This window comes from Vibrio hepatarius (genome assembly GCF_001274785.1).
In the GTDB taxonomy this organism is placed as follows: Bacteria; Pseudomonadota; Gammaproteobacteria; order Enterobacterales; family Vibrionaceae; genus Vibrio; species Vibrio hepatarius.
In genome coordinates, this window is sequence record NZ_LHPI01000003.1 from 115344 (window position 1) to 313626 (window position 198283).

Sequence of the window (198283 nt, forward strand, 5' to 3'; positions counted from 1 at the left end):
TTCGCCGATTCGCGCGTAACCGATCACTCTGCAATTGAAGCGATCGAAACTCTCGCCGAGCGCTACGCCGCTCAAGGTAAAACTCTGCATTTACGCCACTTGAGCCAAGACTGTCGCGCACTGCTACACAAAGCGGGCAGCTTAGTTGAAATCAACGTCAAAGAAGACCCAAGCTACAAAGTTGCAACTGACGTACTGGCTGGTTAATCTTTGATTGAAGAAAAGGGCTTCCAAATGGAAGCCCTTTTTTTGTTATTGGCTTAATGCGACGATTTCGTCTGGCTTTAGTGCAACACGAATCGTCGAACCGTTTGCATAGTGTTGTGCTCCCCGCAAATGTGGGTCATCCACCATTAGCATCTCGCCACCTACATCGATACCGTAGCGCACCAAATGACCTAAAAATTCTCGGTGCATCACTTTACCTTCTAGCTGTATCGTCCCCTCCTCTGCTGCGCCGTGACAAATGCCCAGACTTTGCGGACGGAAGATAAGCGACAAGTCTTGTTGCTCTTTTGCTGCATACGGGAAATGGATGCCATTATCAGAAACAAAGTGACTGCCATACGGTGTTTTTTCAACGTGGCCGTTCAGTACGTTCGCCGTACCTAAGAAATCCGCGACAAACTTGTTCGATGGGTTGTCATACAATTCCATCGGCGCACCGACTTGTTGGATAACCCCTTGATCCAATACCGCAATACGATCAGAGATGGTATTCGCTTCCTCTTGGTCGTGGGTAACGAAAATCGTCGTAAGTCCAAGTTGTCGTTGCAGTTCGAGTAAATCTCGACGCATCTGCTCTCGTAAGTTCGCATCCAAATTAGACAGCGGTTCATCGAGAAGCAGTACTCGCGGTTCAACCACCACGGTACGCGCAATCGCGACACGCTGTTGCTGACCACCTGATAACTGCGACGGCCTACGATCCGCCAGATGATGCAACCCCACCAGATTGAGTGCGTCATCAACTCGGCGTTTAATCTCTGGTTTTGCTACTTTGCGCTCTTCTAAACCGTAGGCGACGTTTTGTCTTACAGTCATATGTGGCCACAACGCGTAGCTCTGGAACACCATACCGACATTGCGCTTCCAAGGCGGCTGTGAAATAACGTCTTCTTTGCCAAGCAGAATCCTACCCTGTGGTGTGGGGCCAAAACCTGCAATGGCGCGAAGCAAAGTCGATTTGCCCGACCCCGAAGGTCCTAGAAAGGCAAAGAACTCACCGGGTTTGATATCGAGGTTCACGCCCTTTAACACTTCGGTGTCGCCAAAAGACAGAGTTAAATTCTCAATTGAGATGCCTACTTGCTCTGTATTTACTAAACTCATTTTCAAATCCTTCTGTTACTGACTTTTCAGGCCGTGCGCCTGACGCGTACGTTCAACAATTGTGTGAGAAACATAAGTCGCAAGCCCGACAATAAGAACCGCGATAACGCCCAATGCGGCACCAGGACCTCGCCCTGCTGCACTCTGCATAAACAGGTACAAGCCGTACGCCAATGGCGCGTCTGATTCTTGTGATACCAGCATGATGGTCGCCGACAGCTCAACCGCTGCGGTGGCAAACGCGGTAACAAAACCTGCGAGAATCCCGGCTGCCATTAATGGCACGACGATTTTTCGAATCGTGGTCGCACGCGTTGCACCTAAATTCTCTGATGCTTCTTCAAGTGATGGGCTCACTTGCTGCAGCGCCGCGACGCACGAGCGCAGTGCGTAAGGAAGACGCCTTACCGCAAGTGCAATCACGATGATGCCCCACCACGTTGCCATGGAAGATCCAACGAACGGTAAATCAACGTCGTAGAATGTACGTAGATAGCCGATACCCAATACCACGCCAGGCACCGCCAACGCCGCCATAGCGCCAAAGTCCAGCCATTTGCGACCAACCATTTTGGTTCGCCACACGAGGTAAGCAATCGCAGTACCCAGCACTACATCAATAATGCCTGCCAGACCCGCATACAATAACGTATTGGTAATAAAATCAGATGCTTGAGTAATCGCCGTCGAGTAGTGTTCTAGGGTGTAAGCATCCGGCAGTGGACTGAAAGACCAGATAGTACCAAACGACAACAGTAGCAACGCGAAGTGCGGCGCTAGAACCAGCAGTAAGATCAGAGCGATAACCGCGTAGCAACCCACCATTTCAGCTGGTCGCAGTTCACGTTTGGAAAGACCACCACCACCTTTTTGTGTCGTCGAGTAATCTTTACCTCGCAAAGCAAGGAATGATACCCACAACGCGAACACAGAGAATGCGACTAAGATGACCGAAATAACGTAGCCCATCGGGTCAGAAATACCGACAGACGAAATACGTAGGTAGGCTTGTGGTGCAAGCATGTTGTTAACGTTGAGCAGTAATGGTGTACCCAAGTCATCAAACACTTTAACGAACACCAACGAAGCGCCCGCAACATAACCCGGCATTGCTAACGGCAGTACAATCTTGCGGAACAGTTTGATGCCCGATGAACCCAATGACTGCGCAGACTCTTCCATCGAACGGTCGATGTTTTGCAGCGCTGCAGATAAGTTGATCAGGATAAACGGGAAATAGTGGACACTCTGAACGAAGATGACCCCGTTCAACCCTTCCATAATCGGAATAGTGAAGCCGAAATACTCATCGAGCAGCAGGTTCATGGTGCCGTTCTCACCAAACAATAACTGCATCGCAACCGCGCCGATAAACGGTGGCATGATCAACGGCACGATACCCAGCGTTTGGATAAGCACCGTCCCTTTAAACTGAAAACGGCTGGTGAAATACGCCAGTGGCATAGCGATAATCGACGCAACGATCACTGACATAAAAGCGACGTAAAACGAGTTGAAGAATGATTCTTGGAACAGACTCGAACTAAAGAAGTCCTGAAAGTTAACTAACGATAGACTGCCTTCGCTGTCCTGAAAGGCAACGAAAATCACCTTAATCACAGGGACGAACAGGAATATCAGAATGAACAAACCGATAATCACAGCGCTGAGGTAAAGTCCCCAGTCTTCTCTGATTTTCTTTAACCAGCCGCTATTTTCCTTGCCCGCGGTTTTACTCGATTGAGGTAGAGAAACGCTACTCATTGGAGTTCTCCATTATTCATGGTTAAAAAGCCCCCTAGAGCGCCGCAAATCGCGGCACTCTACGTTAAGAAGGGGGAAGAAGGAGGATTACAAAATATCGAGCGCTTTTTCTGCTAACTCAGTCGCCTGCTCATAATTTGCCACGACTTTGTTGTCCCAATCTTGTTCGACTTCAGCTTGGCGAGCGCCAACACTGTCGGTCTTTTTCTTACGTTTTTTGGTGAAGATCGCCGCAAACTCAGGATCGCTAGCTTGTTCGGCCGTGATTGGCATTTGATTGATTAACGCCTTCGCTTGACTGACTAATTCCAATGCTTCTGAGTTATTGGCTTGTTTCGCTTTTTGCTCAGCTTCGGCGATAGCATTGGTGGCTTCTCGTAACTCATCCAAACGGTAGGTGATCATCACATCAAACAAACTGTTCACAACGTTGTAGCGCGACTTAGACAGTTCAAGGTCAAAGTCCACAGTACCGAGTTTTTGACCCGTGAATGGATTCGGGAAGCCTTCAGGCGTACTTGCATACACCGCAGGGTTTACAGGAAGACGTTGAATCTTTTTATCGAGCAGCAACTCTTGCCCTTGCTCAGAGAGTAAGAAGTCGATAAACGCGCTCGCGGCTTCGTCATTTGGCGCATTTTTGATTTTGCCGACGTTAGCCGGAACCAGAGCCGTCACGGTTGGGTAATGGAAGTCCACCGGGAAACCTGTTGCTTTGGAAGATAGACCGAAGAAGTCGATCACAATACCCAAACCAAATGAACCACTGTTTACGCCATCTGGCACACCAAAGCTACGCTCTGTAACGGTTTTAAAGTTACCTGAGATCGATTTCAGCGTCGCCCAACCTTCTTGCCAACCTTTACCTTGCAGAATTGCTTCAACGGTTAGGTGCGTGGTACCTGAGCGCGACGGTGCCGACATACCAATATGTTTGTGGTAAATCGGGTTTTCTAGATCTTCCCACTCTTTTGGTATCGGCAGCTTCTTCGCTTTCATGTAACGCTCATTCCACATGATGCCATAGCCTGACAGTGCAAATCCCTTGTAGTAGCCGTCAGGATCATTGATTGGGAAAGAGCCGACTTTGTCAGGAATGCCCGCCACTGACGAGGTATATTGTGCGAGGAGTTGGTTATCTTTTAGGACTTCAAACGCATCTGGTGCTGATGCCCAAAAGATATCAGATTTGTTGTTCGAAGCCGTTTCTTGTAGGTATTTAATCCCTGCGGTGGTCTTCTTCGACAGGATTTCTACTTTGACTTCAGGGTACTTTTTCTCAAATGCCGTTTTGTAGACATCTGTAACGTCGGTTGGGAATGACGTTACTACAACCAGATTTTTATCAGACATTGCAAACGCAGAGCTAGTGCCTAGCGCGAAACTCACGGCCAGCGTCAGAGAGAGTAGTTTATTTCCTTGTTTCATGTTGCACTCCGTATTGTTGTAGAGGTAAAGAGCTCAGACTCTTCCTCTAGATAAATCAAACGGCGTGCCAATGTTATAAAAATGTTAACTTGTTATATTTCAAAAACTTAAGAAAACCACTTCTCTCAAACTAGGTCAAATACAGACTAAACACGTCTCACGGTATGTCAAAAACGACCTACTCTTCAGGATCATCTTCGCTGGCATACTCTTCGCGCTTCAAGCCGTATTTTTTCATTCTTAAATAGAGGTTTTTACGTGGGATATCCAAGTGCTCAGCGGTATCGCCAATATGGCCTGAAAACCTCGCCAACGCATGATGCAGTACTTGTAGCTCAAACTGCGCCAACTGGTGGGCTAAGCTTGTACACTCTGGTTTGTTACTGACATTGATGAGGTCTGAGATCCCAAGCGTAATACGGTCAGCTTCATTCATTAACTCGCGCACGTTCCCCGGCCAATCGTGGGCAATTAACTGCTGAAAATGTAATGGTGATAACGGCGGGGCTTTCTTTCCTAAGCGCGATTCTGACTCGTGAATAAAATGACTCAACAGCAGCGGGATGTCGTCTTTTCGCTCTCTTAGCGGCGGAATATCCAAACTAGCCACGCTCAAGCGGTAATATAAGTCCTGACGAAAACCACCTTTTTGCGACAAAGCCAAAAGGTCTTCTTTCGACGCAGACAGTACTTTCAGATCCACATGAACCAGCTGATTACTGCCAACACGTTCCAACTCCCCTTCCTGAATCACACGCAGCAGACGGATTTGCGCCGATAATGGCATGCTCTCTATTTCATCGAGAAATAAGGTTCCGCCAGACGCGTATTCAATCTTACCGATGCGCTTTTTACTCGCGCCTGTAAAGCTGCCTTGTTCGTGGCCAAACAGTTCCGATTCGATTAAGTTTTCAGGCATCGCGCCACAGTTAATTGCAACAAACGGCTTATCTTTACGCTCTGACTGCGCATGCAACGTTCGGGCAATCTTCTCTTTACCCGTACCAGTTTCACCATTGATCACGATATTAACGTCGGCATTCGCGAGAGTAATCAGGCGCTGCTTGAGCTTCACCATCGCTTCCGACTGTCCAAGCAGCACTTCATCAAGTGATATCTGTCGACGTGAGCTCTGCTTTAAGCGGCGATTCTCTAATGTCAGTTGACGGTGCTGAATGGCTTTAGTCACCAGGCCGATTAAGTGCTCCGGCCGCAATGGCTTCTCTACAAAATCGAACGCGCCGAGCTTAATACATTGTAATGCGGTTTCGATATCTGCATGACCAGAGATCAATATGACTGGGATTTCCTCGTCGATTTGGCGGATATGTTCAAGAAACGTCACCCCATCCATATTGGGCATGCGAATATCCGAGACAATCGTCGCGTCACAACCATAACTGATGCAAGGCAACGCTTTGTCTGCTGAGGGGAAAGCGTTGACGCGAAAACCATTCAGTTCAAGGATTTCACTTAAGCTTTCTCTGAGTTCTTTGTCGTCTTCGACGAGAATGATGGATGCTTGAGACATATCGTCACCTCCGTTCCTTGGTTAACTTGCGACGTGACATGAATGCTTCCGCCAAAGTCCTGAATAATATTGTGTGTGATGGACATACCCAGTCCTAGCCCTTTCCCCACGTCCTTAGTGGTAAAAAAGGGTTCGAAAATCTGTTTGAGTTGTGAGCTTTCGATGCCGCAACCGTTATCTATCACTTTGATTTCAACTTCATCACCGTTTTGCTGAGCATTAATGCAAATCTTCGGCTCCTCTTGCCCGTCAACTCGCTCCAGCGCTTCAATACTGTTGCTGAGCAAATTGACCATCACTTGCTCCAAACGAACTTCGTTTGCTAGCACCTGCAAAGCCGCATCAACATCGAGTTCAACCCATGAAGACGGGATGTTTTCCGTAAACAGCTCCAACGCATTTTCAATCACAGGGCGTAACTTAACGGCTTGATTGTAGTCATCAGCTTTACGTGCAAACGATTTTAAATGCTGACACAGTTTGGTCGCTCGGTCAGTAATCTTATTGATTTTACTTAGTTTATCCTCCGCTTTGGCCACATCGTTGCCAGCGAGATACTGCTCAGCTAAGTAAGTGTTAGAGCGAATCGCCGCCAAGGGCTGACTAAACTCATGCACGATACCCGTGGTTAGCTGACCAAGCACTGCCAGTTTACCCGCTTGGATCAACTCATCTTGGGTATCTTTGAGGGTTTGCTCGGCTTGTTTGCGCTGCTGAATTTCGACCACCAGCTTCTGGTTAGTCGCTTCCAACGTTTCGGTGTAACGACGCAATTCTTGCGACTGGTAGTTAAACAAGTTGGTCGCATCCGCCAAAGACGCAACCTCATCTTTGCCAGAAACGTGAATCATATTTTGCGGTTGACCTTCCGCTAGGTGGCGCATGCTTCGAAGTACATAAGCGAGTCGATGCAAGATGTGATACTTCAAGTACCACGCCATCGACACTAATAGCGTGAGTATCCCCAGCAGAGCCAAAGTCAGTTGAGTTCGACTGTTGTCTAGCGTTTTGGTGAGCTCAGCGGTGGTCTCACGGTTAGCCGTTTCGGCATCGACGATGGCTTGGTCGATGATCAGCTTGATTCGTTGAATCAGCTGGCGGTTATCTTCCAGCAAAGTTTGGTTTTGCTCATCAAGCACTAACACCCGTAGACTTCGGTCTAATGCATTGTCAGAGCCGCTCACGTGCTCCTCTAAACTCTGCGCCATTTGCCGCAATGTAATGGTGCTCGGGTTGCTTCTTAGCACCGAGATTTGCATCTCGATCGCGTGCATGTTCTCGTCGATCATACTTTGCGCAGCCAGTACATCGTTGCGCGAGCTGAACAAAGGCACTCGCTGAAGCAAGTCCAGCACCAAGTTCACGTCCGCTTCAAACTTGAGTAGTTGAGCCTGAATATTGGCTTCGGCGGCTAACTGGTCTAACTCCCTGTCACTGAGTGACTGGCTGCCCTTAAAACCAAACACCAGTTGTGCGAGGTTGTATTGGCTCTCTGCGGTAAGCGGCGCTACCTCATCGACAAAATCGATTTGCAGCCAATGCAATTGTTGGCGCAGTTGATCCTGACGCTCCCGCAGTTTGAGTTTTTCCTGACTGTTGGCAAACAAGTTAGCGACATTCACTTCGAGAGCCTCAACCAACGCTTGCAACTCGTTACGACGATTATCGGTTAAGCCAGATTGAGCCAGCTCGCTAAGGATCGGTAGGCTTTTCTTGAGGTTAACTTGCGCTCGAGTCAGCGCCAACACCGAATCCGCTGACGCCAGTTTCGACGCATCGGTGGTGATCATGCCGCCAATATGGGCAATTTTTGCTGCAGAGGTAAGAACGGGTAGATGCTCGTGCACCGTCACTTCAACGCTGTCCGCCACCTGATAGAAGGTGAAAAAGTTAATCAGCACCACCCCACCTGCGATACCACCTGACAACGCGAACAGTAAGAAAATCTTGGTCGCGATACTGTGTCGTTTTTTCATCACTGACCATCCTTATTGACGTCTAAACTCAAACGTTCAACGCGTTCAATCGCATCGTTGAGGCTTTGAGTCAGCTCTTCTTGCCACTGTGTGGTTAATCGCTGATAGAAGTTGCTATAACGATTATTCGGACTCAGTTCTTGGTTTAACTTCGGGTCTCGTGCGACGGATTCATCAATCGGGATTTGAGTCACTTGGCGAAAGATCTGCTGTAACTCAGCACGCTGTTCAAGGTTCAGTTCACGTCTGTCTATCTCGTGCCACGCGTGCCAAAAGGTTTGTAAGGAAGTTAAACGCTCGGTGACAAACGCATCGAATAAGCGATTGACCAGATGATAGCGTTCAGCAGAAAGTTGTTGGTCAAAGCGATTTACAGAATGTTCATTTTGGCTGGCTGCTTGCTTTAGCGACAGGCGACTCAGCGAAGGAGAAGAGAGCAGCCGTTGTCCGCTGTCTCCGAGTAGAAAATCAATAAACTGTTGTGCCGCCGCCGTTTGTTGAGTGTTAGCGCTTAACGCAATTTGAGCAGGCACCAGTGGCGTGTTAGGCAGTGCAGCATAACCGACGTTCTCGCCTTCGTCCTTAGCGTTTTTATAGAAGAAGTCCACTACAGGCGCAACAGCAAAACGCTGCTTAATAATGCCCTGACGCACGCCAAAACTGCGCGCGGTAATGGTCGCTAAATTACCACTCAGTTGAGCGATTAGCGCCCACCCCTCTTGCCAGCCGTATTGCTGTAATATCAACTCAATCACGATATGGTTAGTACCCGATCGCGAAGGCGCACTGAGCGCGACTTTGCCTTCAAACTGCGGAGAGAGCAGTGTTTCCCAGCTATCGGGTTGAGGCAAATTGTTACTGGCGAGCGCTTCTTGATGCCAGAAAAAACCAAACTCCGACCACGCAAACGTCACTGGTGCTTGGATATAACCCGCCTGCTGCATCAACGCCATTGCATCGGATGAAGAAACCCACACCAGGTCTGGTTCAGGCTGGCGTTTCTGCATTAAGTGCGCGATCAGTGCTGGAGTTTTCTTATTGATAAAGCGTACGTCTGAGCTAGGATACTCACGCTTAAACTGCTGAGAGACTTGAAAATAAAAGCGTTCAGGGAAAGAGGTGATAACAACCGTTTCAGCCAATGAAGAAAGAGATGCAAGCAGCAACCCCAAGTAAATCCATAACCTAATTAACATTGTCAATCTCCTATCCCTTACTGACAACATTAACCAAACCGCAACAAAAATAAAACATATACCAATCACAGTGAGTAAATGATCAGATATAGCGTCGGAAAAACACTTGAGAACAAGGCAAAATTTTTTGATAAGTAGTTATTCTACAATCAAAAATTTTAACGCAGTTATCGAGTGCTTTAACAAGCTAGGATGAGCAGTTATTTACTACGATTGGTATTACTTATCTCGCCATACGCAACATTGTGAATCGGCGAGATAAAAAAGGCTCCTGTCGGAGCCTTTCGTTAAATCATTTTATTGAGCTTTTCGCCGAGTAATTCTAAGCGCCAGCCCTGCATCAGATCCGGCAACCTTGAAGGATCACGGTCTTTTTTCCATACCCAACTGATGAGCTGATTCAGTTGCTTCTTCGAAGCTAAAAACTCCGTCGCCAAACCCGATGACTGCGATGCGTGTTTCACTTCATCTTTGAGTTTCTTAAACAGCTGCTTATAACTCGGCATATCCATCAAACGCTCTATTTTCGCCGGATACTCTTCAGCCGGAATGTTTTTAGCCGCTTTAACAATAGAGATAATTCGCGCTGAGTGACGACCAACCGAACGTGGGTCGATGCCTTCTTGCTCCATACGTTGGCGATTTTTAATCCCTAAACGCGCAACCGTTAACAGGTCGTTTTCTTTAAAAACAAAGTTCAGAGCCAGGTCTCGGCGAATTGCTTCTTTGTAGCGCCAAGTTGCCAAAGGCTTGAGTATCGCTAGCTCACTCGGTTTAAGCTGCCAAGCGCCCTTAATATCAAGGTATGCTTGGTCTGGGTCGACATTTTTCACACGTTTCGCCGCCAACAAATCACTCTCTTGTTGCGCCGCTTCCCACCAACCCGCTTCTGTCACTTGTTGTTCCAACTTTTCAAAAAGTGGGTATAGGTAATAAACGTCAGCCGCCGCGTATTCAAGTTGCTTAGTGGACAGTGGTCTTGCCAACCAATCGGTGCGAGATTCACTCTTGTCCAGTTCAACGCTCAGGTAAGACTCCACCAGCGAAGCAAAGCCAGTTGATAGACCATGCCCTAAAAACGCCGCCATCACTTGTGTGTCAACCATAGGGTAAGGCAAACAACCAAAGCTGTTCTGAAACACTTCCAAATCTTCACCGCACGCGTGCAACACTTTAAGGACAGAGGTGTCTTTCAACAGCTGTTCGAAAGCACTCATATCTTCGATGGTTGTCGGGTCAATCAAGGATAATGTCTGGCCGTCATAAAGCTGAATCAAACCGAGCTGAGGATAGAACGTTCGCGTACGAACAAACTCAGTATCCAGCATAACGATGTCGGTATCTCTTGCCTGCAAACAGACCGTTTCTAATTGTTCCGATTGGGTGATGATTTGATAATTCACTAAGTTCTCGCTGTGAAGTTAAATGCGCCGGAAAACAAAATGCCGACAAGTGATTGTCGGCATTCTATCATTTCTGTTTTAACTCTGCTCGGCTAGTTAGCTTTGCTGAGCTTTTGCTAGGTTTGCTTCGTTCTCTTCGCGTAGTTCGCGGCGCAGAATCTTACCTACGTTGGTTTTTGGTAAGTCTTCTCTGAACTCAACAAGTTTAGGCACTTTGTAACCCGTCAGATGCTGACGACAGTGCGCGATCACTTCGTCTTTGGTTAGGCTTGGGTCACGTTTGACTACGTAGACCTTCACGACTTCGCCAGACACCGGATGTTCCTGACCAATCGCCGCCACCTCAAGCACTTTGCCGTGCAACGCGACCACATCTTCAATCTCATTTGGATAGACGTTGAAGCCAGACACAAGGATCATGTCTTTCTTACGGTCAACGATATGGATAAGTCCTTCGTCGTCAAACTTAACGATATCACCCGTTGATAGCCAGCCGTCGGCGTCGATTACTTCTTTGGTAGCTTCCGGACGCTGCCAGTAGCCTTGCATCACTTGTGGGCCACGAACCTGAAGCTCGCCCACTTCGGTAATCGGTAGCTCTTTGCCTTCATCATCAACAATACGCACTTCCGTCGATGGTACAGGCAGGCCGATTGCGCCCGTGTATTGGGTTAAGTCGTATGGGTTACCCGTTACCAGCGGTGAACACTCAGTCAGGCCGTAGCCTTCTAGCAGGTGAATGCCGGTGGTTTTCTGCCATTGGTCAGCAACCGCACGCTGAACCGCCATACCGCCACCAACAGAAAGTTTCAGGTTGCTGAAATCAAGCTCGTGGAAATCTTCGTTGTTCACCAGAGCGTTAAATAGCGTGTTTACACCAGTAATTGCCGTGAATGGGTATTTCTGTAGCTCTTTGATAAAGCCAGGAATGTCACGCGGATTGGTGATCAACAGGTTGCGGCCACCCATCTCAACGAACAACAAGCAGTTCACTGTCAAAGCAAACACGTGGTAAAGCGGTAGAGCCGTAACCACCAGCTCTCGTCCTTCAGACAGTACCGGCCCGTAAGCCCCTTTGGCTTGCATCACGTTGGCGATCATATTGCGGTGAGTCAGGATAGCGCCTTTCGCTACACCAGTCGTACCGCCGGTGTACTGCAAGAAAGCAATGTCTTCACCCGACATGAATGGCTTCACGTATTGCAGGCGACGACCTTTACGCAGTGCTTTACGCATTGAAATCGCACCCGGCAGATCGTATTTAGGTACCATGCCTTTCACGTACTTGACGACGAAATCGACAATCGTACCTTTCGCGCGTGGCAGCATTTGACCAAGGCTGGTCAGAACCACGTGCTTAACTGGCGTGTTATCAACGATTTGCTCTAACGTATTGGCGAAGTTCGATACGATGACAATCGCTTTAGCGCCAGCGTCATTCAACTGATGTTCTAGCTCACGAGGCGTGTAGAGTGGGTTCACGTTTACTGCGATCAAACCTGCACGAAGCACACCAAACAACGCGACTGGATATTGCAGTAGGTTTGGCATCATTAGCGCAACGCGGTCGCCTTTCTTTAGCTTGAGTTCGTTTTGCAGATACGCGGCAAATGCGCGGCTGCGTTCTTCAAGCTTACGGAATGTCATTACCGAGCCCATATTCATAAATGCAGGCTGGTCAGCGTATTTTTGGACTGATTGTTCGAACATCTCAACCAGTGATGGATACTGATCTGGGTTGATGTGCTCAGGCACATCGCTTGGATAACGTGATAACCAAGGTTTATCCACGGTAATACTCCTCGAAAATAAGCGGGCAGTTGTCGACGAAACGCCGTGTTTTTTATTGCCGACTATTACACCACAGGCAAAGTGTTGGAGCACGAAACAGCCAAACACTTGTTTAAATTTTGTTAACTAAGCCAAAGATTAGGTCAATTACTCTAATTGGAGATTGTAGGTGGCAATGATGTCCGCCTGCGACCAATTCAATTTGAATTGCTTCAGACGCATCTTGTCGAAAACTCTGCAAATGAGAAAAACCTTGCTCGCCCAATATGACCACCTGAGGACAGGTGATGTGTTGGCGAATGGAGTGCGCATGTTGCCACGACATTCGATATAAAGATTGGCTTTGCAGCTTAATATCGTGTCGCCAGTACCATTGAGAGTCGCGCTCGACTACCCCTCGAGTCACTATCGGAGCAATCTGTTCTGGCAATAGGTGGTTGACCTTCGCCCTTCTCTCTATGGCATCTTGTAATGATGCAAATGCTCTTGCTGGTTTTCTACGGATCCTTTGTCGGCTGAGCACACCTTCCCTCAATCGAGAAACGGTTTCGCTTTCTTCTTCGGCCAAAGGTCCATAACCTTCTATCTGAACTAACCCACTGACTTGTTCAGGAAAGGCGGCACTATAACAACTTGCGACCAAAGCACCAAGCGAATGCCCTACTAACACTATTCTGTTTGGCGAGAAGTTAACCAATAGCTGGTAAATATCGTCAATATAGTCGTGAAATGGGTAGAAATTGCCGTGACTTTTATGGCTTGAAAGGCCATGACCAGGTAAATCGATTGCGCAGAGGTGGAGCGACGGCGCAGCTTGGTGTAACCCTTCCAAAATGGGAAAGAAACTCGCAGCGTTATCTAACCAACCATGCAAAAAAACGACCGATATATCGGCCGTTTTGCTGTTGCCATATTCCACTGCCTCAAGAAAACCATCATGGAGTGGATAGCGTGTGTTCTCGAACATTACCTGACTTCCTGTATCACCTTAGCTCGCCTTGTTCCAAAGCGAAGATCCTGACAATAAAGTGTGCGGCAAGGGTAAAAGTGGCTGTCAAAATCATTGGTGACTACAGTTTCTTCTATGCGCCACAAATGGAAGCCTTTCACCTTCATTACTGGGAAATCATAGCTGTAGTCGCCGACCTGATTTTCTTCCCGACCAGCCGATTGCCCTAGCAGGGTAATCAATCGCCCTTCCGACAACGTAACTGGGTCGGCAAATCCGCTGATATAACCGACAAAGCGCCCTTTAGGCTCCATATCAATGTCTGGTCTGCCGGTTGAATTGATCGGCAAGTTCACCACTTCAACGCGGGTTTGATTTTCAAGATTGGTCACTTTTGCAATCACGCCACCCAGTCTAACTTCGCCATTGCTGGCTGTATTCGATTGCCACTGGCTGTAGTCGGTAATGAGGTTGGTGTTACCGGTTTTTAGCGATTCAGGAAGTGAGCTACACGCACTTAATAAAAGCACGCCGGCAAGAACCATGGCCTTGGAGAAAAATCGGCGAGAAAACAGAATGTTAGTCATAACGGCCACCAAGTCTAAGAAGTGAAGCTAGATATAAATATCGACACCTAGCATGGAGGAGAGTTCATCACGTTTCGCTTGATTCATCACGTTCATGTACTCTTCCATCGCTTTACGACCTTTCCCTTCAGGGAGATCATATTGGATCTGCGCTTTGTGAACTTCTGATTCGCTTACTTGGCGGATAGTATGCGCCACAGCATTCGCCACTTTCGACGGCTGTCCTACGGGATCTTTCTGCTGTGACTTCTTAACCTCGTTCTTTTTGTTGGCCTTATTGGCGCGGTTTGGGCCATTGACCGAAGGAGGTAATCCGTTAATTGAAACCATACTATCCGCTTATGTTATCTATTCGCGACCTGGTAACTTCTTCCAAGCAACCGTGTCACGCAGGTAAGTCGGACTCGCCTCTTCTGCATCAACCGTGTTGCCTTTCAGCCAGTCCAGTTTCGCTAGTTGAACAATATCTTCCGCGTCTGGGAAAAGAACCTCACTACCAGTGCGCTCAAACTTAAGTTCTGATAGCTCTGGATACGCGTCCCAACCCGTCCCTGCAGTACGCCAAACGTGCTCATCCACTTGACTGTTTTCAGCGAGAAGCGCAGGCGGAATCACACACTCTGGGTCAACTTGCAGCCAGCTACCGTCTTCTTGACGAGCAAATCTGCCCCAATATACTTCACTCATACGCGCATCAATAGCACACGCGACATGTTGCGCTTGGTGTTTACGGAAACAACCCTGCGCCATCGTCTCAAGAGTAGACACGCCAATCATCGGCAGCTCTGCACCAAACGCCAAACCTTGCGCAATACCGATACCGATGCGAACTCCGGTAAAGCTGCCCGGACCGCGACCAAATGCCAACGCATCCAAGTCGTTCAAGGTCAGTCCCGCTTCTTTTAGTACTTCGTCTACCATAGGTAAGATCTTTTTGGTGTGATCTCTTGGTGCAACTTCACTACGGACATACACTTGGTCATCGACTAAAAGCGCTACAGAACAGTTCTCTGTAGCCGTATCTAGGGCAAGAATCTTTGCGCTCATTGAAATCTCTAAATTTTATTGGTTGTTTCTAATCTGAAATATGGTCAAGAAAGTTGCTCACGACAGCCAAATCACGCGTACGCGGGATTGGAGGTAAACTAGCGAGAAACACGCCGCCGTACTCTCGCGTCACTAAGCGGTTGTCACAGATGATCAACGCGCCTTTGTCTTTCTTGTCTCGTATTAACCGCCCGACTCCCTGCTTAAGTGTTATCACTGCGTCGGGTATTTGAACCTGAGAAAACGGATCGCCACCTTTTAACTGGCAATCTTCGATACGCGCTTTCAACAATGGGTCATCGGGTGCGGTAAACGGTAATTTGTCGATGATAACACAGCTCAGCGCGTCACCTCTAACATCTATCCCTTCCCAAAACGCGCCTGTCGCGACCAGCAACGCGTTGCCAAGCTCCATAAACTCAGCCAGCGTTTTTTGTTTACTGGTTTCTCCCTGCAGCAATACCGGGACAGAAAGAGTTTCTCTAAAGCGTTCGCCTAAATCTCGCATCATGCTGTGTGAAGTACACAAGAAGAAGCAGCGCCCTTGGTTTTTCTCTATCAGCGGAGCAAGCATGCGTACCAACTTGTCAGCCAGCCCAGGGCTGTTCGGTTCGGGCAGGTAACGCGGCACACATAGCCTTGCCTGGCTTTGATAATCAAACGGGCTCGGCAAAGAAAACTGCTTGGACGGTTTTAAACCTAAACGGGAAGTGAAGTGACCAAAATCATCGTTCACGGCTAATGTCGCGGAAGTAAAAATCCACGCACCCTGTTTAAGCTCGATTTGTTCGTGGAACTTATCGGCAACCGACAGCGGGGTAATATGCAGGCTGAAATGCCTTGGTGTGGTATCGTACCAATATGAATAGCCAGTAATGGACACATCACACACGCGCTGCAATCGCGCTTGAATCGTATTTGCCCGTTCAAATGCGGTATCAAGCAACTGACTGCGTCCCAACGCAAGCTTTAACACTTCTAAGGCAAAATCGAGCGCTTCTTGTAGTCGCTCTAACTCACGCGCAATAGACGGGGATTTGATCGCTTCGCGCCAGTTACCGCGAAAACCGGGTTCGCCTAATGTGATGCGTAAATCCATCGCAGCTTGCTGGAGTTTCTCACCCACTTTCTGCAATTGGCGCATGTCTTTGGCTTCGGTGCGATAGCCGATTTCGATATCTTTGGATAGCTCTTGAATTTGACGGCTGGAAAGCGACTGACCGAAATACTGGCTGGCAATGTCCGGCAGCTGGTGCGCTTCGTCAAAGATAAACACGTCCGCTTCAGGGATCAACTCACCAAAGCCGGTTTCTTTGATGGCTAAGTCGGCGAGAAACAGATGGTGGTTAACCACCACCACATCAGAATCCATCGCTTTCTTCCGCGCTTTGAGTACAAAGCAGTCCTGATAACTCGGACATTCTTTACCTAGACAATTATCGTTGGTCGATGTGATCGTTGGGATGACTAAGCTATCTTCGGCGATGGCATCACAGTCTCCCAAGTCACCAGTTTTGGTCTCACTCGCCCACGAACGTACTTTGACCAGCTGGCTGAGCAAGGTTGGATCTGCGCTGTTGGTGTGACTTTCGATCATCTGACGGCTAAGTCTATCGAGACATAGGTAGTTAGCGCGTCCTTTCAACAACGCCACTTGACCGTAAAACCCCAGCGCACTGACCATTAACGGCAAATCGCGGTGAAATAACTGCTCCTGCAGGTTTTTAGAACCGGTACTTATAATGGTTTTCTTACCGCTGAGCAGCGCTGGCACTAAATACGCAAAAGTTTTACCCGTTCCGGTTCCGGCTTCGACCACCAACTGCGAATCTTGCTTGATCGCATCGGTCACCGCTTCGGCCATATCAAGTTGAGCCTGACGAGGCTGAAATCCGGGAATCGCTTTACCAAGAGCGCCATCAGAGGAGAAAGTTTTGGAGATCATCAAAAGTTATCGGTCGAGCTATTTGGGTTTGAGATTATGGCAGTTTTCGCTGCACGGCGCGAACATCGATCACCATCATGACTCGAAAAACCTGCTCACTTATAAGCAGACAAACGATTAACTCACAATATTTGTTGAAACACTTGGGTAATTAGTTTAATTGTTATTGCCATGCAGCGGGTTACTTCACCGTTCGAAGCCCTGTCAAAGATTGAAAATACAACAAAAATTATTTCATGGAAGTACCAATTTAATGGAAAAGAAAACACTACTCACACACTGTGCTGATGCCCCGGGTCTGATCTCGAAAATCACCAATATTTGTTACAAGCACCAGCTCAATATCGTTCACAACAATGAGTTCGTTGATAACACCAGTGGCCATTTCTTTATGCGCACTGAGCTGGAAGGCTATTTCAACGACGAGACGCTGCTGGCCGATCTTAGTAGCGCGTTACCAGACAGAGCCAAATACAAACTAATCAGTTCACGCCGCAAACGCATCGTGGTGCTTGTGACTAAAGAAGCGCACTGTTTGGGTGATATTCTGATGAAGAATTACGACGGCAGTTTAGACGTCGAAATCGCGGCTGTTGTCGGCAACTACGACTCACTACAGAACCTGACTGAACGCTTTGACATTCCTTACCACTGCGTTTCTCACGAAGGCTTAAACCGCGAAGAACACGAACAGAAACTGCTCGAAGTCATCGACCAATACAACGCAGACTTCTTAGTGCTCGCGAAATACATGCGCGTGCTAACGCCGTCGTTTGTCGAAAAGTACCACCATAAGATCATCAATATTCACCACAGTTTCTTACCTGCTTTTATCGGCGCAAAACCGTATCAACAAGCGTACGAACGTGGGGTTAAAATCATTGGTGCAACCGCGCACTTCGTAACCAATGACTTAGATGAGGGGCCAATCATCAAACAAGATGTTATCCCTGTCGACCACACATTTAGCGCACAAGACATGGCGCAAGCGGGTCGTGATGTAGAGAAGAACGTACTAAGCAAGGCCTTAAATAAAGTGCTGAATGACCACGTTTTTGTTTACGGTAATAAGACCGTGATTTTGTAGTCTCGCTTCAAGACAGCAAAAAGGCCTCCGCACTGGAGGCCTTTTTATTCGTCACTTTTAGGGCGTGTGGCCTAAAGCTTCACTGCCAGCTCAACACCTTGTCGAATCGCGCGCACAGCATCGAGTTCTCCAGCGTAGTCTGCACCGCCGATGACATGCAGCATGCCTTCAAGTTGCGACCACTTATCTTCAAACGGACGCACCGACTCTTGTCCGGCGCAGATGATCACTTTATCCGCTTCCAATAATTGCTCTTTGCCATCAACGGAAATATGCAGACCTTGGTCATCGATTTTCTCGTAGCTCACGCCACCAAGCAGATGCACTCCACGTTTTTCTAGCGTGCGTTTGTGAATCCAACCGGTGGTTTTACCTGGACCTTTACCTACGCGCCCTTTCTTACGTTGCAGCACCCAAACTTCTTTATCACTCAACGAATCAGGATACGGGTACAAACCGCCCGGATGAGAAATCTCTTTATCGATGCCCCACTCATGCAGCCAATCATCAAGGTTATGACCCGTTGGCTCTGTCAGCATAGTCGCAACGTCAACGCCGATACCACCAGCGCCCACAATCGCAATCTTGTTACCAACGTACGTTTTGTCGCGGATCAGCGTTTGGTAATCGACGACTTTTTCTGGATTGTCGATGCTATCGATTTTCACTTTACGCGGCTCAACCCCAGTCGCCATGACCACTTCATCGTATTCGGTGAGTAAATCGAAGTTCGCTTCAGTTTCAAGGTGCAGTTTCACACCTGTTTCATCAATCAGGTTGGCAAAGTAGCGGATCGTTTCACGGAACTCTTCTTTGCCCGGGATCTGCATCGCCAAACGGAACTGACCACCAATTCGGTCGTTGCGCTCAAATAGGTCAACATGATGACCGCGCTTCGCTAATGTCGTCGCACACGCCATACCGGCGGGGCCAGCACCAACCACTGCGATATTCTTTGGTCTATCACTTGGGGTGACTTTCAACTCATCTTCACGACAGGCGAGTGGGTTGACCAGACAGCTAGCGCGTTTGCCTTTAAACACATTATCCAGACATGCTTGGTTACAACCAATACAAGTGTTGATCAGGTGCGATTGCTGGTTTTCTGCTTTGATAACAAATTCAGGATCGGCTAAGAATGGACGCGCCATCGACACCATATCCGCATGACCGCTGCTGAGAATTTTCTCAGCTTCATCCGGCGTATTGATTCGGTTACAGGTAACAATCGGCACATTGACGTGCGGACGAACTTTCTCTGTCACCCAAGTGAATGCCCCGCGCGGAACTTGCGTCGCAATCGTCGGAATGCGCGCTTCGTGCCAGCCTATACCAGTGTTGATGATGGTTACGCCTGCTTTTTCTAGCTCTTTTGCCAACAGCACCACTTCATCAAAGGTACTGCCCTCTTCGACTAAATCGAGCATCGAAAGACGGAAGATGATAATGAACTCTTCGCCAACCGCTTTACGAATAGACTTGACGATTTCCAATGGAAAGCGAATGCGATTCTCATAGTTGCCGCCCCATTCGTCGTAACGCATGTTGGTGCGCTTACAGATGAACTGGTTGATCAGATAGCCTTCTGAACCCATCACTTCGACACCGTCGTAACCTGCGGTTTTCGCTAGTGACGCACTGTTCGCAAACGCATCAATCGTATTTTTAATTTGACGAGAACTCATTTCACTCGGCGCAAAACGAGCAATCGGCGCTTTAATGGCTGACGCACTTTGGGAAAATGGATGCATCGCATAGCGTCCAGCGTGCAATAGCTGTAACGCAATCTTGCCACCGTGCTGATGTACTGCGTCTGTTACCACTTTGTGAGCGTTTGCATGCTTAGGTTTGCTAAACTCGGCGCTAAACGGGGTCAAACGACCACGTAAATTCGGCGAGAAACCACCGGTTACGATTAGGCCAACACCGCCTTTGGCACGCTCAGCATAAAACGCAGCAAGCTTACCTAGGCCTTCTTTGTGCTCTTCAAGGCCAGTGTGCATCGAGCCCATCAAGACTCGGTTGCGGATTTGTGTGAATCCGAGATCCAACGGCTTTAACAAGTTTGGGTACATGGCAGACATCACTTATATTTTTCTTATTGAGGTCTGACCACGATAAGCATGTCTGTAATAAAAATCAAACAAGCGTTTACATTTTTGTAACACCGATCAATCTACAGTTGTTTGCTTATACTAGTTTCAGTAGGATGTAACTTTGCTGGTTTTAGAAGGTCTTACAGCGATTGAGCCTTGAACTGCGGTGATCGCAGCGGAGATGAAATGAAAAAAATATTTAAGTTTATAGGGTTGGTATTTAAAGGGATTTGGAAGCTGATCTCGTTTATCCGACTCGCCCTGACCAATCTGATTTTCTTGGCAAGTATTGCTGTTATTTACTTTATCTATATCGGCGCAGAAACACCTGAACCGACAGTGCCTAAAGAGTCAGCCCTGATCCTTAATCTGTCTGGTCCTATCGTCGAACAGCCAAAATACGTCAACCCGATGGACTCCCTGACAGGTTCAATCTTTGGACAAGATTTACCGAGAGAAAACGTACTGTTCGATATTGTTGATACAATTCGCTATGCCAAAGATGATCCTAAAGTCAGCGGCTTAGTACTCGCACTACAAGACATGCCAGAAACCAATCTAACCAAACTGCGTTACATTGCGAAAGCGCTCAACGAGTTTAGAGCCGCTGGCAAGCCAATTTACGCTGCGGGCGATTTCTACAATCAAAGCCAATACTACCTAGCCAGCTACGCAGACAAAATTTACATGTCTCCAGACGGTGCGGTGTTGCTCAAAGGCTACAGTACCTATTCGCTGTACTATAAAACACTATTGGAAAAACTTAACGTCAATACACACGTATTCCGCGTTGGCACCTACAAATCAGCAATCGAACCGTTTATTCGCGATGACATGTCTGATGCAGCACGCGAGTCTGCCTCTCGTTGGTTAGGCCAATTATGGGGCGCGTACGTTGATGACATTGCAGCCAATCGCCAAATCAGCGCAGAATCGCTCAATCCGGATATGGATCAGTTCCTTGCATTATTGAAAGAGAACAACGGCGACCTTGCGTCACTCTCTAAAAATATTGGTTTAGTTGATCAACTCGCCACACGCCAACAAGTACGCAAAGATCTCATCGACGTATTTGGTAGCGACGGTGACGACAGCTACAACCATATTGGTTACTACAAGTACCAAGCGACGATGTCATCCAACTTCAACGTGACCAAAGACGACATTGCTGTCGTTGTTGCTAGTGGTGCGATTATGGATGGCTCTCAGCCACGTGGTACCGTAGGTGGTGACACGGTCGCGTCACTGCTGCGCCAAGCCCGCACCGACAACAAAGTCAAAGCGGTGGTATTACGCGTCGATAGCCCAGGCGGCAGCGCGTTTGCCTCAGAAGTGATTCGCAATGAAATTGAAGCACTGAAAGAAGCAGGCAAGCCAGTAGTTGCGTCAATGTCGAGTTTGGCAGCGTCTGGCGGCTACTGGATCTCAATGAGTGCTGATCGCATTGTCGCTCAGCCAACGACGTTGACGGGTTCAATCGGTATCTTCAGCGTGATCACGACATTTGAGAAAGGCCTCAACGAACTTGGCGTTTACACCGATGGTGTAGGTACGTCGCCGTTCTCAGATGTGGGTTTAACCACTGGCCTATCAGAAGGCGCGTCACAAGCGTTCCAAATGGGTATCGAGCACGGCTACCAGCGCTTTACAAGTCTTGTGAGCACCAATCGCGATATCCCAATCAAAGAGTTGGATAAGATTGCTCAAGGGCGCGTATGGACAGGTCAAGATGCGTTGAACTATGGCTTAGTCGATAGCATCGGTGATTTCGACGATGCGGTGAAAGTGGCGGCTGAACTGGCTGAACTAAAAGACTACAACCTTTACTGGGTTGAAGAACCGCTATCGCCAGCACAGCAGTTTATTCAAGACTTTATGAATCAAGTCAAAGTGTCATTAGGTTTGGATGTATCGGCGCTTGTGCCATCAGCACTTCAGCCGGTTGTCAATCAAATGAGCGCCGATGCGGATTTGCTACAGAGCTTCAACGATCCAAAAGGCCAATACGCGTTCTGTTTGAATTGTTTGGTCGAGTAAAGAGCTTGCATATCCGCTAAACCGGACGCTTGTAGCACATTTCACTAGATAGTCACCAATTAGGGGCATTCCGATACCGGATGCCCCTTTTTATTGGTGACGTTTGATATATAATCCACCACTCTGTTCCCCTACAAAAACTGGTTTCTAAGCAATGGCAAGAAAACACATTTATATCGCTTACACCGGTGGCACCATTGGCATGCAGAAATCGCATGACCATGGTTACGTCCCAGTCGCTGGCTTTATGGAAAAGCAATTGGCAAACATGCCGGAATTCCACCGCCCAGAAATGCCAGAATTCACCATCCACGAATACGATCCACTGATCGATTCTTCAGATATGACTCCAAAAGATTGGCAGCAAATTGCTGATGACATCCGTGATAACTACGATAAGTACGACGGTTTTGTCATTCTTCATGGTACGGATACCATGGCGTACACAGCTTCTGCGCTCTCGTTTATGCTGGAAAATCTCGGCAAGCCGGTCATCGTGACAGGCTCACAAATTCCGCTCGCGGAGCTTCGTTCTGACGGCCAAGCCAACCTGTTGAATGCGTTACACATCGCGGCTAACTACCCAATCAACGAAGTTACCTTGTTCTTCAACAACAAGTTGATGCGCGGCAACCGTAGCACTAAGTCGCACGCTGACGGCTTTAACGCTTTCACCTCGCCAAACCTGCCACCTCTTTTGGAAGCGGGTATCAACATCCAAATCAGTAGTGATGTACGAGTCGACCAAAAGCCAGAAGGTGAGTTCAAGGTTCACGATATTACGCCGCAGCCGATTGGCGTGATCACCATGTACCCTGGCATTTCACATGAAGTTATCCGCAATACGTTGCTTCAACCAGTTAACGCGATGATCTTGCTGACGTTTGGTGTTGGTAACGCTCCACAGAACCCAGAGCTGTTAGCTCACCTAAGAGATGCATCAGAACGCGGAGTGATCGTGGTGAACTTAACGCAGTGCCTAGCGGGTAAGGTCAATATGGGCGGCTACGCGACAGGTTGTGCTTTGGCAGAGGCAGGCGTGATTAGCGGCTACGACATGACTCCAGAAGCGGCGCTAGCAAAACTGCACTACCTACTTAGCCAAGACCTTTCTTACGAGCAAGTAAAAGTGAAAATGCAGCAAGTTCTGCGCGGTGAGATGAGTATTTAACTCCCCCATTAAAAGACAAAAGCCAGCGCTAATCCGCTGGCTTTTTTGTTGTCTGGAATGTGTTAGGACTTTTGGTAACGAGCCAAGAAAAGCTTGGTGGTTTCTTCCACTAAACGTTGCTTCTCGTCAATCGTCAACGGTTCACGCAAACGCATCAATTGCGGCCAAAGCGCACTGCCCTTGATTAAACTGTGTAACTGCTCTTTGGCAATATCTGCATCCAACTCAATGAGCTTACCATCGTCTCGTGCGGCAACAATCCATCGGTATACAGCGGTTTCTTTTTCCGACAGCTTCTTCAACTCATCCTGCAACATATCCGGATTGCTAAACAAGTAGTCAAACGCCACTCGCGCCAAATCTTGATACTGCGGAGAAGACAAAAATTCGAGTTCTTCTGTCAGCAGTACGGCCAGTTGGCTCTCCAAAGGCTGACCACGGTTGTAACTCACTTCACTTTGCATGATTGCTCGTTGCCAAAGCTCCGACAACAAGTGGAGTACAAGCGCTTCTTTGTTCTCAAAGTGATTGTAGATGGTACGTTTTGACACGTTCGCCAACTTCGCCAACCTATCCATGCTAGTCGCTTTTACCCCTTCTTCGCGAAACGCTTCAATTGCGGCCTCAACAATCGCTTCTCGTTTTAGCTCACTTCGGCTCTGCTTTTTTTCCATCATTCAGTTCGTTGCTCAAATTCGATATGGCAATTTTACACTGCATAGTTTACTTTTCAAATCTACCAAGTAAACTACACGGTGTAGTTTACTTTCAAGGTAATCAAGAAATGAAGTTAACCGTTTATGTCATCTTTGGAATATTGGTGGTTGTTATGCTAACCAGCGTTATCTCGAACAAAAGTAAGTTCTACAACAGCGAGATTCAGTACTCATCGTCACTGGGCGACACACTGAAGATCCTTCATGCATTTATAACTACACCACGCTTAGATCCTACGCCCATCAAGCCGCTGCCAGTTAACCCGATAAATCAGCAAACTCTTTGCCAACCCACCAACGACTGCCTATACCGACTTGGTCACTCTAGCGTCCTGCTAAGCATCGACAGCAAATGGATTCTTACCGATCCGGTATTGAGCGAACGCGCTTCCCCAGTGCTATGGGCCGGGCCAAAGCGTTTTCATCCAAGCCCAATCGCAGCCAACGAATTGCCTTATCTCGACGTAGTACTGATAAGCCACGACCACTATGACCATCTCGATAAAGCCACCATACAAGCGATTGCTCACAAAGTAGGGTTATTTGTCACCCCACTTAAGGTTGGTGAGCGGTTACAAAATTGGGGAATCGCAGCAGATAAGATCATCCAGCTTGATTGGTGGCAATCTACCTCCGTTAATGGCATTGAACTGGTTGCCACACCATCACAGCACTTTTCAGGACGAGGTTTACTTGATAGAGACCAAACCCTTTGGTCGAGCTGGGTCATACTGGGAGCGAAACACCGTGTTTTCTTTAGTGGCGACAGCGGTTATTTCTCTGGATTTAAATCGATCGGCGAGCGGTACGGTCCATTTGATTTCACTCTGATGGAAGCTGGGGCATATAACTCGCTTTGGCGTGATATTCATATGATGCCGGAAGAGAGCGTCCAAGCGCACATCGACCTGCGCGGGAAATATATGATACCGATCCACAACGGTACGTTTGATCTTTCAATGCACCCTTGGTATGAGCCACTCGAACGCATCAGCGAAATTTCGTCTCTGAGAAACATTCAACTCATCACCCCCTCTTTTGGTCAGCTTGTTGAGCTGGATTCGCCGCCCATAAATCATCTCTGGTGGAAAGCCGATTCCATTTCCAACACGCAACCAACCCGTTTTGAACAAGTTATCGAAGATATCGTTAAGGAGCAAAATAATGGATAGATGTTTAGTCACTGGCGCAAATGGCCACCTCGGCAACAATCTGGTCAGAGCGTTGAGCAAACAAGGTCACAATGTTCGAGCCGGCATACGCAACCTAGATAAATCCAGCTCGCTGGCGGGTGTGGACTGTGAAATTGTATATTGTGATTTACTCGATAAAGCATCACTTCAAGCTGCGCTGCAAGACATCGACACTCTTTACCAAGTCGCTGCGGTGTTTAAACATTGGGCAGAGGATGAGGAGAAAGAGATCGTTGAACCAAATCTACTCGGCACTCGAAATATATTGCAAGCAGCGTACGAAGCTGGAGTAAAGCGAGTGGTGTATGTCAGTTCAATCGCGACCTTAGAGCAAACTCGACGTAACGAAGATGGTGAGATATTGGTGGAAGGCTATAACGTTTCTGACCAACTCAATCCATATTGCCACGCGAAAACTCTTGCTGAGCAAGAGGCGTGGAAAGTTGCGGATGAACTGGACCTCGATATGGTGACAGTGCTTCCTTCCACCATCCTTGGCGGCGAATTCAAACCCAGCACTGAATCTCTCGATGCTTTCTCTGCGATTGTGAACGGCAAAATGCCATTCTTGTATGAGTTGAATCTTAGCCCTATCGACGTCAACGATGTCGTCAAAGGCATGATCAGTGCGGCGAAGCTCGGCTTGCGAGGAAAGCGCTACGTCCTTGCCAACACCACAACCATCTCTAGCGAAGAAATCATAGAAATTGCACGCGAGATTAATCCTGCGCTTGTTGCACCGAAGATACTATCTGAGCCGGAGATATACGCGTTGGTTGCTCAAGCAGAAGCGGAAGCGTTGAGCACCAATACTCGCCCTAAACTCATTCGCAGTAATGTCGCCCGTTCACTCAAGCACAAGTTCATCTTCGACCAAAAAGACTCTCTTGAGCACTTAAACCACGCGCCAATCAGCGCAAAAACCGTGGTGCGGGAAACGATGCAATCCTTGTATCAAGGCCAATAAGGTAAGCAGCGACTGAGAAGAATAGAAACAAAAAAGGCGACTCCATTGAGTCGCCTTTTGATATGTAATGTAGCGATTAGCCGATGTGCGTTGCGCCGCCCATGTACTTCTGTAGCACAGCTGGGATAGCGATGCGCCCGTCAGATTCTTGGTTGTTCTCAAGAATAGCAACCATAGTACGACCAACTGCTAAACCAGAACCGTTTAGCGTGTGCACTAGTTCAGGTTTCTTCTCGCCTTTACGACGGAAACGAGCTTGCATACGACGCGCTTGGAAGTCCCACATGTTTGAACAAGATGAGATTTCACGGTAAGTCTTCTGTGCAGGAACCCAAACTTCTAAGTCGTAAGTTTTACGAGCGCCGAAGCCCATATCACCTGTACATAGAACCACTTTACGGTAAGGAAGCTCTAGCAATTGCAGAACTTTCTCCGCGTGACCTGTTAGCTCTTCAAGCGCATCCATTGAGTCTTCTGGTTTTGTAATTTGTACCAATTCAACTTTGTCGAACTGGTGCATACGGATAAGACCACGAGTATCACGACCGTAAGAACCTGCTTCTGAGCGGAAACACGGTGTGTGAGCTGTCATCTTAAGCGGTAGATCCGCTTCGTCAGAGATCGTATCACGTACCATGTTGGTTACTGGTACTTCTGCCGTTGGGATAAGTGACAGTCTACGCGGCTCTTCGTCGTTCACTTTCTCTTCAAGCGGTTCTGTATGGAAAAGGTCTTTACCAAATTTAGGTAGCTGACCAGTACCAAATAGGCTGTCAGAATTCACTAGGTACGGTACGTACATTTCTGTGTAGCCGTGCTCTTCGGTGTGAAGATCGAGCATGAACTGAGCGATTGCACGGTGTAGGCGCGCGAATTGACCTTTCATTACGATAAAGCGTGCACCAGTAATTTTAGTCGCGCTCGCGAAATCAAGACCGTCGCCCATTTCACCTAGGTCAACGTGATCTTTGAGTTCGAAATCGTAAGTTTTTGGCTCGCCCCAACGAGAGATCTCTACGTTGTCTTCTTCATCTTTACCGTCTGGCACATCGTCAGCTGGCAGGTTTGGAACAGATAGAGTGATTTCTTCAAGTTGCGCCATTACCGCGTCAAGTTCAACTTTTTTCGCGTCTAGATCGCTACCGAGTGTACCGATTTGCTTCTTAATCTCTTCTGCGCCTTCTTTGTCACCAGCCGCCATTTTTTGGCCGATTTGCTTCGAGATGGAGTTACGCGTGGATTGTAAATTTTCAACTTCTACTTGAATGGACTTACGTTGCTCTTCAAGTTTACGAATAGTCTCTACGTCTAGCTTAAAGCCACGACGTGCCAGTTTAGCAGCTGTTTCATCCAGCTCTGTTCGAAGTAATTTAGAATCCAGCATTGTTAATCCTATGCTTTTGTAGTTGTGAAATCGCGTACCTGCATCGTGCTTGTACGCTAAAAAAATTTACTGAATAAATGTATCCAAAAAAGACCTTTATTCATAGCGCTTTTGTGGGCTTTTTGCGTCCAAACTAGCCAAGTAATCTAACTTTTCGCCAATTTTTGTTTCTAAACCGCGATTTGTCGGAAAATAGTAGCGTGTATCGCCCATTTCTGGTGGTAAATATTTCTCACCAGCCGCGTAAGCCCCCGGTTCATCGTGTGCATAGCGGTACTCGGCACCATAGCCGAGATCTTTCATTAAGTTGGTCGGTGCATTGCGTAAGTGTGGCGGAACTTCGTACTCAGGTTGGTTGTGCGCATCGCTGAGCGCTTGTTTCCAAGCGGTATACACAGCGTTACTTTTTGGTGCGCACGCTAAGTAGACAATCGCTTGAGCAATCGCACGCTCGCCTTCAGCAGGTCCAACGCGGGTAAAACAGTCCCAAGCGGAAAGTGCCACCTGCATTGCACGAGGGTCGGCGTTGCCAACGTCTTCCGATGCAATAGCTAATAAGCGTCGGGCAATATAAAGCGGATCGCAACCCGCTGAGATCATTCTCGCTGCCCAATACAATGCAGCATCAGGATTGGAACCACGAATCGATTTATGGACTGCGGAGATCAAGTCGTACCAAATATCGCCTTTGTTGTCGAAGCGCGAGACTTTCTCTCCGGCGACTTCGGCCAAAAGCTGCAAGGTAATCTGCTTATCGCCCTCGGCATTTTCTTCCGCCATATCGTAGAGCAACTCAAGATAGTTGAGCGACATGCGCGCGTCACCGTTAACTAACTCAGCCAATCGATCCAGCACATTATCAACAAATTCCGCTTTGGTTTTGCCAAGGCCACGTTCAGGATCCGCAATCGCTTGGTCGAGCGTGTGCCTGATATCTGCGGTAGCAAGCGAGGTGAGCTTATAAACACGTGCTCTGGATAACAGTGCGTTATTGAGCTCGAAAGAAGGGTTTTCTGTCGTCGCACCGATAAAGGTAACGGTGCCGTCTTCAATATGTGGCAAAAACGCATCTTGCTGCGACTTGTTAAAGCGATGCACCTCATCCACAAACAAGATGGTGCGACGACCGGCCATTTTATTTTCACGCGCTTTCTCAATCGCCGCGCGAATCTCTTTCACACCCGAGGTGACCGCTGAGACTCGTTCAACTTCCGCATTCGCATAATTCGCCGCCACTTCTGCGAGAGTGGTTTTACCGGTACCCGGAGGTCCCCACAGAATCATCGAATGAACATGCCCCGCTTCCAGAGCCCTTCTTAACGGCTTTCCCGGACCGAGAATATGCTGCTGCCCGATATACTGTTCCAAAGTTTGAGGACGCATTTTAGCAGCAAGGGGACGAAAATCTTCGTCCCCTGAAAAGTCTAACGAGTAGTTACTCACGGTTAATTCCTTTGGTCGTCAACCTCAACACCTTGCGGAATGGTGAAGGTAAAGCGATCGGCTTTGGGTTTGCTTAGGTCTAAATTGTTGAACAAAAACGCGCTTTTTTGCCCATCTTGTTCAATCACACTAAAGCCTTTTACCGCCCCTTTTTTATCAATTTCCAACTTAAACTGACCTTGATTACTGTCTTCTGCAGTTGGAACTAATGTAAACACGTCACCTTGTTGAGAGACTTTATAGTTGTCCCAGTCACTCGCTCGATTACGCGTCAGCAAAACAAACGGCGTTTGCTCTGTCGCTTGCTCTTGCCAATAAATACTGACCTGTTCGATAAACGGGCTGTAGTACCATAAGGTCTTGCCGTCAGAAACCAATACATTTTCATCCGGCATTGTGGTCGTCCAACGGAATAGGCTTGGACGTGAGATTTCAACGTTCCCTTCCCCTTCCATCACAACGTCGCCATCTGGGCTAGTCACTTGCTGAGTAAACTCGGCACTGAAGCCTTCCGTCTGTTGTAAACGCTGATTGAGCTCATCTTTCGGCGCAGCAAATACTGAACAACTCATAAAAAGCAATGCGGCTAGTTTCTTCATTTAATCTTTCCTTTTTAGACGCAGGTAAAGCGTTTATAGCTTTGATAACGACTAAGTTTGACCGAGCAAAGTTAACTTTGTTCTATTTCCCACAACATTGTTTGTATTTTTTGCCGCTGCCACATAGGCATGGATCATTGCGACCAATGTCCTTAAACGGGTTCACACTCTGCGATTTTGCACCAATCATGGCTTCGTCTGCTGCTTGCGCGACTTCGGCGATCATTAGGTCGAGTTGGTCAATCAAATCAGCCAACGCAGGCGGTGTCTCGATACCCGCCGCTTTCATCTGCTCGTGGGTCTGATTTTCGTCGATGGCGAGCATCATCGTCGTCAGCATCGCTTGTAACATGCGCAACGTACCGTCGCCAACCTGAACTTCTTGCCATTGCTGTTCAACTGTAGGCCATAGAGTCATAAAGCCTTCTGCTACATCAGCAAGTTGTTCGAGCTTATGCTCTGGCTCAAGAAGCTCCATTAGAGAATATTCGTTTCTCTTCAGCAGTTGATATTGATGAGTGATGTGCTCTTCAATCGGCTTGCCCACTTCTGCGGCTTGTTCAGAAAAAACATTCGCCAACCAGCTTTCTGGCGCGAGAGGTTTCGTCGCCATATTTGCGGCTAACGTAAGACCTTCGAGAAAATACGCCGACTCTTCACTACAAGATGCAGGTAGTGCCAATAATTGATACTTCATGTTTTGCTTCTGATACTTCTTCTAAAACTAGGCGTATTATAACCTTATGCACGCACCGAGGTCACTGTGCGTCGAGAAAACTCCTCAAATAAGCCCTCTCTTTTCGAATATCACTATCGAATTGGGTATCGAAAGTGACATTTGCTTCGTGACACTCTAAAATCACGCCTCCTTAAACAGAGGTATGTTTGTATGCGAGTAGTGCTGGGCCCGATGGAGGGCGTGTTAGACCATTTGATGCGTGAGATCCTGACAGATATCAATGACTATGACTTGTGTGTCACTGAGTTTGTCCGCGTCGTCGATCAACTTCTCCCTGATCACGTATTTCATCGTCTTTGTCCTGAACTGCACCAAGGTTCGCAGACCAAATCTGGCGTACCTGTGCATATCCAGTTACTCGGTCAAGATCCAAACTGGATGGCAGAAAACGCAATTCGAGCAGCCGACTTAGGCGCACGTGGCATTGATCTTAACTTTGGTTGCCCAGCAAAACTGGTCAACAAAAGCAAAGGCGGCGCAGCACTTCTGCAGCACCCAGAACTTATCCATAACGTCGTGAAAGCGTGTCGCCAAGCAGTTCCTGATACCATTCCGGTCACGGCGAAGATTCGCCTTGGTTGGGACAATCCTGAAGACTGCTTTGAAATTGTCGATGCGGTTGAGCAAGCTGGCGCCAACGAGTTAACTGTGCATGCTCGAACCAAAACAGGTGGCTACAAAGCCAGTGAAATTAAGTGGGACTACATTAACCAGATCCGTCAACGATTTTCTATCCCGTTGATTGCCAACGGCGAAATCTGGAACTATCAAGACGGACAGGCTTGCATTGAAACCACTGGTGTGGATTCGCTGATGGTATGCCGCGGCGCGTTTAACGTGCCTAACCTAGGTAATGTGGTCAAGCACAACCACAGTAAAATGCCTTGGGACGAAGTGGTGAAACTGCTACTGGTTTATTCTCAGTACGAAATGAAAGGTGACAAGGGGCTCTACTACCCTAACCGCGTCAAACAGTGGTTCTCTTACTTACGACAAGAATACTCTGAAGCGGCAGACTTGTTCCGCGAGATCCGCACCTACAACAAGGCAGAACCAATTGTTGCGCATATTACTGAGTACCAAAAGCGACTGATCGCCGCCTAGCACTCCAACTTATCTTTGCCTGTCGTTTTAGCGATATAGAGCTTTTCGTCTGCGGCTTTGAATAACTTATCAAAGTCGCGACTCTCTTCGTAACTGGTCACAACCACACCGCCAGATACCGTAAAGCCTGAATCAAGAATGCGTTTAGACTCCTGACCAATAATGGTACGTACACGCTCTAAGGTTGCGATCAACTGATCTTGGTCACGACCACGCAAATAGATCACGAACTCTTCACCACCAAATCGGGCAACAGCATCGCTGTCACGGGTACTATTCGCGATCTGGTCTGCAACATAGCAAATCACATTATCACCCATGTCATGGCCGTAGTTGTCGTTAATCAATTTGAAGTTATCGATGTCCAATACCGCAAGCGCGACATATTCGCTTCTCGTTGCGCTACTGATGTATTCCTCTAAACCACGGCGGTTCAGCAATCCCGTCATTGGGTCTTTAGCCGCGAGCTCTTTGAAATGGCGTCGCTCTACTCGCGTGTTGATAAAGAAAAGCGTCAGCACGGACAACACGTAAAGGATCAGAATCACGGCTAAGTTGTAACGCTCTTCGTAAAAGAAAAACCTTGTTTCCTTCACCAAGTCTAACTCGTAATACAACGAATGATTGCTGTGAACACCTTCAATTTCTATCGGTTTAATGTGGACCGAGTTTTCGGGAATCTCTCCTACCGACGTATCAACCATTCGGATCGAACCAGTGACTAAATTACTGTAGTTACCTAGTAGAGTTTCAGCAGAGATGTCGAGTGAAAGTACACCTTGATGTTCGCCTTGTACATAAACCGGCATCATCATGTTGAACACTCGCTTACTGGTGCCTATCAGCGGCTTTGGTCCGAGTAAAGTAATCACATCACCGTTTTGCAATGTCTCACGCCAGGCTGAGCGTGCTTTGATCGTCGCGAGTAACTCTGAATTGACGCCTTTGGCATAAGTCACAGGCGCCGACATCAAGTACCCTTCTTTATCGATGTAATGCACCCCGAAAAGGTAGTCATCAATGTCATGCAAAAACGACAGCACAGGAGCAATAGACACTTGCTCTGACGCTCGTTGGTAAAGATAACTCTGCTCATCACACAGCTCCTTTTCTCCAACGATTAGATACTTAACGTCAATCGGAACGTTTTCAGCGTGGTTATCTTCACGGAGCAACGACTTGTCGATTGGCCACATTTGGCACACGTTGTCATTGATGATTTTGCTGTGTTCAGAAAGTAGGTCGGAGTCTGGATACGAGTAATTACTAAAACTGTAATCCAAGACCGTAATGATCTTTGTTGCACGGATAAGCGATGTTTCAATCCAGCGATACGCATCATCGATCTCTCGATTCACGGTATCGATATGGTTTCTTAAGATCAACGCAACAATCACCAATGACAATATCGCTGGCGCTGAAACTACGAACCCTAGACTGAAGTGTCTCGTAAACTGCATTAAATCGCTTTACCCTGTGAGGAAGAAAATACAAAAGCCCATATCCTGACAGGAAATGGGCTATTATTCTAAACTATGCCACGAAATTTGAGAATTTTCTGACGCGATTATGTAACTAAATTATTAATTTAGTAGCAAACTGTCGTCGGCTAATTCTTCACCTCTCACCTTCGAGAACATTTCTAGCAAGTCAGCAACCTGCATATTCGCACGTTGTTCGCCTGCTACATCCAGCACAATCTCGCCTTGGTGAAGCATCACGGTTCTGTCTCCGCAAGCTAGCGCGTCTTTCATCGAGTGCGTCACCATCATCACGGTTAAGTTAAACTCCTTAACAATTTTTTTGGTTAGATCGATGATAAATGCCGCCATTCTTGGATCAAGTGCCGCAGTGTGTTCATCAAGTAACAACAGTTTACTGTCTGATAGCGTCGCCATCACAAGACTGACGGCTTGTCGCTGCCCACCAGATAATAGGCCAATACTGTCACCCAATCGGTCTTCCAAGCCCAAACCTAGAATGCTTATTCGCTCCTGAAACAGTTTTCTACGCTGAGCAGAGAGCGACAAATTCCAGCCGCGTCTTTTACCACGCATGTAGGCAAGCGCCATGTTTTCTTCAATCGTCAAATCACCACACGTTCCCGCAAGCGGATCTTGGAACACGCGCGCACACTGTTTCGCTCGTTGGTCAACACTTTGGCGAGTAACGTCAAGTTCATTGATGATCACTTTACCACCGATCATCGGCGTTTCGCCCGTCACCGCACCTAACAAGGTGGACTTACCCGCGCCATTGGACCCAATGACGGTCAGGAACTCGTGCTCTGGCACTTCTAGCGAGACACCTCTAAGCGCTTTGTTTTCCAAAATCGTACCTGGGTTAAAGGTTACTTGGATATCTTCCAGACGAATCATGCAACATCTCCTGACTTCTTACTTGGTTTTACTCCATTGGCACCTGATTCAGGCGCGAGAGCCTTTTTTGCTTTTAAGTTTCCTTTAAGCTTCGGAGCAATCAGAGCAAACGCTACCAACACCGCCGTAACCAAATTCAAATCAGAAGCTTGTAGACCGAACATACCTGAACTTAACGCAAACGCGACCGCTAGTCGGTACAACACCGAACCGAGTACAACCGCCAGCACGGCGACCCAAATCTTGCGCCCCGGAATTAACGTTTGACCAAGAATAACCGCCGCTAGACCCACGACAATCGTACCCACGCCGGAAGTCACATCGGCAAAACTGTTGGTTTGTGCAAACAATGCACCAGCAAAGCCAACAAAGCCGTTTGAAAGTGCTAAACCAAAGTAAGTGTAAAACGCGGTACTTGCGCCTTGTGCTTTTACCATGCGAGCGTTAACACCCGTCGCACGCAAGCCTAAACCAAAGTCACTGTTAAGCAGACGCACCACAAACCAAGCGGAAAATAAGACCAGTAAACCCACCACCAGCGGACGCAACAGCATAGGATCACCCATCGACTCAAACGGAGTCAGGATGGTTTCTTCGCCGAGTAGCGCAACGTTTGGACGCCCCATGATACGAATATTGATCGAAAACGCAGCAATCATCGTCAAAATAGAAGCTAACAGGTGTAAAATGCCGCAACGTACAGCAAGAAATGCAGTGACCCAACCCGTCATACCACCGGCAATAATCGCCATACCCGTCGCAAGCCAAGGGTTGATACCGGAAACAATCGCCGTTGCCGCTACCGCCGCTCCCATCGGGAAACTGCCATCAACACTCAAATCGGGGAAATCAAGAACACGGAAAGTAAGGTAAACACCAAGAGCAACTAAGCCATAAAGTAGCCCAATCTCCAGCGCACCAAAAAATGCAAAAGCAGACATACAAACTCCCTTTTCTGCTAGAGGAAAGGAGAACACCTCTCTGTGTTCTCCTTATTAGAGGCTTACTTCACGCTGGTGGCGCGGTCTAGCACAGAGGCAGGGATGGTTATGCCAAGCATCTTAGCTGCACTAGTATTCACGACGAGGTCAGAACCTTTCGCAACTTTTACGTCTAACGAACCAGGTGCCGCGCCTTCAAGAATCGCTGCTACGTAGTCTGCGGTTTGAACGCCAACTTGGTAGTAGTCAAAACCCAAGCTTGCAATCGCACCTTTTTCAACATAAGACGTTGCACCGCCCAAAACCGGAGTTTTTGCTTGGTTTGCCGCTACAATCATGCCCTCAATCGCACTGGCTACCGTGTTATCAGTTGCCGCGTAAATCACGTCTGATTTCTCAGCAATCGCTTGAGTTGCCGACTGTACATCTGCACTTTTCAGCGCTGTTGCTTCAACCACTTTAAGGCCTTGAGCTTCAGCGCTTTGTTTTAGTAAATCAACCAAAGCGACAGCATTCGCTTCACCTGGGTTAAACACAACACCAATAGATTTTGCATTTGGCAGGATTTCTTTAATTAGCTCGACGTGCTGAGCAACTGGAGAAAGGTCTGATAGACCCGTCACGTTCTTACCTGGTTGCTCCATACTTGAAACCAGTTTAGCGCCCACAGGGTCTGTAACGGCGGTAAATACCACTGGGATAGTACGAGTTGCTGAAACCAGTGCTTGTGCGGTTGGCGTGGCAATACCAACTAACACGTCCGGCTGTTCACCGACAAACTGACGCGCAATTTGGACCGCGATAGCAGGGTTACCTTGTGCGGTTTTGTAGTCAAAATCGAGGTTTTTACCTTGCTCATATCCTTTTGATTTAAGGCCATCAATCAACCCTTGGCGGGTTGCGTCGAGCGCTGGGTGTTCAACAATCTGTGAAACGGCAACTTTGGCAGTTTTTGCCATGATACTTGTCGAAGCCAGTAGGGTTGCGCCGGCTAGAACTGCGGTCGCAATGACTTTTCCTGCTTTCATCTTAACTCCTTGATTTCAGCAATATGATGTTGTGTGCAAATATCGTTATATAGTTTTTTATATGAATTGCGCACTTTATGTACGCATAAATCATTATTACCAATAACTTGCTAGAAAGGGAAGCAGGATTTAACAAGATATAAACAAAATCAGAGATGGGTAGAGTTAGGCTTTCACCGCTCGGATCAATATGTTGCGCGGAGTAATTTGCTTGGAGCAGAACTCGTTAACCTCGACCTTGTACCCTTGCTCTTCAAGATAGATGGCTTTATCGAAGACCAGCCACAGCTCTAATGCTCGTCGAAAGATCTGTTGCACTAAACTAAGGCGCTCCATTTGCCAGTAGCGTGTCTCACCAAGCTTTAGATAATGTTCCGCGTCAAACGTAGGTAGAGTGACTCCCTTCTGCTGCGCTGCCCAGTGGCAAAAAGCATCAAAGCCGCAAGCCAATAATGATTTCTTGATACTCGGAACAGGTTCATAGTGCTGGAAACCGCATTCCGACCGCAGCAGTAAATCAAAGCCGAGTCGATAGCACATTTCTAAGTATCGATGACGCTTAACCCTCTCACCACCCGTCACGGTTTCTTGCAATGGGATGCGCAGTTCATTTTTAGACAGTGTCAGAGCCGACGCTTTGGCAACAGTTGAAAGAGGTTGATAACGGTCGTGCTGAATAAGGTGATAGCAGCACGGTGAAATCGTCATCGCAGGCAGCCCTTTTCGACAACCGTGCCGAATCAACGACACATGCAGGTCGCCGCATGCGTGCAACGCGACTGCATGCTGATTTGGGTTCATCACAGAAGTCGCGTCGTTTGATAGTGCATCGCCCCGCACAAAGTGCATCGGTAGACCTTGTTGGTCTGCTTCTTTTTGCCCTGTTTGGCACAGGGCCGCTTGAAACTCAAAGCTAGTGACAGACTGCTGGCTTTGGCTGGCTAATATCCTGCCAAGAAAACCTTTCCCCGAGCACCATTCAAGCCATTCACTACCTGCGTGATGCTTGAGTGCAGCTTCGCTCATCGACGTAATTTGCTCGAGCTTTCGACCGGGGATACCGGCATCGACACCTCTCGGAAGCGTTATGCCCTCAAGGGGAATTGACCGAAGTGTCGTCAGTTGAGAGAGGATATGCGTTTCTGGTAACAAGCGCGCAAGCTCATTTCCCAACTCGTCATTGTGCTCTTTATAGAATTCAATTTGCTGATTAGACAGCGAGCTTAACCATTCGCATAGCTGGGGAGAGCGCTCAACCCAAGGTAAGTCTTGGTCTAAGCTTTGAAAAAATGGCTCAAAGCGCCAAAACGATTGGTAGCGATTTAAAACAGTATCGAGTTGTTGAAATTGTTGCTGCATGCATCCCCCTGCTGACCGACTATTTTAGCCAACGCGCGTGAAGAAGAAAACGCGCTAATGATTTCAGCATGCAGAAAATGCATCTATCTAGCGAAAAGGCAGCTCGATATCTTTGAACATTTCTTCGATTTCCGCATTCGACTTTAGCGATACGGCTTGTTCGACAACAGGTCTGGTTAAATGAGGCGCAAAACGCTCCATAAAGTCGTACATATAAGAGCGCAAGAATGTGCCACGTCGGAAACCGATACTGGTAGTGGTACGGCCGAAGATATGACTGGCGTCGAGCACAACCAAATCAGAGTCGAGTTCTTTATCAATCGCCATACTGGCAATCACACCCACTCCTAATCCCATACGTACGTACGTTTTAATCACATCGGCATCGGTTGCAGTAAACACCACGCGCGGCGTTAGGCCATGTTTATGGAATGCGTTGTCGAGTTCAGTTCCAGCTGAGAAACCAAAAATGTAGGTCACTAGCGGATAAGACGCTAAGTCCTGAACGCTCAACTTCTCTTTGGTCGCTAAAGGGTGATTTTTAGGCACGACAATCGAGCGGCTCCAGTGATAACAAGGCAGCATAATCGCGTCTTGGTATAGATGTAGTGCTTCGGTAGCAATCGCAAAGTTCGCAGTGCCTTTGGCGACAGATTCAGACATCTGCGCAGGCGTCCCTTGATGCATGTGTAACGTAACTTTTGGATAGCGGGCGGTGAAGCCTTTGATAACTTCAGGTAGCGCGTAACGGGCTTGGGTGTGAGTGGTTGAAATGTTCAACGTCCCCATGTCTGGGTGGGTATGTTCACCCGCGACCGATTTAATGCTCTCGACTCGCGCTAATATCTCTTGCGATATACGGATGATCTCTTCGCCAGCGGGAGTAACTTGTGTGAGGTGTTTGCCGCTACGCTCAAATATCTGAATACCTAACTCGTCTTCCAGTAAACGCACCTGCTTACTGATCCCGGGCTGAGAGGTATACAAGCTTTCAGCGGTGGCTGACACATTTAAGTTGTGGTTAACGACCTCAACAATATACTTCAATTGCTGTAACTTCATTCCTAACTCGCACTCCCTTAGCGACTCACCACGATCATGACATCATATTTTATAATATTTAGTTATAACGCCTCCAGTAGAAAATTGATAGTCCTGACTAGAATCACGTGATGAAGCCAGAAAGTTCCGAAAACAATGTGGGGAATTTGCAATCAATTCCTCATTCTCAATAAACTGGTTAGGTTTTTGATTTCGAAATTGCTAACTCGTGAGTAATAATACAAAAATCAGTGTAGAGCGTTGGCAGTATCGTGTATCCTAATTTGCTAGCCACCGGAAACGAAAAGATACGGAATTTATGTATATTGGTTTAATCATAGCTTTAGTCGTCATATTACTAGCTCTAATTCTTGGCTATAACATCATGTTGCAGTACAAGGTCAAAGTTGAAACTGCGAAGAAGCAAGAAAGCTCGCGCTATATCCAAATCATCGACGCGACCGAAGAGTTGATCGGTCATGCGAATCATATTCCGTACAGCAAAGAACTGATTCTGTGTCTAAACACTCGTATTCTTGATGCGCTACAAAGCATGTTGGACTTGGATCCGAAGAACAAACAGCTTGCTCAACGCGTCGAGAATGTAAAACAGCAGATTGCACAGGTAAAAGAAAACTACCCGGTTAACGAGGGCACAAACTTTAAAGTGCCGAGTAATGACAAACAAGCCATTATGATGCTGAAACTCGTTAAGCGCTTGCGTGACACCATCCGCAGTGAACACAATAAGGGCCGTTTCGAAACCCAAGCGTATGTGGCAGAAAATTCACGCTTAGAGACGATCCAAATCCGCATCAATATCGAAAACGTTATTAAAAGAGCCAAAGAAGCGACCGTTCGTGGCCAACCAGGAACTGCACTACAGCTTCTGCGTAAAGGTTTGGATGCACTTAGCACTAAGAATGATAACTACTCTGTTCAAGCGCGTGAAAAACTTCAGAACATGCATGACGAATTAGAACGTTCTCGCCAGAACAAACAAGCTCAAGAACTGCATATTCGTGAAGATAAAGAGCGTCAAGATGACATGAACGTTATCTTTGGTGAAAAGAAAAAATGGTAATATAATTGCCTCAATTTCATCTTTAAAGGTCGCTGATGCGGCCTTTTCTATTTCTACACCTAGATTTGTATTAGTGGCGCAATGATTGATCTAAAAACTTACGACTCACTGCTAGAACCGATAAACAGCTTTCTTCAATGCTCGACACCAAACGCTTGGATAGATGAAGCGAAGAAGCCAGAAAATCTAAAAACGGTCCTCATTGACCATTTGCTTTGTGAGTTGAAAGCTGGTCAATCAGCCATGTACTTAATCCGCAAATATGCCGTCGATAAAAGCAGCGCCCACAACCTGCTCGACTGGTTTAAACCATACGAAGATTTCGCGTATAGAAAGACGGGCAGCCTTGAAACACTGAAAGGGAAAAGCAATATCTCCAAAGCCATCATGGCGAAATCAAACTCGCCTTATAGCCAAGATTTGATCGATAAGATGGTGTTGCTGATTAAAGAAGAGCTGCACCATTTCTATCAAGTCTTAGAGATCATGGACAGCCGTGGTATCGCTTATGAGCCTGTACAAGCCAGCCGCTACGCAAAGGGGATGCTGTCAGAAATGGCGACGCACGAACCGCAGACACTGATCGACAAGTTGATTATCGGCGCATATATAGAAGCACGTTCGTGTGAGCGATTTGCCAAACTGGCCCCTCATATGGACGATGATATCGCGAAGTTCTACATATCGCTGCTACGCTCAGAAGCGCGTCACTATCAGGATTACCTGACTTTAGCGGAAGAAATTGCTGGTAAAGATATCTCACAACGCGTTCAATTTTTTGGTGAACTTGAAGCGTCACTGATTTCTTCACCAGATGAGGATTTCAAATTTCACAGTGGCGTCCCTCAAGCCACAGTCTAATAGTTCAAAAACGCAAAAGGCCCGCAACTTTAGCGGGCCTTTCTAATTAATCTACGGTACTAAAAACTACTTCAGTGTCGCATTAATCTCTGCCAAGACCGCGGCTGGGTCAGCAGCTTGAGTGATTGGCCGACCGATTACCAGATAATCTGAGCCCGCTTGAATCGCGTCAACCGGTGTCATAATACGTTTTTGGTCACCAACGGCTGCACCTGCCGGACGAATACCCGGAGTCACGAGTTTAAACTCTTGCCCTAGCTGGCTTTTAAGCATCGATGCTTCTTGTGCGGAACACACTACGCCGTCGAGGCCAGAATTCTTAGTTAGCGTCGCAAGACGAATCACTTGCTCTTGAGGCGCAACGTCTAAGCCGATGCCAGCCAAATCGCTTTGTTCCATGCTGGTTAATACCGTCACACCAATAAGCAGCGGGCGGTCTTTGCCATAAGGTTCTAGGATTTCGCGCGATGCTGTCATCATGCGTTCACCACCACTCGCGTGTACATTCACCATCCAAACGCCCATCTCAGCCGCTGCACGTACTGCTTTTGAGCAAGTGTTTGGAATATCGTGGAATTTAAGATCAAGAAATACTGAGAAACCGCGCTTGTGTAACTCTTTAACGAAATCAGGACCAAATAGTGTAAACATCTCTTTGCCAACTTTCAGGCGGCATGACGAAGGATCAATTCTATCTACAAACGCAAGCGCATCTGCTTGGTTGTCATAATCCAGTGCGACAATAACTTTTTGGTCGATCATTTCATCTCCTAATTATTTTGGTTTTTTGTTAAACAAAAGGCTAAAAAAATGCAGCGGACAGAAACTCTGTCAGCTGCATCAAAAACTATTCACCATCCAATCCTCGGATTGGTTTGATCGTCCCCCACCCCTTACACGAAGGACAGTGCCAATACATCGAGTGGGTGGAGAAACCACACTTTCTACAACGGTAATGCGGTTTGACTTTTAACTGTTCGCCAACCAGTTTCTGCAAGGTTGCCAAACTCGCTTTAGCTCGGCCCTCTTCGGCTTCAGCAAGATGGTAATCCATCAAACGATAGAAACCTTTCATAGTTGGATTCTTTACCAATTGGCGGGTTAATAATTCCTGTGCTGCGCCCGTACCCTCAAGCTGAGCAACCAATTGAGCAAGCATCAGCTCTGCGGATACGCCAGCTTTGGCAACAATGCACTGGCGTAGAAAATCAAGTAGCTCATCTTCCCGCCCTAAATGGTAGTAACAGTCAGCAAGAGTCGGCAGGACTTCACTCACCATTTCGCTGTCTTGCTCAAGTACCGTCTCCATGTACTTGATCGCGTTTTGGTAGTCTTCGTTTTCTAGATAGCTCTTACCTAAAGCGATACTTGCCCGAACACACTTAGGGTCTTCAGACAACGCTTTCTTAAAGTGTTGCAGCGCTTTAGCGTCGTTACCTTCGGCTTTTTCTTGCATCGCCAATTCACACCAAAAGTGGGCGATACTATTGCGCATACGTGTGCGTCCTAGCTTAACTAGAATAGTGGCGTAATGAATCGCTTTGGCCCATTCACGCGTTTGCTGGTAGATAAGAACTAACTGGGTCAGTGCGGCTTCTTTATGGTCTGGTTCATCGACCAACTGCTCGAAAATCTTTTCTGCTCGGTCAAGAAAACCCGACGCCATATAGTCTTTGGCTAACTGCTGCAGTGCGATATTTTTTTGGTCGATAGTGAGACCAGAACGAGAGATTAAATTCTGGTGGATGCGAATCGCACGATCTACTTCACCTCGCGAACGGAACAAGTTACCCAAAGCTAAGTGAGTATCGATCGTTTCGTTGTCAACTTGGAGAAGCTCGATAAAGTGATCAACCGCCTTATCAGACTGATCTGATAGCAGCAGGTTAAGTCCCGTCACGTATTGGCGAGAGATTTGATTCGATTGTTTCTGCTTGTCTTGCTGGGCGCTGCGATTACCCATGTACCAACCGTATGCGGCAGCGATTGGTAGTAACAAGAACAGTATTTCTAACATCGAGTGAACAGCCTACCTATAACCTATTTTAAGCTTTAGATTGCTCGGACTCGCTAATCGCGGGAGAAAGCTTTTTCACTTGTTTCTTAAGTTTGCGCACTTGGAGCTGTGATTTTAGATGCAAGCTGCCAAAAATAGTCCATGCAAGTACGAAACCGATGACAAATACACTGCCTAGAAGAGTAGAAAGGTGGAATTCACCTTGAGCAACCAAGTAATTAAAATTAACGATTTCTTGGTTTTGAGAACCTAAGGCCAGTGCAATTAAAAATAAAGCCAATACGATAACGATTTTTATAATTTTCATAATCCATCACCTGAGAAAAATTAGCTGTTACGATTATGCAGTAAAAGCACTGAACAAACCATGGTTATCTCGGTAAATCAACAAATAAAAAAACGGCATACCTACAGTATGCCGCTATTTCACATGTACTTTTTCGACATTTAGTCGATGTTTACGCGCTCACGTAACTCTTTACCTGGCTTGAAGTGAGGTACGTATTTACCTTCCAATTCTACCTTGTCACCTGTTTTCGGGTTACGCCCTACTCGAGGTTCACGGTAATGGAGAGAGAAACTACCGAAACCACGAATTTCGATTCTGTCTCCACTTTCTAATGTTGAAGCCATATGCTCTAAAATGTCTTTTACAGCATCTTCAATCTCTTTAGCTGAAAGGTGAGTTTGTTCAGCGCAGAGTCGTTCGATTAGCTCAGACTTAGTCATAGTTTCCCTCATAGAGTAATTTATCACTTATTATAGTAAGTAATACCAATTCCAACAAACACTTGCCTTCAATTTTAGACAAATTTTAACCAATTTGCCTAACAAGAAATACAACTTATATGAATACTTTGCACGGATTGGTATTACCACTGGTTTTCCAACAGAACATAAAAAAGGAGCCTTACGGCTCCTTTTTCTTAAAAGCGATTAAATTATTCGCCTTTAGCTGCTTTGAAAGCGTCAGCCATTGCGTTACCGAATGAAGCATCATCTGCTTTGTTCAGTGAAGCCATTGCTTCTTGCTCTTCAGCTTCATCTTTAGCTTTGATAGATAGGTTGATTACGCGGTTCTTACGGTCTACACCAGTGAACTTCGCTTCAACGCTGTCACCAACGCTTAGGATTAGAGAAGCATCTTCTACACGGTCGCGAGCAACTTCAGAAGCGCGGATGTAACCTTCTACGCCGTCTTCTAGCTCAACAGTTGCGCCTTTAGCGTCTACTGCAGTAACAGTACCGTTAACTAGAGTACCTTTCTTGTTGTCAGCTACGTAAGCATTGAATGGGTCGTTTTCCATTTGCTTAACGCCTAGAGAGATACGCTCACGCTCAGCGTCTACTGCAAGAACTACTGCAGAGATTTCGTCGCCTTTCTTGTATTCACGTACTGCTTCTTCACCTGGAACGTTCCAAGAGATGTCAGATAGGTGAACTAGACCGTCGATGCCGCCTTCTAGACCGATGAAGATACCAAAGTCAGTGATAGACTTGATCTTACCAGTAACTTTGTCGCCTTTAGCTTGCGCTTCAGCGAAAGATTGCCATGGGTTAGCTTTACACTGTTTCAGACCTAGAGAGATACGACGACGTTCTTCGTCGATTTCAAGAACCATAACCTCAACTTCGTCGCCAACATTAACAACTTTAGATGGGTGGATGTTCTTGTTAGTCCAATCCATTTCAGAAACGTGTACTAGACCTTCAACGCCTTCTTCGATTTCAACGAAACAGCCGTAGTCAGTTAGGTTAGTAACGCGACCAGATAGTTTGTGACCTTCTGGGTAACGCTTAGCGATTGCTACCCATGGATCTTCGCCTAGCTGCTTAAGACCTAGTGATACGCGAGTACGGTCACGGTCGAACTTAAGAACTTTAACTTGGATCTCGTCACCAACGTTAACGATCTCAGAAGGGTGCTTAACGCGCTTCCAAGCCATGTCAGTGATGTGTAGAAGGCCGTCAACGCCGCCTAGGTCAACGAACGCACCGTAGTCAGTAAGGTTCTTAACGATACCTTTAACTTCAGCACCTTCTTGTAGGCTTTCTAGTAGCTCATCACGCTCAACGCTGTTTTCAGATTCGATAACTGCACGGCGAGAAACAACTACGTTGTTACGCTTCTGGTCAAGTTTGATAACTTTGAACTCTAGCTCTTTGTTTTCTAGGTGAGCAGTGTCACGGATAGGACGTACGTCTACTAGAGAACCTGGAAGGAAAGCACGGATACCGTTTAGTTCAACAGTGAAACCGCCTTTAACTTTACCGTTGATAACACCAACAACAGTTTCAGCTTCTTCGTAAGCTTTCTCAAGAACGATCCAAGCTTCGTGACGCTTAGCTTTCTCACGTGAAAGTTGAGTTTCACCGAAACCATCTTCAACAGCGTCTAGAGCTACGTCTACTTCAGCGCCAACTTCAACTTCAAGTTCGCCAGCAGCGTTCTTGAACTGTTCAGCAGGGATAGCAGATTCAGACTTAAGACCAGCGTCAACAAGAACGAAACCGTTCTCGATAGCTACTACAGTACCTTTAACGATGCTGCCTTGTTGGAATTCTGTTTCGTTTAGAAACTCTTCAAAGAGTTGAGCAAAAGATTCAGTCATTTATTTAATCTTCAATAAATTAAACGTCCACGGGTATCCTACCGCGTGGGGTTATTAAATTCGCCAGTCATCATCCTTGCGACCAACGCTCTATCTAGGCGCCTAAGCGACTAGTTTAGATTCAATATATTGTAGTGCTTGTTCTACTACTTCGTCGATACTCATCGTAGTAGAATCAAGCAACAGCGCATCCTCAGCAGGGCGTAATGGTGCCACTGGGCGGTTACGATCTCGCTCGTCACGCTCTTGGATCTCGCGCAAAAGGTCGTCAAATTTAACATCTAAACCCTTGCCTTGCAACTGTTTCAGGCGGCGATTCGCTCGCTCTTCAGCGCTGGCATCAAGGAAGATTTTCGCTTCTGCTTGTGGAAAAACAACCGTACCCATATCACGACCATCAGCCACAAGGCCAACACCTTCCGCAAACGCACGTTGACGACGAAGCAAAGCTTCACGAACACGCGGCAGTGCTGCCACTTTAGAAGCCGCCATACCTGTTTCTTCTTTACGAAGCTCACCTGATACGTCTTCGCCTTCCAAGATCACCTTCACGAGGTCACCTTCAGCAATAAACTGTACATCTAAATGAGTTGCTAGAGGGACGAGAGCGTCTTCTGATTCCAAGTCGACACCGTGATGAATCGCTGCAAGAGCAAGGACACGGTAAATAGCACCTGAATCTAGTAAATGAAAACCTAGCTTTTTCGAAAGAAGCATACAAAGAGTGCCTTTACCCGCACCACTTGGGCCATCAACGGTCACGACTGGTGTATGAGACGACATGTTTTACTCCACCTTAGTTACTGCTCAGCAAACGTGCTGTTCTTGTTCGGCGAGAAATTATAGTGGTATTCGTCAGAGGGTGCTAGGAAGGATTTACCTCAAATAGAAAAAAGAGCGCTATGCGCCCTTTTTGATAATTCTACAACTTAATTCGGTCGCGATTGCGCTCTAATAACGCCTCCCCTATCCCCTTAACATTGACTAAAGCATCAACGTTTTCGAACTTACCGTGCTGGTTGCGATACTCTACGATTGCTTCTGCTTTTTTAGTCCCGATGCCGACCAGCAAATCAGCAAGTTCTTGCGCTGATGCTTGGTTTACGTTCACGGTTATCTCAATACCTTGGTATTTAGGGTCTTGTTCTCCACTCTCAGCCAAACCAAAAGGGCTTGCCGCCATCAACACCATTACTAGAAGCCATTTCTTCATCATCGTTGTTCACCTATAGGTCAATATACTTTTGTCAGAATAACGACCTATAGCGATGAGAAAACTAGTGTAATGACAAAGCAAAACGGACTGCAAATGCAGTCCGTTTTTATCGATATATCAGTTACATCAAAATGTGTTTACTGATTCACAACGTAATACTCGATATCAATCGTCTTACGCAGAATGCTAATGAGACCTGACAAGTCTTGCTGAGCGTTCATTTGAACAAGTTGACGTCCGATTTGCTCGCCAAACTGTGGCTCAAGGTTCTCGCTTACATTATTCAGCTCAACGATAACAATATTGCCTTCCAAGTCTTTAGTTTGCGCGTACTCGACGCTATCAGCTTGAGGTTTTGGCATTGAGAATACGGTCTCTGCTAGCGGGGAGCTGCGGTCAATCGACTCGCTTTCACCAAAGGCTAGATCGTGTTCTTTCAGCAAAGAGGTGTCACCTACTTTAAGACCAGTAAGTAGTTTGTCTGCAAGCTCAATCGCAGTTTGCTCACCTTTCACTTTAGACAGTGAAGCCACTACGTCTTCACGTACGTCTGCAAGTGGTAATAAGGTTTCATCACGGCTATCTTCAACACGGACAACAATCACGTGCTCAGGAGCCACTTCGATAACTTCTGAGTTCAGACCGTCTTCTTTCACTTCTGGGCTTAAAATCGCTTGAATAATCGCTGGCGAGTTTAATAGCTCAGGTGCGTCAACTTGAGAGATAAAATCTGTTGTTTGGATTTTCGCGTTAATCGCTTTCGCTGCATCATCCAACGAATCAGGGTACTCAAACGCCACTTTTTCTAGTTCAGTTTGCAGCTCGTAGAACTGGTCAACCGCTTGTTGGTCACGCAACTCTGACTTGATTGATGCCGCAACTTCTTCGTAAGGCTGAACAACAGGCTGCTTCACATCATCAAGCTTAATGATGTGGTAACCGAAGTCTGACTTAACCAGACCAGTTACATCGCCAACATTGACAAGCGCAAATGCTGCTTCTTCGAATGCAGGGTCCATAACATCACGTTCGATCCAACCTAATGAACCGCCTTCAGATGCACTGCCAAAGTCGTCAGACTTTTCTTCAGCTAACTTAGCGAAGTCCGCACCCGCGTTCAGTTCATCTAAAATGTCTTGCGCTTTCGCTTCGTCGTCACCTTCGATAAGGATGTGGCTAACGCGACGTTGTGCTTGAGACGAGTACTTGTCTAGATGCTCTTGGTAATATTGCTTCGCTTGTTCGTCAGAAACGTTTACCGTCTCCTTCAACTGCTGTGCAGATAACTCGATGTAAGCGACTTTTACTTGCTCAGGACGCGTGTAACGCTCAGCATGCTCTTTGTAGTAACCATTGATGTCTTCTTCAGACAGCTCAGCGTTCTTCGCAAAATCAGCCAGCGGCAGAACCACTGTCTTGATGTCACGAGTTTGCGTCAGCAGCTTAGATTGGGTTTCTACTTCACCTGGAAGCGAGAAATCACTTGCTTGGATAGCTGTTAGAAGTTGGTTACGAACCAAATCGCGACGTAGGTACTCAGCAAAGCTTTCAGGGTTGAAGCCTGCGCGACGCAGCGACGCTTGGTAAATTTCTTGGTCGAACTTGCCATCAACTTGGAATTGAGGCATTTCTAAAATCATTGTACGTACTTGGCTGTCACTAACACGTAAGCCCAAAGACTCTGCGTGCTGCTCAAGCAATACGTCGTTAATCATGCGATCCAGTACCGACTTACGGAATGTTTCTACGTAGCTTGGATCTGCTAATAGGTTTGAGAAATAGTCGCCTAGCTGCGCTTGCATGCGGTTGCGCTCATTTTGATACGCTTGCTCAAACTCACCACGGCCGATTTCAACATTGCCAACTTTTGCTGCTGTGTTACCTGTACCACCAACGATGTAGCTACCAACACCAGCAAATACGAATGATAGGATGATAAGTCCTAGGATAATTTTTACCGCGATGCTGTTAACGCCTTCGCGTAATCGATCCATCATACTTAAACTACTCTCCGCTCACATACCAAACCAGCCTGAGTGCACTGACCTGAAAATGCTTAATACTAAAACAAAAAATGAATAGCGCGATAATATCAGAAAAAGAAATGCGCATCAGTATGATGCGCATAATTTAAAAAGGTTCTAAAAAAATCGTTGAGTGCGTCGATTTAATTAGTTGCAAGCGTCTTTAAGAGCTTTACCCGCTTTGAAAGATGGTACTTTCGCTTCAGCGATTTGGATTTCTTCACCAGTCTTAGGGTTACGACCAGTACGTGCCGCACGAGTGCGAACGCTAAATGTACCAAAGCCAACTAGAGCAACTTGGTCGCCAGACTGTAGAGTGTCACCCACTGCTTCGATGAATGCGTCAAGAGCACGGCCAGCTGATGCTTTAGATAGTTCTGCGTTTTCTGCGATTTTTTCTACTAATTGTGTTTTATTCACTGTGATTCCCCTTTGTGCCGCCTGTTGTTGTTATTACGGCAGTTTATCGTTCCATTTCATTTCAAATTAGCGACAATCCCTTACACAACAAGGGCTGAAGCTATAGTCGCTAACGTTAGCCTCCAAAAAAAACGCTGACAAGCCTTTTTGGGCTTATCAGCGTAATCTTTTACTTATTTTTGCTGCACATCACTCTTTTGTAGTAGCAATTGAGACACCTGTAGGGTCTTGTTCAAGCGCAACTTTTAGTACTTCGTCGATCCATCGCACCGGAATCACCTTAAGATCAGCGATAACATTGTCCGGAATTTCTTCCAAATCACGCTCGTTATCTTTCGGGATTAGCACGGTTTTGATGCCGCCACGATGCGCTGCCAACAGTTTCTCTTTCAGACCACCAATCGGTAAAACTTCGCCGCGTAGGGTAATTTCACCTGTCATCGCGACCTCTGCTTTGACTGGGTTGCCCGTTAAGCTAGAAACCAATGCCGTACACATTGCGATACCAGCACTTGGGCCATCTTTTGGTGTTGCACCTTCTGGCACGTGAACGTGAATATCACGTTTTTCGTAGAAGTCTGCATTGATGCCAAGTTTTTCAGCACGTGAACGTACAACCGTCATCGCCGCTTGAATAGACTCTTGCATCACATCACCCAGTGAGCCAGTTTGAGTTAGCTTACCTTTACCCGGCATTGACTGTGTCTCGATAGTCAGCAAGTCACCGCCAACTTCAGTCCAAGCTAGACCTGTCACTTGACCGATACGGTTGCTTTCATCCGCTTTACCGTAGTCAAAACGCTGAACACCCAAGTACTCTTTCAGGTTATCCATGGTCACTTTGACCGTCTTCAAGTTCTTGTCTAATAGGATGTTTTTCACAGCTTTACGGCAAACTTTCGAGATCTCACGCTCTAGGTTACGTACACCTGCTTCTCGCGTGTAGTAACGAATAATGCCGATAATCGCAGAGTCATCGATCTCAATTTCGCCGTCTTTCAAACCATTACGTTTGATCTGCTTGTCCACCAAGTGGCGCTTAGCGATGTTGAGTTTTTCATCTTCGGTGTAACCAGACAGACGAATCACTTCCATACGGTCAAGCAGCGGACCAGGGATGTTCATTGAGTTTGACGTTGCAACAAACATCACATCAGACAGGTCGTAATCGACCTCTAAGTAATGGTCGTTGAACGAGCTGTTCTGTTCTGGGTCAAGCACTTCAAGTAGCGCTGAAGACGGATCACCGCGCATATCAGATGACATCTTGTCGATTTCATCCAATAAAAACAGTGGGTTCTTCACGCCAACTTTAGACATTTTTTGAATCAACTTACCTGGCATCGAACCGATGTAGGTACGGCGGTGACCACGGATTTCCGCTTCGTCACGTACGCCACCCAGTGCCATACGAGTGTATTTACGCCCCGTTGCTGCCGCAATTGAGCGACCTAGCGAGGTTTTACCTACGCCCGGAGGACCAACTAGGCAAAGGATTGGACCTTTCAGCTTGTTGATGCGGTTTTGAACCGCTAAGTACTCAAGAATACGTTCTTTCACACGTTCTAGACCGTAGTGGTCTTCGTTTAGAATCTCTTCGGCTTTGGCGAGATCTTTCTTCACTTTAGAACGCTTGTTCCAAGGCACACCAACCATCCAATCGATGTAGCCACGAACTACCGTCGCTTCTGCCGACATTGGTGACATCATTTTCAGCTTTTGCAGTTCTTGTTCGGTTTTCTCGCGTGCTTCTTTCGGCATCTTAGAGTCGATGATTTTCTGCTTCAGAGTTTCAAACTCATCGACACCGTCTTCAGTTTCACCAAGCTCTTTCTGAATCGCTTTCATTTGCTCATTCAGGTAGTACTCACGCTGAGATTTTTCCATCTGCTTTTTAACGCGAGTACGAATACGCTTCTCAACTTGCAGCAAGTCGATTTCCGACTCCATCTGGCCCATCAAGAATTCAAGACGCTCGGTCACATCTAAAGACTCAAGAACCGTTTGCTTATCGGCTAGCTTAAGTGGCATATGTGCCGCGATAGTGTCAGCAAGACGCGCCGCTTCTTCGATTCCGTTCAATGACGTCAGCACTTCAGGCGGAATCTTTTTGTTTAGCTTAATGAAGCCTTCGAACTGGTTAATCGCACTGCGCACGATCACTTCTTCTTCGCGTTCATCAAGCTGTTCGGTAATCAGGTACTCAGCATCCGCAACGAAGAACTCATCGTCAGTCAGCTGATTAATTTTTGCACGCTGTTGACCTTCGACCAATACTTTCACCGTACCATCCGGTAGCTTAAGTAACTGCAGAATTGTCGCTACTGTACCGACTTCAAAAAGATCGTCTTTCGATGGTTCGTCAGTTTCGGCTTCTTTTTGGGCAACAAGTAGTACTTGCTTGTTGTGATCCATCGCTGCTTCAAGGCAAGCGATTGATTTTTCACGTCCAACAAACAATGGAATTACCATGTGCGGGTAAACGACTACATCTCTCAGAGGTAGTACGGGGATCTCGATACGTTCGGAACGTTCCAAGTTCATATTCATCTCTCTTCCGCTTAGTCTTATGAGCAGTATATGGGGGCTAATTGCTTGGATTCAATGAAAGAATAAAAAAAAGGAGGTAATTGATTACCTCCTTTATTGATTTAACAGTTTATGTGAATCTGGTTAAGATTCTGCGCCTGCTGCTTGATTATCTGCGTTGCTGTAAATCAGCAATGGTTCAGACTCACCATTAATAACTGACTCATCAATCACGACTTTACTGACGTCGTCCATTGAAGGCAGTTCATACATAGTTTCAAGTAGCACACTCTCAAGAATTGAACGTAGACCACGAGCACCTGTTTTACGTTCCATCGCTTTCTTAGCGATAGCGCGTAGTGCATCTTCACGGAACTCTAGCTCTGAGTTTTCTAACTCAAATAGCGCTGCATACTGCTTGGTCAACGCGTTTTTAGGTTCACACAAGATTTGGATCAGTGCTTCTTCATCCAACTCTGTCAACGTAGTAGTTACTGGTAGACGACCGATGAACTCAGGGATCAAGCCATATTTAACCAAATCTTCTGGCTCTACCTGCATGAACAATTCACCAACGGTCTTACTTTCGTCTTTAGAGCGCACTTCTGCACCAAAGCCAATACCGGTACCCGTCGCCACACGCTGTTCAATCACTTTATCTAGGCCAGCAAACGCACCACCACAAATAAACAGGATCTTAGATGTGTCTACTTGTAGGAACTCTTGCTGAGGATGCTTACGACCACCTTGTGGCGGAACCGAAGCAACCGTACCTTCGATAAGTTTTAGTAGCGCTTGCTGTACACCTTCACCCGACACGTCTCGTGTGATTGAAGGGTTTTCAGCCTTACGTGAAATCTTGTCGATTTCATCAATGTACACAATACCACGTTCTGCTTTCGCTACGTCGTAGTCACATTTCTGCAGAAGTTTTTGGATGATGTTTTCTACATCTTCACCCACGTAACCTGCTTCGGTCAGCGTGGTCGCATCTGCCATCGTGAATGGTACATCTAGGAAACGAGCCAGTGTTTCAGCCAATAGCGTTTTACCACTACCTGTAGGACCGATGAGAAGGATGTTACTTTTACCAAGTTCAACACCTTCGCTCGTCGTATCTCCATTACGTAAACGCTTGTAGTGGTTATAAACGGCTACTGCTAGCACTTTCTTAGCGTAATCTTGACCAATCACATAGTCATCTAGATGCTCTCGAATCGCTTTTGGCGTCGGTAGTGCCTCAGATTGTTTCTTAGGCAGAACATCTTTAATTTCTTCACGAATAATGTCGTTACACAGGTCGACACATTCGTCACAAATATAGACGGATGGACCGGCGATCAGCTTGCGAACTTCGTGCTGGCTTTTGCCGCAGAAAGAGCAGTAAAGAAGCTTACTACTACCGCTCTCTTTGCTTTTGTCTGTCATTCGCTAACCTCTTAGCCTTTACTCAATATGATTTGAGTGTATAACAATTTAAGCCGAATTGCGCGAAACAATTATTGGCCGCGGTGAGTTAATACCGCATCTACCAAGCCGTATTCTACTGCTTGTTCAGCTGCCATAAAGTTGTCACGGTCGGTATCTCGCTCGATAACTTCAAGCGGTTGACCGGTGTGCTCTGCAAGCAGCTTGTTCAGTTTCTGTTTGATAGTCAGGATCTCTTGCGCATGGATCTGAATATCAGACGCTTGACCTTGGAAACCACCTAGCGGCTGGTGAATCATTACGCGAGAGTTTGGCAACACGTAACGTTTACCCGGAGCACCACCAGCAAGTAGGAATGCGCCCATTGAACACGCTTGACCCATACATACAGTGCTAACGTTTGGTTTGATGAACTGCATGGTGTCGTAGATTGACATACCTGCAGTAACGCTGCCACCTGGTGAGTTGATGTATAGGAAGATATCTTTGTCTGGATTTTCTGATTCCAAGAAAAGCAGCTGAGCCACGACAAGGTTTGCCATGTGGTCTTCAACTTGACCAGTCAAGAAAATCACTCGCTCTTTTAGAAGACGAGAGTAGATATCGTAAGAACGTTCACCGCGGGAAGTTTGTTCAACCACCATTGGTACTAGCGCGTCTAAAATTGGCGACATTGCATTTTTTTCTTGGTAGCTCATATTCTTATGTCCCTAAAATAAATGGCCCGGATGATGATAATCATACGGACCATTGTTAGCAGAATAGTTAACGTTAAGTCAACCTTCTACGCGCGAACTTGCTTATTAAGCAGCAGGTTGCTGGTTCATTAGCTCGTTGAAGCTAACTGCTTTTTCAGTAACCTGAGCTTTAGCGATGATTGCGTCGATTGCTTGCTCTTCTAGAGCAACGTTACGCATGTTGTTCATCATTTGCTCGTTCTGCTCGTAGTAAGCAATAACTTCTGATGGATCTTCGTATGCTGTCGCCATTTCTTCGATAAGTGCTTTCACTTTCTCGTCATCAGCTTTTAGCTCTTCAGACTTGATTACTTCACCAAGTAGAAGACCAACAACTACGCGACGCTTAGCTTGCTCTTCGAACAATTCACGTGGAAGCTGTGCAGCTGCTTCTGGGTTACCACCGAAGCGTTGTGCAGCTTGCTGACGTAGAGTACCGATTTCTTGGTCGATAAGTGCAGCTGGTACGTCGATTTCGTTTTCTTTAACTAGACCTTCAAGAGCTTGCTCTTTGATACGGTTCTTGATTGCTTGCTTAAGTTCGCGTTCCATGTTCTTACGAACTTCAGCTTTAAGTGCGTCAATACCGCCTTCAGTAACACCGAACTTAGCAACGAATTCGTCGTTTAGTTCTGGAAGCTCGCGAGCTTCAACTTTGTTTACTTTGATAGCGAATTTCGCAGCTTTACCTTTTAGGTTCTCTGCGTGGTAATCTTCTGGGAAAGTCACGTCGATGTCGAATTCCATACCAGCAGTCTTACCTGCGATACCGTCTTCGAAACCAGGGATCATGCGACCAGCACCCATTTCTAGAGGGAAGCCTTCTGCTTTACCGCCTTCAAACTCTTCACCGTCGATAGAACCAACGAAGTCGATGTTTACGCGCTTGCCTTCTTCAGCTGCTTCTTCAACTTCAGCCCAAGTTGCTTGTTGCTTACGTAGAGTTTCGATCATCTCTTCAACGTCTGCATCGTTAACTTCAGTTGCTGGTTTTTCAACAGTGATGTTTTCTAGGCCTTTCAGTTCTACTTCTGGGTATACTTCGAAAGTTGCAGTGAAAACTAGATCTTCACCTTCTTTGCTTTCAACTGGAGCGAAAGTTGGCGCGCCTGCTGGGTTGATTTTTTCTTTAACGATCGCTTCGATGAAGTGACGTTGCATTACTTCGCCCATCACGTCTTGACGTACTGCTTTGCCGTACATCTGTGCAACCATTTTTAGAGGCACTTTGCCTTTACGGAAACCATCGAAACGACGGTTCTTAGCGATGTTGCGTAGTTCAGCTGTTACAGCATCTTCGATGTTTGCAGCAGGAACAGTAATGTTAAGACGGCGCTCTAGGCCCTCTAGCGTTTCAACAGTAACTTGCATTATTCATTAACCTCAAAACTGGCTCAGTCTCACTGAGCTTATGTGCCCTTGCGCTAAGCGAGGACCCATCCTTGTTTGTACTCTGTGAGTACTCTTTGTAAATCGAGTATCGGAAATCGAGCAAATCGATTACCGGACTAATTAGCGATATCTTCACGAACAGTATTCGTTAAAGGTATCTCCGATTAGTCTCAAGATAAAAATTAGACGCAGCATTCTACCGACCTAGTCGATAGCTGTCGAGCCAATCCCTAGAATACCGACGGCATTCTCCTAAAAACTCATTTAATTGCTAAAAAAAACAGCAATACAGCGGATATTGCTATCAGAAATGGGGACATTAAAGGCTTTTTCAAGAGAAACTAGACTTTTTTTCGAATTAAAGAACAAAACTAGATCTAAGTCCGGTTTTATTCCTCATTTTTGTTACAGCAGCAAACACTCTTTTAACAAAAAACATTACTCTAAGCGAGTGTTGTAGTGCCAAACAGGGAATGTCATGTCACCATTTCGCAGAGCCAATCTCTATCTGCTACTTTTTTACTTGTTGTGTCTTATTCTTGGTTCTCAATCTGTCTGGAATTATCACTACCAATCGCTTCTCGATGAGCATCAAGCTCAGCTTGATCGTTTCGCCAGCAACGTTTCTTCTAAGCTGGATAAGTACGCGCACCTACCGCAATTGCTCGCCAAAGACGCCGAATTGATTGCTGCACTTAAACTTCCGGACAACCCAGCGCAAATCAACTTGACCAACCGCTACCTCGAAAACGTCAACACGATTATCCAAGCGGCGGATACCTATTTGCTCGACCGTTGGGGCAATACCATTTCCGCCAGCAACTGGAACCTGCAGCGTTCATTTGTGGGAATCAACTTTGCTTGGCGTCCTTATTTTTCAGACGCTATCGCCGGCAACGCGAGTCAATACTTCGCACTGGGTTCAACCTCAGGGCAACGCGGCTATTACTACTCCTACCCTGTGGTGTATGCAGCGGAAATCATCGGCGTCATTGTAGTGAAAATGGATCTCAGCGCGATTGAAAGTAATTGGAAGAGCAAACAGAACACGTTTGTTGCAACTGACGAGAACAATATCGTGTTCATGTCGAGTAATCCAAGTTGGCTGTTTAAGAGTTTGACGCCACTGCCCGCTGAACAACGCGACGCGATTATAGCTAGCCGCCAATATTTGGATACCGAGATAGAATCACTTGGCTTAGTTGGCTCACTTGAAGGCGTGAATAATGAACTAAGTAACCCTAAAATCGGCTGGATTCAGGGCGATTACATCGTATCTAGCCGCCAACTGGCAAACCTAGACCTGACGATTCGTGTATTGACGGAAAAAGTCACTCTGTTCTGGCTGACGGTTAGCTTTGCCATGGTAATGACACTGGTGTTTGTGATTGTATTTCTGACCTTGCAACTCACCTATCAAAGACAGCTCAAGAAGCGTCAGTTCGAGCAACTTCAGTCTGAAGCGAAACAAAAGCTCGAGTTTCTTGTAATGGAGCGAACATCTGAGTTGCACGCCGAAGTGTTAGAACGCACGCGCACGGAGCAAGCGCTGCGACACACACAAGATGAGTTGATTCAGGCAGCGAAGCTGGCGGTATTGGGCCAAATGTCCGCCAGCATAAGCCACGAGCTCAACAATCCGCTCGCCGCAATCCGAAGCTTTGCCGATAACGGGCGACGTTTTCTTGCCAAAGAGAAATACGACCGAGTCGATGATAACTTAGAACGAATCTCAAACCTGACAGACCGTATGGCTACCATCAGCAACCAGCTAAAATCGTTTACACGCAAATCTGACAGCAGTGATGTTAACGTGCTCGATCTCGCGCCAATTATCGTCTCCGCCAGAGAGTTGGTGATGCCACAACTCAAAGCGAGTCGCATTGAATTACTAGCCGATGTTCCTCATCCACTCGGTAAAGTGGAAGTGAATGCGATTCAGGTAGAACAAGTGTTGATTAACTTAATGACGAATGCTGCTCAGGCGGTGGAAGATCTGGAACAGCGGAAGGTGCAGTTGTCGACGCAAAACTTCGAAGATTCCATCGAGATCTATATTGACGACAATGGACCGGGTATTGATGCCACTAAGGCAGAGCACTTGTTTGAACCGTTCTTTACTACTAAGAAAAACGGGCTCGGACTCGGTCTCTCGATCTCACAACAAATTATAGAAACAATGAAAGGCAAGCTGACCGTAGGCCAATCTCCGCTTGGCGGTGCTCGGTTCACGATTTCGCTGCCACTCGTTAGCTCAACCGCTAATCAGAACACTAAGGACAGTTGATGGACGACGTATTTTTTATCGACGATGAAAGTGACATTCGCCTCGCGATCGAACAAAGCTTCGAGCTAGAGGAAATTTCAGCGCAGTTTTTTGCCAACGCCGAAGACGCGATGTTGGCAATCAAGCAAAAAGGTATGCCGAAAGTGGTGATTACCGACATTTGTTTACCGGGCTTATCGGGTGAAAACTTACTCTCAACGGTACTGCACCAAGATAAAGACGTACCAGTGATCTTAATTACTGGCCACGGTGATATCTCAATGGCAGTTAACGCCCTGAGAAATGGCGCGTATGATTTTATCGAAAAACCTTTTGCCATCGATCGCTTAATTGATACCACCAAACGTGCGTTGGAAAAAAGAGAACTCACGTTAGAAAACCAAGAGCTAAAACGTAGCCTCAAAGTAAGTCAGGCACTTGGGCCACGCATCATCGGTGATACGCCTGCCATTGGCGCGCTGCGCGATACCATTTTGCATATCGCCGACACTGACGCAGACATTTTGTTGTTTGGCGAAACTGGCACAGGTAAAGAGCTGTTTGCCCGCTCGATCCACGAGCAAAGTTCTCGTCGAGAAGCGAACTTTGTCGCCATCAACTGTGGCGCCGTGCCCGAGAATTTGATTGAAAGCGAGTTGTACGGACACGAGAAAGGCTCGTTTACCGGCGCCGACGCCAAACGCATCGGTAAGTTTGAACACGCACAAGGTGGCACACTGTTTTTAGATGAAATTGAGTCCATGCCGATGCAAGCGCAAATCCGCTTGCTGCGAGTGTTACAAGAACGAGTGATTGAGCGTGTCGGCTCAAATGAGCTAATTCCAGTCGATATTCGCGTTATAGCCGCGACGAAAACGGATCTGAAAAAAGCCGCCGAAGAAGGCACATTCCGCGAAGACCTCTACTATCGACTTAACGTAGTGACGTTAGACCTGCCCCCACTGCGCCAGCGTAAGGAAGATATCCCCGCGCTGTTCCACCACTTTCTCTTGGTGGCAGCGTCTCGCTACGGCAAAGCAGTGAACGCCCTACCCGATGCGGATTTACAAACGCTGATGAGCCACGATTGGCCGGGCAACGTGCGTGAGCTGCGTAATAGCGCCGAGCGATTCGTTTTGCTGGGGAATTTAGGTCATCTCAACCCTTCAGCTCGTTCGCAGATAACAACACCGCTCGCTGCCCAAGTCGCCGAGTTCGAAAAGACGCTAATTGAGCAAGCACTATCAAGTAATCATGGTCGTATCAATGAGACCTTGGAGTTGCTGCAAGTGGCAAGAAAGACGTTGTATGACAAGATGCAAAAATACGGTCTCGACAAAAATAACTACAAAGCAGATGACTAACTAGTACCTTATGATTAAATTCAACCGATTTAATTGGGTGTTCTGCAATCTCCGCCAATACTTAGAATGTGAAAGGGCGGGGGAAAGACGATGGGCGAAAAAACCAAAGTCAGAGTTATCACAGATACCATTTTAATCGATGGCATTTACCAGACGGAGTTACGTTCAGGTAACGACAGACGAAGAAATCAATGTGGGAAATGGCATTTTTATGAGAGGCGACGAGGTCTCGACCCTCGTTTCATTCCGATCAAGAAAATAGATGAGGAGGTCTAGCGACCTCCTCTTTTTTGTTTACTTGGTAATAATTTCTGGTCCCATCAGTGTGGTTGGTAACCAGGTCGATACCCAAGGCACGTAGGTAACGATGATGAGGAACAGGAACATAACCGCCACCCAAGGCAGCGCGGCTTTGACCACCTGCATCATCGACATCTTCGCCACACCCGCGGTCACGAACAAGTTCAATCCGACCGGCGGCGTGATCATGCCTATCTCCATGTTCACCACCATCATGATGCCTAGGTGAATTGGGTCGATACCGAGTGCAATCGCAATTGGGAAAACCAGCGGCGCGACGATAATCAACAGACCCGACGGCTCCATGAACTGACCACCAATCAGTAGCAATACGTTCACAACAATCAAGAAAGTAATTGGGCCTAGACCTGCAGAAAGCATCGATTCTGTGATCATTTGCGGAATGCGTTCTTCCGTCAGTACGTGCTTAAGGATTAGCGCGTTGGCGATGATGAACAGCAGCATAATGGTCAGCTTGCCTGCTTCAAACAGCGTGTGCTTAGTATCTTTATGGACAAATGCTTCTAGAACTTTCACTACCGCTGGTTTGGTGTTTTCTTTATCCGCAAATGGTCCCATATCTTTGTAGATAAAGTTTGCGATTAAGAATGAGTAAACCGCCGCAACCGCTGCCGCCTCTGTTGGGGTAAACACACCGCCGTAAATACCACCAAGGATGATAACAACCAACAGCAGACCCCAGCTCGCATCTTTTGCCGAAGCTAACATTTCACCCCAACCGACAAACGGCTGTTTTGGTAGGTTTTTCACACGCGCTGCAATGTAGATAGCGATCATCAACATTAAGCCAGCCAGTAGGCCTGGGATAACACCGCCAAGGAACATACGTCCAACAGACACATCGGTCGCCGCTGCGTACACAACCATTACGATTGACGGCGGGATAAGGATACCCAGCGTACCTGCGTTACAGATAACCCCGGCGGCAAAGTCTTTTGAGTAGCCGTTTTTGATCATACCCGCGATAACGATACTACCGATCGCCACTACGGTCGCTGGCGAAGAACCAGACAGTGCCGCAAACATCATACACGCCACAACCGATGCCATTGCCAAACCGCCACGGAACCAGCCGACCATCGCAATAGCGAAACGAATAATACGCTTTGCCACACCACCCGTAGACATAAAGCTAGAAGCAAGGATGAAAAATGGAATTGCTAAAAGTGTGTAGTGGCCTTCAAAAGCATTAAATAAAGTCTGTGCAACCGACGCAAGAGACGCGTCTGAGTGCCACATCAAAAATAGAATACTGGATAAACCAAGTGATACAGCAATCGGCACGCCCACGAGCATGAAGCCAATTACCATCACGAATAACAATAAAATATCCATGGGTTAGCTCTCCTTATTCTTATTGTTATCAGAACTGTTGTCGTTGTCTTGACTGCTTTGTTTTGGCTCCATTGCCTCACCCGCGTCTTTAAGCTCTTCTTTTAGTGCTTCGAGTTCTTCTTCCGCTTCATGACCTGAAATCATTCGGTCCAGCTTGCCTGTCAAAATCTGATACGCGATCTGAGCAAAACGGAATGTTAGCAGCGCCATACCAATTGGCAGTGCCATATAAGGGATAAAACGAGGGAGCTTCTCGTAACGCTCACCTTCATTGAGCCAATCCGCCATAAACTGCAACATTTCTGGCATAGGAATATCGTCGGTTTCGTACCAAGCACGCTCGGTTGCAAACGGATACCAGTAATTCCATGAACCAATCAGAAGCAAGATTGAAAACGTCAAACAACACGCTACCGCAATCAGGGCATAGATCTTTCTCAGACCTTCTGGAGCCATGTTGATTACGACGTCGACCCCAATGTGAAAGTGTTTCTTCACACCGTATGACGCACCAACCAGTACCATCCAAGCAAAGAGGAATACGGTTAGCTCAAGAGCCCAAAGAATGTTGTCGTTGAATAGATAACGCATAACGACGTTGACAAAAGTCAGCATCGTCATCGTGCCGAGGAAGAAAGCGATAAGGGTTTCTTCAACCTTGTCGGTAAACTGTCCGACTTTCGCAAAAAATGACTGTTCCATGTGATACATCGCTCGAATCAGGTGAGTTTGGCTCCCGAGTCACGGGAGCCGTTTATACCAATCCAGATAGGTATTCGTTATTTTTGGTTTGACGCTAGCGCCGCATCGATCAAGTCTGAACCAATGTCTTTTTCAAACTTGTTCCATACTGGCTTAAGCGCAGTCACCCACTCTTGACGCTGTTCAGGTGTGAGTTCACGAACCACACCACCCGCTTCGATTACGTATTGTTTGTTTTGCTTCTCAACACGGTTCGATTCAGCGTTACGAGTGTCAGTCACTTCTTGAAGGATGGTTGCAAACTGGTCACGAACGTCTGCTGGTAGGCTGTCCCACCACTTGGTTGAAGTCACGACTAGGTAATCCAAAATACCGTGGTTGGTTTCAGTGATACCGTCTTGTACTTCGAAGAACTTCTTGCCGTAGATGTTTGACCAAGTATTTTCCTGACCGTCGATAACTTTAGTTTGTAGACCGCCGTACACCTCAGCAAACGACATTTTCTGCGGGTTTGCGCCAAGCTGTTCAAACTGAGCAACCAACACATCAGACGCTTGTACGCGGAACTTCAGACCTTTCGCGTCTTCAGGATGAATCAACGGCTTGCTCGCTGAGATTTGCTTCATACCGTTGTGCCAGAATTCCAAACCACGGATACCACGACGGTTCATCGCGTTTTTCAGTTTTTCACCCGCGTCTGAACTTTGGAAACGGTCAACCGCATCTACGTCATCAAAAAGGAAAGGAAGGTCAAAAATGCGGAACTTTTTGGTGAATTTCTCAAACTTAGAGAGAGATGGTGCAGCAAGTTGTACGTCGCCGTTTAACATCGCTTCAAGCACTTTGTCATCATCGTATAGAGTTGAGTTAGGGAAAACCTGCATACAAGCTTTACCGTTCATCTCTTCATTAACGCGCTTCTCTAGTAAAGAAGCCGCAATCCCTTTCGGGTGTTTATCTGTGTTTGTTACGTGGCTGAACTTGATGACTGTTTCACCTGGGTCACAGTTCGCAGCAGCGTTAAAACTTGTGACAGCAAGAATAGAAGCAGATAGTAGGGTTAAAGGCTTTAGCATTATCGTTCTCCTTAGTAAATGAACAACCCCATCACTGGGCGTTGATGCATTTATAAGGGCAATAACTAAGCCAAGTTTTATCCTGACCGTTTAGTCCATTAAAATCATAAGGTTATGCTTGGCGTTAAAACTGATAAATTACTAAGCTCACAGAATTTTTTTCAAAATGGGTAGAAAACCACCCATACGTTTTTAGCAAATGGGTGAATTTACACATATTTAACATTTGCAAGACATAGATAAAACAAATGGCAGCGATTACGCTGCCATTTGTCCTTTAGCTAATACTCTCTTGAGAGCCTTGTTTGTTGTTTGAAGGTAGCCTAGTGAAACTCGATACGTTGTTCCGTCGACGCATCAAAAAACACCGCTTTGGATAAGTCAAAGTGCAGTGGCGCAACCTGACCAACTTTAACGTCAAACTCTGGCGACAAACGACATGCGACTTCTTGGTCGTTGACCTTAATCATCGCAATTGTATCAGGCCCTGTTGGCTCAAGAACTTCAAGCTGCAGGTCGAGTTTTGTCGTCGCGGCGGAATCTTGGTTCTCACTGTCGGTAATGTGTTCCGGACGCAGACCAATCACGATCTCTTTACCGTCTTGCTCCCTCATCGAAGCTGGCAACTTAATGTGATGCTCTTGCGCATTACTGCCTCTGACTTTGATCACCGGATTTTGCTGTTCATCAAGGTCAACCATAGTTTTAATGAAGTTCATCGATGGTGAGCCCATAAAACCTGCAACAAACATATTATTCGGCTTGTTGTATATTTCCTGTGGCGTACCAAGTTGCTGTAATTCGCCATCTTTCATCACCGCAATGCGATCCGCCAGTGTCATCGCTTCAATCTGATCGTGTGTTACGTACACAATCGTCGTATTCAGTTGCTGGTGAAGACGCTTGATTTGATGACGCATTTCAACCCGCAACTTGGCATCTAGATTCGAAAGTGGTTCGTCGAACAGATACAGCTTCGGGCGTCTGGCTAACGCACGTCCCATCGCAACACGCTGGCGCTGACCACCTGACAATTGCGAAGGTTTACGCTCAAGCAGATGGTCAATCTGCAACATTTCCGCCACGCGCTCTACTTCCGCATCGATCGCCTCTTTCGCCATTTTACGAATCTTAAGACCGAACTCGATGTTACCCCGCACCGTCATGTTTGGGTACAACGCGTAAGACTGAAACACCATCGCAATGTCACGGTCTTTCGGTTCGACATTTGACACGTTGTTACCATCAATCACAATGTCCCCAGAGCTGATATTTTCCAATCCAGCGATGGTGTTCATTAGTGTTGATTTACCGCAACCTGACGGGCCAACCAAGATAAGAAACTCACCAGAATCAATACTGATATCAATACCTTTTAAAGTCTCTTGCTCCGCTTTTGGATAGGTTTTACGGATTTGTTTAAGTTCGAGTGTTGCCATGATAATTATCCTTTTACCGATCCAGCCGTGAGGCCGCGAACAAAGTATTTTCCTGCTAATACATAAACGAACAACGTTGGTAGCGCCGCGATGATCGCCGCAGCCATATCGACGTTGTACTCTTTCACGCCAGTACTGGTGTTGACAAGATTGTTCAATGCGACCGTGATTGGCTGCGTTTCAGAACCTGAATACACCACGCCAAACAAGAAGTCGTTCCAAATCGCGGTAAACTGCCAGATCACCGTCACCATGATGATCGGCGTCGAAATGGGTAACAGTATTTTGAAGAAGATGGTAAAGAAGCCCGCACCGTCCAACTTAGCGGCTTTGACCAATTCATCCGGAATACTGATGTAGAAGTTACGGAAAAACAGGGTCGTAAACGCCATACCATAGATGACATGAACAATGACTAAGCCAGTAGTGGTGTTTGCCAAACCTAACTTGCCGAGTACCGCCGCCATTGGCAATAAGATCACCTGAAACGGGATAAAACAGCCAAATAACAGCAAGCTAAAGAACAAGTTCGAGCCACGGAATTGCCATTTGGTCACAACGTAACCATTAAATGCGCCCAACAAGGTTGAGATTGCTACGGCTGGGATCACCATTTGGAACGAGTTCCAGAAATACCCTTTTACCCCTTCACACTTCACGCCAGTACAAGCGCTGTCCCACGCTTTATGCCAAGCATCGAACACCCACTCGGTTGGTAAACTCATCAAGTTGCCCGCTTTGATGTCAGGCAGTGTTTTGAATGAGGTAATCACCATCACAAACAGCGGCATTAGGTAAAATAGGCAGAAGAACACCAGCGTCGCATAGATAAACAATCGAGAGAAATTCACACTACGCATCATGATTTTTTCTCCCTAAGCTCAGAGTACAAATAAGGCACGAGGATCGCCAGAATACCCGCTAACATCATCACCGCACTCGCCGCACCCAAACCAATTTGACCGCGCGTAAAAGAGTGCGCGTACATAAACAGCGCCGGCAAATCCGAAGAGTAACCAGGGCCGCCAGCTGTCATCGCTGTAACTAAGTCAAAACTCTTAATAGCGATGTGTGACGTGATGATCACCGAGCTAAAGAATACTGGGCGTAAGCAAGGCATGATAATGCGCCAGTAGATGGTTGGCAGACTCGCACCATCGATTTGCGCCGCTTTGATAATGGACGAATCAATCCCGCGTAAGCCAGCGAGAAACATCGCCATCACAAAGCCGGAAGATTGCCAAACCGCGGCGATGACCAAGGTGTAAACCGACATCTCTGAGTTCACCAACCAGTCAAATTTGAAGTCAGTAAACCCCCAGTCTTGCACCAGTTTTTCGATACCGAGGCCCGGGTTGAGAATCCACTTCCACGCGGTACCCGTGACGATAAACGACAACGCCATCGGATAGAGATAAACGGTTCGAATCGCGCCTTCTTGGCGAATATTTTGATCGAGTAATATCGCTAAACCAACCCCCAAGCCAATGGCGATAAGCATAAACAGCAAGCCGAAGATGCCGAGGTTAGTAATTGAAGTGATCCAACGGTCGTTTTCCATCAACTTCTCATATTGAGCAAAGCCAACAAAGTTGAAACTTGGTAGAAAACGCGAGTTGGTCAATGACAGTGCCGCCGTCCAGAAAATGTAACCGTAAATACATATCACGGTGACCAAGACGGTCGGGGCAAGGACTATTTTCGGTAACCAGTGTTGCAGTCTGTCGGCAAAACTGGGTTTCGCGCGCGACTTATTTGGATACCGATTTACAACGTGCTCCATAACGAATCCTTACGTCTTAAAGGAAAGGGCATACAGGCTCCCCACAAGCCCGTACGCCCTTTGGGGTGTGACCAGTCTTGACGGATTAGATCGCTGCTTTCACTGCTTTCGCAAGTTTTTGCGCTGCTTGTTTCGGATCCGCGTTGTCATCGTTAAAGAAGTTGGTGACTACATCAAAGATTGCACCTTGTGCATAGCTTGTTGTAGACAGGCCGTGCGCCATACTCGGTACTAAGTCACCCGATTTCGCGCTGGCTTTGAAAGTATCCATAGAATCCAGCGCACACTGGTCAAACTTCGCCATATCCATATCTAGACGGACTGGGATTGAACCTTTGTTGAGGTTGAACACTTCTTGGAACTCTTTGGTTAGGATAGTGCGCGCTAGGTCTTGCTGCGCTTTTTGATTTTCAGCATCGCTCAGCTCGAAAAATGCGAAACTGTCGATGTTGAATGTAAATTGGCCAGCTGTACCCGGCGCAGGCGCACAGATGTAATCTTTACCCGGCATTTTACCCGCTGCGGTAAACTCACCTTTCGCCCAGTCACCCATGATTTGCATTGCTGCTTCACCATTGATCACCATCGACGTCGCGACGTTCCAATCACGCCCCGGAGAGTTCGCATCAATGTAGTCACGTAGTTTTTTAAATTTAGTGAACACTTCAACCATCTTGTCGCCAGACAATACGTCCATATCTAAATCAACAAACGCTTTGTTGTAGTCTTCGCTACCGAGTACATCGAGTGCAACCGCTTCGAATACGGTCGCGTCTTGCCATGGCTGACCACCGTGAGCGAGCGGGATAAAGCCAGCGGCTTTGATTTTGTCTGCCGCGGCAAAGAACTCATCCATTGTGGTTGGCAACTCAACGCCTGCTTTTTTCAGCACTTCTGGGTTCGCCCATATCCAGTTTACGCGGTGAACGTTAACGGGCACTGCAACGTACTCACCGTTGTACTTCATGACTTTGGTGACCACTGATGGCAGGATGTCGTCCCACTTCTCTTGCTTTGCGGTGCTATCTAGCGAAGTCAGGAAGCCTAAACTACCCCACTCCTGAATATCGTGTCCTTTGATTTGCGCCGCCGAAGGTGGGTTACCTGAAACTGCGCGCGTTTTCAGTACCGTCATGGCAGACTCACCGCCACCACCAGCAACCGCGAAATCTTTCCAAGTGTGATTCTGTTGCTCGAGCATATCTTTTAGTACAGCAGCAGATTTTGCTTCACCGCCGGCTGTCCACCAGTGCAACACTTCAACTTCACCTGCATTTGCAAAGTTTGCTGCAGACAAAAGGGAGAGAGTAAGTAGGGTTTTATTTAGTTTCATTATTATCTTCCGTGTATTGGATTAGACATTCAGGTCGACCGCTTAATGACCCCAAGCGTTCTTGCTTGAACTAAAGTGAGTCTATCCAATGCGGAAATTTAGATTGAAACAAAGCGTAATCGTAATGTAACACAGTTGTTACATTACACCTCAAGTAGAGAAGAAACAAAGACTTGCACTCTCAACCCCTTGTTAGGCAAGTTGTCAATAATGAGATCTCCGCCGTGTCCGTGCAGGATATTGCGGCAAATCCCCAGCCCAAGACCGTTCCCTTGGTCATCGTCTGCCAATCGATAGTAAGGCTCAAACACCGCTTCTAGTTGTTCTTCCGGAATCCCCGGACCTTGGTCGCAGATGACAATCTTCACCCAGTCGGCGTCACAAGTCAGCGTGATCTCTGCTTTTTCACCGTACTTCACCGCATTTTCGACCAAATTACCGATCACACGTTTGATCGCGAGTGGTTTGGCAACAATCGACTCAATATGACTTGCGCTAAATTGCACCCGTGTTTTCGGTTGATTGTACGGTTCAATCACACTGGCAATGACTTCGTTGAGGTCCACATAGGCGTTATTTTCATGCAGGTCGGTATCTCGTACACATTGCAGCGCCCCTTTGACCATCATTTCCAGATCGTCTAAATCACGGTTAAATTTTTCGCGCTTTGTATCATTTTCCAGCAACTCCGCTCGCAAGCGAAGCCGGGTGATTGGAGTTTTTAAATCGTGTGAGATCGCTGAAAATAGATGTTCGCGATCGGCAACATAATGGCGAATACGCTGTTGCATGCGGTTAAAAGCGCGAGTCGCGGTGATAAGCTCACTCGCTCCCTCTTCTTTTATTGGTGCTTGCTCAATATCCATACTCATTTCATTGGCGGCTTTTGCTAACCGTTTCAGCGGCTTAACCTGCCTTTTCATCAGTAAGTAAGTCAGTATCAACAGGATGGTTGTGGAAAAAATCAAGAATAGAATTTGCTCACGACCAATCAAGGTATCATCGAGGTCAACATAAGGCGCCGGTAATAAAGCCGCGATATACAACCACTCGTTAGTCGCCAACTCAAGCTGAACCACCAATACTGGCGGGTCAATCGGGCTTAGGGTCAACGTATGATGAGCCCAAGATTTAGGCAAGTCGCTGAGGTAAATGTCGTTTTTTAATAGGCGTAGATTTTCCGGTAAAGAGAAGTCGACCAAAATGGTATCCACTTTGGGCAATTTCTTGTGGAGCACTTCTTCGATTGCTTCAATCGAGGCGAGTTTGAGCGGCGTATCTTCAATCGGCTCTACAATCAATTGTTCTTTGTTAAACGATACAAAAAAGCGCGTTCCGCCCATATTGCGGATCTGGTCGAGCACAATATGGCGGTATCTCACAGGCAGTGATTGAAAGAATGTGACGGTCGAAGAGAACATGTTTGCCATGCTTTGTGACGCATCGCGAATACCCGCCAGCTCTTTGTGTTTTGACTCGCTGTACCAGATCGTGGTCGCTACGCCTTGCGCCAAAATCACCGCCAGTAAGGTCAACCCTAAAGTACGATTAACCAGTGAATTAGGCTTAAACCGTTTGAACCACCGCCAAGGACTACTCATAACTCACTGGCACCGCAAGTAAATAGCCATTCCCCCGCATTGTCTTAATGTAATGCGGATATTTAGCGCTATCCCCCAAACGTTGACGCAAGCGGCTCAATTGAACATCAATGCCACGCTCAAATGGCAACGACTCTCGGCCACGAGTGGCAAACGAAATCGTATCGCGGTCAAGAATCTGATTAGGACGTTTGAGAAATAGCATCAAAAGTGAAAAATCACTGCCTGACAAGTCATGAGATTGTTGGGTTTCTTGGTGGGTAATTCGGTGCGAGAGGGTATCTAAGCACCAATCGCCAAAGCGAATCGACTTGGCGGTTAAGCTATTGGTAGGTTCTTCTTTCGCGACGTTCACTCGACGCAGTACCGCTTTGATTCGAGCATTTAGGTGTCGAGGGTTAAACGGTTTGGCGAGATAATCGTCCGCACCAATTTCTAAACCGATGATTTGGTCGGTATCGTCCGAAACCGCCGTCAACATAATAATTGGCGTTGATGAGGTTCGACGCACAGCTTGGCATAGTGAGAAGCCGTCTTCACCGGGCAACATCACATCGAGCAGAATCAAGTCTGGAAACCCATTCTGCTCAAGGTGAAGTTTCATTTGTTCACCATCATTCACGGTATTGACGACATATCCTTGTTTTGTCAGATACTCTTCAAGCAACTCACAAATTTCTTGATCGTCATCGACGACGAGAACTCTAGCTGACATTTTTTATCCAAGTATTACTAATTACACCTACCACCAGTGTAATCCGCGCAAATTTTCGCGATCAGTGGATATTTCTAAGAGTTTGAACCTTTTGCGGATCATCATCACATCTTATTAACAAAATGCCTTAAACAATGGCTTACGATGAGCAACTGATTTCCATTTTCTTGCCCCAATCAGGCGGTAAATTGGCGTAGGCGTCGTTTTCAGGTTGCTCAGCATATGGCTGTTTCAATAGCTCAGCTAACGCATGAACTTCACTGAAATCACCCTCTTCCGCTTTGTCGATAGCGATTTGAGCTAAGTAATTACGTAGAATGTACTTAGGGTTGACCGCCCGCATCGCTTCGCAACGATCCTGCGCAGAAAGTGCCTCACCTTGTTGGTTCACCTCGCAGTCGCAACGAGCGAGATACAGTTCTAACCAAGTTTTAGCCGCTTGCCTGTCGACAAATAAGTCTTCGACAACAGAGGTAGGTTGTTGGTCTAAATTGGAGAGTTCACGCATAAATCGCGTGTAATCGACGCTGTTTTGATGCAATAACTCGAACATTGATTGAAACAGCTGGCTATCTCGGTCGAGCTTACTATGCAGTCCTAACTTATCGCGCATCAGTTTGCTGAACAGCTTGCTGAGCTTACTTTCAAACTGGCCTAAAGAAGACTCTAATGCACCTCTCTCAATCAACGGTGAAAGCGCGTGCGCCAGAGCAGATAAGTTCCACAGAGCGACTCTTGGTTGTTGATCAAACGCATAGCGCCCTTGATAGTCAGAGTGATTGCAGATATAGCCAGGTTCATAATCATCTAAAAAGCCAAATGGACCATAATCAAACGTCTGACCTAATATCGACATATTGTCGGTGTTCATCACCCCATGTGCAAAACCATATGCTTGCCAGTACGCGATCATTTGCGCCGTTTTATCGACTATTTTCTCGAACATCGCCGCGTAAGGCTGGGGTTCTTTGTTGCACTCAGGCCAGTACCATTCGATGACTTTGTCGGCCAAAAGTGTTAACTCGGCCATCTGGTTGGTATAAAAGAAGTGCTCAAAATGACCAAAACGAATGTGGCTTTCCGCGACACGTAACAATAGCGCACCTTGCTCTGTTTTTTCCCGATAGACAGGAGTGTCACTGGTTAACATGCCTAGCGCGCGAGTTGTGGGGATACCCAACCCCGCCATCGCTTCACTGCACAAGTATTCGCGAATAGTAGAACGTAGCACGGCTCGACCATCGCCCATGCGCGAATATGGCGTAAGACCAGCACCTTTTAGATGTAAATCAAAAACTTGACCGTTTTTGCTTGTCAGTTCTCCTAACAATAATCCCCTTCCATCACCCAGATCAGGGTTGTACACACCAAACTGATGCCCAGCGTACTTCATCGCAAGGGAAGGGACAGAATCTGAAACCATTTCTCCGGCCAAAAAGTCTTTTAAATCACCTTGTGGCGATTGTTCTGGCAGCGAAAGTTGAATCGCTAAAGCACTATTCCAAGCAACCCAACGAGTGTTCGTTAAGGGTTGAGGAAGTACTGGCGTGAAGAATGCGCGAGGTAACTCGGCAAATCGGTTAGTCAGGAAAATTGAAGTGAGAAACGACATACACAATCTTTTAACATGAGTTTGTCGCCGAACGTATCACAGAGATAGCGAGAAAATCTACTAAGCTGCCCTAATAAATTCATCGAGAAGTAAGTAACCACAAACTTACTAAGGCTTAGCTTGACTATGATTGTTATTGATTAAACAAGCGCAAACATCACAACCATACCTACTAATGCAAAAATACAAGTACGGCTAATTACGCCAAAATGAGTAGGCCTGATCATTTCTTGGTGTTGCATATCGCCCTCTTTGAGCATTGTTTTGTTACATACTGATTACAATATGATAAAAGTTAGCGAATTACTCAACAGTGAAATGCGTGAACTTTTTATTACAGCCAAACAAAGCGGTTTTATCACAAGGCATTGCAAACAAGCTCATATCTCACACCCAAGCTGTTAACTATATCAACTAATGGCTTAACTCCCCTTATATTTCATCTCTCAATTCGACTAAGTTACAGTACGCACACACTAAAGTTTGAACTAAAATAACCGTAGTTTTTTAGATGATTTTGTCGGGGGTAACTATGAATCAATGGATGCAGAACATTGCACTGCACCGTTTAATGTTAATATTATCAGGAGTCCCAATAGTATTGGCGCTAGTCGCTGCTATTAAACTTATCTCCACTCATCAACACACAGTTGATGTTGCGCATGAAGATAGTGAAACCATTAAACTAGTACTTTTGTATGATGATTTAGCTCATAATTTAGCAGTAGAACGCGGATTAACGGCCGGTGTTCTTGGCAGTAAAGGCAACCCAAAACAAGTTGAAGCATTGCAAAAGCAGCGCGCAAATACTGATGCAGGCATCACCGCGTTACAGCAATACACCCCTGAGTACTTACTACCTGCATTCACAAACTCACTCGCCGATGACGTATTTAGTCAGCTTTCACAAATCAAACAAGTTCGAGCTCAAGTCGACAAGTTAGCCCCTCAGATCTCCCCTTTTGCTTATTATTCTAATCTGAACCAACTCAGTATCGATAACGCTTCTCTGCTCACTTCGAACATTGCAAATGAAAGCATTTCTGACCTTGGCCAAGCGCTAATTGCAATTGTCAGAATGAAAGAGCGCGCAGGTCAGGTCCGTGGCGCACTGAATGGCGCGTTTTCTCGCCGCAGCTCAGACATTGGACAATACACCGCGATAGAACAATATTTGGCTGCTGGTAAGTACGCAGAGCGACAAGCTAAGCAGACACTCACCCCTGAATTTTCAGCACAACTAACCCAAGCCTCGCAAACCAATACATGGAAAGAGGTTGAAAAGGTTCAACAACTTTACTTAAGTCAAAAAGCCAACCTTGCCTCGCTACAAGGTCCGGAGCCAACCCAATGGTTTGCTGCGGCAACCGAACGCATCAAGCTGATTAACCAAATCCGTAATGGTATTCAGGCTGAAATGTTGGCAATGACCGACCGAGCCGCTTCTTCCGCAGCCACCCAATCTATGACAATTATCGCTTTATCCGTCAGCCTCGCCGCAATTTTAATCTTCTGCGTCCTAATGTGCGTCAAAAGCTTAAAGAGCCGTGTCGGCGTGTTGACCTCGATGCTGGCGAATATGTCCAACGACAGAAACCTTAGCATCACATTGCCTTCGTCAGGGCGCGATGAAATGTCGCAAGTTGCGCAGAGCATCAATGGCTTAACCATCAGTATCAAACAGCTGCTGAGTAATGTCATGGAGAGTAACGAACACAGTAACTCGCGCCTCGATCAAATCGTAAAAAGCTCCGATGACTTGGGGTCAAGTAGCCAAGCGACTGCAGACAAGTGTGGAAATATTGCCGCCGCAATGACCGAGTTGTCTCAATCGAGCTTAGAAATCGCCACGTCATCAGAGCGCGCTTTGGCGGAAACTGAGCAGATGACGAATCAGGTTCTGAGTTGTCAGAAACAGAGCCAAGCGTCATACGATATTGTGCGTGGTCTTGTTAGCCAAATTGAACAGACCCAAACGTGTATGCATCAGCTCGAGAAAGACGCGGAAAGCGTCAGCAAGATTGTTGATACGATCAATGGCATCTCTGAACAAACCAATCTTTTAGCACTCAACGCAGCTATTGAGGCGGCTCGAGCGGGAGAACACGGCCGAGGTTTTGCGGTGGTATCGTCAGAAGTAAGAGATCTAGCACAGCGCAGTAAAGACGCAACCGAGCATATTTCTCAGCTGTTGGCTAACATCACCACCAATACCCAAACTGCAGTGAGCAACATGGGTAAAAGCCGCGATGCGACAGACTCAACGTTTGAGTCAGTATCGGTTGTAAATAGCAGTGTTTCTGAATTGGAATCGCTAATTGAGACGGTGAACGAGCACATTACGACTATTGCCAACTCAACAATTGAGCAGTCTAAGGCAAGTGAAGCTGTCGATCAGGATGTCGACGTATTAACGGAAATTGCGCGCAATACCGGCGAATTGGCAGAAAATATGAATGATATTGTGTCTAACTATCGCGTTGAAGTGCAAGATGTACAAAATCAACTTCAAGAGTTTAAGTTAGCTTAAGCAATGTAATAACAAGTTATTTATGTGAAAAAAATGCCAGTCTTACGACTGGCATTTTTAATCAATTAGTCCATGTGGAACTGAATGGCATCGACATACGCACCTGAAGACCAAACCGAGATTGCCGCTATTTCGTCATCCTCTGACAGTGTAACTGTCTCTGTTTTCAGGTTGTACGAGTACTTCTTATAACCATAAGAAAGAACTGTACCATTGTGGTAAGTGAATTTTAACTTCACGATGTGGTTGCTACCCCAGTAATAAGTACCTGATGTTACTTCGATTGAAGCCACTTGGTCCAAATCAACTGGCGTACGTAAACCACCACCGTTCCCACCAACCATATTGTGGTAGTCAGCGCCCATAGCATCGATAATCCAACCAGAACGAATGAACAAGTCATCGTCCAACTCTACTTTCACTGAGTTACCTGAAGGAAAACCAAAAATACCAGAGCTCTTACCTTCGTCTTTGGCTAAAGTACTTGAACGGTAAGTATTGTGCGTCGACCAACTTGGCTTGTATTCTTCCGGAATCGTACCGTCTTGGTTGATATTACTCTGGTTAAATGAGTGTTGGTTCCAAATACGGGTCGCATTCTTCCATGGTTTGTCTGCATTTGCTGAGTTGTACACGTACACACCACGGTTGTATGAGTAACGAGAGTCATAGTCGTTAGCGACAACAATAAGCTCTGCATCATCATCGCCGGCTAAATCCACAACCATCGGGATTTCCCATAGCGAGCCTGTCGTGTTTTTAATCGACGCTAATACTAAACCACTGCGACCATCAAGAATACGCACTCGGTTCTGGTCCTGAATAATGACTTCATCAATACCGTCAGCATCAAAGTCGTACGCCGATACACCAATCTTACCACTGGTAATATCATCATTTGCTACAGACCAAGCTAACTTGCCATCAACGTCATACATGTCTACTGCATTGTAGCCAGCATAAACGATACCAGTGTTGTTAACGGCTTGCTGAGACGACAACTCAAATTGAATCGCTTCAACTAACCAACCATTTGACCATACATTGACTGCACTGATCTTTTTGCCTTCTGGTACAACAAAGTAATCCGTACTCTGCCAGTAAGATGAGTTTTTAGAACCGAACATCACTGACGAACCATCTTTCATAAAAAACTTCATCGCCAATAGATGCTTACCACCCCAATAATATGCACCCGACGTAATCGCAATCTTTTCTACTTTGGTCAGATCAACGGGAGCATTAGTGTGGCCACCTTCGCCGCCAAAGAGGTTTTGTGACGTTGTACCAACAGCATCAATCGCAAGACCAGAGTTCACGTATAGTAGATTGTTATCTTCTACAGTTAGGTTTTCATCTTCGCCATATTCGTAACCAAATAACTTCGATTTTTCTACAGTGACTTTTGCTTTTTCGCCCAAGAAGTTTGAAATAGCTTGAACACCACCACCAGGGTTGCTGATATTGGTCACCGTCCACTTGGTTGTGCCATCGTGTTCAAGTACTGAGAATGAACTGTTCTGCGCAGTAGCGTAAGTTGCAGGTGTAGAAACGACAAGCTCTGGTTGAGCATCATCGTCTAAATTCGCCACCGAAGAGAACCAAACGCGATCGTTTGACTGGTAGGTCCATAATGCAGAACCATCTGTATCGAACATCGTCTTAGCGGCAAAAACTTCTTGTTCGCCATCACTATCAATATCAAGTGCAATCGGTGCAGACGCCCAAGTATAGTTGTATACCAGCATTCCTGTGTCGTAGTTATACACACCGTCTGGCGCAATAATTTCAATTGAGCCATCGTTATTTAAATCAGCAATAGAGAACTGACCAACGGTAGACCAACCTTGGGTAAACTTATCAATTTTCTTTTTGATATTTCCTTTGTGGTCAAGAACGCTGTAGAAATCGTCTTCAAGCTTGCTCGTAACTATTTCAACGATGCCATCACCATCTAAATCAGCCGCTGCTACTGAGTAACGCGCATCAGCGATTATGCCGCCATTTGCGTAATTCCAAAGCTCTGAACCGTCGACACCACTTAGCGCACGAACCAAGGCACCATCTTTATATTTGTTGTCTTCAAAGGTAACAACGATAATATCCGCTACATCTTGGTTGTTAATCTGTCCATCATTATTATCATCGTTCAGTTGTACAACAACTGGCGAAACCATTACTTGGTCAAACTCAGGCATAAAGTCACTGCCTTGCCAAGACCAAGTTAATTTAGGCTCAATCGCTTGTTCTTTCGCTACTACGCGCATCGACTTAGGAGCCGAGAAATCTAAGAACTGGCCGTTGTAAGCTTTTACCGACTCAAGCTCTTGGTTTGGTGTGTAACCCGTAAAAACAGCTAAATGATTGTAAGATAGGTTATCCCAATCGCTTAGCATGACACCCGTACCCGGTGCAGCTAAAACGTCGACTTCGTGTTTGTAGATAAACGATGGTAGTGAGTAGCCAGAACGTTCACCCACTTTTAAACAATATTTTTCACCTGTTTCAAGACTAATAATACAACCTTCTCCTTCGGCAACGGATGCCAAAGCAGGCAATACATTCAAAGACATTAACGCTGCGGTTAATGTAATAAGCTTGCGCTCCATTAGGATTTCCCTTTAATGTTTATTAGAGCTGCAAATATCAGACTACACGCGAACAAGTTCAACCGTTATTAATAAAATTATTGGCGCAATAATGAGACATCTCATTCTTGAAACAGAGTGTTAGCTTTAGAGTTGAATTATTTATTGTCTGAGTCACAAATATAGAAAAATGCCGAATTAAATTCAGAGAAAAGAAATAAATATGAAACAGAAATAACGGCTATTTAATTCGACGAGAAAAATTTCACAAATATATTAGTTAAGGTGAGATATAAATCGAGGGAATAAACCTAATACTGGCCAAGGCTCAAGGCGTTTAAAGGTATTCTAGCGCAAGGACAGCGAGATTCTTACGAAATCACCATCTTCAAACTCTACTTTATGCTCAAAGATTGAAGACGAGTAAACGCTGCGAATAAACGCACTTTTTTCGCCATGTGTACCACGAAACAACATTGAAATGTCGCTCACAAGACGATTTCGATTATCGAAGTGCGCGTTAAGATCGTTCGATAACACACACAGCAAGCAGCCTTTAGGGTTGAAGTTAAGGTCAACCTTCTCCGGACTCGAAACTAACACCGTTGTATTCAGCTCTTTTTCAATCATGTTGATTAACAGCAGAAAGCTATCTAGATGCGGCAGCTCATCACCACGCAGTGGCGTGAGTAAGTTACCCAACATCGCTTCCATATCAAGACTCTGCGAGCGCGCATGAGTGACCAGAGAGCGGATCTTCTTTTTAAAAGGCTTATATTTTTTGCTGTTGGCTGATTTGTTCAGCCACGCGGAAAGAATGTCGTTGATTTCACCACGAGTTTTGCGGCTAATCGACTTGGCACTGTGATTAGTACGCAGGTGCAGCAGTGCATGGAGCGCTAGGTCCGATAGCAAAGGTTCAAATTCAGGTTTTATCTTGGTATGGATACTGCGCATGGTGCCTTAGACGTATAGTGCTCGACGAGAACTGACACGTTCGCTGACGGTCAGGGAGCGACATGCTACCGAAAAGCATTGCGTATGTACAGTTCAAACGTTAAGCAAAACCAATACCAAGTTAGAATAACTCATCAAAGAATCACTTTTATTTAAACGAATAGTAACGATTGCAATGACTACTGCTTAAATATTTCCGCGACAAATTCTTTGAAATATTGAATTTTACGCACTGATTTGGCACCGACTGGATAAAGAAACGAGATTGGCGCATTGTCGTTGCACAAACTGCCCGGCATCACTTCCACCAATGAACCATTAGCAAGCTCATCTTCAATCGCCAGATAAGATTTGATCGCCAAGCCACTCCCGTGTACAGCACCTTCCGTTAGCATGTCTGAGCTCGAAACAATCAACTTCTTTGCCATTTGGATTGAGTGATTGCTCTTGTTACCACATTTCACCGACAATTTTGTTTGCCAAGGTAAGCACACCCAAGATGCTTGCTGCAGTTTTGCTAGCGAATCAATTACACCTTCACGCGCGATATAATCCGGCGAAGCACAGATCACTCGTTTGTTCTCTGCTAGCTTATAGCCAACCATCGAGCTGTCCGTGAGTTCGCCGACACGAATCGCGCAATCCGTCATCTCTTCGGCCAAAGGTACAAAACGGTCGGTCACATTAAATTCGAGTGTCAGCTCTGGGTGAGCATCTTTAAACTGATACAAACGCGGCATGATGAACTGTTTCAGCACCCAAGGTGACATCGTCACTCTCAGGTGGCCTCTTAGTTGCGTTGAACGTCCGCTGATCGCGCACTCAGCTTCTTGCAGATCTTCGAGGATGGACTCGATTCGCTCCAAAAATCGGGCACCTTCATCGCTGAGTTTCAATGAACGATTGCTACGGTGGAACAACGCCACTTTCAAAGACTGTTCGATTTTGGCTAAGCGATGACTGGTTGTCGCTACCGAGATTCCGAGCACCCGCGCGGCTGGTGAGATACCACCGTGCTTCGCTACGGCAACAAAAGTTTCTAGATCACTAACACTATACATTTCGAAATTTTAGAAAGCTGCTTTCATTTATTAGTCATATTATCCAATAAATTCTAACAATAGAATGTTTGTTATTCGTTAATCAAACTTGGATAACACCTCTAGGAGTTCGAATGGACAAGACTGAGTACCACCCACCCAAAGTCTGGACATGGGATGCTGAATCTGGTGGAGAGTGGGCAAAGATCAATCGCCCAACCGCCGGAGCACGTTACGAGTCCACCTTGCCGACGGGCCAACATGCCTTAAGGCTCTACTCTTTGGCGACGCCCAACGGCCAGAAAGTCACCATCATGTTAGAAGAATTGCTAGAGCTAGGTATCGAAGCTGCCGAATACGATGCATACATGATTAAGATTGGGGATGGAGAACAGTTTTCCTCTGGCTTTACTGAATTGAACCCCAACTCAAAAATACCTGCATTGTTTGACACTAAGAATAACGTTCGCGTGTTTGAGTCAGGCTCTATCCTATTGTATTTAGCTGAGCAATTCGGTGCATTTTTACCAAGCGATGTCGCCAAGCGAGCAGAAACACTCAACTGGTTATTCTGGTTACAAGGCTCTGCACCTTACCTTGGCGGTGGCTTTGGACACTTTTATTACTACGCTCCAGAAAAGTTCCAGTACCCCATTAACCGCTTCACGATGGAAGTAAAAAGACAGCTTGATGTCCTGGATAAAGAGCTTGGCAAAAATCGCTACTTAGGCGGCGATGAGTACACCATCGCAGACATTGCGACGTGGCCTTGGTACGGCAACCTTGTACGTGGCTTACAGTATGACGCTGGCGAGTTTTTACAGGTTGACCAATACAAAAACGTTCAAAGATGGGCAGATGAAATCTCTAATCGTCCTGCTGTTCAACGAGGCCGACGCGTCAATCGTAACTGGGGACCTGAAGAAGAACAGCTCCCAGAGCGCCATAGCCGCGCAGACTTTGATTAACTACGACTCAATTTATTACTGATATATCCCAAATAACGAGAAATAACATATGCTTAAGTTTTACTACCACCCAACACCAAATCCAATGAAAGTGGCTTTATTCTTAGCCGAAGCTGGTATTCCGTTTGAACTGGTACCAGTAGACACGCTGAAAGGCGAGCAGCACAGCGCAGAGTTTCGTCAGGTAAACCCGAACGGTAAGCTGCCTGCTATCGACGACAACGGCACCACTGTATTTGATTCAACGGCTATCCTGCTCTACCTAGCGGAAAAGCATCAAACTTTGCTAGGTCAACCGCAAGATAAAGCTCAGTTACTATCATGGTTGATGTTCATCGGCACAGGGTTAGGTCCATTTTCTGGTCAGTCGGTACACTTCCATTACGCAGCGCCAGAATCACTAGACTACGCTAAGAACCGTTACATGCGTGAAACAGAGCGTCATTACTCGGTGCTAGACCAACATTTAGCTGGTAAAAATTACATTGTTGGTGATGAGCTAACAATTGCAGACATCTCTGCGTGGGGCTGGATTGATAAAGTCGAACGCGTACTAGGCGAAGGACGTTTGAGCGAATACCCGAACATCAAGGCTTGGTTTGAACATATTAACGCTCGCCCTGCGGTAGAAGTCGCTCGTTCATTTGGCAGCGATCATGAGTTTAAGAGCACCATGGATGACGAAGCGAAAAAAGCATTGTTCCCTTCGAACGCAAATCTAGCGTAAGGCGCAAATCGACTCATCAATATCATCTGGCTGGCGGTGCTAGCCAGATGATATTTAATCAGGGACAACTCTGCTGAAAATACATACGAACATATAAGCTCAACTGAATCGAAATTATCAAAAAACACACAGACGTTTAGACGTCTATATTGACATCTCTTCGACGTGCCAGTAGTCTTCTCCCCTCTTTATTGTCAAGATTGTCGTTTAAATGTCCTGTTCCCAAGATTCAACCAAAGTGACCAAAGCTTCTGCAGTCGCTCTTATTCCATTGGTGATTTTCCTTGCGCTGTTTATTGGCGTAGGTACTTACCTGTCTTTTCAAGGTGTTGAGTTCGCTTTCTATCAACTGCCTGCACCGATTGCGGCCTTGCCTGCGATCATCGTCGCGATTCTACTGAGTAAAGATTCCCTCAATCGGTCTATCGAACAGTTCATTCGTGGCGTTGGCCATCAAGACATCATCGCGATGTGTATGATTTATCTGCTGGCGGGCGCTTTTGCCGCCGTTGCCAAAGCCTCCGGTGGCGTTGACGCGACGGTAAACCTTGGACTTTCAGCGATTCCTACGAGCATGATTCTGCCAGGCATCTTTTTGATTTCTGCGTTTATTGCCACCGCGATGGGTACCTCGATGGGCACTATCGCTGCAGTTGCGCCCGTTGCGCTTGGCATCGCAGAATCAGCGGGCATGAGCCTGCCGCTAACTGCAGGTGTCGTACTGAGCGGCGCAATGTTTGGTGACAACCTTTCTATCATCTCAGACACCACTATCGCTGCTACTCGCTCGCAAGGTTGTGAGATGAAAGATAAATTCCGAGAGAACGTACGCATCGCTCTACCGGCCGCGTTCTTTGCGCTGGTCTTGTTTGCATTTAATAGCTCAGCAACCCAAACTCCAGAAACTGGTCCGATTGAGTGGCTAAAAGTACTGCCGTACATCACGATTCTAGTCTTGGCGGTCGCCGGTCTTAACGTGTTCGTTGTACTAACGATTGGCATTATTCTGGCGGGTACAGTCAGCTTAACATCTATCGATAGTTACGCCCTGACTGATTTGGGTAAGGATATTTACGCAGGTTTTGGCAACATGCAGGAAATCTTTTTGCTATCGATGTTGATTGGTGGCTTGAGTGAACTGATGCGCCGTCAAGGTGGTCTGGCATTTTTAACCAACTTTATCAGCCGTACTATCAAAGCGTTTGGTTCAAGCCACTCTTCGAAAGCGAACAGCCGAGCAAGCGAATTGGGTATTGCAAGCCTTGTGGCGATGGTGAATACCTGTACCGCGAACAACACAGTGGCGATCATTGTCTCTGGTAGTGTTGCGCGTGAACTGGCGGAAGAACATAACGTTACACCGCGTCGCTCAGCGAGCTTACTAGATATCTTCTCGTGCGTGATGCAAGGCATTTTGCCTTACGGCGCTCAAGTATTGCTGCTTGGCTCGGTATTCCAATTGTCGCCGTTAGAGATCGTCGCTAATTCCTATTACTGCTTTGCATTAGCAATTGCCGCGACACTGGCTGTGTTTTTCAAACACCCTCAACGTCGTAACGTTTCTGTCTCTACTCGCTAAATAGATAGCAGTTCACACCAAAAGCCAGTCTGAATCTAGACTGGCTTTTTTACGTCTATTAATCAGCAAAAACGAAAAAGCCCCGACAACTCGACGAGTTATCGGGGCTTTAGAATAAATGGCACGCCCTATTGGATTCGAACCAATGACCACATCCTTAGAAGGGACGTGCTCTATCCAGCTGAGCTAAGGGCGCGCTACAGGGACAGAATTATACGAGTTCAAACTCGTAACACAAGGGCTTTTCATAACATTCTGATCTGAGTGACTAAAAAAAGGTCACAAAGAGATATTTTGATTAAAAACGCCCCGAAGCAAACGTTTGCTTATAGATGTTCATCAAATTATTTGCGACAATGCGCTGCAAATAATTCGCCACTCTATTTTAAGGAAAGTCATGACTGCTCAAAATATCGATGGAACACTTATCTCTCAAACTGTTCGATCAGAAGTGGCTGCGCGAGTCAAAGCTCGTGTCGCAGCTGGTCTACGTGCGCCTGGTCTAGCGGTAGTGCTAGTGGGTGAAGACCCTGCATCTCAAGTGTATGTCGGCAGTAAGCGCCGCGCGTGTGAAGAAGTTGGCTTCGTTTCAAAGTCTTTTGACCTTCCAGCAAGCACAACGGAAGAAGAGTTATTGGCACTCATCGATGAGCTCAACGCTGATAATGAAATCGACGGCATTCTTGTCCAGCTACCGTTACCTGCGGGCATCGATTCGACGCACGTACTTGAGCGCATTAATCCTGAAAAAGACGTCGATGGCTTCCACCCATACAATGTGGGTCGTCTAGCTCAGCGCATTCCTAAACTGCGTTCATGTACGCCAAAAGGCATTATTACCCTGCTTGACCGTTACAATATCGAGCTCCGTGGCAAACACGCGGTTGTTGTCGGCGCGTCAAACATCGTTGGTCGCCCAATGACGCTTGAGTTACTACTGGCAGGCTGTACAACAACGACTTGTCACCGCTTTACGAAAGATCTAGAAAGTCACGTTCGCCAAGCAGACGTTGTCGTGGTTGCGGTTGGTAAAGCGAACTTTATTCCGGGGAACTGGATCAAAGAAGGCGCGGTTGTGGTTGATGTGGGTATCAACCGTCTCGATTCTGGCAAGCTGATCGGCGATGTGGAATACGATAAAGCGCGTGAACGCGCGAGCTTTATTACACCGGTTCCGGGTGGTGTTGGCCCAATGACAGTGGCGAGCCTAATTGAAAACACCATGCTGGCTTGTGAACAGTTCCATACTAAAAAGTAAACGAAAACTGCATTTCAGATAAACAAACGGGTAGTCTAATCGACTACCCGTTTTTGTATTCAGTGACGCTTACAAACTCATAATAACGCCAGCGATTGATGCGCTCATTAAGTTCGCCATTACACCAGCGGTGATCGCTCGAAAGCCATGTTTCGAGACAAACGCACGCTTTTCTGGCACCAAGGATCCCAAACCACCAATCAACATCGCCATACTGGAAATGTTCGCAAAGCCGCACAAAGCAAAGGTCACGATCGCTTGTGAGTGTTCGCTTAGCTGAGATTTCACTTCCGCGAGTTGAATAAAGGCGACAAACTCGTTCACCACGATCTTATTGCCGATCAAAGAACCCGCCGTCATCGCTTCGTTCCAAGGAATACCCAACAACCAAGCGACTGGTGCAAACAAGTAACCTAGGATCAACTCAAAGCTCAGCTCAACACCGATTAAGCCACCAAACCAGCCTAGCGTGCCGTTGAGTAATGCGATCACACTGATAAACGCAAGTAAGGTACCACCGACAGATACGGCAATGCGCACCCCTGCCATTGCGCCATCAGCCAGCGCTTCCACAACGTTAGTGGCGCGGGGAATTTCCACTTGGCTGATATCAATATCTGGCGTTGTCACTTCCGCTTCTGGCATCAGAATTTTCGCCATCAGCAAACCAGCTGGCGCTGACATGAACGCCGCCGCAATGAGGTAGTTAAGATCAACACCTAATGACGCATAACCCACCAGCGTACCACCCGCCACTGATGCTAAACCGCCCGTCATTACAGCAAAGAATTGTGAATCGCTCATGTGTCTTAGATACGGCTTTACCATCAGTGGCGCTTCGATGGTACCGACGAAAATGTTCGCCGTCGCAGAGAGGGATTCTGCACGACCGATACCCAGTAGTTTCTGGATCCCGCCACCGATGAAGTTAATCACACGTGGCATGACGCCGATATGGTAAAGACCAGAGATCAGCGCGGAGAAAAAGATGATGATACCAAGCACATTGATCGCAAAGGTAAAGCCGCTGGTTGCCAAGTTACCAAACAGAAAACCAATGCCTTCTTGACCGTAATCGATAAGGTTTGAGACAACACCACTCACTGCGGCTAGCGCTTCTCGACCTGCCGGAATGTAAAGCACCATTAAGGCAAAAGCGACTTGTAGACCAAACGCGAAAACGACTGTTTTTATCTTTATATTTTTTCTATTTGTAGAAAGTAGCCACGCGAGCGCGAAGATGGCTACGATTCCGAGTAGTGAGTTCATGGGAAATCCGACAAAAATAGGGAGTAAAAAATTGCGTCGGATAATATGCGGATAAAAATGAGATGCAAATCACTGTTGTTAATAAACTGTACCAGTCGCCGCTCAATAAACAACCATTGTAATAACTAGCTGTTTTATATAAAGATAAACGTTTGCTAATTTTTATCTTTTCTATATGAAAAATATGTTTCTGACAAAGGAAACAATCGCTTCGCTCGTTATTAGGCTTTTGAGCGCTGAAGATACGGCGCTAAACGCTTATCCCAGTAACACGGCGAACCGATTTTCTGTTTGATAAACTCAATGACCGCGGCAGTTTTCTTCGGCAAATAACGACGACTCGGGTACACGGCGTAAAACGGCATGTTCTGACTCGGCTGCCAGTCTGGAAGCAGTTGAATCAATTGCCCGTCTTTGAACTCGTCTCGGATTAGATATGTAGCCAAATACGCTATCCCCCACCCTGCGACCGCAGCGTCACGCACCGCTTCGGCCAAATCGACCGAGTAGTTACCTGAGACTTTGATATTGAGCTGTTCATCCGGCTTGGAAAACGACCAGCTGGTGTAGTCTCGCTCCCAACTGCGATAGATAAGACAGTTGTGCTCGACCAAGTCGTTCGGGTGATGAGGAGTATCGTGCTTCACTAGGTATTCTGGCGATGCAGCAACAACGAACTTACTGTCAGCTAGGCGCTGCGCTACGTAGCCTTCGGGTAAAGTTTCGTTGTTGGTGATCCAAAGATCCAGACCTTCTTGCAACATATCGACTCGATAGTCGAACAAATGCATCTCCACTTGTAAGTTTGGGTATTGCACCCTGAGCGCGTCTATCGCCGGTAAGATATGAAGTGACCCAAACGACTGCGACAAACCAATCTTTATCAACCCAGCCACTTCATCACGTTGGCTTTCTACCTCTCGCTGCGCTTCTTCCACGGTTTCAACAATCCGTTGGCAGTGATTAAAGAACTGCTCCCCCGCTTCGGTGGGCGTAAAACTGCGGGTTGTACGCTGCACCAACTTCACGCCGAGTGATTCTTCAAGCAAGGCAAGTTGTTTACTCACATGCGACACAGAAACCCCAAGGCTACGCGCCGCAGCAGTAAAGTTTTTGTGTGTCAGTAGCGCGGAAAACACCACCATTTGAGAGGCACGATCAGATAACACGAAATCTCCAGAAATTAAAAGGGGCTCATTTGAGCCCCTGAATTGACGATTATAGTACGATTCTATCGGCCAGATGGCTGACCGCCAATGCGAAGTAGTAAGAGCGATTCCACTTCATCAACACATTGTAGTTATTGTAGACAAGGTAAACGCGACCATTGGCATCATCCGGTGCAATCAACCACGCTTTAATGTCTTCATCGAGTTTTGGTAACGGGCGACCGTCGTAACGCGTGATGCCCATTTCACTCCACTCTTGAAGGTACTTGCCCTTCTCTTCACTGCGACCTTGGATGCTGGTATCAAAGCCATGTGGCAGCTTCACTTGGCGTCCCCAAGTGTATTTATCTTGCCAGCCTGATTGGCTCAAATAATTAGCCGCCGAGGCAAACACGTCGGCCTCAGTATTCCAAATATCTTTCTTCCCGTCGCCATTGCCATCTGCAGCAAACGACAAGAACGAACTTGGCATAAACTGGCACTGACCCATTGCACCCGCCCAAGAACCTTTCATTTCTTGCGCCGAAATGTGCCCTTGTTCGAGGATTGTCAGCGCCGCCATGGTTTCTTTACGGAAAAACTCTTCACGTCGTCCGTCGTAAGCCATCGTCGACAACGCATCAATCACACTGTAGTGGCCAGTAAAACGACCAAAGTTACTTTCTACACCCCAAAGCGCGACGATAAATCTTGGCTGTACACCGTATTCTTCGCCGATTTTCACTAACTCATCGTAGTGCTTTTCGTACAGTTCTTTGGCTTGTTTTACTTTCCAATCTGGCACCGCGCGCGGAATGTACTCATCCAGCGTGAGCTTTTTCTCAGGCTGGTTGCGGTCCGCTGTAATCGCTCTTGGTTTGTAAGTGACGTCTTCAAACGCCACTGAAATAACCTGTTCCGAAATCCCTTTGGTTCTTGCTTCCTGTTTTAACCCTTCGACGTACTGCGCAAATTCTGCCTCGTTGGCAAACACTGAGCTAGCAATCGTCGTACCTAGTATGACTGACAATAACTTCTTCACATTGCCCTCCTTGAGCAACTTCTTGAAGCGAGTCCGCTTTTATTATTCTTCGGACTGCTGACGAGCTTTCTTCTGCTCTTTGTATTCATCTAACAGATTCTTTGGTGGTGGCGGTAACTGTAAGAAGAACCCGTCCGTTTCCAAAGACTGCTTCACTTTTTCAATATCGACAGAGGCAAGTTGACGACCGTCTAACTTGATCACCATAACCATGGTAGGTTTGCCAAACATCTGCATCAATGTGTCAGGAACTTGTGAAAAATCATCCTTTTTAGGGATGTAGAGGTAAGCGCCTTCTTTTTTAGAACTTTTGTAAATTGCACAAAGCATGGGAAGCCTTTTGTCCGTTTCTATTCAATGAACGTCAATGTTTCGCTATTTTTTAACGCAAAACACTCAATTGAGCGCAAGATAACTTGCTGAGCTTATTGTGGGAATATAACATGACAACCCTAGTCTCAGGCAACGTCCTTACGAGGTTCTCAGTAAAAGATGTCACATTCACCCGACCTAAAAGGCAGTAGCTTTACATTGTCTGTTTTACACCTTAACGACAATGATATAGAAAAAACGGTCAATTTCCTCAATGAAAAAGTCGAACAAGCTCCGGCGTTTTTTGCTTCCGCTCCGGTTGTGATCAATATTTCAAACGTTGATGGTGAGATTGATTTTCATGCATTGAAGCAAGGTATCGCTGACGCGGGTATGATTCCGGTCGGTGTCACTGGCTGTAAAGATAAGCGCACCCAAAATTTAGCGTCTGAAGCGTCTTTTGCAATTATGTCTGCAAGCAAATCTCCAAGTCAGGCGCCAGCGAAAATGGCACCGACCAAAGTTGTCCGCGCGCCAGTCCGTTCAGGACAACAAATCTATGCCAAAGATTGCGATCTTGTGGTTCTTAACCACGTTAGCGAAGGTGCTGAAGTCATCGCCGATGGTTCGATCCATATTCACGGCACTTTACGTGGACGGGCAATTGCGGGTGCAAGCGGTAACAAAGACGCGGTGATCATCTGTAACAAGCTCAACGCAGAGCTGATGTCTATCGCAGGTCATTACTGGCTAACGGAACAATTTTCCGAAGAATATTGGCAACAAAAAGTATTGTTTAGCTTGAACGAAGACTCTCTCAAGTTCGAACTGTTAACGATTTAAGATAATAAGGAACAAATAATGGCACGCATTATTGTCGTAACGTCAGGTAAAGGCGGTGTGGGCAAAACCACATCTAGTGCCGCGATCGCGTCAGGTCTAGCGGTAAAAGGAAAGAAAACAGCAGTTATCGATTTTGATATTGGCTTGCGTAACCTTGACCTCATCATGGGTTGTGAGCGCCGCGTAGTCTACGACTTCGTTAACGTTATCAACGGTGAAGCAACGCTAAACCAAGCGCTGATTAAAGACAAACGCACCGATAACCTATTCATCTTGCCGGCGTCACAAACGCGCGACAAAGACGCACTGACCATCGACGGTGTGCGCCGCATTCTCGACGAGTTGGACGAGATGGGTTTTGACTTCATCATCTGTGATTCACCAGCGGGTATCGAGCAAGGTGCACTAATGGCGCTGTACTTCGCAGACGAAGCGATCATTACGACCAACCCTGAAGTTTCTTCTGTTCGCGACTCGGATCGAATCCTTGGTATTTTGGACTCTAAATCTTACCGCGCAGAGCAAGGCCTAGAGCCAGTGAAGCAGCACCTCTTGCTGACTCGCTACAACCCAGCACGCGTAAATCAAGGTGAAATGCTGAGCGTAGAAGACGTCGAAGAGATCCTACACATCTCTCTATTGGGCGTTATCCCTGAAAGCCAGGCGGTACTTAACGCGTCAAACAAAGGTGTACCAGTTAGCTTCGACGAAGAGTCTGACGCTGGCATGGCCTACAATGATACCGTAGAGCGTCTGCTCGGTGAGCAAGTGGACTTCCGCTTCCTGACTGAACAGAAAAAAGGAATCTTTAAACGACTATTTGGAGGCTAAACCGGCATGTCATTACTTGAATTTTTCCGTCCACAGAAAAAGACAACAGCAAATTTAGCCAAAGAGCGCTTACAGATCATCGTTGCGGAGCGTCGCAGTCAAGACGATCCTGCACCATCTTACTTACCGCAACTGAAAGAAGATATCCTCAAGGTTATCGGTAAGTACGTTGCTATCGATCCTTCTATGGTTGACCTAACGTTTGAGCACAAAGACGACGACATTTCGGTGTTGGAGCTCAACGTTAAGCTACCAGAAGACGAAAAATAAAACGCCCTGAAGACCCTCACTAGAGGGTTTTCTTTTATCTGCGTTGACCCAAGTTACGCACTTTCATCCACCACGGTCTCGAATCCACCAAAGATTAAGCGAGAAGCATCAAACGGCATCCTCTCTTTCTCCTGCTCAATCCGAGGATCTTGCATGACTTTGCTAACCATCTGATCGCGAACTTGCTTTGATGGCCAGACAATCCAAGAAAACACCACTGATTCTCCCGCCGCGAGCTTAACCGCCATCTTCATCGACGTCATTTTGCCATCTGGGACATCGTCTTCCCAGCACTCAACATATTGAGTCGCACCGTATTCAATAAACACCTTCGCAACCCGCTGGGTATGTTCAATATAGAGTTGTTTGTTCTCTTCTGGCACGGCAGCAACAAAACCATCAACGTAGCTCATGCGCACCTCCTTACGTTATTTGCCCAAACGTTAAGTGTAGACAACTGAGCAACCCCATTTGCGCACAACGAAAAAAAGCCCCAGTCTTTCGACTAGGGCTTTGTTCTTTTCCCGATCAGTAGGTTTCGTGCTAGCGAAAACCTATCTCATAGCGCACGCTTACTTATGCGTTTGCTTTTTCTTTTTTCGCTTTAGGCGCATCTTTCGCTGATTCTTGGTCTGCTTTCTTCTTGATTACAGTAGTACCTTCGAAAGTTTCACCTTCAACAAAAGCTTTACCGTAGTAAGAAGCTAGTAGAACTTCTTTCAGCTCGCTGATTAGAGGGTAACGTGGGTTCGCACCAGTACATTGGTCATCGAACGCTTCTACCGCTAGCTCGTCTAGTTTCGCTACGAAATCAGACTCAGCAACACCTGCCGCTTGGATAGACATTGGGATGTCTAGGTTAACTTTTAGTTCATCCAACCATGCTAGTAGACGTTCAATCTTCTGAGCAGTGCGGTCACCTTCTTGACTTAGGCCTAGGTGGTCAGCAACTTCAGCGTAACGACGACGTGCTTGTGGACGGTCGTATTGAGAGAACGCAGTCTGTTTAGTTGGGTTGTCGTTCGCGTTGTAACGTACCACGTTAGAGATAAGTAGTGCGTTAGCTAGGCCGTGTGGCAAGTGGAACTCAGCACCTAGTTTGTGCGCCATTGAGTGACAAACACCTAAGAATGCGTTCGCAAACGCTACACCTGCGATAGTAGCTGCGTTGTGTACTTTCTCACGAGCGATTGGGTCATTTGCACCGTTCGCGTAGCTTGATGGTAGGTACTCTTTTAGCATCTTAAGTGCTTGAAGAGCTTGACCATCTGAGTATTCGTTCGCAAGAACAGATACGTAAGCTTCTAGAGCGTGAGTTACTGCATCGTAACCACCAAATGCTGTTAGAGACTTAGGCATGTTCATTACTAGGTTCGCATCAACGATAGCCATGTTTGGCGTGATTTCGTAGTCAGCTAGTGGGTATTTCGCACCAGTTTTGTCGTCAGTAACAACCGCGAATGGAGTAACTTCTGAACCAGTACCTGAAGTTGTAGTGATACATACAAGCTCAGCTTTCTTACCCATTTTAGGGAACTTGTAGATACGTTTACGGATGTCCATAAAGCGCATTGCTAGTTCTTCAAAGTGAGTTTCTGGGTGCTCGTACATTACCCACATGATCTTCGCAGCATCCATTGGTGAACCACCACCTAGAGCTAGAATCACGTCTGGTTGGTAGCTAGCCATTTGAGCCGCACCTTTTTCTACTACAGATAGTGTTGGGTCAGCTTCAACATCGAAGAATGTTTGAACTTCCATACCTTGAGCTTTAAGTAGGCTTACTACGTCATCTGCGTAACCGTTGTTGAATAGGAAACGGTCAGTTACTAGGAATGCACGTTTCTTGCCTTCTAGGTCGCCAAGCGCGATTGGAAGGCTACCACGACGGAAGTAGATTGACTTAGGTAGTTTATGCCACAACATGTTTTCAGCTCGCTTCGCTACAGTTTTCTTGTTGATTAGGTGTTTAGGACCTACGTTCTCAGAGATAGAGTTACCACCCCAAGAACCACAACCTAGCGTTAGAGATGGCGCAACGTTGAAGTTGTACAAGTCACCGATACCACCGTGAGTAGTCGGGATGTTAATTAGGATACGAGCTGTCTTCATCTTGTCACCGAAGTAACGGATACGGTCAGCGTTAGTATCTTGGTTAGTGTAAAGACCAGATGTGTGGCCGATACCACCGATCTCAACCATAGTTACCGCTTGAGCAACCGCGTCTTCGAAGTTGTCAGCACGGAATAGACCTAGTGTTGGAGATAGTTTCTCGTGAGCGAATGCGTCATCGTAAGAAACTTTACTCAGACCTTCACCAACAAGTACTTTAGTATCTGCAGGAACCTTAACACCCGCCATTTCAGCGATTGCATGTGCTGGTTGACCAACGATTTTCGCGTTTAGCGCGCCATCGATAAGAAGAACTTTGCGAACTTTTTCCGCTTCTGCTTTGCTTAGTACGTAAGCTTTGTGAGAAGCAAAACGCTCTTTCACTTCGTCGTACACTTCGTCAACTACGATTGCAGCCTGCTCAGAAGCACATACTACGCCGTTGTCGAAAGTCTTAGACATAAGGATAGAAGCCACTGCACGTTTGATGTCAGCAGTTTCGTCGATTACAACAGGAACGTTACCTGCACCTACACCGATTGCTGGCTTACCAGAAGAGTAAGCTGCTTTAACCATGCCTGGACCACCAGTTGCAAGGATAAGCGCGATGTCATCATGTTTCATTAGAGCGTTTGATAGCTCAACTGAAGGCTGGTCGATCCAACCGATGATGTCTTTTGGTGCGCCTGCTGCTACCGCTGCATCTAGAACAAGTTTAGCTGCGTCGTTAGTTGAGTTTTTCGCACGTGGGTGTGGTGAGAAGATAATACCGTTACGAGTCTTCAAAGAGATTAGAGATTTGAAGATCGCTGTAGAAGTTGGGTTAGTTGTTGGTACGATACCGCAAATGATACCTACTGGCTCAGCGATAGTCATAGTACCTAGGTTGTCATCCTCTTCTAGGATGCCGCAAGTCTGTTCGTCTTTGTATTTATTGTAGATAAATTCAGATGCAAAGTGGTTCTTGATTACTTTATCTTCAACAATACCCATACCAGATTCTGCAACCGCTTGTTGAGCGAGCGGGATACGAGCTTGGTTAGCTGCAAGAGACGCAGCGCGGAAGATTTTATCTACTTGCTCTTGAGAGTAAGTAGCGAACTCTTCTTGCGCTTTCTTAACGCGAGCAATCATTGCATCTAGTTCAGCCATATTAGTTACAGGCATAGGGATTCTCCTAAAATTAACAAATATTAAAAACTTTTTATTAAGCAAACTGCGCGTTATTGGTATCGATTCAGGCAGATTATCTTAGTAAATTGCTTTCAAGGCTGAGTATATTATTTCAGGTTGTGAAAAATATTGACTCAGATCAGTTATGAAAAAATAAATACCCAATAAGTGTTAGTTACATCGCACAAATCCACTTAAATAAATGAATTTAAAGGATTTAAATCACACTACATCGTTGAGCAAAATACCAGCAACTAGATACCTAGCCAGAAAAAACGGCAACAACCTGTAAAAAAGTTTCATTTTTTGACCACAAACTTACATGTGATCCGAAAACTATGTGCCACTGAGAGTATATGCATCACTCCCACTCACTCTACAAAACCTGCTGTTTTTTATCAAAAATGTGCAGATGTTAACGTTTATGTAAAACAGGTTGTTATATCACCCTGTATTTTACTTAACAAAGCATGTCATTTTTATTTACCAAACTTTCAAAAATTAGATTTTCTCAGTAATGGGATGCTCTACAGGTTAGTTTTTTTCATTCGTTGACGTTCAGATTTTAGACTATATTCCGCGTGTAACTCACCACTCCTATTACTTATCGTGGATGCACTGACATGCAATCGATCGAAATCGCTATTTTTCTGCAGTTTTTTCTCGGCTTAGTTGCCGCGGTTAACCCTGTGGGAATCATGCCTGTATTCGTCTCCCTTACCGGGCATATGACGTTAGAAGAAAAACACAAAACCGCGACAACCGCGAACATCGCTGTTGCGGTGATCCTGATTGTTTCTTTATTAGCAGGTCAGATGCTGTTGGACATGTTTAGCATCTCACTGGACTCGTTTCGCGTGGCGGGTGGGTTACTGCTGCTCAGTATCGCCTTTTCGATGATGAGCGGTAAGCTAGGCGAGGATAAGCAGAACAAGCAGGAAAAATCTGAATACGTCAGTCGTGAACAGATTGGTGTTGTGCCATTGGCAATGCCTTTGATGGCGGGCCCAGGTGCGATCAGTTCGACTATCGTTTACGGTGCACGTTACCCAAGTATGCTGGATACCGTCGGCATTGCGGCCACCGTGGGTGTGTTCTGTTTCTGCTCTTGGTTGTTGTTCCGCTCAGCACCGCTGATCGTGCGCTTCCTCGGTCAAACTGGCATCAACGTCATCACCCGTATTATGGGTCTGATCTTGGGCGCGCTGGGTATTGAGTTTATTGCTAACGGCTTACGCAACCTCTTCCCCGGATTAGCCTGATTTTCTTAATGGCTGTATGATAAAGCGATTCATCCTTGGATCGCTTTTTTATGAAGAATCACACGCTTAAAAATACCCTTTACGTCACCATCTTCGGTACGCACACAAAAGCGGGGCGAGCTTTCGATATCGCGTTGATCATCGCGATCATCAGTTCTTTGGTCGTGCTTGTGCTCGACTCGATTCCATCAGTACGAGCTGAATGGGCGAAAGAACTCAAGTATTTGGAATACATGTTCACTGGTCTTTTTACCATCGAATACTTAGTACGCCTCTACTGTTCACCAAAACCCGCGGCTTACGCGAAAAGCTTTTATGGGGTGGTCGATTTACTCGCGATATTGCCGACCTATCTTGTTCTCTTCTTCCCGTCCGCATCATTTATGGGCGTGATCCGAGCGCTGCGTGTAATGCGCATTTTCCGTATCTTAAAGCTGGTTCGCTACCTACAGGAATCCAACATTCTGCTGCGTTCACTGTTGATGGCGCGAAGAAAGATTTTTATCTTCTTCAGCACGGTTGCGATTTTGGTCACCATATTTGGCGCATTGATCTTTGTAATTGAAGGACCAGAAAACGGCTTCACCAGCATCCCGAAAAGCATCTATTGGGCGATAGTGACCATCACAACGGTGGGTTACGGGGACTTAGTACCACAAACCGATTTGGGTAAGGCGTTAGCATCACTGACAATGCTATTGGGTTATTCGATTCTTGCGGTGCCGACGGGCATCTTTACCGCGGAGCTACATCAGGAGATGCAATCACACAAAGTACTGGTGAAATGCCCAAACTGTTCGCAAAGCGGTCATGATTCGGATGCGATGCACTGCAAACATTGCGGCAGCGAATTAGCTGATCCAGATAAGCGGGTTGTATCAGCAGAAAAAAAATAAACGCTCACAAAGAGCGTTTATTGGCGGTGTGTTGGATTGCAGTATGTAGCCTTGACCAAGCTCAGCGCACCGCTTAACAACCATCGGTAAATACTTCAACTCGGTAATCCGCGCCAGCTTCCATTGCGGCGGTATATTTTACGTAGCACTTACTATCTTCAATCGCCTTATTGAAATCACTGATCGTTTCTTCGCCTAACCATTCTGAGCGGGTGACAATCCACGTATCCGGATTCGCCACGGTGCCATTATTGTGCGCAGCCCACACCCACTCTTTACTCATATCATGATAGCCCGTATCAAGCTGCAGGAAGTTTTCCATACCGCCTTTGATAACCGATGGATAACCATATTGCACGTAGCCATACCCTTCTACCAAGTAACTGCCTAAGTTCTCCTGAGCTTCTACGGAAGTCTTACCAAACGCCAATTGAGCCGCATTGTTGACCGCTCCAGCAAGACCTTGAACCACCGAACTTTTGGCTTCACTTTGCAAATTGAGAAACCTTGGGGCGGCTACGACAGCCAATAAACCAAGAATCACGATCACAACCACTAACTCAATCAGGGTAAAACCCTTCGCTTTTCTCGACATTTTGAACTCCAGTCGTCAATTCGCTACGAAAGTAGTTGCTCAAGGTCAGGAACGTGTCAGCAAAAAACAAAAAAGCGCCCATAAAGGCGCTTTTGATACTGGTTGTTTCGATTCTAACCTATTGTTTCTCAGCCAGAATGATACGCAGTGTACGACGTAACGGCTCAGCCGCACCCCACAGTAGTTGGTCACCGACAGTGAATGCGTTCAAGAACTCATCACCCATTGCCATCTTACGCAGACGACCGACAGGCACTGACAATGTACCCGTTACTTTCGCCGGTGTCAGCTCAGAGGCTGTAATGTCACGGTCATTAGGAATAACCTTAACCCAATCATTGTGCGTGGCGATCATCTCTTCGATCTCGTCCATCGGCACATTCTGCTTAAGCTTAATGGTTAGCGCTTGTGAGTGACAACGCATTGCACCGATACGTACACATGTACCGTCGATTGGCACTGGTGCGTCTTGGAAACCTAGAATCTTGTTCGCTTCTACGCCCGCTTTCCACTCTTCTTTACTTTGACCATTATCGCGCTTCACATCGATCCAAGGGATCAGAGAACCTGCTAGCGGTACGCCAAATTTATCCGTTGGGAACGAAGTGCTGCGCATTGTATCGGCAACTTTCTTATCGATATCAAGGATAGAACTTGCTGGGTTTGCGAGTTCAGAACTCACTGAGTCGTTAATCACGCCCATTTGTGAGATAAGCTCACGCATGTTCTGCGCACCCGCACCTGACGCCGCTTGGTAAGTCATCGCGCTTGTCCATTCAACAAGGCCTTTTTCAAACAGACCACCAAGACCCATCAGCATTAAACTTACGGTACAGTTACCACCAACAAAAGTGTTAGTGCCGCCGTGAATGCCTTGCTGGATTTGCGCTAAGTTAACTGGGTCTAGCGTAATAATGGAATCTTCTGCCATGCGCAGCGTTGAAGCGGCATCAATCCAATAGCCTTTCCAACCTGCTTTGCGAAGTTCTGGGTAAACTTTTTCTGTGTAGCTACCACCTTGGCAGGTGATAACAGCATCAAGCTGTTTTAAGCTGTCGATGTCGTATGCATCTTGTAGATTTCCGGCTTCTTTACCAAAGTTTGGCGCTGGAATGCCTACTTGCGAAGTACTGTAAAAGACGGGATCGATAAAATCGAAGTCTCTTTCTTCTACCATACGTTGCATTAGTACTGAACCAACCATACCGCGCCAGCCAACTAAACCTACTCTCATCATCAACTCTCCATGTAAACCTTACAAAAACGAAGTAATCCATAGTTCAATTTTCGCGGCAAAATCTCAAGAGGTATTTACAAAAAAACACGAAGTTTTATCGCTATTCATCGATTGCTTAGATAAAAGTCTGTTTTTGAGCAGAATTTCACCGGTTGTTATTTTTGAGAACAAAACAAAGAAAGCAGAAAACAAATTCCTAATTTATGTAACACACAATTTTCACATTACAAAACATTGCTAATCATTAAATTTAACCAAAAATAAAACTTTCAACCAAACAAACAATCGAAAGCAGATCAAATACACACAAAAAGCACATAAACTCGAAATATTACTCTGAGTCATGTAAGGTTCACTCCGTTCCCTAAAGGCGTTAACACTTCGATGGCTCTCATTCATGACAGCTATTGGTTCATAATTCTTATAAGAGGCTCTGTATGACGCAACTTACCCCACGTCTGCCAAGCTTAATGCAGGTTATTGTTGCCCTTGGCCTATTTTTGCTGATGGCATTTTCATTCACAGCAAAATTAGATCTTCCAATCCAGCTAGCACTTTACATTGGCTGGTTCATTATCATGGTGCTTGGTATCCGTTTAGGCCACCAATATAAAGACTTAGAAAAAGCGGCACTAAAAGGTATTTCAAACGGACTAGGCGCAGTACTTATTTTGCTTGCTGTCGGCGCTCTTGTCGGTACTTGGATTTCAGGCGGTATCGTACCAACGATCATCTATTACGGCCTAAATGCGATCCACCCTTCTATTTTCCTTCTCGCAACGATGATCATCTGTTCTCTGACCGCATTAGCAACTGGCACCTCTTGGGGCGCAGCAGGTACAGCGGGTATTGCGATGATGGGTATCGGCCAAGGTCTTGGCGTTCCAGCACCAATCACTGCTGGTGCGGTACTGTCTGGCTGTTACTTTGGTGACAAAATGTCGCCGCTGTCAGACTCAGTAATCCTAGCGTCTTCAATGTCGAACGTTGAAGTCATGGAGCATATCAAAGGCATGCTGCCGATCGCGCTGATCAGCTACGTCATCACTGGCATCATGTTTACTGCGTTTGGTTTCCACTACGCAGGTAACGTCGACATGTCACAGGTACAGTCTGTTATCGACGCAATGGAACAGCAGTTCTACATCACTCCATATTCATTTGTTCCAGTGATTATCGTGCTTGGCCTGTTGGCGATGCGTATGCCTTCATTCCCGGTCATCAGCTTTGGTTCACTGCTGGGTATTATCTGGGCGGTGATGATTCAAGATGTGGATTTCCTACAAGCCTTTAATACCGCTTGGGCGCCGTACCAAATCGAATCTGGCGTAGCGTTCATCGATTCCATCCTAAACCGTGGTGGTATGTCTTCGATGCTCGGTTCGGTGGCTGTGATTGTCTTCGGCCTTGGCTTTGGTGGCCTACTGGATAAAGTTGGCGTACTGGAAACCATCGCGAAACTGTTCGAGCGTCGCGTACAAAGTGCAGGTTCACTGGCAAGCAGCACCATTGGTACCGCATTCTTAGGTAACGTTTTTGGCTCAGCAATGTACGTGTCTCTTATCCTGACACCAAAAATCTGTGCGAAGAACTACGACCGCTTGGGCTACCAGCGTAAGAACCTATCTCGAAATGCAGAGTTCGGTGGCACACTCACATCAGGTATGGTGCCTTGGAGTGATAACGGTATCTACATGGCGAGTATTCTTGGTGTCGCAACCCTGTCTTACGCACCGTTCATGTGGTTAAGCTTCACTTGTATCATTGTCACCATCTTCACCTCATACATGGGTTGGTTTGTCGATAAGTGCGAGCCAACGGCAGAGGCGAGTGCGGAAGAAAGCGAAGTCGAGTTGGCTAAGCAAACTGCATAACGCTTCAGATTCGAAACCAAAAAGAGCGCCTACCACGGCGCTCTTTTTTTGTTTGGTTTTAGCTGGTTATGAGGCAGATTTCGCACGCTTACCCAACATGTAACCCAAACCGAGTGGCGCGAAGAAAATCACTAAAATAAATAAGATAAAGTAGATAATCGTGCTCTTGATCAACATGACCACTTTGTCTATCGCCAAAGCAATCAAATCTTGCGAAAGCGCATCAAGATTGTTGGTGAACTTTTCTCGTTCAGCACTGATAATTAAAGCAATTTCGGCTCGTTCACGGGCGACCATTTTCTCCAATGCTTGACGCTCTTTACTTAACTGTTCGAGCCTTTTTTCCGTTCTGTCGTCGATCTCACTGACCAATGGTTGCAACTGAATAGACATCTGTTTGGCAAGGTTTTCCATGTACTCTGGGTTGTTCTCAACAAAGTCGCGAAATGCCCGAGACGTTCCTTCGATACTTTCCAAGGTCGTAGTCAATTGCTGACCTGAAACATTGCTATTCATCGCGATCAATTGCGCTTTCCAGGTCATCAATTTTGGCGTTTGTTCTGAAACGATACTTAGCCTGTCAGACACATCGCCCAATGCTTCAGGCATAGTGCCTAAGTTGGCAACCGCTTCTTCGTCGGTGATGCCTTGCGACTTCAGCCATGCACGATAAGCAGGTTGACGGATAAATGATAAGTCATTAAACGGATATTGCTCAGCGTATTGCGTGACAAACTGTTTCGTCGAAGCATAGCTGTCGTCTTTGAGTACAGACTTCGCCAAGTCATCAATTTCTGCTCGCAGTTGCGTGGATGCCTGACGCGCGTGGTCACTCTCAAACAACTCCGCACCCTCGCCACTTTCAAAGAAGTTTGCCATTTGGTTGGTGAACACCCAGCTGTCAATCAGCGCTGCCATAGGCGAAACCTGATACGCCGAACTTTGAATGCCCTCTTCTGCGTTTATCTTCCACAACAGAACGTAAGATTGATTGAGTCTATCTTGCGGGTCGTAAAGCGACGAAGTGGCATCACCCGCTTGCTCTACTTGAGAAAAGAACTGCTGCGCGTATTCGCGAGTCAGTAACCTCATCGTCAGCTCTTGTTTGGTCAGCGGTGTGGTTTGCGTATCGATTTTGACTTCAAGCAGAGAGCAACCGCTCAAGCTGAAAAAAATCATCAACACGCTAATGAATTGAAAACGACGAATCCCCATATAAGTGCTCCGGATTGCATAATGTTGTCCGGAGAATATAGGTATTCGGTCAGGGAGCGATTAATTTAAATCAACATTATGTATATTCAGAAAAGTCTGAGCTGCTTTTATGGTTGCATCGAGGTGTTTTTCTAGCTCGACCAGCAATAACGGCACAGTATCGCTCTCTTTCGCAATCGCTGTTTCCAGTTCTGCGGCAGCGTCACGCAGTTGAACCACACCCAAGTTACCACCAATTCCTTTCAAGCTATGAGCTTTCCTCTGCGCATCTACTGGAGATTCTGTGAGTAACGCGCGGAGCTCTTGGATGTCTTGAGCGTGATCAGAAACGAAAACTTGTAGCAACATGCACACAGATTTAATATCACCGTTCAACGACGTTACCATGTCATCAAAGTTGATCTCATCATCCGCACTGTCTGCTTTAGCTTGCTGACTTCTACTAACTGGCGGCACTTGCTCTCTTTGTACAGCAACCGCTCGCGATTGAGCTGGATGGTAAGTGAGCAAAATGATGCCAAGTAGCGCGCCTACCGCCAATAAGCTCACCAATATTGCCAGCATCAAATGTTGTTCACGTAACTCTTGGTATTTACCCGCGATGATAGCGAGCTCAGCACTGACGTCGTGTGCGATCAGATTATCGACAAAATAACTGCCCTGCGCATAGCTGCCAAGCACAAGAGACACCTCTGCAACCACCTGCTGCAGTTCTTTCTTTTCTTTGCCTTCAAGCAGCGTCGAATGTTGGTAAATTCGGTCAACATCCCTTGCTGCCTGTATGCTTTGGTTACTGGTGTCGTAGAGAGTTTCGAATACGTTGGCGCTCAATTGAAAATAGTAATCGGATAAAGGATGCTGGTCAGGATAGTGGGTGCGAATGCGACGAATCTGCCGTGCAAGTTCGCTGACGGCGACTTCATTGTCGACATACGCTTTGGCAAGGTCGATAAACCTATCGACGGTGTAAAGAAGTTGGTTTAAATCAGGGCTGAGCCAACTATCACGATAGTCTGCACCAATTTGTAAACGTAATGCGTAGAGGATTTGTAAATTCAGCTCTTGGCTATTAAGTAACTTGGCGCGAAAGCTGTTGTCGAAATAAAACGAGTTACGCAACTTTTCTACTTCATAACCCAACTCTTCCACTTGAAGTTGACTGTTTTCTACCGAACGGTAGCTACCAACAATTGCGCTTAACGTTATCAGCCAACAGACCGATACCAGCACAGCTAATTTAATCCACTTGCGTTCCATGCCTTTAAACTCAAATAAAGTGCTATGAATACAAGAATATATGCAATTTTTAGGAAGTGTAGGGCTAAGTGCGCATTTATTGCACTCAGCCCCAGATATGGAAGGTTACTTGTTGCGCGTTAATTGGTCACGCAGATTAGGGGGCGTGCCTTTGATCGTTAGCGTATCGGTTTCTGGATCGTAGAAAATGCGCTCGCCAAGCAGCATGCTGTCAAAGTTAATATTGACACCGCCACCAGCGCCGACGTACTTGGTCAGCTTGCGTACGGCAGTGCGGTCGCCAGGAAAACTCTCTTCCAGTTCGTAGCCTTGCTCTTGGGTGTAATCGAAGAAGCTCGTGCCATCTTGTGCCGCCGGTAACTCACCCGACAACTCTTTGATTTGCACTTCGTCACCCGATTTGATCTGCTCACTGCAGTAATCGGCAACTTGCTTTTTGTAGCTTAGGGCTTCGTCTTTTTCCAGTTTAGAGTCAGTACAGAAGTCTTCTACTGCCTGCATCAGCACTTGGTTTTGCTGTTTGGTGTCTAAGCCCACTTCTGCTTGTAGGAAATCGAGGAAAAAGTCTGCGACTTTACGCCCTACTCGGCCTTTAATGTAAGCTAAGTAACGGTTTGAATCTTTGTCAGTTTCGTAGCTGGTTAGGTCGATACGAGCAGCGATATCCATCTTGCTCAAATCTAAGTATTCGGTTGCGCTGATATCCAGACCTTCGGTCACTTTCAAACTGTGGTTTGACGGAATAATAGCGACAAATAGGTAATCCGTTGCCAGAGACTGGTACTCTGCAAATACCAAGATACCTTCGTCCGCAAATGGGTATTTAGCTAACTCTTCTTTAAGACGGTTTGCACTGCTTTGAGAAAAATCGTAGAAGTTTCTCTCACCTTTGCGCAGCTCTTGCAACCAATGCTGAAATTCGCTGTCCGATTTGAAAGAACCAAAGCCTTTACCTGCCTTTGAGTTAAATACTCGGTGCAATTCGGCAACTAGGTTTTCGGTGGAAGAATCATTGTTCAGAGAGTCGGCTCTGAAGTTAACAATCAGTTCATCTGAATCGTTTTTTTGCAGTTGGTGTAAGATAACGTTAGATAGTTGAAGACTCATGGTGAAATTTATCGCTGCATAGGTTTCAGTTGCGTGGCATTGTAGGTTATCATAAGCCGCTTTACTATCAACATTAGAACACTTTTATGCCAATTACTTCTAAATACAGCGACGAGAAAGTTGAACAAATCTTAACTGAGATTGCAGCGGTTCTTGATAAACATTCAGCTGGCCCAGAGCTTTCTCTGATGATTGCGGGAAATATCGCTACCAATGTCTTAAATCAAGATGTTGCGCCTTCACAACGCAAGGTAATTGCTGAAAAATTTGCACAAGCGCTTGTTTCTTCTATTGAAGACAAATCACACTAATAGCAATAAAAATACATAGAACACATACATGGTAGATAGCGGAAACACATATGGTGAACGTGTATCACGTTTAGTCGGCTGGGGACATTGGTTTGCCTTCTTCAACATTATTGCAGCAATGTTGGTGGGTACCCGTTATATTTCTCAGTCTCCTTGGCCTGAAACCTTACTCGGACAATTTTACTTAGCCGTATCATGGGTCGGTCATTTCGGCTTTTTGGTATTCGCTCTCTACCTGTTAGTCCTCTTTCCGCTGACATTTATTGTCCCATCGCGGAAACTGTTCCGACTGATCGCGGTCTGTTTCGCGACTCTCGGACTGACGTTACTGCTGATCGATACTCAGGCTTATCAAACCATCAACCTCCACTTAACGCCTGTCGTGTGGGAAGTGTTGTTCAACGATGAAAGCTCACGAGTCAGCTCTGACCTTCAGCACCTATTTATCGTCATGCCACTGATCTTCATGCTTCAACTCGGGTTGTCTGAATGGGTATGGCGTAAACAACGCAAACTATCGCACAAGCATATTGGTCGTCCGTTTGCGGCGTTATTCTTTATTAGCTTTATCTCTAGCCACCTTATTTACGTGTGGGCGGATGCGTATTTTTACAATCCGATCACCGCGCAGCGTGCTAACTTCCCGCTCTCTTACCCAATGACCGCGAAGTCGTTCATGGAGAAACACGGCCTACTCGACAAAGAAGAGTACCTAAAGCGTCTTGAAGAGAACCAAGAAGAAAACGCAGAGCTCGTTCGCTACCCGTTAGAGCCACTTGAGTTCAATCGCCGCGCTAATCCGCTAAACGTATTGGTCGTGAGCGTGAATAACTTACGTGCTGACGCGCTGAACAAAGATTGGATGCCTGCGACGTACGCGTTTGCTGAGCAGAATCTCAACTTCACCAACCACTACAGTTCAAGTAACGATACATTTGGTGTGTTTGGTCTGTTCTATGGTTTGCCAAGCGCATACGCACCAAGCATTAAGACACAAGGTACGAAACCTATCGTGATCCAGACGCTGACCGACAAGAAATACCAGTTCGGTTTATTCAGCGCAGACAACTTTAGTGACCCGCTTTACGGTGAATCTGTTTTCCGTGGTATGAACTTCACCGGCATTCCGCTCAATGCTGAAGACTCGGCAGATATCCAGACGATTTCTGCGTGGTCAGAATGGGCGAAAGCACAAGGTAAATCACCTTGGTTCAGCTTCATCGAGCTTACGACGTTGAATAACTTCAATGCTTACGAACGCGCAACGAAGAATCAAAGCAGCGAAGATACCCTCAAAGCTGGCTACAAGAAATCGGCGCAGAAAGCCGATGAAGAGCTGGCGGCATTGTTTACAGAGATTGATGCGCTAGGCATAAAAGACTCGACTATCGTGATTATTACCTCGAATCACGGTACTGAGTTCAACGAAACCAATACCAATAGCTGGGGTGCAAACACCAACTACAGCCGCTACCAGTTACAAGTACCTATGGTTATTCATTGGCCGGGTAAGATCGCTTCTGAGTATCAGCATCGCACCAGCCACCTAGACTTATCAGTTACGCTGTTGCAGGACCTGCTAGGTGTGTCGTCGAATCCAAACGACTTCAGTAGCGGACGCAACTTGTTTGACGAGCGCGCGAGAAAATGGATTCTTGCTGGTGATTCAAGAGAGCTAGCACTTATCACCCAGAAAGATACGACGGTGATTGATAAGTTTGGTAACTACAAGTTGTATGACAGCAATTACAAGCGTTTGAAAGATGAAAACCCGACTCTGCCAGTGCTGATGCAAGGCCTGACAGAACTGCAACGTTTTTATGCAAAAGGGAACTAAATCAAATTCTTAGCAATTGACGAAACTGAAAGCAGTCGCTAAATTATCGTCATCGGACTGTAGCGCAGCTTGGTAGCGCACCGTCATGGGGTGTCGGGGGTCGCTGGTTCAAATCCAGTCAGTCCGACCAGACACGAAAAAAGAGAGCTTCGGCTCTCTTTTTTGTTATCTGTATATCGGCCAACACCGAGTTATTGTTGCGCTCTAAAACGCTTGGGGGTTGTGCCCGTATGCTTTTTAAACGTGAGCGTAAAGGCGCGCTCCGATTCATAACCAACTTGCTCAGCTACCTCATCAATCGACAATAGCGACTCACGCAACAGCTCCTGTGCCCTGCCCATTCTGAGATTGGTTAAGTATTCAAACATCGGTTGTCCAACCAAAGCAGAAAAGCGGCTAGCAAACGCAGCGCGTGACATACCGATCTCACCTGCAACCAACTCGAGCGTCCAACTCTTATCAGGATGGTCATGCAACAGTTGCAGAGCACGAGAAATACGTTTGTCGTTCAGCGCCTCTAAAAACGGGCTTTTTTGCTCTCGCCCAAAGTTAATTCGGATCAGTTCGACCAAGATGATTTCGGTCAGCTTATTGACGATCAGCTCCGAGCCTGGCCCTTGGGATAGATATTCTGAACTCAACTGGTCAAAGGTACTTCTCAACCAAGGATAGTGCGCTAAGTCTTTATCACGCACAATCGTCACCCGAGGAAAGATGTCCAATAACGGCGTCGTCACTGTTCGCGTATAGCTAAAAGAACCACAAAGTAACAGCGTTGGTTCTTCTAGGTCAGGCTTGTCTTTATCCGGAGATTGACTCGACAATACATGGTCTTGTCCCGGTCCTAAGAAGATCAAATCTCCCGCTTCCAATCGTTCCACTTGACCGTCAATAATCGCCCAGCAACCACCACGTCGAATCAAATGAAAACTGGCGTGGTCTAGGTCGTTAAAGGTTTTACTCCACGGCGCTTCCACCTGACTGCAAAAATAGACGCTGCCTACCACACGAATCGCGCGCAGCATATCGCTCATCACTTCCATATTTAGCCTTATCCTTAACTAGACGATCTATGTATTAAATCAAGATTATCATGCATAGATAGTATTTTCCGCAATGGTTAAATTAACCCTACAGACAACAAGCGGAGAAACACCATGGCAAAAATCGAAATTTATACCAAACACTACTGCCCTCATTGCAAAGCCGCAAAACACACTTTAAAGCGTTTAGGTTTAGCGTATCGAGAAATCGAAGTCAGCGATAACCCAACGCGACTAAACGAAATGAAGAACCGTAGCCAACGACGAACCGTTCCACAGATTTTTGTCGGCAACCACCACGTTGGTGGAAATGATGATTTAGTCGCCAGCATCAGAAGTGGTGATTTTGAACAGATCTTAGAGCGCCAAGGCGTCACGCATACCGCAAAATAACACAGAGAATTGATGAAGGAGAAAGACCATGACAACTATCAATAGCACAGCCAATCACCGAGTAGCAGGCACTCAATCACTGACCAACATTGCTGACCAAGCAGTACGTTTTTCTATCATCATCGTCCTAGCATGGATTGGGGCAATGAAGTTTACCAGTTACGAAGCAAACGCAATCCAAGGTCTTGTGGCATCAAGCCCGCTGACCAGCTGGTTATACAGTATCTTCAGCTTACAAGGTGCTTCTAACCTGATCGGTTTGGTGGAAGTGGCAACTGCGATTGCTTTATTGTTCGCACCAGTGCACCGCGTGTTTGCACTTGTCGGCGCTGCTAGTGCTACAGTTATCTTCGCCGTTACAACAAGCTTTCTGTTTACCGCGCCAATCAGCGAAGCAAGTTTAGGTGGCTTCCCAGCAATCTCTGTCGTGCCGGGTCAATTCCTACTAAAAGACATTGTATTGCTAGCAGCGGCGTTATCTTTATTGGCAAAAGTTCTACGACAAGAAGATTAATGACTAGCACAGATCAGATGCAGTCAACCCAACAATAAAGAGAGCTCCGGCTCTCTTTTTATCGGCCCACTATTGGCGATATTGACCGCGATGGTGATGATACTACTAAGTTTGGGCGTTATGCTCGGTTAAGCGCTTGAGTTTATCCCATTGAAGCGATTGGTAAATGTGGTGGTGTTTAGCCAAGTAATGCGAGGCACAAAGGCTAGATTTGATGTAAAAACGCGCACTTAATCTGATATTTATCACGAAGTGCCCACAAATAAAGCAAACAGTAATTTTAGGGGTTTACAAGTTTTCGCAACCTCTATATTATTCGCCTCACACGGAGAGATGGCTGAGTGGTTGAAAGCACCGGTCTTGAAAACCGGCATACGTTAATAGCGTATCTAGGGTTCAAATCCCTATCTCTCCGCCACATTCGAAAAGCCTGCTGAGCAATCAGCAGGCTTTTTTCGTTTATCCCCTTCAACTTACCGCCATCGCCAATAAGATTATTTTTGATCCTACCGAGAGATTTCCTATCACGCGGTTGAACATCTGCTGTTCGAGGTCTAAAAATGGGAGCTTGCACTAATGGAAGGGATAATCGATGAGCGAGCAACTAACTACCACACCAACCTTTGATGCGATTGCTTTTCGCCAGCAACTGCACCGTTTTCCTGAATTATCGGGTAACGAAGTCAACACCTCACAAGTCATTGCTACTCAACTCGCTTCTTTTGGTTTAGAGCCGGTTATCGGTGTCGGCGGGCATGGCCTGTTTTGCGTTATCGATAGCGGGAAACCAGGTCAAACGACGCTATTTCGCGCCGATTTTGATGCGCTTCCGATTACAGAGAAAGCCACCCATAACCACGTATCTCACCACGACGGCATAATGCATGCGTGCGGACACGACGGACATACCGTCTCGCTGTTAAAAGTGGCGAAGCACTTAAGTGTAAATCCGCCCCAGCACGGCAAAGTTATTCTCTTGTTCCAACCCGCAGAGGAAACAGGTACAGGTGCAGAGGCGATGATTCGCGATAAACGCCTTGCCGAGCAGCCGATTGATAACGTCTTTGCTTATCACAACTTACCCGGCTTTCCACTGCATGAGGTCATCATCAAGGACAACACCTTCGCCTGTGCATCAGTTGGCGCTCTGGTGAGTTTGAAAGGCAAAACCTCTCACGCCGCGAGGCCAGAAAACGGAATAAGCCCGACCAATGCGATGGTAGAACTTATCGGCTTTCTGCAATCTCTCGCGGACAACTATCAGGATGCTTTCTGCCTAGTGACCATTGTTCACGCCAGTCTTGGCGAAGAAGCATTTGGCATTGCACCAGGGGAGGCAAAAGTGATGGCGACTATGCGCAGTGAATGTAATCACGCGTTCAGTGATATGAAGCGTCGACTAACCAGCAAAGTTGAGCAGCTTGCAGCCCAGCATGGTCTAGAGATGGAAATTACTTGGGATGAACCATTCAACGCAGCAGTGAACTCAAGCTCTCATGTCGAGTTGGTCAAGCGAGTCGCCAAGCAAAACCAGCTCAATGTACATCAACTTGAAGAGCCGATGCGTTGGTCAGAAGACTTTGCCGAGTTCCTGACTCAATGGAATGGCGCGCTATTTTGTATCGGCAGTGGAGAAGCGCACCCTGAGCTGCATAACCCTGACTATGACTTCCCCGATGAAATTTTAGAAACCGCTGGCACTATGTTTATCGGTTTAGCCAAAGAGTTGCATGGATAACGGCTGCCGCGCCAACGCGTTATTGGTCTAGATAGTTGATTGTTTCGAACTCACCTTGGACATACGCACCAAGGTGAGTCGAATAATCCCGCTCTTCAATCATGGTGAGCAAGCGAGATTGGAGCTCGACTGGATAAAGCCTTTTGCCAGGCAACTCAGTGACGCGAACCCATTCGACCGCTTGAATGTACTCCTCATCACTCAAGCCCTTTAGGTTTTGAATGTGTATTTCGCCGCGGTATCCCGTCACTTGGTAAAAGAACTCCGCGTTATAACGCCCCTTACTGGTTTCGAGAAACTCGCGAACACAAAGTAGTTCCCCTACTTCCACATCTAAGCCGGTTTCTTCGAAAAACTCTCGCTTTAAGCAGGCTTTAGTACTGGTGTCTCCCTGCTCCATTCCGCCACCAGGCAGAATCCAATACTCGCCGCTGAAGTCTTTGACTTTCACCAACAACACCACGTCTTCTTCGATTAGGATCCCTGCTGCGCGTATTCTGTGTTCCATCACTTAATCCTTATTCGCAGTAGATTGCCTTCGCGGCCTCGATGAGCTGCATGTGGATTGGCACTAGGTCTTGATGCTGGCTACGATAACCACCACCCACGACACACGCGATTGGCAGAGCTCGATTGCGTGCTAAGCCAAACATAAAGCGGTCACGCTGACCAATCGCCTGCGTTGAAACGTTGAAATAACCCAATTCGTCATCCTGATGAATATCGACACCCGCGTCATAAATGATCATATCCGGTTGATGTAAGTTCACCGCCATTTCCACCACCGAACAAAACGACTCAAGAAACTCTTTGTCTTGAGTCTCTCTTGGCAGCGCGACATCCATATCGGAATCGGGTTTGCGCGCGGGGAAGTTTTTCGCACAGTGGAACGAAAGCGTGACGATATCAGGCTCATCGGCGCACAAGGTTGCCGTACCATCACCATGATGCACATCGCTATCGACAATCAGCACCTTGTCGATACCGTCTTGTTTAAGTGCTCGCTTCGCTGCCAACACCAGATCGTTAAATAGGCAAAAGCCGCTACCAAAATCGTAGTGCGCGTGGTGATAACCGCCACTCAAATGAATCGCGATGCCTTGCTCCAACGCTTGCTCAACCGTATCGCATGTCCCGCCCGCTGAAGTCAATGTTCGAGTGATCAGGCACTCACTCCACGGGAAACCAATTCGACGCATCTTAGCGGCAGGCAACGAGCCTGACACCAGCGCTTCGACATATTCGCTGCAGTGCGTTTCTAGCACTTCTTCTACGCTAAGCGCTTTGGGTTCGACAAAGCGAAACGTGCGTTGCCAATCTTCGTTACTTGAACATTGCTGGGCGATTTGTTGATACAGCAAGCGATACTTGTTGATGGGATAACGATGTCCGTCCGGGAGAGTTAGCTCAGAATAAATCGAGTGGTAAATCAGTGGGATCATAAGATTCATTAGTGAAAAAATACGCCGTCATGTTATCAAGTTGTTTTACTCGTCGCGACCTTTTCTGGTTCACCCAACTGTCATCCATATTCAATGATTTAGTCTCATAATGGGCAAAATGGTTGATTTTATCTTATTGGCTTCGCACAATTTCTTGGTCTGTCATTCAACGTTTCAAACGTAAGGAACCCCTATGAATACCGTTTTGGTTACAGGAGCGAATCGCGGCGTCGGCTTAAGTCTTGCCGAACAATTGCTGTCTAAAGGCTGGCAAGTCCACGCAACATACCGTAGTGAAGACAGCGCTGATAAGTTGAAAAGTTTGGCTGACAAAGGGGACTTGATTTGTCATCGACTCGATATCACCGACTATTCAGCGGTTTCATCGTTAGTTGACGTACTGCCGAGCCTAGACTTACTGATCAATAACGCCGGATATTACGGACCAAAAGGTTACGGATTTGGCCACACCGATGTGGAAGAGTGGCGTAAAGTATTCGAAGTTAATACCATCGCTCCGCTCAAGTTGGTTGAGGCGCTCTATCCAAAACTGCATCTAGGGACGCTAAAGAAAATTGCCTGCCTCTCTTCTAAAGTCGGCAGTATGACGGAAAACACCTCCGGTGGAGGCTATATTTATCGCTCATCGAAAGCGGCGTTGAACTCGGTAGTAAAGAGCTTGAGTAACGATCTTACCAATGACGGTTTTACCGTGCTCGCCCTGCATCCGGGATGGGTACAAACCGAAATGGGTGGGCCAAACGCTTTGATTGATACTGCGACATCCGCACGCGGATTGATTGAAGTGATTGAACACGCCACGACGGCTAATTCCGGTGAGTTCATCAATTACGACGGCACTCACCTGCCTTGGTAAGCGACCTAAGCCAGCTTTAACTGCTGGCTTTTTTATTGCTGGTGCGTTTGCTAGTCGACCCTTTCGCCGCGGGTTTACGTTTACGCTTAAACGCTGGTCGCTCTACTTTTGGCAAGTGACGCAAAGACTCTGGGACAGGGCCTGATTTCACTTGCCCCATCAGCCCATTAATTCGGTCAAGTAATGACTGCATAAACGGTTGATACGCTTGATTGCGCTCGGCCATTCCTTGCAACTGGTGCTCCCAATGTGCGGTCATGTCAGGGTAAGTGGAGTCACTTGGCAGCGCATGAATTAAGCCACGCCCAGCGGGAGAACTCAAAATCGTTTTACCTTGACGTTTTAATAGCTGGCGCTTGAACAAAGTATCTAATATCCCAGCGCGGGTCGCTTCCGTTCCTAAGCCATCGGTTTCTTTGAGGATCTTTTTCAGCTCTTTATCTTCGACAAAGCGCGCGATCCCCGTCATCGCTTGCAGCAACGTTGCTTCGGTAAAGTGTTTTGGCGGCTCGGTTTTACGGTCTTTGATTTCACCTTCGCGACAAGTCAAAACGGTACCTTCAGCTAACGGTGGTACTGCGTCAACGCCGCTATCCTCATCGTCTGCTTTGCCCATTAACTCTTTCCAACCCGCTGAAACCAATTGTCTGCCTTTGGCAATAAAGGTTCCGCCAGCAATATCAAACACCAACTTGGCTTCTGCGTAGATTGCAGCAGGATAAAATTGCATCAGATACTGGCGAGCAATCTGCTGATAAATTTTCATTTCGTTGCCGGATAGCGCGTTCACTGACGCCTTCTTCGGTGTCGGGATGATCGCGTGGTGCGCGTCGACTTTTTTGTCGTTCCACGCTTTGGATTTCAGCGACAGATTCGCACCTTGTACCGCCGGCCCTAGTTCTTTGGCGTTGTTACCAATCGCTTGGCAAACACTCTGCGCTTGAGCGTAATGCTCCAGTGGCAAATAACGACAATCTGAGCGTGGGTAGGTGATCAGCTTATGCTTTTCATACAGAGACTGACAGGTATCTAAAACCTGCTGGGCGCTCATGCCAAAACGCTTGGCAGCGTCAATCTGCAACGCAGACAATGAGTAAGGTAGCGGTGCGGATTGCTTGGTTTGCTTTTGCTCCGACTCAACTACGGTTGCGGGTTGGTTGGCAATCCGGTTTGCGACGTTTTCCACCAGCTTACGGTTAAGCACTCGCCCCTCTTCATCTTGCCAAGGTTTGCAGGCTTCACTCGGCTTCCAACGAGCGCGAATATCAAATTGCTGTGCGCCATCTTGATACGGGATCAACGCGTGCAACGTGAAGTAATCTTTCGGTACAAAGTTTTCAATTTCTTCGTCGCGTCGCACCACTAAGCCAAGCACCGGCGTTTGCACTCGACCGACTGATAACACGCCCTGATAACCCGCCTTTTGTCCCAACAAGGTATACGCGCGTGACATGTTCATACCGTATAACCAGTCGGCACGAGAGCGCGCTAACGCAGAAACGGATAACGGAATAAACTCGCGATTGCTGCGCATCTGGCCTAAGGCACGTTTGACGGCAGGTAAGTTGAGGTCGCTGATCAACAGGCGCTGCGCCGACTCTTTCTTCGCTTTACTGACTTTGCAGTAATCGAGTACCTCGTCGACTAAAAGCTGCCCTTCGCGGTCTGGGTCTCCCGCGTGAACGATTTGGTTGGATTCTTTGAGCAGTTTTCGCACTACCGTCAGCTGTTTGCTAGCCGATTTTCTTGGTCGTAACTGCCACTGTTCAGGAACAATTGGTAAATCGGCTAAATTCCACTTTTTGTATCTCTCATCGTAGGCATCCGGCTCAACTTGTTCTAACAAGTGGCCGATACACCAAGTCACCACATCGCCGTTACCACAACGGATAAATCCTTGGTCTTTCTTTTGGGGATTGGGCAAAGCCGCAGCGATAGCTCTTGCGAGGCTGGGCTTTTCGGCGATAAACAGACGGGACATAAAATACGTTCAGACAGATACAATAAAGGCCACATTATCGAATGTGGCCTTTATAAATCAAGAAAAACTGTAAATTTACACAGTACTTTCCGACAAAGATTACTCTTCGTTGCTTGCAGCGCGTGCCGCAGCTTCTTTAACTAGTGGCTGAAGTTCACCTTTTTGGAACATTTCGATGATAATGTCACAACCACCAATCAGTTCGCCTTCAATCCAAAGCTGTGGGAATGTAGGCCACTGCGCGTAAGCTGGAAGCTCTGCGCGAATGTCTGGGTTTTGTAGAATGTCTACGTATGCGAATTTTTCGCCACAAGCCATTAGTGCTTGTGCAGCTTGAGAAGAGAAACCACAGCTAGGCAGTTTTGGTGAGCCTTTCATGTAAAGAAGGATCGAATTCTCTTCGATTTGCTGTTTGATTTTATCGATAGTTTCCATTGCTTCCTCTTAATGGAGTTACTGCAAATTATCTGGACATTCTAAACCATTGGAGCAGAATAAAAAGCCTATAATCTTTGTGGTTTTATACGATAAATAAATTTCATATAGAAATTGAACATCTAACCTTTTAATAAAGTAAAAACTTGCTAAACTATAGCTCAAGTCAGCAGTATGACCATGGTTGGCTGATTCAGCGGGCCATGAATAACAAATAACACTGGAAGCAATCGAAAGAGTCTAACTCTTTCTTATTAATGGAGAATCGAGCAATGGCATTTGAACTACCAGCTCTTCCTTACGCGAAAGACGCGCTAGAACCACACATCTCAGCTGAAACACTAGATTTCCACCACGGTAAGCACCACAACACTTACGTTGTTAAGCTAAACGGTCTTATCCCTGGTACTGAGTTTGAAGGTAAAACTCTGGAAGAGATCATCAAGACTTCAACTGGCGGTATCTTCAACAACGCAGCGCAAATCTGGAACCACACGTTCTACTGGCACTGTCTAGCACCAAACGCTGGCGGCGAACCAACTGGCGCAGTTGCAGACGCAATCAACGCTGCTTTCGGTTCATTCGAAGAATTCAAAGCGAAATTCACAGACGCAGCAATCAACAACTTCGGTTCTTCATGGACTTGGCTAGTTAAGAAAGCGGACGGTTCTCTAGAAATCGTTAACACTTCTAACGCAGCGACTCCTCTAACAGAAGAAGGTACTACTCCACTTCTAACTGTTGACCTATGGGAACACGCGTACTACATCGATTACCGTAACGTTCGTCCAGATTACATGAACGGCTTCTGGGCTCTAGTTAACTGGGACTTCGTTGCAGAGAACCTAGCTAAATAATTCCCTTCCCCTAGGGTTTTAAATTTAGTCGATGAAAAAGCCAGCGTTTAGCTGGCTTTTTTATTGCTCGTTTTCCTAGGCTTAGCTGTCATGGACAAGCACGTGCTGATCCAGTAACGCCGTTACAATATCAGCAGCGCCATTGCCAACAATCGTTAATTGCGGCACAAGACTTTCTATCAGAATTGTCTGCTCATCACTGCCAGCACCATTGGCGTAGATCGTCAGCTCAATGTTGTCGCCATCCACTTTGGCATCAATGTTTTCGAGTAACGCATCCATATCCAACGTAGGTTGCTTCAATTCCGGCAATATGTCGCGTAGGTCGATTTTGTCACCTTCCGAGATGCTGAAATCGGTGATGGTATCGGTCGCACCATTATCAATTTCGTTCCAAATAAAGATATCCATACCCGCGCCGCCCGTTAGGATGTCAGAACCCAAACCGCCAATCAGCACGTCATCGCCATCACCGCCCACAAGCGTATTATCTCCAGCGCCTCCAACCAATCGATCATCACCGCTACCACTGGTTAGATCCTGATTCGATCCGCCGAGCAATTGAACGTCATCAGAGCTTGCAGACAAATCAATCGGGTTGCTCTCAGTCACGACATTGAGGTTAAGCTCGATCGGTGCAGACTCCGCGACATCGCCATTACTCTCTTGTGACGTCGCTACCACGCTAATGGTATGCTGCCCCACTCCTGCGCCTTGTATTTGCAGATCATCAATCGCCGCTTGTGACACTATCCATTGGTTATTGATTGAGTCGAAAGTGACCGTCTCTGTTCCACTAGATAATGTCGCAGTATCCGGCACTCCGCTAATGACTAGACTGAGCGTTTCATTAGCATCGGCTAACTCGGCCACTATTCCCGCCAACATGAACCCATTCAAAAATCCGGATTCGCTCACCGTAGTGTTTCTGACATACAAGGTCGCCGGGTCAATTTTTAACGTCGGCGCATTGGCCACTGGTGTCACCGAAATCGGATAACTCACAGGGGTTGTTTCAATCGCAATTCCGGAAGGATTGCCACTGTCTTTCGCCACTACGGTTAAATTTATCGTATCGACTGGTGAGTAGCTCGCATCGAGGAACACGCCGCTTGGAGAAACTGGCGTATCGATTAACGCATTCAGTGCCGCCAACTTACCGGTTAGCGTAATAGAGTCGGTGCCGTTGCCCGTAACCGTCACCTCCTCTGGTGCGGTTTGAGAAACTGAAAGCGTACCGTAATCCACAGACAGAGTGATGGTCATAAAGTCGTCGGCATAGCTATCAACGTAGTCGACATCACCGACGTTAATGCCGCTGATAAGCTGAGCTGAATTTTCATCTACTTGTGTGGTGATTGAAGAAGAATCGATGATCGGCGTGTCGTTGACTCCGTTGACCGTCAGCGTTGCTGAACCCGTATCTTGTAAGAAGTCATTCACCCCATTGGTAGTGCCGTTATCTTCAATGACATAATTGAACGTCACTTCACCATTAAAGTCTGGCTTGGCGTTAAACGTCCACGACACGCCATCAGGGTTGGCTATTAACTCACCTTGCTCTGCAGGCACGGTAATTGAGGTCACGCTCAGTGTATCGCCATCAATGTCACTACTTGCAGCAATCAGTTGCGCGGCAGTGATCTGAATTGAACCATCTTCGTCGATTTCGCCCAAGTCGAGATCTCCGGCAACCGGCTGGTCATTCACTTCGGTTACATTGATCTCAAAGGTAGTGAAATTGCTGTTCGAGGTGGATGTATCCGCTGGGTCAACTGCACCATTGTTGCCGCCATCATCGACCGTCGCAGTTACCAAAACGGGACCGCCCGAGTTGAGATCGTTGCTGTTTGAATCAGGAGTGAAAACAACGACGCCATTGGCAAGCGCGGCGTTAATGTCAGCCAGCTTACCGCTTATCACCAAGCTACCGTCTGATTGTAGTGCAAAGCCCACATCCGGATAGCTACCCGCTTCAAGAGCACCTTTATCCACCTGAAGTGTCAGCGTATAAGTTGCATCTGGATCATCATAAATGGCATCGATATCGGCGATTTGGAACTGGTTAATCGCAACACCATCGACCGCATCTTCAGTCGTTTCTAGGTCGATGACGTTAACGAAAGTTGGTTGGTCATTAACAGGGTCGACCTTAAGCTCAACATCAAACTCGCTCTTCGCACCAAGATATTCATTACCTTGGGCGTCTTTATCCACCGCCTGAACAGAAATATGTAGCGGACCATCAATACCTAAGACATTGCCGCTATCACTATTATGTTCACCGGAGTTAAACACTATCTTGTCGACTTGTTGCGCGGACACGTCCAGCGTCCAGACCTCATTTACCGCGTCATACGTCGCCAAAGTCGTTCCATCTGGATAGAAGATCTGCGCATCTTTCGGCACATTCGACACTTCAATGCGAAGCGTTTCCGGCGCGTTTTCGCTGTACGTACCACTGCCAGTCGCGGACAAGGTGTTGTCTATGACTGACGCATCAATAGCGATGTCGATATTGCTGCCTTCTGTACCCTCAACAGAATCGGTTGTATCGCTATCAACGGCATCACCAACGGGCGTCACCGTCAGTACAAATTTAGGTAAATTGGTCACACGCGTCGGCACGCCTAGCAAGGATTCCTCGATATACGCAGTGACACCAAACTCAGCCGTACCACTGAAGTTCTTAGGTGGTTGCACGCTAATCGCACTCAGGTCGAGCGTTTCGCCTGCATCTGCTGGCAATTTAACGCTCCAAGTGCCGCCACCGTTATTCTTAACAACGTAACCGCTGGTGGGATCAGCGCTAAACAAGAAACCATCAGGCACGTTGGTAAAGGTAATTGAGACGAACGATTCAGAGCCATCGGTATCACTGAGTGCAATAGACACGGTTCCTGAATTGCCTAATGAAATGGATTCATCTTCATTACCGCTGATTTCAATTGCTTGGCTTGGGTCTGTACCTGGACCAGAGACCGTTACACTATCCACGACAGGAACAACGTCAAAACTCACGCTGGTCGAGAAGTTATCTGAATGCTCCGCGCTGGTCCCCAACTCATTAAACGTCGCAGTATCCGTGACGGTTCCCGAAACGAGAATACTCACGGTATTGTCGTCGTTGCCGGTTGGATAATTGTCTGCCGGTTTAAACAGAATGTTATCTAGTGCTCCGTTCTCAATCTCACTTTCGCTCAATGAAAGTGTTGAACCTAAAGCATTACCCGATTGGTCATAAAACTCACCAATCGACGGATCTTCCAAAGTAAGCGTGATGCTAGACAGAACTTCGTGGCCACCTTCGACACCCGTTACTTGGTCGACGATCTGATAGCCTAAGTTGAGCTGGATATAACTGTCCTCATACCCCACTTGGTCAGCGCCAGCTTGACCATCTTGGTCAATCGGGTTCATGTTTGCATCCAATGAACCGACAACATTGAGCGTAATTTCCGGCTCCGAATCGGCGCCATCTTTAACGTCCGCAATCGGATTCACTTTGATAATTACATCACCGGTTTGAACATTTTCGTCGCCGGAGTTGATATCAGTCGTGATCACCGTGAACGGTAATCTAAAGTCACCAGAGTAGTCTTCGGGTAAGTTAAGCAGCAATCCGTCCAATGCACCAACAACACCCGTTGAAGAGATGCCTGTTTGGAAGACAAATTTGCCGTTAACAAAATTCACTTCGCTGCCAGAGATAGATATCGGGTAGTCGACTCCATCGATGGTCACGGTCTTGTCGATAATAATCGTAACTTCATCTGCTGAATCATCGGTGGCGCTATAACTGATCACGCTTTCTAGATGCTGGCCAAGGTTCAATTGAGTATCTTCGGTAGCTTCAACCACGGTATCAGCCTGAATGCTAATTTCCGCCGCGACGTGATCATTGCCAAGAATGACTTCAGGGAACGAGAGGTCTATCGACGTTTCTCTAACCACTTTCGCGCTTTGCTCGTTGGTATCCTCGCCCTCATCCAGCACTCGAGTGTATATCGTCAGCGAAATATCGTTGAAGTTACTTGTGCTGTTGTTGTTTGCGTCACCGTCGAGGTCTAAACCATTCGGGGCACTGATACTGAACGCTTCTTCGTTGATGATGACCCAACGCCCTTCACCTTCGTATGCAGCACCAGTCACCACGAGTTGCGTCAGCACCGCATCCGAAAGAGCTGAGCCATCAGTATTGGTCAGTTGAATAACAACATCTTCCACGCGCTCAACAGATGAAGCATCGGTTTCGTTGTATTTGATGACATACTCACCGTCCCACACTTCGTTCCCTGAGCCGTCGGTTTGGATGTTATCACTGTTGATAGTGAAGCGAAGCTGGCCGTTGGCATCGGCAACTAGACTGCTGTATTCCGTCGTGCCTGCTTCATCCGAGACCACTAAGCGATTGTTACTGTCTTCTGGCTCGACAATCGGACGAACCACAACGTGCACCTCACCAGTAATAGTCGCGGTGACTCGGCCACCGTCACCAACGATTGTGTCGCTGGTGTACTCGTGGTCGCGTTCCTCAATCTCGACGACTGTCGTGAGGTCAAAGTCTGCACTTGAGTCAGCTGGCGGTGTGATCTGAACAAAGTTGTTGCTCAGTGCGATCTGTGAAAACTCTTCAGGTGTTTGACCGTCCAACGGCGCAATGGTGATGGTCCCTGTCGAACTGTCAAAATTCCACTCCACGTTGCCATTGATATTGACACTTGCGCCATCCGGCACGCCATTAATCGTAATCGAGGTAAAGTGTTCATCACTATCGGAGTAGTCACTGCCTTTCGGGTGCCAGTCGATATTGATCGCCGAGTCTTCTTTGCCAACGCTACGATTGGTGTAAGTCAGTGAGGTATCAATTACCGGTTCTACATTAACGCGAATTTCTTTTTCAAACGTTAATGTGTGCCCGTCATTTTCGGTCACCACAATCGTCCCGGTAATCGTGATATTTTCGGTCGAAGAGTGTGTTGGTTTAATCACGATACCGGAATTGGCATTTAAATCGGTGATATTGGCTTCATAGATAGGTTTCGACATGTCGGGTTTGCCGTCGGCCCCCGTCTCGTAACCGACAAAGTTCAGGTTGATCACCGAGCCATTGCCGTCTTCAATTACCACTCCGTCAGGAATGTTGGATAACAACACTGTAATCGATTCAGAGTTATCGCTTGGTTTATCAAAGACTTCACCAGAAACAATCCAGAAGTCGATTTCCGCTCCACCATTTTCTTTAATCGTGGTTTCAATCCCTGAAACGCCACCTTCACTGAACTCTGTCCACTGCGAACCAGTAACATGACCTTGTGGTAAATCGGCGACACCTTTTACTTCGACATTGACGGTTTTCGTTCCCAAAACTTTGACGTCAACGTCCAACGTGCCATCCGATAAGGTCGCGCTATCTTTCACTACGCCCGTCACCTTAAAGCTAAAGTCTTTGTTACTGTGTAGCTCAGGATTGACTTCGACGTTGCTCAATTGGTCGTATCGAATCTCAAAATACTCAACACCGTCAACCGTAATGGTGGTAATTGGGTCATCACCCGTGCCGACCCAGTTGAGCTCTGCATTCTCGGTAATATTTGAAATGCGCACGTAGAGCGTTTCAGAACCATCCACATCAAAAGACGGATTCATCGTGATCACTTCATCAAGAGTAAACGGCTCATAATTTGGCTCAGCACCGATATAGTTTGGATCTGCGATATTGTCTTCGTTGATCTTAATGCGACTGACACTAAAGCTGCCAGCATCAGCAGACGGACGCACATCAATCACGATCTCTTTCGCTTCAGATTGCGCAGTAGATTTATCGCTTGTGCCGTCGTTGTAGGCGTTGACGGTTTCTTCGGTAACAGCCGTTGCTTCAAGGCGGATCTGCCCTGAGAAGTTATCTATCGGATTGATTTCTACTTTATCAATATCACTGGAAGAAATGGTATACACGCCGTCTTGCGGGGTAACCACCGTGTTGCCGATTAACAACTCAAACTTCCCTTCACCCTCAATGATTTCAAGCTGATAGCTAATGGTTTCAGGGTTACTGGTGTCCTGTGTTTCCGCGAGGAGCTTGAGCTCAACATTGTCTTGGTCCTCAATCACTAGGTATTGATAAGTGCTTTGTGAGTCGTCCCACGTGGCGATGTCAGCAACACTTTCCACTTCAATTCGGAAATTTGAATTGACGTTATGATCGGGGATTCCATTGTTGTCGATTTGCAGTTGGTAGTTGATCTTAATACCGTTCTCGCCAGTGGAGTAGTTACGATCCGGCACAAAATAGAGGTTGTTTATCGTCGCAATGGTATTGTTACCGCTTAATGAGAAGCTTTGTTCAAGCAGAGAACCATCAATCACTATTTTGCCAGATGTCGCTTCTAACTTGTGGAACTCTCCGCCTTGTTCGTAGTAAAAGGTACCATGGTGGTTGTTGGCATTTTTAAGCGTTAGCGCACCGATTGCTTCTCCATTATCTTGGTCATACAAGTTCACTTGTAGTGCGATTTGGACCGGCGCGTCTGGTAAGTCAGTCTGGTTATCTTGCGTGTTTTCAAACGCGGGTTCATCACCACTTGCGTAAGTGATGCTCGAATCGCGCCCCGCATCTTCAAATGTCGTCACTTTGAGTGCGATTGGTCGCGACACTCTATCTGTAATGGTGATATCCAGCGGAGCAACCGAGGTATCTAAGTCGCCATCGGTTGCGGTGAGTTTGACGCTAAAGTTAATCTCATCACCATCGTGCTCAAGATAATTGTTGGCTCGGAACTCCACTTCACCATTTGAATTGATGCGTAAAATACCGAGCTGACGGGTATCTTGGCCACCATTACCATCGTTGGTTTGTTGATAGACATTAATGGTCTGTATGCCATCAGACAGTTCAACCGAGTCAGAGTACACTCCACCATTGCCACCAAACACGATCGATGAGCCATTCGAGGTTGTCCCTTCTAATTGAGTTAACGCCGCATCGTCCGCGCCCTTGTCGGTCTCTGCCGAAAACATATCGACTTTAGAGCCGTTATAACCCTGACCTTCTACTCGAGTAATGCTTTGTGTCGTTAGCGTTGGGACGTCATCAACAACCGTGATCGGCAGGTTTATCACCGAGCTTTGGTCACCATCATAGTCATTTGCTTTGATGGTAAAGTTGATCTCTAGTTCGTTCTGTTGATTGGCATCATCGTGATCTAACGGGTTCAATAGCGTGAAAGTATAGCTGTTGTCTGACGTATCAAACGTCATGGTGAACACTTCACTACCCGAACTGGTTTGTGCGGTGTAGACAAACGTTGTGCCACTGGTTTCTACCGCCGCCCACTCAAGCGGTTCACCGCCCGAGGTTAATCCGGATAAAATAGTATCTGCATCGGTCAGTTCATATTCGACCACACCGTCCGCACCCTCAAGCAGAGTAAAGTTGCCAGAGATCTGTGTGGATTGATTCTGATCCGAACCGATAGCGGAAATGTCATCTTCATCGACCCGCTTATCCCCTGTTGCCTCTCCTGTTACAACAGGCTGATCATCAAGAACTTCAATCGGTAACGACATAGCGCCCGACGCATCCATATCGCCATCAATCGCTACGACTTCAAATGGAATTGTTAAGCTGTCTGAGCCTTGCGCATGGTCTAACGGCTTAAATTGGGTATAGGTATAATGACCGTCATCACCCAACTCAAGGGTGAAGATTACCTGATTGCCCGCAACGCCCTGATAAGTCGTAGTCTCAGCATTGCCAGACACTTTAGAGATAGTAACGTCTAACCCGCCTGATTTTAGGCCGCTTTCAGTATTACTAATGTTAGTCAGTTGATAAGCCACCACCTCATCGGCACCTTGAGTGGTTTCAAACCAGCCTTGTGCAATCGAAGTCGAACCGGAAGATTGCGAACCTCCGCTGATTTCTTTCTCATCAACGCTCAGCTCGCTTCCGCTTGCGAGGTTATTAATTGTCGGAACGTCATCTTCAATCGTCACTTGCAGCGGCTTCATCGCCGAGTCATCACCGTCGCTGTCTACCGCATACACCGGTAAATCAAAGCTTAAGGTGTTGTTACCGCTGGCGTCAGCATGGTCGAGCGCTTCAAGTAAAGTGAACGTATATTGGCCTTTGACACTTGCGTTGAAGTTCAGCGTAAAAATGGTGGTTTCAGCGCCCGTCGATGGGTCAACGATAAAGCCTAGATACTCGCCAGAGTCGGCAGGCTCTTCACGTAACTGCACCGTCAATCCGCCTGATGTCAACGCGCCGTCTGTATTGAATTCACTGCTTTCAAGACGGAAGTGAGACAGCTCATCACTGCCTTCGGTGTAAGTGATGGTATTGGTCGACGACACAGGTGCGGTTCCGCCAACAGAGCCGTCATCAAGCAGTGTTTCTGACAACGTTACACTCGGAACGGTATCGATAATCGGGTTCGCGCCGTCCGTGATGGTCAGTGTCACCGTGGCGGTTTGTTTGTCGTTATCCGCGTCGTTTGACGTCACCACGATGGTTTTAACGATGTCGCCATTAGAATGGTCTAAGTCGCTGTTTGGCTCAAAACGCATGTCACCTTCGAGTGTGATGTACAGCGTTCCTTCGTCAAAGCTAAAAGCTTGCTCGCCTGTCACCTCTAAATCCAGTGCTCGAGTCTCGTTGCCAAACGTGAATTGGGTAATCGTCGCTCCGTCCGCGCTCTGCTCGGGCATCACATCAATCGTTGCTGTGGTTTCAACATCCGATGTACCAAGCGTTGGCTCGACAATCGTCCAACTGCCGTCTTGCATCACCTGAACGTCATCTTCAATCGTCACTTGCAGCGGCTTCATCGCCGAGTCATCACCGTCGCTGTCCACCGCATACACAGGTAAATCAAAGCTCAGGGTGTTGTTACCGCTGGCGTCAGCATGGTCGAGCGCTTCAAGCAGAGTGAACGTGTATTGGCCTTTGACACTTGCGTTAAAGTTCAGCGTAAAAATGGTGGTTTCAGCGCCCGTCGATGGGTCAACAGTAAAGCCTAGATACTCGCCAGAGTCGGCAGGCTCTTCACGTAATTGCACCGTCAATCCGCCCGAGGTAAGCGAGCCATCAGTGTTGAACTCGCTACTCTCCAAACGAAAATGGTCAACATAGTCACCGCCGTCACTGTAAGAGATGGTGTTCGTTACCAATACTGCTTCACCGCTTAGCGAAGAACCTTGCTGAAGCAATGACTCCGAAAGCTCAACACTCGAGGTCGCATCAATTTGTGGATCTGGTCCGTCGCCAATCGTCACCCGAGCGTTAATCGGCGCTTGAGTTAAGTTGCCGCCACTGTCTTTACCTTCAATCTCGAATTGAATAGAAATTTGGTCGTTTGAGAACGATACTTGGCCTCCACCGACTGACGGCAGATGGTCAATCGGTTGAGATATGGTCGTCGTTAATTCTAAGTTAATGTTTTTGCCGACGTTCGAAGTATCGATATCAATGCGCAACACCTCGCCGCCTTGAGAGACGCCAACAATCGCGTTTTCAGCGGCATCGTACGTAAACAAGACCGCCTGTCCGTTTGACGTGATATCACTATTGAGTTCATTAAGCAGCGAAGAGAGCGAGAGTGCTTGTGGCACAAAAGAGGTCGCATCAAGCGGCAGATCACCAGCGGAGATAATGACCGTACTAGACACTGACTGCGGATAGGTTCCTAAAGAGATTGAACCTTCGACGAGTGAGCCACTGATGCTTTCTCCACCAGCCGCAAACACCAATGAGCGTCCTTCCTCGTCACGCTGATTAAACCCATCTCGCGGAATACCTTGAGTTTCAAAGAAAGTACTCGCCAGCACTTCTGCGCCATTGTATTCGATGGTAACAAATCCAGCATTGGCAGAACCTGTCGCGGTTCCACCTGCTGCGGTCGCTTCTAATAATTCAGTTGGGTCAACGCCAGCGAGAATCGCTTCTTGAATCGCCGCGATATCGACCGCTTCTGTTGCTGAGTTCGCAAGTTGTATTGGATCCACGCTCAGCTCGCCTGAAACAGGAGCGGTAACCCAACCTCCTTGTTCGTTGCCACAACCTACGCAGTTCTGATCCTGCGCGACCAAGTACTCGGAGGTATCTATCAATACACTAGACTGATTAATCGTAATGACGATCTCATTCTTTTGGATCACATCGCCTTCGGTAACTCTGCGCGGAGTGCCATCGACTTTGACCACAATAACGTCACCAACAACTTCTACAACTTTTGCGGTTTGGTCAGATATTTCTACGTCCATAAACACTCCTAACTTCGCTGATTACCAGCGGCAATACTTTTAATAATTTGTCACTATCTGGTGGACAAAATAGCAAAACATGCAGCTAAAATCCGCGATTTAGCACATTTCAAAACCGGCGAGAGACAAGCGTAAGCAATTGTTATATAAGAGGTTTATTCGAGACATAGTTTATTATCCTGAATAATTGTGTCGGCATTCTCACATTTAAGATATGAATAACTCAGGCAAGAGATAAGAATAGGCTTAGAAAACAACAGCTAAACCTCAATACCTTGCTTAAGACATGAGTGAGAGTCTGGATACACAGCAGATGAAGCTAGGCGAGAATTGAATGGCTTGTAAACCCTGAAAACCTCTGGACGCGAAGATACCAATCCCCAACTTTAACTGAGCTTTAGACTGGTAATTAATCCGTTACCGATTGATAAACTTTTGATGGGTAATCTTTGCGCAGTTGAGTCGTTTTAACGATTAATTTCACTAAAGTTTCCTCGTTTTGAGTCGCTATAAAAGCATCAAACGAGGGTGTATATGCAAGTCCATACTTTAGACAAAGCAACGATTATCAACGAACTTCAGTTCGGCAATGGTATCAACCATGCTGTTCATGAAGGACGTCGCGCCGATTTTGCGCTGATACTGTCGATGTTTTCGGATGACGTACGTGACAACACCCCTGTTGAGAAGGTCGAAGCCGTCAATACCACTGACCAATTGCTACGCCAAAGGTTTGAGTTACAACCGCCTCAACCGCTGCGCTCTGACCAAAGCTCATACGAGATTTCTGCCCAGCAAGCCAACTTATTTCATACTTCGGGTCTGCCAAGCGCAAAGCTCAGCCATTACCTAAAACCAGAAGTTCTCGCCTACTTACCGGAAGATACCCATGATCTGCCAGAAGAGGTGTACCATAACCTCTCGGGGCATCAACGCCGTAAATTAAGCGAAGCCGAACCTAAACAATTGCTGCCTGCGGATCTGTACAACAAACTGGTTGATGCACAACGCACTTTCCAGATTTCTACTCGCGCCTAGCGAAACGACTTTTTCCATTAAGATCACAAACTCACTGCATCATTGTTCGTATCGATACAGTAATTCACCTACGTAGTGTGAAAGACCGCAAAGAAACAACTTTATCATTATGACGTATTGATTAACTTTGATGTTATTCACATCTAAATCCCCATCCATCTACCATGATAGTTGAACGTTAAAGTGTGGTTTGGTCTTAGGGGAAAGCCAATGAATATTACTAATTCGGTAGTATTAATCACATCTGCTGGCTCTCAGCTCGGGAGCACGCTCGCCTATCACTTCGCGACTTTAGGTGCGACGATAGTGCTATGTGATAAAGAGTCTTCCCAGTTCAATGACGCGTATAAACTTTGTCGTGAAATCTCCTCCCATATCCATAAGTTCCCGATCAACGACCACTCGATTGAGTCTATTTCCGCACTGTTTGAATATATTGATCAGCAACTGCACCGCTCACCCGACGTATTAATTAACGCCATCACGGTTGAAGCGATGCCAAACATTTTTGACCATGCCGCGAGTGATGCCTTTACGCAAAGTCTTGCATTGATGGCTGCGACGCTGTTTACCTTTGGTCAAGCGACCGCAGAACGCATGCGTGAAGAGAAGAAAAACGGCGTGATCGTCAATGTCATTTCACATAACGATTATCAGGACCTGTCTGGATTGGATAACGCTACTTCGATGGTCGCAGGTTTTACCCAAAGCTTGGCAAAACAACTGACACCATTCAACATTCGCGTTGGTGGGGTTGTCCCTGGCGTCGAAAAGAATTCACTCCATTGGGCTGAAATCCGAGACGAGTTGATTCGCAATACCGAGTACATCGTCTCGAATGACTATTTCAGTGGGCGAGTGATGGCTGCGTAGCCTGTCCCCAGGCTATAAGCTTTTTAGTAATCGCTCGCTGGCGTCTTCAATCAGATCCAACACCAACTCGAACCCTTTATCCCCGCCATAGTAAGGATCGGGCACTTCATCGTAGTGACTCTCTGCGTAGCTCAAAAATAACTTCAGTTTATGCTGATGCGCTTCGGGGCAGCGACTCTGCAAATCCGCGAGGTTACTTTTGTCTGCCGCTAGAATTAAGTCAAAGTCATGGAAATCAGCATTGGTTACTTGTCTGGCTCGGATACCTCTGAATGAGTAACCACGCTTCTCGCCCGCCGCTTTAGAGCGAGGATCCGGCGGATTCCCTTCGTGATAACCTATGGTTCCAGCGGAATCCACTTCTACATCGACGCCTAACTGTTGGGCCTTGGCCCTTAACACCGCTTCACCGGTCGGAGAACGACAAATGTTCCCCATACAGACCACCAGAACTTTAGTTTTTGCTTTATTTGTCATCAGACTACTCTCGAAGATTACCTAGCAAACACTTTAAAACATTAATGACAGTAAATTAAGGCGGTATTGCGCTTTCAGCAAGGCGACCAAAGTCGCAGACGCTACGCTTTAACGCTGACTCGTTGCCGATAAACAAACTCAAAGCCTAATGACAACGCCACAAAGCTAATAAAAATGATCACAGCATGAGGAGAAGACTCCCAAGTGGTCACAAGCAATAAGATCAGTGCCGCACCAGAGAGCAAGAAACCTAATAGGTAAACGAGCTTGTTCCCGCCTATTTCACCATACAGTTTGTACGCTGCGAGATTAACGGCGGTAAAAATCAACAGAAAGCCCGCGCTGGCAATAATCGAAATGGCGTTGAGGTCAATCGTGTTGGCCATAATCAGCGTAATGGCGCCGACAATCAAAATCCCCAGATAGGAATCACCCCATACTTTCTTCTCTAATGGCTCAGGCAGTTCGCGCTCTTTCGCCAGCAAAAAGCCTAATCTTGCGTTGCCGTACAAAGTCGCGTTGATCGCCGACAAGGTCGCCAAAAGCGCCGCAACCGCGACCAATTTGAAGCCAAAACTACCTAAAGCGGGACGAGCAGCCTCTGCCAAAGCAAAGTCTTTGGAAGCTTGAATGGTTGATTCACTCAGCGTACCGACGGTTATCAATGAGATAATCACGTAGAGAATAACGACAATAATCACCGAAAGGTAAAATGCTCTAGGTAAGGTCACTGAGGGATTTTTCACATCGGCCGCCGCATTGGATATCAGCTCAAACCCTTCATAGGCGACAAAAATCATCATACCTGCTGAGATGATTGAGACCGTACTTCCGTAGTGCGCAGGAGCGAAATGCTCTGCTTGAACATAGCCAAAACTGGTCACGATGATCACGACAAGGATTAACAGCTTGGTGACAACGATGACGGTTTCTGACTTACTGACAATTTCTGAATTGAGAAGATTGATGAACACCGGGATAACGATGCCAACGCTAATTAAAACATGCTTTAGAACACTGCTGTCTGCAGACGAGAAAAACGTCACACCGTAGGAACCAAACGCCACCGCGTATAATGACAACGTGACGAGATAACTCAACCAGAGCATCATATTCAGACCTTTAGGTATCAAACCCAACCCAAAGGCTTTCTCAATAAACACAACCGTTCCGCCTTCACTGGGATATTTGACGGACAAACGGGCATACGCACTCGCGGTTAACAGCGCGATGATGCCAGCAAGCAAGAAAGCGATGGGAGTGGCACCGTGAGCTAGAGAGACGGCTTCACCCAGTACAGCAAAAATACCACCACCGACCATACCACCAATACCGATGGCAATGGCGCCGAGTAGTCCCATCTGTTTGACCTTACTATCCATAACTCACCTTCTCTTACACCGACATAGACGAAAGATGCTTGGCAAGGCATCCATTTGAGACAAATCGCGAGCCAATGGCATACGCTTGCCCATAGTTTTGATTTTATGAACGAAAATGTCCAAAAGAGAAGGTCGACAACAACGCTTTTGCGTTTATTCTCATAACTGCAAGTAATCAAATCGTCGCTCAACAGACGTAAGCCATTCAGTCCATCTATAAGCTATTGATAAGATGAGCTATGATAGCGCCTAAACTACAGCCATTCACGAGGACAAAGCATGCCAACGGAGAGCATAAAAGACGAGCGCCATAAAGCTCGCCAACAGAAAGTAAAAGAACAGGTGGATGCACGCGTCGCAGCCGCTCAGGAAGAGAAAGGACTGCTGCTGGTCATCACCGGAAACGGTAAAGGTAAGTCAACATCTGGTTTTGGTACCATCGCTCGTGCGGTAGGCCACGGCCTAAAATGTTCAGTCGCGCAGTTTATCAAAGGCACTTGGGACAACGGTGAGCGCAACCTACTTGAGAAACTCGGCGTTGAGTTCCAAGTGATGGCAACTGGCTTTACGTGGGAAACTCAGAACAAAACTGCCGATACTGAAGCGGCGCAAGGCGTATGGCAAGAATGTAAGCGCATGCTGCAAGACGAGTCTATTGACGTCATCTTGTTTGACGAGCTGACTTATATGGTGAGCTACGGCTATATCGACTTAGACGAAGTGGTCGAAGCGCTGAATAACCGCCCTAAAATGCAGTCAGTGGTCATTACTGGTCGCGGTGCGCACCGAACGCTCATGGAAATGGCGGATACCGTTTCAGAGGTGAAAAACGTTAAGCACGCTTTTGAATCTGGCGTGAAAGCACTCAAAGGTGTTGACTGGTAAACAGCGAAAAGCTCCTACCAATACAGACCAAATAAAAAAGCGGCGTTCTTGGTTAAGAACGCCGCTTTTTCTATCTTAATAATCTTAGTTGAAAAGACCTTTGATTAAGTTATCTACCGCTTCTTTGGTTTTCTCATCTTTGATTTTTTCGCCAAGCTTCTCGTCCAGTTTTTCTAGACCACGCTCAAGCTCTTTTTCCGCTTTCTGCTTTAACACGTCATCAAAGACCAGCTTGAACTTAGGATCATCCCAGCTACCAGAGACATTGATTGGAATCGTCACATCGCGCAGCTCATCGATGTCTTTACCACCCTGACCTTCCAACGAGCCGACCACAGAAGTGCTGACCGTAAAGTCAACATCTTGCTTGATGTAGTTGGCTTTACCTTTACCGCGAATACGCAATAGTGGCGACTGCATGGTCATATCGTTAGTCACGATATTGCCTTTATCCAGTTTCAGTGTCGCTTTTAGCGCACTAAAGTCTGTCTTTTGAACGCCCTCTTTATCGTCCAGTTTCTGGCCTTTGATTTTCGCGTAGTTGGTACGGATCATCTGGGCAACGTTAATGCCGTTCACGGCACCATCGGCAAAGTTCACCAACACTGTACCCGCGAGGTTTTCTTGGATCGCACTCGGTTTGAGGCTACGACCAACAAGGTTCATGTCGATATTACCCGTCCCTTCCAATTTGTCGTTCTGCGCCACATCGATAAGTAGCGGTTGCACCAAGACACCTTGGACACGGTTAACAATGCTGTAGGTCGCTGGCGATTTACGCGCGTCTAGTTTACCGCTTGCACTGATTGAACCTTGGTAAAGGTTTGAAGTGAATGATGTCAACTCCGCCACACCACGGTTAACGCTAAAGCTGGCTTTCACGTTTTGCATCTTGGCGTTGTTCGCTTTGAACTTATCGATCGTGATATCGCCTTTAACATCCAGCGTTTTCAATGCAGACAAGTCTGGTTCAACTTCTTCTTTCGCGGTTTGCTCACCGCCCTTCGTTGTCGAAGCTTCACCAGAACCTGACGCTTTTTCACCGCCTTGATTCAGACCTAAGAACTCATCTAAATCAATGTTTGGACTATGAAGCGAGAAGCGTACTTTAGGAATATCGCCTAACGTAACGTCCGCTTTGCCGTCAAACTCCAGCGCGTTCGCCGTTAGCTTTTTAAGCGCTAAAGCAAGGTGGCTTTTGGTCAGGTCAAAAGTCAGGTCAGAGTTAAGCGCCACTTTCATTGGTGATTGCGGTAAAGAGTTACCTTCAAGGTTTGCCTCGAAATTCAGACCACCCATCACGACTTTAGAGATCGCTTTATCAACCGTCAGCGACGCTGAACCTGTCATGTCGATCGCCAATTCAGCCGCTTGACCTTTTACTGAGTAAGTCAGCGCGTTGACTTTATCAAACTCAAACGTATCTAACGCTAGCTTGATACTGTCCATTTTTGTCGCCGGATCGCTAAAGCTGTTATCGAGTTTAATGTTGCGCAGCGCGTAGTCAGCCATGCCTTTCGCTAAACGGAACTCCGCTTCACCTTGTGTGGCAAACTTCTGTTGATTGTTTTCACCTTTCGCCGCGAATTCAACATGAGTCCAGCGGTCGAAGGCGAACTCAGATAGGCTCAGCGCTACATCGTATAGCTTCAGCGATGTACCTGCTTGCTTATCCAGAACCTCTACTGCTGCATTTGAAATGGTGACACCAGCAAGGTTAATGCTCCATTCCTCGCCTTTTGCAGAGCTGTCTTCTGTTGTCTGCGCTGGCGCTTCAGAAGCTGCTGGCTGTGGTGTGTCTTCTGTCGTTTGTGCCGATTGCGCTTTGGTCAGTGCGTCGATGTTCTTCGTGCCGTCTTTCAATGTTTCCATTGAGAATTCAGCACCGTCGAGCACGATGTTGCCGACTTCAAGTTGCTTACTCAACAGCGGTGTCACCGACACTTCTACGACGACGCTGTCGACTTTGAACATATTTGGTTTGCTAAACCCTTCAGGGTTACGCAATTCTGTTTTACCGATTTCAAGGCCGATAGCAGGGAAAAATTGCCAGCCAATGTCGCCTTCAATCACTAAATCTAAACCAGTCTGAGCTTTTGCCTGCTCAACAATTAGCGGCTTGAATTGATTTGGGTTTACCAGCAGAACCAGTGCAAGCAGCGCACCGATCACAGCAACAACAGGAATTGCAATAAATAGGAACAGTTTCTTCATCAGCATTATCCTTGCTTGGTGAGTGACGCGTGAAAAATACATCCACTCCAAGTATAAGTGGTCGTCTTAAAACCATAAAAAAAGTGGCACCTAAAGTGCCACTTATATTCAAAAAAATAAAGCGTTTAGCTCGAATTATAACTTAAGCTTTCAGAAGTTTTGCAATGTGAGCTTTCAGTACATCAATCGCAATACGGTTTTTGCCGCCGCGAGGAACGATGATGTCTGCGTACTGTTTAGAAGGTTCAATAAATTGCATAAACATTGGACGAACCGTTTGCTGGTACTGTTTAAGTACCGATTCCATTGTACGGCCACGTTCTTCAACGTCACGTTTAATACGGCGTAGCAGACAGATATCGAGTGGAGTGTCCATGAACACGGTCGCGTGCATGAGGTTACGAAGACGAGGGTCAGTCAGCAGTAGAATGCCTTCTAGGATGATCACTTTCTTTGGTGTCATAGTGGTTGTTACGTCAGTACGAGTATGCTCTGAGTAGCTGTACTCTGGTACTTCAACCGCTTCACCTTTTGTTAATTTTTCAAGGTGTTCACAAAGCAGTTCATGGTCCATCGCGTTCGGGTGATCGTAGTTAGTTTTTACACGCTCTTCCATGCTCAAGTGGCTTTGGTCGTTATAGTAGGAATCTTCCTTAATTACACCAATTTGATGATCGCCCACTTTTTCGCGTAGTTCGTTGTAAATAGTACTAGCGATTAAACTTTTTCCTGAAGCAGACGCGCCAGCAATACCGACGATTACGCATTGATTATTATCAGACATTATTCTTGCACCCGATGAATTGAATTGGTGTCATAAGCTAATACTAGCAGTACGCCACTAAGCGCACATTGTATTAGTGTAAATTAGGTAAACCGCCTGATTATAGGGAGTTCGGGGGGGAGTTACTAGAGAGGATTAACGGTTTTATCCCAATTGGAATAACCAGATTTAAAGCAAACGATTACACTGTATAAAAAGCAGAACTCGGTGCAAAAACCGACCGCAAAGTTGCTGAAAGTTCCACCACTGATTCATCACCTAAGCGAACAAACCAGCGGCGGAAATCAATCACAATCAAGGCAACGGCTATTCAACCATAGTAAACATGATCGAATCTGGCTTCTCTTTCCCTTTCCAATACAGACGTGCGCACACTGACTGGGCGAGTTGCATATATTGCTGCGCGTGCTCTGACTCCGGACGTGAAACAACCGTTGGTTTACCGTTATCGATATCTTCACGCATCGAGATATGCAGTGGAATTTGCGCGAGTAAGTCGAGTCCATATTCTTGCGACATCTTCTCTGCACCACCTGCGCCAAAGATATGCTCTTTCTCGCCGCAGTGGCTGCAAATATGGTAGCTCATGTTTTCCACTAACCCGATGACCGGCACTTGGACTTTCTCAAACATCGCGGCGCCTTTACGCGCGTCTGCCAATGCAAGGTCTTGTGGCGTAGTCACAATCACAGCGCCCGTCACTGGGACTTGCTGAGCCAACGATAGCTGAATATCACCCGTACCCGGTGGCATATCGATGATCAGATAATCCAGCTCTGGCCATTCGGTTTCATTCAATAGCTGCGCTAATGCTTTGGCGGCCATTGGCCCGCGCCAAATTGCCGCTTCGTCTTTCGACACAAGGTAACCAATCGACTGAGTAAAGATGCCGTGCGCCGCGATCGGCTGCATCCACTTATTGTCGCGTACCTGTGGGCTGGCATTCATTTCGCCCATCATCATCGGGACAGAAGGACCATAGATATCAGCATCCAACAAGCCTACTTTCGCTCCTGATTGAGCAATCGCAAGAGCTAGGTTCACCGATGTGGTCGATTTGCCAACACCACCTTTGGCAGACGTCACAGCGATGATGTTTTTCACCCCTTTGACTTCAGCCGCGACGTGGGTTTCAAGCGACTTTGGCTTAATCGTAATTTGGTACTCAAACGCTGGTGCAGAACCAGTTTGTTGCTGATTTTCAATCCAGTGAGATAACGCTTCGACCAGTGAGTTGGCAGCAAATGGAATCGCAATAGTAAATCCCTGCGTTTCAACGCTAACGACATTTGGTTGAGAAGCCCATTGCTCGGTAAGGCATGGGTGTTGAAATTGGTTTAACCAATCACAAAAGTCTTGCTTTGAAGTGAACTGACGCATAGGTCCTCCTTTTGAGCACTATGCTACCACTAGCAAGGTCAGTACTGAACCCTGAAAAAACTAAGGTAATCACCCCTTTGACACCTTGGAGTTAATCAGCTCATGGGGTAGTATTATCCATCAAAAATTTTTATACCTATCAAGAAAAGCGAATATTAAGTATGGCAAACGATCCAAGAAACCTTCCTTCAAGGAAAATGCTGGTAACTTGTGCCCTTCCGTACGCTAACGGTTCGATTCACCTTGGTCATATGCTTGAACACATCCAAGCAGACATCTGGGTTCGTTACCAACGCCTACGTGGCAACACTGTAAACTTCATCTGTGCTGACGATGCTCACGGCACGCCAATCATGCTTAAAGCGCAACAGATGGGTATTACTCCTGAAGAAATGATTGCCGCAGTTAGCGAAGAACACCAGAAAGACTTTGCTGGCTTTGATATCAGCTTTGATAACTACCACAGCACGCACTCTGAAGAGAACCGCGAGCTGGCTTCGCACATCTACCTTGAGCTAAAGAAAAACGGTTTCATTTCTAGCCGTACGATTTCTCAGTTGTTCGACCCAGAAAAAGAGATGTTCCTACCGGATCGTTTCGTAAAAGGTACTTGCCCGAAATGTAAGTCTGAAGACCAGTACGGTGACAACTGTGACAACTGTGGTGAGACCTACAGCCCAACTGAACTGATCAATCCTAAATCTGCTGTTTCTGGTGCGACGCCAGTAATGAAAGATTCTGAGCACTTCTTCTTCGATCTGCCTCAGTTTGAAAGCATGCTAAAAGAGTGGACACGCTCTGGCTCGCTACAAGCTGAAACTGCGAACAAGATGCAAGAGTGGTTTGAATCTGGTCTGCAACAGTGGGATATCTCACGTGATGCGCCTTACTTTGGTTTCGAGATCCCAGGTGAGAAGAATAAATTCTTCTACGTATGGCTAGACGCACCTATCGGCTACATGGGCTCTTTCAAAAACCTATGTGACAAGCGTGACGACCTAGACTTCGACGAGTACTGGAACAAAGACAGCTCAGCAGAGCTTTACCACTTCATCGGTAAAGACATCGTTTACTTCCACAGCCTATTCTGGCCAGCGATGCTAGAAGGTTCTGGTTTCCGCAAACCTAACAACGTATTCGTCCACGGTTACGTAACGGTGAACGGCGCGAAAATGTCTAAGTCTAAAGGTACCTTCGTCAAAGCGAGCACGTACTTAGAGCACCTAGATCCAGAATGCCTACGTTACTACTACGCTGCGAAGCTAAACAGCCGTATCGACGACCTAGACCTTAACCTTGAAGACTTCACTCAGCGCGTGAACGCTGATGTTGTGAACAAGATCGTTAACCTAGCATCACGTAACGCTGGCTTCATCGCAAAACGTTTTGAAGGCAAACTGTCTGACAACTTTGCAGAACCTGAGCTATACAACGAATTTGTTGCAGCTGCTGACCGTATCGCTGAGCTTTACGAAACGCGTGAATTTGGTCGTGCGATTCGCGAAATCACTGCACTAGCGGACAAGGCAAACCAATACGTTGACGAAAAAGCACCGTGGGTTGTCGCAAAAGAAGAAGGCAAAGATCAGGAACTACAAGAAATCTGTTCTGTGGGTATCAACCTGTTCCGCGTACTGATGACTTACCTGAAACCAGTCATGCCAGCACTTGCTGCACGTACTGAAGCGTTCCTAAACCAAGAACTAACTTGGGAAAACATCGCTGCACCACTAACGGGGCACGAGATCACTAAGTTCAAAGCACTGTTCAACCGTATTGATCCTAAGAACATCGAAGCAATGATCGAAGCTTCTAAAGAAGACGCGGCAGCAGAAATGGCGGCGAAAGAAAAAGCCGAAGCGGAAAAGAACAAGGCTAGCCAAACTGAGCTAGACAAAGATCCAATCGCTGAAGAGATTGAGTTCGACGCTTTTGCTGCAGTAGATATGCGTATTGCTCGCATCATCTCTTGTGAAGAAGTGCCAAAAGCAAACAAACTGCTTAAGTTCCAATTGGACATCGGTGGTGAAACTCGTCAAGTGTTCTCTGGCATCAAGTCAGCGTACAAACCTGAAGAGCTAGAAGGTAAGCTAACTGTAATGGTCGCTAACCTAAAACCTCGTAAGATGAAATTTGGTATGTCTGAAGGCATGATCCTAGCCGCTGGCCCTGGTGGCAGCGACCTATGGATCCTTGAGCCACACGAAGGTGCTCAGCCTGGTATGCGCGTAATGTAATTCGCCAACCAAGCGATAACCTTTAAATCCCTGCCTTATGGCGGGGATTTTTTTATCTATTCACTCACTGTTATAGTGCCTTGTTGCACCAACTCTGATCGCAAGTTTAAGACCAAACAACATAACCAGTTGATTTACTTACAATAAAAACATGGCACTAATACTGCTCTGTACCTTGTAGCGACTAGATAACAAGGAGTTGGTTATGTTCGTGCTTATTTCAATTGGTATTTCTCTCATCATTTTGGCGTGCCTTTTTCACTTTTCTAAACAACGCCAATCGTCACTGCAACGCAAGTACGAAATCTTGGTTCTGCTGCGCCAACTATTGTTATTGAGCCGACAACATCGTTCGATCACCCATCAGATTCTGACCGAGACTAACAAGTTTGACCTTACGCCACAGCTAGAGGAAACCTACGATCTGATGATGGCAAAGTCGAACGAGCTGATCGCTATTGCTCAGTTTGAGAACAAACCCATGTACCGGATTTTGCAGCTTAAGTTCAAATCACTTAGCAAAGATTGGCAAAATAATTCAGTTGCCCGAAATCAGGTAGTGCACGGCAAAACCATCCGTCACTGTTTGTTCTTAATGGATGAAATCGCGATTGCTTGGTTGATCGAGTCGGGGCGTGAAGATTTAAGTGACGAGTACCACCTCAATTGGCAGCAAGTTCTCGATAGTATGGAAGTGCTGACACAGCTACGAATTTCCATTCAGGATTGCCACTACCCAGAAGGCATGCTGAGAGTGAAGTACTACTGCGAGAAAATGAAACGCAAGCTCAGCCAGATGTCGATCATCAGCCCGCTGGCGTTAGCTTCTCCAGCTAGCTCAAAGTCTATGCACATGCTGACCGAAATTGGTTCGTGTAATGAGATTACGATGGAGGTGAGAGAGTTGTATGCATTAACCACCGACATTTCGTTGATCATTTCACAGGTCTACGACCAAATGTTGTCGGATATGACAGAGAGTTTGTACCAGCCACTACCCAGAGTAGCCTTTAGTGGCTAACTAAGACGCATAAAAAAACAGCCACCCAAGGGTGGCTGTTTTTAGTAATTTGTAGAGCGATTAAAGCATTTTACGTGCTGCTTCAACAACCACTTTGATTGAACGAGCTTCTGTCTCTTTTAGCGTTGAGTGATCAGGGATCTCTTTTTGTGTACGGTTGATGATAACACCAGCAACACAACCCGCTTTAAGACCAGAGCTAGCACACATGGTCAGTAGCGTTGCAGACTCCATTTCGAAGTTCAGCACACCCATGTCTTGCCACTCTTTCATTGAGCCTTGGAAACGCTTAACTACGCGACCAGAGAAGGTGTCGTAACGTTCTTGACCTGGGTAGAAAGTATCACTTGAAGCTGTCACGCCCATGTGAACTGCTGCGCCTGATTCTTCAACTGCCGCTTTCATCGCTGTCGCAACTTCAAAGTCAGCAACCGCAGGGAACTCCATTGGAGCAAAGTGTAGGCTCGCGCCGTCTAGACGAACAGAACCCGTTGTCACGATCATATCGCCAACGTTTACGTCTGGCTGAATCGCACCAGTCGTACCCACACGCAGGAATGTACGCACGCCAAGCTGAGCAAGTTCTTCAACGGCAATAGAGGTTGATGGACCACCAATACCTGTTGAACAAACAACAACTGGTTTACCATCCAATTCAGCGCGGTAAAGCGTGTATTCACGGTGGCTTGCTAAAAATACTGGATTTTCCATTTCTTCAGCGATTTTTTGAACACGCGCTGGGTCACCAGGAATGATTGCTAATGTTGCACCAGCAAGATCCGCTTCAGTAACACCTAGGTGGAAAACAGCTTGAGACATAGGGGGCTCCTTATTTCGGCAAGTCGAACCGTATGTTCTATTCGCTTGCTCTATACATTCATCGGGTACAGAGCTTACTCTAGCCGACTCAGCACTACCTTATAGTGATCAACTTCACAATGATAAGCGCAATACAAACAACAATTACACACAAAACAAGCATTGATCACACTTTATCGTGTTTTATCGAAAAGCGTTGCATAAAAAACAGCCCCAGAATCAAATTCATGGGACTGATAGCCTTTATACCTTTGACTGAGATTTAAACTTCAGTAAGCGCAACGCGTTTAAAGTGACAATTGCTGTCGCACCACTGTCTGCTAGCACTGCGACCCAAAGGCCAGTAATACCAAGCAAACTCGTCACCAAGAACACCCCTTTTAGGCCAAGCGCTAAAGTAATGTTCTGACGAATATTTGTTAGCGTAGCGCGGGACAGTTCAATCATGCCGGCAAGTTCAACCAATCGATTGTGAGTAATCGCAGCGTCGGCGGTTTCAAGGGCGACGTCAGTTCCGCCTCCCATCGCAATACCAATACTGGACGCTTTCATCGCTGGCGCGTCGTTAATGCCGTCACCTACCATGGCAACGTTGGCGTGTTGAGAGAGCTGCTCAACATAGTTCACTTTGTCTTGGGGCAACAAGCTTGCTTTGAAATCAATCCCGATCATCGAGCTGATTGCTTGTGCGCTGCGCGGGTTGTCCCCGGTCAACATCACCGCGTTGATTCCCAAGCTTTTCAGCGCTTCAATAGCCTGTGCCGAGTCTTCTCTCAATGTATCTTGCCACGCGACGATACCAATTGGCGTTTGCTCTTCTTCAACCACCACCACGACGGTTTTACCACTGTCTTCCAACTGCTGAATTTGTTGTTCAAGGTCACTGCTAATCGCGATGCTGAGCTTACTTGGCGCAATCACATGGTAACGAACGCCATCGACCACACCTGTGACACCGCTACCCACCAACGCTTGTTTGTCATCGGCTTCAGGAATAGCGATATTCAGTTGCTTCGCTCTATTCACTAGAGATACGGCAAGCGGGTGGCTAGATCCAACTTCAATCGCGGCCACTTTGGCGAGTAGCTCAGAGTCATCCCAACCTTGCAGCGCCACCAAGTCTGTCACTTCCGGTTTGCCTTGTGTGAGCGTGCCTGTTTTATCAAACGCGACGGTTTGCACTTTACCTAATTGTTCTAACGCCGCACCACCTTTAATCAGCGCGCCACGACTGGCCGCAGCGGCTAAACCAGACGTAATCGCTGCTGGCGTAGAGATAACCAAGGCACAAGGACAAGCAATCAGCAGTAACGCTAATCCGCGGTAGACCCATGTTTCCCATGGCTGCGAGAAAAACATTGGCGGCACAACAATCACCAGCAATGAAACAACCATCATCAACGGCGTATACCAGCGGCTGAACTTATCTAAGAAACGTTCAAGTGGCGCTTTGCGTGATTCCGCTTCTTCAATCAAATGGAGAATACGATCGATAGCGTTTTCACCTTGTTTAGAGGTAATCGTCAAACGGACCACACGGTCGACGACTACAGCCCCAGCCATTACGCCCTCGCCTTCTGCTCTGTCTACCGGGACCGATTCGCCCGTTAGCGCACTTTCATCAAAACTGGCGACACCCTCATTTAAGCGGCCGTCTGCTGGCAATCGAGAGCCTGGCGAGACTTCGATAATGTCGCCGGGTTGCAATTCACTGGCGCTTACTTCAATACGCTGACCATCAACGATTTTGATTGCGTTTTCTGGTACTAGCTCCATCAAAGCTTGCACACCACTGCGTGCTTTGGAGGCGGCAAACGCTTCAAGTTGCTCACCAATAAGGAACAACAGTAGCACCATCGCCGCTTCGACTGTCTCGCCTAAATACAAGGCACCAATCGCCGCGACACTCATTAGGGTTTCAATCGCAAACGGTGTGCCCGATCTCGCTAGCGCAATCGCTTTGCGTCCAATCGGATACAGACCCGCCAAACAGGTGAAGATGAACATCCATTCACTCACCAAAGGGAAAATAGGCGAAATTATTGCGGCAACAGCCATCGCTGAGGCTATCGCGATAATCTTGGAATTTTGTACAACGACACTCTTCCAACCGGTAGGTTTGGCTGCTTTTGGTGTCGATGTTGGGGTTTGGAACGTAAATCCGGTATCTAAAATGGCTTGCTCGACTAAGCTCGCAACACCAGAATGATTAGCGCTTATGATCAGCTTTTCGGTCGCGAACAGAACTTTGGCGTCCACAACGCCTTCCACTTTGTTAACCGCGGTTTCAATTTTTCTCGCACAAGATGGGCAATCCATCCCGTCGATTTTCCAGCTATGGGTTAAGCCGTTGGTCGAAAGCAGTTTGGGGTCGCTTTCCTCATCGCTAGGGTCCCCTCCGCTGCTGCAACTGGTCGATGAGCAACAACCTGTTTCTACAGCGCTAACGTCCGCTTGTTTGATAGAAGTGATGCTCGGGCTAGAACAAGAACCCGTTTGTGATGGATTTAGCGCGACTTTTTCAGAGCGGCATGCTTGGTGTTTTGTGCACATAGTAAACTCTCCATTTGATGTACACCCTTAGCATAAACCTTGGAGTCTACTCCAAGGTCAAACACTTTTTTGCTTTCTATTGGAATTTTTCTCTCTCTGCCCGCGACTTAGGCTCACACCAAAAGAAAAAGGCGCATAAAGCGCCATTTTTGTCACAACATACTTCTAAACCGGATGTTTGAAACATTCGTTGATGTTTTTACCAATCGCACGTAACACATCTCGTCGGGTAATAATGCCGACCAACTTATTGTTATCATCGATTACTGGGTACACTTTAGGCTTATCTTTAGTCATCATTTCTGCCAATGCGATGATAGACGTATCCGGGCCTACTGAGAGAACTTCGGGATGCATACAGTCTCTGACGATATGAGTGTCTTGGCAGTAGTATGACACTTTCAGTAGTTTCTCTAGTAAATCTTGACCCGATAGAAAACCAATTACTCGCTTGTTTTCATCGATTACCGGCCCACCTAAATATCTTGAATCCAGAACCTTGTGAAGTGCGGCACTTAATGACATATCAGGAGTGAAGGTCACCGCTTGTAGTGTCATGTAGTCTTTTACTTTTAATGATTCCATTGCTTTCTCCTTAACGCACCAGTCACGCTGGGTATAAGGTAATTGTTGTCTAATTTCTTGATTTTACTAAATGGAAATCGCCAATTTTTACAATCGTTCTAAACTATCAATCAAAAGCAGTAGCCCAATAGTCAAGATTTCAACAGGCATTGAGCGCAATTACCTCTGTCTCAAAACGAGTCCACAGCGCAAAAAAGCAACATAAAGAAAGACAAGTAGCGATAGTTATCTCAATGTTTAACAACCCATTCGTCACACCAATGAGACAGAAGGCATAAAATAACCCGCAGTTAGAATCATGACATTATTTTGACGACCTTAACGACCGCTTTACCGAAACTGTCTAAACTATAAGTAGTACTCTCGTTGGCTGTAAGGATATTTGAGTGAGTTCAACCCTATTAGAGGCGATTGCCGACAACCCTGAAATGATTCACATGGTGTTTGATGCGGTTCCTGAACCGACCTATCTCCTCGATAAGTCAGGGACCTATATAGATGCATGGGGAGGTAAAAATACCAAGTGCCACCATAATCCAGAGGTCTTGATTGGACTGACACAACAGCAAGTATTGCCCTCAGAAACTGCCGAACGGTTTTGCCAAATCATTGTCGATGTCATCGAAAGCGGACAAGCGACTGAGCTTGAGTACTCGCTTGATCCAAAAGAAATCCCATGTTTTGAAGGCATCGATGGACCGACCGAACCACAGTACTTTAGTGCGTTTGTTATCCCTTTGCCTAATGCCCCTTTTGTTCTTTGGACCGTGCGAAACATCACTGAATATAAACTCGCGTTGGAACAGTTTGCGCATCAACAGGCTGAACTGGAAAAACTCACCTATAAAGACCACTTGACCCAACTTTATAATCGATACGCATTAGACTCCTTGTTGCCCGCAGCATTTGACTCAACCAAAGCACAAGACACCAGTTCCGCGATTTTAATGATAGATATCGATTGTTTTAAGCAATTTAACGACTATTACGGTCACTTACGCGGAGATGACGCTTTGAAAACCGTCGCCAATGCGATTCTCACTTGGGCAACACCGCAAGATCTTTGCTTTCGTTATGGTGGCGATGAGTTTTTGATTTATATGACGGGGGTATCTCAAGCCGAGTCCTATTACCGCGCAGAACGCTTGAGACAAGCAATTCTCGGACTAAATATTTCTCATAGCGGTTCAAGTGTTGCAGAGCAGTTAACCATTACAATTGGCATGCAGTTTTGCGCTTCGGTGACAAGGGAAGAGAGCGCAGAACAGATCGTCGCAATTGCAGATAAAGCACTGTTTTTCGCCAAAAATCGCCAGCGTGGCAGCATCCATCAGCTCAATGAACAGCGATAAAAACGCTCTCGGTATGAGAGCGTTTTTACGTTTTATTTAGACTGCCAGCGCTCGGCCGCTTTGGCGTCTGAGTCTCGAGACTCAACCCAGCGCGTCGCCTCTGTGGTACGTTCTTTCTTCCAGAATGGCGCTTTGGTTTTTAGGTAGTCCATGATGAATTCACACGCTTCAAATGCCGCACCCCGGTGTGCACTCGACACGCCGACAAATACGATTTGATCACCGATATCTAGGTCGCCTACGCGGTGGATTACACGCACTTTAAGCAGCGGCCAGCGTTTTTCTGCTTCATCACAGATTTCCACCAGCGCTTTTTCCGTCATTCCTGGGTAGTGCTCCAGCGACAAGCCAGTCACATTGTCACCAAGATTCATGTCACGCACTTTGCCGATGAATGTCACTACCGCGCCTGACGTTGTGCCTTGAGATAAACCGTCGTACTCTGCGCCAACTGAGAAGTCGTCAAACTGGACCGAAACTCGAGAATCCATCATTAGCCCCCTGTTACCGGAGGGAAAAACGCGACTTCATCGCCATCAGACAAAGCATGTTCAAGCGGAACAATAGATTGGTTCACGGCTGCCAGTAATTTGCCTGATTCAAGCGCGAGGTCCCATTTGCCTTCTTGGTTTGCCAAATGCGCTCTGAGCGCTTCAACCGTTTCAAACTCGGCTGGCACTTCCATCTCATCGATGCCAACGAGCTCGCGGGTTTGCGCAAAAAATAGAACTTTAATCATTATTCCGCCTTAAAGTGACCCGACTTGCCGCCTGTCTTTTCCAACAAACGAACCTGACCAATCACCATATCTTTTTGTACCGCTTTACACATGTCATAGATGGTCAACGCAGCGACCGATGCCGCCGTCAACGCTTCCATCTCAACACCGGTTTTACCCGCCAACTTGCACACCGATTCAATACGCACTTTGTTTTCTGCTTCAATCGCTTCAAGTTGTACTTCCACTTTTGATAGCAGTAACGGGTGACAAAGCGGGATCAAATCCCAAGTTTTCTTCGCCGCTTGGATGCCCGCAATACGCGCTGTAGCGAAAACGTCACCTTTGTGGTGTTGCCCTGATACGATCAATTGCAGGGTTTCAGGTGCCATATGAACAAACGCTTCTGCGCGCGCTTCACGCACGGTTTCTGCTTTAGCCGACACGTCAACCATGTTGGCTTCACCTGAGGCGTTAATATGAGTAAATTGGCTCATGACAATCCCCGCTTATACCGCTAGGTGAGGCATGAAGTTACAAGGACGGTGACTCGCATCCAACTGCTGCTTGATGATCTTAGTCCAGCCAGTACGACATGCACCCGTAGAACCCGGCATAGCGAAAATCACCGTGTGGTTAGCAAAGCCAGCGATAGCACGAGATTGAATAGTTGAGGTGCCGATTTCTTCGTAAGACACCATGCGGAACAACTCACCGAAACCTTCAACTTCTTTATCGAATAGTGGTTTAAGCGCTTCAGGCGTGCTGTCACGTGAAGTAAAACCAGTACCACCAGTGATCATGACCGCTTGCACGTTTTCATCAGCAATCCACTGAGAGACAATCGCACGAATCTTGTACATGTCATCGATAACGATTTGTTTATCGACCACGTTGTGACCCGCTTCTTGTGCGTGTTCAACTAAGTAACGACCCGACGTGTCGTTTTCTTCGGTACGAGTATCCGACACAGTGAGTACTGCGATGTTTGCTGGTTGGAATTTACTTTCTGCGTGACCCATTGTTCACCTACCTACTTCAAATAGTTTGCTTTTGCCGAGCCAGAGCTTGGCGAAATTAATGTGTATTGTTTGCTTGGCCGCTACTAACCGCCGATTGACGCAAGATGTGGCGTCATACCGGAGTTGCCATCATGAAGAAAGTGACTGACAGATTTGGTTTGTAGTTGCTCTTGAATTCTTTGGATTAATGCGGCTTCTTGCGTGTCTTGCTGTAGCAAATCACGCAACTCTACGCCGTGGTCGCCGAACAGACACAAGTGCAGCTTACCCGTCGCAGAAACGCGCAGGCGATTACAGCTTTCACAGAAGTCTTTTTCGTACGGCATGATCAGGCCGATCTCACCTTGATAATCTGGATGGACGAAAACCTGCGCTGGGCCATCGTTGTTGGCTTTCACTTTTAACAGCCAACCGTTGGCAATCAACTGATTACGGATACCAACGCCAGAGACATGGTGCTTCTGGAACAGCTCATCCATCTCACCGGTTTGCATAAGTTCGATAAAACGCAGTTGTATAGGTCGGTCTTTAATCCAGTTGAGAAAAGCGGGCAGTTCGTGAGAGTTCAGATCTTTCATCAAAACCACATTCACTTTGACCTGCTCGTAGCCCACTTCAAACGCGCGGTCGATACCCGACATGACTTGAGAGAATTTATTCTCACCGGTAATTTGGTGGAACATTCTTGGGTCTAGGCTATCCACACTCACGTTGATATGCGTTAAGCCTGCTTGCTTCCAGTCCGCGACTTGTTTTTCCATACGGTAGCCGTTGGTTGTCGTCGCCACTTTGTTGATGCCGTTGGTTTCGGCAACGGTGTGGATGATATCGGTAAAGTCTTTACGCAAGCTCGGCTCGCCGCCAGTAATGCGCACTTTTGACGTGCCACAATCTGCGAATGCACGGACTACGCGTTTAATTTCTGGAAGCGATAAAAAGGACGAGTTTTTCTGCCCCGAAGGCTTATAGCCATCAGGCAAGCAGTAAGTACATTTAAAGTTACAAACATCTGTAACGGAAAGACGCAAGTAATAAAACTTGCGATGGAATCTATCTTCGAATTGTTGCGCCACGGAACACCTTTCCAAACACGGGAGGCACAATCATTTCCAACTATGCCCTTGTGACAACTTGTCACTGGCTCAGCAAGCTTATTCATTCGAACTTAGCTGGGTGAGCTCGGAGTTATGGCAATCGCCTCAAGTACAAATAACTTTAAAAGACGACAGCTGATACATAAAATACTTAATAATTGTGCGTGCTTCTACCCTAAACGTCAAAAAAACATACTTGAAGCCCAAAATACCCCCTACTGAGTATCCGATATGAATGTAATGCTCTAAATTGTGGTTAGTTTTGAAAAAATAAGAAGATATTAATGACTCTCTACTCATCAAAACGGGTCGTCGCGATTGGCGGTGGCCACGGTCTTGGCCGAATGCTTGCGGCGCTAAAAGACTTCGGTAATAACGCCACTGGCATTGTCGCCACAACAGATAACGGGGGCTCGACGGGTCGAATTCGTAACTGTCAGGGTGGCATTGCTTGGGGCGATACCCGCAACTGTATCAACCAGCTCATTACCGAGCCATCCATTAGCTCGATGATGTTCGAATACCGCTTTAAAGGCTCAGGTGAACTCGACGGTCATAACCTCGGCAACTTGATGCTAACAGCGCTGGATAACCTATCGGTCCGTCCGTTAGATGCAACCAATCTAATTCGCAACATGCTCAAAGTGGACGTCAATATCATCCCGATGTCGGAGCACCCTTCCGACTTACGCGCTCTGGCACCAGACGGTAAATGGGTTACGGGCGAAACCAGTGTTGACGAAATGCCTGACAAGTTGGTGCGTTTGGACCTAGAGCCTGAAGTGCCTGCGACCAAAGAAGGTGTGATGGCGATTGAGCAAGCGGATGCGATTATATTAGGTCCAGGTAGCTTCTTAACCAGTATTATGCCGCCACTGCTTTTGCCGGAAATAGGTCGAGCGATTGCCAATAACCACAAAGCGCAACTGATTTTCGTGGAGAACTTATCTCCCGAATTTGGGCCTGCGGGCAAAATGACACTTCAGGAAAAGTTGGAGTGGTGTGAACGTTCGTGCCGAGGCAGAAGAATTGATGTAGTTCTGGGCGACGAGCCTCACCCAGAACTTGCTGAATGGAATTGTGTGACAACCCCGCTGGCATCACCAAACCGTGATTGGCGACACGACCGCGCTAAACTGCAACACGCCATCGAATCACTACTTTGTGACGAAATACAATCGCAGTAAGCCGTTCAGTTGTTACTGCGATTGATATATCTGCTGATAACGTTGCTTGGTTTCACCGAGCAACGTTAACATCTTGCTGCGAATCGAATCGGTATCAAACTCTCCGCCGGATTTCGCTGCTGCATCGATTTCAATCGCATAGGCACATAAAGATTCAGCGCCAAAACTGGCGGCACTGCTTTTCAGGGCGTGGCTGATTTCTTTCAAATAACGGGCAACGTCAAAGCTCTCTTCTTGGCTTAGCGTTTCGATGTATTGAGCCAGCTCACCTAAAAAGATTTCAAGCAAAACCGGCACATTTTCCTGACCAATCTCATTCGCTAACCTGTCGATTTTACTCTGGTTTAATACTTCCATGATTTACTGGGTTTCCTTCGCATTCCAAGTTTGTAGTTTGCGGTAGATCGTCGAAGGACTGACATCCAAATAACCGGCGGCTTTTGGAATGTTGCCATCACACGCTTTGATCGCTTGCTCTATCGCTTTTTTCTCAGTTAACCAAAGTGGAAAAATATCGTGAACTGACGGCTCCAGCGTTTCAGTAAACTCAACACGAATTTGGTTATCCAGAGGCTTATTCAGCGGCGGGGGTAACATGTTCAAGGTAATTTCTTTACCGTTGTTCAGCACCACAACGTTTCTCAGTACGTTTTGCAACTGACGGACGTTACCCGGCCATTCATAATCGGAAAATCTTTCTACCACCTCTGGTGATAGTCTTACAAAGTCCTTACCCTCTTCTTTCGACATAAAGCCCAATAATGAATAAGCAATTTCAACTATGTCTTCGCCGCGCTCACGTAATGGTGGCAAATGCAGAGGGATCACATACAAACGATAGTACAAATCTTCCCGAAAGCGCCCTTCTTCAACTTCTTTCCATGGGTCTCGGTTGGTTGCACACACAAATCGCACATCGACGCTCTTCATTTTTGACGAGCCAACTTTCTGGAAAGTACCCGTCTGAATAAAGCGTAGGAGCTTGGTTTGCAAGTCTAGGTCCATTTCACACAATTCATCTAAGAATAGTGTGCCGCCGTCCGCGAGCTCTGCCGCACCTTGTCTGTCGGTTGCTGCACCAGTAAATGCCCCTTTGACGTGACCAAACAGCTCACTTTCAATTAAATCTTTCGGAATTGCTGCGCAGTTGATCGCGATAAAAGGTTTGTCGCCACGCTTACTGGTCGCGTGAATCGCTTCTGCACACACCTCTTTACCCGTACCACTCTCGCCGGTAATAAAAATACTGGCTTTACTCGACGCTGCCGAGTCAATGGTGCGATAAACCGCCTGCATGGTTTGGCTACTGCCGATGAAGCCTTGATAACCTTGGTTTGGATTATCCGCTTCATTCTTAAGTTTATTCGCCTTACGTAGCGCGTTGTTGACCGTAACACGCAGCCGGTCCGCTTCACACGGTTTAATCAAAAAGTCTTGTGCGCCGTGACGCATTGCTTCAACCGCGGTATCAATCGAGCCGTGCGCGGTCATAAAGATGACCGGAACATCCGGGTTTTTCTGTTTCACTGCATAAAGCACGTCCATACCCGTCATATCAGGCAGACGTAAATCAAGCAGGATCAAATCAGGAGTACGAAAGTTTAAACTTTCAATTGCGTCACGCCCCGTACCGACAATATTGATGTCGATTTGAAGCGGAGTCAGGTAAGAGCGATACAGTGCCGCGACCGACGCCGTATCTTCAACCATAAGCAGATATTTTGCTTTGGGATCATTAGTATTATTTTGCATAGCCTAGCCGTTTATTGCGATTGCAATTTGTATAAATGATTGCATTAGGCTTTGCATTTTGCAAATAAAAACCGATTTAAAGGCAGCTTTTGATTGTTATTTAAGCAAAAATCCAACAAAAATTAATTGGCACGGTATCTGCTTTAGTAAGGTTGACCCTAATGGGTCACCTAGCCAACTGACGTTGTTAGTGAACTTAAGTATTCACAAATGACAGCCAATAGATAAATTTCTATTGGCTATTTTTTTGCCTAAAATTCAGCTTAACGATCAGCTATTTACAATAAACTGCTGGCGCAACTTATCAATCTCATCGCGTTTTTCTGCCGCCAATTCAAACTCAAGGTCTTGAGCGTGTTGGTACATCTGAGTTTCAAGTTTACTGATTTCTTTTTCGAGCTGCTGAGGTGTCATCACTTCATAACTTTGCGAAGGTTCAGCCACTTTAGACAATGGCACTTGCTTATTACCACGCTGTCTCTTCGCTTTAGTAATGTCACCGAGTTCCATAATGTCTTTGACGTTACGTTTCAGCGCTTGAGGCTCAATCCCCATCTCCTCGTTGTAGGCTTGTTGCTTCTCACGTCGGCGGTTGGTTTCATCCATCGCTTTCTTCATCGATTTAGTAATCGAATCTGCGTAGAGAATCGCTTTACCCTCAACATTTCGCGCCGCACGACCGATTGTCTGAATCAATGAACGCTCCGAACGTAGGAAACCTTCTTTGTCCGCATCCAGAATCGCCACCAGCGACACTTCTGGCATATCCAAACCTTCTCGAAGTAAGTTGATCCCAACCAATACGTCAAATTCACCTAAACGTAAGTCGCGAATGATTTCGACACGCTCAACAGTATCAATGTCTGAGTGTAAATAACGCACTTTGACATCGTGTTCTGTTAGATAATCAGTGAGATCCTCAGCCATTCGTTTGGTCAAGGTCGTCACCAAGACACGTTCGTCTTTCGCCGCGCGGATGCGAATTTCGGAGAGTAAGTCATCAACCTGAGTCGCGACTGGACGTACTTCTAATTCTGGATCAAGCAGACCCGTCGGACGCACCACCTGATCGGCAATTTGGTCAGCCGATTTTTCCAGTTCGTAATTACCCGGTGTCGCCGAAACGAAGATGGTTTGTGGCGCCAGCGATTCAAATTCTTCAAATTTCAGTGGACGGTTATCCAGCGCTGAAGGGAGACGGAAACCGAACTCGACCAAGGTTTCTTTTCTCGAGCGGTCACCTTTATACATCGCACCAATTTGCGGAACGGTCACGTGTGACTCATCAATGATCAGCAAACCGTCGTGTGGCAAGTAGTCAAATAACGTCGGTGGCGGCTCCCCCTCGTTTCGACCACTGAGGTAGCGCGAGTAGTTTTCGATCCCTGAACAGAAACCGAGTTCGTTCATCATCTCGATATCGAATTGTGTACGCTGGCTGATGCGTTGCTCTTCTAACAGTTTGTTGTTTTCGAGCAAATAAGTTTTGCGTACTTCTAGCTCAGCCTTAATGTGTTCAATTGCATCAAGAATGCGCTCACGCGGAGTAACATAGTGCGTTTTCGGGTAAATGGTATAACGAGGCAAATCACGCTGTTTAACCGCACCGGTCAACGGGTCAAATACACTGATGCAGTCAATTTCATCGTCGAACATTTCAATACGTACGGCATCTTGATCGGATTCTGCTGGGAAGATATCAATGACTTCACCACGAACACGAAACTGACCGCGTTCAAACGCAACTTCATTTCGGCTATATTGCAGCTCAGCAAGACGACGTAAAATATCGCGCTGATCCATCACGTCACCACGACGGATATGCAGCATCATTTGCAAATACGCTTGTGGATCACCCAGACCATAAATCGCAGACACCGACGCCACGATGATCGCATCTTTTCGCTCTAGCAGCGCTTTGGTTGCCGATAAACGCATCTGCTCGATATGAGCGTTAACCGACGCGTCTTTCTCAATAAAAGTGTCTGTGGTAGGAACGTAGGCTTCTGGCTGATAATAGTCATAGTAAGAGACGAAATACTCAACCGCATTGTTAGGGAAAAACGACTTCATCTCTCCATAAAGCTGCGCTGCCAGAGTTTTATTTGGTGCTAATAAGATTGCCGGACGTTGCGCTTTAGCAATCACGTTGGCGAGGGTAAAGGTTTTACCCGAACCTGTCACACCAAGTAATGTTTGATGAGCCAAACCTGAATCTAAGCCATCTAGAAGCTGATTAATCGCGGTTGGCTGGTCACCAGACGGTTGGTAATCTGATACTAAGTCATACACTTTGTTCATGCACAGCCTCAATCTTAGTGAAATTCGTTTTTGATATTGTGACTGTATATATATACATACACAATAGCTAAGGAAAAAATAAACGCCTGTTTTGCGAAAATTGCTCAACTATAGCTAGATCCTCAAAATCAATCCTGATATTATCTTTCGCCCTACTAGAGATCTACTCTGAAAATCTCATCTTTTTAGCTAACAGCTTATACACAAAATCCCGTATTTTTCAGACTTATCAAACTTTCCATCCTGAAATCATCACGATTATATTAACAACAATTTTGTACAAAACTCACCACTATACAGCTACTTATAAAGCGTTATCTATTGATAGAATTTAGTGTAAACAATCTAAAATTCGCGCTAAATGTAATTGCTCAAGTTTAATTAACACACTTATCCACAATTTTAGTGGATAACTATGTACAGACTATATCCGGTAAGGGATACAAAAAAGTAAAGTAATTTATCTTTAAAAAAATGCTTTTTTTCATCGACATAAGTATTGACACTTTTTGGCACCATCGCTAATATTCGCCTCGCTTAAACGCAATTCCCCCTTAGTTCAGTTGGTAGAACGGCGGACTGTTAATCCGTATGTCGCAGGTTCGAGTCCCGCAGGGGGAGCCAAATTCAGAAAAAGCCGTATCGAAAGATACGGCTTTTTTGTTTTTACCTACCAACATAAAGACCAAGGCTTCATTAAGCAGATCTGCTGGCGACACGAATGCCCCCAAACAAACTCCCCTGCCCCGAAGAGCCAAACACTTTTGTTCACACAAAATCGATTAAAAACCTTGGTCAGCTCGCATAAATGCAATCTAACACTTATGAACCAGTAGACACATACAGTGCTAGTTCTATGATTATTTATGAATCAATTAATTAAAGTCAGTGTTCACGATTAGGTAAAGTAAATACGCTTTGAAAACTACAGCTTGTGCGTGAGCTCATCGTTATTATTCCGCACTTTCCCCCTAAATAACTATCAAGACGCTCTGAGAATTTCATCGCACTGCCAAACTAATAGGAAGTCATGATGATGTTTACACTTTCTGCAACACTAAGAGCCATTCTACTGCTATCGCCCACCCTAACACTCTATGGGTGTGGAGACGCACGCGATTTATCTGCAAAGGAAATATCTTCAGCAAGCTCATCACCTCAACCTTTTAACTTGTTATCAATTGAAGTAAGCGATAGCGGCATCGCCACATTTGACTGGGATGATTCAAGCGGTGCCAGTGAGTACATTATCTGCAAAAAAAATGATTCACAGAATAACGAATGTGAAGAATTACTTACTGTTACCTCTGGTACAACAGGAACGGTCAACATTGGTAGTATTTTAGAAACAGCCGTATCTGAGTATTTTATTTTGGCTAAAAACGAAGAGTTAGTCACCTTATCCAATAAACGATCAATCGAGTCATCTGAGCTAGCTAATCTGATTACTTACGTTAAAGCGTCAAATACTAATAGCAGCGACAACTTTGGGAATTCTATTTCGCTATCTGCTGATGGGAACACACTTGCTGTAGGTGCAGATAGGGAAGACAGCAATTCAACGTCACTCAACGGTGATCAAGCCAATGATGACGCTACAACTTCTGGGGCCGTTTATTTATTCCGGTACAAGAGCAACCAATGGTCACAACAGGCCTATATTAAAGCACCAAATGCCGAAGCTTCTGATACTTTTGGTAGCTCAGTTTCGTTATCTTCCGATGGCAACACTCTCGTGGTAGGCGCACAAGGTGAAGAAGGCGGTGTGCCTGGAATCAACGGAGACCCAACAGACAACTCTATTCCTAATGCTGGTGCTGCTTACATTTTTACCTTTGATGGTACGGACTGGAATCATCAAACTTACGTTAAAGCCTCTAACCCGGGTGATGGCGACCATTTTGGTATTGCAGTCGCACTCTCACCAGACGGGAGTACTCTAGCAGTCGGAGCTGACGGGGAAAGCAGTGACCTGAATGGCACCTACGCCCTTTCTCCAGTAGACAACGACCTTTACTCTGATGCGGGGGCGGTTTATTTATTCCGCTACAATGGCAGTAACTGGATACAAGAAGCTTATATCAAAGCCTCAAATACAGAGAGCAGCGATCGCTTTGGTAGCAGCCTATCACTTTCTCATAACGGCAACACCTTAGCAGTAGGGGCAAAGGATGAAGACAGCGCTGCGACTGGCGTGAATGGTGATCAATTCAATAATGATTCGTTCTCTTCAGGAGCGGTTTATTTATTCCGCTTCGATGGGAGTAATTGGATACAACAGGCCTATATAAAGGCTTCAGACACCAGTAGCTCAGGATATTTTGGGGCATCTGTTTCACTTTCTTCAAATGGAAATTTGTTAGGTGTAGGTGGGTATGGTCAAAATAGTCGTAATGGTGCTGCCTATGTGTATCAATTTGATGGCAGTGATTGGTCAGAGCAAGCCTACCTTACTGCATCAAATGCCGAGTCATTCGATTATTTCGGTAATTCTGTTGCGCTATCTCCAGAAGGCAACTCACTTTTAGTTGGTGCTTTTAGTGAAGGAAGCAACTCAATTGGTGTGAATGGAGAACAGACCGACAATTCAGCAGGCTCCTCAGGAGCTGCCTATTTGTTTCGCTTTGATGGTTCTCTATGGAAGCAAGAGTTCTATATTAAACCTTCTAATACAGAATCTCTTGATAGATTTGGGCTTTCTGTTTCATTGTCGTCTAACGGTAGTAGATTTGCGATAAGTACAGAGAGAGAAAGCAGCAGCGCAACAGGTATTAATGGTGATCAAAGCGATAACTCTGCATCCAGCTCTGGCGCGGTTTATATCTACTAATTTAGCCTGAATAAGCTGGAGAATAGTTGTTTAATAAGGCAATACGTTAATCAAATAAAGTTAATATCAACGACGTTTTCCCGTTAATTCGAGTAACGCTGGTTTAATACCGATAACAAACTTAGATGACTTTTTATTCCTGATTTTACGCCACAATGACTTCACTAATCTAATATTCTCTTCACCCTGTTGGATACGGGTACTCTCTTTTTGCCATTGTTGACTGTTATCTACTTTGGTCATTTCTAACTGCGAAGTATGGGTACGTGTTTGTCGATACAACAACGTACGTACCTCGCTCCAACGCTTGGCTTTAACAAGACGATTGAAAGTTAACCAAGCTGGAGCTGGCCGTTTTCGGTAGTAACGCTTAATGGCAATCGTTGCTGCAGCCATAAGGGCGAACACGATGCCAGCGGCCATCAACCACGAAGAATAGGCTTTGAGAAATGACGCGAGCGTGTGTTTCGCGTGGAAGCGTTGTCCATGCACCACAACGGTTTCAAGCTGATTGCGCTTGCTGTTCCACCATTGGAACTCAATATCCGGGAACGTAACATCTCCGCCTTGTTGAATCACATACACACTCTGTTCGGTTCGGGTCGATTGATAATCGCCACGCGTTTGCGTATCCGACAACTGATGTGGTTGCGTATAAGCGTGGTATTGCTGGGTAGACTGACCTGAGAGCAGGTTTGGCAACAATACCGACAAGCTATCTTGCGCACTCACTGTTACGGTTCGTGTAATCGTATCACCGACTTTCAGTTGTTCCTGCGAAGTCTGCCACTGCTGCTCTACTTCTACATTTGAAGCAACAAACCACGGAGTTTGATCACTAATCAAGCCAGTTGGCAGAGCAGCGTCAAATTGCAGTGGAGGCGTGTATAAAGTACCCGCAACATTAGAACCATCGGGCGCAGAAACTTTTACCCAAACCGGAACAGGTGGAATCACAAAACTCCCCGAAGCTTGTGGGTAAAGCGTCACTTCCCAACGCTGACGAGACCAAGTCTGGTCGCGTTTGCGATCGGTAAAGTTAGTGGCTAACTGGTTACGCTGCTTGGCAATTAAGTTCGCTACATCAATCGCACCGATACGGGTGCCACCCGTAAACCAACGAGGCGTCGCGACTTCGATGTTCAAAATCACTTGTTGGTTTACGCTCACGTGCGCTGCACCACTGTCCTCTTGCTGGCCGATCCAAGCCGTGATTTCAACATCATGGTTGCGCTGCAATTGGTCAATATCCAACTCTGCTGCAAAGCCATTGAACGGCATCAACAAGACCAGTGCCACTAAAAAACCAATAGTAATCAGTTGGTTAGATTGATGTAACGAGTAATGGTTTTGAATCAACTTCCTTTGAATCAACATAGTTACTCCTCACCTCGTTCGTTGGCACCGCTAGAAGCATCGACTGGATTGTGGAGCTGGATTTGGAACTTGGCACGTAGGAAATATTTCGGGTCGGCTTCAACTCGTTTGAGCCATTTATCCGCCACCGCTTGATCATTCAGCAACTCTTCAGCACTTATCGACTCTTTGGTCATCAATTCTTCAGAAGTCTGTTCTTGATAACCGTCGCCAGTTTTTGGTTGATCCTCGCCCAGCTCTACGGAAATCTCTTGCTGCCCTTCTGCCGATTTGCCCTGACTTTCACTCATCTGGTTAATCTCGTCCACCAAAGCGGTAATCACGGCGAGATTGTGTTCAACGTCTGGTCGTAATTGTTCATGCAACGTAGTTTGCGCGGCGAGTGTTTGCAGGAGTTCTCTGGCAGCAACGTACTCTCGCTGCCGAGCCAGTGCGCTGGCGGCGTTGTACAAACCTAAGTCTCGCTCGTCTTGTGTCGCTGCATGCCTTAGCTGTAAAAACGCGCTATGCGCCAGCTTATATTCCCCAGCATAATAGTAAGCCGTACCTTTACGTAGCGGGTCTTTAAAATGTTTCGCCGCTTCTAGGTATTGTTTATCGTTCATTAAACGTTGACCTTGCTGATCCGGTGTTAACCACAAGTCCCACCAACTTTGCGCGAGCTTATCCCACAAGGTGACTTTTTGAATCACTTCAACTTGCTCAGCTTTACTCTGCACTGGTTGAGCCATTGCCGGTTTAGGCAACAACAAAGAACCAGACACCATCGCAAGTAAACACCACTGCACCAACCAACCTTTACGGAACCAAAGCATCATGATCAGCGCAATAGGATAAAGCAGTACATAACCCATATCCTTCCAAGGCATCGACGATTCACCGTTGAGTTGCATGTTACGCTCCACCAAGCGGTTCAGCGTTTCGATATCACTGCCGTCGACGCTCACCTCAACCAAGCGCCCACCAGTGGCACGAGCTAGCGCACGCAATGAGTCTAAGTCCATCGGGTTATCACTGACTCGATCAGGGTTTCCCGCAGCGAGAATCAGCAACTGATAAGGCTTGGCTGAAAAAAACGCGGCAAAACTATCAATCGTATTGGGCGTCACACCATCACTGACCAGTAATACGCTCGAGCCCAGTTCGTTGTTTAGCTGTTGGTCGATAAGCACTAAAGCTTGCGAGGCATCTTTGCCATCAACAGGCATGATGTCTGGCGAAATAGCCGCAAGAAAAGGGTCAAACACTTTTGCATCTTGAGTCACTGGCATAGCAACATGTGCGCTACCAGCGTAAACAACTAGTCCAGTCCGACCGCCTTCTCGCGCTGCGAGTAAATCTCGCACCTTTTGTTTGGCACGCTCTAGACGACTTGGCGGCAAATCTTTTTGCAGCATAGAATCACTGTTGTCTAGCACCACCAGCATCGACGCTTTATCTTCCCCAAATGGTGAGGCTTCTCGCTGCCAAGTTGGTCCAGCGCAAATGATAATCGCCAACGTCACGTTGACCAGCAGTAACTTAAGCGGCAACTGTTTTCGCCAGCCTTTTTCGCCGATGGTCAGCGCACTTCGCAGGTGTTCGGGTAACACATCTTTCCAGCTTGGTCTGGAGTCTTCTAATGAGCGTAACCAAAGTAGTAACACCATCGGCACAAACGCCAGTAACCACCAAGGTCTGAGAAAGTGAAACTGGCTGAAAAACTGCTCAACAGTCAGAGAATCAAACATGCTTTTCTCCCTGTTGAGAGCCTGAGCTAGAGTTTGCTAATCGTCTTCGTTGCAGCGTTGCTAAACTGAATGCCAACAAATGCATCACAACCACGATCGCCAACAAATAATGGTGCTGAGTTTGTTTTGGTCGATAAGTGGTACTTTCGTAGAGCTGAGGTTCAAGTTCACCAATCTCTTGGTAAGCGAGCGCTAACTCATCACGGTTAAGCGCTTGAAATGCTTTACCTCCTGATTCACTGGCGATACGTTCGATCGTCTCCATATCTAGCGCGGATTCACCAATAGTTCGCGGGTCTCCCATCGCGATAACATGCACGCGCACGCCTTTCGCTTTGGCAACTTTTGCCGCGTCAATCGGTTCGACAAAACTGCCAGTATCGTTACCATCGGTCAGCACAATCACCACTTTCTCTTTTGGCTTGTCTTGCTGAGGATTGGATTTCGCGCTCTGTTCAAACACTTTGATCGCCAAACCAATCGCATCGCCAAGGTGGGTGCTTTGCCCTGCCATCGCGACCTCGGTTTGCTCGAGTAACTCAAGCCAAACTTGTTGGTCAGCGGTAAACGGTGTTTGTACAAATGCCGCGTCACCAAACAAGATCAAACCCAATCGGTCACCTTTTCTTGTGGTTACAAACTCACCAAGTACTTCTTTGGCGGCGTCAAGACGAGAAATTTTACTGCCTGACTTGGAGTCAAAATCAACTTCTGCCATCGAACCGGACAAATCCACTACGACCATGACATCACGCCCGAGTTGCTCACGCACTTGTGGTTGACCCAGCACGTTTGGCTGCGCCAATGCCGTCACGACGCACAACCAAGAAATAATCAGTGTCGCACGTTGCCACCATTTGGGCGCTAGTTGACTCGCACCTTCCGACGGCGTTTCTCCAATCGCATCCACCAGCAATTGAAAGAATGGCACTTTGATCGCCATTTGTTTGGTGCGATAAGCGGGCACAAGATAAGAGATAAGTAGCGGCAGTGGTAGCAGCAAAAACCATAATGGATGCGCGAACTCTAGGCTATTCAGCGAGAGCAACGGATTCATACTCTACCCTCCTGAGTTTTCACGCTTAGGCGATGTTGTTTAAGCCAAACTTGCGCTCGTTTGATCAGTTCTGCATTTTGTTCAGAACTAAGTTCAATGTTCGGATTGACCAAACTTTGCTGCCACTGCTTTGCAGTTTGATCGTTAAAAGTGGGTTGCCCTAGGCTGAGCTCATCGAGTTTGCCTAAGAAGGCAGCATCGAACAGGCGGGCGTTACCACTATTGAGATAAACCAGTACGACTTTCAAAATAGAAAACAGTCTTTTACCTGTGTCGTTATCTTGAGGATTGAGTTCATTCAGCGCAGTTAATGCCTCACTGCGGTAGCGATTGTTCCACCAACGACACAGTGCTTTGTAGGTCCAATACACAAGTGCAAGCAATATCGCTAAAGCAAGTAGCTTCCAGCCAATGGTTTGAGGCCACCAACTGACACTTTCAGGTACTGCAACATCGTGCAAGTCGCGTAAAATATAGGTACTTGGCGGGGTATGGACAGTCGCCATTATCGACCTCCCACCAACTGTTGAAACTTAGCGATATGCTCGCCGGACGTATCCAGCTCGATGTGGGGTAGCTTTTTGATCGACATAAGCTGAGTCAGAGACTGCCTTTGCTGCGCCATTCGTTCGGCCAGATGCGAGCTGGCGGTTTCGACTTTGGCTTTACTGTCCAAGTTGAGTTGATAGCGCCCATCTCCCACAACCCACTTCAGACTAGCTAAGTCTTCCGGTAACGACTGTTCAAACGGGTCACTGACCATCACTGCCAGCACATCGTTGTGTTGCTGAAGTTGTTTCAGATGGTCAAGATGGTGCTCCTCACAGTCATGCCAGTCACTGATGAAGATAATCGTCGACTGTTTGAGCTTCATTCTTTTCACTTGTTCCAACCAGCGCGAAAAGCTGACGAGTTCACTGTTGTACGCATCAACATTCAAGGCTTGGTTGGACTGAGCAAGGCGCTTTAGTTGGGCTAAGAATTCATTTTGCGAGCGCTGTGCTTTGCTATGAAAAACGCGTTGATGCGCGGCAATCACCAACCCAACACGGTCACCGTCTTTCAATACTCGCCATCCACACATGGCAGCGATTTCCGCTGCCACCACCGATTTCATCACTTCAATCGAGGAGAAAAACATCGCACTACGCTGATCAACACAAATAATGACGTTACGGTCTTTCTCTTCGGTGTAACTTCTCACGTGTGGTTTGCCAGTGCGCATCGTCACTTTCCAATCGAGGTTACGAATATCATCACCGAGCTGGTAATGACGTAACTCTTCAAAATTCAAGCCACGGCCACGAAACAGAGAGTTATGACGTCCAGATAGAACACTGCCAGCTTTGAGGTGTGGCAAAAGGCTGAATGATTCGGCCTGAGCTTGCAGGCGAACCAAACGGGCGTAATCGCAATACAAACGTGGATCGAGTCCTTGGGACTGAGGGGCAAGAGTCGGCTTGGCCATTTCTACCTCCGCGCTTAGCCGATTTCGACGTAATCTAACAGCTCTTCAATCACGCGTTGATGATCAACGCCGTCTGCCAGCGCATCGTAACTCAGTGAAAAACGATGCCCCATGACGGCAGGCACCATAGCGCGAACGTCATCAGGCAGGACATGGTCGCGACCTTGAAGCCAAGCATAAGCACGAGCACATTTATCAAGCGCAATAGACGCACGCGGACTTGACCCAACTTCAATCCACTTGTCGAGTTGAGAGTCTGGGTAACGCTGCGGTTTGCGGGTCGCCATCACCAACGCGACGATGTAGTTCTCAACCAACTCAGAGACCGCAATATGCGGCAACTGTTGGCGCGCTTCAAGAATCAGCTCGGGAGAAATGTGCTCTGCCGGATTTGCCGTTCTTGACGCTTTGGCGCCAAGCTCTTCACTGCGAACCAAGCGGATAATGTCTCGCTCGGCTTGGTCTTCTGGATAATCGACGGTGACCTTCATGATAAAGCGGTCCATCTGCGCTTCAGGCAACGGATAGGTTCCTTCTTGCTCAATTGGGTTTTGTGTCGCTAGTACCATAAACAGATCAGGGAGCTGGTGCGTTTGATCACCCACGGTAATTGTCCCTTCGGCCATCGCTTCAAGCAAGGCTGCCTGCACTTTAGCGGGCGCACGGTTGACTTCATCGGCAAGGACAATGCTGTTAAAAATCGGTCCCGGTTGGAAATGCAGTTGTGGCTTACCCGCGACTTCTTGATAGACCTCGGTGCCAGTGACGTCTGACGGTAATAAGTCAGGAGTAAACTGGATACGTCCAAAGCTCGTCTTGAGCAAATTCGCCAGCGATTTTACCGAGCGCGTTTTCGCCGTTCCCGGTAACCCCTCAAGTAGCACGTGTCCATTAGTCAGCAAACCAATAACCAAAGCACGGACCACATGACTTTGACCAATGACACTCTGTTCTGTTTGTTCGATCAATTGCTTGATCGCTTGTTGTGCGTTATTCATCGCCACCCTTACTTAGTATTTTGTTGCTGCAAGATCTGCGATAAGCCCACCAGCATCGGCAAGGTGTCATCGAAGAAGCGACGGATACCCGAACAAAGGTAGTTAAGCCCTTGTTCACCGTCGGGGGTTTTGATTAAGCGATTTTTAGGGCATTCGCCCCAGCAGTATTTTAGGTAGGGACACTGCTTGCAGTATTCCGGTAGCGAGTCGCGCTTTGCCATACCAAAAGTAAACTGACGAGTGGAAAACGCCATCTCATTCAGCGTATGGTCGTGAATGTTCGACAACTTGTATTCGGGATATACATAATGGTCACAGCTGTACACATCGCCGTTATGTTCAATCGCTAAACCTTTGCCACAGAACTCTGCGGTAATACAGAGTTGAGAAGGTTTTCCCATCACTTGAGCAACAGCAGTTTCGAATAGGTTCACTAGCACTCGACCCAAGTCGTTGTTGACCCATTCGACAAACATAACACTAAGGAACTCACCCCAATCATCAGGGTCGACCGACCAATCGGTAACGACTGACATTGGGTGCCCCGGTTTCGCTAACTCACTGCCCATCTCTGGGATCATCTGCTCATTCCAGAACTGCGGCGCGGTCGTGTGGAAGTCATTGGGTTCGACCACAGGTGCGAGCTGGATATAAGTCACGCCAAGTTCGCGAGTAAGGAATCGATAGATCTCCAATGGATGCTTCACGTTGTGGCGGTTTACTGTCACCAAAGCGTTGAATCGCACTTGGTGCTGCTGCAGTTTTTCTACCGCTTTCATTACCAAATGGAACGTAGGTTTACCGCTACGGGTTTTGCGGTATTTGTCGTGCAGCTCTTGCGGACCATCAATCGACAATCCGACTAAGAAGTTGTTCGCATGTAAGAACTCACACCATTCGTCATTGAGCAAAATGCCGTTGGTCTGCAAGTCATTTTCGATGCGTGTGCCTTTTGGCTGGTATTTCTTTTGTAGCTCAACCACTTTGCGGAAGTAATCTAATCCCAGCAGTGTTGGCTCTCCGCCCTGCCAAGAAAATACGATTTGTTCGCCGTCTTGACTCTCAATATAACTCTTAATAAAAGCGTCTAAGGTTTCATCGTCCATTTTCGGTTGCTTTGGTTGATGAAGCAGATTTTCTTTATGCAGATAAAAGCAATATTGGCAGTCAATGTTACATTTTGCACCGCCCGGTTTGGCCATCACGTGGAAGCGACGCTCGTTTCCTTGCGCGGATTTAAACGCGGTTTTCATTGGGACGATTGGCATAGCCGTAGAATGACGTGGGGAAGTTTTGCTCATGCATTTCTCTCTTTGAATTATGGCGCCCCTAAGAGCGCCACTTGTAATTATTCGTTACTTAGGAACAAATGTGCCCGGCTCCATACGAGGTGGGTATTCTTTAAACGTTCCCATCACCTCTTTCACTTTTTCCATCGCTGGCATCATTAAGAATGAACGCTCGTACATCCAAGTATCGTATCCCATACCAGTATCACCTCGTTCAAACGGGTCAATACTTAAGTCAAAGATCTTCGGTACACGCAGCTTAGTAAATGGTTTTTGCCAAATCTCTAAGCCAGTCTCATTTTCTTGAATCAAGAAATGGAACTTGTATTTGCCTTGACGTAAAGCGAGTAGGTCACCGTCATCACTCCAGTAGACGAACTCGTTACGCGCTGATTTATCGGTTTTACCTGTTAGGTAAGGCAGTTGGTTGTAACCGTCTAAGTGAACTTTGTAGTTCATATCACCAACTTTTTTGCCCTTAAGCAACTCGTCAGTGACTTTATCATTACCTGCTGCGGCAACTAACGTTGGGAAGAAGTCTTCTAGAGACATCATACCGTTAAACGTTTTACCCGCTTCGATTTTACCAGGCCACTTGATCAGCATAGGGACACGGAAACCGCCTTCCCAACCAGTGTTTTTCTCAGAACGGAACGGTGTCATACCCGCATCTGGCCACAAGTTGATCATCGGGCCATTGTCTGTAGTGTAAACGATGATAGTGTTGTCATCGACACCCAACTCTTTGATCTTGTTAAGTAGATGGCCAATTTGGTCATCGTGTTGTTTCACGCCATCAGCATAGAAACCCGCACCAGTTTTACCCTTGTACTCTTCTGGTACGTGAGTAAAGTTGTGCATACGTGTGGTGTTGAACCAAGTAAAGAACGGTTTATCTGCTTTGACTTGTTTTTCAATGAAGCTTTCCGCTGCGTCGAGGAACTCGCCGTCAACGTTTTCCATGCGCTTACGCGTTAGAGGACCGGTGTCTTCAATTTTACCGTCAGCGTATGAATGGATAACGCCACGTGGACCAAACTTCTTCTTGAACTCAGGGTCAGTTGGGTAATCCACGTTCTCTGGTTCTTCTTCCGCATTCAGGTGGTAAAGGTTGCCGAAAAATTCGTCGAAACCGTGGTTAGTTGGAAGATGTTCGTCTCGGTCACCTAGGTGGTTTTTACCAAATTGACCTGTTGCGTAGCCCAGCTGTTTTAGCATAGTGGCGATGGTAGGGTCTTCTTTCGAAATACCTTCAGCTGCACCTGGTAAACCCACTTTAGACAAACCAGTACGCTTAGGCATTTGACCAGTGATAAATGCAGAGCGGCCAGCGGTTGAGCTTTGCTGTGCGTAGAAGTTCGTGAACTTCGCGCCCTCTTGGGCAATCGTGTCGATGTTTGGCGTGTTGTAAGCCATCATACCTTGGTTATACGTACTTAGGTTCCAGTAACCCACATCGTCACCAAATATCACCAAGATATTGGGTTTGTCCGCCGCGTATGCGGTAGCAGAAGCCGCACCTAACGCGAGCGTACAGGCGTTAAGCACCAGCTTTTTGCCTTTTGCTTTGGTCGCATTTTTCATACCATCTCCGTTATTTCACTGAAATTATAGGAAGTTCACCTTAAGCTCCCTCAACAGCTAAGATAAACTACGAACAAACCAGAATAAATATAGTGACAATTTGCTAATGTATAAATTTAATTTATGAGTAACGTGATGGACTTAAATCTAATTCAGACTTTTCTCGTCGTCGCAGAATTTCAGTCTTACACTAAAGCAGCAGAGCATCTTGGGCTTACTCAGCCCGCGGTCAGTGCTTCGGTGAAACGCCTAGAACAAGTGGTGAATAAACAGCTATTTGTAAAAAAAGGCAGAGGTATCGCGCTCACTTCAACTGCGTATCAACTGATCCCACAGTTTCAGCAAGCGATTAGCATTATCGACAACGCGGTCTTCGAAGAAAAAGCGTTTGAAGTGTATTGCTCAGAAGCCATCTTGCATAAACTCGACTCACTGAATGGTGCGGTGTTTCACGAGTCTCCACCAGACAAATATCAACTCTTTGAGCAACTTAGACGACAGAAAATGGACTTGGTTATCGATACTGTGATCACCAAAGACGCCGCATTTATTGTCGAAGAAGCGTATCAAGAGCCTGCTGTGGTGATTTGCCGTGGCCAACACCCGCGAATTCAAGGCTCAATCACTAAACAAGAGTTTTACAACGAAACCCATTGTTTATTTTCAGGAAGATGGCAAGACGCGACTGGATTTGAGCAATTGGCTAAAGAAGCGGTGCAAGAGCGTAAAACCGAAATCGTCACCTGTTCACTGGCGGGAATGGCGATGAATGTCGCGCAGCATGATTGTATAGGGATTATTTCTCAGTCGTTCGCGACCAAGTGGAGTAAGATCCTCGACCTACAAGTACTCGAATGCCCGGTCGAGATTTACGAAATCCCTTACAAGCTCGTCTACCATAAACGTGAAATACATAACCCTGCACATATGAAATTGCGCGAATCAATCAAGATGCAACTCAACAACTTTAATTCTGTGCCTCTAACGTTGTGACGCTAGACTCTAGTTATTGAGGTTCACTCTTTGGTAGTAATTTGACCAAGCAAAACGCGGTGTAAACTCAACCATAGTGGCATTGTTTCGTATAAATTTTACTCAACAATATAAAACCTTAGCTTTCCTTGGTTGTTATTGGCCGGGCAAAGCACGATAATGTCGGGATCGGAATTTCTTAACTATATAACTATGACCGAATATCTTTTGTTGTTGGTTGGTACTGTTCTAGTCAACAACTTTGTACTGGTGAAGTTTTTGGGCTTATGTCCATTTATGGGGGTCTCTAAAAAGTTAGAGACTGCTATCGGTATGGGGTTAGCAACTACATTTGTGCTGACCCTCGCTTCTGTGTGCTCGTATCTGGTGGAAAGCTATATCTTAGCACCGCTGGAATTGCAGTATCTGCGTACCATGAGCTTTATTCTTGTTATCGCGGTAGTGGTTCAGTTCACCGAAATGGTGGTCCACAAAACCAGCCCGACACTTTACCGCCTGCTCGGCATCTTCTTGCCACTCATTACCACTAACTGTGCGGTATTGGGTGTAGCGCTGCTTAACATCAATGAGAACCACAACTTTATTGAGTCAATCATCTACGGTTTTGGTGCCGCACTTGGCTTCTCACTGGTGCTTATCTTGTTCGCCTCCATGCGTGAACGCATCGCCGCAGCCGACGTTCCTGCTCCTTTTAAAGGCGCTTCCATTGCAATGATTACCGCAGGTCTTATGTCTTTGGCCTTTATGGGCTTTACTGGATTGGTGAAGTTGTAATGAGCACGATTTTAATTGCAATTATCGCCATCGCGGCGTTAGCGGCTATCTTTGGCGCGATACTCGGCTTTGCCTCTATCCGCTTTAAAGTTGAATCTGATCCAATTGTCGATCAGATCGATAGCATTCTGCCGCAAACCCAGTGTGGTCAATGTGGCTACCCAGGCTGTCGTCCGTACGCAGAAGCCATCGCCAACGGGGATGACATCAACAAATGTCCTCCGGGCGGTCAAGCGACGATTGAGAAACTTGCTGACCTAATGGGTGTTGAAGCGACCGAATCGGCGCACGATCTGGATGACGTCAAAAAAGTCGCCTTCATCCACGAAGATATGTGTATCGGTTGTACCAAATGTATTCAAGCTTGTCCGGTTGACGCCATAGTCGGCGGGACAAAAGCACTGCACACCGTCATCAAAGACGAATGTACGGGCTGCGACTTGTGTGTCGCACCGTGTCCAACGGATTGTATTGAAATGATTCCTGTAGAAACCACTACAGCGAACTGGAAGTGGCAACTGGACGCCATTCCTGTTGTTGATATTACCGATTCTGCCAAGTCGCAGAATGGCGTGAATTAAGGACTGGTATGTTGTCATTAATCGAACAAATTAAAACTGGCGCGCTTTGGGACTTCCCAGGTGGTGTTCATCCGCCAGAAAACAAACAACAATCCGTAACCACTGCCATCGCACGAGCGAGCATTCCCGGTGAAATCGTCTTGCCGGTTAAACAACATATCGGTAAACCGGGTGCGATTATCGTCAACGTTGGCGACCAAGTACTTAAAGGCCAGCCGTTAAGTAAATACGACACCAGCTTTATGCTGCCTGTTCACGCACCGACTTCAGGTGTAGTGACAGCGATTGAATCTCGTACCACCGCGCACCCTTCAGGCTTGCCTGAAATGTGCATCGTGATTAAACCCGATGGTGAAGAACGTTGGATTGAACGTAAACCAATCAGCGACTTTACTAGCCATACTCCCGATGAGCTGATCGAAATTATCCGCCAAGCGGGTGTTTCTGGTATGGGTGGCGCTGGTTTCCCAACCGCGAAAAAAATCCAAGCGGGTTTAGCGCGTACTGAAATTCTGATCGTAAACGCAGCGGAGTGTGAGCCTTACATCACCGCCGACGACATGCTGATGCAAGAGTACGCGGACGAAGTGATCAAAGGCATCGAGATCGTTGAACACATCCTCAAGCCTAAAATGACCATCATCGGTATTGAAGACAACAAACCGAAAGCAGTCGAAGCGCTACAAAAAGCTGCCGAAAGCAAAGATATCATCATCCGTGTGATCCCGACCAAATACCCGTCAGGCGGTGAAAAGCAGCTGATAAAAATCCTAACCAACAAAGAAGTGCCGACTAACGCGATTCCGGCGGATATCGGTTTACTGGTGCAAAACGTTGGCTCACTACAAGCGATAAAACGTGCGGTTTGTGACGGTGAGCCTTTGGTCGAGCGCATTGTAACGCTCACCGGTAACACCTTTAAGCAGCCTCGCAACGTTTGGACACTGATCGGCACACCCGTTCAAGCACTGCTAGACGAATTCGGCTACTCGGCTGACAAGCGATTACCCCGATTAATCATGGGTGGGCCTATGATGGGCTTTACCTTGCCACACGCAAACGTGCCGATCACCAAGACTGCCAACTGTATTCTTGCGCCAACGCGCCGTGAGATTGCGCCAAGCCATTACGAAATGGAATGTATTCGTTGTGGTCAATGCGCCGAAGCCTGCCCTGCTTCGCTACTGCCACAGCAACTTCAATGGCACGCCAAAGCCGAAGAGTATGAAAAGTGTGAAGAGCTCAACCTGAAAGACTGCATTGAATGTGGTGCTTGTGCTTACGTTTGCCCAAGCGAAATTCCACTGGTTCAGTACTACCGTCAGGCGAAAGCTGAAATTCGCACGCGTAAAGAAGAAGCCGAAGCAGCAGAACGCGCTAGATTACGCTTTGAAGAGAAAAAAGCGCGTATGGAACGCGATAAGGCGGAACGAGAAAACCGCTTTAAGAAAGCCGCTGACAGTCGCCACAAAGAGATGAAAGAGTCTGGCGGGGACGACGCCATTGCTGCCGCGATAGCACGCGTCAAAGCGCAAAAGTCCGCTCCGCAAGAAGAAACATCAGCGGTGAAACCAGCGGTTGCCGCTGCTATTGCCAAAGCAAAAGCCAAGCAAGCCGCGGCAATGCAATCTGGTCAAGAAGAACCAGATAACTCAGAAATGGCCAAATTGCGTGAAGAACGCAAACGTCAGGCTCGCGAACGTAAAGCAGAGAAAGCCCAAGCAAGCGAGTCAACGTCTGATGATAAGAAAGACGCTGTCGCAGCCGCCGTAGCGAGAGCTAAAGCTCGTAAAGCGCAGCAACAATCAGGTTCTGAGGGAACTCCGGCTGAAGACAAAAAAGCCGCAGTTGCCGCCGCGATCGCCAGAGCGAAAGCGAAGAAGCAACAAGCTGACAATAGTGACTCGGCAGACTCTGAAGATTCTTCAGCGCAACAAGGCGATAAAAAAGCTGCGGTTGCTGCCGCTATCGCTCGAGCTAAAGCCCGCAAAGCGGAGCAAGATGCTGCCAAGCAGGAGTCGGAACTAGAGACTACTGCTGAAACCAGTCAAGAAGAGGATCCGAAGAAAGCTGCGGTTGCTGCCGCTATCGCTCGTGCTAAAGCCCGTAAAGCGGAGCAAGAAGCCTTTAAGCAAGAGTCGGAATCAGAGGGTTCTACTCAAACCAGTCAAGAAGAGGATCCGAAGAAAGCTGCGGTAGCCGCTGCTATTGCGCGCGCTAAAGCCCGCAAAGCGGAACAAGAAGCCGCTAAGCAAGAGTCGGAACCAGAGACTTCGACTGAAATTAGTCAAGAAGACGATCCGAAGAAAGCTGCGGTTGCCGCTGCTATCGCTCGTGCTAAAGCTCGCAAAGCGGAGCAAGAAGTAGCCAAGCAAGAGTCGGAACCAGAAACTTCGGCTGAAGCCAGTCAAGAGGATGATCCGAAGAAAGCCGCGGTTGCCGCGGCTATCGCACGAGCTAAAGCCCGCAAAGCGGAGCAAGAAGCCGCCAAGCAAGAGTCGGAACCAGAGACCACTTCTGAAACCAGTCAAGAAGAGGATCCGAAGAAAGCCGCGGTTGCCGCCGCTATCGCGCGCGCTAAAGCCCGCAAAGCGGAAAAAGAACAACAAAAACGTACTGAGGAGAAAGAGTAGTGGCCTTCTTTATTGCCAGCTCACCACACGCGCACAGTCGTCGCAGCACTCCTGATCTAATGAAGTGGGTGGCGCTGTGTGCGCTGCCTGGCTTAGCTGCTCAAACCTATTTCTTTGGCTGGGGAACGCTATTCCAGCTCGCATTCGCGATCGTTTTAGCCCTAAGCCTTGAAGCTTTGGTTATGGTGGCGAGAAAACGTCATCCTATGTCGGCACTACGTGACAACAGCGCCTTAGTGACCGCTTGGTTATTGGCGGTTGCCATTCCACCTCTTTCGCCTTGGTGGATTTTAGCGATTGGTTTGGTGTTCGCCATCGTGGTGGCGAAGCACCTGTACGGTGGCATCGGCCAAAACCTGTTTAACCCTGCGATGGTTGCATACGTGGTATTGCTGATTTCCTTCCCGGTACAGATGACCAGCTGGATTTCACCAAGTGAACTGCAAACCACGCCGATTTCAATGGGTGACGCGCTTTCGCTGATGTTCACGGGTTTCAATCTCGACGGTTTATCGCTGCAACAAATCAGAACCGGTATTGATGGCGTAACCATGGCAACGCCACTGGATGCGTTTAAAACCGCTCTCCACACAGGTAAAACTGCGAGTGAAGCTCTCCAACAACCACAATTCAGCGCACTGGCTGGAATCGGTTGGGAATGGGTCAACCTCGCTTACCTTATTGGCGGTTTAGCTTTGATTAAACTGCGCGTGATCAGTTGGCATATTCCGGTTAGCTTCTTACTCAGCCTAACGGTCGTAAGTGGTCTGTTTATGCTGCTGGCTCCTGGGGAAACCGCATCACCAATCGTTCACCTGTTATCTGGCGCAACCATGATTGGCGCGTTTTTCATCGCAACCGACCCTGTATCGGCTTCGACAACCGTCAAAGGTCGACTGGTGTTCGGTGCATTTATCGGAGCGATGGTGTTTATTATTCGTAGTTGGGGTGGCTTCCCTGACGGTATCGCCTTTGCGGTTTTACTAGGCAATATGTGCGTACCGCTGATCGACTACTACACCAAACCACGTACTTACGGGCATTAAGGGTTAACATGTTAAACGCTATTCGAAAAAATGGTGTTATTCTTGCTATTTTCGCCTGTGCGTCGACAGGTGTAGTGGCGCTGACACACTACTTAACTAAAGACAGAATCCACCAGCAGGAACAGGCTCAGCTACTCTCGGTCCTCAACCAAGTGATCCCTCATGAGATGCATGACAACAATCTGTACAACTCGTGCACGTTAGTCAGCGACCCTGCATTGGGAACCAAAGACGCCATGCCTGTCTACATGGCGACGATTGACGGTGCGCCAACGGCAATGGCGATTGAAACCATTGCACCTGATGGCTATAACGGCACAATCAAGTTAATCATCGGTATCGAGCACGATGGAACAATTTCAGGGACTCGTGTACTGAGTCATAAAGAGACACCGGGGTTAGGCGACAAGATCGATCTACGCATCACCGACTGGATTCTTGGTTTTGCTGGTAAGCAAGTGACCAATGAAAACGAGTCTACTTGGAAAGTACGTAAAGATGGTGGCCAGTTTGACCAGTTTACCGGTGCGACCATTACTCCGCGCGCAGTTGTCAAAGCGGTAAAAAATACCGTGCAGTTCGTCAACGCCAATCGCGACGCTATTTTGAGTCAACCACTGAACTGTGGAGGCAACAATGAGTGAACATAAAAAACTGATTAAAAACGGTATGTGGGACAATAACCCTGCGCTGGTACAGCTGCTAGGTTTGTGTCCTCTACTCGCGGTCTCGTCTACCGTCACCAACGCACTCGGCCTTGGTATTGCAACATTGCTGGTTCTGGTTGGTTCGAATGTCACCGTTTCATTGGTGCGTGACTATGTACCAAAAGAAGTGCGTATTCCGGTTTTCGTTATGATCATCGCCGCGCTAGTGACTTGCGTGCAATTGCTAATGAACGCCTACGCCTACGGTCTATTCCTATCTCTGGGTATTTTTATCCCGCTGATCGTGACCAACTGCATCATCATCGGCCGAGCGGAAGCATTTGCCTCAAAAAACGACGTACTCCCTTCTGCGCAAGACGGTTTTTGGATGGGTGTTGGCATGACCAGCGTATTGGTCGTACTCGGTGCGATGCGCGAGGTGATCGGCAACGGTACTCTATTCGACGGCGCTGACTTACTGCTTGGTGATTGGGCAACCGTATTGCGTATCGAAATCTTCCACTTCGATAACAGTTTCTTACTCGCGTTGCTGCCGCCGGGTGCCTTTATTGGCGTTGGCTTACTTATCGCGGTTAAGAACATTATCGACAAACAACTCGAAGCGCGTCAGCCAAAACAAGAAAAACAGACTATCGAACGTGCGCGTGTAACCAACTAATTATTATTACACTGGAAAGCAGCCTCAACATGAACAAAGAAAAACGCAGACTAATCTTAGAGCGGTTAAGGGAAAACAACCCCAATCCGCAAACTGAGCTAAACTGGAGCACACCGTTTGAATTGCTCATCGCGGTGCTGTTATCCGCCCAAGCGACAGATGTCAGCGTCAACAAAGCGACTGATAAACTCTACCCTGTCGCCAACACACCTCAAGGTCTGCTTGACCTAGGCGTGGACGGTGTTAAAGAGTACATTAAAACCATCGGTCTATTTAATTCTAAAGCAGAGAACGTCATTAAGACGTGTAAGATCTTGCTTGAGCAGCACGGCGGCGAAGTGCCAGAGGACCGAGCAGCGCTTGAAGCCTTGCCCGGCGTTGGACGAAAAACAGCAAACGTGGTTCTCAACACAGCGTTTGGCTGGCCAACGATTGCGGTTGACACGCACATATTCCGCGTAGCAAACCGCACCAAACTGGCGATGGGCAAAAACGTTGACCAAGTAGAAGAAAAACTACTTAAAGTGGTACCAAAAGAGTTTAAGCTTGATGTACACCACTGGTTGATCCTGCACGGACGTTACACTTGCGTCGCACGCAAACCTCGCTGCGGCAGCTGTATTATTGAAGACCTTTGTGAATTCAAAGAGAAAGTATATCCGGAAAACTAGGAGCACAAGACAATGTCAAACGGAAGAATTCTACACACTATGCTTCGCGTAGGTGATCTAGACAAATCCATCCAGTTCTACACTGATGTTATGGGTATGCAGCTACTTCGCAAGAACGAAAACACTGAGTACAAGTACACTTTGGCTTTCCTTGGCTACGGTGATGAGTCACAAGGCGCAGTTATCGAACTAACTTACAACTGGGGCACCACTGAATACGATATGGGCAGCGCATTTGGCCACATCGCGATCGGCGTTGACGACATCTACACGACTTTTGATGCAATCAAAGCAGCAGGCGGCAACGTGACTCGTGAACCAGGCCCAGTAAAAGGCGGAACCACTCACATTGCTTTCGTTAAAGACCCTGACGGCTACATGATTGAGCTTATCCAAAACAAACAAGCAACAGCAGGTTTGGAAGGGTAATCTCACCTGATAAAAAGGGCTGCATTTCGCGGTCCTTTTTATTTATCTTTACTTGATAATAATTATCATTTAATCTCATTTCAGTCTTTTATAGGAGAGTGGATGAGATGGACATTGCAGAATGGGAGAAACACACATTATTGGCTGACATGGCGATGAGCGAACACGATCATCTGCGCAGCATTCTTCATTACCAACAAGCACTGACGTTAAGTGAGCGTATCAGTGAAGAAACAGAGTTTGACGTTGAAGACCGGCTGATGATTTCGGTGATTTCATGCCACAACATGGCAACGTTCTGGCGTAATGTTGGCGAAAGCAAGTACGAGCTCAAATATCTCAAGCTCGCCTCTGAAAAGGTGTTGACGTTAGTGCCGCAATGTCCAAACAACCAATGCGACGCGTTTGTCGACTCACTCGGTTGCTGTAAAAAGGCGCTGATTGAGTTTATGAAGCGACATCCGAACCCAAAAATCGCCCGACTGGTACAAGATATTGATACGGCGACCAACTGCAACCTGATCGCCAAGTTTAGAATCAACTGAGAAAAGCTATTGCGCCCTGCTCTGCCGTTTTATAAGCGCATATCAGGAACGCAGGAATGGTTTATATTTGAGTGCGTCCTAACGAGATGACCACGCGGCGGTTCTTATCTTTGCCGATTGGTGAGGCATTGTCGGCAATTGGGCGACGCTTGCCGTAACCCTGAACCTGAATACGGTCTTCTGGCAACCCCAGTGACTCAAAGTAATCCTGCAACACTTCTGCTCGTCGCTCAGACAAGCTCTGGCTGGCACTTTTCGAGTCATCAGAATCGGTATAGGTCGACACCAATACCAAATCGATATCCTGATTGTGTTTGATGTATTCAGCAATTTGCGCCAAGCGCTTCAATGAACGTTTGTTAAGCTCAACGCTAGTACGGTCATAGTGAAGAATAGTAAAGGCGATATCTTCAAAACTGTACGGCAGCAAGTTGGCAATGCAGTCACTGAACACATTGTAGCTTGACTGGAACAACACTGAAGACAATGCAACTTCCACACGTTGATCTCTTCGCTGCCACTCTTGGTAACTAAATGTTGGGTAACGCCCTTTTTCCAGCTCGCTTAAAATACTCCACGCGGTTTGTCCGCCCACGTAACCGTCAAACTGTTGGAAAAATTGAATATTGGAAATACGGTCTGCGCCCTCTCCCGGACGCCAAGCAGGTGGCATCGACACCAATGACACATCTCGGGTTTCGCCCATCGGACGTTTCATTTTCAGCTCAAAATCGAGATTAATTTTCTTGCTCGCACGTGAAGAAAACACCGCCTCACCGTAATTAGGGATAGGGTGAACTAAGCGACACTCCAACGGCGTGTTGGTGATCATTTGCCACTGAGACTGTTGTGGCGACGCAGCATATTGGACATCCATCGCCTGCACAGAGCTTGCGATAGTCGTCAGTGTGAACGTCAGTCCGGTTGCGAACAGTTTTTTCATGGTGTGTGGCTTCTCTCTACTGCTAATGAGGCGTCAATTTGCCGCTTCTGATTGTTACATGCAGAACAATGCAAAAAGCTAGCCAACCCTAAGTAATCGCGGGTAGTTCAAGGTGAAAACAAACCCATCAATAAGTGCGCAATATTAATTCAACAATCCGGTTTTTCTTAGTATCAGAATCTGCAATAATGCTGCACTTGTCACACAATTTTAGGCCAACATGACTGTAGAAAACGAAGCATTGACGCTAAAAAAACGATTTCGCGGCTATTTTCCTGTTGTTATCGACGTTGAAACCGCAGGATTTAACTCCAAGACCGATGCACTTTTAGAAATCTGTGCCGTTACTTTAAAGATGGACGAAAACGGCGACCTCCACCCTGCGTCAACCATCCATTTCAATGTTGAGCCCTTTGAAGGCGCTAATCTTGAAAAAGAAGCGCTTGAATTCAACGGCATTCGTGACCCTTTTAGCCCACTTCGCGGCGCGGTCTCTGAATCTGAAGCTCTCAAAGAAATTTATAAGCTGGTACGAAAAGAGCAGAAAGCGGCGGATTGTAGCCGTGCCATCATCGTTGCCCACAATGCGACCTTTGACCATAACTTTGTTATGGCAGCAAGTGAACGCAGCCAGCTAAAAAGAGTCCCTTTCCATCCATTTGCGACGTTTGACACCGCAACATTAAGCGGCTTGGCGTATGGCCAAACAGTACTGGCTAAAGCCTGCAAGACTGCTGGGATGGAATTTGACAACAAAGAAGCCCACTCTGCCCTATACGATACTCAAAAAACGGCAGAGCTTTTCTGTGGCATCGTCAACAAGTGGAAAGCCCTAGGTGGTTGGCCGTTGGTTGAAGCCGATGCTGACAACAATAATTAATATGTAAACACAACAAATGAGAAAACTATGAACCCAGTTGTAATTTCCGTATGTATCATGCTGGTGCTAGCACTGATGCGCGTGAATGTCGTGGTTGCTCTGACATTTAGCGCGATTGTAGGTGGTGTAGTCGCTGGTATGAGCCTGAACGATGCGGTCGCTGCTTTCGAAAGCGGCTTAGGTGGCGGTGCCACTATCGCACTTAGCTATGCAATGCTTGGCACGTTTGCTGTCGCGATTTCAAAATCGGGCATCACTGATCTGCTTGCCAACAGCGTGATTAAACGTATTCACGGCAAAGAGAATGGCGCGGCGTCTACAGGTTTGAAATACGCGGTATTGGTCGCGCTAATTCTAGTGACGATGTCTTCGCAGAACGTGATTCCAGTGCATATCGCCTTTATCCCAATTCTTATTCCACCTTTGCTAGGCGTTTTTGCGAAACTAAAACTCGACCGCCGTATGATCGCGTGTGTTCTGACCTTTGGTCTCGTCACACCATATATGGTTCTTCCGGTAGGTTTCGGTGGCATCTTCCTAAATAACATCCTGCTTAAAAACCTGCACGACAACGGCTTAGAAACCGTTACTGCTAGCCAAGTACCGATGGCGATGTTACTGCCAGCTGCGGGGATGATTTTTGGCCTAGTGACTGCGATTCTGTTTAGCTACCGCAAACCACGCGAGTACAAAGAGACAGAAATGACGCATGTTGACACCAACACAGACCATATCAAGAAGAAAAACATCTTGGTTGCTGTCGCAGGTATCGTAGTTGCACTTTCTGCGCAGTTGACCACAGGTTCGATGATCGTTGGCGGTCTTGCTGGCTTTATGGTGTTCACCTTTGGTGGCGTAATTGCTTGGAAAGAGACACAAGATGTCTTCACCAAAGGCGTACACATGATGGCGATGATCGGTTTTATCATGATTGCTGCAGCAGGTTTTGCGGCAGTAATGAAGCAAACGGGTGGTGTCGAGTCATTGGTTGAAGCGCTTTCAACCAGCATTGGCGACAACAAACCGCTAGCAGCGCTATTGATGCTGATTGTAGGTCTATTAGTGACGATGGGGATCGGTTCTTCGTTCTCAACCATCCCAATCATTGCAACCATCTACGTCCCGCTTTCGCTAGCGTTTGGCTTCTCACCGATGGCAACCGTAGCACTTGTGGGTACGGCTGCAGCATTGGGTGACGCGGGTTCTCCTGCGTCTGACTCGACCTTGGGTCCAACATCGGGTCTAAACGCAGATGGCCAGCACGAACACATTTGGGAAACCGTAGTACCGACCTTTATCCACTACAACATTCCTCTGATTATTTTCGGTTGGATCGCGGCAATGACGCTGTAATCAAGAAAGCAGACACAAAAAAAGCTGACCTCATGGTCAGCTTTTTTATTACTCTTAAACAGTGAGCGCTTATTCAGCGTGCTTACGCGCAACCGCACTCAGTACAGGCGCTAAGTCTTTCAGTAGTTGCTCTTCTACTGGCTTACCAGAGGCATCGGTAACGTTAACTGAAGTACGGTTTCCTAAGTCACCAAACAAGAAGGTGTACGTACCTGGCTTCAAGTTAACCGGATTAACACCAATCTCATTCCAGAAATCACCGTTTGGCTCCGCGTATTTCGCTTTAACAGTGCCTTGAGACTGGTTACGAGCTTCGATAGTAAAGCCCATCTCTGGCAACAATTTTGGTAGTCGCGGCCACAATACGTCGTAAGGCGTACGTGCAATGATAACCGGGAAGCCACTGCGGTCGGTACCCATGCTGATTGGAATGTGTTTCACCAACTCTTGTGCTTTACGCGCTGCTTCTTCACGAACTTCCATGTCGTAGTGTGCTGTCACCATGTTGGTCATCAGCGTGTTGTAGCGCTCTTCGTTGGTCACGGTGACAGAATGCTGCTTGCCACCTTGTTGCCAGTCGATCAACGATACTTTAAAGCCGTGACGACCCGCAGATTCAATACGGTCGATTTGGTAACGTGCACCGACTTCGCTGTCTTCGTCTTCCGCTTGCCAAACCACCCAATCCGTTTCAACTCTAGAGTCTGTTTTCTCACGTAGTTTTATGTTCTGTTGTTCAAGCATTGTCAGCGCCGACTGCCATACCTTGTCCAACTCATCTTCACGGATAAGCCACAGCGTTATTTCACCGTTGCCGCGCTCTGGGCGCGCACCCGGAATTAACTCGAGAATCTGTTGCGGTGGACGAATATCGACTTCCTGACCAATACCACCTTGATAATCACCTTGCGGGATTTGGTAGTTGGTGTAGAACTGCGGTGTAGCACCATCAGCTAGTTTCCACTCTTTCATCGCTGGAGTATCTAAATACTCGAAGTCATCTTTCGCTTGACGACGCTGCGTTGGACTACTGGAACATGCGGATAAAACAAAAACAGCTAGCGAACTGAGAACTAGCTGGCGCGACAATTTCATTGAAACTCCTGATAAGTAAATGCCGAAGAGTTCTCTTCGGCAATTCTTCCTAAATTTAGTAGATACAAGCTTCTGACATTGCTTGAGCAACAATCGGACGAGCACTTTCTGACAATTCAGTCAGAGGCAGTCGCAGATCGCCGTTCGCAATCAGGCCCATCTTATGCGCCGCCCATTTAACAGGGATCGGGCTAGATTCGATGAACAGATTCTTATGCAGAGGCATCAAGCGTTGGTTGATGATTTCCGCTTCTTCAAACTTACCTTCTTTCGCCAGTCTGAACATTTTTGCCATATCTTCAGCAGCGATATTGTTAGTCACTGAGATCACGCCTTGACCGCCCTGCTTAACGAATTCTAGGCCAGTCGCATCATCACCACTTAGTAAGATAAAATCTTCGCCACAAAGTTCACGGTGAATTGCAATTCTGCTTAAATCACCCGTCGCATCTTTTAATGCAACGATGTTTTCGATTTCTGACAAACGCGCCACAGTCTCAGGCTTAAGGTCAACGGCGGTTCTGCCCGGCACGTTGTATAAGATTTGTGGAACGTCGCTCTCTTCAGCAATCGCTTTGTAATGCTGGAAAAGACCTTCCTGAGTCGGCTTGTTGTAGTAAGGGGTAACGCTTAAGCAGCCAGCAATACCTGAATTGTTAAGCAAACGGCTGAATGTAACAGACTCATGAGTAGCGTTAGCACCAGTACCTGCAATTACAGGAATACGGCCTTCAGCAAACTCGACAGTCTTCATTACAACTTTGACATGCTCTTCAATAGTCAGCGTCGAAGACTCACCAGTTGTCCCAACTGCGACAATACCGTCTGAACCTGCGGCTACATGATAATCAACCAGCTTTTTCAAGCTTACATAATCTACTTCGCCATCATGGTTAAATGGTGTAATTAACGCTACGATACTTCCTGAAAACATGTCCTTCTCCCTCAATTTGTTCTTTCTGCATGGTACTTTAAGCCGATTGAAAAAGACAAGCGCTTAACACCGCTTAAATCACCTAAATGGATGAATATTTATCAGATGTTAGATATTTGGCAAATTACGCCTTTTATTTGCCCCTGTGTCAGTACTGAGTAAGGATATTTACGGGCTTGGCGCTAATTGAACAAAAATGATTCTAAAGCGCTATCACGCCATTTTTCTTAAAGTTATCTGTGCTAAGCTAACGTATTAATAATCTTAATAAGAAAATAAGTGATACTATGACTCAACATCTAGTGATTACGGCGGTGGGGACAGATCGCCCAGGTGTATGCAACCAAGTTGTCCACCTAGTCACACAGTCTGGATGCAATATTGTTGACAGTCGCATTGCTCTCTTCGGCAATGAATTCACGCTAATCATGTTGCTCTCAGGCAACAATGCATCGGTCACTCGTGTCGAAACCACCTTGCCACTTCTTGGCCAGGAACATAACCTGATCACCATCATGAAGCGCACTTCTACTCATGCACCGCTGGACACCTCTTACACCTTGGAAGTATTTATCGAATCAGACGATAAGCCTGGATTAACCGAGCACTTTACCCAGTTCTTTGCCCAAAAAGAGATCGGACTTTCATCACTCAGCGCGCAAACCATCGCCAAAGAAAAAGTGGACAGAGAATCCAATCAGTTCCACATTGCGATTACCGCAAGCGTCGACTCAGAGTGTAACCTGATGCAGCTTCAAGAAGAGTTTGATGAACTTTGTCAGCAATTGTCCGTACAAGGCTCACTGAATTTTATAAAAAACAGCAAATAAGCAAATAAGAAAGGAAGAAGAATGAACACGCTAACAGCAGGCACTCCAGCTCCAGCATTTTCTTTATTAGATCAAGACGGTAACACGGTATCTCTGTCTGATTTCGCTGGCAAAAAAGTACTGTTTTACTTCTACCCAAAAGCAATGACTCCGGGTTGTACTGTACAGGCGCAAGGCCTACGTGACGTAAAAGCGGAATTGGACGCACACAACGTTGTGGTTTTAGGCGTCAGCATTGACCCAGTAAAACGTCTGGGTAAGTTTATCGAGCGAGACAATCTCAACTTCACTCTGTTGTCAGATGAAGACCACGCCGTTGCAGAGCAGTTTGGTGTTTGGGGCGAGAAGAAGTTTATGGGCAAAGTGTACGACGGCCTACACCGCATCAGCTTCCTGATCAACGAAGAAGGTGTGATTGAACACGTTTTCAACAAGTTCAAAACCAAAGACCACCACGAAGTGGTTCTAAATTACTTAAACGAAAACAAGTAATACCCAGCAAATAAATAAAAACGCCAGCTCGATGCTGGCGTTTTTTGTTGTCTGCGTAATCTTGCTTACACAATGAACTTGTTGAGCACCTCATCTTGCTCACGGACATTTTCTGTCTGTACTTGCATCGCAATATTGGCACTCTTCTGAGCTTCCGCTACTTGCGTTGACAGGTCTTTAATCTTCATCGTGTTGGCGTTGATTTCTTCCGCTACCAAGCTTTGCTCTTCTGCCGCAGAAGCGATCTGCATGTTCATATCGTTGATACGCTGAATTGCCTCCGAAATACGCTGCAGCGCACTGTCAGCTGCTTGTGAGCGCTCGACCGCATCAACCGCGGTGTGTTTACTCTCGCTCATTGCTGCAGACACCGCACTCGCGCCCGCTTGTAGCTGCTCGATCATACTGCGAATTTCAGTTGTTGACTGCTGAGTACGTTGCGCCAAGGTACGAACTTCATCCGCCACTACAGCAAAACCTCGACCCGATTCACCCGCACGCGCCGCTTCAATCGCTGCGTTAAGTGCCAACAAGTTGGTTTGGTCTGCGATATCGTTGATCACCTTCAAGATGGTTTCGATATTTGCCGTTGCTGACTCTAGGCCTTGAACCTCTTCGACCGCTTGGTCGATACGCGCTGCTAGGTTGTCAATTGAGATAGTGGTCTCGTTCACCACAGACGAGCCTTCTTGCGTCGCAGTATCGGCTTCACGCGCTGCGCCTGCCGCGCCTTGGGCGTTGTTCGCCACTTCCGTCGCGGTAGCCGCCATTTCGTTCATCGCGGTTGCCAGTTGCTCTAGTTCTTGCAGTTGACTGTGCATCGCGGTCGCAGAATCGTTTGAGCTCTGTACCGTAATTTCAGTACCACGCAAGATCTCCGCACCAATCGCTTTGGATTGCTGAATCTGCTTTTGCAGGGTTTCAGTAAAGCGGTTGAAACCTTCAGCAAGCTGAACGAACTCTTTATCAGTGTTGGTATCCAGTCGCTTAGTCAGGTCACCTTGTCCTGACGCTACGTCCTGAATCGCATCGTTGAGCGTGCCTAGTGGACGCATCAGTACTTTGATCAGGAAGCTAAGAATCGCCACGCTCAATACTACGCCGATCACAACATAAATGATCGAGCTGTTACGCATTTCAGTCACTGCAGCGAAGGCGATACTCTCGTCAACAATCGCGCCGATGTACCAGTTTTCTGAAGGGACTTTAGTAAAACGAACGCGGAAATCTTTACCGTCGGCTTCAAACTGGTGAGTGCCTTCTTCGACCGAAACTTGTGGCAGGTACTTCGACATGTTCTCACCATTATTGGCCGCATCTGGGTGCGCAATCGTGGTGCCATCCTCTGTCACAATAAATAGGTAACCCGCGTCTAGCAGGTTTACGCTGTTAACAAGATCTGCCAGCCCACCCAGCTCTAAATCGTAGAACATGCCAGCGATAAAGCGACCATTTTCGTGTACAGGTGTACCAATCGAAATGATGACTTTTTTCGAAGACGCATCAACATAAGGAGCGGTGACCACCAGTTGACCTTGTGACTTAGCATCGATGTACCAAGGGCGAACTCGAGGGTCATAATCAGGCCCAGCGTCCCAGCCGTCGTCGTTCTCAATCACAAAGCCATCTGCTTCGTAACCAAAACCGACCGCAAGGAAACTGCCTTTTAGGGTTGGATTTTCGAGAATGTTCTTAACGGTTTGTCGGTCTTGCGGCGCAAGTTCAATAACTTCTGTGCTCGACAACGCCAAGGCTTTTTTGCTTTCCATCTCTGACTCAATAGTGTTCTTCACACCATTGACCATTTCAGTCAGACTGGTATCGACAAGCGCTTCGACTTCTTGCTTAACTGTGCTTAGTTGCTGAATAGACAAGAGAACTACCGTAATTAAAAGCAATCCAGATGCTGCAGCAACAATCTTTTGACTAAACTTCATAGAATCCCTCAATAGTCAGTCTTATTAATATAGTTATTATTTATTATTGATGTTATCGCCCTGACTGACGCTTTCTTGAGTAGAAACTTTTACATTTTCTTACTCATGTAAAATACATTTTAAGTTAACGTTACAATAAACGGTAAAAAAAAAGCTCCAGACGTGACATCCGGAGCTTTTTGACAAAACAAATGAATTTTCTATTTGCAGATTAAACTTGAGCTTCTTCCCCATCTTGGCTAGGTAGCGCATGCCAAACGGCCTTAACTAAAGTTGCAAGTGGAATCGCAAAGAATACGCCCCAGAAGCCCCACAAGCCACCAAACACCAGAACTGCGACAATGATGGCCACAGGGTGAAGGTTGACTGCTTCTGAGAACAATACAGGGACAAGAACGTTACCATCTAGAGCCTGAATGATGCCGTAAGCTAATAGCAACCAGTAGAATTGTGGTGTTAACCCCCACTGGAATAAACCCACCATCGCCACGGGTACGGTTACTGCAGCGGCACCAATGTATGGAATCAACACCGAGAAACCTACCGCAACCGCCAACAACACCGAGTAGCGTAAGTCCAAAATCGCGAAGGTAATGTAACTCACTCCACCTACAATCAGGATCTCCATCACCTTGCCACGAATATAGTTAGAGATTTGCTCGTTCATCTCTAGCCATACTTTGTTCGCCAAGCGGCGGTTGCGAGGCAAGATGCCACTCGCCATGCGAATCATCTCTTGTTTATCTTTCAGTAAGAAGAACACCAGCAATGGCACCAAAATCAGGTATACCGCCAATGTCGCTAAACTCACTAATGACGCTAGCGACCCTTTCAATACTGTCTCACCCATGCCAATCACCTGATTCTTCGCATTGGTGACAACAGATTCAACGATTTGGAAGTTTTCTAACTCAGGATAACGTTGTGGCAATTCAGCGATAAAGCCTTGTAGGCCAACGTACATGGTTGGTATATCGTTGATTAAGTTCCCTACCTGTTGCCAGATCGTCGGAACCAAACCAAACACAGCCACCATCATCAAGCTGCTAAAACCGACGATAACAAATATCACTGCGAGCGTTCTTGGCACACCAAAACGGGTTAAGTGAACAACTGGCCACTCGAGCAGATAAGCAAGAACGATCGCCACCAGCAACGGTGCAATAAGGTCGCCGAAAAAGTAGATGGTAATAAAGCCAAACAAGAGAATCGCCACAAGGCTGACCGCATGTGGGTCAGAGAAACGCCTTTTGTACCAACTGCTTATCATTTCAAACATTTAACATTTTTCCTTGGTTACATGCATACAAACGTAGCCATCCTTCTCTGTGCAAGTAAATGTAAATAATTGCTTTTGAAGAAACTTTTTAATATCAGCCATAGAGCTGGGGTCACAAATCAAAATCTGGCAACTCTCACCGATTTCCAATCCGGTAGTGTGACGCTTAGCAAGTAACAGCGCCAATGGACATCGCTCTTGGCGTAAATCCAAAATATTCGGTTCCATTCTTTCGCTCGATGCTTATCATGGTGGTATTGTATAGTGTTTTTTTAAACGCGTCAGTGTAAATAAAAGTACGGTTAATCAACTTTAACTCGCTTTTGACTTCTGCGCTTGTCACTGAAGTTTCGATGACTTTCCGCTAGGAAACCATCTGTGTGAACCGGTGTCAAAGGAAGTATCAGTCTTACCTATTTACAATAAGCTAGGACCAGTTTTTAACGGAGTATCATCTAAAGTTTATGTTTAAGCGCACGCGTTCTATGGTCTGCCTTTGTGTCGCAACCGCGTTAGCGACGCCAACGGTGACCGCATCCAGCATTGATTTACCCGACATAGGCACCACAGCCAGTGGCACACTGTCGATCGCGCAAGAACTTCAGTATGGCGATGCCTACATGCGCATGTTGCGTAGCAGCCAACCTATCGTCAATGATCCGGTCTTAAACGAATACATCAGCACTCTAGGCCATAAATTGGTGGCTAACGCAGATGACGTTAAAACCCCCTTTACCTTCTTCATGATCCGCGACCGCAACATTAACGCTTTTGCGTTTTTTGGCGGTTATGTCGCACTGCACTCAGGGCTATTTTTACACGCTCAAAGCGAGAGTGAACTCGCTTCGGTGGTTGCCCACGAAATCGCGCACGTAACTCAACGTCACTTAGCGCGCAGTATGGAAGAACAAGCCAAGCGAACACCCGCAACGATTGCGGCGTTAGCAGGTTCGTTGTTACTGGCGATTGCCGCTCCTCAAGCGGGTATCGCAGCGATCACCGCTACTACAGCGGGTAGCATGCAAGGCACGATCAACTACACCCGTAGCAACGAAAAAGAAGCCGACCGCTTTGGCATATCAACGCTGGCAAAAGCCGGATTCGAACCACAGGCGATGCCGAGATTCTTTGGCCGACTAGCGGACGACTTCCGCTACGCGAGCAAACCACCTCCGATGCTACTGACCCACCCGCTGCCGGAGGACCGTATCACCGATAGCCGTGCCAGAGCACAACGCTATCCAGATCCACGCATCAGCAGTTCATTGGAATATCACTTAGCGCGCGCTAGAGTGATCGCCCGCTACGCAGGTATTGATGCAAAATCGTCATTAGATTGGTTCGACCGAACTGAGAAAAAAGCGCAAGCTGACCTGCAACCCGCTTTTCAATATGGACGAGCATTGGTATACCTCGACAACAAAGAGCTCGATAAAGCCGCGGCAATATTGCAGCCGATGGCGAAAAAAGACCCGAACAACCATTTTTATCTTGATGCGTTGTCAGACCTTTACCTCGCACAAGATCAAATGGCCAAAGCGGAAACCATGTTAGTGAATGCGCTTAAAGCGTCACCGCAAAATCCGGTGATGACGATTAACTATGCCAACGTGTTAATCAAACAAGAGCGCAATCAAGATGCGGTGAGAGTTCTTCAACGTTATACCCACGATAACCCTAATGACTTGAACGGTTGGCACTTGTTGTCTGAAGCCAACATTCACTTGGGTAATAGCGGAGAAGACCTCGCAGCACGCGCAGAAATTTTGGCGCTAAAAGCCAACTGGAATAAAGCCATTCAGTATTATACTCAAGCGAGCCAACTCGCGGAGTTAGGAAGTTTACAACAAGCAAGATACGACGCTCGCATTGACCAACTGATGGTGCAGCGAGACCGTTTCTTAGCCCTACAATAACAACAGGAGTTATGTTTATGTCAGTCGTGATTTATCACAACCCACGCTGTTCAAAGAGCCGTCAAACTCTAGCGCTACTAGAAGAAAATAACGTTCAGCCAGAGATTGTGAAATATCTAGAGACACCACTCAACGTGGAACAACTGAAAGCGTTGTACGCTCAACTTGAGCTGGATAACGTTAGAGACATGATGCGTACAAAAGAAGACATCTACAAAGAACTCAACTTAGCCGATGCCTCAGACGACGCTTTGTTCGCCGCGATGGCTGAAAACCCGAAACTGATTGAGCGCCCAGTGGTTGTGCACAATGGCAAAGCTCGTCACGGCCGTCCGCCAGAGCAAGTATTAGAGATCCTATGAGTTGTAAGATCGTCGTTCTGTATTACAGCAGACACGGCTCAACCCGCGCTGTCGCAAGACAAATCGCCAGAGGGATAGAAGCTATCCCTCACTGTGAAGCCTTATTACGAACCGTAGAGGAAATCAGTGGCACCGAGCCATCGACTGACCCGGTTCTTACGCTCAATGAGTTAAAGCAGTGCGATGGCTTAGCGATGGGCAGCCCCGTCTGGTTTGGCAATATGGCCGGGCCGTTAAAACACTTCTGGGATCAAACCACACCCCTGTGGTTATCTGGTGAGCTGATCGATAAGCCAGCGTGCGTGTTCAGTTCTTCATCGACGCTGCACGGTGGTCAAGAAACCACGCTGCAAAGTATGATGTTGCCACTGCTGCACCACGGTATGATGATATTAGGCATCCCCTACTCAGAACCTAAGCTGCATTCCACCACCAGTGGCGGCACGCCATATGGCGCGACCACGGTGTCATCATCACCAGCAGGGCTCACCGCTGAAGAAGCAGAACTTGCTCAGCAGTTGGGTAAACGCTTAGCAACCACCGCTCTCAAAATGAAGGATTAAGAGACATGCAGGAAATGCAGTCCAAAACGAAACTATTCCGACTACTCGCTCTGTTCGGCAACTTAGCCTTATTGAGCTGGATAGCGTTGTGGCAACTATCACTTTCTCCGCACCCGCATATTAGCAGTACCACGCTCGCGATTGCTTGGGCGGTTCCTTTGCTACTGCCGCTACCTGGTATTTTAGCCGGTAAGCCCTATACCCACGCTTGGGCGAACTTTGTTCTGATGCTTTACTTCTTGCACGGCTTTACCATTCTCTACGTTGACGGTGGGGAGCGTTGGCTAGCATTGGTTGAACTGGCACTGACCACCACCGCATTTTTAGGCAACATCCTATATGCCAGAGCACGTGGTCAAGAGTTGGGCATGAAACTCAAACGTCTTTCTAAAGTTGAAAAAGAAGAGAAAGAGCGTTTTGAGTCAGAATAATGCGTTGTATGCGTAACCAGAATCAAAGAGGGTCTGCATTGGCAGACCCTTTTCTTTGTTCATCGTTTTTGAAACTAACTCGCCGCCGCAGATGTTTCAGGCTCAGCCGTATCTTCGACCGCACTCACTTCGTCTTCGCTGCTTGGCTGCTCTTCAACCACAGGCGCGACATAAGGTTTACCTTGCCACTTAAACACGAGGATCGTTTCTGCTGGTTCAGGTTTGATCGCTGGTAGTGTTGGCGCAACCTCCGCTGGCGTTTCTTCTACTGCAGGCGTAGTCGCTGGATCCTGTACGCTACCCTCGCCTTGTGGAGTCACAATCGGCGCTACTTCTACAACCTCTGGTTGTTCAACAATGCTCGCCATTTGCGTCACTGGGTTCTTGCGCTGAACTTCTTGTTCAAACTCCGCCTGTGATGACAACAAGTGGACGTTAAACGTCACTTCGTTACTCTGAATTTTCACGATATCTATCGATGCGACTGAACTCAATTTCTTCAGGTTGTTCTCTAGTTTAAAGAAGCCTACCGCATCCGTTAGTTCGGTAAAGCGAACTTTTACCGCTTCTGAGGATTCACTCGACGCAACCACTGCATTATGTTTAGCGTAGTAATCACTGATTTGGTTGATCAGTTTACTCGCTGCATCGCCACCTGTATTGGTACCGGAAACTGGCGCTTGGCGAGTCACACCAATTGAGCTTGGATTTTGATCGTACAGTGTCCAACGCAGAGTATTACCTTGCGCTTTAACCACCAGCACTGCATCGACTGGATAACGTTGACTTGCCTGACCGACAGGACGCACAAAACCGCCCCATAAGTCAGAGACGTTAACGCCCGTAACATCATCAAAATCGCCAACCGGCACGGTAATTGGTAAGCCACGCTTTTCTGCCTCAGACTTCATTGTCGCTAGCAGCTCAGAGTCAGAGTGTTCCCAAATAATATTGCGCTCGGCTTGTTCTTCAACCAACCACACTAGTACGTTAGCACGGTCTGATGGCCATACAGGCAATTGCGCCTGACTAAGCAGTGAACGGATATGTGGCTCGCTAAACGCCATTTTTATCGTCTGCTCGCCGTCGATTTGGCCGTAGCTGATTTGCGTCAGATACTGACTATTTTGCTTTAGCGCCTTAGTGACAACTTGGTTGCTGGCTGCACTAGTATCACCCGATGCCCGCACGATCACTTCTTTCATGCCTTCGATACGCGCCTGCGCATCGGCATTCTCTGCTGAGCTATCTAAAAGAACTTCTGTTCGGTACAACTCGATGTTTGTCAGTGCCATGGCAGGCAAACTAACAAGTCCTAAGACTAATAAAGCTAAACGACGCATACGCTTCCTAAGATTAAACTTTTACCACTTTGGTCATGATAATAAGCAACTATTGGCGTCGGAGCAACCAAAGCACTATTTTATCAATACGATAGCCAAGCCTTTTCTCGAAAGACTTCGAGCCTGTTCGAACAATAAAAAAGGAATAATTGATCCAGTTCGGATTGCAATCGATTGCGATGGTGATAAAATCCCGCGAATTTTATTTTATTCAGGGCAAATTTGTACTTTTTGCCCTTTTGGCCAGCTAAAGGAATAAACACATGAAAAATGCCATTCAAGGCGCTCAAATGCTATTCGTCGCATTTGGTGCACTCGTTCTGGTGCCGCTGTTGACAGGTTTGGATCCTAGCGTCGCTCTATTTGGTGCAGGTGTCGGTACCCTTCTTTTCCAACTTATTACTCGCCGCTCTGTTCCTATCTTCCTTGCTTCTTCTTTCGCTTTCATCGCTCCTATCCTTTACGGTGTTCAAACTTGGGGTATCCCAGCCACAATGGGTGGCCTGATGGCAGCTGGCTTTGTGTACGTAGCGATGGGCGCACTGATCAAAGTACGCGGCGTGGAAATCATCCACAAGCTGCTTCCACCAGTTGTAGTTGGTCCAGTAATCATGGTGATTGGTCTAGGTCTGGCACCAGTTGCGGTTAACATGGCGCTAGGTAAAGGCGGTGACGGTGCTCAATTGGTAGATGCGCAAGCTTCAATCATTATTTCTTGTGCCTCACTACTAACGACGATTGCGCTTAGCGTGTTTGCCAAAGGCTTCCTTAAGCTTATGCCTATTCTTGGTGGTATTGTGGTTGGTTACGCACTGAGCCTTGGCTACGGTATTATTGATTTTACGCCAGTACAAGAAGCAGCATGGTTTGCACTGCCGAACTTTACTTTCCCGGAATTCAACATCAATGCGATTCTATTCATGATCCCAGTGGCTATCGCTCCAGCGGTTGAGCACGTGGGTGACATGTTGGCGATTTCAAACGTGACTGGCAAAAACTACCTGAAGAAACCGGGTCTACACCGCACAATCACAGGCGACGGTGTAGCAACAATTGCTGCTTCAATGGTTGGCGCGCCGCCAAACACGACCTACTCGGAAGTCACTGGCGCAGTGATGCTAACCAAAGCGTTCAACCCAGTGATCATGACTTGGGCGGCGGTATCAGCGATTGTTCTGGCTCTTGTCGGAAAACTTGGCGCTGTGCTACAAACCATTCCGATGCCAGTAATGGGCGGCATTATGATCCTGCTGTTTGGTTCAATCGCGACGGTTGGTCTTAATACGCTTATCAAGAACAACGTTGACCTACACAAATCACGTAACCTTGTGATTGTAGCGATTACGCTTGTGTTTGGTATCGGCGGCATGGCATTCGGCATTGGCGAGTTCAGCCTACAAGGCGTGAGCCTATGCGGTATCGTAGCAATCCTGCTTAACCTGCTACTGCCAAAAGACATCGGTGAAAACCACGTTGTCGATAACGCACAAATGGAAGAAGAACTAAAATAACGTCTTCTGTTCTTGAATAGAAAAAAGGCTGGCGCATCAACGTCAGCCTTTTTGTTATCTGTTATTTAGCGCGATTTAAATGCACAGCTCCGCAAACTGCCCTCTGGTTAATGCAGCTAAGTCTTGTGGTGCGAGTTCAATTTCTAGCCCACGCTTGCCCGCACTAACACAAATGGTTGCTTTGTCTAATGCACTTTGGTGAATGAAAGTCGGCAACGCTTTCTTTTGCCCAAGCGGACTAATACCACCAACGACATAACCCGTCGTTTTCTGCGCGATATCAGGATCGGCCATATCCGCCTTCTTCGCTTTTGCCGCTTTTGCCGCCAACTTAAGGTTCAGTTTCTGATCAACAGGAATCACGGCAACTGCGAGGCTTTTTGCCTCACCATTCATACAAAATAGCAGCGTTTTGAATACTTGTGATGGATCTTGTCCTAGCACTTGTGCCGCTTCTAAGCCGTAGCTATCTGCTCTTGGGTCATGCTCGTATTGATGAATGGTATGAGCAATTTTTTTCTTTTTAGCGAGATTAATAGCTGGAGTCATGAGCTCTCCAATAGAAAGGTATTAGGGAAATACAAACAATAAAAAAGCGCTGCAATATTTGCAGCGCTTCTAGTTAAAGAGATTTGTAATTTGATGTCAAATTACTTGTAAACAATCTCACCAGACGGAGCGTATTTGTTCACGTCGATTGGGCTGTTTACTTCTAGGTACTCTTTCAGTACTTCTGCATCCACAAAGCCAGTGTTCACAAAGCCTGGGTGCGCAGTCAGTTTAGGGTAACCGTCGCCACCAGCCGCGTTAAAACTTGGTACTGTGAAGCGGTAAGTCGCGTCTAGACGAAGCTGTTTACCTGCGATGAATACGTTTGATACTTCACCGTTTGCAACTGTCATTGAAATACCAGCAAACTGAGCGTACGCGCCTGAATCAACAGGTTTAGTCGCAACAACGTTTAGGTAGTCCAGAACTTCTTTACCGCTCATATCGGTGTAAGTCAGGATGTTTGCGAACGGTTGTACTTTCAGTACGTCTTTGTACGTAACATCACCTGATGCGATTGAATCACGCACACCACCCGAGTTCATTACCGCGAAGTCTGCTTTTGCGCGTTCCATGTGAGCTGTCGCAATCAGACGACCTAGGTTAGTCTGTTGGAAACGTACAACGTTACGGTCGCCTTCCAGTTTGCCGTTAGTTTCAGCGATCTTAACGTCTAGCTGAGACTGGCCTTTTTCTTGGTAAGGACGTAGGAACTCAAGTAGTTCTTGGTCTTCTTTGATTTCGTCTTCGATCAATACGCGCTGAGATTCGCCGTTAACTTTGATTTTCTTCTTCAAGTTAACTGGGATTAGGTCGTAGCTCACCATTTCTAGTTCACCGTTACGGAATTCGTAATCGGCACGACCTACGTATTTACCCCATTCGTGTGCTTGAACGATGTAAGTACCGTTTTGCATGTCTGGCTTACACTCGTCAGACGGTGCGAAGTTCTTCTTCACAACGTTTGGTGCTTCCATACATACAGGCTCTTGAGAGTGACCACCAACGATCATGTCTAGAGAACCTTCGTCTAGGTAACGAGCTAGCGCCACATCACCTGGTGCATTCACACCACGGTTGCCGTCTTCGTAGTGACCCATGTGAGTAACCGCGAAGATAAGATCTGGTTTTTCAGTCTTCTCTAGTTCAGCAATCAGCTTTTTCGCTTCTTCTTTTGGATCACGGAACTCGATACCACCGATGTATTCTGGGTTACCAATTTTTGCCGTATCTTCGGTTGTCAGACCGATAACTGCAATTTTGATACCTTGCTTGTCAAACATCTCGTAAGCCTGGAACATGCGCTCGCCAGTCTCTTTGTCGTAGATGTTTGCTGAAAGCATTGGGAAACCAGCCCACTCTTTTTGCTTGAATAGCACGTCTAGCGGGTTATCAAATTCATGGTTACCTAGCGCCATTGCGTCGTAACCAATTTTGCTCATGCCTTTGAAGTCTGGTTCAGCATCTTGAAGGTCTGACTCAGGAACACCTGTGTTGATATCACCGCCAGATAGCAACAGCACGCTACCACCTTCGGCTTGGATACCTGCACGCAACTCATCGATCAGAGTCTTGCGCGCTGCCATACCATATTCACCGTATTTGTTCTGCCAGAAACGACCGTGGTGGTCATTGGTGTGTAGAACCGTCAGCTTATAAGTTTTATCCGCTTCCCACTCATGCTGAGGCGCAGTTGCACAACCAGCTAGAGTTGCAAGAATTGCAGCGCTCAATGCGCTTTTTACGATCAGGCCTTGCTTCATTGTCATACCTTTTGAACTTTTTTGGGGTTTCCACTGCTTTTTTGTTACTGCTCTAATGAATAGACAAATTCGGAAAGGACGTCCGATGAGAGCAGTAAAACTTGAACTAGTTTAAATTAACAATAAATACCTGACATACAGATTTCATATTTATGTAGAGTCGATCACCTAAAAGCCTCAAAAAATGTGTAACAAATCAACGTAGTTGCAATTGACACACCAAATGATCACAAGCAATCGTTTAGCTGTGAAGTCAGTTTAACTGGCTGATCTTGAGAGCGAAATCGCTTATTCAACACGGAATGGCAGCCAATAAAAAAGGCTGGCGTTTAAGCCAACCTTTTCATGCAATTTTCTGTCGTGACTGATTATTTGATATCGATGTTATCGAAACCTTTAATCAAGTCATCCAGCGCTTTCATTTGCGCTAGGAACGGCTCTAGTTTGTCTAGAGGTAGTGCCGATGGACCATCACACTTCGCTTGGTCTGGGTTCGGGTGCGCCTCGATGAACAGACCTGCAATGCCCGTCGCTAGACCCGCTTTCGCAAGTTCTACCGTTTGCTCACGACGACCACCAGAAGCTGCACCTGATGGGTCACGCATCTGTAGCGAGTGCGTTACGTCAAAGATGATTGGGCTGCCGTTAGAGACTGTCTTCATCACACCGAAACCTAGCATATCAACAACTAAGTTGTCGTAGCCGTGGCAAGAGCCGCGCTCACAAAGGATGATTTTTTCGTTGCCGCACTCAGCGAATTTCTCAACGATGTTACCAACCTGACCAGGGCTCATAAACTGAGGCTTCTTCACGTTGATCACAGCACCGGTTTTCGCCATCGCTTCTACAAGGTCAGTCTGACGCGCTAGGAAAGCAGGAAGCTGAATCACATCAACCACGTCTGCGACAGGTTGAGCTTGCGCTTCAGTATGTACGTCAGTGATGATCTTTACGCCAAAAGTATCTTTCAGCTCTTGGAAGATCTTCATACCTTCTTCCAAACCAGGACCACGGTATGAATGTACCGAGCTGCGGTTTGCTTTGTCGAAAGAAGCCTTAAATACGTAAGGAATACCCAGTTTCTCCGTCACTTTTACGTAGTGCTCACAGATCTGCATTGCCATATCACGTGACTCAAGCACGTTCATGCCAGCGAACAGGGTGAACGGCTTGTCGTTAGCTACTGGGATGTCTCCAACGTGGACGATTTTCTGTTCCATTCTCTTCTCTCTTTTATATCGTGGTTCGCTCTGAGTCAGAGGAACTTAATGTAAAGTTACCTGAGTACCACTCATGGCATTCACTTGATTCTTTAACAGCTCCGACGCAGGGTCGTCAGGGCAGTTTTCAATAAAGTACTGATAATCCGTCAGCGCGACTTGATGGCAGTCAAGCTGCTGATAGATATAACCTCGGTCGCGAATTTCATACGGGTCGTCTGGCACAAACGATAATGCCAGATCGGTACATTTAAGCGCCAACGTGTAGCGTTCTTCACGTAGTAGCGCGCTTTTAAGCAACGCCAACCAACGACCGATCACCGTCGGGTTGTCGGTTTCTTCTAAATGCTTTGGCTTTAATTTAGCGAGTGGGCCTTTGTGACCAATTAACCACGCGCCCAAGGTATGTTCAGTTACGTATTCACCGTTGAATGGGTTGATGTACTGCGGCGCCTCACCGTACCACTCGACTTTGATTAGGAACTGGCTAGGAAACGTCACACCTTTTAATGGAAAACCGAGCTTGCGACCGAAGTAAAGCAGTAACGCGCCTAAGCTCACCGGGATGCCTTTACGACGCTCGAGTACTTTATCAATGAACCCGTTGGCTGAATCGAAGTAAGCCTCACGATCGCCGCTAAAGCCCCACTGGTGGTAGAACAAACGTAACAAAGCGTCGAAGCGTTGTTTCTCATCCACTTCGTGTACCAAGCTTAGTTCAGCTTCTTGTAGTAATCGATGCAGTTCCTTCTCTGCCCATTGAACGCGCGTTTCTGGGTTGATCGCTTGGTTTAGCGCCAACGCCCCTTCCGCCAATTCCATTGCATCAAAGTCTTCATCAAATAACTCAAGCATTATTGGTGACCTACCTACTTAATTAACCAAAAAGAATTGGGGTTTTGGTTACCGCGAGTTTACCTGCGATCGCTAACCAACCCAGCGCACCGAAAAATGAAAAGGTACGTAGCAACTTGTTTTTACCCAATTTGAGCGCAAACAGGCCTAACGCGATGTAAGCCAACACACACGTTAGCTTTTCTGTCAGCCAAGGTGCAGCATCGGTAAACGGAATAAATCCGGTAATGAAGATCAACGCGACACCTGAAAGCAGTAGCGCTGTGTCGTTAATGTGTGGAAATACTTTAAGAAACTTCTTATCCAATAGCTTTGAGTTCGCCATCATCAATGCGTAACGCACCGAAAGCAGTGTCGCACTAATCACTATGGTAAGAAGATGGAAATGTTTTAATCCTTCGTACATTGTCGATTTCTCTTATTTTTCTGGTTGCCAACAGCCGATGGTTACTCGGTCATTGTCACCATAGTCCTTGAACGTTTCCACTTGGTGATAGCCAAGCGAGCTTAAAATATTTCTGACTGCCGCGCCTTGATCGTAACCATGCTCAAACATCAACCAGCCACCCGCAAGCAAATACGCTGGAGCGTGCTTGGCAATGTGTTTGATATCGGCCAAACCATTGTCTTCAGCCACCAGCGCACTAAGCGGCTCAAATCTAACATCACCTTGTGAGAGATGTGGGTCGGTCTTTTCGATATAAGGTGGATTAGAGACAATCAAAGCAAACTGCGTACCAGCATCGAGAGGTTCAAACCAGCTTCCAGCGCGAAACTCTGTGTTGATAAAACCTAAACGCTGCGCATTGGCGCTCGCCAGTTGCTGTGCTTCCGGTTTTAAGTCCACACCCCATACTTTGTGCTGCGGCAATTCAGAGGCCAGTGCAATCGCGATCGCGCCGGTCCCAGTGCCCAAATCCAAAATATCCCCAGAGGTTTGCAGCGCTTTGTCTAAGGCAATTTCAACCAATCTTTCAGTATCCGGACGAGGGATCAAAGTGCTTGGGGAAACGTGTAACGGCAGCGACCAAAACTCTCGTTCTCCGATAATGTAAGCCACTGGCTCACCATTTAAACGACGTTGCAGAATCTGCTCAAAATCGTTCAACTGTTTATCTTCAAGAATTTTTTCTGGCCAAGTCAGCAGAAAAGAGCGCGGCTTATCGAGCGCATGGCAAAGTAGCACCGCGGCATCAAGAGAGGGCGAATCACTGCCGCTCTCCTGAAGTCGTAACACGGCTTGTTTTAGTGTGTTTTCAACACTGTGTTCAGCCGACATTGATTAGTTGTTCTCTGCCAACGCAGCAAGCTGATCCGCTTGGTGTTCTTGAATCACAGGGTCAATCAAGCTAGCCATGTCGCCTTCCATTACTTCGTTTAGGCGGTAGATGGTTAGGTTGATACGGTGGTCCGATACACGGCCTTGCGGGTAGTTGTAAGTACGGATACGGTCACTACGGTCACCCGAACCTAACAGGTTACGACGAGTGTCTGACACTTCCGCTGCACGTTTTGCTTCTTCCGCTTGGATGATACGAGCTGCCAGCACCGACATCGCTTTCGCTTTGTTCTTGTGCTGTGAACGTTCGTCCTGACATTCAACCACAGTACCGGTTGGTAAGTGGGTAATACGAATTGCTGAATCCGTGGTGTTAACGTGCTGACCACCCGCGCCTGATGCACGGAATGTGTCGATCTTCAGGTCTGCTGCTTTGATTTCTGGAATCTCAGCCTCTGGAATTTCTGGCATGATTGCGACTGTACAAGCCGATGTATGTACACGACCTTGCGATTCTGTCGCAGGAACACGCTGCACTCGGTGACCGCCTGATTCAAACTTCAGTACGCCGTAAGCGCCATCGCCGCTCACTTTAGCGATCATCTCTTTGTAACCACCGTGTTCCGCTTCGTTCGCTGACATCACTTCGATACGCCAGCCTTTCTTCTCAGCAAATTTGCTGTACATACGGAACAGATCACCCGCGAAGATACCCGCTTCGTCACCGCCCGCACCGGCACGAATTTCTAGGAAACAGTTGCGATCGTCATTGGGATCTTTTGGCAAAAGCAAGATTTGCAGCTCGTCGTTTAGACGCTCGATTGCCGCTTTTGCTTCTTTGATCTCTTCCTGAGCCATTTCACGCATTTCTTCGTCATCTTCGTTTGCCATTTCTTCAGCGGCAACAAGGTCTTCTTGTGCTTGCTGGTAGGCTTGGAAACACTTGGTGACTTCTTCTAGCTGAGAGTACTCTTTTGATAGTGCGCGGAATTTGTCTTGGTCACCAATTACATCTGGGTCACCAAGCAGGTGTTGAACTTCTTCGTAACGCTCAACGAGTGTTTCTAGCTTAGTTAGAATCGAGGCTTTCATAGTTTTCTTAACTCAGGGGGGTTAATTAGGAGTCGTCGACTGACTAGCAGTCTTCCAGACCCAAACTTTGTCTAATAATAGCGAGTTTAGCTGGCTCGCCTTGCTCTGCTGCACTTTGCAATGCACGTGTTGGCGCGTGGATCAGTCTATTGGTGAGTTTATTACTCAATTCCAACAGTACTTTCTCAGGGTCTGCGCCTGCAGCCAGAGATTGAATGCTTTTACTTAATAGTTCAGCGCGAATTTCGTTCGCACTGCTGCGGTAGTCGCGAATGCTGTCGACAGCTTGTAAAGAACGCAGCCATGACATAAAGCCAGCACTTTCTTCACTGACGATCGCTTCCGCTTGAATCGCTTCTATCTTGCGTTGTTCCATATTGCTTTCAACAATGGATTGAAGGTCATCAACGGTATAAAGGTAGGCGTCATTCAACTCGCCAACTTGCGACTCAATGTCACGCGGTACAGCAATATCAACCAGTAACATAGGTTGGAAACGACGGGCTTTCAACGCAGTTTCCACCATACCTTTACCAATAATCGGCAATGGACTGGCGGTTGAACTGATCACAATATCCGCTTGAGGCAGATACTCAGGAATCTCAGGCAAACCGATAATCTTAGCGCCAAACTCGTCAGCAAGCGGCAATGCACGCTCACGAGTACGGTTGGCAACAATCATTTTGCCGCAGCCGTTTGCCGCGAGGTGTTTCGCCACCAACTCGATGGTTTCACCTGCGCCAACCAGTAAGACACATGACTTTTCAAGAGATTCAAAGATGTGCTTCGCCAGTGTACACGCGGCATACGCAACCGACACCGCGTTGCCACCGATGTCCGTTTCAGTACGAACTCGTTTGGCCACTGAAAATGTTTTCTGGAATAGCTTTTCCATCGCCGAGTCGACAGCTTTGTGTTCACGAGCATCGGAATAAGCTTGTTTTACCTGTCCGAGGATTTGTGGCTCACCCAGCACCAAAGAGTCTAATCCGCACGCAACGCGCATCAAGTGGCGGATTGCCGCTTGCTCTTCATATACATAAATACTGGGTTTTAAGTCTTCCTGACTCACCTTGTGGAACTGAGACAACCATTCGATGATTTTACTTTTCCCAGCCCCTTTTACATCACAATAGATCTCGGTGCGGTTACAGGTTGAAATGATCACACTGCCGTTGACACCCGGATTCTCACTGAGCTGCTTGAGCGCTTCAGGTAACTTTTCCGGTCCAAAGGCAACTTTTTCACGCAGTTCTACCGAGGCCGTATTATGATTGATACCTATAGCAAGCAAAGACATGTATCGCGAGTTCTCTGAATCAGATGATGGACAAATAAGATCGGAATTTTACTTGATGCCCCAATTTAATTAAAGAGTATTAGGGATATGTTTTCTTTAGTTCGTGATTTCAGTGATATAGTGTCGCCTAAAGCAACAGTAAATTGGATAAATAAACAGCAATGATGACGAATTTTCGCCCTCTTTGGCTTATTGGACTGATTTCAATCGTTTTGTCTGGTTGTGCCAATATCAACCCGAGTACAACCAACGTTGAGTGGGCCACTCACCAACAGCGCTTAGATTCTATTGCTCAATACAAAGCCAACGGCAAATTAGGCTACATCTCTCCAGAACAGCGCCAGTCACTTAATTTCCAATGGCAACACGCCCCGCGCTCCAGCCAGCTTCGCTTGACTACTTTCTTAGGCCAAACCGCACTGAATCTAAACATCACTCCAGCTGGCGCATTTGTTGAAACCTATGACGATCAATCCTACGCCTCACCAAATGCAGAAGTGCTCATTCAGCAGTTGACTGGATTAACTATACCCGTAGAGCAGTTGTCTGACTGGTTACTCGGCGATCCAACGGGGGCCGACAGTTATCAGCTCAATGACACCAATACGGTGGCGACATTAAGCAAGCAAATCAACGGCCAGCGTTGGGAACTCGAATACATCAAGTACACTGATGTTCAGCTTTCCGGAGTGAATCTACCACTGCCACAAAGACTAAAACTCAAACAACAAGACACCTCAATTAATATTGTTATTTCAAACTGGGACCTTAACTAATGCTCAGCGAGACTACCCATTGGCCCTCTCCTGCCAAACTTAATCTATTTCTCTACATCACAGGGCGCCAAGCTAACGGTTATCACGAACTGCAAACCTTATTTCAGTTTCTCGATCATGGAGATGAATTGACGATTACCGCAAACCACAGCGGCGAAATCACGATTGAACCGGAGATCCCAGGCGTTACGCTGCAAGACAACCTGATTTGGAAAGCGGCAAAAGCGCTGCAAGAGAAAAGCGGTTGTCACTATGGCGCCCATATCCAATTGAACAAAATATTGCCTATGGGCGGCGGTATCGGTGGTGGTTCATCCAACGCGGCGACCACCCTTGTCGCACTCAATTACCTATGGCAAACCGAGTTATCAGAGGATGAACTGGCAGAAATCGGCTTAACACTAGGGGCAGACGTTCCCGTCTTTACCCGCGGCTTCGCCGCTTTTGCCGAAGGTGTGGGAGAAAAACTCACTAAGGCAGAGCCGGAAGAAAAGTGGTATTTGGTCATTCGCCCGGACGTAAGTATCGCGACAGTCGATATCTTCACTCACCCCAATTTGACCAGAAATACGCCTAAACGAGAGCTGGCAACGCTTCTTGACAATGATTACGGAAACGATTGCGAAAAAATTGTTCGAATGCTCTACCAAGAGGTTGATAAGCAACTTTCATGGCTGCTACAATATGCGCCGTCAAGATTGACGGGGACTGGATCGTGCGTTTTTGCTGAATTTTCGAGCGAAAACGAAGCACAAAATGTCTTTAAACAATTACCTGACAATGTCTCAGCATTTGTTGCACAAGGCAAGAATACTTCGCCTTTGCACGAGACACTCGCTAAGTACCGCTTAGCCCACAAACAATCTATCTAAAACTGGACGCAACCCTGAGGTTTCCACCGTGCCTGATATGAAGCTATTTGCTGGTAACGCTACACCTGAACTAGCCCAACGTATTGCTGATCGTCTTTACATCTCTCTTGGTGACGCATCTGTTTCTCGTTTCTCTGACGGCGAAGTCGCTGTTCAAATCAACGAAAACGTACGTGGTAGCGATGTTTTCATCATCCAATCTACCTGCGCACCAACTAACGACAACCTAATGGAACTAGTAGTGATGATTGACGCAATGCGCCGCGCTTCAGCGGGCCGTATTACTGCAGTTATCCCTTACTTCGGTTATGCTCGCCAAGACCGTCGTGTTCGCTCTGCTCGTGTTCCAATCACTGCTAAAGTTGTTGCAGATTTCCTTTCTAACGTTGGCGTTGACCGCGTTCTTACTATCGACCTTCACGCTGAACAAATTCAAGGCTTCTTCGATGTACCAGTAGATAACATCTTCGGTACTCCAGTGCTTCTTGAAGACATGCAAGCTCGTGGCCTAGAAAACCCAGTAGTGGTTTCTCCTGACCTTGGCGGTGTTGTTCGTGCTCGTGCAACAGCTAAAGCGCTAGGTGATATCGATATCGCGATCGTTGACAAGCGTCGTCCACGTGCAAACGTTTCTGAAGTAATGAACCTAATCGGTGATGTTGAAGGTCGCGACTGCGTGATCGTTGACGACATGATCGACACAGGTGGCACACTATGTAAAGCAGCTGAAGCACTTAAAGAGCGTGGCGCTAAACGTGTATTCGCATACGCAACACACGCTGTATTCTCAGGTAACGCTGCACAAAACATCGGTAACTCTGTTCTAGACCAAGTGATCGTCACTGACTCAATCACTATGTCTAAAGAGATGGAAGCGACAGGTAAAGTAACAACACTAAGCCTTTCTCGCATGCTCGCAGAAGCAATTCGTCGCATCAGCAACGAAGAATCTATCTCTGCGATGTTTAACTAATCTCAGATTAGCTATCCATTTTTTAAAACACCCCTCTTGGGGTGTTTTTTATTTTCAGTATCCGCTTTTTTCTCACCTCGCCCGATGTGAGAAATCTGTGCTATCATACTGCGCTTTTTGAGATTCCAAGAGAGATCCTAACCTTGAGTCAACAAATTAAACTTCTCGTCGGCCTAGCTAATCCAGGGCCTGAATATGCAAAAACTCGACATAATGCGGGTGCTTGGGTAGTAGAAGAACTAGCACGCGTCCATAACATCACGCTAAAGAATGAAGCTAAATTCTTTGGTATGACAGGACGCATTATGATGAATGGTCAGGATCTACGCCTGCTTATCCCTACCACTTTTATGAATCTTTCTGGTAAAGCAATTGCTGCGATGGCGAAGTTCTATCAAATCAAACCAGAAGAAATCATGGTAGCGCACGATGAGTTGGATTTACCACCAGGTGTCGCTAAGTTTAAGAAAGGTGGTGGTCACGGCGGTCACAACGGCCTTCGCGACACAATTAGCAAACTTGGAAACTGCAAAGATTTTTATCGTTTAAGGATTGGCATTGGCCATCCTGGACACAAAGATAAAGTAGCGGGTTTTGTTCTGGGTAAAGCCCCAGCAAAAGAGCAAGAGCTTCTTGATGCAGCAGCAGATGAGTCTGTTCGCTGTCTAGACATTCTATTAAAGGATGGCTTATCAAAAGCACAAAACCGTCTACACACGTTCAAAGCTGAATAAGGTTATCATCATGGGTTTTAAATGTGGCATCGTTGGCCTACCAAACGTTGGTAAATCAACTCTGTTTAACGCACTAACTAAAGCGGGCATCGAAGCAGCGAACTTCCCGTTCTGTACAATCGAACCAAATACAGGTGTTGTACCAGTGCCAGATCTACGTCTGGATGCATTAGCGAAAATCGTTAACCCACAAAGAGTTCTGCCTACAACAATGGAGTTCGTAGATATCGCTGGTCTAGTGGCGGGTGCATCTCGCGGTGAAGGTCTGGGTAACAAATTCCTAGCGAACATCCGTGAAACTGACGCTATCGGTCACGTTGTGCGTTGTTTTGAGAACGAAAACATTGTTCACGTTGCAGGTAAAGTATCACCTATCGAAGATATCGAAGTGATCAACCTTGAGCTAGCAATGGCTGACCTTGATTCTTGTGAGCGTGCGATTCAACGTAACGCGAAGAAAGCAAAAGGCGGCGATAAAGACGCGAAATTTGAGCTAACAGTACTAGAAAAACTGTTACCTGTTCTAACTGAAGGCGGTATGGCACGCACAGTTGAGCTATCTAAAGAAGAGTTGGCAGCAATCGGCTACCTAAACTTCCTAACTTTGAAGCCAACTATGTACATTGCTAACGTAAACGAAGATGGTTTCGAAAATAACCCGTACCTAGATGCGGTTCGCGAGTTCGCAGAAAAAGAAAACAACGTCGTTGTTCCTGTATGTGCGGCTATCGAGTCTGAGCTATCTGAACTTGAAGACGAAGATCGTGAAGAATTCCTTGCGGACATGGGTATCGAAGAACCAGGTCTTAACCGTGTAATTCGTTCTGGTTACGAACTGCTGACTCTACACACTTACTTCACAGCTGGTGTAAAAGAAGTTCGCGCATGGACAATTCCTGTGGGAGCAACAGCACCTCAAGCAGCAGGTAAGATCCACACTGACTTCGAAAAAGGCTTCATCCGTGCAGAAGTTGTTGGTTACGACGACTTTATCCAATACAACGGTGAAAGTGGTGCAAAAGACGCAGGTAAATGGCGTCTAGAAGGTAAAGATTACATCGTTAAAGATGGTGACGTGGTTCACTTCCGTTTCAACGTATAACTTTTACCCAAGTTATTGAGTTTAAAAGCCAGCTTTATTGCTGGCTTTTGTTTATCTGTTCGATTGAAAACCATTTTAATTCAAAGTGGAATGTCATTTTGCTATCTGTTTTTGATCATTAACACGCCTCTTTGTTTAAAAAGAAACCGAACGAGTCGTTTTGGCCAATTTATTCAAAAAAACTATTGACGGATCTAACTCAACTTCGCATAATGCGCGCCGTTCCCGACGATAAGGCAACGAAGCGACGAGAACGAAAAACATGGTTTTGGCTACGTAGCTCAGCTGGTTAGAGCACATCACTCATAATGATGGGGTCACAGGTTCGAATCCCGTCGTAGCCACCATTCCTAACAGTTCTTTTTGTTAAGAGCGTTTAGGAATAGATGCGGAAGTGGCGGAATTGGTAGACGCACCAGATTTAGGTTCTGGCGCCGCAAGGTGTGAGAGTTCAAGTCTCTCCTTCCGCACCATGATTGAAAGTCTCTTTAATTAGAGCAACTGCAGGTCTATCGCCAAGCGGTAAGGCAGCGGCTTTTGATGCCGCCATTCCCTGGTTCGAATCCAGGTAGACCTGCCATATTATTTGGTTCGATTGCAAGTCAATCGACCATTTATTCAAAGTGTTAAGCCTTTACGAAAAAGGGCTTGTCACTAAGAGCGTGAAGGTTTATATTGTCTCGCTCGAATGGCTACGTAGCTCAGCTGGTTAGAGCACATCACTCATAATGATGGGGTCACAGGTTCGAATCCCGTCGTAGCCACCATATATTTCGATTGCTAGCTAAGGCTAACAGTCCTGTAGAATCAAGACGCGGAAGTGGCGGAATTGGTAGACGCACCAGATTTAGGTTCTGGCGCCGCAAGGTGTGAGAGTTCAAGTCTCTCCTTCCGCACCATCTTGATATTCTACAAAACAAATCATGCGGAAGTGGCGGAATTGGTAGACGCACCAGATTTAGGTTCTGGCGCCGCAAGGTGTGAGAGTTCAAGTCTCTCCTTCCGCACCAT

Annotated in this window: 168 protein-coding genes, 10 tRNA genes and 1 riboswitch (1 of these 179 running past the window's edge); of the genes, 70 read left to right on the forward strand and 108 right to left on the reverse strand. The window is 46.9% G+C overall.

The window, feature by feature from the left end; all coding sequences use genetic code 11:
• Positions 1–207 carry the 3' portion of a SulP family inorganic anion transporter gene (locus tag AKJ31_RS05860; RefSeq protein ID WP_053408170.1) on the forward strand. The gene continues 1353 nt to the left of window position 1, outside the view, so only the last 207 of its 1560 coding nucleotides appear in the window; its start codon lies beyond the left edge, outside the window; its stop codon occupies positions 205–207.
• 45 nt (positions 208–252) lie between these two features.
• On the opposite strand, the gene AKJ31_RS05865 is transcribed toward AKJ31_RS05860, so the two are convergent.
• The 13 genes from AKJ31_RS05865 to yoaA all read right to left on the reverse strand — a co-directional run bounded on the left by AKJ31_RS05865 (position 253) and on the right by yoaA (position 16949).
• Positions 253–1332 (reverse strand): ABC transporter ATP-binding protein, encoded by a 1080-nt coding sequence (locus AKJ31_RS05865; RefSeq protein WP_053408171.1) that lies wholly within the window; start codon positions 1330–1332, stop codon positions 253–255.
• Positions 1333–1347: 15 nt separating this feature from the next.
• Entirely contained in the window at positions 1348–3096 is a 1749-nt protein-coding gene (locus AKJ31_RS05870; protein ID WP_053408172.1) for an ABC transporter permease, read from the reverse strand.
• A gap of 87 nt (positions 3097–3183) precedes the next feature.
• Complete coding sequence (locus AKJ31_RS05875; RefSeq protein WP_053408173.1) at positions 3184–4524, reverse strand: ABC transporter substrate-binding protein; 1341 nt, start codon at positions 4522–4524, stop codon at positions 3184–3186.
• Positions 4525–4702: 178 nt separating this feature from the next.
• On the reverse strand, positions 4703–6055 hold the full coding sequence (locus tag AKJ31_RS05880) for a sigma-54-dependent transcriptional regulator (RefSeq protein WP_053408174.1): 1353 nt from the start codon (positions 6053–6055) through the stop codon (positions 4703–4705).
• The gene (locus AKJ31_RS05885) at positions 5998–8031 is read right to left on the reverse strand and encodes an ATP-binding protein (protein WP_053408175.1); all 2034 of its coding nucleotides are present in this window, start codon (positions 8029–8031) and stop codon (positions 5998–6000) included. Before AKJ31_RS05885 ends, AKJ31_RS05880 begins: the two co-directional genes overlap by 58 nt.
• Positions 8031–9227: an extracellular solute-binding protein gene (locus tag AKJ31_RS05890; protein WP_053408176.1), complete on the reverse strand. Its 1197-nt coding sequence runs from the start codon at positions 9225–9227 to the stop codon at positions 8031–8033. Before AKJ31_RS05890 ends, AKJ31_RS05885 begins: the two co-directional genes overlap by 1 nt.
• A gap of 287 nt (positions 9228–9514) precedes the next feature.
• Positions 9515–10630 carry a ribonuclease D gene (gene rnd, locus AKJ31_RS05895; protein ID WP_053408177.1) on the reverse strand — a complete coding sequence of 372 codons (1116 nt, stop codon included), beginning with the start codon at positions 10628–10630 and terminating at the stop codon, positions 9515–9517.
• Positions 10631–10726: 96 nt separating this feature from the next.
• Entirely contained in the window at positions 10727–12421 is a 1695-nt protein-coding gene (gene fadD, locus AKJ31_RS05900; protein WP_053408178.1) for a long-chain-fatty-acid--CoA ligase FadD, read from the reverse strand.
• Between the two features lie 112 nt (positions 12422–12533).
• Positions 12534–13388, reverse strand: a complete 855-nt coding sequence (locus AKJ31_RS05905) for an alpha/beta fold hydrolase (RefSeq protein ID WP_053408179.1) — start codon at positions 13386–13388, stop codon at positions 12534–12536.
• On the reverse strand, positions 13388–13957 hold the full coding sequence (locus AKJ31_RS05910; protein ID WP_053408180.1) for a Slp family lipoprotein: 570 nt from the start codon (positions 13955–13957) through the stop codon (positions 13388–13390). Before AKJ31_RS05910 ends, AKJ31_RS05905 begins: the two co-directional genes overlap by 1 nt.
• Before the next feature lie 27 nt (positions 13958–13984).
• Complete coding sequence (locus AKJ31_RS05915; protein WP_053408181.1) at positions 13985–14287, reverse strand: hypothetical protein; 303 nt, start codon at positions 14285–14287, stop codon at positions 13985–13987.
• Positions 14288–14305: 18 nt separating this feature from the next.
• Positions 14306–15004, reverse strand: coding sequence for a tRNA (adenosine(37)-N6)-threonylcarbamoyltransferase complex dimerization subunit type 1 TsaB (tsaB, locus tag AKJ31_RS05920; RefSeq protein WP_053408182.1), 699 nt, complete (start codon positions 15002–15004; stop codon positions 14306–14308).
• A 28-nt stretch (positions 15005–15032) separates the two neighbouring features.
• Entirely contained in the window at positions 15033–16949 is a 1917-nt protein-coding gene (yoaA, locus tag AKJ31_RS05925) for a DNA repair helicase YoaA (RefSeq protein WP_053408183.1), read from the reverse strand.
• A gap of 253 nt (positions 16950–17202) precedes the next feature.
• Here yoaA and purU point away from each other — a divergent pair, with 253 nt between their 5' ends.
• On the forward strand, positions 17203–18036 hold the full coding sequence (gene purU / locus AKJ31_RS05930; protein ID WP_053408184.1) for a formyltetrahydrofolate deformylase: 834 nt from the start codon (positions 17203–17205) through the stop codon (positions 18034–18036).
• 71 nt (positions 18037–18107) lie between these two features.
• Here the strand turns inward: purU and AKJ31_RS05935 are convergent, their stop codons facing one another.
• The gene (locus tag AKJ31_RS05935) at positions 18108–20111 is read right to left on the reverse strand and encodes an NADPH-dependent 2,4-dienoyl-CoA reductase (protein ID WP_053408340.1); all 2004 of its coding nucleotides are present in this window, start codon (positions 20109–20111) and stop codon (positions 18108–18110) included.
• A 207-nt stretch (positions 20112–20318) separates the two neighbouring features.
• Between AKJ31_RS05935 and sppA the strand changes: the two genes are divergently transcribed.
• Together sppA and ansA are read left to right on the forward strand one after the other, a co-directional pair.
• Positions 20319–22169, forward strand: a complete 1851-nt coding sequence (sppA, locus tag AKJ31_RS05940; RefSeq protein ID WP_053408185.1) for a signal peptide peptidase SppA — start codon at positions 20319–20321, stop codon at positions 22167–22169.
• Positions 22170–22323: 154 nt separating this feature from the next.
• Positions 22324–23340: an asparaginase gene (ansA, locus tag AKJ31_RS05945; protein WP_053408186.1), complete on the forward strand. Its 1017-nt coding sequence runs from the start codon at positions 22324–22326 to the stop codon at positions 23338–23340.
• A 62-nt stretch (positions 23341–23402) separates the two neighbouring features.
• On the opposite strand, the gene AKJ31_RS05950 is transcribed toward ansA, so the two are convergent.
• Positions 23403–24017 carry a TetR/AcrR family transcriptional regulator gene (locus tag AKJ31_RS05950; protein ID WP_053408187.1) on the reverse strand — a complete coding sequence of 205 codons (615 nt, stop codon included), beginning with the start codon at positions 24015–24017 and terminating at the stop codon, positions 23403–23405.
• A 107-nt stretch (positions 24018–24124) separates the two neighbouring features.
• Here AKJ31_RS05950 and AKJ31_RS05955 point away from each other — a divergent pair, with 107 nt between their 5' ends.
• Together AKJ31_RS05955 and AKJ31_RS05960 are read left to right on the forward strand one after the other, a co-directional pair.
• Positions 24125–25228 (forward strand): MBL fold metallo-hydrolase, encoded by a 1104-nt coding sequence (locus tag AKJ31_RS05955; RefSeq protein ID WP_072161258.1) that lies wholly within the window; start codon positions 24125–24127, stop codon positions 25226–25228.
• Positions 25221–26216: an NAD-dependent epimerase/dehydratase family protein gene (locus tag AKJ31_RS05960; protein ID WP_053408188.1), complete on the forward strand. Its 996-nt coding sequence runs from the start codon at positions 25221–25223 to the stop codon at positions 26214–26216. Before AKJ31_RS05955 ends, AKJ31_RS05960 begins: the two co-directional genes overlap by 8 nt.
• A 76-nt stretch (positions 26217–26292) precedes the next feature.
• On the opposite strand, the gene serS is transcribed toward AKJ31_RS05960, so the two are convergent.
• The 4 genes from serS to AKJ31_RS05980 form a co-directional block, all read right to left on the reverse strand.
• Positions 26293–27600 (reverse strand): serine--tRNA ligase, encoded by a 1308-nt coding sequence (serS, locus tag AKJ31_RS05965; RefSeq protein ID WP_053408189.1) that lies wholly within the window; start codon positions 27598–27600, stop codon positions 26293–26295.
• Positions 27601–27696: 96 nt separating this feature from the next.
• Positions 27697–29043, reverse strand: a complete 1347-nt coding sequence (locus AKJ31_RS05970; RefSeq protein ID WP_053408190.1) for a replication-associated recombination protein A — start codon at positions 29041–29043, stop codon at positions 27697–27699.
• Between the two features lie 2 nt (positions 29044–29045).
• On the reverse strand, positions 29046–29642 hold the full coding sequence (lolA, locus tag AKJ31_RS05975) for an outer membrane lipoprotein periplasmic chaperone LolA (RefSeq protein WP_053408191.1): 597 nt from the start codon (positions 29640–29642) through the stop codon (positions 29046–29048).
• Positions 29643–29724: 82 nt separating this feature from the next.
• Positions 29725–30339 (reverse strand): SEC-C metal-binding domain-containing protein, encoded by a 615-nt coding sequence (locus AKJ31_RS05980; protein WP_053408192.1) that lies wholly within the window; start codon positions 30337–30339, stop codon positions 29725–29727.
• 192 nt (positions 30340–30531) lie between these two features.
• Between AKJ31_RS05980 and dusC the strand changes: the two genes are divergently transcribed.
• Positions 30532–31485 (forward strand): tRNA dihydrouridine(16) synthase DusC, encoded by a 954-nt coding sequence (gene dusC / locus AKJ31_RS05985; protein WP_053408193.1) that lies wholly within the window; start codon positions 30532–30534, stop codon positions 31483–31485.
• On the opposite strand, the gene AKJ31_RS05990 is transcribed toward dusC, so the two are convergent.
• The 6 genes from AKJ31_RS05990 to cysB all read right to left on the reverse strand — a co-directional run bounded on the left by AKJ31_RS05990 (position 31482) and on the right by cysB (position 38253).
• Positions 31482–32945: a sensor domain-containing diguanylate cyclase gene (locus tag AKJ31_RS05990; protein ID WP_053408194.1), complete on the reverse strand. Its 1464-nt coding sequence runs from the start codon at positions 32943–32945 to the stop codon at positions 31482–31484. The two genes, dusC and AKJ31_RS05990, sit on opposite strands and share 4 nt — an antisense overlap.
• A gap of 123 nt (positions 32946–33068) precedes the next feature.
• Complete coding sequence (locus AKJ31_RS05995) at positions 33069–33863, reverse strand: ABC transporter ATP-binding protein (protein ID WP_053408195.1); 795 nt, start codon at positions 33861–33863, stop codon at positions 33069–33071.
• On the reverse strand, positions 33860–34804 hold the full coding sequence (locus AKJ31_RS06000) for an ABC transporter permease (protein ID WP_053408196.1): 945 nt from the start codon (positions 34802–34804) through the stop codon (positions 33860–33862). The genes AKJ31_RS05995 and AKJ31_RS06000 overlap by 4 nt, the downstream gene beginning before the upstream one ends.
• A gap of 62 nt (positions 34805–34866) precedes the next feature.
• Entirely contained in the window at positions 34867–35832 is a 966-nt protein-coding gene (locus tag AKJ31_RS06005) for an ABC transporter substrate-binding protein (RefSeq protein ID WP_053408197.1), read from the reverse strand.
• Between the two features lie 165 nt (positions 35833–35997).
• Positions 35998–37191, reverse strand: a complete 1194-nt coding sequence (locus AKJ31_RS06010) for a methyltransferase (protein WP_053408198.1) — start codon at positions 37189–37191, stop codon at positions 35998–36000.
• Between the two features lie 87 nt (positions 37192–37278).
• Complete coding sequence (gene cysB, locus AKJ31_RS06015; protein ID WP_053408199.1) at positions 37279–38253, reverse strand: HTH-type transcriptional regulator CysB; 975 nt, start codon at positions 38251–38253, stop codon at positions 37279–37281.
• A gap of 298 nt (positions 38254–38551) precedes the next feature.
• Here cysB and AKJ31_RS06020 point away from each other — a divergent pair, with 298 nt between their 5' ends.
• Entirely contained in the window at positions 38552–39316 is a 765-nt protein-coding gene (locus AKJ31_RS06020) for a hypothetical protein (RefSeq protein ID WP_053408200.1), read from the forward strand.
• An 81-nt stretch (positions 39317–39397) separates the two neighbouring features.
• The gene (miaE, locus tag AKJ31_RS06025) at positions 39398–40177 is read left to right on the forward strand and encodes a tRNA isopentenyl-2-thiomethyl-A-37 hydroxylase MiaE (protein ID WP_053408201.1); all 780 of its coding nucleotides are present in this window, start codon (positions 39398–39400) and stop codon (positions 40175–40177) included.
• Between the two features lie 66 nt (positions 40178–40243).
• Here the strand turns inward: miaE and pyrF are convergent, their stop codons facing one another.
• From pyrF to tig, 13 genes are all read right to left on the reverse strand, one after another.
• The gene (pyrF, locus tag AKJ31_RS06030; RefSeq protein WP_053408202.1) at positions 40244–40939 is read right to left on the reverse strand and encodes an orotidine-5'-phosphate decarboxylase; all 696 of its coding nucleotides are present in this window, start codon (positions 40937–40939) and stop codon (positions 40244–40246) included.
• 85 nt (positions 40940–41024) lie between these two features.
• Positions 41025–42194 carry a lipopolysaccharide assembly protein LapB gene (gene lapB, locus AKJ31_RS06035; protein WP_053408203.1) on the reverse strand — a complete coding sequence of 390 codons (1170 nt, stop codon included), beginning with the start codon at positions 42192–42194 and terminating at the stop codon, positions 41025–41027.
• Between the two features lie 28 nt (positions 42195–42222).
• Positions 42223–42501, reverse strand: coding sequence for a LapA family protein (locus AKJ31_RS06040; protein ID WP_053408204.1), 279 nt, complete (start codon positions 42499–42501; stop codon positions 42223–42225).
• Between the two features lie 140 nt (positions 42502–42641).
• Positions 42642–42923, reverse strand: coding sequence for an integration host factor subunit beta (gene ihfB / locus AKJ31_RS06045; protein ID WP_053408205.1), 282 nt, complete (start codon positions 42921–42923; stop codon positions 42642–42644).
• Between the two features lie 212 nt (positions 42924–43135).
• Entirely contained in the window at positions 43136–44806 is a 1671-nt protein-coding gene (gene rpsA / locus AKJ31_RS06050) for a 30S ribosomal protein S1 (protein WP_053408206.1), read from the reverse strand.
• 102 nt (positions 44807–44908) lie between these two features.
• The gene (gene cmk, locus AKJ31_RS06055) at positions 44909–45589 is read right to left on the reverse strand and encodes a (d)CMP kinase (protein WP_053408207.1); all 681 of its coding nucleotides are present in this window, start codon (positions 45587–45589) and stop codon (positions 44909–44911) included.
• A 139-nt stretch (positions 45590–45728) separates the two neighbouring features.
• Positions 45729–46022, reverse strand: coding sequence for a ComEA family DNA-binding protein (locus AKJ31_RS06060; protein ID WP_053408208.1), 294 nt, complete (start codon positions 46020–46022; stop codon positions 45729–45731).
• A 137-nt stretch (positions 46023–46159) separates the two neighbouring features.
• Positions 46160–48019 (reverse strand): peptidylprolyl isomerase, encoded by a 1860-nt coding sequence (gene ppiD / locus AKJ31_RS06065; protein ID WP_053408209.1) that lies wholly within the window; start codon positions 48017–48019, stop codon positions 46160–46162.
• 174 nt (positions 48020–48193) lie between these two features.
• On the reverse strand, positions 48194–48466 hold the full coding sequence (locus AKJ31_RS06070; RefSeq protein WP_053408210.1) for an HU family DNA-binding protein: 273 nt from the start codon (positions 48464–48466) through the stop codon (positions 48194–48196).
• Positions 48467–48655: 189 nt separating this feature from the next.
• Positions 48656–51010: an endopeptidase La gene (lon, locus tag AKJ31_RS06075; protein ID WP_053408211.1), complete on the reverse strand. Its 2355-nt coding sequence runs from the start codon at positions 51008–51010 to the stop codon at positions 48656–48658.
• A 129-nt stretch (positions 51011–51139) separates the two neighbouring features.
• Positions 51140–52423: an ATP-dependent protease ATP-binding subunit ClpX gene (clpX, locus tag AKJ31_RS06080; RefSeq protein WP_053408212.1), complete on the reverse strand. Its 1284-nt coding sequence runs from the start codon at positions 52421–52423 to the stop codon at positions 51140–51142.
• A 71-nt stretch (positions 52424–52494) separates the two neighbouring features.
• Positions 52495–53121, reverse strand: coding sequence for an ATP-dependent Clp endopeptidase proteolytic subunit ClpP (gene clpP, locus AKJ31_RS06085; RefSeq protein WP_053408213.1), 627 nt, complete (start codon positions 53119–53121; stop codon positions 52495–52497).
• Positions 53122–53226: 105 nt separating this feature from the next.
• Entirely contained in the window at positions 53227–54531 is a 1305-nt protein-coding gene (tig, locus tag AKJ31_RS06090; protein ID WP_053408214.1) for a trigger factor, read from the reverse strand.
• A 499-nt stretch (positions 54532–55030) separates the two neighbouring features.
• Here tig and AKJ31_RS06095 point away from each other — a divergent pair, with 499 nt between their 5' ends.
• Both AKJ31_RS06095 and AKJ31_RS06100 read left to right on the forward strand, forming a co-directional pair.
• Complete coding sequence (locus AKJ31_RS06095) at positions 55031–56839, forward strand: ATP-binding protein (protein ID WP_053408215.1); 1809 nt, start codon at positions 55031–55033, stop codon at positions 56837–56839.
• Positions 56839–58182: a sigma-54-dependent transcriptional regulator gene (locus tag AKJ31_RS06100; protein WP_053408216.1), complete on the forward strand. Its 1344-nt coding sequence runs from the start codon at positions 56839–56841 to the stop codon at positions 58180–58182. The genes AKJ31_RS06095 and AKJ31_RS06100 overlap by 1 nt, the downstream gene beginning before the upstream one ends.
• 294 nt (positions 58183–58476) lie before the next feature.
• Here the strand turns inward: AKJ31_RS06100 and AKJ31_RS06110 are convergent, their stop codons facing one another.
• The 10 genes from AKJ31_RS06110 to AKJ31_RS06155 all read right to left on the reverse strand — a co-directional run bounded on the left by AKJ31_RS06110 (position 58477) and on the right by AKJ31_RS06155 (position 70099).
• Complete coding sequence (locus AKJ31_RS06110; RefSeq protein ID WP_053408218.1) at positions 58477–59838, reverse strand: TRAP transporter large permease; 1362 nt, start codon at positions 59836–59838, stop codon at positions 58477–58479.
• A gap of 3 nt (positions 59839–59841) precedes the next feature.
• Positions 59842–60540 carry a TRAP transporter small permease gene (locus AKJ31_RS06115; protein ID WP_053408219.1) on the reverse strand — a complete coding sequence of 233 codons (699 nt, stop codon included), beginning with the start codon at positions 60538–60540 and terminating at the stop codon, positions 59842–59844.
• A 77-nt stretch (positions 60541–60617) separates the two neighbouring features.
• On the reverse strand, positions 60618–61616 hold the full coding sequence (locus AKJ31_RS06120; RefSeq protein WP_053408220.1) for a TRAP transporter substrate-binding protein: 999 nt from the start codon (positions 61614–61616) through the stop codon (positions 60618–60620).
• 323 nt (positions 61617–61939) lie between these two features.
• The gene (locus tag AKJ31_RS06125; RefSeq protein WP_053408221.1) at positions 61940–63055 is read right to left on the reverse strand and encodes an ABC transporter ATP-binding protein; all 1116 of its coding nucleotides are present in this window, start codon (positions 63053–63055) and stop codon (positions 61940–61942) included.
• 5 nt (positions 63056–63060) lie between these two features.
• Positions 63061–63918, reverse strand: a complete 858-nt coding sequence (locus AKJ31_RS06130; RefSeq protein WP_053408222.1) for a carbohydrate ABC transporter permease — start codon at positions 63916–63918, stop codon at positions 63061–63063.
• Positions 63915–64838, reverse strand: coding sequence for a carbohydrate ABC transporter permease (locus AKJ31_RS06135; RefSeq protein WP_053408223.1), 924 nt, complete (start codon positions 64836–64838; stop codon positions 63915–63917). The genes AKJ31_RS06130 and AKJ31_RS06135 overlap by 4 nt, the downstream gene beginning before the upstream one ends.
• An 85-nt stretch (positions 64839–64923) precedes the next feature.
• Positions 64924–66171 carry an ABC transporter substrate-binding protein gene (locus AKJ31_RS06140; RefSeq protein ID WP_053408224.1) on the reverse strand — a complete coding sequence of 416 codons (1248 nt, stop codon included), beginning with the start codon at positions 66169–66171 and terminating at the stop codon, positions 64924–64926.
• Between the two features lie 143 nt (positions 66172–66314).
• On the reverse strand, positions 66315–67772 hold the full coding sequence (locus tag AKJ31_RS06145; RefSeq protein ID WP_053408225.1) for an ATP-binding protein: 1458 nt from the start codon (positions 67770–67772) through the stop codon (positions 66315–66317).
• Entirely contained in the window at positions 67765–68487 is a 723-nt protein-coding gene (locus AKJ31_RS06150; protein WP_053408226.1) for a response regulator, read from the reverse strand. The genes AKJ31_RS06145 and AKJ31_RS06150 overlap by 8 nt, the downstream gene beginning before the upstream one ends.
• 139 nt (positions 68488–68626) lie before the next feature.
• A complete protein-coding gene (locus AKJ31_RS06155; protein WP_053408227.1) occupies positions 68627–70099 on the reverse strand; it encodes a protein adenylyltransferase SelO in 1473 nt (490 codons plus the stop codon).
• Between the two features lie 532 nt (positions 70100–70631).
• On the opposite strand from AKJ31_RS06155, the gene AKJ31_RS06160 reads away from it, so the two are divergent.
• On the forward strand, positions 70632–72629 hold the full coding sequence (locus AKJ31_RS06160; RefSeq protein WP_053408228.1) for a methyl-accepting chemotaxis protein: 1998 nt from the start codon (positions 70632–70634) through the stop codon (positions 72627–72629).
• A 65-nt stretch (positions 72630–72694) separates the two neighbouring features.
• Here the strand turns inward: AKJ31_RS06160 and AKJ31_RS06165 are convergent, their stop codons facing one another.
• From AKJ31_RS06165 to AKJ31_RS06175, 3 genes are all read right to left on the reverse strand, one after another.
• Positions 72695–75238, reverse strand: a complete 2544-nt coding sequence (locus AKJ31_RS06165; protein ID WP_053408229.1) for a beta-prism lectin domain-containing protein — start codon at positions 75236–75238, stop codon at positions 72695–72697.
• Between the two features lie 327 nt (positions 75239–75565).
• Positions 75566–76174: a DUF2913 family protein gene (locus AKJ31_RS06170; protein WP_053408230.1), complete on the reverse strand. Its 609-nt coding sequence runs from the start codon at positions 76172–76174 to the stop codon at positions 75566–75568.
• 179 nt (positions 76175–76353) lie between these two features.
• The gene (locus AKJ31_RS06175; RefSeq protein ID WP_053408231.1) at positions 76354–77235 is read right to left on the reverse strand and encodes a LysR family transcriptional regulator; all 882 of its coding nucleotides are present in this window, start codon (positions 77233–77235) and stop codon (positions 76354–76356) included.
• 113 nt (positions 77236–77348) lie between these two features.
• Here AKJ31_RS06175 and yghU point away from each other — a divergent pair, with 113 nt between their 5' ends.
• The 3 genes from yghU (at position 77349) to AKJ31_RS06190 (ending at position 80488) form a co-directional block, all read left to right on the forward strand.
• On the forward strand, positions 77349–78182 hold the full coding sequence (gene yghU, locus AKJ31_RS06180) for a glutathione-dependent disulfide-bond oxidoreductase (RefSeq protein ID WP_053408232.1): 834 nt from the start codon (positions 77349–77351) through the stop codon (positions 78180–78182).
• Between the two features lie 49 nt (positions 78183–78231).
• A complete protein-coding gene (locus AKJ31_RS06185; protein WP_053408233.1) occupies positions 78232–78909 on the forward strand; it encodes a glutathione S-transferase family protein in 678 nt (225 codons plus the stop codon).
• 211 nt (positions 78910–79120) lie between these two features.
• The gene (locus AKJ31_RS06190) at positions 79121–80488 is read left to right on the forward strand and encodes a Na+/H+ antiporter NhaC family protein (RefSeq protein ID WP_053408234.1); all 1368 of its coding nucleotides are present in this window, start codon (positions 79121–79123) and stop codon (positions 80486–80488) included.
• 119 nt (positions 80489–80607) lie between these two features.
• Here the strand turns inward: AKJ31_RS06190 and AKJ31_RS06195 are convergent.
• A tRNA-Arg gene (locus AKJ31_RS06195) sits at positions 80608–80684 on the reverse strand.
• 201 nt (positions 80685–80885) lie between these two features.
• Between AKJ31_RS06195 and folD the strand changes: the two genes are divergently transcribed.
• Positions 80886–81746 carry a bifunctional methylenetetrahydrofolate dehydrogenase/methenyltetrahydrofolate cyclohydrolase FolD gene (gene folD, locus AKJ31_RS06200; RefSeq protein ID WP_053408235.1) on the forward strand — a complete coding sequence of 287 codons (861 nt, stop codon included), beginning with the start codon at positions 80886–80888 and terminating at the stop codon, positions 81744–81746.
• 69 nt (positions 81747–81815) lie between these two features.
• Here folD and AKJ31_RS06205 read toward each other — a convergent pair whose 3' ends face one another.
• The 4 genes from AKJ31_RS06205 to AKJ31_RS06220 all read right to left on the reverse strand — a co-directional run bounded on the left by AKJ31_RS06205 (position 81816) and on the right by AKJ31_RS06220 (position 85535).
• Positions 81816–83015, reverse strand: coding sequence for a NupC/NupG family nucleoside CNT transporter (locus AKJ31_RS06205; protein ID WP_053408236.1), 1200 nt, complete (start codon positions 83013–83015; stop codon positions 81816–81818).
• A gap of 221 nt (positions 83016–83236) precedes the next feature.
• A complete protein-coding gene (locus AKJ31_RS06210) occupies positions 83237–84184 on the reverse strand; it encodes a LysR family transcriptional regulator (protein WP_053408237.1) in 948 nt (315 codons plus the stop codon).
• 49 nt (positions 84185–84233) lie between these two features.
• Positions 84234–85205, reverse strand: coding sequence for a lytic murein transglycosylase (locus tag AKJ31_RS06215; protein ID WP_053408238.1), 972 nt, complete (start codon positions 85203–85205; stop codon positions 84234–84236).
• 42 nt (positions 85206–85247) lie between these two features.
• On the reverse strand, positions 85248–85535 hold the full coding sequence (locus AKJ31_RS06220; RefSeq protein ID WP_053408239.1) for a YcgL domain-containing protein: 288 nt from the start codon (positions 85533–85535) through the stop codon (positions 85248–85250).
• 162 nt (positions 85536–85697) lie between these two features.
• On the opposite strand from AKJ31_RS06220, the gene minC reads away from it, so the two are divergent.
• From minC to minE, 3 genes are read left to right on the forward strand one after another with little or no spacing between them, the layout of a single operon-like run.
• Positions 85698–86360 carry a septum site-determining protein MinC gene (gene minC / locus AKJ31_RS06225; RefSeq protein WP_053408240.1) on the forward strand — a complete coding sequence of 221 codons (663 nt, stop codon included), beginning with the start codon at positions 85698–85700 and terminating at the stop codon, positions 86358–86360.
• Between the two features lie 18 nt (positions 86361–86378).
• Complete coding sequence (gene minD, locus AKJ31_RS06230) at positions 86379–87191, forward strand: septum site-determining protein MinD (RefSeq protein WP_053408241.1); 813 nt, start codon at positions 86379–86381, stop codon at positions 87189–87191.
• Positions 87192–87197: 6 nt separating this feature from the next.
• Entirely contained in the window at positions 87198–87461 is a 264-nt protein-coding gene (gene minE, locus AKJ31_RS06235) for a cell division topological specificity factor MinE (protein WP_053408242.1), read from the forward strand.
• Between the two features lie 53 nt (positions 87462–87514).
• Here minE and AKJ31_RS06240 read toward each other — a convergent pair whose 3' ends face one another.
• On the reverse strand, positions 87515–87874 hold the full coding sequence (locus tag AKJ31_RS06240; RefSeq protein WP_053408243.1) for a DUF1428 domain-containing protein: 360 nt from the start codon (positions 87872–87874) through the stop codon (positions 87515–87517).
• A 163-nt stretch (positions 87875–88037) separates the two neighbouring features.
• Positions 88038–90740 (reverse strand): bifunctional acetaldehyde-CoA/alcohol dehydrogenase, encoded by a 2703-nt coding sequence (adhE, locus tag AKJ31_RS06245; RefSeq protein ID WP_053408244.1) that lies wholly within the window; start codon positions 90738–90740, stop codon positions 88038–88040.
• A gap of 629 nt (positions 90741–91369) precedes the next feature.
• Here adhE and AKJ31_RS06250 point away from each other — a divergent pair.
• Together AKJ31_RS06250 and AKJ31_RS06255 are read left to right on the forward strand one after the other, a co-directional pair.
• A complete protein-coding gene (locus tag AKJ31_RS06250; protein ID WP_053408245.1) occupies positions 91370–92008 on the forward strand; it encodes a YchE family NAAT transporter in 639 nt (212 codons plus the stop codon).
• 50 nt (positions 92009–92058) lie between these two features.
• Entirely contained in the window at positions 92059–92904 is an 846-nt protein-coding gene (locus AKJ31_RS06255) for an ion transporter (protein ID WP_053408246.1), read from the forward strand.
• 73 nt (positions 92905–92977) lie between these two features.
• Here AKJ31_RS06255 and AKJ31_RS06260 read toward each other — a convergent pair whose 3' ends face one another.
• Together AKJ31_RS06260 and asd are read right to left on the reverse strand one after the other, a co-directional pair.
• The gene (locus AKJ31_RS06260) at positions 92978–93499 is read right to left on the reverse strand and encodes a type II secretion system protein (protein ID WP_053408247.1); all 522 of its coding nucleotides are present in this window, start codon (positions 93497–93499) and stop codon (positions 92978–92980) included.
• A gap of 118 nt (positions 93500–93617) precedes the next feature.
• The gene (gene asd, locus AKJ31_RS06265) at positions 93618–94733 is read right to left on the reverse strand and encodes an aspartate-semialdehyde dehydrogenase (RefSeq protein ID WP_053408342.1); all 1116 of its coding nucleotides are present in this window, start codon (positions 94731–94733) and stop codon (positions 93618–93620) included.
• 440 nt (positions 94734–95173) lie between these two features.
• Here asd and nhaC point away from each other — a divergent pair, with 440 nt between their 5' ends.
• Positions 95174–96610: a Na+/H+ antiporter NhaC gene (nhaC, locus tag AKJ31_RS06270; RefSeq protein ID WP_053408248.1), complete on the forward strand. Its 1437-nt coding sequence runs from the start codon at positions 95174–95176 to the stop codon at positions 96608–96610.
• A 66-nt stretch (positions 96611–96676) separates the two neighbouring features.
• On the opposite strand, the gene AKJ31_RS06275 is transcribed toward nhaC, so the two are convergent.
• The 3 genes from AKJ31_RS06275 to yejK form a co-directional block, all read right to left on the reverse strand.
• The gene (locus tag AKJ31_RS06275) at positions 96677–97825 is read right to left on the reverse strand and encodes a hypothetical protein (RefSeq protein WP_053408249.1); all 1149 of its coding nucleotides are present in this window, start codon (positions 97823–97825) and stop codon (positions 96677–96679) included.
• 60 nt (positions 97826–97885) lie between these two features.
• Positions 97886–99082: an Hpt domain-containing protein gene (locus AKJ31_RS06280; protein ID WP_053408250.1), complete on the reverse strand. Its 1197-nt coding sequence runs from the start codon at positions 99080–99082 to the stop codon at positions 97886–97888.
• Positions 99083–99187: 105 nt separating this feature from the next.
• The gene (yejK, locus tag AKJ31_RS06285; RefSeq protein ID WP_053408251.1) at positions 99188–100189 is read right to left on the reverse strand and encodes a nucleoid-associated protein YejK; all 1002 of its coding nucleotides are present in this window, start codon (positions 100187–100189) and stop codon (positions 99188–99190) included.
• 86 nt (positions 100190–100275) lie between these two features.
• Between yejK and AKJ31_RS06290 the strand changes: the two genes are divergently transcribed.
• From AKJ31_RS06290 to AKJ31_RS06300, 3 genes are all read left to right on the forward strand, one after another.
• The gene (locus AKJ31_RS06290) at positions 100276–100500 is read left to right on the forward strand and encodes a YejL family protein (protein ID WP_053408252.1); all 225 of its coding nucleotides are present in this window, start codon (positions 100276–100278) and stop codon (positions 100498–100500) included.
• Between the two features lie 28 nt (positions 100501–100528).
• Positions 100529–102337 carry a DUF3413 domain-containing protein gene (locus AKJ31_RS06295; RefSeq protein WP_053408253.1) on the forward strand — a complete coding sequence of 603 codons (1809 nt, stop codon included), beginning with the start codon at positions 100529–100531 and terminating at the stop codon, positions 102335–102337.
• A 53-nt stretch (positions 102338–102390) separates the two neighbouring features.
• Positions 102391–102467, forward strand: a tRNA-Pro gene (locus tag AKJ31_RS06300).
• A 61-nt stretch (positions 102468–102528) separates the two neighbouring features.
• Here AKJ31_RS06300 and AKJ31_RS06305 read toward each other — a convergent pair.
• A complete protein-coding gene (locus AKJ31_RS06305) occupies positions 102529–103380 on the reverse strand; it encodes an AraC family transcriptional regulator (protein WP_053408254.1) in 852 nt (283 codons plus the stop codon).
• A 114-nt stretch (positions 103381–103494) separates the two neighbouring features.
• Between AKJ31_RS06305 and grxC the strand changes: the two genes are divergently transcribed.
• The 4 genes from grxC to AKJ31_RS06325 all read left to right on the forward strand — a co-directional run bounded on the left by grxC (position 103495) and on the right by AKJ31_RS06325 (position 106025).
• Positions 103495–103773 (forward strand): glutaredoxin 3, encoded by a 279-nt coding sequence (gene grxC, locus AKJ31_RS06310; RefSeq protein ID WP_053408255.1) that lies wholly within the window; start codon positions 103495–103497, stop codon positions 103771–103773.
• Between the two features lie 28 nt (positions 103774–103801).
• On the forward strand, positions 103802–104287 hold the full coding sequence (locus tag AKJ31_RS06315; RefSeq protein ID WP_053408256.1) for a YkgB family protein: 486 nt from the start codon (positions 103802–103804) through the stop codon (positions 104285–104287).
• 327 nt (positions 104288–104614) lie between these two features.
• Positions 104615–104705, forward strand: a tRNA-Ser gene (locus AKJ31_RS06320).
• 174 nt (positions 104706–104879) lie between these two features.
• Positions 104880–106025, forward strand: coding sequence for an amidohydrolase (locus AKJ31_RS06325; protein ID WP_053408257.1), 1146 nt, complete (start codon positions 104880–104882; stop codon positions 106023–106025).
• Positions 106026–106044: 19 nt separating this feature from the next.
• Here AKJ31_RS06325 and AKJ31_RS06330 read toward each other — a convergent pair whose 3' ends face one another.
• Positions 106045–106533, reverse strand: coding sequence for an NUDIX domain-containing protein (locus tag AKJ31_RS06330; RefSeq protein ID WP_053408258.1), 489 nt, complete (start codon positions 106531–106533; stop codon positions 106045–106047).
• Between the two features lie 10 nt (positions 106534–106543).
• Positions 106544–107467 carry a histone deacetylase family protein gene (locus AKJ31_RS06335; protein WP_053408259.1) on the reverse strand — a complete coding sequence of 308 codons (924 nt, stop codon included), beginning with the start codon at positions 107465–107467 and terminating at the stop codon, positions 106544–106546.
• A 193-nt stretch (positions 107468–107660) separates the two neighbouring features.
• Between AKJ31_RS06335 and AKJ31_RS06340 the strand changes: the two genes are divergently transcribed.
• Positions 107661–108344 (forward strand): SDR family oxidoreductase, encoded by a 684-nt coding sequence (locus AKJ31_RS06340; RefSeq protein WP_053408260.1) that lies wholly within the window; start codon positions 107661–107663, stop codon positions 108342–108344.
• Positions 108345–108360: 16 nt separating this feature from the next.
• Here the strand turns inward: AKJ31_RS06340 and AKJ31_RS06345 are convergent, their stop codons facing one another.
• Both AKJ31_RS06345 and AKJ31_RS06350 read right to left on the reverse strand, forming a co-directional pair.
• Entirely contained in the window at positions 108361–110325 is a 1965-nt protein-coding gene (locus AKJ31_RS06345) for a DNA topoisomerase III (RefSeq protein WP_053408261.1), read from the reverse strand.
• Between the two features lie 99 nt (positions 110326–110424).
• Positions 110425–110760 (reverse strand): Grx4 family monothiol glutaredoxin, encoded by a 336-nt coding sequence (locus tag AKJ31_RS06350; protein ID WP_053408262.1) that lies wholly within the window; start codon positions 110758–110760, stop codon positions 110425–110427.
• 272 nt (positions 110761–111032) lie between these two features.
• Here AKJ31_RS06350 and sodB point away from each other — a divergent pair, with 272 nt between their 5' ends.
• A complete protein-coding gene (gene sodB / locus AKJ31_RS06355) occupies positions 111033–111617 on the forward strand; it encodes a superoxide dismutase [Fe] (protein ID WP_053408263.1) in 585 nt (194 codons plus the stop codon).
• An 81-nt stretch (positions 111618–111698) separates the two neighbouring features.
• Here the strand turns inward: sodB and AKJ31_RS06360 are convergent, their stop codons facing one another.
• The gene (locus AKJ31_RS06360; RefSeq protein ID WP_053408264.1) at positions 111699–121883 is read right to left on the reverse strand and encodes a retention module-containing protein; all 10185 of its coding nucleotides are present in this window, start codon (positions 121881–121883) and stop codon (positions 111699–111701) included.
• Between the two features lie 534 nt (positions 121884–122417).
• On the opposite strand from AKJ31_RS06360, the gene AKJ31_RS06365 reads away from it, so the two are divergent.
• Positions 122418–122921: a VC2046/SO_2500 family protein gene (locus AKJ31_RS06365; protein WP_053408265.1), complete on the forward strand. Its 504-nt coding sequence runs from the start codon at positions 122418–122420 to the stop codon at positions 122919–122921.
• A gap of 210 nt (positions 122922–123131) precedes the next feature.
• The gene (locus tag AKJ31_RS06370) at positions 123132–123794 is read left to right on the forward strand and encodes an SDR family oxidoreductase (protein ID WP_053408266.1); all 663 of its coding nucleotides are present in this window, start codon (positions 123132–123134) and stop codon (positions 123792–123794) included.
• A 12-nt stretch (positions 123795–123806) separates the two neighbouring features.
• Here the strand turns inward: AKJ31_RS06370 and AKJ31_RS06375 are convergent, their stop codons facing one another.
• Entirely contained in the window at positions 123807–124271 is a 465-nt protein-coding gene (locus AKJ31_RS06375) for a low molecular weight protein-tyrosine-phosphatase (protein ID WP_053408267.1), read from the reverse strand.
• A 101-nt stretch (positions 124272–124372) separates the two neighbouring features.
• Complete coding sequence (locus tag AKJ31_RS06380) at positions 124373–125653, reverse strand: APC family permease (protein ID WP_053408268.1); 1281 nt, start codon at positions 125651–125653, stop codon at positions 124373–124375.
• A 279-nt stretch (positions 125654–125932) separates the two neighbouring features.
• Between AKJ31_RS06380 and cobO the strand changes: the two genes are divergently transcribed.
• On the forward strand, positions 125933–126538 hold the full coding sequence (gene cobO, locus AKJ31_RS06385) for a cob(I)yrinic acid a,c-diamide adenosyltransferase (RefSeq protein ID WP_053408269.1): 606 nt from the start codon (positions 125933–125935) through the stop codon (positions 126536–126538).
• An 84-nt stretch (positions 126539–126622) separates the two neighbouring features.
• Here the strand turns inward: cobO and AKJ31_RS06390 are convergent, their stop codons facing one another.
• The 3 genes from AKJ31_RS06390 to apbC form a co-directional block, all read right to left on the reverse strand.
• Positions 126623–128752, reverse strand: coding sequence for an AsmA family protein (locus AKJ31_RS06390; protein ID WP_053408270.1), 2130 nt, complete (start codon positions 128750–128752; stop codon positions 126623–126625).
• 142 nt (positions 128753–128894) lie between these two features.
• Entirely contained in the window at positions 128895–129536 is a 642-nt protein-coding gene (gene udk, locus AKJ31_RS06395; RefSeq protein ID WP_053408271.1) for a uridine kinase, read from the reverse strand.
• A 306-nt stretch (positions 129537–129842) separates the two neighbouring features.
• A complete protein-coding gene (gene apbC, locus AKJ31_RS06400; protein WP_053408272.1) occupies positions 129843–130916 on the reverse strand; it encodes an iron-sulfur cluster carrier protein ApbC in 1074 nt (357 codons plus the stop codon).
• 161 nt (positions 130917–131077) lie between these two features.
• On the opposite strand from apbC, the gene metG reads away from it, so the two are divergent.
• Together metG and AKJ31_RS06410 are read left to right on the forward strand one after the other, a co-directional pair.
• A complete protein-coding gene (metG, locus tag AKJ31_RS06405; protein WP_053408273.1) occupies positions 131078–133153 on the forward strand; it encodes a methionine--tRNA ligase in 2076 nt (691 codons plus the stop codon).
• 205 nt (positions 133154–133358) lie between these two features.
• Positions 133359–134174 carry a hypothetical protein gene (locus tag AKJ31_RS06410; RefSeq protein ID WP_053408274.1) on the forward strand — a complete coding sequence of 272 codons (816 nt, stop codon included), beginning with the start codon at positions 133359–133361 and terminating at the stop codon, positions 134172–134174.
• A 60-nt stretch (positions 134175–134234) separates the two neighbouring features.
• On the opposite strand, the gene udp is transcribed toward AKJ31_RS06410, so the two are convergent.
• From udp to AKJ31_RS06425, 3 genes are all read right to left on the reverse strand, one after another.
• Positions 134235–134993, reverse strand: coding sequence for a uridine phosphorylase (udp, locus tag AKJ31_RS06415; RefSeq protein ID WP_053408275.1), 759 nt, complete (start codon positions 134991–134993; stop codon positions 134235–134237).
• A 243-nt stretch (positions 134994–135236) separates the two neighbouring features.
• Complete coding sequence (locus tag AKJ31_RS06420) at positions 135237–137546, reverse strand: zinc/cadmium/mercury/lead-transporting ATPase (protein WP_053408276.1); 2310 nt, start codon at positions 137544–137546, stop codon at positions 135237–135239.
• A 165-nt stretch (positions 137547–137711) separates the two neighbouring features.
• The gene (locus tag AKJ31_RS06425) at positions 137712–138131 is read right to left on the reverse strand and encodes a CBS domain-containing protein (protein WP_053408277.1); all 420 of its coding nucleotides are present in this window, start codon (positions 138129–138131) and stop codon (positions 137712–137714) included.
• Positions 138132–138517: 386 nt separating this feature from the next.
• Between AKJ31_RS06425 and AKJ31_RS06430 the strand changes: the two genes are divergently transcribed.
• Entirely contained in the window at positions 138518–139483 is a 966-nt protein-coding gene (locus AKJ31_RS06430) for a sensor domain-containing diguanylate cyclase (protein WP_416340958.1), read from the forward strand.
• A 32-nt stretch (positions 139484–139515) separates the two neighbouring features.
• On the opposite strand, the gene moaE is transcribed toward AKJ31_RS06430, so the two are convergent.
• The 5 genes from moaE to moaA form a co-directional block, all read right to left on the reverse strand.
• Positions 139516–139974 (reverse strand): molybdopterin synthase catalytic subunit MoaE, encoded by a 459-nt coding sequence (moaE, locus tag AKJ31_RS06435; protein WP_053408278.1) that lies wholly within the window; start codon positions 139972–139974, stop codon positions 139516–139518.
• 2 nt (positions 139975–139976) lie between these two features.
• Positions 139977–140222 carry a molybdopterin synthase sulfur carrier subunit gene (gene moaD, locus AKJ31_RS06440; RefSeq protein WP_053408279.1) on the reverse strand — a complete coding sequence of 82 codons (246 nt, stop codon included), beginning with the start codon at positions 140220–140222 and terminating at the stop codon, positions 139977–139979.
• Positions 140222–140698 (reverse strand): cyclic pyranopterin monophosphate synthase MoaC, encoded by a 477-nt coding sequence (gene moaC, locus AKJ31_RS06445; protein ID WP_053408280.1) that lies wholly within the window; start codon positions 140696–140698, stop codon positions 140222–140224. Before moaC ends, moaD begins: the two co-directional genes overlap by 1 nt.
• 12 nt (positions 140699–140710) lie before the next feature.
• Positions 140711–141223, reverse strand: a complete 513-nt coding sequence (gene moaB / locus AKJ31_RS06450) for a molybdenum cofactor biosynthesis protein B (RefSeq protein ID WP_053408281.1) — start codon at positions 141221–141223, stop codon at positions 140711–140713.
• Positions 141224–141306: 83 nt separating this feature from the next.
• Positions 141307–142296, reverse strand: a complete 990-nt coding sequence (moaA, locus tag AKJ31_RS06455; protein ID WP_053408282.1) for a GTP 3',8-cyclase MoaA — start codon at positions 142294–142296, stop codon at positions 141307–141309.
• Positions 142285–142418, reverse strand: a riboswitch (molybdenum cofactor riboswitch). Its footprint overlaps the gene before it by 12 nt.
• Before the next feature lie 183 nt (positions 142419–142601).
• Between moaA and AKJ31_RS06460 the strand changes: the two genes are divergently transcribed.
• Positions 142602–143504, forward strand: a complete 903-nt coding sequence (locus tag AKJ31_RS06460; RefSeq protein ID WP_053408283.1) for a YvcK family protein — start codon at positions 142602–142604, stop codon at positions 143502–143504.
• Positions 143505–143516: 12 nt separating this feature from the next.
• Here AKJ31_RS06460 and luxU read toward each other — a convergent pair whose 3' ends face one another.
• The 3 genes from luxU to uvrB all read right to left on the reverse strand — a co-directional run bounded on the left by luxU (position 143517) and on the right by uvrB (position 147557).
• Positions 143517–143861 carry a quorum-sensing phosphorelay protein LuxU gene (luxU, locus tag AKJ31_RS06465; protein ID WP_053408284.1) on the reverse strand — a complete coding sequence of 115 codons (345 nt, stop codon included), beginning with the start codon at positions 143859–143861 and terminating at the stop codon, positions 143517–143519.
• 3 nt (positions 143862–143864) lie between these two features.
• Positions 143865–145256 carry a quorum-sensing sigma-54 dependent transcriptional regulator LuxO gene (gene luxO, locus AKJ31_RS06470; RefSeq protein ID WP_053408285.1) on the reverse strand — a complete coding sequence of 464 codons (1392 nt, stop codon included), beginning with the start codon at positions 145254–145256 and terminating at the stop codon, positions 143865–143867.
• A 270-nt stretch (positions 145257–145526) separates the two neighbouring features.
• Entirely contained in the window at positions 145527–147557 is a 2031-nt protein-coding gene (uvrB, locus tag AKJ31_RS06475; RefSeq protein WP_053408286.1) for an excinuclease ABC subunit UvrB, read from the reverse strand.
• A gap of 548 nt (positions 147558–148105) precedes the next feature.
• Here uvrB and AKJ31_RS06480 point away from each other — a divergent pair.
• Positions 148106–148181: transfer RNA gene (locus AKJ31_RS06480), tRNA-Asn, on the forward strand.
• A 406-nt stretch (positions 148182–148587) separates the two neighbouring features.
• A complete protein-coding gene (locus AKJ31_RS06485; RefSeq protein WP_083439963.1) occupies positions 148588–150387 on the forward strand; it encodes an FG-GAP repeat protein in 1800 nt (599 codons plus the stop codon).
• A gap of 66 nt (positions 150388–150453) precedes the next feature.
• On the opposite strand, the gene AKJ31_RS06490 is transcribed toward AKJ31_RS06485, so the two are convergent.
• Genes AKJ31_RS06490 through AKJ31_RS06525 form a run of 8 tightly spaced genes read right to left on the reverse strand, consistent with a single transcriptional unit; the run spans position 150454 to position 159890 of the window.
• Positions 150454–151764, reverse strand: coding sequence for a BatD family protein (locus AKJ31_RS06490; RefSeq protein WP_083439964.1), 1311 nt, complete (start codon positions 151762–151764; stop codon positions 150454–150456).
• 2 nt (positions 151765–151766) lie between these two features.
• Positions 151767–153494 carry a vWA domain-containing protein gene (locus AKJ31_RS06495; protein ID WP_053408288.1) on the reverse strand — a complete coding sequence of 576 codons (1728 nt, stop codon included), beginning with the start codon at positions 153492–153494 and terminating at the stop codon, positions 151767–151769.
• Entirely contained in the window at positions 153487–154551 is a 1065-nt protein-coding gene (locus AKJ31_RS06500; RefSeq protein WP_053408289.1) for a vWA domain-containing protein, read from the reverse strand. The genes AKJ31_RS06495 and AKJ31_RS06500 overlap by 8 nt, the downstream gene beginning before the upstream one ends.
• Positions 154548–155057, reverse strand: coding sequence for a DUF4381 domain-containing protein (locus AKJ31_RS06505; protein WP_053408290.1), 510 nt, complete (start codon positions 155055–155057; stop codon positions 154548–154550). Before AKJ31_RS06505 ends, AKJ31_RS06500 begins: the two co-directional genes overlap by 4 nt.
• Positions 155057–156019, reverse strand: coding sequence for a DUF58 domain-containing protein (locus tag AKJ31_RS06510; protein ID WP_053408291.1), 963 nt, complete (start codon positions 156017–156019; stop codon positions 155057–155059). Before AKJ31_RS06510 ends, AKJ31_RS06505 begins: the two co-directional genes overlap by 1 nt.
• 14 nt (positions 156020–156033) lie before the next feature.
• Positions 156034–157017 carry an AAA family ATPase gene (locus AKJ31_RS06515; protein WP_053408292.1) on the reverse strand — a complete coding sequence of 328 codons (984 nt, stop codon included), beginning with the start codon at positions 157015–157017 and terminating at the stop codon, positions 156034–156036.
• Between the two features lie 8 nt (positions 157018–157025).
• On the reverse strand, positions 157026–158318 hold the full coding sequence (locus tag AKJ31_RS06520) for an anaerobic sulfatase maturase (RefSeq protein ID WP_053408293.1): 1293 nt from the start codon (positions 158316–158318) through the stop codon (positions 157026–157028).
• 54 nt (positions 158319–158372) lie between these two features.
• On the reverse strand, positions 158373–159890 hold the full coding sequence (locus AKJ31_RS06525) for an arylsulfatase (RefSeq protein WP_053408294.1): 1518 nt from the start codon (positions 159888–159890) through the stop codon (positions 158373–158375).
• 135 nt (positions 159891–160025) lie between these two features.
• Between AKJ31_RS06525 and AKJ31_RS06530 the strand changes: the two genes are divergently transcribed.
• The 10 genes from AKJ31_RS06530 to AKJ31_RS06575 all read left to right on the forward strand — a co-directional run bounded on the left by AKJ31_RS06530 (position 160026) and on the right by AKJ31_RS06575 (position 168888).
• Positions 160026–160883, forward strand: a complete 858-nt coding sequence (locus AKJ31_RS06530; RefSeq protein WP_245639029.1) for a LysR family transcriptional regulator — start codon at positions 160026–160028, stop codon at positions 160881–160883.
• Between the two features lie 192 nt (positions 160884–161075).
• A complete protein-coding gene (gene rsxA, locus AKJ31_RS06535; protein WP_053408296.1) occupies positions 161076–161657 on the forward strand; it encodes an electron transport complex subunit RsxA in 582 nt (193 codons plus the stop codon).
• Positions 161657–162238 carry an electron transport complex subunit RsxB gene (gene rsxB, locus AKJ31_RS06540; protein WP_053408297.1) on the forward strand — a complete coding sequence of 194 codons (582 nt, stop codon included), beginning with the start codon at positions 161657–161659 and terminating at the stop codon, positions 162236–162238. The genes rsxA and rsxB overlap by 1 nt, the downstream gene beginning before the upstream one ends.
• A gap of 8 nt (positions 162239–162246) precedes the next feature.
• Entirely contained in the window at positions 162247–164871 is a 2625-nt protein-coding gene (rsxC, locus tag AKJ31_RS06545; RefSeq protein WP_053408298.1) for an electron transport complex subunit RsxC, read from the forward strand.
• Positions 164871–165917, forward strand: a complete 1047-nt coding sequence (gene rsxD / locus AKJ31_RS06550; protein WP_053408299.1) for an electron transport complex subunit RsxD — start codon at positions 164871–164873, stop codon at positions 165915–165917. Before rsxC ends, rsxD begins: the two co-directional genes overlap by 1 nt.
• Before the next feature lie 8 nt (positions 165918–165925).
• Positions 165926–166561 (forward strand): electron transport complex subunit RsxG, encoded by a 636-nt coding sequence (gene rsxG, locus AKJ31_RS06555; RefSeq protein ID WP_053408300.1) that lies wholly within the window; start codon positions 165926–165928, stop codon positions 166559–166561.
• A complete protein-coding gene (locus AKJ31_RS06560; protein ID WP_053408301.1) occupies positions 166554–167243 on the forward strand; it encodes an electron transport complex subunit E in 690 nt (229 codons plus the stop codon). Before rsxG ends, AKJ31_RS06560 begins: the two co-directional genes overlap by 8 nt.
• Positions 167244–167272: 29 nt before the next feature.
• Positions 167273–167914, forward strand: coding sequence for an endonuclease III (gene nth, locus AKJ31_RS06565; RefSeq protein ID WP_053408302.1), 642 nt, complete (start codon positions 167273–167275; stop codon positions 167912–167914).
• 12 nt (positions 167915–167926) lie between these two features.
• Entirely contained in the window at positions 167927–168343 is a 417-nt protein-coding gene (gene gloA, locus AKJ31_RS06570) for a lactoylglutathione lyase (protein ID WP_053408303.1), read from the forward strand.
• Positions 168344–168450: 107 nt separating this feature from the next.
• On the forward strand, positions 168451–168888 hold the full coding sequence (locus tag AKJ31_RS06575; protein ID WP_053408304.1) for a DUF2753 domain-containing protein: 438 nt from the start codon (positions 168451–168453) through the stop codon (positions 168886–168888).
• Between the two features lie 61 nt (positions 168889–168949).
• Here the strand turns inward: AKJ31_RS06575 and motY are convergent, their stop codons facing one another.
• A complete protein-coding gene (gene motY, locus AKJ31_RS06580; RefSeq protein ID WP_053408305.1) occupies positions 168950–169831 on the reverse strand; it encodes a flagellar protein MotY in 882 nt (293 codons plus the stop codon).
• 220 nt (positions 169832–170051) lie between these two features.
• Here motY and rnt point away from each other — a divergent pair, with 220 nt between their 5' ends.
• Positions 170052–170711 (forward strand): ribonuclease T, encoded by a 660-nt coding sequence (gene rnt / locus AKJ31_RS06585; protein ID WP_053408306.1) that lies wholly within the window; start codon positions 170052–170054, stop codon positions 170709–170711.
• Positions 170712–170738: 27 nt separating this feature from the next.
• On the forward strand, positions 170739–172064 hold the full coding sequence (locus AKJ31_RS06590) for a Na+/H+ antiporter family protein (RefSeq protein ID WP_053408307.1): 1326 nt from the start codon (positions 170739–170741) through the stop codon (positions 172062–172064).
• 69 nt (positions 172065–172133) lie between these two features.
• On the opposite strand, the gene bamC is transcribed toward AKJ31_RS06590, so the two are convergent.
• Both bamC and dapA read right to left on the reverse strand, forming a co-directional pair.
• A complete protein-coding gene (gene bamC, locus AKJ31_RS06595; protein ID WP_053408308.1) occupies positions 172134–173159 on the reverse strand; it encodes an outer membrane protein assembly factor BamC in 1026 nt (341 codons plus the stop codon).
• A 55-nt stretch (positions 173160–173214) separates the two neighbouring features.
• Positions 173215–174093, reverse strand: a complete 879-nt coding sequence (gene dapA, locus AKJ31_RS06600) for a 4-hydroxy-tetrahydrodipicolinate synthase (RefSeq protein ID WP_053408309.1) — start codon at positions 174091–174093, stop codon at positions 173215–173217.
• Positions 174094–174380: 287 nt separating this feature from the next.
• Between dapA and AKJ31_RS06605 the strand changes: the two genes are divergently transcribed.
• A complete protein-coding gene (locus AKJ31_RS06605) occupies positions 174381–174923 on the forward strand; it encodes a glycine cleavage system transcriptional repressor (protein ID WP_053408310.1) in 543 nt (180 codons plus the stop codon).
• A 21-nt stretch (positions 174924–174944) separates the two neighbouring features.
• Positions 174945–175415: a thioredoxin-dependent thiol peroxidase gene (bcp, locus tag AKJ31_RS06610; protein WP_053408311.1), complete on the forward strand. Its 471-nt coding sequence runs from the start codon at positions 174945–174947 to the stop codon at positions 175413–175415.
• A 65-nt stretch (positions 175416–175480) separates the two neighbouring features.
• Here bcp and AKJ31_RS06615 read toward each other — a convergent pair whose 3' ends face one another.
• From AKJ31_RS06615 to AKJ31_RS06625, 3 genes are all read right to left on the reverse strand, one after another.
• Positions 175481–177352: a methyl-accepting chemotaxis protein gene (locus AKJ31_RS06615; RefSeq protein WP_053408312.1), complete on the reverse strand. Its 1872-nt coding sequence runs from the start codon at positions 177350–177352 to the stop codon at positions 175481–175483.
• A 211-nt stretch (positions 177353–177563) separates the two neighbouring features.
• Positions 177564–178631 (reverse strand): AI-2E family transporter, encoded by a 1068-nt coding sequence (locus tag AKJ31_RS06620; RefSeq protein WP_053408313.1) that lies wholly within the window; start codon positions 178629–178631, stop codon positions 177564–177566.
• Entirely contained in the window at positions 178632–178859 is a 228-nt protein-coding gene (locus AKJ31_RS06625) for a sulfurtransferase TusA family protein (protein ID WP_053408314.1), read from the reverse strand.
• Positions 178860–179095: 236 nt separating this feature from the next.
• Between AKJ31_RS06625 and bepA the strand changes: the two genes are divergently transcribed.
• From bepA to AKJ31_RS06645, 4 genes are read left to right on the forward strand one after another with little or no spacing between them, the layout of a single operon-like run.
• A complete protein-coding gene (gene bepA, locus AKJ31_RS06630; protein ID WP_053408315.1) occupies positions 179096–180547 on the forward strand; it encodes a beta-barrel assembly-enhancing protease in 1452 nt (483 codons plus the stop codon).
• 17 nt (positions 180548–180564) lie between these two features.
• Positions 180565–180909, forward strand: coding sequence for an arsenate reductase (glutaredoxin) (gene arsC, locus AKJ31_RS06635; RefSeq protein ID WP_053408316.1), 345 nt, complete (start codon positions 180565–180567; stop codon positions 180907–180909).
• Positions 180906–181472: an NAD(P)H:quinone oxidoreductase gene (gene wrbA / locus AKJ31_RS06640; protein WP_053408317.1), complete on the forward strand. Its 567-nt coding sequence runs from the start codon at positions 180906–180908 to the stop codon at positions 181470–181472. Before arsC ends, wrbA begins: the two co-directional genes overlap by 4 nt.
• Positions 181473–181477: 5 nt before the next feature.
• Positions 181478–181903 carry a DUF2069 domain-containing protein gene (locus AKJ31_RS06645; protein WP_053408318.1) on the forward strand — a complete coding sequence of 142 codons (426 nt, stop codon included), beginning with the start codon at positions 181478–181480 and terminating at the stop codon, positions 181901–181903.
• Between the two features lie 74 nt (positions 181904–181977).
• Here AKJ31_RS06645 and AKJ31_RS06650 read toward each other — a convergent pair whose 3' ends face one another.
• Positions 181978–183246, reverse strand: a complete 1269-nt coding sequence (locus AKJ31_RS06650) for a DUF2066 domain-containing protein (RefSeq protein WP_053408319.1) — start codon at positions 183244–183246, stop codon at positions 181978–181980.
• A gap of 263 nt (positions 183247–183509) precedes the next feature.
• On the opposite strand from AKJ31_RS06650, the gene AKJ31_RS06660 reads away from it, so the two are divergent.
• Positions 183510–184757 carry a uracil-xanthine permease family protein gene (locus AKJ31_RS06660; RefSeq protein ID WP_053408321.1) on the forward strand — a complete coding sequence of 416 codons (1248 nt, stop codon included), beginning with the start codon at positions 183510–183512 and terminating at the stop codon, positions 184755–184757.
• 75 nt (positions 184758–184832) lie between these two features.
• Here the strand turns inward: AKJ31_RS06660 and ybaK are convergent, their stop codons facing one another.
• The 8 genes from ybaK to hemA form a co-directional block, all read right to left on the reverse strand.
• Complete coding sequence (ybaK, locus tag AKJ31_RS06665; protein ID WP_053408322.1) at positions 184833–185306, reverse strand: Cys-tRNA(Pro) deacylase; 474 nt, start codon at positions 185304–185306, stop codon at positions 184833–184835.
• 101 nt (positions 185307–185407) lie between these two features.
• The gene (ushA, locus tag AKJ31_RS06670) at positions 185408–187069 is read right to left on the reverse strand and encodes a bifunctional UDP-sugar hydrolase/5'-nucleotidase UshA (protein WP_053408323.1); all 1662 of its coding nucleotides are present in this window, start codon (positions 187067–187069) and stop codon (positions 185408–185410) included.
• A 368-nt stretch (positions 187070–187437) separates the two neighbouring features.
• The gene (gene kdsA, locus AKJ31_RS06675) at positions 187438–188289 is read right to left on the reverse strand and encodes a 3-deoxy-8-phosphooctulonate synthase (RefSeq protein WP_053408324.1); all 852 of its coding nucleotides are present in this window, start codon (positions 188287–188289) and stop codon (positions 187438–187440) included.
• A 45-nt stretch (positions 188290–188334) separates the two neighbouring features.
• Positions 188335–189144: a SirB1 family protein gene (locus AKJ31_RS06680; protein ID WP_053408325.1), complete on the reverse strand. Its 810-nt coding sequence runs from the start codon at positions 189142–189144 to the stop codon at positions 188335–188337.
• 22 nt (positions 189145–189166) lie between these two features.
• Positions 189167–189550 carry a SirB2 family protein gene (locus tag AKJ31_RS06685; protein WP_053408326.1) on the reverse strand — a complete coding sequence of 128 codons (384 nt, stop codon included), beginning with the start codon at positions 189548–189550 and terminating at the stop codon, positions 189167–189169.
• Between the two features lie 12 nt (positions 189551–189562).
• Positions 189563–190423 carry a peptide chain release factor N(5)-glutamine methyltransferase gene (prmC, locus tag AKJ31_RS06690; protein ID WP_053408327.1) on the reverse strand — a complete coding sequence of 287 codons (861 nt, stop codon included), beginning with the start codon at positions 190421–190423 and terminating at the stop codon, positions 189563–189565.
• A gap of 3 nt (positions 190424–190426) precedes the next feature.
• Positions 190427–191515 (reverse strand): peptide chain release factor 1, encoded by a 1089-nt coding sequence (gene prfA / locus AKJ31_RS06695; RefSeq protein ID WP_053408328.1) that lies wholly within the window; start codon positions 191513–191515, stop codon positions 190427–190429.
• 43 nt (positions 191516–191558) lie between these two features.
• Positions 191559–192815: a glutamyl-tRNA reductase gene (hemA, locus tag AKJ31_RS06700; RefSeq protein ID WP_053408329.1), complete on the reverse strand. Its 1257-nt coding sequence runs from the start codon at positions 192813–192815 to the stop codon at positions 191559–191561.
• Between the two features lie 161 nt (positions 192816–192976).
• On the opposite strand from hemA, the gene lolB reads away from it, so the two are divergent.
• The 11 genes from lolB (at position 192977) to AKJ31_RS06755 (ending at position 198282) form a co-directional block, all read left to right on the forward strand.
• Complete coding sequence (lolB, locus tag AKJ31_RS06705) at positions 192977–193591, forward strand: lipoprotein insertase outer membrane protein LolB (RefSeq protein ID WP_053408330.1); 615 nt, start codon at positions 192977–192979, stop codon at positions 193589–193591.
• On the forward strand, positions 193591–194463 hold the full coding sequence (gene ispE, locus AKJ31_RS06710; protein WP_053408331.1) for a 4-(cytidine 5'-diphospho)-2-C-methyl-D-erythritol kinase: 873 nt from the start codon (positions 193591–193593) through the stop codon (positions 194461–194463). The genes lolB and ispE overlap by 1 nt, the downstream gene beginning before the upstream one ends.
• Positions 194464–194491: 28 nt before the next feature.
• Positions 194492–195436, forward strand: coding sequence for a ribose-phosphate pyrophosphokinase (locus tag AKJ31_RS06715; RefSeq protein WP_053408332.1), 945 nt, complete (start codon positions 194492–194494; stop codon positions 195434–195436).
• 143 nt (positions 195437–195579) lie between these two features.
• Positions 195580–196170, forward strand: a complete 591-nt coding sequence (pth, locus tag AKJ31_RS06720; RefSeq protein ID WP_053408333.1) for an aminoacyl-tRNA hydrolase — start codon at positions 195580–195582, stop codon at positions 196168–196170.
• Between the two features lie 10 nt (positions 196171–196180).
• The gene (ychF, locus tag AKJ31_RS06725) at positions 196181–197272 is read left to right on the forward strand and encodes a redox-regulated ATPase YchF (RefSeq protein WP_053408334.1); all 1092 of its coding nucleotides are present in this window, start codon (positions 196181–196183) and stop codon (positions 197270–197272) included.
• A gap of 270 nt (positions 197273–197542) precedes the next feature.
• Positions 197543–197619, forward strand: a tRNA-Met gene (locus tag AKJ31_RS06730).
• A 41-nt stretch (positions 197620–197660) separates the two neighbouring features.
• Positions 197661–197745, forward strand: a tRNA-Leu gene (locus tag AKJ31_RS06735).
• A gap of 32 nt (positions 197746–197777) precedes the next feature.
• Positions 197778–197852: transfer RNA gene (locus tag AKJ31_RS06740), tRNA-Gln, on the forward strand.
• A 110-nt stretch (positions 197853–197962) separates the two neighbouring features.
• Positions 197963–198039, forward strand: a tRNA-Met gene (locus tag AKJ31_RS06745).
• A 47-nt stretch (positions 198040–198086) separates the two neighbouring features.
• Positions 198087–198171 (forward strand) — tRNA-Leu (locus AKJ31_RS06750).
• A gap of 26 nt (positions 198172–198197) precedes the next feature.
• Positions 198198–198282: transfer RNA gene (locus tag AKJ31_RS06755), tRNA-Leu, on the forward strand.
• Position 198283: the final 1 nt, after the last annotated feature.

Bases quoted from the DNA above. Each gene is read 5' to 3' on its own strand.
- AKJ31_RS05865 (WP_053408171.1), bottom strand. From the start codon at position 1,332: ATGAGTTTAGTAAATACAGAGCAAGTAGGCATCTCAATTGAGAATTTA.
- AKJ31_RS05870 (WP_053408172.1), bottom strand. From the start codon at position 3,096: ATGAGTAGCGTTTCTCTACCTCAATCGAGTAAAACCGCGGGCAAGGAA.
- AKJ31_RS05875 (WP_053408173.1), bottom strand. From the start codon at position 4,524: ATGAAACAAGGAAATAAACTACTCTCTCTGACGCTGGCCGTGAGTTTC.
- AKJ31_RS05880 (WP_053408174.1), bottom strand. From the start codon at position 6,055: ATGTCTCAAGCATCCATCATTCTCGTCGAAGACGACAAAGAACTCAGA.
- AKJ31_RS05885 (WP_053408175.1), bottom strand. From the start codon at position 8,031: ATGAAAAAACGACACAGTATCGCGACCAAGATTTTCTTACTGTTCGCG.
- AKJ31_RS05890 (WP_053408176.1), bottom strand. From the start codon at position 9,227: ATGTTAATTAGGTTATGGATTTACTTGGGGTTGCTGCTTGCATCTCTT.
- AKJ31_RS05905 (WP_053408179.1), bottom strand. From the start codon at position 13,388: ATGTTCGAGAACACACGCTATCCACTCCATGATGGTTTTCTTGAGGCA.
- AKJ31_RS05910 (WP_053408180.1), bottom strand. From the start codon at position 13,957: ATGACTAACATTCTGTTTTCTCGCCGATTTTTCTCCAAGGCCATGGTT.
- AKJ31_RS05915 (WP_053408181.1), bottom strand. From the start codon at position 14,287: ATGGTTTCAATTAACGGATTACCTCCTTCGGTCAATGGCCCAAACCGC.
- tsaB (WP_053408182.1), bottom strand. From the start codon at position 15,004: ATGAGCGCAAAGATTCTTGCCCTAGATACGGCTACAGAGAACTGTTCT.
- yoaA (WP_053408183.1), bottom strand. From the start codon at position 16,949: ATGATCTCCAAAACTTTCTCCTCTGATGGCGCTCTTGGTAAAGCGATT.
- purU (WP_053408184.1), top strand. From the start codon at position 17,203: ATGGAAAAGAAAACACTACTCACACACTGTGCTGATGCCCCGGGTCTG.
- AKJ31_RS05935 (WP_053408340.1), bottom strand. From the start codon at position 20,111: ATGTACCCAAACTTGTTAAAGCCGTTGGATCTCGGATTCACACAAATC.
- sppA (WP_053408185.1), top strand. From the start codon at position 20,319: ATGAAAAAAATATTTAAGTTTATAGGGTTGGTATTTAAAGGGATTTGG.
- ansA (WP_053408186.1), top strand. From the start codon at position 22,324: ATGGCAAGAAAACACATTTATATCGCTTACACCGGTGGCACCATTGGC.
- AKJ31_RS05950 (WP_053408187.1), bottom strand. From the start codon at position 24,017: ATGATGGAAAAAAAGCAGAGCCGAAGTGAGCTAAAACGAGAAGCGATT.
- AKJ31_RS05955 (WP_072161258.1), top strand. From the start codon at position 24,125: ATGAAGTTAACCGTTTATGTCATCTTTGGAATATTGGTGGTTGTTATG.
- AKJ31_RS05960 (WP_053408188.1), top strand. From the start codon at position 25,221: ATGGATAGATGTTTAGTCACTGGCGCAAATGGCCACCTCGGCAACAAT.
- serS (WP_053408189.1), bottom strand. From the start codon at position 27,600: ATGCTGGATTCTAAATTACTTCGAACAGAGCTGGATGAAACAGCTGCT.
- lolA (WP_053408191.1), bottom strand. From the start codon at position 29,642: ATGAAGAAACTAGCCGCATTGCTTTTTATGAGTTGTTCAGTATTTGCT.
- AKJ31_RS05980 (WP_053408192.1), bottom strand. From the start codon at position 30,339: ATGAAGTATCAATTATTGGCACTACCTGCATCTTGTAGTGAAGAGTCG.
- dusC (WP_053408193.1), top strand. From the start codon at position 30,532: ATGCGAGTAGTGCTGGGCCCGATGGAGGGCGTGTTAGACCATTTGATG.
- AKJ31_RS05990 (WP_053408194.1), bottom strand. From the start codon at position 32,945: ATGCAGTTTACGAGACACTTCAGTCTAGGGTTCGTAGTTTCAGCGCCA.
- AKJ31_RS05995 (WP_053408195.1), bottom strand. From the start codon at position 33,863: ATGATTCGTCTGGAAGATATCCAAGTAACCTTTAACCCAGGTACGATT.
- AKJ31_RS06000 (WP_053408196.1), bottom strand. From the start codon at position 34,804: ATGTCTGCTTTTGCATTTTTTGGTGCGCTGGAGATTGGGCTACTTTAT.
- AKJ31_RS06005 (WP_053408197.1), bottom strand. From the start codon at position 35,832: ATGAAAGCAGGAAAAGTCATTGCGACCGCAGTTCTAGCCGGCGCAACC.
- AKJ31_RS06010 (WP_053408198.1), bottom strand. From the start codon at position 37,191: ATGCAGCAACAATTTCAACAACTCGATACTGTTTTAAATCGCTACCAA.
- cysB (WP_053408199.1), bottom strand. From the start codon at position 38,253: ATGAAGTTACAGCAATTGAAGTATATTGTTGAGGTCGTTAACCACAAC.
- AKJ31_RS06020 (WP_053408200.1), top strand. From the start codon at position 38,552: ATGTATATTGGTTTAATCATAGCTTTAGTCGTCATATTACTAGCTCTA.
- miaE (WP_053408201.1), top strand. From the start codon at position 39,398: ATGATTGATCTAAAAACTTACGACTCACTGCTAGAACCGATAAACAGC.
- pyrF (WP_053408202.1), bottom strand. From the start codon at position 40,939: ATGATCGACCAAAAAGTTATTGTCGCACTGGATTATGACAACCAAGCA.
- lapB (WP_053408203.1), bottom strand. From the start codon at position 42,194: ATGTTAGAAATACTGTTCTTGTTACTACCAATCGCTGCCGCATACGGT.
- AKJ31_RS06040 (WP_053408204.1), bottom strand. From the start codon at position 42,501: ATGAAAATTATAAAAATCGTTATCGTATTGGCTTTATTTTTAATTGCA.
- ihfB (WP_053408205.1), bottom strand. From the start codon at position 42,923: ATGACTAAGTCTGAGCTAATCGAACGACTCTGCGCTGAACAAACTCAC.
- rpsA (WP_053408206.1), bottom strand. From the start codon at position 44,806: ATGACTGAATCTTTTGCTCAACTCTTTGAAGAGTTTCTAAACGAAACA.
- cmk (WP_053408207.1), bottom strand. From the start codon at position 45,589: ATGTCGTCTCATACACCAGTCGTGACCGTTGATGGCCCAAGTGGTGCG.
- AKJ31_RS06060 (WP_053408208.1), bottom strand. From the start codon at position 46,022: ATGATGAAGAAATGGCTTCTAGTAATGGTGTTGATGGCGGCAAGCCCT.
- ppiD (WP_053408209.1), bottom strand. From the start codon at position 48,019: ATGATGGATCGATTACGCGAAGGCGTTAACAGCATCGCGGTAAAAATT.
- lon (WP_053408211.1), bottom strand. From the start codon at position 51,010: ATGAACTTGGAACGTTCCGAACGTATCGAGATCCCCGTACTACCTCTG.
- clpX (WP_053408212.1), bottom strand. From the start codon at position 52,423: ATGACAGACAAAAGCAAAGAGAGCGGTAGTAGTAAGCTTCTTTACTGC.
- clpP (WP_053408213.1), bottom strand. From the start codon at position 53,121: ATGAGCTACCAAGAAAAAAATGCAATGTCGCCAATTTTAGACGCGCTA.
- tig (WP_053408214.1), bottom strand. From the start codon at position 54,531: ATGCAAGTTACTGTTGAAACGCTAGAGGGCCTAGAGCGCCGTCTTAAC.
- AKJ31_RS06095 (WP_053408215.1), top strand. From the start codon at position 55,031: ATGTCACCATTTCGCAGAGCCAATCTCTATCTGCTACTTTTTTACTTG.
- AKJ31_RS06100 (WP_053408216.1), top strand. From the start codon at position 56,839: ATGGACGACGTATTTTTTATCGACGATGAAAGTGACATTCGCCTCGCG.
- AKJ31_RS06110 (WP_053408218.1), bottom strand. From the start codon at position 59,838: ATGGATATTTTATTGTTATTCGTGATGGTAATTGGCTTCATGCTCGTG.
- AKJ31_RS06115 (WP_053408219.1), bottom strand. From the start codon at position 60,540: ATGGAACAGTCATTTTTTGCGAAAGTCGGACAGTTTACCGACAAGGTT.
- AKJ31_RS06120 (WP_053408220.1), bottom strand. From the start codon at position 61,616: ATGCTAAAGCCTTTAACCCTACTATCTGCTTCTATTCTTGCTGTCACA.
- AKJ31_RS06125 (WP_053408221.1), bottom strand. From the start codon at position 63,055: ATGGCAACACTCGAACTTAAACAAATCCGTAAAACCTATCCAAAAGCG.
- AKJ31_RS06130 (WP_053408222.1), bottom strand. From the start codon at position 63,918: ATGATGCGTAGTGTGAATTTCTCTCGATTGTTTATCTATGCGACGCTG.
- AKJ31_RS06135 (WP_053408223.1), bottom strand. From the start codon at position 64,838: ATGGAGCACGTTGTAAATCGGTATCCAAATAAGTCGCGCGCGAAACCC.
- AKJ31_RS06140 (WP_053408224.1), bottom strand. From the start codon at position 66,171: ATGAAACTAAATAAAACCCTACTTACTCTCTCCCTTTTGTCTGCAGCA.
- AKJ31_RS06145 (WP_053408225.1), bottom strand. From the start codon at position 67,772: ATGAGTAGTCCTTGGCGGTGGTTCAAACGGTTTAAGCCTAATTCACTG.
- AKJ31_RS06150 (WP_053408226.1), bottom strand. From the start codon at position 68,487: ATGTCAGCTAGAGTTCTCGTCGTCGATGACGATCAAGAAATTTGTGAG.
- AKJ31_RS06155 (WP_053408227.1), bottom strand. From the start codon at position 70,099: ATGTCGTTTCTCACTTCAATTTTCCTGACTAACCGATTTGCCGAGTTA.
- AKJ31_RS06160 (WP_053408228.1), top strand. From the start codon at position 70,632: ATGAATCAATGGATGCAGAACATTGCACTGCACCGTTTAATGTTAATA.
- AKJ31_RS06165 (WP_053408229.1), bottom strand. From the start codon at position 75,238: ATGGAGCGCAAGCTTATTACATTAACCGCAGCGTTAATGTCTTTGAAT.
- AKJ31_RS06170 (WP_053408230.1), bottom strand. From the start codon at position 76,174: ATGCGCAGTATCCATACCAAGATAAAACCTGAATTTGAACCTTTGCTA.
- AKJ31_RS06175 (WP_053408231.1), bottom strand. From the start codon at position 77,235: ATGTATAGTGTTAGTGATCTAGAAACTTTTGTTGCCGTAGCGAAGCAC.
- yghU (WP_053408232.1), top strand. From the start codon at position 77,349: ATGGACAAGACTGAGTACCACCCACCCAAAGTCTGGACATGGGATGCT.
- AKJ31_RS06185 (WP_053408233.1), top strand. From the start codon at position 78,232: ATGCTTAAGTTTTACTACCACCCAACACCAAATCCAATGAAAGTGGCT.
- AKJ31_RS06190 (WP_053408234.1), top strand. From the start codon at position 79,121: ATGTCCTGTTCCCAAGATTCAACCAAAGTGACCAAAGCTTCTGCAGTC.
- folD (WP_053408235.1), top strand. From the start codon at position 80,886: ATGACTGCTCAAAATATCGATGGAACACTTATCTCTCAAACTGTTCGA.
- AKJ31_RS06205 (WP_053408236.1), bottom strand. From the start codon at position 83,015: ATGAACTCACTACTCGGAATCGTAGCCATCTTCGCGCTCGCGTGGCTA.
- AKJ31_RS06220 (WP_053408239.1), bottom strand. From the start codon at position 85,535: ATGCTTTGTGCAATTTACAAAAGTTCTAAAAAAGAAGGCGCTTACCTC.
- minC (WP_053408240.1), top strand. From the start codon at position 85,698: ATGTCACATTCACCCGACCTAAAAGGCAGTAGCTTTACATTGTCTGTT.
- minD (WP_053408241.1), top strand. From the start codon at position 86,379: ATGGCACGCATTATTGTCGTAACGTCAGGTAAAGGCGGTGTGGGCAAA.
- minE (WP_053408242.1), top strand. From the start codon at position 87,198: ATGTCATTACTTGAATTTTTCCGTCCACAGAAAAAGACAACAGCAAAT.
- AKJ31_RS06240 (WP_053408243.1), bottom strand. From the start codon at position 87,874: ATGAGCTACGTTGATGGTTTTGTTGCTGCCGTGCCAGAAGAGAACAAA.
- adhE (WP_053408244.1), bottom strand. From the start codon at position 90,740: ATGCCTGTAACTAATATGGCTGAACTAGATGCAATGATTGCTCGCGTT.
- AKJ31_RS06250 (WP_053408245.1), top strand. From the start codon at position 91,370: ATGCAATCGATCGAAATCGCTATTTTTCTGCAGTTTTTTCTCGGCTTA.
- AKJ31_RS06255 (WP_053408246.1), top strand. From the start codon at position 92,059: ATGAAGAATCACACGCTTAAAAATACCCTTTACGTCACCATCTTCGGT.
- AKJ31_RS06260 (WP_053408247.1), bottom strand. From the start codon at position 93,499: ATGTCGAGAAAAGCGAAGGGTTTTACCCTGATTGAGTTAGTGGTTGTG.
- asd (WP_053408342.1), bottom strand. From the start codon at position 94,733: ATGAGAGTAGGTTTAGTTGGCTGGCGCGGTATGGTTGGTTCAGTACTA.
- nhaC (WP_053408248.1), top strand. From the start codon at position 95,174: ATGACGCAACTTACCCCACGTCTGCCAAGCTTAATGCAGGTTATTGTT.
- AKJ31_RS06275 (WP_053408249.1), bottom strand. From the start codon at position 97,825: ATGGGGATTCGTCGTTTTCAATTCATTAGCGTGTTGATGATTTTTTTC.
- AKJ31_RS06280 (WP_053408250.1), bottom strand. From the start codon at position 99,082: ATGGAACGCAAGTGGATTAAATTAGCTGTGCTGGTATCGGTCTGTTGG.
- yejK (WP_053408251.1), bottom strand. From the start codon at position 100,189: ATGAGTCTTCAACTATCTAACGTTATCTTACACCAACTGCAAAAAAAC.
- AKJ31_RS06290 (WP_053408252.1), top strand. From the start codon at position 100,276: ATGCCAATTACTTCTAAATACAGCGACGAGAAAGTTGAACAAATCTTA.
- AKJ31_RS06295 (WP_053408253.1), top strand. From the start codon at position 100,529: ATGGTAGATAGCGGAAACACATATGGTGAACGTGTATCACGTTTAGTC.
- AKJ31_RS06305 (WP_053408254.1), bottom strand. From the start codon at position 103,380: ATGGAAGTGATGAGCGATATGCTGCGCGCGATTCGTGTGGTAGGCAGC.
- grxC (WP_053408255.1), top strand. From the start codon at position 103,495: ATGGCAAAAATCGAAATTTATACCAAACACTACTGCCCTCATTGCAAA.
- AKJ31_RS06315 (WP_053408256.1), top strand. From the start codon at position 103,802: ATGACAACTATCAATAGCACAGCCAATCACCGAGTAGCAGGCACTCAA.
- AKJ31_RS06325 (WP_053408257.1), top strand. From the start codon at position 104,880: ATGAGCGAGCAACTAACTACCACACCAACCTTTGATGCGATTGCTTTT.
- AKJ31_RS06330 (WP_053408258.1), bottom strand. From the start codon at position 106,533: ATGGAACACAGAATACGCGCAGCAGGGATCCTAATCGAAGAAGACGTG.
- AKJ31_RS06335 (WP_053408259.1), bottom strand. From the start codon at position 107,467: ATGATCCCACTGATTTACCACTCGATTTATTCTGAGCTAACTCTCCCG.
- AKJ31_RS06340 (WP_053408260.1), top strand. From the start codon at position 107,661: ATGAATACCGTTTTGGTTACAGGAGCGAATCGCGGCGTCGGCTTAAGT.
- AKJ31_RS06345 (WP_053408261.1), bottom strand. From the start codon at position 110,325: ATGTCCCGTCTGTTTATCGCCGAAAAGCCCAGCCTCGCAAGAGCTATC.
- AKJ31_RS06350 (WP_053408262.1), bottom strand. From the start codon at position 110,760: ATGGAAACTATCGATAAAATCAAACAGCAAATCGAAGAGAATTCGATC.
- sodB (WP_053408263.1), top strand. From the start codon at position 111,033: ATGGCATTTGAACTACCAGCTCTTCCTTACGCGAAAGACGCGCTAGAA.
- AKJ31_RS06360 (WP_053408264.1), bottom strand. From the start codon at position 121,883: ATGGACGTAGAAATATCTGACCAAACCGCAAAAGTTGTAGAAGTTGTT.
- AKJ31_RS06365 (WP_053408265.1), top strand. From the start codon at position 122,418: ATGCAAGTCCATACTTTAGACAAAGCAACGATTATCAACGAACTTCAG.
- AKJ31_RS06370 (WP_053408266.1), top strand. From the start codon at position 123,132: ATGAATATTACTAATTCGGTAGTATTAATCACATCTGCTGGCTCTCAG.
- AKJ31_RS06375 (WP_053408267.1), bottom strand. From the start codon at position 124,271: ATGACAAATAAAGCAAAAACTAAAGTTCTGGTGGTCTGTATGGGGAAC.
- AKJ31_RS06380 (WP_053408268.1), bottom strand. From the start codon at position 125,653: ATGGATAGTAAGGTCAAACAGATGGGACTACTCGGCGCCATTGCCATC.
- cobO (WP_053408269.1), top strand. From the start codon at position 125,933: ATGCCAACGGAGAGCATAAAAGACGAGCGCCATAAAGCTCGCCAACAG.
- AKJ31_RS06390 (WP_053408270.1), bottom strand. From the start codon at position 128,752: ATGAAGAAACTGTTCCTATTTATTGCAATTCCTGTTGTTGCTGTGATC.
- udk (WP_053408271.1), bottom strand. From the start codon at position 129,536: ATGTCTGATAATAATCAATGCGTAATCGTCGGTATTGCTGGCGCGTCT.
- apbC (WP_053408272.1), bottom strand. From the start codon at position 130,916: ATGCGTCAGTTCACTTCAAAGCAAGACTTTTGTGATTGGTTAAACCAA.
- metG (WP_053408273.1), top strand. From the start codon at position 131,078: ATGGCAAACGATCCAAGAAACCTTCCTTCAAGGAAAATGCTGGTAACT.
- AKJ31_RS06410 (WP_053408274.1), top strand. From the start codon at position 133,359: ATGTTCGTGCTTATTTCAATTGGTATTTCTCTCATCATTTTGGCGTGC.
- udp (WP_053408275.1), bottom strand. From the start codon at position 134,993: ATGTCTCAAGCTGTTTTCCACCTAGGTGTTACTGAAGCGGATCTTGCT.
- AKJ31_RS06420 (WP_053408276.1), bottom strand. From the start codon at position 137,546: ATGTGCACAAAACACCAAGCATGCCGCTCTGAAAAAGTCGCGCTAAAT.
- AKJ31_RS06425 (WP_053408277.1), bottom strand. From the start codon at position 138,131: ATGGAATCATTAAAAGTAAAAGACTACATGACACTACAAGCGGTGACC.
- moaE (WP_053408278.1), bottom strand. From the start codon at position 139,974: ATGGATTCTCGAGTTTCGGTCCAGTTTGACGACTTCTCAGTTGGCGCA.
- moaD (WP_053408279.1), bottom strand. From the start codon at position 140,222: ATGATTAAAGTTCTATTTTTTGCGCAAACCCGCGAGCTCGTTGGCATC.
- moaC (WP_053408280.1), bottom strand. From the start codon at position 140,698: ATGAGCCAATTTACTCATATTAACGCCTCAGGTGAAGCCAACATGGTT.
- moaB (WP_053408281.1), bottom strand. From the start codon at position 141,223: ATGGGTCACGCAGAAAGTAAATTCCAACCAGCAAACATCGCAGTACTC.
- AKJ31_RS06460 (WP_053408283.1), top strand. From the start codon at position 142,602: ATGACTCTCTACTCATCAAAACGGGTCGTCGCGATTGGCGGTGGCCAC.
- luxU (WP_053408284.1), bottom strand. From the start codon at position 143,861: ATGGAAGTATTAAACCAGAGTAAAATCGACAGGTTAGCGAATGAGATT.
- luxO (WP_053408285.1), bottom strand. From the start codon at position 145,256: ATGCAAAATAATACTAATGATCCCAAAGCAAAATATCTGCTTATGGTT.
- uvrB (WP_053408286.1), bottom strand. From the start codon at position 147,557: ATGAACAAAGTGTATGACTTAGTATCAGATTACCAACCGTCTGGTGAC.
- AKJ31_RS06485 (WP_083439963.1), top strand. From the start codon at position 148,588: ATGATGATGTTTACACTTTCTGCAACACTAAGAGCCATTCTACTGCTA.
- AKJ31_RS06490 (WP_083439964.1), bottom strand. From the start codon at position 151,764: ATGTTGATTCAAAGGAAGTTGATTCAAAACCATTACTCGTTACATCAA.
- AKJ31_RS06495 (WP_053408288.1), bottom strand. From the start codon at position 153,494: ATGTTTGATTCTCTGACTGTTGAGCAGTTTTTCAGCCAGTTTCACTTT.
- AKJ31_RS06500 (WP_053408289.1), bottom strand. From the start codon at position 154,551: ATGAATCCGTTGCTCTCGCTGAATAGCCTAGAGTTCGCGCATCCATTA.
- AKJ31_RS06505 (WP_053408290.1), bottom strand. From the start codon at position 155,057: ATGGCGACTGTCCATACCCCGCCAAGTACCTATATTTTACGCGACTTG.
- AKJ31_RS06510 (WP_053408291.1), bottom strand. From the start codon at position 156,019: ATGGCCAAGCCGACTCTTGCCCCTCAGTCCCAAGGACTCGATCCACGT.
- AKJ31_RS06515 (WP_053408292.1), bottom strand. From the start codon at position 157,017: ATGAATAACGCACAACAAGCGATCAAGCAATTGATCGAACAAACAGAA.
- AKJ31_RS06520 (WP_053408293.1), bottom strand. From the start codon at position 158,318: ATGAGCAAAACTTCCCCACGTCATTCTACGGCTATGCCAATCGTCCCA.
- AKJ31_RS06525 (WP_053408294.1), bottom strand. From the start codon at position 159,890: ATGAAAAATGCGACCAAAGCAAAAGGCAAAAAGCTGGTGCTTAACGCC.
- AKJ31_RS06530 (WP_245639029.1), top strand. From the start codon at position 160,026: ATGGACTTAAATCTAATTCAGACTTTTCTCGTCGTCGCAGAATTTCAG.
- rsxA (WP_053408296.1), top strand. From the start codon at position 161,076: ATGACCGAATATCTTTTGTTGTTGGTTGGTACTGTTCTAGTCAACAAC.
- rsxB (WP_053408297.1), top strand. From the start codon at position 161,657: ATGAGCACGATTTTAATTGCAATTATCGCCATCGCGGCGTTAGCGGCT.
- rsxC (WP_053408298.1), top strand. From the start codon at position 162,247: ATGTTGTCATTAATCGAACAAATTAAAACTGGCGCGCTTTGGGACTTC.
- rsxG (WP_053408300.1), top strand. From the start codon at position 165,926: ATGTTAAACGCTATTCGAAAAAATGGTGTTATTCTTGCTATTTTCGCC.
- AKJ31_RS06560 (WP_053408301.1), top strand. From the start codon at position 166,554: ATGAGTGAACATAAAAAACTGATTAAAAACGGTATGTGGGACAATAAC.
- nth (WP_053408302.1), top strand. From the start codon at position 167,273: ATGAACAAAGAAAAACGCAGACTAATCTTAGAGCGGTTAAGGGAAAAC.
- gloA (WP_053408303.1), top strand. From the start codon at position 167,927: ATGTCAAACGGAAGAATTCTACACACTATGCTTCGCGTAGGTGATCTA.
- AKJ31_RS06575 (WP_053408304.1), top strand. From the start codon at position 168,451: ATGGACATTGCAGAATGGGAGAAACACACATTATTGGCTGACATGGCG.
- motY (WP_053408305.1), bottom strand. From the start codon at position 169,831: ATGAAAAAACTGTTCGCAACCGGACTGACGTTCACACTGACGACTATC.
- rnt (WP_053408306.1), top strand. From the start codon at position 170,052: ATGACTGTAGAAAACGAAGCATTGACGCTAAAAAAACGATTTCGCGGC.
- AKJ31_RS06590 (WP_053408307.1), top strand. From the start codon at position 170,739: ATGAACCCAGTTGTAATTTCCGTATGTATCATGCTGGTGCTAGCACTG.
- bamC (WP_053408308.1), bottom strand. From the start codon at position 173,159: ATGAAATTGTCGCGCCAGCTAGTTCTCAGTTCGCTAGCTGTTTTTGTT.
- dapA (WP_053408309.1), bottom strand. From the start codon at position 174,093: ATGTTTTCAGGAAGTATCGTAGCGTTAATTACACCATTTAACCATGAT.
- AKJ31_RS06605 (WP_053408310.1), top strand. From the start codon at position 174,381: ATGACTCAACATCTAGTGATTACGGCGGTGGGGACAGATCGCCCAGGT.
- bcp (WP_053408311.1), top strand. From the start codon at position 174,945: ATGAACACGCTAACAGCAGGCACTCCAGCTCCAGCATTTTCTTTATTA.
- AKJ31_RS06615 (WP_053408312.1), bottom strand. From the start codon at position 177,352: ATGAAGTTTAGTCAAAAGATTGTTGCTGCAGCATCTGGATTGCTTTTA.
- AKJ31_RS06620 (WP_053408313.1), bottom strand. From the start codon at position 178,631: ATGTTTGAAATGATAAGCAGTTGGTACAAAAGGCGTTTCTCTGACCCA.
- AKJ31_RS06625 (WP_053408314.1), bottom strand. From the start codon at position 178,859: ATGGAACCGAATATTTTGGATTTACGCCAAGAGCGATGTCCATTGGCG.
- bepA (WP_053408315.1), top strand. From the start codon at position 179,096: ATGTTTAAGCGCACGCGTTCTATGGTCTGCCTTTGTGTCGCAACCGCG.
- arsC (WP_053408316.1), top strand. From the start codon at position 180,565: ATGTCAGTCGTGATTTATCACAACCCACGCTGTTCAAAGAGCCGTCAA.
- wrbA (WP_053408317.1), top strand. From the start codon at position 180,906: ATGAGTTGTAAGATCGTCGTTCTGTATTACAGCAGACACGGCTCAACC.
- AKJ31_RS06645 (WP_053408318.1), top strand. From the start codon at position 181,478: ATGCAGGAAATGCAGTCCAAAACGAAACTATTCCGACTACTCGCTCTG.
- AKJ31_RS06650 (WP_053408319.1), bottom strand. From the start codon at position 183,246: ATGCGTCGTTTAGCTTTATTAGTCTTAGGACTTGTTAGTTTGCCTGCC.
- AKJ31_RS06660 (WP_053408321.1), top strand. From the start codon at position 183,510: ATGAAAAATGCCATTCAAGGCGCTCAAATGCTATTCGTCGCATTTGGT.
- ybaK (WP_053408322.1), bottom strand. From the start codon at position 185,306: ATGACTCCAGCTATTAATCTCGCTAAAAAGAAAAAAATTGCTCATACC.
- ushA (WP_053408323.1), bottom strand. From the start codon at position 187,069: ATGAAGCAAGGCCTGATCGTAAAAAGCGCATTGAGCGCTGCAATTCTT.
- kdsA (WP_053408324.1), bottom strand. From the start codon at position 188,289: ATGGAACAGAAAATCGTCCACGTTGGAGACATCCCAGTAGCTAACGAC.
- AKJ31_RS06680 (WP_053408325.1), bottom strand. From the start codon at position 189,144: ATGCTTGAGTTATTTGATGAAGACTTTGATGCAATGGAATTGGCGGAA.
- AKJ31_RS06685 (WP_053408326.1), bottom strand. From the start codon at position 189,550: ATGTACGAAGGATTAAAACATTTCCATCTTCTTACCATAGTGATTAGT.
- prmC (WP_053408327.1), bottom strand. From the start codon at position 190,423: ATGTCGGCTGAACACAGTGTTGAAAACACACTAAAACAAGCCGTGTTA.
- prfA (WP_053408328.1), bottom strand. From the start codon at position 191,515: ATGAAAGCCTCGATTCTAACTAAGCTAGAAACACTCGTTGAGCGTTAC.
- hemA (WP_053408329.1), bottom strand. From the start codon at position 192,815: ATGTCTTTGCTTGCTATAGGTATCAATCATAATACGGCCTCGGTAGAA.
- lolB (WP_053408330.1), top strand. From the start codon at position 192,977: ATGATGACGAATTTTCGCCCTCTTTGGCTTATTGGACTGATTTCAATC.
- ispE (WP_053408331.1), top strand. From the start codon at position 193,591: ATGCTCAGCGAGACTACCCATTGGCCCTCTCCTGCCAAACTTAATCTA.
- ychF (WP_053408334.1), top strand. From the start codon at position 196,181: ATGGGTTTTAAATGTGGCATCGTTGGCCTACCAAACGTTGGTAAATCA.